This is a genomic window from Chengkuizengella sediminis, assembly GCF_010078385.1.
GTDB lineage: Bacteria > Bacillota > Bacilli > Paenibacillales > KCTC-33759 > Chengkuizengella > Chengkuizengella sediminis.
In genome coordinates this window covers 288,358-519,043 of sequence record NZ_SIJC01000002.1, presented here as the reverse complement: position 1 = coordinate 519,043, position 230,686 = coordinate 288,358, and the positions used below count along the sequence as shown (strand labels likewise).

At 33.5% G+C, this 230,686-nt stretch carries 226 protein-coding genes, 2 riboswitches and 2 other annotated features (2 of these 230 running past the window's edge); of the genes, 35 read left to right on the top strand and 191 right to left on the bottom strand.

Features of this window, described 5'->3' with window-relative positions:
• Positions 1–105, bottom strand: the beginning of a protein-coding gene (locus EPK97_RS07010; RefSeq protein WP_162035952.1) for a peptidylprolyl isomerase. 537 nt of this gene lie to the left of the window's left edge; the window shows 105 of its 642 coding nt (coding positions 1–105); its start codon is at positions 103–105; its stop codon lies beyond the left edge, outside the window.
• Between the two features lie 231 nt (positions 106–336).
• Here EPK97_RS07010 and EPK97_RS07005 point away from each other — a divergent pair, with 231 nt between their 5' ends.
• Positions 337–2,640 carry a beta-glucosidase family protein gene (locus tag EPK97_RS07005; RefSeq protein ID WP_162035883.1) on the top strand — a complete coding sequence of 768 codons (2,304 nt, stop codon included), beginning with the start codon at positions 337–339 and terminating at the stop codon, positions 2,638–2,640.
• Between the two features lie 96 nt (positions 2,641–2,736).
• On the opposite strand, the gene EPK97_RS07000 is transcribed toward EPK97_RS07005, so the two are convergent.
• The 14 genes from EPK97_RS07000 to EPK97_RS06935 form a co-directional block, all read right to left on the bottom strand.
• Positions 2,737–3,174, bottom strand: coding sequence for a hypothetical protein (locus EPK97_RS07000; protein ID WP_162035882.1), 438 nt, complete (start codon positions 3,172–3,174; stop codon positions 2,737–2,739).
• A gap of 137 nt (positions 3,175–3,311) precedes the next feature.
• The gene (locus EPK97_RS06995) at positions 3,312–3,644 is read right to left on the bottom strand and encodes an ASCH domain-containing protein (protein ID WP_162035951.1); all 333 of its coding nucleotides are present in this window, start codon (positions 3,642–3,644) and stop codon (positions 3,312–3,314) included.
• Between the two features lie 199 nt (positions 3,645–3,843).
• The gene (locus tag EPK97_RS06990) at positions 3,844–6,117 is read right to left on the bottom strand and encodes a transglycosylase domain-containing protein (RefSeq protein WP_162035881.1); all 2,274 of its coding nucleotides are present in this window, start codon (positions 6,115–6,117) and stop codon (positions 3,844–3,846) included.
• A 128-nt stretch (positions 6,118–6,245) separates the two neighbouring features.
• Positions 6,246–7,679 (bottom strand): NAD(P)/FAD-dependent oxidoreductase, encoded by a 1,434-nt coding sequence (locus EPK97_RS06985; RefSeq protein WP_162035880.1) that lies wholly within the window; start codon positions 7,677–7,679, stop codon positions 6,246–6,248.
• Between the two features lie 66 nt (positions 7,680–7,745).
• Positions 7,746–7,845: riboswitch (purine riboswitch) on the bottom strand.
• 153 nt (positions 7,846–7,998) lie between these two features.
• A complete protein-coding gene (gene hfq, locus EPK97_RS06980) occupies positions 7,999–8,238 on the bottom strand; it encodes an RNA chaperone Hfq (RefSeq protein WP_162035879.1) in 240 nt (79 codons plus the stop codon).
• Positions 8,239–8,317: 79 nt separating this feature from the next.
• Positions 8,318–9,199, bottom strand: coding sequence for a tRNA (adenosine(37)-N6)-dimethylallyltransferase MiaA (gene miaA / locus EPK97_RS06975; protein WP_240903725.1), 882 nt, complete (start codon positions 9,197–9,199; stop codon positions 8,318–8,320).
• Positions 9,200–9,264: 65 nt separating this feature from the next.
• On the bottom strand, positions 9,265–10,044 hold the full coding sequence (locus EPK97_RS06970) for a class I SAM-dependent methyltransferase (protein ID WP_162035877.1): 780 nt from the start codon (positions 10,042–10,044) through the stop codon (positions 9,265–9,267).
• Between the two features lie 8 nt (positions 10,045–10,052).
• Complete coding sequence (mutL, locus tag EPK97_RS06965; protein WP_162035876.1) at positions 10,053–11,966, bottom strand: DNA mismatch repair endonuclease MutL; 1,914 nt, start codon at positions 11,964–11,966, stop codon at positions 10,053–10,055.
• Positions 11,967–11,976: 10 nt separating this feature from the next.
• The gene (locus EPK97_RS06960) at positions 11,977–13,410 is read right to left on the bottom strand and encodes a S41 family peptidase (RefSeq protein ID WP_162035875.1); all 1,434 of its coding nucleotides are present in this window, start codon (positions 13,408–13,410) and stop codon (positions 11,977–11,979) included.
• A gap of 104 nt (positions 13,411–13,514) precedes the next feature.
• Positions 13,515–16,187, bottom strand: coding sequence for a DNA mismatch repair protein MutS (mutS, locus tag EPK97_RS06955; protein ID WP_162035874.1), 2,673 nt, complete (start codon positions 16,185–16,187; stop codon positions 13,515–13,517).
• Positions 16,188–16,578: 391 nt separating this feature from the next.
• The gene (locus tag EPK97_RS06950) at positions 16,579–17,973 is read right to left on the bottom strand and encodes a putative amidoligase domain-containing protein (protein WP_162035873.1); all 1,395 of its coding nucleotides are present in this window, start codon (positions 17,971–17,973) and stop codon (positions 16,579–16,581) included.
• 117 nt (positions 17,974–18,090) lie between these two features.
• Positions 18,091–18,657, bottom strand: a complete 567-nt coding sequence (locus EPK97_RS06945; RefSeq protein ID WP_160647765.1) for an outer spore coat protein CotE — start codon at positions 18,655–18,657, stop codon at positions 18,091–18,093.
• 54 nt (positions 18,658–18,711) lie between these two features.
• A complete protein-coding gene (locus EPK97_RS06940) occupies positions 18,712–19,665 on the bottom strand; it encodes an aromatic acid exporter family protein (RefSeq protein ID WP_162035872.1) in 954 nt (317 codons plus the stop codon).
• Positions 19,666–19,763: 98 nt separating this feature from the next.
• Entirely contained in the window at positions 19,764–21,272 is a 1,509-nt protein-coding gene (locus EPK97_RS06935) for a carboxypeptidase M32 (protein WP_162035871.1), read from the bottom strand.
• A gap of 110 nt (positions 21,273–21,382) precedes the next feature.
• Here EPK97_RS06935 and EPK97_RS06930 point away from each other — a divergent pair, with 110 nt between their 5' ends.
• Both EPK97_RS06930 and EPK97_RS06925 read left to right on the top strand, forming a co-directional pair.
• Positions 21,383–21,736, top strand: a complete 354-nt coding sequence (locus EPK97_RS06930) for an iron-sulfur cluster biosynthesis family protein (protein ID WP_162035870.1) — start codon at positions 21,383–21,385, stop codon at positions 21,734–21,736.
• Positions 21,737–21,809: 73 nt separating this feature from the next.
• A complete protein-coding gene (locus tag EPK97_RS06925; RefSeq protein WP_162035869.1) occupies positions 21,810–22,376 on the top strand; it encodes a beta-class carbonic anhydrase in 567 nt (188 codons plus the stop codon).
• 164 nt (positions 22,377–22,540) lie between these two features.
• On the opposite strand, the gene EPK97_RS06920 is transcribed toward EPK97_RS06925, so the two are convergent.
• Together EPK97_RS06920 and EPK97_RS06915 are read right to left on the bottom strand one after the other, a co-directional pair.
• Complete coding sequence (locus tag EPK97_RS06920) at positions 22,541–23,407, bottom strand: glycerophosphodiester phosphodiesterase family protein (RefSeq protein ID WP_162035868.1); 867 nt, start codon at positions 23,405–23,407, stop codon at positions 22,541–22,543.
• Between the two features lie 478 nt (positions 23,408–23,885).
• Positions 23,886–27,380 (bottom strand): collagenase, encoded by a 3,495-nt coding sequence (locus EPK97_RS06915; protein WP_162035867.1) that lies wholly within the window; start codon positions 27,378–27,380, stop codon positions 23,886–23,888.
• 520 nt (positions 27,381–27,900) lie between these two features.
• Between EPK97_RS06915 and EPK97_RS06910 the strand changes: the two genes are divergently transcribed.
• Positions 27,901–27,993: a sporulation protein gene (locus EPK97_RS06910; protein WP_420826780.1), complete on the top strand. Its 93-nt coding sequence runs from the start codon at positions 27,901–27,903 to the stop codon at positions 27,991–27,993.
• A 148-nt stretch (positions 27,994–28,141) separates the two neighbouring features.
• Here the strand turns inward: EPK97_RS06910 and EPK97_RS06905 are convergent, their stop codons facing one another.
• From EPK97_RS06905 to cls, 4 genes are all read right to left on the bottom strand, one after another.
• Positions 28,142–28,687: a DUF309 domain-containing protein gene (locus EPK97_RS06905; RefSeq protein WP_162035866.1), complete on the bottom strand. Its 546-nt coding sequence runs from the start codon at positions 28,685–28,687 to the stop codon at positions 28,142–28,144.
• A gap of 211 nt (positions 28,688–28,898) precedes the next feature.
• Positions 28,899–30,845 carry a phospholipase D-like domain-containing protein gene (locus tag EPK97_RS06900; protein WP_162035865.1) on the bottom strand — a complete coding sequence of 649 codons (1,947 nt, stop codon included), beginning with the start codon at positions 30,843–30,845 and terminating at the stop codon, positions 28,899–28,901.
• A 202-nt stretch (positions 30,846–31,047) separates the two neighbouring features.
• Entirely contained in the window at positions 31,048–31,791 is a 744-nt protein-coding gene (locus EPK97_RS06895) for a GTP pyrophosphokinase (protein WP_162035864.1), read from the bottom strand.
• Between the two features lie 192 nt (positions 31,792–31,983).
• The gene (cls, locus tag EPK97_RS06890; protein WP_162035863.1) at positions 31,984–33,441 is read right to left on the bottom strand and encodes a cardiolipin synthase; all 1,458 of its coding nucleotides are present in this window, start codon (positions 33,439–33,441) and stop codon (positions 31,984–31,986) included.
• Between the two features lie 237 nt (positions 33,442–33,678).
• Here cls and EPK97_RS06885 point away from each other — a divergent pair, with 237 nt between their 5' ends.
• Complete coding sequence (locus EPK97_RS06885; RefSeq protein ID WP_162035862.1) at positions 33,679–34,965, top strand: MFS transporter; 1,287 nt, start codon at positions 33,679–33,681, stop codon at positions 34,963–34,965.
• A 138-nt stretch (positions 34,966–35,103) separates the two neighbouring features.
• Here the strand turns inward: EPK97_RS06885 and EPK97_RS06880 are convergent, their stop codons facing one another.
• Positions 35,104–35,706: a hypothetical protein gene (locus EPK97_RS06880; RefSeq protein ID WP_162035861.1), complete on the bottom strand. Its 603-nt coding sequence runs from the start codon at positions 35,704–35,706 to the stop codon at positions 35,104–35,106.
• A gap of 187 nt (positions 35,707–35,893) precedes the next feature.
• Here EPK97_RS06880 and EPK97_RS06875 point away from each other — a divergent pair, with 187 nt between their 5' ends.
• Positions 35,894–36,211, top strand: coding sequence for a YbjQ family protein (locus EPK97_RS06875; protein WP_162035860.1), 318 nt, complete (start codon positions 35,894–35,896; stop codon positions 36,209–36,211).
• 125 nt (positions 36,212–36,336) lie between these two features.
• Here EPK97_RS06875 and EPK97_RS06870 read toward each other — a convergent pair whose 3' ends face one another.
• On the bottom strand, positions 36,337–36,675 hold the full coding sequence (locus EPK97_RS06870) for a hypothetical protein (RefSeq protein ID WP_162035859.1): 339 nt from the start codon (positions 36,673–36,675) through the stop codon (positions 36,337–36,339).
• A gap of 208 nt (positions 36,676–36,883) precedes the next feature.
• Between EPK97_RS06870 and msrA the strand changes: the two genes are divergently transcribed.
• The gene (msrA, locus tag EPK97_RS06865) at positions 36,884–37,354 is read left to right on the top strand and encodes a peptide-methionine (S)-S-oxide reductase MsrA (protein WP_240903711.1); all 471 of its coding nucleotides are present in this window, start codon (positions 36,884–36,886) and stop codon (positions 37,352–37,354) included.
• 38 nt (positions 37,355–37,392) lie between these two features.
• On the opposite strand, the gene EPK97_RS06860 is transcribed toward msrA, so the two are convergent.
• The 4 genes from EPK97_RS06860 to EPK97_RS06845 form a co-directional block, all read right to left on the bottom strand.
• Positions 37,393–38,832: an ATP-binding protein gene (locus EPK97_RS06860; RefSeq protein ID WP_162035857.1), complete on the bottom strand. Its 1,440-nt coding sequence runs from the start codon at positions 38,830–38,832 to the stop codon at positions 37,393–37,395.
• Entirely contained in the window at positions 38,816–39,502 is a 687-nt protein-coding gene (locus tag EPK97_RS06855; RefSeq protein WP_162035856.1) for a response regulator transcription factor, read from the bottom strand. Before EPK97_RS06855 ends, EPK97_RS06860 begins: the two co-directional genes overlap by 17 nt.
• A 379-nt stretch (positions 39,503–39,881) precedes the next feature.
• On the bottom strand, positions 39,882–40,916 hold the full coding sequence (locus EPK97_RS06850; protein ID WP_162035855.1) for a hypothetical protein: 1,035 nt from the start codon (positions 40,914–40,916) through the stop codon (positions 39,882–39,884).
• Positions 40,917–41,094: 178 nt separating this feature from the next.
• A complete protein-coding gene (locus tag EPK97_RS06845; RefSeq protein WP_162035854.1) occupies positions 41,095–42,084 on the bottom strand; it encodes a phosphotransferase family protein in 990 nt (329 codons plus the stop codon).
• A gap of 126 nt (positions 42,085–42,210) precedes the next feature.
• Here EPK97_RS06845 and EPK97_RS06840 point away from each other — a divergent pair, with 126 nt between their 5' ends.
• The 3 genes from EPK97_RS06840 to EPK97_RS06830 all read left to right on the top strand — a co-directional run bounded on the left by EPK97_RS06840 (position 42,211) and on the right by EPK97_RS06830 (position 44,192).
• The gene (locus EPK97_RS06840; RefSeq protein WP_162035853.1) at positions 42,211–42,585 is read left to right on the top strand and encodes a MerR family transcriptional regulator; all 375 of its coding nucleotides are present in this window, start codon (positions 42,211–42,213) and stop codon (positions 42,583–42,585) included.
• A complete protein-coding gene (trxA, locus tag EPK97_RS06835; protein ID WP_162035852.1) occupies positions 42,582–42,905 on the top strand; it encodes a thioredoxin in 324 nt (107 codons plus the stop codon). Before EPK97_RS06840 ends, trxA begins: the two co-directional genes overlap by 4 nt.
• Positions 42,906–43,268: 363 nt before the next feature.
• The gene (locus EPK97_RS06830) at positions 43,269–44,192 is read left to right on the top strand and encodes a PhzF family phenazine biosynthesis protein (RefSeq protein WP_162035851.1); all 924 of its coding nucleotides are present in this window, start codon (positions 43,269–43,271) and stop codon (positions 44,190–44,192) included.
• Positions 44,193–44,247: 55 nt separating this feature from the next.
• Here the strand turns inward: EPK97_RS06830 and EPK97_RS06825 are convergent, their stop codons facing one another.
• Both EPK97_RS06825 and EPK97_RS06820 read right to left on the bottom strand, forming a co-directional pair.
• Complete coding sequence (locus tag EPK97_RS06825) at positions 44,248–45,117, bottom strand: LysR family transcriptional regulator (RefSeq protein ID WP_162035850.1); 870 nt, start codon at positions 45,115–45,117, stop codon at positions 44,248–44,250.
• Positions 45,118–45,224: 107 nt separating this feature from the next.
• Complete coding sequence (locus EPK97_RS06820; protein WP_162035849.1) at positions 45,225–46,100, bottom strand: PhzF family phenazine biosynthesis protein; 876 nt, start codon at positions 46,098–46,100, stop codon at positions 45,225–45,227.
• 104 nt (positions 46,101–46,204) lie between these two features.
• Between EPK97_RS06820 and EPK97_RS06815 the strand changes: the two genes are divergently transcribed.
• Together EPK97_RS06815 and EPK97_RS06810 are read left to right on the top strand one after the other, a co-directional pair.
• Positions 46,205–46,603, top strand: a complete 399-nt coding sequence (locus tag EPK97_RS06815) for a CGNR zinc finger domain-containing protein (RefSeq protein WP_162035848.1) — start codon at positions 46,205–46,207, stop codon at positions 46,601–46,603.
• A gap of 425 nt (positions 46,604–47,028) precedes the next feature.
• On the top strand, positions 47,029–47,337 hold the full coding sequence (locus EPK97_RS06810) for an RNHCP domain-containing protein (RefSeq protein WP_162035847.1): 309 nt from the start codon (positions 47,029–47,031) through the stop codon (positions 47,335–47,337).
• Between the two features lie 115 nt (positions 47,338–47,452).
• Here EPK97_RS06810 and EPK97_RS06805 read toward each other — a convergent pair whose 3' ends face one another.
• From EPK97_RS06805 to EPK97_RS06785, 5 genes are all read right to left on the bottom strand, one after another.
• Positions 47,453–48,331 carry a GNAT family N-acetyltransferase gene (locus EPK97_RS06805; protein ID WP_162035846.1) on the bottom strand — a complete coding sequence of 293 codons (879 nt, stop codon included), beginning with the start codon at positions 48,329–48,331 and terminating at the stop codon, positions 47,453–47,455.
• A 15-nt stretch (positions 48,332–48,346) separates the two neighbouring features.
• Positions 48,347–49,117: a DUF4931 domain-containing protein gene (locus EPK97_RS06800; RefSeq protein WP_205690236.1), complete on the bottom strand. Its 771-nt coding sequence runs from the start codon at positions 49,115–49,117 to the stop codon at positions 48,347–48,349.
• A gap of 32 nt (positions 49,118–49,149) precedes the next feature.
• Positions 49,150–49,350 (bottom strand): EamA family transporter, encoded by a 201-nt coding sequence (locus tag EPK97_RS22545; RefSeq protein ID WP_162035845.1) that lies wholly within the window; start codon positions 49,348–49,350, stop codon positions 49,150–49,152.
• Positions 49,311–49,652: a DMT family transporter gene (locus tag EPK97_RS22540; protein WP_162035844.1), complete on the bottom strand. Its 342-nt coding sequence runs from the start codon at positions 49,650–49,652 to the stop codon at positions 49,311–49,313. Before EPK97_RS22540 ends, EPK97_RS22545 begins: the two co-directional genes overlap by 40 nt.
• 112 nt (positions 49,653–49,764) lie before the next feature.
• Positions 49,765–50,643, bottom strand: coding sequence for a GNAT family N-acetyltransferase (locus EPK97_RS06785; protein WP_162035843.1), 879 nt, complete (start codon positions 50,641–50,643; stop codon positions 49,765–49,767).
• A gap of 208 nt (positions 50,644–50,851) precedes the next feature.
• Here EPK97_RS06785 and EPK97_RS06780 point away from each other — a divergent pair, with 208 nt between their 5' ends.
• Positions 50,852–52,594: an ABC transporter substrate-binding protein gene (locus tag EPK97_RS06780; protein WP_162035842.1), complete on the top strand. Its 1,743-nt coding sequence runs from the start codon at positions 50,852–50,854 to the stop codon at positions 52,592–52,594.
• Positions 52,595–52,652: 58 nt separating this feature from the next.
• On the opposite strand, the gene map is transcribed toward EPK97_RS06780, so the two are convergent.
• Positions 52,653–53,399 carry a type I methionyl aminopeptidase gene (map, locus tag EPK97_RS06775; RefSeq protein ID WP_162035841.1) on the bottom strand — a complete coding sequence of 249 codons (747 nt, stop codon included), beginning with the start codon at positions 53,397–53,399 and terminating at the stop codon, positions 52,653–52,655.
• 54 nt (positions 53,400–53,453) lie between these two features.
• Positions 53,454–53,990, bottom strand: a complete 537-nt coding sequence (locus EPK97_RS06770) for a flavodoxin family protein (RefSeq protein WP_162035840.1) — start codon at positions 53,988–53,990, stop codon at positions 53,454–53,456.
• 227 nt (positions 53,991–54,217) lie between these two features.
• Here EPK97_RS06770 and EPK97_RS06765 point away from each other — a divergent pair, with 227 nt between their 5' ends.
• A complete protein-coding gene (locus tag EPK97_RS06765) occupies positions 54,218–55,096 on the top strand; it encodes an ABC transporter substrate-binding protein (protein ID WP_162035839.1) in 879 nt (292 codons plus the stop codon).
• Between the two features lie 156 nt (positions 55,097–55,252).
• On the opposite strand, the gene glgA is transcribed toward EPK97_RS06765, so the two are convergent.
• The 4 genes from glgA to glgB are packed head-to-tail and all read right to left on the bottom strand — an operon-like array spanning position 55,253 to position 60,923.
• The gene (glgA, locus tag EPK97_RS06760) at positions 55,253–56,689 is read right to left on the bottom strand and encodes a glycogen synthase GlgA (RefSeq protein WP_162035838.1); all 1,437 of its coding nucleotides are present in this window, start codon (positions 56,687–56,689) and stop codon (positions 55,253–55,255) included.
• Between the two features lie 19 nt (positions 56,690–56,708).
• Positions 56,709–57,818, bottom strand: a complete 1,110-nt coding sequence (gene glgD, locus EPK97_RS06755; RefSeq protein ID WP_162035837.1) for a glucose-1-phosphate adenylyltransferase subunit GlgD — start codon at positions 57,816–57,818, stop codon at positions 56,709–56,711.
• Positions 57,819–57,848: 30 nt separating this feature from the next.
• Positions 57,849–58,976 (bottom strand): glucose-1-phosphate adenylyltransferase, encoded by a 1,128-nt coding sequence (locus EPK97_RS06750; protein ID WP_162035836.1) that lies wholly within the window; start codon positions 58,974–58,976, stop codon positions 57,849–57,851.
• A 39-nt stretch (positions 58,977–59,015) separates the two neighbouring features.
• Positions 59,016–60,923, bottom strand: coding sequence for a 1,4-alpha-glucan branching protein GlgB (gene glgB, locus EPK97_RS06745; protein ID WP_162035835.1), 1,908 nt, complete (start codon positions 60,921–60,923; stop codon positions 59,016–59,018).
• A gap of 320 nt (positions 60,924–61,243) precedes the next feature.
• On the opposite strand from glgB, the gene EPK97_RS06740 reads away from it, so the two are divergent.
• From EPK97_RS06740 to EPK97_RS06730, 3 genes are all read left to right on the top strand, one after another.
• Positions 61,244–61,894 (top strand): hypothetical protein, encoded by a 651-nt coding sequence (locus EPK97_RS06740; protein WP_162035457.1) that lies wholly within the window; start codon positions 61,244–61,246, stop codon positions 61,892–61,894.
• A gap of 214 nt (positions 61,895–62,108) precedes the next feature.
• Positions 62,109–62,804, top strand: coding sequence for an RluA family pseudouridine synthase (locus EPK97_RS06735; RefSeq protein ID WP_162035834.1), 696 nt, complete (start codon positions 62,109–62,111; stop codon positions 62,802–62,804).
• Positions 62,805–62,908: 104 nt separating this feature from the next.
• Entirely contained in the window at positions 62,909–64,168 is a 1,260-nt protein-coding gene (locus EPK97_RS06730) for a CapA family protein (protein ID WP_162035833.1), read from the top strand.
• 30 nt (positions 64,169–64,198) lie between these two features.
• Here the strand turns inward: EPK97_RS06730 and EPK97_RS06725 are convergent, their stop codons facing one another.
• The 10 genes from EPK97_RS06725 to EPK97_RS06680 form a co-directional block, all read right to left on the bottom strand.
• The gene (locus EPK97_RS06725; RefSeq protein ID WP_162035832.1) at positions 64,199–64,774 is read right to left on the bottom strand and encodes a serine hydrolase domain-containing protein; all 576 of its coding nucleotides are present in this window, start codon (positions 64,772–64,774) and stop codon (positions 64,199–64,201) included.
• Positions 64,775–64,786: 12 nt separating this feature from the next.
• Positions 64,787–65,002: a hypothetical protein gene (locus EPK97_RS06720; protein WP_162035831.1), complete on the bottom strand. Its 216-nt coding sequence runs from the start codon at positions 65,000–65,002 to the stop codon at positions 64,787–64,789.
• Positions 65,003–65,419: 417 nt separating this feature from the next.
• Positions 65,420–67,864, bottom strand: a complete 2,445-nt coding sequence (gene gyrA, locus EPK97_RS06715; RefSeq protein WP_162035830.1) for a DNA gyrase subunit A — start codon at positions 67,862–67,864, stop codon at positions 65,420–65,422.
• Positions 67,865–67,874: 10 nt separating this feature from the next.
• A complete protein-coding gene (parE, locus tag EPK97_RS06710; RefSeq protein ID WP_162035949.1) occupies positions 67,875–69,848 on the bottom strand; it encodes a DNA topoisomerase IV subunit B in 1,974 nt (657 codons plus the stop codon).
• A gap of 162 nt (positions 69,849–70,010) precedes the next feature.
• On the bottom strand, positions 70,011–71,003 hold the full coding sequence (locus EPK97_RS06705) for an ABC transporter permease (protein ID WP_162035829.1): 993 nt from the start codon (positions 71,001–71,003) through the stop codon (positions 70,011–70,013).
• Positions 70,996–71,952 (bottom strand): ABC transporter ATP-binding protein, encoded by a 957-nt coding sequence (locus EPK97_RS06700; protein WP_162035828.1) that lies wholly within the window; start codon positions 71,950–71,952, stop codon positions 70,996–70,998. The genes EPK97_RS06705 and EPK97_RS06700 overlap by 8 nt, the downstream gene beginning before the upstream one ends.
• A 51-nt stretch (positions 71,953–72,003) precedes the next feature.
• Positions 72,004–72,783, bottom strand: coding sequence for a GDSL-type esterase/lipase family protein (locus EPK97_RS06695; RefSeq protein WP_162035827.1), 780 nt, complete (start codon positions 72,781–72,783; stop codon positions 72,004–72,006).
• Between the two features lie 438 nt (positions 72,784–73,221).
• Positions 73,222–73,923 (bottom strand): ABC transporter ATP-binding protein, encoded by a 702-nt coding sequence (locus EPK97_RS06690; protein WP_162035826.1) that lies wholly within the window; start codon positions 73,921–73,923, stop codon positions 73,222–73,224.
• 1 nt (position 73,924) lies between these two features.
• Entirely contained in the window at positions 73,925–74,293 is a 369-nt protein-coding gene (locus tag EPK97_RS06685) for a GntR family transcriptional regulator (RefSeq protein WP_162035825.1), read from the bottom strand.
• A 3-nt stretch (positions 74,294–74,296) separates the two neighbouring features.
• On the bottom strand, positions 74,297–75,112 hold the full coding sequence (locus EPK97_RS06680; protein WP_162035824.1) for a hypothetical protein: 816 nt from the start codon (positions 75,110–75,112) through the stop codon (positions 74,297–74,299).
• A 349-nt stretch (positions 75,113–75,461) separates the two neighbouring features.
• On the opposite strand from EPK97_RS06680, the gene EPK97_RS06675 reads away from it, so the two are divergent.
• The gene (locus EPK97_RS06675) at positions 75,462–76,445 is read left to right on the top strand and encodes a right-handed parallel beta-helix repeat-containing protein (protein ID WP_162035823.1); all 984 of its coding nucleotides are present in this window, start codon (positions 75,462–75,464) and stop codon (positions 76,443–76,445) included.
• A gap of 96 nt (positions 76,446–76,541) precedes the next feature.
• Here EPK97_RS06675 and EPK97_RS06670 read toward each other — a convergent pair whose 3' ends face one another.
• From EPK97_RS06670 to EPK97_RS06655, 4 genes are all read right to left on the bottom strand, one after another.
• On the bottom strand, positions 76,542–80,204 hold the full coding sequence (locus EPK97_RS06670) for a dynamin family protein (RefSeq protein ID WP_162035822.1): 3,663 nt from the start codon (positions 80,202–80,204) through the stop codon (positions 76,542–76,544).
• A 183-nt stretch (positions 80,205–80,387) separates the two neighbouring features.
• Positions 80,388–80,657 carry an NAD/NADP transhydrogenase alpha subunit gene (locus tag EPK97_RS06665; protein WP_162035821.1) on the bottom strand — a complete coding sequence of 90 codons (270 nt, stop codon included), beginning with the start codon at positions 80,655–80,657 and terminating at the stop codon, positions 80,388–80,390.
• A 23-nt stretch (positions 80,658–80,680) separates the two neighbouring features.
• Positions 80,681–81,343: an endonuclease III gene (gene nth / locus EPK97_RS06660; RefSeq protein ID WP_162035820.1), complete on the bottom strand. Its 663-nt coding sequence runs from the start codon at positions 81,341–81,343 to the stop codon at positions 80,681–80,683.
• A gap of 44 nt (positions 81,344–81,387) precedes the next feature.
• Entirely contained in the window at positions 81,388–82,908 is a 1,521-nt protein-coding gene (locus EPK97_RS06655; RefSeq protein ID WP_162035819.1) for an N-acetylmuramoyl-L-alanine amidase family protein, read from the bottom strand.
• Between the two features lie 417 nt (positions 82,909–83,325).
• Between EPK97_RS06655 and EPK97_RS06650 the strand changes: the two genes are divergently transcribed.
• Both EPK97_RS06650 and EPK97_RS06645 read left to right on the top strand, forming a co-directional pair.
• Positions 83,326–83,859, top strand: a complete 534-nt coding sequence (locus EPK97_RS06650; RefSeq protein WP_162035818.1) for a sigma-70 family RNA polymerase sigma factor — start codon at positions 83,326–83,328, stop codon at positions 83,857–83,859.
• Entirely contained in the window at positions 83,846–84,826 is a 981-nt protein-coding gene (locus EPK97_RS06645; RefSeq protein ID WP_162035817.1) for a DUF4179 domain-containing protein, read from the top strand. Before EPK97_RS06650 ends, EPK97_RS06645 begins: the two co-directional genes overlap by 14 nt.
• 72 nt (positions 84,827–84,898) lie before the next feature.
• On the opposite strand, the gene leuD is transcribed toward EPK97_RS06645, so the two are convergent.
• Together leuD and leuC are read right to left on the bottom strand one after the other, a co-directional pair.
• Complete coding sequence (gene leuD, locus EPK97_RS06640; RefSeq protein WP_162035816.1) at positions 84,899–85,486, bottom strand: 3-isopropylmalate dehydratase small subunit; 588 nt, start codon at positions 85,484–85,486, stop codon at positions 84,899–84,901.
• 57 nt (positions 85,487–85,543) lie between these two features.
• Positions 85,544–86,956 carry a 3-isopropylmalate dehydratase large subunit gene (gene leuC / locus EPK97_RS06635; RefSeq protein ID WP_162035815.1) on the bottom strand — a complete coding sequence of 471 codons (1,413 nt, stop codon included), beginning with the start codon at positions 86,954–86,956 and terminating at the stop codon, positions 85,544–85,546.
• 193 nt (positions 86,957–87,149) lie between these two features.
• Between leuC and EPK97_RS06630 the strand changes: the two genes are divergently transcribed.
• Positions 87,150–88,046 (top strand): LysR family transcriptional regulator, encoded by an 897-nt coding sequence (locus EPK97_RS06630; protein ID WP_162035814.1) that lies wholly within the window; start codon positions 87,150–87,152, stop codon positions 88,044–88,046.
• On the opposite strand, the gene EPK97_RS06625 is transcribed toward EPK97_RS06630, so the two are convergent.
• The 4 genes from EPK97_RS06625 to EPK97_RS06610 all read right to left on the bottom strand — a co-directional run bounded on the left by EPK97_RS06625 (position 88,043) and on the right by EPK97_RS06610 (position 90,690).
• Entirely contained in the window at positions 88,043–88,834 is a 792-nt protein-coding gene (locus EPK97_RS06625; RefSeq protein WP_170295475.1) for a carbon-nitrogen family hydrolase, read from the bottom strand. The two genes, EPK97_RS06630 and EPK97_RS06625, sit on opposite strands and share 4 nt — an antisense overlap.
• Positions 88,835–88,868: 34 nt before the next feature.
• Positions 88,869–89,699, bottom strand: coding sequence for a YitT family protein (locus EPK97_RS06620; RefSeq protein ID WP_162035947.1), 831 nt, complete (start codon positions 89,697–89,699; stop codon positions 88,869–88,871).
• A gap of 169 nt (positions 89,700–89,868) precedes the next feature.
• Complete coding sequence (locus EPK97_RS06615) at positions 89,869–90,057, bottom strand: DUF4083 family protein (RefSeq protein ID WP_162035813.1); 189 nt, start codon at positions 90,055–90,057, stop codon at positions 89,869–89,871.
• Positions 90,058–90,063: 6 nt separating this feature from the next.
• Positions 90,064–90,690 (bottom strand): LysE family translocator, encoded by a 627-nt coding sequence (locus EPK97_RS06610; protein WP_162035812.1) that lies wholly within the window; start codon positions 90,688–90,690, stop codon positions 90,064–90,066.
• Positions 90,691–90,831: 141 nt separating this feature from the next.
• Positions 90,832–91,048, top strand: a binding site (T-box leader).
• Between the two features lie 175 nt (positions 91,049–91,223).
• Between EPK97_RS06610 and proB the strand changes: the two genes are divergently transcribed.
• The 3 genes from proB to proC all read left to right on the top strand — a co-directional run bounded on the left by proB (position 91,224) and on the right by proC (position 94,526).
• A complete protein-coding gene (gene proB, locus EPK97_RS06605) occupies positions 91,224–92,333 on the top strand; it encodes a glutamate 5-kinase (protein ID WP_170295484.1) in 1,110 nt (369 codons plus the stop codon).
• An 81-nt stretch (positions 92,334–92,414) separates the two neighbouring features.
• Positions 92,415–93,662, top strand: coding sequence for a glutamate-5-semialdehyde dehydrogenase (locus EPK97_RS06600; protein WP_162035811.1), 1,248 nt, complete (start codon positions 92,415–92,417; stop codon positions 93,660–93,662).
• Between the two features lie 15 nt (positions 93,663–93,677).
• Positions 93,678–94,526 carry a pyrroline-5-carboxylate reductase gene (proC, locus tag EPK97_RS06595; RefSeq protein WP_162035810.1) on the top strand — a complete coding sequence of 283 codons (849 nt, stop codon included), beginning with the start codon at positions 93,678–93,680 and terminating at the stop codon, positions 94,524–94,526.
• A gap of 117 nt (positions 94,527–94,643) precedes the next feature.
• Here proC and EPK97_RS06590 read toward each other — a convergent pair whose 3' ends face one another.
• The 12 genes from EPK97_RS06590 to EPK97_RS06535 form a co-directional block, all read right to left on the bottom strand.
• Entirely contained in the window at positions 94,644–95,978 is a 1,335-nt protein-coding gene (locus EPK97_RS06590) for a glycoside hydrolase family 30 protein (RefSeq protein WP_162035809.1), read from the bottom strand.
• Between the two features lie 143 nt (positions 95,979–96,121).
• Positions 96,122–96,907, bottom strand: a complete 786-nt coding sequence (locus tag EPK97_RS06585) for a nucleotidyltransferase domain-containing protein (protein ID WP_162035808.1) — start codon at positions 96,905–96,907, stop codon at positions 96,122–96,124.
• Positions 96,908–97,128: 221 nt separating this feature from the next.
• A complete protein-coding gene (locus EPK97_RS06580) occupies positions 97,129–98,190 on the bottom strand; it encodes a DUF6687 family protein (protein WP_162035807.1) in 1,062 nt (353 codons plus the stop codon).
• Between the two features lie 30 nt (positions 98,191–98,220).
• The gene (locus EPK97_RS06575) at positions 98,221–98,673 is read right to left on the bottom strand and encodes a GNAT family N-acetyltransferase (RefSeq protein ID WP_162035806.1); all 453 of its coding nucleotides are present in this window, start codon (positions 98,671–98,673) and stop codon (positions 98,221–98,223) included.
• Positions 98,673–99,197 (bottom strand): YfiT family bacillithiol transferase, encoded by a 525-nt coding sequence (locus EPK97_RS06570; RefSeq protein ID WP_162035805.1) that lies wholly within the window; start codon positions 99,195–99,197, stop codon positions 98,673–98,675. The genes EPK97_RS06575 and EPK97_RS06570 overlap by 1 nt, the downstream gene beginning before the upstream one ends.
• Positions 99,198–99,360: 163 nt before the next feature.
• Positions 99,361–99,612 carry a hypothetical protein gene (locus EPK97_RS06565; protein WP_162035804.1) on the bottom strand — a complete coding sequence of 84 codons (252 nt, stop codon included), beginning with the start codon at positions 99,610–99,612 and terminating at the stop codon, positions 99,361–99,363.
• A 70-nt stretch (positions 99,613–99,682) separates the two neighbouring features.
• Positions 99,683–100,288 carry a hypothetical protein gene (locus EPK97_RS06560; protein ID WP_162035803.1) on the bottom strand — a complete coding sequence of 202 codons (606 nt, stop codon included), beginning with the start codon at positions 100,286–100,288 and terminating at the stop codon, positions 99,683–99,685.
• A 108-nt stretch (positions 100,289–100,396) separates the two neighbouring features.
• Complete coding sequence (locus EPK97_RS06555; protein ID WP_162035802.1) at positions 100,397–100,774, bottom strand: hypothetical protein; 378 nt, start codon at positions 100,772–100,774, stop codon at positions 100,397–100,399.
• Between the two features lie 11 nt (positions 100,775–100,785).
• Positions 100,786–101,235: an NUDIX hydrolase gene (locus EPK97_RS06550; protein WP_162035801.1), complete on the bottom strand. Its 450-nt coding sequence runs from the start codon at positions 101,233–101,235 to the stop codon at positions 100,786–100,788.
• 25 nt (positions 101,236–101,260) lie between these two features.
• Positions 101,261–101,905, bottom strand: a complete 645-nt coding sequence (locus EPK97_RS06545) for a hypothetical protein (RefSeq protein WP_162035800.1) — start codon at positions 101,903–101,905, stop codon at positions 101,261–101,263.
• A gap of 25 nt (positions 101,906–101,930) precedes the next feature.
• Positions 101,931–102,701, bottom strand: a complete 771-nt coding sequence (locus EPK97_RS06540) for a DUF3891 family protein (protein WP_162035799.1) — start codon at positions 102,699–102,701, stop codon at positions 101,931–101,933.
• 16 nt (positions 102,702–102,717) lie between these two features.
• Positions 102,718–103,785, bottom strand: coding sequence for an undecaprenyldiphospho-muramoylpentapeptide beta-N-acetylglucosaminyltransferase (locus tag EPK97_RS06535; protein ID WP_162035798.1), 1,068 nt, complete (start codon positions 103,783–103,785; stop codon positions 102,718–102,720).
• 203 nt (positions 103,786–103,988) lie between these two features.
• Here EPK97_RS06535 and EPK97_RS06530 point away from each other — a divergent pair, with 203 nt between their 5' ends.
• Complete coding sequence (locus EPK97_RS06530; protein WP_162035797.1) at positions 103,989–104,168, top strand: hypothetical protein; 180 nt, start codon at positions 103,989–103,991, stop codon at positions 104,166–104,168.
• A gap of 68 nt (positions 104,169–104,236) precedes the next feature.
• On the opposite strand, the gene EPK97_RS06525 is transcribed toward EPK97_RS06530, so the two are convergent.
• The 6 genes from EPK97_RS06525 to EPK97_RS06500 form a co-directional block, all read right to left on the bottom strand.
• Positions 104,237–104,875, bottom strand: coding sequence for a winged helix-turn-helix domain-containing protein (locus EPK97_RS06525; protein WP_162035796.1), 639 nt, complete (start codon positions 104,873–104,875; stop codon positions 104,237–104,239).
• Between the two features lie 266 nt (positions 104,876–105,141).
• Positions 105,142–106,929 (bottom strand): S9 family peptidase, encoded by a 1,788-nt coding sequence (locus EPK97_RS06520; RefSeq protein ID WP_162035795.1) that lies wholly within the window; start codon positions 106,927–106,929, stop codon positions 105,142–105,144.
• A gap of 253 nt (positions 106,930–107,182) precedes the next feature.
• Entirely contained in the window at positions 107,183–108,970 is a 1,788-nt protein-coding gene (locus EPK97_RS06515; RefSeq protein ID WP_162035794.1) for a S9 family peptidase, read from the bottom strand.
• A gap of 120 nt (positions 108,971–109,090) precedes the next feature.
• Positions 109,091–110,014: a 5'-nucleotidase gene (locus EPK97_RS06510; protein WP_162035793.1), complete on the bottom strand. Its 924-nt coding sequence runs from the start codon at positions 110,012–110,014 to the stop codon at positions 109,091–109,093.
• 40 nt (positions 110,015–110,054) lie between these two features.
• Positions 110,055–110,489 carry an NUDIX hydrolase gene (locus EPK97_RS06505; RefSeq protein ID WP_162035792.1) on the bottom strand — a complete coding sequence of 145 codons (435 nt, stop codon included), beginning with the start codon at positions 110,487–110,489 and terminating at the stop codon, positions 110,055–110,057.
• 499 nt (positions 110,490–110,988) lie between these two features.
• Positions 110,989–111,129: a hypothetical protein gene (locus EPK97_RS06500; RefSeq protein ID WP_162035791.1), complete on the bottom strand. Its 141-nt coding sequence runs from the start codon at positions 111,127–111,129 to the stop codon at positions 110,989–110,991.
• Positions 111,130–111,492: 363 nt separating this feature from the next.
• Between EPK97_RS06500 and EPK97_RS06495 the strand changes: the two genes are divergently transcribed.
• Positions 111,493–112,413, top strand: coding sequence for a phosphotransferase (locus EPK97_RS06495; RefSeq protein ID WP_162035790.1), 921 nt, complete (start codon positions 111,493–111,495; stop codon positions 112,411–112,413).
• 164 nt (positions 112,414–112,577) lie between these two features.
• On the opposite strand, the gene EPK97_RS06490 is transcribed toward EPK97_RS06495, so the two are convergent.
• The 5 genes from EPK97_RS06490 to EPK97_RS06470 all read right to left on the bottom strand — a co-directional run bounded on the left by EPK97_RS06490 (position 112,578) and on the right by EPK97_RS06470 (position 120,426).
• A complete protein-coding gene (locus tag EPK97_RS06490; RefSeq protein WP_162035789.1) occupies positions 112,578–114,440 on the bottom strand; it encodes an S-layer homology domain-containing protein in 1,863 nt (620 codons plus the stop codon).
• Positions 114,412–114,864, bottom strand: coding sequence for a cadherin-like beta sandwich domain-containing protein (locus EPK97_RS06485; protein ID WP_162035788.1), 453 nt, complete (start codon positions 114,862–114,864; stop codon positions 114,412–114,414). The genes EPK97_RS06490 and EPK97_RS06485 overlap by 29 nt, the downstream gene beginning before the upstream one ends.
• 45 nt (positions 114,865–114,909) lie before the next feature.
• The gene (locus tag EPK97_RS06480; protein ID WP_162035787.1) at positions 114,910–116,127 is read right to left on the bottom strand and encodes an RCC1 domain-containing protein; all 1,218 of its coding nucleotides are present in this window, start codon (positions 116,125–116,127) and stop codon (positions 114,910–114,912) included.
• Between the two features lie 193 nt (positions 116,128–116,320).
• Positions 116,321–117,325, bottom strand: a complete 1,005-nt coding sequence (locus tag EPK97_RS06475) for a response regulator (RefSeq protein WP_162035786.1) — start codon at positions 117,323–117,325, stop codon at positions 116,321–116,323.
• A 29-nt stretch (positions 117,326–117,354) separates the two neighbouring features.
• Positions 117,355–120,426 carry an ATP-binding protein gene (locus EPK97_RS06470; protein ID WP_162035785.1) on the bottom strand — a complete coding sequence of 1,024 codons (3,072 nt, stop codon included), beginning with the start codon at positions 120,424–120,426 and terminating at the stop codon, positions 117,355–117,357.
• 240 nt (positions 120,427–120,666) lie between these two features.
• Between EPK97_RS06470 and EPK97_RS06465 the strand changes: the two genes are divergently transcribed.
• The gene (locus EPK97_RS06465) at positions 120,667–121,080 is read left to right on the top strand and encodes a hypothetical protein (RefSeq protein ID WP_162035784.1); all 414 of its coding nucleotides are present in this window, start codon (positions 120,667–120,669) and stop codon (positions 121,078–121,080) included.
• Positions 121,081–121,282: 202 nt separating this feature from the next.
• Complete coding sequence (locus EPK97_RS06460) at positions 121,283–121,678, top strand: hypothetical protein (protein WP_162035783.1); 396 nt, start codon at positions 121,283–121,285, stop codon at positions 121,676–121,678.
• Positions 121,679–121,777: 99 nt separating this feature from the next.
• Here the strand turns inward: EPK97_RS06460 and EPK97_RS06455 are convergent, their stop codons facing one another.
• The 30 genes from EPK97_RS06455 to EPK97_RS06315 form a co-directional block, all read right to left on the bottom strand.
• On the bottom strand, positions 121,778–122,419 hold the full coding sequence (locus EPK97_RS06455; protein ID WP_162035782.1) for a hypothetical protein: 642 nt from the start codon (positions 122,417–122,419) through the stop codon (positions 121,778–121,780).
• 143 nt (positions 122,420–122,562) lie between these two features.
• Complete coding sequence (locus EPK97_RS06450) at positions 122,563–123,243, bottom strand: DnaD domain-containing protein (RefSeq protein WP_162035781.1); 681 nt, start codon at positions 123,241–123,243, stop codon at positions 122,563–122,565.
• A gap of 72 nt (positions 123,244–123,315) precedes the next feature.
• The gene (asnS, locus tag EPK97_RS06445; RefSeq protein WP_162035780.1) at positions 123,316–124,611 is read right to left on the bottom strand and encodes an asparagine--tRNA ligase; all 1,296 of its coding nucleotides are present in this window, start codon (positions 124,609–124,611) and stop codon (positions 123,316–123,318) included.
• Between the two features lie 50 nt (positions 124,612–124,661).
• On the bottom strand, positions 124,662–125,858 hold the full coding sequence (locus EPK97_RS06440) for an acetate/propionate family kinase (protein ID WP_162035779.1): 1,197 nt from the start codon (positions 125,856–125,858) through the stop codon (positions 124,662–124,664).
• Positions 125,855–126,730, bottom strand: coding sequence for a 3-hydroxyacyl-CoA dehydrogenase family protein (locus EPK97_RS06435; RefSeq protein WP_338075661.1), 876 nt, complete (start codon positions 126,728–126,730; stop codon positions 125,855–125,857). Before EPK97_RS06435 ends, EPK97_RS06440 begins: the two co-directional genes overlap by 4 nt.
• A 233-nt stretch (positions 126,731–126,963) precedes the next feature.
• Complete coding sequence (locus tag EPK97_RS06430; RefSeq protein WP_162035778.1) at positions 126,964–127,887, bottom strand: pseudouridine-5'-phosphate glycosidase; 924 nt, start codon at positions 127,885–127,887, stop codon at positions 126,964–126,966.
• Positions 127,877–128,995, bottom strand: coding sequence for a carbohydrate kinase (locus EPK97_RS06425; protein WP_162035777.1), 1,119 nt, complete (start codon positions 128,993–128,995; stop codon positions 127,877–127,879). The genes EPK97_RS06430 and EPK97_RS06425 overlap by 11 nt, the downstream gene beginning before the upstream one ends.
• Before the next feature lie 319 nt (positions 128,996–129,314).
• Positions 129,315–129,743 (bottom strand): hypothetical protein, encoded by a 429-nt coding sequence (locus EPK97_RS06420; protein WP_162035776.1) that lies wholly within the window; start codon positions 129,741–129,743, stop codon positions 129,315–129,317.
• A 265-nt stretch (positions 129,744–130,008) separates the two neighbouring features.
• Complete coding sequence (locus EPK97_RS22130; protein ID WP_276609474.1) at positions 130,009–130,134, bottom strand: hypothetical protein; 126 nt, start codon at positions 130,132–130,134, stop codon at positions 130,009–130,011.
• Between the two features lie 89 nt (positions 130,135–130,223).
• Positions 130,224–132,461, bottom strand: a complete 2,238-nt coding sequence (locus tag EPK97_RS06415) for a YcdB/YcdC domain-containing protein (protein ID WP_162035775.1) — start codon at positions 132,459–132,461, stop codon at positions 130,224–130,226.
• A 132-nt stretch (positions 132,462–132,593) separates the two neighbouring features.
• Positions 132,594–132,893: a hypothetical protein gene (locus EPK97_RS06410; protein ID WP_162035774.1), complete on the bottom strand. Its 300-nt coding sequence runs from the start codon at positions 132,891–132,893 to the stop codon at positions 132,594–132,596.
• Between the two features lie 265 nt (positions 132,894–133,158).
• The gene (locus tag EPK97_RS06405; RefSeq protein WP_162035773.1) at positions 133,159–134,640 is read right to left on the bottom strand and encodes an AAA family ATPase; all 1,482 of its coding nucleotides are present in this window, start codon (positions 134,638–134,640) and stop codon (positions 133,159–133,161) included.
• A 2-nt stretch (positions 134,641–134,642) separates the two neighbouring features.
• On the bottom strand, positions 134,643–135,167 hold the full coding sequence (locus EPK97_RS06400; protein ID WP_162035772.1) for a cation transporter: 525 nt from the start codon (positions 135,165–135,167) through the stop codon (positions 134,643–134,645).
• A gap of 125 nt (positions 135,168–135,292) precedes the next feature.
• Entirely contained in the window at positions 135,293–135,817 is a 525-nt protein-coding gene (locus EPK97_RS06395) for a cell wall elongation regulator TseB-like domain-containing protein (RefSeq protein WP_162035771.1), read from the bottom strand.
• Positions 135,818–135,820: 3 nt separating this feature from the next.
• Positions 135,821–137,113: an amidohydrolase gene (locus EPK97_RS06390; protein ID WP_162035770.1), complete on the bottom strand. Its 1,293-nt coding sequence runs from the start codon at positions 137,111–137,113 to the stop codon at positions 135,821–135,823.
• Positions 137,114–137,189: 76 nt separating this feature from the next.
• Positions 137,190–138,110 (bottom strand): CPBP family intramembrane glutamic endopeptidase, encoded by a 921-nt coding sequence (locus EPK97_RS06385; RefSeq protein WP_162035769.1) that lies wholly within the window; start codon positions 138,108–138,110, stop codon positions 137,190–137,192.
• A 58-nt stretch (positions 138,111–138,168) separates the two neighbouring features.
• Complete coding sequence (locus EPK97_RS06380; RefSeq protein WP_162035768.1) at positions 138,169–138,783, bottom strand: redox-sensing transcriptional repressor Rex; 615 nt, start codon at positions 138,781–138,783, stop codon at positions 138,169–138,171.
• Between the two features lie 26 nt (positions 138,784–138,809).
• A complete protein-coding gene (dinG, locus tag EPK97_RS06375) occupies positions 138,810–141,659 on the bottom strand; it encodes an ATP-dependent DNA helicase DinG (RefSeq protein WP_162035767.1) in 2,850 nt (949 codons plus the stop codon).
• Positions 141,660–141,907: 248 nt separating this feature from the next.
• On the bottom strand, positions 141,908–142,498 hold the full coding sequence (locus EPK97_RS06370; protein WP_162035766.1) for a tetratricopeptide repeat protein: 591 nt from the start codon (positions 142,496–142,498) through the stop codon (positions 141,908–141,910).
• Between the two features lie 242 nt (positions 142,499–142,740).
• Positions 142,741–143,124, bottom strand: coding sequence for an aspartate 1-decarboxylase (gene panD, locus EPK97_RS06365; RefSeq protein ID WP_162035765.1), 384 nt, complete (start codon positions 143,122–143,124; stop codon positions 142,741–142,743).
• Positions 143,117–144,037, bottom strand: coding sequence for a pantoate--beta-alanine ligase (gene panC / locus EPK97_RS06360; protein WP_162035764.1), 921 nt, complete (start codon positions 144,035–144,037; stop codon positions 143,117–143,119). The genes panD and panC overlap by 8 nt, the downstream gene beginning before the upstream one ends.
• A 31-nt stretch (positions 144,038–144,068) precedes the next feature.
• Positions 144,069–144,914 (bottom strand): 3-methyl-2-oxobutanoate hydroxymethyltransferase, encoded by an 846-nt coding sequence (gene panB, locus EPK97_RS06355; RefSeq protein ID WP_162035763.1) that lies wholly within the window; start codon positions 144,912–144,914, stop codon positions 144,069–144,071.
• 359 nt (positions 144,915–145,273) lie between these two features.
• A complete protein-coding gene (locus EPK97_RS06350; RefSeq protein WP_162035762.1) occupies positions 145,274–146,257 on the bottom strand; it encodes a biotin--[acetyl-CoA-carboxylase] ligase in 984 nt (327 codons plus the stop codon).
• Positions 146,244–147,536 carry a CCA tRNA nucleotidyltransferase gene (locus EPK97_RS06345; RefSeq protein ID WP_162035761.1) on the bottom strand — a complete coding sequence of 431 codons (1,293 nt, stop codon included), beginning with the start codon at positions 147,534–147,536 and terminating at the stop codon, positions 146,244–146,246. Before EPK97_RS06345 ends, EPK97_RS06350 begins: the two co-directional genes overlap by 14 nt.
• 50 nt (positions 147,537–147,586) lie before the next feature.
• Positions 147,587–148,738 (bottom strand): N-acetyl-alpha-D-glucosaminyl L-malate synthase BshA, encoded by a 1,152-nt coding sequence (gene bshA, locus EPK97_RS06340; protein ID WP_162035760.1) that lies wholly within the window; start codon positions 148,736–148,738, stop codon positions 147,587–147,589.
• 90 nt (positions 148,739–148,828) lie between these two features.
• Positions 148,829–149,527: a bacillithiol biosynthesis deacetylase BshB1 gene (bshB1, locus tag EPK97_RS06335; RefSeq protein ID WP_162035759.1), complete on the bottom strand. Its 699-nt coding sequence runs from the start codon at positions 149,525–149,527 to the stop codon at positions 148,829–148,831.
• A complete protein-coding gene (locus tag EPK97_RS06330; RefSeq protein ID WP_162035758.1) occupies positions 149,524–149,943 on the bottom strand; it encodes a methylglyoxal synthase in 420 nt (139 codons plus the stop codon). Before EPK97_RS06330 ends, bshB1 begins: the two co-directional genes overlap by 4 nt.
• A gap of 272 nt (positions 149,944–150,215) precedes the next feature.
• Positions 150,216–151,019 carry a 4-hydroxy-tetrahydrodipicolinate reductase gene (gene dapB, locus EPK97_RS06325; protein ID WP_162035757.1) on the bottom strand — a complete coding sequence of 268 codons (804 nt, stop codon included), beginning with the start codon at positions 151,017–151,019 and terminating at the stop codon, positions 150,216–150,218.
• 22 nt (positions 151,020–151,041) lie between these two features.
• Positions 151,042–151,563: a tetratricopeptide repeat protein gene (locus EPK97_RS06320; protein ID WP_162035756.1), complete on the bottom strand. Its 522-nt coding sequence runs from the start codon at positions 151,561–151,563 to the stop codon at positions 151,042–151,044.
• Between the two features lie 118 nt (positions 151,564–151,681).
• Positions 151,682–152,008, bottom strand: coding sequence for a nucleotide pyrophosphohydrolase (locus tag EPK97_RS06315; RefSeq protein WP_162035755.1), 327 nt, complete (start codon positions 152,006–152,008; stop codon positions 151,682–151,684).
• 344 nt (positions 152,009–152,352) lie between these two features.
• Between EPK97_RS06315 and EPK97_RS06310 the strand changes: the two genes are divergently transcribed.
• On the top strand, positions 152,353–153,225 hold the full coding sequence (locus EPK97_RS06310) for a YitT family protein (protein WP_240903709.1): 873 nt from the start codon (positions 152,353–152,355) through the stop codon (positions 153,223–153,225).
• A gap of 394 nt (positions 153,226–153,619) precedes the next feature.
• Here the strand turns inward: EPK97_RS06310 and EPK97_RS06305 are convergent, their stop codons facing one another.
• The 55 genes from EPK97_RS06305 to EPK97_RS06045 all read right to left on the bottom strand — a co-directional run bounded on the left by EPK97_RS06305 (position 153,620) and on the right by EPK97_RS06045 (position 199,865).
• A complete protein-coding gene (locus EPK97_RS06305) occupies positions 153,620–154,480 on the bottom strand; it encodes a sporulation protein YpjB (protein ID WP_162035754.1) in 861 nt (286 codons plus the stop codon).
• Between the two features lie 93 nt (positions 154,481–154,573).
• On the bottom strand, positions 154,574–155,212 hold the full coding sequence (locus EPK97_RS06300; protein ID WP_162035753.1) for a DUF1405 domain-containing protein: 639 nt from the start codon (positions 155,210–155,212) through the stop codon (positions 154,574–154,576).
• A gap of 115 nt (positions 155,213–155,327) precedes the next feature.
• Entirely contained in the window at positions 155,328–156,230 is a 903-nt protein-coding gene (locus EPK97_RS06295; RefSeq protein WP_162035752.1) for a c-type cytochrome, read from the bottom strand.
• A 57-nt stretch (positions 156,231–156,287) separates the two neighbouring features.
• Positions 156,288–156,959, bottom strand: coding sequence for a menaquinol-cytochrome c reductase cytochrome b subunit (gene qcrB / locus EPK97_RS06290; protein ID WP_162035751.1), 672 nt, complete (start codon positions 156,957–156,959; stop codon positions 156,288–156,290).
• A gap of 18 nt (positions 156,960–156,977) precedes the next feature.
• The gene (locus tag EPK97_RS06285; RefSeq protein WP_420826776.1) at positions 156,978–157,520 is read right to left on the bottom strand and encodes a Rieske (2Fe-2S) protein; all 543 of its coding nucleotides are present in this window, start codon (positions 157,518–157,520) and stop codon (positions 156,978–156,980) included.
• 341 nt (positions 157,521–157,861) lie between these two features.
• On the bottom strand, positions 157,862–158,296 hold the full coding sequence (locus EPK97_RS06280) for a DUF2487 family protein (protein WP_162035750.1): 435 nt from the start codon (positions 158,294–158,296) through the stop codon (positions 157,862–157,864).
• A 132-nt stretch (positions 158,297–158,428) separates the two neighbouring features.
• Entirely contained in the window at positions 158,429–158,620 is a 192-nt protein-coding gene (locus EPK97_RS06275) for an IDEAL domain-containing protein (protein ID WP_162035749.1), read from the bottom strand.
• Between the two features lie 120 nt (positions 158,621–158,740).
• Positions 158,741–159,868: a hypothetical protein gene (locus tag EPK97_RS06270; RefSeq protein WP_162035748.1), complete on the bottom strand. Its 1,128-nt coding sequence runs from the start codon at positions 159,866–159,868 to the stop codon at positions 158,741–158,743.
• Positions 159,869–160,061: 193 nt separating this feature from the next.
• Positions 160,062–160,640, bottom strand: a complete 579-nt coding sequence (locus tag EPK97_RS06265; RefSeq protein WP_162035747.1) for a histidine phosphatase family protein — start codon at positions 160,638–160,640, stop codon at positions 160,062–160,064.
• A gap of 135 nt (positions 160,641–160,775) precedes the next feature.
• Positions 160,776–161,333: an anti-sigma factor family protein gene (locus EPK97_RS06260; RefSeq protein ID WP_162035746.1), complete on the bottom strand. Its 558-nt coding sequence runs from the start codon at positions 161,331–161,333 to the stop codon at positions 160,776–160,778.
• A gap of 1 nt (position 161,334) precedes the next feature.
• Complete coding sequence (locus EPK97_RS06255; protein ID WP_162035745.1) at positions 161,335–161,925, bottom strand: sigma-70 family RNA polymerase sigma factor; 591 nt, start codon at positions 161,923–161,925, stop codon at positions 161,335–161,337.
• A 576-nt stretch (positions 161,926–162,501) separates the two neighbouring features.
• Positions 162,502–163,593, bottom strand: a complete 1,092-nt coding sequence (locus EPK97_RS06250; RefSeq protein ID WP_162035744.1) for a prephenate dehydrogenase — start codon at positions 163,591–163,593, stop codon at positions 162,502–162,504.
• A 42-nt stretch (positions 163,594–163,635) separates the two neighbouring features.
• The gene (gene hisC / locus EPK97_RS06245) at positions 163,636–164,727 is read right to left on the bottom strand and encodes a histidinol-phosphate transaminase (RefSeq protein ID WP_162035743.1); all 1,092 of its coding nucleotides are present in this window, start codon (positions 164,725–164,727) and stop codon (positions 163,636–163,638) included.
• A gap of 82 nt (positions 164,728–164,809) precedes the next feature.
• On the bottom strand, positions 164,810–165,616 hold the full coding sequence (trpA, locus tag EPK97_RS06240) for a tryptophan synthase subunit alpha (protein ID WP_162035742.1): 807 nt from the start codon (positions 165,614–165,616) through the stop codon (positions 164,810–164,812).
• On the bottom strand, positions 165,603–166,808 hold the full coding sequence (trpB, locus tag EPK97_RS06235; RefSeq protein ID WP_162035741.1) for a tryptophan synthase subunit beta: 1,206 nt from the start codon (positions 166,806–166,808) through the stop codon (positions 165,603–165,605). Before trpB ends, trpA begins: the two co-directional genes overlap by 14 nt.
• Complete coding sequence (locus EPK97_RS06230) at positions 166,801–167,508, bottom strand: phosphoribosylanthranilate isomerase (protein ID WP_162035740.1); 708 nt, start codon at positions 167,506–167,508, stop codon at positions 166,801–166,803. The genes trpB and EPK97_RS06230 overlap by 8 nt, the downstream gene beginning before the upstream one ends.
• Positions 167,505–168,293 carry an indole-3-glycerol phosphate synthase TrpC gene (gene trpC / locus EPK97_RS06225; RefSeq protein WP_162035739.1) on the bottom strand — a complete coding sequence of 263 codons (789 nt, stop codon included), beginning with the start codon at positions 168,291–168,293 and terminating at the stop codon, positions 167,505–167,507. Before trpC ends, EPK97_RS06230 begins: the two co-directional genes overlap by 4 nt.
• Positions 168,283–169,320, bottom strand: coding sequence for an anthranilate phosphoribosyltransferase (gene trpD, locus EPK97_RS06220; RefSeq protein WP_162035738.1), 1,038 nt, complete (start codon positions 169,318–169,320; stop codon positions 168,283–168,285). Before trpD ends, trpC begins: the two co-directional genes overlap by 11 nt.
• Positions 169,321–169,365: 45 nt before the next feature.
• A complete protein-coding gene (gene trpE, locus EPK97_RS06215; protein ID WP_162035737.1) occupies positions 169,366–170,895 on the bottom strand; it encodes an anthranilate synthase component I in 1,530 nt (509 codons plus the stop codon).
• A 352-nt stretch (positions 170,896–171,247) separates the two neighbouring features.
• Entirely contained in the window at positions 171,248–171,616 is a 369-nt protein-coding gene (aroH, locus tag EPK97_RS06210; RefSeq protein ID WP_162035736.1) for a chorismate mutase, read from the bottom strand.
• Between the two features lie 7 nt (positions 171,617–171,623).
• Positions 171,624–172,718, bottom strand: coding sequence for a 3-dehydroquinate synthase (gene aroB / locus EPK97_RS06205; RefSeq protein ID WP_162035735.1), 1,095 nt, complete (start codon positions 172,716–172,718; stop codon positions 171,624–171,626).
• Between the two features lie 2 nt (positions 172,719–172,720).
• Positions 172,721–173,884: a chorismate synthase gene (aroC, locus tag EPK97_RS06200; RefSeq protein ID WP_162035734.1), complete on the bottom strand. Its 1,164-nt coding sequence runs from the start codon at positions 173,882–173,884 to the stop codon at positions 172,721–172,723.
• Positions 173,885–174,074: 190 nt separating this feature from the next.
• Complete coding sequence (locus EPK97_RS21360; protein WP_170295473.1) at positions 174,075–174,227, bottom strand: hypothetical protein; 153 nt, start codon at positions 174,225–174,227, stop codon at positions 174,075–174,077.
• 219 nt (positions 174,228–174,446) lie between these two features.
• On the bottom strand, positions 174,447–175,232 hold the full coding sequence (locus EPK97_RS06195; protein ID WP_162035733.1) for a CheR family methyltransferase: 786 nt from the start codon (positions 175,230–175,232) through the stop codon (positions 174,447–174,449).
• Between the two features lie 7 nt (positions 175,233–175,239).
• Entirely contained in the window at positions 175,240–175,683 is a 444-nt protein-coding gene (gene ndk / locus EPK97_RS06190; protein WP_162035732.1) for a nucleoside-diphosphate kinase, read from the bottom strand.
• A gap of 72 nt (positions 175,684–175,755) precedes the next feature.
• Positions 175,756–176,730, bottom strand: coding sequence for a heptaprenyl diphosphate synthase component II (hepT, locus tag EPK97_RS06185; RefSeq protein ID WP_162035731.1), 975 nt, complete (start codon positions 176,728–176,730; stop codon positions 175,756–175,758).
• 24 nt (positions 176,731–176,754) lie between these two features.
• A complete protein-coding gene (locus EPK97_RS06180) occupies positions 176,755–177,612 on the bottom strand; it encodes a menaquinone biosynthetic enzyme MqnA/MqnD family protein (protein ID WP_162035730.1) in 858 nt (285 codons plus the stop codon).
• Positions 177,587–178,222 carry a UbiX family flavin prenyltransferase gene (locus EPK97_RS06175; RefSeq protein WP_162035729.1) on the bottom strand — a complete coding sequence of 212 codons (636 nt, stop codon included), beginning with the start codon at positions 178,220–178,222 and terminating at the stop codon, positions 177,587–177,589. The genes EPK97_RS06180 and EPK97_RS06175 overlap by 26 nt, the downstream gene beginning before the upstream one ends.
• The gene (locus EPK97_RS06170) at positions 178,222–179,091 is read right to left on the bottom strand and encodes a UbiA-like polyprenyltransferase (protein ID WP_162035728.1); all 870 of its coding nucleotides are present in this window, start codon (positions 179,089–179,091) and stop codon (positions 178,222–178,224) included. Before EPK97_RS06170 ends, EPK97_RS06175 begins: the two co-directional genes overlap by 1 nt.
• Positions 179,091–179,813, bottom strand: coding sequence for a demethylmenaquinone methyltransferase (locus EPK97_RS06165; protein WP_420826779.1), 723 nt, complete (start codon positions 179,811–179,813; stop codon positions 179,091–179,093). Before EPK97_RS06165 ends, EPK97_RS06170 begins: the two co-directional genes overlap by 1 nt.
• Before the next feature lie 12 nt (positions 179,814–179,825).
• Positions 179,826–180,677 carry a heptaprenyl diphosphate synthase component 1 gene (locus EPK97_RS06160; RefSeq protein ID WP_162035726.1) on the bottom strand — a complete coding sequence of 284 codons (852 nt, stop codon included), beginning with the start codon at positions 180,675–180,677 and terminating at the stop codon, positions 179,826–179,828.
• Positions 180,678–180,785: 108 nt separating this feature from the next.
• Positions 180,786–181,316, bottom strand: coding sequence for a hypothetical protein (locus tag EPK97_RS06155; RefSeq protein ID WP_162035725.1), 531 nt, complete (start codon positions 181,314–181,316; stop codon positions 180,786–180,788).
• Positions 181,317–181,400: 84 nt separating this feature from the next.
• A complete protein-coding gene (gene mtrB / locus EPK97_RS06150) occupies positions 181,401–181,619 on the bottom strand; it encodes a trp RNA-binding attenuation protein MtrB (RefSeq protein WP_162035724.1) in 219 nt (72 codons plus the stop codon).
• Between the two features lie 181 nt (positions 181,620–181,800).
• Complete coding sequence (locus tag EPK97_RS06145; RefSeq protein ID WP_162035723.1) at positions 181,801–182,073, bottom strand: HU family DNA-binding protein; 273 nt, start codon at positions 182,071–182,073, stop codon at positions 181,801–181,803.
• Positions 182,074–182,348: 275 nt separating this feature from the next.
• Complete coding sequence (spoIVA, locus tag EPK97_RS06140; RefSeq protein WP_162035722.1) at positions 182,349–183,827, bottom strand: stage IV sporulation protein A; 1,479 nt, start codon at positions 183,825–183,827, stop codon at positions 182,349–182,351.
• A 239-nt stretch (positions 183,828–184,066) separates the two neighbouring features.
• Positions 184,067–184,789: a hypothetical protein gene (locus EPK97_RS06135; protein WP_162035721.1), complete on the bottom strand. Its 723-nt coding sequence runs from the start codon at positions 184,787–184,789 to the stop codon at positions 184,067–184,069.
• 41 nt (positions 184,790–184,830) lie between these two features.
• Positions 184,831–185,172 (bottom strand): 2Fe-2S iron-sulfur cluster-binding protein, encoded by a 342-nt coding sequence (locus EPK97_RS06130; protein ID WP_162035720.1) that lies wholly within the window; start codon positions 185,170–185,172, stop codon positions 184,831–184,833.
• A 3-nt stretch (positions 185,173–185,175) separates the two neighbouring features.
• Positions 185,176–185,772 (bottom strand): nucleotidyltransferase domain-containing protein, encoded by a 597-nt coding sequence (locus tag EPK97_RS06125; RefSeq protein WP_162035719.1) that lies wholly within the window; start codon positions 185,770–185,772, stop codon positions 185,176–185,178.
• Positions 185,773–185,815: 43 nt separating this feature from the next.
• Positions 185,816–186,184, bottom strand: coding sequence for a 2Fe-2S iron-sulfur cluster-binding protein (locus tag EPK97_RS06120; RefSeq protein ID WP_162035718.1), 369 nt, complete (start codon positions 186,182–186,184; stop codon positions 185,816–185,818).
• Between the two features lie 17 nt (positions 186,185–186,201).
• Positions 186,202–186,381, bottom strand: a complete 180-nt coding sequence (locus EPK97_RS06115; RefSeq protein ID WP_162035717.1) for a DUF2768 family protein — start codon at positions 186,379–186,381, stop codon at positions 186,202–186,204.
• Positions 186,382–186,628: 247 nt separating this feature from the next.
• Positions 186,629–186,928, bottom strand: a complete 300-nt coding sequence (locus tag EPK97_RS06110) for a stage VI sporulation protein F (RefSeq protein ID WP_162035716.1) — start codon at positions 186,926–186,928, stop codon at positions 186,629–186,631.
• A gap of 60 nt (positions 186,929–186,988) precedes the next feature.
• Positions 186,989–188,035 carry an NAD(P)H-dependent glycerol-3-phosphate dehydrogenase gene (locus EPK97_RS06105; RefSeq protein ID WP_162035715.1) on the bottom strand — a complete coding sequence of 349 codons (1,047 nt, stop codon included), beginning with the start codon at positions 188,033–188,035 and terminating at the stop codon, positions 186,989–186,991.
• 121 nt (positions 188,036–188,156) lie between these two features.
• Positions 188,157–188,750, bottom strand: a complete 594-nt coding sequence (gene plsY, locus EPK97_RS06100) for a glycerol-3-phosphate 1-O-acyltransferase PlsY (protein ID WP_338075659.1) — start codon at positions 188,748–188,750, stop codon at positions 188,157–188,159.
• Positions 188,751–188,765: 15 nt separating this feature from the next.
• Positions 188,766–190,085: a ribosome biogenesis GTPase Der gene (der, locus tag EPK97_RS06095; RefSeq protein ID WP_162035714.1), complete on the bottom strand. Its 1,320-nt coding sequence runs from the start codon at positions 190,083–190,085 to the stop codon at positions 188,766–188,768.
• Between the two features lie 90 nt (positions 190,086–190,175).
• Positions 190,176–190,784 carry a YphA family membrane protein gene (locus EPK97_RS06090; protein ID WP_420826778.1) on the bottom strand — a complete coding sequence of 203 codons (609 nt, stop codon included), beginning with the start codon at positions 190,782–190,784 and terminating at the stop codon, positions 190,176–190,178.
• A gap of 117 nt (positions 190,785–190,901) precedes the next feature.
• Positions 190,902–192,119 carry a 30S ribosomal protein S1 gene (gene rpsA / locus EPK97_RS06085; protein WP_162035712.1) on the bottom strand — a complete coding sequence of 406 codons (1,218 nt, stop codon included), beginning with the start codon at positions 192,117–192,119 and terminating at the stop codon, positions 190,902–190,904.
• A gap of 179 nt (positions 192,120–192,298) precedes the next feature.
• On the bottom strand, positions 192,299–192,880 hold the full coding sequence (locus EPK97_RS06080; protein WP_162035711.1) for a lysophospholipid acyltransferase family protein: 582 nt from the start codon (positions 192,878–192,880) through the stop codon (positions 192,299–192,301).
• Positions 192,861–193,577: a (d)CMP kinase gene (gene cmk, locus EPK97_RS06075; protein WP_240903708.1), complete on the bottom strand. Its 717-nt coding sequence runs from the start codon at positions 193,575–193,577 to the stop codon at positions 192,861–192,863. Before cmk ends, EPK97_RS06080 begins: the two co-directional genes overlap by 20 nt.
• 424 nt (positions 193,578–194,001) lie before the next feature.
• Positions 194,002–194,652, bottom strand: coding sequence for a flagellar brake protein (locus EPK97_RS06070; protein WP_162035709.1), 651 nt, complete (start codon positions 194,650–194,652; stop codon positions 194,002–194,004).
• 178 nt (positions 194,653–194,830) lie between these two features.
• Positions 194,831–196,159 (bottom strand): germination protein YpeB, encoded by a 1,329-nt coding sequence (ypeB, locus tag EPK97_RS06065; RefSeq protein WP_162035708.1) that lies wholly within the window; start codon positions 196,157–196,159, stop codon positions 194,831–194,833.
• A gap of 64 nt (positions 196,160–196,223) precedes the next feature.
• Complete coding sequence (locus EPK97_RS21355; protein WP_170295472.1) at positions 196,224–196,385, bottom strand: hypothetical protein; 162 nt, start codon at positions 196,383–196,385, stop codon at positions 196,224–196,226.
• 51 nt (positions 196,386–196,436) lie between these two features.
• Positions 196,437–197,123, bottom strand: coding sequence for a glutamic-type intramembrane protease PrsW (gene prsW / locus EPK97_RS06060; RefSeq protein ID WP_162035707.1), 687 nt, complete (start codon positions 197,121–197,123; stop codon positions 196,437–196,439).
• Complete coding sequence (locus EPK97_RS06055; protein ID WP_240903707.1) at positions 197,123–198,373, bottom strand: Glu/Leu/Phe/Val family dehydrogenase; 1,251 nt, start codon at positions 198,371–198,373, stop codon at positions 197,123–197,125. Before EPK97_RS06055 ends, prsW begins: the two co-directional genes overlap by 1 nt.
• Before the next feature lie 150 nt (positions 198,374–198,523).
• Entirely contained in the window at positions 198,524–199,123 is a 600-nt protein-coding gene (locus tag EPK97_RS06050) for a genetic competence negative regulator (RefSeq protein WP_162035706.1), read from the bottom strand.
• A 427-nt stretch (positions 199,124–199,550) separates the two neighbouring features.
• On the bottom strand, positions 199,551–199,865 hold the full coding sequence (locus EPK97_RS06045; RefSeq protein WP_162035705.1) for a YtxH domain-containing protein: 315 nt from the start codon (positions 199,863–199,865) through the stop codon (positions 199,551–199,553).
• 175 nt (positions 199,866–200,040) lie between these two features.
• Between EPK97_RS06045 and EPK97_RS06040 the strand changes: the two genes are divergently transcribed.
• Together EPK97_RS06040 and EPK97_RS06035 are read left to right on the top strand one after the other, a co-directional pair.
• Positions 200,041–200,922: a polysaccharide deacetylase family protein gene (locus EPK97_RS06040; RefSeq protein WP_162035704.1), complete on the top strand. Its 882-nt coding sequence runs from the start codon at positions 200,041–200,043 to the stop codon at positions 200,920–200,922.
• A gap of 208 nt (positions 200,923–201,130) precedes the next feature.
• Complete coding sequence (locus tag EPK97_RS06035; protein WP_205690234.1) at positions 201,131–201,475, top strand: hypothetical protein; 345 nt, start codon at positions 201,131–201,133, stop codon at positions 201,473–201,475.
• Between the two features lie 144 nt (positions 201,476–201,619).
• Here EPK97_RS06035 and serA read toward each other — a convergent pair whose 3' ends face one another.
• Positions 201,620–203,206, bottom strand: a complete 1,587-nt coding sequence (serA, locus tag EPK97_RS06030; protein WP_162035703.1) for a phosphoglycerate dehydrogenase — start codon at positions 203,204–203,206, stop codon at positions 201,620–201,622.
• 140 nt (positions 203,207–203,346) lie between these two features.
• Positions 203,347–203,576 (bottom strand) — a binding site (T-box leader).
• Positions 203,577–203,785: 209 nt separating this feature from the next.
• Here serA and EPK97_RS06025 point away from each other — a divergent pair.
• Positions 203,786–204,106: a rhodanese-like domain-containing protein gene (locus EPK97_RS06025; protein WP_162035702.1), complete on the top strand. Its 321-nt coding sequence runs from the start codon at positions 203,786–203,788 to the stop codon at positions 204,104–204,106.
• Positions 204,107–204,155: 49 nt separating this feature from the next.
• Entirely contained in the window at positions 204,156–204,746 is a 591-nt protein-coding gene (locus EPK97_RS06020) for a type II CAAX endopeptidase family protein (RefSeq protein ID WP_162035701.1), read from the top strand.
• A 141-nt stretch (positions 204,747–204,887) separates the two neighbouring features.
• On the opposite strand, the gene EPK97_RS06015 is transcribed toward EPK97_RS06020, so the two are convergent.
• From EPK97_RS06015 to EPK97_RS05965, 11 genes are all read right to left on the bottom strand, one after another.
• A complete protein-coding gene (locus EPK97_RS06015) occupies positions 204,888–206,498 on the bottom strand; it encodes a gamma-glutamyltransferase family protein (RefSeq protein WP_170295471.1) in 1,611 nt (536 codons plus the stop codon).
• A gap of 95 nt (positions 206,499–206,593) precedes the next feature.
• Positions 206,594–208,021, bottom strand: a complete 1,428-nt coding sequence (locus EPK97_RS06010) for an ATP-binding protein (RefSeq protein ID WP_162035700.1) — start codon at positions 208,019–208,021, stop codon at positions 206,594–206,596.
• A gap of 1 nt (position 208,022) precedes the next feature.
• Positions 208,023–208,736, bottom strand: a complete 714-nt coding sequence (locus EPK97_RS06005) for a response regulator transcription factor (protein WP_162035699.1) — start codon at positions 208,734–208,736, stop codon at positions 208,023–208,025.
• 99 nt (positions 208,737–208,835) lie between these two features.
• Positions 208,836–210,104 (bottom strand): cytochrome c biogenesis protein CcsA, encoded by a 1,269-nt coding sequence (ccsA, locus tag EPK97_RS06000; protein WP_170295470.1) that lies wholly within the window; start codon positions 210,102–210,104, stop codon positions 208,836–208,838.
• Complete coding sequence (resB, locus tag EPK97_RS05995) at positions 210,101–211,774, bottom strand: cytochrome c biogenesis protein ResB (protein ID WP_162035698.1); 1,674 nt, start codon at positions 211,772–211,774, stop codon at positions 210,101–210,103. The genes ccsA and resB overlap by 4 nt, the downstream gene beginning before the upstream one ends.
• Before the next feature lie 4 nt (positions 211,775–211,778).
• Complete coding sequence (locus EPK97_RS05990) at positions 211,779–212,306, bottom strand: redoxin domain-containing protein (protein ID WP_162035697.1); 528 nt, start codon at positions 212,304–212,306, stop codon at positions 211,779–211,781.
• A gap of 99 nt (positions 212,307–212,405) precedes the next feature.
• Positions 212,406–213,152, bottom strand: a complete 747-nt coding sequence (locus tag EPK97_RS05985; RefSeq protein ID WP_162035696.1) for a pseudouridine synthase — start codon at positions 213,150–213,152, stop codon at positions 212,406–212,408.
• A gap of 18 nt (positions 213,153–213,170) precedes the next feature.
• Positions 213,171–213,509 (bottom strand): N-acetylmuramoyl-L-alanine amidase, encoded by a 339-nt coding sequence (locus tag EPK97_RS05980; protein WP_162035695.1) that lies wholly within the window; start codon positions 213,507–213,509, stop codon positions 213,171–213,173.
• A gap of 124 nt (positions 213,510–213,633) precedes the next feature.
• Positions 213,634–214,167, bottom strand: a complete 534-nt coding sequence (locus EPK97_RS05975; protein WP_162035694.1) for a spore maturation protein — start codon at positions 214,165–214,167, stop codon at positions 213,634–213,636.
• A 42-nt stretch (positions 214,168–214,209) separates the two neighbouring features.
• A complete protein-coding gene (locus EPK97_RS05970; protein ID WP_162035693.1) occupies positions 214,210–214,797 on the bottom strand; it encodes a nucleoside recognition domain-containing protein in 588 nt (195 codons plus the stop codon).
• Positions 214,791–215,945, bottom strand: a complete 1,155-nt coding sequence (locus EPK97_RS05965) for a D-alanyl-D-alanine carboxypeptidase family protein (protein ID WP_162035692.1) — start codon at positions 215,943–215,945, stop codon at positions 214,791–214,793. Before EPK97_RS05965 ends, EPK97_RS05970 begins: the two co-directional genes overlap by 7 nt.
• A gap of 119 nt (positions 215,946–216,064) precedes the next feature.
• Between EPK97_RS05965 and EPK97_RS05960 the strand changes: the two genes are divergently transcribed.
• Positions 216,065–218,572, top strand: a complete 2,508-nt coding sequence (locus EPK97_RS05960) for a hypothetical protein (protein WP_162035691.1) — start codon at positions 216,065–216,067, stop codon at positions 218,570–218,572.
• A 153-nt stretch (positions 218,573–218,725) separates the two neighbouring features.
• On the opposite strand, the gene ytfJ is transcribed toward EPK97_RS05960, so the two are convergent.
• From ytfJ to EPK97_RS05905, 11 genes are all read right to left on the bottom strand, one after another.
• Positions 218,726–219,172, bottom strand: a complete 447-nt coding sequence (ytfJ, locus tag EPK97_RS05955) for a GerW family sporulation protein (protein WP_162035690.1) — start codon at positions 219,170–219,172, stop codon at positions 218,726–218,728.
• Positions 219,145–219,819, bottom strand: a complete 675-nt coding sequence (locus tag EPK97_RS05950) for a DUF2953 domain-containing protein (RefSeq protein ID WP_162035689.1) — start codon at positions 219,817–219,819, stop codon at positions 219,145–219,147. Before EPK97_RS05950 ends, ytfJ begins: the two co-directional genes overlap by 28 nt.
• A gap of 143 nt (positions 219,820–219,962) precedes the next feature.
• Positions 219,963–220,562: an SMC-Scp complex subunit ScpB gene (gene scpB / locus EPK97_RS05945; protein ID WP_162035688.1), complete on the bottom strand. Its 600-nt coding sequence runs from the start codon at positions 220,560–220,562 to the stop codon at positions 219,963–219,965.
• A complete protein-coding gene (locus EPK97_RS05940) occupies positions 220,531–221,304 on the bottom strand; it encodes a segregation and condensation protein A (protein ID WP_162035687.1) in 774 nt (257 codons plus the stop codon). The genes scpB and EPK97_RS05940 overlap by 32 nt, the downstream gene beginning before the upstream one ends.
• An 8-nt stretch (positions 221,305–221,312) precedes the next feature.
• On the bottom strand, positions 221,313–221,783 hold the full coding sequence (gene ribH / locus EPK97_RS05935; RefSeq protein WP_162035686.1) for a 6,7-dimethyl-8-ribityllumazine synthase: 471 nt from the start codon (positions 221,781–221,783) through the stop codon (positions 221,313–221,315).
• Between the two features lie 101 nt (positions 221,784–221,884).
• Positions 221,885–223,093, bottom strand: coding sequence for a bifunctional 3,4-dihydroxy-2-butanone-4-phosphate synthase/GTP cyclohydrolase II (locus tag EPK97_RS05930; protein WP_162035685.1), 1,209 nt, complete (start codon positions 223,091–223,093; stop codon positions 221,885–221,887).
• A gap of 31 nt (positions 223,094–223,124) precedes the next feature.
• Positions 223,125–223,784, bottom strand: coding sequence for a riboflavin synthase (ribE, locus tag EPK97_RS05925; protein ID WP_162035684.1), 660 nt, complete (start codon positions 223,782–223,784; stop codon positions 223,125–223,127).
• Positions 223,785–223,789: 5 nt separating this feature from the next.
• Positions 223,790–224,896, bottom strand: coding sequence for a bifunctional diaminohydroxyphosphoribosylaminopyrimidine deaminase/5-amino-6-(5-phosphoribosylamino)uracil reductase RibD (gene ribD / locus EPK97_RS05920; protein WP_162035683.1), 1,107 nt, complete (start codon positions 224,894–224,896; stop codon positions 223,790–223,792).
• Positions 224,897–225,248: 352 nt separating this feature from the next.
• Positions 225,249–225,413, bottom strand: a riboswitch (FMN riboswitch).
• A gap of 221 nt (positions 225,414–225,634) precedes the next feature.
• Positions 225,635–225,910, bottom strand: a complete 276-nt coding sequence (locus EPK97_RS05915) for a hypothetical protein (RefSeq protein WP_162035682.1) — start codon at positions 225,908–225,910, stop codon at positions 225,635–225,637.
• 599 nt (positions 225,911–226,509) lie between these two features.
• A complete protein-coding gene (locus EPK97_RS05910; RefSeq protein ID WP_162035681.1) occupies positions 226,510–227,301 on the bottom strand; it encodes an SRPBCC domain-containing protein in 792 nt (263 codons plus the stop codon).
• A gap of 152 nt (positions 227,302–227,453) precedes the next feature.
• Complete coding sequence (locus tag EPK97_RS05905) at positions 227,454–229,790, bottom strand: immune inhibitor A domain-containing protein (protein ID WP_162035680.1); 2,337 nt, start codon at positions 229,788–229,790, stop codon at positions 227,454–227,456.
• A gap of 435 nt (positions 229,791–230,225) precedes the next feature.
• Between EPK97_RS05905 and EPK97_RS05900 the strand changes: the two genes are divergently transcribed.
• Positions 230,226–230,686 carry the beginning of an MFS transporter gene (locus EPK97_RS05900; RefSeq protein WP_162035679.1) on the top strand. It continues 775 nt past the right edge of the window, so only the first 461 of its 1,236 coding nucleotides appear in the window; it begins with the start codon at positions 230,226–230,228; its stop codon lies beyond the right edge, outside the window.

Below are 230,686 nucleotides of genomic sequence, written 5' to 3'. Positions count from 1 at the left end.
ATTGTTTTGTTGACCATTTTCAGCTTGTTCTTGATTTGTTGCACATCCAGTTAACATAATGGTAATAAACATTGCTAAAGTGATTAATTGTATCATTTGCTTCATTTTCATTTTTATGTCCATCTCCATCCATTTTTAATAAAAAAATTGTATCATTTGCCAAGGGCTTATTCAAGAAAACAAAGCTTAAGGATTGAAGAACAAGTATTCCAAATGTTATCATCAAAAATTGCTTATGTCTTGAATATGAAATCCAATTTATCCATAATATAATTATTGAAATCAATTTCAATAATTATATTATTAAAGAGAAAGAGGCGGAAAAGAGTGAAAACCATGAATCCAAAATCAATTTTTATAGTTTTATCCCTAATCGCAATTATTATTGCTGCAGTATTTTTCTTTATCAGAAATGGAGAAGATGGGAATCAACTAGTAGAAGGTGGAGAGCTATTATATAAAGATGCTGCTCAATCCATTGATGTTCGAGTGCAAGATTTATTATCCCGTATGACATTAGAAGAAAAAGCAGGGCAAATGACACAGGTCAATGTTACAAAACTTCAAGGAAGCTCAGAATGGGATGCAGGTGCATTAAATGATGAATGGTTAGTTAAAACCTTTAAAGACTACCATGTTGGTTCAGTACTAAGTGGAGGAGGAACGACTCCTGTTTCAAATGAACCCAAGTTATGGGCTGAGATGACAAATGAAATTCAAAAAAGTGCAATTGAAAATTCACGACTTGGTATCCCTGTTATATACGGTGTTGATGCAGTGCATGGTCATAACAATGTCATTGGAGCAACGATCTTTCCACATAACTTAGGGTTGGCCGCTTCACGAAACACAGAGTTAATTAAAAAGTTAGGTGCTAGTACAGCCAAAAGTGTTAGATCTACTGGCATACATTGGAACTTTGCTCCAGTTGCAGATGTAGGACGTGATTTACGCTGGGGACGTTACTATGAAACGTTTGGTGAAGATCCTTATCTTGTTTCGGAAATGGTAACCGCCTCTATAATAGGACAACAAGGCGAAGATATTAGTTTAGATGAAAAAGTTGCAGCTACCGCTAAACATTTTCTAGGTTATTCACAACCTTTAAATGGTCAGGATCGTTCATCTGCAGAAATACCATTGCGTACTCTGAGAGAAATTTTCTATCCCCCTTTTGAAAAAGCAATTGCAAATGGAGCTAAAACAGTCATGGTCAATAGCGGGGCTATCAATGGTGTTCCTGTTCATGCATCTAAATATTTATTAACAGATGTTTTAAGAGGAGAAATGAGCTTTGAAGGCGTGATTGTAACCGACTGGGAGGATATCATTCGTTTACATAGCCAATATCAAATTACTGACAATTATAAGGACTCTATTGCACTCAGCATCAATGCAGGTGTAGATATGTCCATGTTACCTGTTGGGATTGAAGACTATACAAAGAACCTAATTGAAGCAGTAAATGAAGAACTCATCCCAATGGAACGCATTGATGATGCAGTATCAAGAATACTTACATTAAAGTTTGAATTAGGATTATTTGAAAATCCATTTATAGATGCTGAAAAAACGGAAGCACTTACTTTAGATCAAGATAGAGAGCTAGCAAGACAAGCTGCTGTAGAAAGTTTAACTTTGTTAGAAAATGATGGAGTCTTACCATTATCTGAAGAAATAAAAACAATTCTTGTCACAGGTCCTAGCTCTGACAATATTGCAAATCAAATGGGTGGCTGGACAATTGGATGGCAGGGGTTAGTTGGAAATGAAGTTCCCCCTGCAGTCACCTTCCTAGAAGGAATTCAAAACGCCGCCTCACCAGATACAAATGTACTTTTTGAAACAGATACAGCTAAAGCAGTTGAAGCAGCAAAACAAGCTGATGTCACAATTGTTGTTTTTGGTGAAGGTCCTTATGCAGAATTTGATGGGGACACTACGAATGCAGCAGTGCCTAACAACCAAACTGAATTGATTCAAAAACTAGCAGAAATAGAAACTTCTGTTGTGGGTGTTTTAGTTGCAGGTAGGCCACTTATCGTAGCGGATCTAATTCGTGATATGGATGCCTTTATTATGGCATACCTTCCCGGTACGGAAGGCGGAAATGCTTTAGCGGATATATTATTTGGAAAAGCGAATCCAAGCGGAAAACTTGCTTTTAGCTGGCCAAAAGAAGTTGGGCAATTACCAATGTTCTATAACCACTATCCAAAAAGTGCAGCGAATGATAAAGCTTATTTACCTCTATACGAATTCGGATATGGTTTAAGTTATTCAAAGTTTAACTACAGCAATTTAAAGGTGGATGAAGAAGTAACTAAAAATGATGTAATAAAAATATCAGTTGATGTTACAAATAATGGTGATCTGGCGGGATCAGAAAGTGTTGAATTGTATGTAGATCAACAGTTAAGTTCAGCATTAACACCTGTTAAAAAATTAGCTGGTTTTTCAAAAGTAAATCTTGAACCAAATGAAACCAAAACGGTTGAGCTTGAACTCCCAGTATCACAGTTAGCTATCGTTCCTGGAGATATATTAGGTGATGATGTCATGGTAGTTGAAGAAGGAATATACACTTTAAATATTAAAAAACTGGCTAAACCAGTTACGGTAAAAGAAAGTATTGAATAAGATGTATTAAACAGTGCTGGACCTTATGGAGCAAAGAAGTTTTTTTAAAAGATAATCGACCTCTTTGCTCCACTCTCCTCTTCTCGGCTCACCATCTCACCACAAAACGGGTTTCTGTACCATAAACCACATTGCAATTAATAAAATAGATATGTAATAAATGACTGATCGTTTAAGTTTATTGATTAAAATAATACGATTCTCTTCTCCATTTTCTATTTTTCGAATGGTAGGTGAGAATGCACGCGCCATAAAAAAAATAGAACACATCAACACGAGCACTGTCATGACAATCCATGAATCTAACCAACCCCATCCCCCTAACCAGATTAATAAAATCCCCGTAGTTACTAGTAGGTGACCCGCATGTTTAGATAAACTCACTACAAAACGCATTAATTCTAATACCGTTTTTTCAATATCTACTTGATGTTTCAGTTTGTTTAACAAAGGAAACAAAATAAATATTGGACCAATAGATAGGATTACGCTAAATATATGTAAATATAAAATAATAAAATAGACCGTATACATATGTAGACCTCCTATTATGATTTCAGCAGAATGATATGATATAAAATCCAAAATGAATACAACATACAAAAGCAGTGTTTTCATAATGAGAACACTGCTTCTTGTTAGTAATAAAAAGAATTCATAAAAATAGATAATTAGTCTACTTTACGAAATTCGTGTACCCATACTTGCATTTGAGGTAACCAAGGCATTCCAGGATGAAAGGACATAATTTTTTCTTTATAACTCTTCATATCAGGATAACCTTCAGTTTTGGCATGTTCATCCGTCATGTCTCCTAATGATTGCTGGTATATGTTATACACTTCATATTTATTTCCTTCTAAGTCCATAATTTCTCCAATATCTGCGTACCTACCGTTTCTTCTTGTTGCCGTTTTTTCGCCATTTAAAACTCTTTTTACATCGTCCTTATCCGTAACCATTCTTTCAATGGTGCAAGTTTTTGGTGGAAGATTCGTTGTCATAATTACTGTGCCTCCTAGATTTTTCATTAATATCTACTTCTTTTCCTTCATCATTATATCCAAATTTCTGAACCAAACACAATTTATTTTAACGTATTTTTACTTTAAAAAGTTTAAATCATTCATATCGTTCACTAAAATTTCATTAACATCACTTTGAAGTCAGTTCAAAATGAATAATCCAACCTCTAATTTACAATTAGTCAAATAGAGGAGGTAAATCATCAAAGAAAAATCGATTTCTATTTTTCGGAATTTCAACTTTTACCGTATTTGATTTCCTACTGTACAATTCATATGCACTGTTATAAGTAATAATATAATACTCATATTCTTTTTTCTCTTGAATTGTAATGTCAATTATATAAGGATCTGGAGTTGTAAATACAAGTTCGTAATTTTTATCCTTCTTTTCTTTTTTGTATACAAGATATAAGTTATGATTCCCTTTCGTAGGGGACCATGTTAATTCGACTACACTATTCCTTTCATCATATGAAGCATTTAAGTCATTCACTGCCGAAGGTGGCTCAATAAGTTCATCTACCCCTTCAGGTCTGACAAACGAGCTTTGAGGCACATTTACAAGCGCTTGGGACATAACCTGTGAAAAAAGCTGGGCAGGGTAACTACTCGTTACTTTTAAATAATGTTGTGCATCTGTTTTGTCAAAACCCATCCACACAGCCGCTGTCCATTCTGGGGTATAACCTACAAACCAAAGATCACGCGTTGCATTTCGGTCAGTTACTTCGGATAACCCTATTTGAGTGGAACCTGTTTTACCTGCAACAGATCGATCTAATTGTGCTTTTGTTCCGGTTCCTTTTTGAACGACTCGTTCCATCATTTTTGTCATGTAGTAGGCAGTTTGTTTAGACATCACTTCTTTAGTTTCAGGTTCAGTTAAATAAACGGTCTCACCTAAATCATTGATCACTTTTCTGATAGAAGTCGCTTCAATCCATGTCCCATTATTCGCAAAACTACTGTATGCTTCGGCCATATCAAGTGGTGTCACTCCTGTAGTAAGTCCTCCTAAAGCAATCGATAGATTACGATCATTTTCATCAAGTTCGATGCCTACATTATTAATAAAATCAATTCCAGTTTGAATTCCGATTTCATTTAATAACCAAACCGCAGGTATATTGATAGAATCTTCTATCGCTTTTACCATTGTGACTTGCCCAAGATACTCGTTATAATAATTTTTTGGAGCGTAATTTCCAAACTTTATTGGCTCGTCCTTTAAATAAGAGTACGGCTGCCATGATCCTGTTTCTAATGCGGGTGCATATACAGCAATAGGTTTAAAAGAAGAGCCTGGCTGACGAGGAATGATCACTCGATTCAATCCTTTTTGTACTGTATCTCTTCCCCCTATCATACCTTTGAGCTCACCGTTATGATGATCCATGATCACCATACTAGCTTCTACCTGTTGTTCAGGACCACTTTCAGGAAACCATTGATCCTCTGCAAACGTCTGCTCTAATACTGCTTGTACGTTTTTATCCAATGTAGTGTATATTTTATATCCGCCTTCACGAAGTTCATCTTCAGATATCCCAGCCTTATTAGCAGCTTCTAATATGACATAATCAATGAAAGACACATTATTTTGTTTTTTTGCTGCAATCGGTTGATAATCCACTTTCTTCGCTTCATTCATCTCTGATTTGGCAATGATATTTTGTTCATACATAAGCTGTAGTACAATCTCTCTTCGTGCCTTAGATTTTTCAGCATCATCGATTGGATTATAGTAGGAAGGTGCTTTCGGTATTCCTGCTAATGTCGCGACTTCCCACAGCTCTAAATCATGTAAATTATCCTTTCCAAAATAGGACTTAGATGCTGCCTTCACACCATAAATATTTCCTTGGCCAAAGTAGATTTGATTTAAATACATTACTAAGATTTCATCTTTTGTAAATTGATTTTCAAGCGCAATTGCAATAGAGGCTTCTTGTACTTTTCTAAAGATCGTTTTTTCTGCTGAGAGAAACATGTTTTTTGCAAGCTGCTGAGTAATTGTACTGCCTCCCTCAACAATTTCCCCTGACACTAAATCTTTATAGAGCGCCCTACCAATTGCCCAAAGGTCTACACCACCATGTTCATTAAAACGTTTATCTTCAGTCGCTATAAAAGCATCAATCATTAATTCCGGGATATCAGTTGAACTGACAATTTCTCTATTTTCCTTAAAAAGTTTTCTAATTTCCTCTCCATTATGATCATAAATAATAGAGGCTTCTAACATATCCATTTTTTTCAAGTTCTCTTTTAATAATCTTTCACCGTTAAAAATAATCAGCAAATAACCCACAAATAAAAGTACTATAAGTACCATGATAGATATTGTGAGCCATTTAAAGAACTTTTTCATATTTCTTTTATTTTCTTTTTGTGTAGTACTTTTTTCTTCCTGATTCACTGTTTCGTTTAAGGATGACTTTTTCTCCATGTTGATCTACTCCCTGTTGTTAAAAAGCACAAAATAAACCACGAAAGCCAATTAAATATATAATGTATTTAAAGTATTTCTCTATTTTACCACAATCATCATACACCCACAAAAATGAGTCCACTTAGTTACATTTTGTTATTGATTATATCTCTTGCTATCCACACACCTGCTGCACCAGATTGAGCAAGCCCTCGTGTAATACCTGCTCCATCTCCACCGCAGTATAACCCTTTTATTTCAGTTTCAAAGTTTTCCGTTAACTTAGGTCTTGCAGAATAAAATTTGGCTTCAACACCATAGAAGAGAGTATGCTCTGATGCAATTCCTGGTGTTACTTCATCCAAAGCTTCTACCATTTCAATCAAACTAACCATCGTATTGTATGGTAATACCAAACCAAGGTCACCTGGAACAGCTTCCTTCAGAGTCGGTTCAAGAAACCCCTCTTTTATTCTCTGATCCGTAGAACGACGACCTTTCTTAATATCTCCAAACTTTTGCACAATGACTCCTCCATTAGACAGATCATTTGCACGCTGGCATATTTCTCTTGCGTATTCATTTGGTTTATCAAAGGGTTCTGTGAATTTATGTGAAACTAATAAAGCAAAGTTCGTATTGGATGAACCAAGTTTAGGGTCTTTAAATGAATGACCATTAGCAGCCATAACTCCACTATGATTTTCTACTACAACATGCCCTGAAGGGTTGCTGCAAAAAGTTCTAACACGGGTACCTACACTCGTATTAAAAATAAATTTCCCCTCATATAAATGTTCATTAATCTCTCTCATAACAACATCAGAGGTTTCGACTCTCACACCCACATCTACTTGATTGTTAACCATTTTCAATCTTCTACTTTTGAAGATTTCTGATAACCATTTAGAACCGTCACGTCCAGGTGCAATCATGACCGTTTCGCTTTTGAATTGTTGACCGTCTTTGAGATAGACTCCCTTTACAACGAGTGTTCCATTCACTTTTTCAGTGATAATATCTTCTACTTCAGTTTTAAACTTCATCTCGATTTTCGTTTTTAAATACTCATAAATTGATTTTAATATTTCTAGATTTTGCTCCGTCCCCAAATGTCTTACTTGAGCTCTGAGCAGCTTCAAACCAGCAGCATACCCCCGGTGCTCAATGCTTCTTACAGCCTCTGTTGTAGGATCCGTAATGTGTTCAGTTGCCCCATGTAGTCGGTTAATACTATCTACATATTGAATCAACTCTAAGACTTTTGACGGAGGGAGGTAGTCTGTCATCCATCCACCAAACTCTGTTGTTATATTAAATTTGCCATCACTATACGCACCAGCCCCCCCAAAACCTGCTGTAATAGAACAAGCTGGAAGACAACCTGCATAATCTTTCTTTCCTGCGGGAGGAGGACAAAGCTCAATCTTTCCTTCTAAAATCGGACATCTTCGATGATAAATATCATGTCCTTTATCTATTAACAAAATTTTCGCTTTGGGTTTTTTTATCGTCATTTCATAACTAGCAAAAATACCAGCTGGACCTGCTCCAATTACGATAAAATCATATTTTTCCATTATTTTATCCCTCTTTCACGTTGATTATAACGATAAAAAATCCTGACTACTAAAATGGATATGGGTAAACCAAAAATATCCATTCGTAGTCAGGAATTCACGGTTCCTTGTAGAGACCCTTGCGCCATATTCTCAAGGATATACGAACATTCATATTGAAATCATTCATGTATTCATCTATAAATTAATAATACATGAATGATTTTTGTCCTGTCAATAAAAATGTTCGTGTTTATATGAAGGTCAAAAAAAACAACCCAAATTATTTTTGGGTTGTTTCAGAGCATGGTTATGTAAAACGTTTTCCAAATAAATTAATTTAAACTTCGCTTTGACTATCCGACATCAAAGATACGTTTTTTTGAGGTGTAAAAGTGGAAATCGCATGTTTATAAACCATTTGTTGACGCCCTTCACTTTCAATAACAATCGTAAAATTATCGAAAGCTTTAATGAGACCTCGAAGTTGAAAACCGTTTGTTAGATACACTGTTACAGAAATACTTTCTTTACGAAGTTGATTCAAAAAAGTGTCTTGAATGTTAATGGATTTATTCATCAATGGAACCCTCCCTATTAAATTCATTTCTTCATACATAATTAAATATGTTGGAGTATTTAATAAGTATATTCAGAATTTACTGTAATCTTTCCACTATTATATCATGAATTTGTTTCAAATGAGCATCATAATTTTCAGAATTAGTTATATCAATCCAATTAATAGCATCCATATGCCTAAACCAAGATAACTGCCTTTTGGCAAATCTTCTCGTATTTCTTTTCAATAAATATATTGCTCGATCTAGGCTAATGTCACCTTCTAAATATGAAATTATTTCTTTATATCCTAACCCCTGCATAGAAACCATATCCTTAGTATAACCAAGGGCTAAGCAATTCTTTACCTCATCAATCAAACCAAGTTCTATCATTTGATCAATCCGCTGTTCAATTCGTTGGTACAGGATCGGTCTATCCATCGTCAGTCCTATAATACAGAGTTGATAAGGTGACTCTTTGAGTTGATTTGTCGTATTTTCTGAAAATGGCTTGCCTGTAAGGTGGTAAACTTCCAGTGCTCTAATCACTCTGCGTACATTGTTGAAATGAATATTCTTAGCACCTTTAGGATCGATTTCTTTTAATTTTTGATATAAAGCTTTCTCACCGTGTTTTTCTGCAAACTTCTTTTGTTCTGCTCTAAATGTCTCATCTGACCCGGCAGTACTAAAAGAAAAATTATAACACAGGGATTCAATATATAAACCTGTCCCTCCAACGATAAACGGTAGATGTCCACGTGCTGTAATATCATAAATGGCTTTTTTAGCTTTGTCTTGAAAGTCCGATACTGAAAAAGGGTCATCAGGATCATGAATATCAATGAGATGATGAGGCACCATGTTTCTTTCTTCTGAGGATGCTTTAGCAGTACCGATATCCAAACCTCGATAAACCTGCATGGAATCTCCAGAAATGATTTCACAGTGAAATTGTTTGCTAATGTCTAAACTCATTTTTGTTTTACCAACAGCAGTTGGACCAATTAAAACTAATAGTTTTGGTTTTTCAGTAACTTCATTCAAATTTCAATCACTCCGTAAGCTATTTGTGAGTATGTAGTATATATTGTATTAAATCCAAGTCTTTCAAACTCTGGACTGCGCTTTTTTTCCTTCATCACGATGGTTTTTCTTGCAACTCTTCTAGCTTCCTCCACTGATTTCACACTGATTTGAGATGAATTCACAATGCCTCTCATTGGTTTCAAGGAACTTGTTTCTTGAATCGGAATTCTGAACATAGGATCAAAATAAACAATGTCTACGCTATTATCTTCCATATGTATCAATTCTCTTTCATGATTTGTATGTTTAACTTTAATACGTCTCATCGCATCATTTACTGGTACAAGTTCAGTTTCATAACTTTGCAGCCCTTCCCTAATCAAAGTATAAAGGATTTTTTCGCTTTCCAATGAAGTCACTCTTCCTGAAGAACCTATAACATAAGAGAATACGATAGAATCAGAAGCTAAACCAGCAGTACAATCTAATACAGTATCGCCTGGTTTCGCTCCAGAATATTTAATCAAAGGATCATGCTCACCCTTCATCAATCGTTTTATGCGAAAATATGAACTGCTAGGATGAAAAAATAAAGGTGAATCTGTATTATTTTCTCCATAATATTTCAGTTCTATTTGTGAAACAATCAATAGAGGTTGATTGTCAATCATTTTTTTTATTTTTGTTATCGTATTTTTTTTTCGAGGTATCCATGTTCCATTCAATTCTTTAGCAAAGACTCTAGATTTTTCAATGACATTAATGGAAGCATCATAAGATGTAGATATAATCATTTCATCACTCACATCACTCTTTTAAACATTTTTTCGAGCTCATACGTAGAGAAACTAATCACAATCGGTCTTCCATGAGGACATGTATATGGATTCCGACAATCGATTAATTTATCTAACAATGCCTCGATTTCACTCGTACTCAGATATTGATTTGCTTTTATGGAAGCTTTACAAGAACACAGAATCGAGGATTTTTCTCTTAATTTTGCAATATCAATAGCTTTTTTCTCTGACAAAAGCCACTCCGCCATTTCTATAATAATTTCTTTTTCTTCCCCTTCTGGAAACCAATATGGATATGAGCTTACTCGAAAAGCCTTACCCCCAAAAAACTCCAATTGCACCCCAACCTGTTCAAAATAATGCAAACGATCCTTTAATACCTCCACTTCAGAAGGAGTGAATTCTAATGTAATAGGCAGCAATAATTCTTGACTAACGGGTTCTGGATTACCAAATTTCTGGTAATAATATTCGTAATTAATTCGTTCATGTGCTGCATGCTGATCTATAAGATATAGTCCTGTTTCATTTTGTGCGATCACATAGGTTCCATGCATTTGACCAATTGGATGCAGCTTTGGAAAATCAGGTAAACCACCTAGTTGTTCCTCTTTTGATTGATTTTGAGAGGAAATAAGTTGATTCACGGCTTCTCTTGAAGTTTTGTTATTGGTTCTAACATAACCTTTATCATCATTTGTATTGTATTTAGGTCGATCATATTGTTTATGATGATGATCAAGATCATCATCCATTGGATTTTGTTTATTACTGTTAGTGTCTGTTAAGAGTCCATCATTTGTATTCATGAACCCTGACTCTTTCGTTGTAGAGTTATCATTAGCTTTATGATTTGAATATAGATTTAATTTTTCCTGAATGACTACTGTTTTATCCTTTTTTGGCTCCTTCGCAGCTGGAATTAATATTTGCTGTTGAAGTAGCTTTCTAATCTCTTGCTCCAAAAACATCATTAACTCTTTTTCCTTACTAAATCGAACCTCGAGTTTTGCCGGGTGTACATTTACATCCAATAGTGTTGGATTCATCTGAATATGGAGTACACAAATCGGATACCTGTGTATGGGTAACAGTGTGTGATACGAATTTAATATCGCTTTATTCAGAAAAGGATTACGAATATACCTACCATTTATGATTAAAGAAATAGCTGAACGATTTGAACGAGTCATTTCAGGCTTTGCTATAAATCCAGATAAATTATAATCCATATTGCTACCTTCTACTTGAACCATCGATTTTGCAATCGTTCTTCCATAAATAGCAGCAATCACTTGCAATAAATCTCCATTACCTAGTGTTTGCAATAGTATTTTTCCATTATGAGTTAAAGTAAATCGAATCTTAGGATACGCTAATGCTAGTCGATAAATAAAATCAGAAATATGACTTAATTCTGTTTGAATCGTTTTTACATATTTCAATCGAGCAGGTGTATTATAAAATAATTCCTTTACTGTAATATCCGTGCCTTTTGAAGCTCTTGTTTCCCCAATTGTCTTTAACACTCCACCTTCATTCACAATTTGATAACCCAAGCCAGTATTTAGTGTAGAGGTGATACATGACATTTTAGAAACAGCTGAAATACTAGGAAGTGCCTCTCCTCTAAATCCAAGACTGCGAATTTGAAACAAGTCCTTACTCGATGAAATCTTACTCGTTGCATGTGGTAAAAATGCTAATTCACAATCCTCTTTCTCAATACCCGAACCATTATCCGTCACTCTGATACTTTGAAGACCACCTTCTTCAATAGAAATATCAATCTTTGAACTACCAGCGTCAATTGAATTTTCCACCAATTCTTTTACTACTGAAGAAGGTCTTTCTACAACTTCACCTGCTGCGATTTGATTCGCTATTTGCTCCTCTAAAATATGAATTTTCCCCATAAAATACTCCTTAATCTACATCAATTGTAATGATATTTTCAGTAAGTCCCCAATTAAATATTGGGAATTGCTCCTCAAATTCATTTAAATCAATGTAAGTTGTTCCGTTTACATTCATTAACCCTTCACTATTCACTGGAAAAGTGGCAGTAGACTCTTCTGTAATGATTTCAACTGCTTTTACGTCTGAATTCCAAGTGATTTCTCCTTGAATGATAGCAGATAAAATTCTTGAAGGGACGAACTTGTTGTCATCTTTTTCAATAACATCAATGATTGTTTTGAATTCTACTCCGTTAAGCTCCCAACGTTCATCCTCTATCGTTACTTTTATATCTTCTGCTCCAGCTTCATATAATCCCGTAATAAGCTGTGCAGCACGATTCTCCACTTCAATATCAGGTGTAATTCCAACCTGATTCACTTTATTTTGATTTGGTGTTAAATATTCATATGTTGTTACTTTCAAAACACCACCATCTGATAAAGGGAGAAGATTCTGCACACTCCCTTTTCCAAACGTTTGCTCTCCAATAATCGTAGCAATTTCATAATCTTGTAAAGCCCCAGATAATACTTCAGAGGCACTTGCACTGTTTCCATTAACTAAAATAACTACTGGGATAGAAAGAGAATTTCCATCTTCAATATTAATCACTTCAGTGTCTCCATTCTGATCACGTGTATACATCAATTTTCCATCTTCAATGAATTGCTCTGCTATTTCTAAAGCTGCATGCAAATAGCCTCCTGGGTTATTTCGAAGATCAACAACTAATCCATCCAAATCTTCTTTTTCTTGAAGTGTTTCAAGTTCTTTCTCAAATAGTTCTCCTGCTTTGTCAGTAAAACTTGTCAATTGTATATATCCAACACCACCATCAAAAGATTCTGATGTGATGACAGGTAATTGAATTTGTTTACGAATAAGTTCAAATCCAATCATCTCCTGGTCTCTTTTAACCGTAATGTTTACAGTAGTGTCTTCAGGTCCCTTTACTTTGCTTATTAATTCACTCATCTTAATGCCAGTCATGGATTCTCCGTTTACTTCTGCAAAATAGTCTCCTGACTTTAGTCCTGCCGCTTCTGCTGGAGAGCCAGGAAATACAATATCAATAAAAATCCCTGATTCATCCTCATTTAGTTGAACGCCAATTCCAACATAATTTTGTTGTAAACTGCTTTCATAAGCATCCCATTCTTCTTCTGTAAAATATTCAGTATATGGGTCATTCAATACTTGCAACATCGCATCTGCCGCGGCTTCTGATAATTCACTTTCACTGACTCCACTTACATGATAATCGCTAAGCTTTTCAAATATTTCAGCCATCTGTTCAAAACTAAATTCATTTTCTTCTGCAAAAACTGCAATTGGTACAAGTAAAGTAATCATCATAAATAAAGCTGTGATCGTGCTTATTTTTTTTAATAATTTCATTGAGTTATCACCTTTTCCCATAATTTTTAACGGTAAGGTTTGCTCTTATGAGTGACTTTTGCGGTTTATGTAAGTGGAAAGAATAAGAGCAAACACAAATTGTATTATAGTTTAGATTTTAAATCTGACAAAATTTGAATAGCTTGTAACGGTGTAATATTTAATAAATCTAATGAACGAAGTTCCTTTTCAATCATGTTATCTTTATTTTCCTTCTTCTGTTTGTTATTTACATTCGTGTTATTATCCTCTAATCCTTCAAATAAGCTCAATTGAATGGTATCAACTGTGTTTTGCATCATAGATTGATCTGTGTTATGTTCCAGCTTAGCAACAGCTGCCTCACGCACTACATCTTCATTCAATCTACCCGAACCCTGATCCACGGAACGAGATTCAAAACTGTTTAACAAAAGATAAGATCTCTCAATAATGGAACTCGGAATACCAGCTATCTGAGCACAATAAATTCCGTAACTTGTGCTTGCTGCACCTTTGATCAATTTGCGTAAAAATGTAACTTCATCTCCACTCTCCTTCACTGACATACTGTAATTTTTTAAGTATGGTAAATGTTTCTCTAAATGTGCCAGTTCATGAAAATGGGTAGAAACTAACGTTTTACACCCTATTTCATTATGAAGAAATTCTATAACAGCTTGAGCAATCGACATGCCTTCGCTTGTTGAAGTCCCTCTTCCTAATTCATCAATGATGACAAGACTTTTGGGAGTAGCCTTATCCGTCATCACTTGGATATCTTTCATTTCTACCATAAACGTGCTTTGCCCACTTACTAAATCGTCAGCAGCTCCAATTCTGGTGAATATCCGATCTATGATTGGGATCGTAGCTTCTGTTGCAGGAACAAAACAACCGATTTGAGCCATGATGCAAATAAGAGAAACCTGTCTCATATAAGTGCTTTTTCCAGCCATATTAGGCCCAGTAATGAGCAACATGTTTTGATTCCCTGATTCAAACAACGAATCATTAGCTATAAAACTCAGGTCTTTGGATATAGATTCAATTACTGGATGCCTTCCCTCTTTAATGTTCAAGTCATAAGATTTTGTCATCACTGGTTTACAGTACTGATATTCTGCACTTACTTTAGCTAGAGATTGAAATACGTCCAGCGTTGAAATGATACCTGCAAGTTTTTGTAATCTTGGTATTTGGATTTTAAGTTCTTTTCGCAATTCATCAAACAACTCATACTCAATTCCAACCATTTTTTCTTCTGCTTCTAGTATTAGTGCTTCTTTTTCTTTTAATTCAGGCGTAATAAATCTCTCTGCATTTGTTAATGTTTGTTTTCTTTCATATCTTCCCTCTGGAATAAGATTAATATTTGCTTTTGTGATTTCTATGAAATATCCGAATACTTTGTTGTAACCGATTTTCAGCTTTTTAATACCTGTAACTTCTCTTTCTCTTTGTTCTAGTTCTGCTAACCATTGTTTTCCATTGACACTGGCTTCACGGAGTTGATCTAAATAATCGTGATACCCTTCCTTAATCATCGATCCTTCTTTTACAGAAATTGGAGGTTCGTTTATAATTGCCTCTTCGATTCGTTCTTTTAAATCTGTACACTGATCCAACGAATGAACAAGCTCTGATAGATTATCTGATCTAGAATCGTTACAAATCTCAATTAATGCGGGAACTTGCTCTAAAGATTTCTTTAAAGCTACAAGATCCCTGGCATTTGCATTGCCATAAGAAATACGTCCAACTAATCGTTCAAGATCATACACATTTTTTAGCTTTTCCCTCAAATCTTCTCTTACGATAAATTGCTGAACTAATGTATCCACCACTTCTAATCTTTCGTTGATGGCAGTTTGGTTCATTAAAGGTTTGTCCACCCACCTCTTCAACAATCGCGCTCCCATAGAGGTCACGGTTTTATCCAATAACCATAACAAAGAACCTTTTTTTGACTGATCCCTTACCGTTTCTACAATTTCTAAATTTCTTCTCGTGAATGGATCAAGTGTCATATATTGATTACGCTCATAAGTGCGAATATTCGTAATGTGTGATAAAGCTCTTTTCTGCGTTTCTTTTAAGTATGACATTAATAACGATATACAATGTTGTGATGATGAGCTTAACGAATCCCATAAATCTGTTGCAAATTGATTCTTAACTGAATGTTCATCCTTGTCATTCCATTCCGTTATTAAAATTGTACGTGAGATTTGATTTATTCTTTCATGTATATAAGGGTATAATGATGCTTCTGATACAATTTCAACAGGAGAATAGGTTCCAATTTCATCTATGATAAAATCCAACGATGTTTGTCCAGAAGTTTCATATAATTCACCCGTTGTTAAATCACATGCCGCTAAGTTATATGTATCATCCAAATGAGAAATACACAAGATAAAATTGTTACTTTCGTCCCCAATCATTTTCCCTTCCATGACTGTTCCAGGGGTAATCACTCTCACAATTTCTCTCTTTACAACCCCTTTTGCTTCCGCAGGGTTTTGCACTTGTTCACAAATAGCAACCTTATAACCTTTATGAATGAGTTTAAAGATATATTGCTCAGCAGAATGATAAGGAACACCACACATCGGTATCTTCTCTTCTGCTCCACCTTCTCGACCTGTTAATGTGATTTCTAGTTCTTGTGCAGCAAGTTTTGCATCTTCAAAAAACATTTCATAAAAATCACCAAGACGAAAAAATAAAAAAGCATCCTTCGCCTTTTCTTTAATTTCAAGATACTGTTCTATCATCGGAGTATATTTAGCCATACCAGACCCCAATCTATTTTTTTTTGTATATTTAGTGTTCAAAAAGTTCAGTTTTCAGCACCAAGAAGATTGTGCGAACAGAAGCTAGTGTATTCCGGGGTCCCTGAAAAGTATTCCGACTACACTTCAAAGTAATACATCACTTTTTGGGGTGTAGCAAGTGTAGAGATTGGTTACATGAGCACCGGACTTCAAATGTGAGTGCAATATTCGATGTCGAAATAGCATCATCGGTCTACATCGTGATCACTACTTTAAACCAGTCACTTCCATGTGACTAGCGTAGTACCAGCACGTCCTGTACCGGCAAAATTGGACTTTTTGAACAACCTCTATTATAGCATGATTTAATAATTCATTTATAGTGATGAAAGCTCAAAAAAGAAAAAACCTACTTTTTAGGTAGGGTATCAAAGGGAGGAATCCTCCAACTTGTTCTAATGTCTAACTGTTCGTTCCAAGATCTCTTTTCAAATAACTGTTTCTTAAATGCCTGTAAATCTTTACTGTAAGTAGCGTATGAATCAAGTCCTTCAAGCTCACTCCAAATCTCTTTCACATAGGGATAGAGCGGTTCTTTGTTGCCATTATAAAAATGGGTCTGAACCGTTTCATCATTTAATGGTCTGCTTTTTAAATTCCAATAATGATCAGTAATTAAACGAGTTAAAGTTAATACCCCTTTTGTAATACTAGGTGTAACAATCCAACTAGGTAAACTTCGATATTCAAATCCACCATGTATTTGTGTACGAAAATCACCTAGAAAACCATATTTGGGGCGTCTTAACAGAGAAGTTCGATCCTCAAGCATCATGATTGGCAGCGTTAAATAATTATCTAGTACTCGTAACAAAAAAGAGTTTAACCATATTTGACTCATATGTATATGTCCGCCTAAAGGCAACCCCTTTACGGGCATTCCTCCAGCCAACCATTCTATAGAAGGATCATTGATTTGTCTTTGTGCAATATGCATAAGCTCAATGATATTGTTTGTTAATTGTTTTGGTATTTTACTTGGACTAGGTCTTAGTTCTGCGATGGGGAAAATCCACTTGTTACCATTTACTACTGAATCGCAACCCACTTTTCCTCTTCGTTTTAAAAAATTAGAAGCAAAGGTGATTTTCCCCTTATCATTACGTAATAAAAATTCAACATCTAAACCAAGTAACGCTTTTTTTGTTCTTCTTCTCTCCTCAATGAGTTCCCCATGATATGAACGAATTGCTTTTGAAAATAGTTCCCCCACGTTGCGATCCAATTTTGGAGTGGGATCCATATCTAAAATTGTACATTTTCTGGCTGAGATTAATCCAACCTTAACAACACCATAATCTAAACCTAATGCATAAATCGCTCTGATTGCATACCGACTTATTAATCTGTGTTGTCTATTCCTTAAATCAAAACTCACTTCACTCTGTGGATAGAGTACATTTTCAGTATGAAGAGAACATCTATACAGAGTTAATACTTTCAAATGAAACACAGGAACTAAGAAAACTTGTAAATAGACGTTTTGGCTAAACGGAGTTTGAACATGAATACCTTGACGATTTAGTATTTTTATTATAAGTTCTTTATCCTTAGCTTTCTCAGTAAAATGGGCAGGATTTAATACTTTGTACTCATCTGATACCTGTGTTTCATTACCCCACTGAATAATCACAGTATCTTTAGACAAGGAATCAGGTAGTTGGGTGCCGTGACGAAATAAGGAATTATTCCATAAACCTTTGAATGCTGGATCATTTCCATGTAACAAAAACAATTGATTCATTTTTTATCACCTGTTTTTTCGCCCATCATATAAATTTATTATATTTTAAAGAGAAAAAAAGGGCTCACGCCCTCTCCAAAACCTCTATTGACACATATGATAAGATAAATACAAAATTTAAATATCATCATCTAAGAGATCTGGATCTAAATCTTCAAAATCTCCGCCGTCATAATCAAAATCGAATTCTTTTTCGCCATCTAGATCATCAATACCATTTTCATTCACTAATACACAAACTTTTGTTTCCGCAACCATTTCCACCTTAAATTCACGCTCAACTTTGATCCGAACAGCATTGCCAGAAGTGACGATATTAGCTTCAACACAACTTGGTTCTTGTGTAGTTTCAGCAAATACTTCTGCAGTAGTTTTTCTATGATTTGGGTCTAGATAAGATAGAGGGACCGCTTCAACATACGATAATGTTTCCTTAGCTACTTCCGTCTGAGAGTTGTTGTCGTAAGAATACCAAAAGTTAATATCATAAGTACCAACTACTTCAATGCCATCATCAGATTTCACCGCTTCATACTGATGGTTGATAAGCCATACCCCCAAAACACTTGTTGGTTTATGAGGTGGAGTAATGGTATGTGTTACTTGTGAAAATTTCCGACCTTTACCACAAACAGCTTTCGTAATTATTTCTCTATACGATAAGTCTTTATCTGTGAGTGACATCCTATAAACCTCCTCCATACAATCATTCTTTAAAATTGTATGCAGGACATTGGTCTATAGTGACAAAAACTTTTTCTTTTCTTTTTTTGCGATGTTCAAATAGTCTTTCAACTCTAAACATAGTTGTAAAATAGCAGATCTAACCTCAAATTCTTTCCGTGTTTTTGGGAGATCCATTTCATTAAAAAGAGTTGCAACATGGTTTAGATCATCTAAAATCCTTCCACTATAATATTCTTCTTTCACTTCCTTGATCAATTCATCAAATACTGCGGCCGTCATTTTCCCCTGAGGAATGGATTCATACACTTGTGCTACTAAGTTCACCATCTTATGCACAGATTCCATTTGCCTGCCCCGCATTTGGAAATAATTCAACCACCCATTTTCTTGACGAAATAAATTATTTTCACTGAACCTTGTAGCTAAATCCAAACCCTCATTTATTTTTTTCTCCACTTCAATCAGTTCTTTTCCATGCCAAATCGTAGAATTATCCTTTAAGTGAGCTGACATTTGTTTGAAAATTTCAGAGAGTAGATCCTCTACCTGCACACGAATGGATTTTAAATCCTTTACTACTTTTGGCATATACAGGAAATTGATGAGTGTAGCAGACCCTAACCCGATTAATAACAGCCATATTTCATTTAGGATCATCTCATAATGGATAGATTGTTCACTAAACACATGAAAAACAATCACAGAGCTTGTTACAATCCCATCCTTCAATTTCATTTTTGCCAAAACGGGATAAGCAAGCAAAATATAAACCCCTAACATCCATATGTAAAAACCAATGATGTCAAAAAGAAATGAAGCTAATAATAAACCTAACACAGAAGCAAGAATACGTTGCAGTACATTCAGTAAACTCCTTCTCTTAGTGACATCAACACCAAGTATAGCTAATAAACCCGCTGAGAGAGGATAATTCAAGTTGAAGTATGTTGCGATATAAATAGCAATGACAGCAGCAACGGCTGTTTTTATGATGCGAATTCCCATGATCTTTCACCTCATGTGATTTCTTTTCTTTAAAGAAAAGATCAGCAAGGATACTTCCCCGCTGAACTATATTTCAAGAATCGTTTTGCTTTTTCCCATTAAATCTCGTATATACCTTTAAATTTCGTTTCTAAATATTTAATAAAGTATTCTGGGTTAATCTCTTCATTTGTCACTTGTTTTATGATTGCAGCAGGTGTCAGTAGTTTTCCATATTGATAAATTTGATCTGATAACCACTGTTTAATTGGCAATAAATCTCCATTTTCAATGTATGTATCAAACTCAGGTAATTGTTTTTGTATTGTGTTCATAAATTGTGCCGCATAAATATTTCCGAGAGAGTAAGAAGGAAAATATCCAAAATCCCCGCCTGACCAATGCACGTCCTGCAATACACCTTCTCCGTCATGAGATGGAGTGACACCTAAGTATTCTGTGTACTTCTCATTCCATGCTTGAGGTAAGTCCGCCACTTTTAAATCTTCATTAAAGAGCGCTTTTTCCAACTCATATCGAATCATTACATGTAAATTGTAAGTTAATTCATCAGCTTCAATACGAATTAAGGATGGTTTCGCTTCATTGGTACCTCTGTAAAAATCTTCAACTGAAACAGTAGCAAACTCATTTGGAAAAACCTCTTTTAAATTATTATAGTATCTTTTCCAGAAAGGTAAGCTCCGGCCAATCATGTTTTCCCAGAACCTTGATTGAGATTCATGGATTCCCATGGAAGCACCAGTACATAACCCCGTACCGATTAGCTCTGGTGAAATATTTTGTTCATATAAAGCATGTCCACCTTCGTGTAAACTAGAAAATAGAGAAAACGTAATATCATTCGGATAATAATTTGTAGTAATTCTGACATCCTTTAAATTTAAATTAATCATAAATGGATGAACAGCTTTATCCAATCGACCCGCTCCAAAATCATATCCCATTTCCTTTAATACAAATAAACTAAACTCTTTTTGCTTCTCCTCACTAAAAGTTTGATGGAGAAAAGTAGTATCTGGTTTATTAGATGACTCAACAATTTGGGTTACTAATGGCACTAGTCTTTCTCTTAGCGTTCCAAAAACTTGATCTAATTGACTTGCTGTAATGTTAGGTTCATAAATATCAAGCAAAGTATCATAAGGTGTCCCTTTCACACCCCAGTACTCAATAAACTTCTTTTTTAATTCAACAACTTTTTCTAAGTAGGGTTGAAATATTGAAAAATCAGATTTTTCTTTTGCCTCTTCCCATACAGATTCAGATTTTGAGGTTAATATAACATTTTCCTTGTATAACTCAACTGGGATTTTTTTATTTCTGTCATAATCCTTTGTATATTCCGTCACCATTCTTTGCTCTGTTTGATTCAATCCTGCAAATATCGAAGCTTCAGATAACTGAGATAAACATTCCCCCATTTGTTCTGAAGTTGAAAGATTAAATTGTTCTGTAGATAACATTCCAATCACTTCAGAACGTCCCTCTACTCCTTTTTTGGGTGCTCCTGTCCTTAAGTCCCAATAAAGAACAGAAAGTGCTTCGTTATATTCATTTATTTTTTTGACTAACTCTTTAAATGTTGTTAATGTTTGTTGACTCATTTAACCACTCTCCTTTTCAAATTAAGTATACAAATAACCTACAATAATATCAAAAGGTATATGAGAGGCTAAAAAATATGATAAAATAACTATGAAGGGCGTGAATACTTATGCAGATTTCACTTACAGAAAACGCTAAAAATGAGATTATGAATAAAGTGAATACAGATCTACAATATATTAAATTAGCTCATGATGCCGAAGGCTGTGGATGTATAATGAGTGGTGTCGCGCAATTATGGATCGTTAATGAAAAAGGTGAATTTGATTTGGAATCTAACTCTGATTCAATTTCAATCTTGTATGATTCAAGACACGAAGTATTTTTTGAAGAAGAAATGAAGCTCGATTATGATTCAAACAAAAAATCCTTTTCGTTGAGCAGTAAACAACAAATTTACAATGCTTCTTTAATTCTTCGCCACAAAGATAGAGAATCAACCGTAAATCCCCTTACGAAATAATGAAAAAGGAGATTGATAGGATTTTACCATTGTATACTTATACATAATTCAAACTAAGATAGGAGAAGAACATATGAGTAATCTAATAGACATATTAAATTTTAATGAACAATTTGTGGAAAATAAGGAATTTGAACAATATAAAACTTCAAGATATCCAGATAAAAAGATGGTGATCTTAACTTGCATGGACACTCGTTTAGTAGAGTTGTTGCCTAAGGCTATGAATCTTAAAAATGGGGATGTAAAAATCATTAGAAATGCAGGAGCAATTATAACACATCCCTTTGGAAATGTGATGCGCAGTATTTTAGTAGCCATTTATAAATTAAAAGCCAAAGAGGTATATGTTATAGGACATCATGAGTGTGGCATGACAGGGTTGAATTCTGAAAGTATGCTGGAGGAAATTAAAAACCGAGGGATTTCTGAGGAAACATTACAAACTTTAGAACATTCCGGTATCCAATTATCCAGTTTTCTAAAAGGTTTTGACAGTGTAACAGATGGTGTGAAAAATAGTGTCTCTATTGTAAAAAATCACCCACTTCTTCCCCCCGAAGTTCCTGTACATGGTTTAATCATTCATCCAGAAACAGGAGAACTTGAAGTTGTAGTGGATGGGCTTAAAGACAAATAGAATCAATTATTTTTCTCAGTATTTTTGTAACTTCTTTCATCCCAAAAAGACTTTTTCTTTTAAAAAGAAAAAGTCTTTTTGGAAACAAGGATAAAATTGGAAACCCCGTTTTTATCCTCCACACAAATATTGATTATTATGAAAAATATTTCAAATCTATGATTTTATTTCAAAATTGAAATTAATCGATCAGGATAATTAGTTATAATACCATCCACACCTAAATCTATTAATTCCTCCATCTCTTCCACGTCATTTATCGTCCAATATTGAACAGCTATATTACGTTTTTGTAACGTTTGGATAATTCGTTTTGATGCTAAATCAATTCCAGACTGCTCTAATGGCAACTGAAAGGCATGAACATCCAGTGATACTAATCGATCTAAATAAAATAGATTAGAAATTACATATTTTTTAACAGTATCGGGTCCCGCTCCGATGGCAATCTCATCGCCTGCCATTTCATGAAACCATACTAATACATTTTCATAAAAAGAATTAATAATTACTTTATCCTCTAGACCAAATTGCTTTATCATTTCGTATACTTTCCCGGTGAGCTCTTTATTTTCAGGTTTAATTTCGATAATCATTGGAAGCTCAGAGAAATTTTCTAATACTTCTTCTAATGTTGGAATCGCAACTCCTTTTCCTCTATAAGAAAAATTCCCTTGCTCATCAACAAAATGATAACCTGCATCTAATTGCTTTAGTTCATCTAACGTATAATCTGCGACATTTCCAGTCCCATTCGTTGTACGGTCTAAAGTTTCATCATGTATAACTACAATTTCACCATCTTTAGTTAAATGAACATCAAACTCTAATACATCTACACCTATTTTCTTAGCGTTTTTAAATGCCGTCAATGTATTCTCAGGTGTGATTCCAGCACCTCCTCGATGAGCTATGACAAGAGGGCTTCCTTCACTTAAAAACATATTTTTCTCTTGTTTTTTGACAGGTAGAAATTGAAAAATAATAAATAAAAAACCGATCACACTTAATATGGAAAAAAACCACTTCATTCTTCGCACTCGTTTTTTACTTTTTGTTATTTCAATCTGAGAATTCATTGCATCACCTATAATCCATTTTTTATTCTAACTTGAATCTATTTTATTCTATCATCATTTTAATTATGGTGATAGATATTATTTGGATGAGATGATCACTGCCAAATCATTTTCAGAAAATATCGGTTTCATAGATTCATCAACTTCCTCTTGGTTTTCAAGCAGCAGAAGGATTAATCATATTCCACTTCTTGAATAAGCATATTCTTATTTCTTCAATCCTCTACTCATTAACTAGCAAGTCATAATTAATCGTCGCCGTTTCCCAAGTATAAATAGATAATTCGTAATCTGTCCCTGCACATTTTTTTCACAAAAGATGGGTTAAAACATAAAACGGTGTCCAAGAAGGTCAGTATAAACCGACTATCTGGACATCGCTTTCATTATTTAATGAACAATGCATCTTTACATATAGTTTTACGTTTATCTATTCAGTTACAACGACATCATAATTAATGGTAAAGTTCTCCCACGTATAGACGGAAAGCTCATACTCAGTTCCTGGCGTTAAATCAATCGTTCTTGAATGAACATTTCCATCTTGAGAAGCCCAAGTAATTCTAGTACCCGTAGCTGCTTCATATAACTGCCAAGTGATCGCATCATTAGCACTTCCAGTGGTTAGTGTAATGGTGGTCGTACCGTTTCCAACAGAAGTAAAGTAATAATCAACGCCTGTGTTGGTACTGCTTAATGTTCCACTTTCCTCAAGGATAGCGCCACTTGGAGGAGTTGTAGATCCGACAGATATGGTAATCGTATCTGTATTCGTAGCTCCCTGATCATCTGTAACTGTTAATGAAACATTATAAATTCCTGCAGCAGTGAAAGTGTGTCTTGTATTTTGACTTGAGCTTGTATCCCCATCATCGAAATTCCATGCATAAGACGTAATGATTCCATCACTATCAGAAGAACTATCTCCAAAGAATGTTACCTGTTCACCGACATCTGCAGTTGCTGTCGAGCTTTCAGGGAAGGCTACAGGTGCATTATTTGGAGAACCACCGCCTCCGCCTGAAACAGAGATCGTATAATCGACAGGAGGATAACCACTCCATGTATAGGCTATAATGTAATAAGTACCTGCAGATAGATTCACTACATTATCCCTTAGAGGTCTAGCAACTACAACCCCACTTGCATCCTCAACTTCTATATTGAAACCCTGACTTGTATAAGTTAAATCAAACGTCACATCACCGCTAGAAGTAACGTTAAATGTAAACCAATCTGTATGATCACCTGCATCTGCATCAAGCGAAGCACTAACACTGTCTGTAAATATACTAGCATCTGACTTTCTATTATTTGGTTCCGTTTCGATACCTGAAGAAGGAGGTGTAGTGTTACCTACAGTAATTGTAATCGTGTCCATATCCGTAGCACCTTCATTATCTGTCACCGTTAAAGTTACATTATAATTGCCGGCTGAAGAGAATGAATGTGTAGGATTTTGTCTTGTGCTTGTAGACCCATCATCAAAGTTCCACTCATAAGATGAAATAGTTCCATCACTGTCAGAAGAACGATCTCCATAGAAAGATACAGTTTGACCTACATCAACATTTGTTACAGAACTTTCAGCAAAGGCTACAGGACGCTCATTAGATGTTCCCCCTCCGCCATCTCCAGTAAGCAAACCATGGAATACAACATCGTATTCAAAATTACCACTTGAATTCACTCTGTAATTTACAAAATATGCTGTGACCGTTCTATATCCACTCCAACCTGTATCCAAGTTTCTTAAGACCTGATTTACAACAGTGTCCATTTCAGATCTATCATTTACTTCTCCGTTTGATCGACCTCCAACATATCTACCTTCTACGGTATAGGTATCCAATAAGTCAGAAGTATAAGTACGTTCTACCACATTGCTTAAACTGATTTCATTTGTGATATCAGAGCTGATAGTTGACAGAGATCTGCTAGAGTGATTAAGCAAATAATCATTTTCAACTAATACGACTCGACCACCATCATCCACCAAATCTTGCACATGGTTTTGATATTGTGCCTCTAAGTTAGGGTCTCTTGATAAATCATCCATATAACGATCAAACCCTGTAGCATCTTCATTACTGATATATTCTTTTACATTGTCAAAAATATCCGGATGATCATTATAAATGAAGTCATAAAATGCATAGGAATAATCATAAATATCCCAAGACCCATAGGTTCCGTGTAAGACTTCATCTAATGTATATCTGTCAGAAGGATTGGAATGAATGTTTCCTATTTTGGTTGATCTGGTATCAATCCCGGTTCTAGTTGCACCTGCGAAAAATTCTCCGCCACCTTCTTCAACCCATACTAAACGGTCGTAATCATATAACGCTGTGTCTCCCCACATACCAGGAACTAAATATCTGCTTTGAAGGAAATGGAAATATTCATGTCTAAATAGTTCTTCTAACTCATAGATACTATCTGTTGGAACTACTCTGTCCCACGTAAAAAACGTACCCCAGCTTTCAATATAAATACCACCATTATCTGTTCCTACTCCATTCAAGTGCCAATTCATACGATATTCATCTCTATCATTATAAATAATAGCTGTTAATATATCATCTGGATTCCCAACTTCAACTGGTTCATTTACTCCATATAATCGATGGAATTGGGCTTTTTCTTCTTTGGTTGCCCAATAAATCCTTTGAATATCTTCTTCAGATACTCTATCCCCTGCTTTAACTATGATTTCTCCATCATCAAAGCTATAGTGATTTCCATAATAGTAATCTTCATAATCCGCAACGATAGAAGCATAGTTAATGTTGCCTCCTAAATCATCAACGGCTGCTGCAAGGGCTAAATATATCCCGCCATAATAAGGATATAAATTTAACGAGTCATTAAATGTGTTTAATGCAAAATTAGCGTTACTATGAAATCTTCCTTCTTCAGTAATCACAAAGACGGCGTTATCAATTAACCATTCATGATCCGTGTTTGCAAACTGATCAAAATTTAAAATATCAGCCACTTCATTAAAAAATGTATCTATCTGTCCATACCACGGAGCTTGTTCAGGAGAGTTGTATGTTCCATTACGATAGTTATAATACATATTGTATTCCGCTCCACTTAATAAAGCATATATTGCATCTGTTTTAGAAAGGTCTGTAATATACGTATCTACTCGATCATTAAAGGATCTAATCACAGAATAAGCCTCATCAAAAATATCTAGATCCGTTGTAGTGTGATTGATTAAATACCCTGTCGCAGCCACTACTGCTTCCTGAGTATCCGTCCCAAGGGTAAAGTTTGGGTTGTTCATCACGGAGAGGGCAGCTGGAGTGACTTCCCCCCTAAAAGATAAATCATCTAAAAATGCCATGTCAGGATCACCATAATCCCATCGATATAAAAAGCCTTTGTTTAACACTTCCATTAATGTAGCAATACCTCTACCATCACTAGTTGTATACTGAGAACCTTTGTATTCGATTTCATCAATAAGATACAAGAGGCGTTGACGATCACTGTAAAAATCAACAACATCTTGACTATACGTCCAAAAATCTGAAATTTCATCCGTACTTATCGTTTCTAATACCCCTACTAAATCTGAATAAGATAAACGAACAAGATCATCAAATGTGTATTCATGATTTGAAGAAATGCTTACCCTTAATTTATCCAATGCCTGTTGTCCATCATTTCTTGGAGGTCTGGTGGGACGATATCGTTCAAGCTTTGAGCTATCTTTTACATGAATACTTTTTTCGTTTTGTTCTGTTTGATCAAACTTTTGAATTGGAAAGACTGGCGCTCGTAGTTCTTGACTCAAACTCTGTTTTTTAGAATGTTGCGCAAAAACACTGTAACTCGAGGGGAAAATAAGGCTGATTGAAAGTAATAAAAGAAACATTTTACCTAATATATTGTTCTTAAATAATTTCACTAGAATATACCTCCGATTTTATAATCTTTCAATAATAACTTTTAAAAAATAACAGAAATATACCACCTCCCTTGGTTGTAAACGCTTACATATCATGTCATGTTTTGTTTGTTCTGTGTAAATATCAATAAACTGCAGGAAAAAGTAGAAGTTCAAAGTTTATATCCATCTATACTTCATCCATTTTTATCATTAACTACAAATGATTTATTTAAGAGAGGATAACATAATATTGAATAATAGTTATCACATAAGTAAAGTGTCTAAATTGAAGAAATTGAATTTATGGTTATTAGAGGTGACAGGATCAAGGATATGGATTTCCTTTGTGGAATGTTCTTGGAAATATTTGAATTGTATAAAATGACGTTGAGTTCTAGTTCCGCTTTATGTAACAGTCCAATACTTACACAGTTTTATCACCACCTTTCATTTTTATAAACGTCTTAATGTATAATGGTATGACCATATTATATGCTAAGTGTGACAATTTTTCAACAAATGTCACACTTTTTTATTTATTAACTGTCATGACACCCCATTAACTCTAGGAAATACCAAAGTATGGATTCAAACTGGACTTGATATCGATAATGCTACTGATTCCAAGTGATAGAGACTATATTAGAGTTACACCTAATCATTTAATAGAGGGCTAGTTTAAATCATTTGAGGATAGAGTTAACTTAGCAAAACATCTCAAACGTTTATCAAATTAGTTTGAGATGCTTTTTAGATTCAGAAAAATTTTAGGTTTGAGATTACTCTTTTTTGTCATCTTTAAGTTTTTGAGTTTTAGCCCATTCTCTCGTTTTGATCACTTCTGTACGATCTCTTAAAGTATGTTTATGAATAAGTTCCTTATGCAAAAGATCACTGGGACTTTGCCAGGATAAATTCTCTTCTTTACAAATTTGTTTGCATCTTTCCATTAATTTATCATCCTTCAATGGAATATTTAAATCTGAATAATTTATTAACTTTGTTGATGTTAGTTCTTTTAATCTTTCCTCAAGCTGGTTTATAAAAGCTTCAGCATTGATGCCTAAAATGTGTAGGTCCTTTGCATTTAGATTAGTGATTGCACTCCGCATCATTTTAACCGCACCGTTGATATTATTTCTACGTTGGTGATACAAGGAAACAGCAACCTGAATCAAACCAACCCAAGCCTCATCCAATTCAGGTCTTTCTTTTTCTTTCCAATATTCTTCTAAAATCTCATGACATTCAAAATAGTCACGTTCAGCATGGAAATATATTAAATAGTCAATGTATTCCTGGGGGTATTGTTTTTGTTGTATCATTATAAAAAGATCCCTCTTTTCTACTTTTGGGGCTAACCATCTAGATATAATTTATATATGCCTCTATTTTATCAAATTTCACATGAAAAAAAATAGTTCATACCACAAGCCATTTTCGTGAACTAAACACACAATTATAATTTTTCTAATAAGAATGTCTGATAAAATAAAAATACCATCCTCATTCATAAGGATGGTATTAATTAATTACTTACTTTATATTCCCACCAGCGTTTTGGTATCGAGCATTAAATTCTTGTAAAAATTGATTTGTAATCTCATCGCTATGAATAATTAATAAATTTTCATCATTCACGTTATTACCATTTTCACTCCAATTAGTAGAGCCAACTATAACTGTAGGATCACTTGTGGTATCTACATCTATTAACATTGTCTTACTATGGAGTTTTCTAGATTCATTATCTTGAAATACCGGCGCAGAATATGCCCAACGATTATTTGGATTTCCATTACTTGACTGTGATGCTGTCCTCCCAGTCATATCAACACTTGCTGACCACCATTGACTCCAATAGCTAGAATCAAAAACTCCTCTTACATCAAATCCAGTTAAAGCACCCTGTAAATCTGAATATGAACCTTCCCATTTGTATTTTAACTCATCTAATATTGGTTGGTCACTCCAAGCGAATATTGTAAAATAGGTACTATATTCAGCCTCATTCTTAATGATATCTTTAACACGACCTAACGCATTGTCACCAGAGGAAAAATACACTTCTACGGTTGTTCCATTAATATCAATACTATGAGTAGTGTTATCTGTTTTACGAGTATTAAAGTCAGAGTTAACCGGGTCAGGAGTTAGTGTACTACTTCCCCACATTTCATTAAATTCAACTTCATAGATCGATGCGAGTTCTGCACTATTTACTTCAACTACATGCTGTTGATTTCCACCTAAGACCCCATTTACCATATTCTCATCAGTGCCGTATAGACCTGTTACAGTATAGTTCCAACTTCCCGTAAATACCCACTTTTCATCAATAATTGCAAATTTATTATGCATTTGTGTGTTAGGTGAATAGTAGGAGTCAATTCCTTTTTGTTCAGCATTCACAAACATGTGACCTGTTTGATCTGAACTTCCAACTTGAACTGTCACTTCAGGAAAATCACTAAAGTCAGAAGGTAAACCATACTCTATTCTTTTTGTAACATCTTGAACAACAAACATTGGTGAGTCAGAGAATACCTGTATATCATCAGATGTACCAATTACTCCATCTAGACCTCTGACCATTTTTTCTAGATATAATCTCATTAACTCAAATCGTTCTAAGTTACTTGGGTCATCAGCATCTTTGGAGTCAGCAATAAATCGTACATCTACTCCATCATTTGCTTTCAATATTAACGTATCTACAATTTTAGGTAAGTTAATCTCATATGCAGCCATATCTATTACCGTTGTAGCTTCATTTAATCTTTGGATTAAGCGATCTTCTAAATTGATATTATAATTGGCTTGGTTTTGAAAATTTGCGTATTCTTCTAAAGCACATTTATTGAAATAAACATTAATAGCACCTGCTTCATTAGAAACATTGTTTAAACGCTCATCATTAGTATTGCAACCGATGGATTCAATCACCGAGTTCAGTTGATTTGGAGTACCGTAACCTACAGTATAAGTGACACTAGAATTACTCCAGTTGGAGGCAATTGAAGCTGAATTTGAATTAATTCTCTCCATTGTTGTTTTTGTATTATTATCACCTGCGTACCAATCATCAACTACATCTACTAAGTTGTTTTTTTCATCTCTTAACTCTAAATTTTCTCTTGTATTACTTAATGCACCAGTATAAATAATATCTGCAGTTATATTTGGAACAGTAAAATCATCAGTTCGTTCCAATAATAAGTAATCATTAGCAGCAATGGTTCCACTTAATTGAATGCTAGGCGTGCCGTCTATGGCATTTAATGACCATCCATCTAAAGAAATTGGTGAATTTGTATTATTATATAGCTCTATCCACTCATCGTTGCTACTAATATTTGTACCCATCCATGCAATTTCATTAATTACCACATCCCCTTCAGCTGCATTTACTGTTATTACATTAGGAATGCACATAGATAAAATTAATGACAAAACTATGGGAATTATTTTTAATTTATTCATAAATCACAACTCCTTTTATTAAAGTAAAGAAAGCGCTTACATTTCTATTCATAATGATATCATGATCGTTTTTGTATTAATACAAGTAATATCTTACAATTATTTGATTAAGATTCATCTTATAGAAAAAATAACCACTAATTCATTAAAAATAGCCCATTGACTGGGCTATTTACATATACATAAATCATAAATTCTGTTTTTATTTTAAAAATTCATAAGGTAGAGGTGATATTTCATTATTTTTCTTTAAATTTGGTATCTCTTTTTCAGAGTTACTAACTTCCTTTATTTTGTCCACTTCTCTATTTAATTTCTCCATTTTTGCATCTAACTGCATTGCTGTGGTTGCAGCTTCTTTCAGTTCAATTCTCATCTTTTCAGGAATTTCTTTATTGTACTTATAATAAATTTTATGTTCCAAACTTGCCCAGAAATCCATTGCGATCGTTCGGATTTGAATCTCAACATAGATATGCTCTTCTCGATCTGACATAAAAACAGGTATTTCTATAATTAGATGAAGACTTTGATAACCGTTTGGTTTAGGATTTTCAATATAATCTTTATATTCAATAACTTTGATATCTTTTTGTTTTTGCAGCATTTCACTGATTACATAAACGTCAGAAACAAATGAACAAGTGACTCGCACTCCAGCAATATCTCGAATGTTTTCTTTTATAGATGTCAAAGAAAGGTCAACACCTTTCCTTTTCGTCTTTTTAATAATGCTTTCAAGAGACTTTATGCGAGAATTTACATGTTCAAAAGGATCATTTTCATGAATATATTGAAATTCCTGTTTTAATATATCAATTTTCGTAATTATTTCACTTAATGCAAACTTGTAAGGCATCATGAATCTCAATAAATCCGATTTTATTGCTTTAATTTGTTTTATATCTTTAAGATCATTAATCTCACTTGGTAGTTTAATTTCCATTACAATTTTGTCTCCCTTACCTGATTCAACAAAAGAATATTTACATATATAACCGTTCTACACGTAGTATGACTCACTTTGATTTCATTATGCCTACAATAACGAACATGTTATCACTCACCACTAAATTAGTTCTTAAGAATATAGACCACTTAATCGAGATTGTACCTTGCATAATAATTTTTAAAATTTCTATAAAATAGGAGATAACAGACGTGAAATCGCTTCTTTAAACCTAATGAATAATGACCTTTCATTATATTTTTCAATAGTTAGTTCCGAACTTTGTCGTGAATCTTGAATAAACATTTCATCTAATTTTCCCGCCACTTTTTCATCATATACAATCGCATTCACTTCAAAATTTAATTTAAAGCTACGCATGTCAATATTCGTAGTACCTACAGAAGCTACTTCTTTATCCACTACAATTGTTTTTGCATGTAGGAATCCATTCTCATATAGCAAAATCTTTGCACCATATTTTAACAATTCTCCAGCATGTAACAGAGTAGCCCAATACACAAAAGGGTGATCTGGTTTATTAGGAATCATAATTCGAAGGTCAACACCTGTTAATAGCGCCATTTTACAAGCATCCATAAAACTTGCATCAGGAATAAAATAGGGTGTCTGAATATATACACTTTTTTTAGCTGCCATGATTAACTTAATATACATATATTTTAGATGTTCTGTTTCAGAGTGAGGTCCACTATCCACAATTTGAACTGGACTGCTTCCTGTATGTTTTTTATTTTGGAACATAAACTGTTCAATATGATGGTTATACTGTCTTTTTGCTTGATACCAATCTAAAAAAAATCTTCCTTGAATGTGATTTACAGCCTGCCCTTTCATTCGTAAATGAGTGTCTCTCCAGTAGCCAAACTTTTTATTCTTTCCAAGGTACTCGTCTCCGACATTAAAACCACCAATATAAGCTACTTTTCCATCAATAATACACAGTTTTCGGTGATTTCTATTGTTAATACGGAAATTAATTAATTTTAAAAAGGAAGGAAAAAACACTTCAACCTCCCCGCCATTTGAAACAAGTTCTTTAAAAAAGTAAGATTTGATTTTCCTTGAACCAATTTCATCGTACAAAACACGAACTTTTATACCTTCCTTAGCCTTTTTAATAAGTTCATCTCGAAGTTTCAACCCTAGGGAGTCTGGTTGAATGATGTAATATTGAATATTTATTTCTTGTTTAGCAGCTTTTATGTCTCTGAATAATGCGTCAAATTTTTCTTGACCATCATTAAAAATATCAATTTCATTGTCTGTTGAGATTAGAGCAGTAGCTGACTTTAAATTCATTAGAAGTAATTTATTTTGTTCGCTCATTAAATGGTTTTTGCTAAATTCATCACTATACTTTAACTTCTGTACCTGTTCATTTACTGCTGATTTGAGATAATTTTCTTCTTTAGAAGACAAGTGATAAAAGTTCTTTTTCTTCACCTGTCTGCCAAAAAACAAATAACATAAAAAGCCTAAAATAGGGATAAACAAAAATATCATTAACCAAGCCCAAGTTGAAGCAATATTTCTTCTTTCAATAAAAATAACTATTCCTGCAAGTAATATATTTATAATTGTAATCAATGATACAACGATTGTGACGATATTATTTAGTTCCATCTCGATACTCCCTTAACTGCTTTGTGAAAACTCTGATTATAAGACCTTTTCGAGTTTTAGTATTACCAATTATGTATAAAATAAGGAGAAATGTAAAGCTGATTTAATCAAAAGATATTTATAACTTTATGGTTTGACATCAAAACTAGTTGAAAAATGGTTTATTGTTACAATTCTCCTTTTATACGCTATACTATTATAGTAAATATATATCGATAAATACAAAGGAGATGAAAAATGTCAAAAGTATTTTCTATTTTTAAAAATGGTAATTATACGAAATTATTTCTTGCCAATTTAACTTCGCAAATGGGTACTGTAATCGGATTAACTGCTTTTATGTTTTACCTATTAGATCGCTTCTCCAATCAACCTTCATATGCAACGATTAATGAAATGATGTTTTCATTACCAACTTTGTTAGTGTTTTGGATTATTGGAGTTCTAGCTGATCGAATGGACCGGCAAAAAATTGCGATATATACGGATTGGATTCGAGCTGTTCTATCCATTTGTTTTCTAGTATCGATTTGGGTTGGTTGGATTCCATTGATTTTTTTCATCTTATTTTTAAGAAGTGCAGTACAAAAATTTTTCTTTCCTGCTGAACAAGCCATTGTCCAAGGTATTTTGAAAGAACATGAGTATACAACTGCAGCAGGATTAAATCAAATGGTAAACAGCTTGTTTATGTTATTTGGTAGCGCGTTAGGGGCTATTACATATTGGACAGTTGGTATTGAGGGAGCTATTATCGTTGATACTATTTCTTTTGTGTTCAGTGCTCTTCTTCTACACGCCTGTAAAATACCTGAAAATGTCCGCTTGCCAAATGGAAAAAATAAGCTAAAGGATCTTCAACTATCGACTATTTTTAAGGATTTTAATGAAGGAATGCGATATATTTTAAAGAATAGATTGTTATTTTCTTTGGTTATTGGGTTTATTGTCTTTGGAGTAGTTAATGGAGGATTTTCAGTTATCCCCATATTTGTTCTTAAATATAAATTAGCACCAGAAACGTATGAGCAAATGTCCGTTGTTTTAGGGATCGTATTCGGCGCCGCTGTATTGATAGGGAGTATCTTTGCTTCCATTATTGCTCAAAAAGTAAAGCTACATAAGCTTATTATTTGGGGGCTACTCATATGTGGTTTGTTTATAGTTTTATCATCATATACTGAATCACTTCTCATATATTTCTCACTTTCATTCATAGTTGGCTTGAGTCTACCATTTATTAATGTAGCCATTGGGGGCTGGCTTCCAAAAATTGTTGATCCAAAAATGATGGGTCGTGTTCAAGGCTGGCTTGATCCTTTAATGATGTTAGCTCAAACAATAACTTTAGGCTTTATTGCTGTTACCTTCCAAACTATAACAACTATTGAAGGATTATTTTGGCTCGTCGGGGGTTGTACAATTATGGTTGGTATCTTTTACGCCTTTGTATTACCTAAATATGATAAACAACAGACGACTACATCATCTGAACAAAACGTACAAGAGCCTAGTGTGATGTAATCATATGTAAATAACATTGAATTTTTTCTAAAATAGGTTTTTTTACCCATACCGAAAAAACCTCCTCAATAAATTAGATGATTGTTTATACTAATTTACAAAGGAGGTTTTCAGGTTCTTTATGTATCTTGCTTAAAATTAATTAATCTTTGCTTCATTTGTGGTACCATCATCCCATGCACGGTATTCACAAATTTCCCCTTCTTCGCCACAAACATAGTACATTACAAAGTGATTTGTTAACTCGTCAGCACTCCATTCTACAAATAACTGAGCACCTATATCTCCGCTAAAAAACCCTTCAAAATCGATAGCGTCTGATTGAGATTCTGCATCAAAAATATAATTTGGTGACGTAAGTAAGTCATATTTCCACATCACAATATCATCCAATGGAGAAACAAACTCAGCGTATTGATCTCCTAATAATTCAGAGATATCCCCTTTAGATAATCCAATTTGCAAATCATCTTGGATCATGCTGATTTCTTTATCATAAATAGAACTAAATGTTTCTTCTGTAGCTTCCTCTATGACTTGTTCTACTTCTTTGGAAACTTCATCTGTTTCTTCTAAATTTCCCTCTTGATTCAATTCTGTTTCTTCTGATTCTTGAACAACTTCACTATTTTGTGTATTTAATTCAATTTCTACTTCGTCCTCTCCATTACTACTACAACCGTATAAAAACAAACTACTTAAAACTACTGCAAACAACATACGAAATAACGATCGTTTCATCGATTTCTCTTACCCCCATTTAGTTCTGAATGTAATTTTAGCCAAATAATACTGCCTATATATAATAATAGACTCATTAATACGTAAAATGTTGCAAAAAATATCATAAAATGTCCAAATTTTTAGATGAAACCGATGACTTTTATTTACGTATTAATGTTTATAGAACACTCGAGGAGGAATTTAAATGATTGTATCAACAACTAATACACTTCAAAATAAAGAAATCGAATCCTATTTAGGAATTGTCGTAGGTGAAACGATTATGGGGGCAAATATTGTTCGTGACTTTTTAGCTGGAATTACGGATATTGTCGGAGGTCGTAGTGGAACCTATGAAAACAAACTATCAGAGGGGCGTGAAATTGCTCTGGAGGAAATGAAACAAAAAGCAAGCAGATTAGGTGCAAATGCTGTCATTGGAGTTGACCTTGATTTTGAAACATTACGTGATGGAATGATGATGGTTGTAGCTTCTGGAACAGCAGTAAGAGTAAAAGAATAATATATCATTGATGAATAATTTATAAAATAGTTTACATCAAAATTGAGCCTGTTATCTTTCTTTATCTATGAAAATAACAGGCTTTATTTGTACTAATCTTAGTCACCAGGTTAATCACAATAAAATTATTCATCACTAGTAAAACCCAAGGTATGTACGAACCAACTTCCAATAAAACCAATGATCGCACCGATTGAACAAATGATAATTCCTTGCCCAAACTGACTGACAAAATAATAAAACCCTACTCCCCAAGCTAAACTAAATATTGTTTTTAAAATTAAAAAATTTTCTCTATGATAAAAAAACAATATCCCTACAATTAGTATTCCGAAAAGCCACCAAGATTTTAGCATTGCACCAGCAAGAATAGACACGAGTAAAATTTCCAACATGATTAAATTAAAACCCTTTTCAATAATAATCGATTTTGATTTATTTCTTTTCATTTCATTCACCTGCATAGAAAGACCTTCTTTCTTTTAAATCTTAAGAAGGTTTACGCGTAAGATAACAAAAAGGTTTCAGACTTTACTCATTTTTTTAACAAAAACTTCATGATATTGACAATGGATTCTTAAATCAATTGACATCTAATGAAACTTCCTTTACTTTATTATAAAGTAACCTTTCTTTATAATGGTGATTAAACTGAATTTTGGGGTGATAAGATTGGAAAAAGCAACATTTGGTGCAGGTTGTTTCTGGGGAGTAGAGGCAATTTTTCAAAAAATAAATGGAGTATCAAAAACTGAAGTAGGATATTTAGGTGGTACAAAAGAAAGTCCCACTTATCAAGAGGTGTGTACAGGGGGTACAGGACACGCTGAGGTTGTACAATTGGAATTTGATCCAAACATCGTATCCTACGAAGATTTATTAGAAGTATTTTGGGAAAATCATAATCCAACTACACTGAACAGACAAGGACCAGACATTGGCACACAGTATCGCTCAGCAATTTTTTATCATACTGATGGTCAAAAAGAAAATGCAAGTCAATCTAAACAAGAAAAGCAGAATAGTGGAAAATATAAAAAAGAAATTGTAACAGAGATTACACCTGCCTCCACTTTTCATAAAGCAGAGGAATATCATCAAAAATACTTAGAGAAAAAAGGTTTAGACAGCTGTCATTTTTAAAGGAAAATAGATTAAAGAGCTCCTTTATTGGGGGCTCTTTAATCTATTTTTGGCAGCAACAATGTAAATGTTGTACCTTTTATTGAAGATTCTTTTAAAATCAAATCCCCTTTTTGTGCGTTCGCTAATATTTTGCTTAAAGATAAACCTAAGCCTAAACCTCGAACCTTATCTTTTTTCTCCGAACCTCTAAAAAATCTTTCAAAGATATTAGCTTGTTCTTCTATTGGAATGCCTGATCCTGAATCTGTCACATCTATGGCGACAAAATGAGCATCGTATGGATAAACTTTTAAAACGACTTCCTTTTCATCCTTCATAGCAGCTTGACTGTTTTTCAATAGGTTAAAAAGAACTTGTTTCATTCTTAATGGGTCGCCCTCAGCAAAAATATCTTGTTCAGGTAAAGATAAAGTAATTGAAACCTCTTCATCCATCACTTTCCACTGCTTTGCAACAGCTTGAACGATTAAGTTTAAATTCACTTTTTGAAAATCTAAGTGAATAACACCCGCCGCATAAGAATTAAAGTCTAATAAATCCTCTACCATTAATTGAAGTCGATTGGATTCTTGTAAAGCTAAATGAAGAAATTCTTCTTCCTCTTCTTTGGTAACTACTTTATCTTTAACTGCTTGAACTAAACCTGAAATTGAAGTTACAGGTGTTTTAATCTCATGTGTAATTCCCGCAAGTAATTCTGTTCTTAATGTTTCAAGATTTTTTAAACGAGTTGCCATATCTTCAAAAGATTGATTAAGTTCATTTAATTCTTTTTCTTTAAAATTTTTGTTTAACTGAATTTCATAGTTCCCTTGTCGAATTTGCACTGCTGCGTCGGCAACTAAACGAATCGGATTCGTTAGTTTTTTTAATAACCAATAAATAATAATCCAGCCAGTCACACTTAAACTAATAAAACTGATAATAAGAACACTAAATTGAAAATTTGATTTATCTCCTAAAAGGCTATTTTCAGGAATAATCATACTCACATAACCAATAATTTGTTCTCCGCTAATGATGGGGGTCACAATATGATATAAGTCCCCTGTGAAAAGTTTTAACTGTATTTTTTCAGTCGTTTGCTTTTCTACTTCCTTGAAGCTCATTACACGTACTCTAGAACCTTTTAGCCCTTTGATCATACTTCCATCTTGATATAATAACTTCCCAGATGAGTGATAAACTTGAAGTATACCTGCATTATTTATTGAGTTAGAACGTTTGAGCTTCTCCATAAAAAGGGAGAGAGTCCTTGGACTTTCCAAAATCAACTCTTCATTTACTGAAAGGCTACTTGAAATATTTATAGCATCTCTCTCCTTGAGATTCAATTCATTTTGTATCGTAGAATACTTAATCCAATAACCTAAAAAGAACGCGACCATAACAAGAATCAAAACCAAAATAATGAAATAACGAATGGTCCAATATTTCAATAAAGGAACTAGTTTTCTCTCACTGTTCTTTGACACTAAATTGATACCCCAATCCTCTTAAAGTTTTAATTTCTCCCTCTGTTGTAGGCCAATCTGTAAGAGACTTTCGTATTCGTTTTATAGAAAGATCCACAGCTCTATCACTGCCATCATAATCCATTCCCCATACTAGATCAAGTAGTTGTTCCCTTGAGAAGGTCTGGTTTGGATGCTGTACGAAAAAAATAAGTAAAGATAAATCTCTTGGATTCATTTCAATATATTCATTATGTAATGTTACGGAATGTGCTCCTAAATCAACAACTAAACTTCCAAAACGGAATTCCTCGCCCGATTCCATTATTTTATTAGGTCTTCTAAGCACAGCTTTAATTCTTGCAATCACTTCATCAGGATCAAATGGTTTTACGATATAATCATCTGCACCTTTTTCTAAGCCTGATAATCGATTTTCAATTTGACCTAATGCCGTTAACATGATAACAGGACATGTGCTTTCGGTTCTAATTTTTTTCAGGATATCCCATCCGCTTCCATTTGGAAGCATCACATCCAATAAAACTAAATCAGGTTTAACTTTCTCAAATTGTTCCATTGCTTCTATGGCATCATATGCAAGTTCAACTTGATAATTCGCTTTTCGAATATACACCGTTAGTACACGAGAAATAGCAATTTCATCTTCTACAACTAAAATCGTTTTCATGATATACCTCATTTATTATTCATTCTTTATCATCGTAACAATAAGAAGATTAAAAAGAAAGTAACACTTCTTTAACACCCTCTCTGATCTCTTCTATTGATTTATGATCTGTTTCAATGCTTAATGGTAAACCTTCAATATCCAAGTTTAAGTCTGCTGCTTTTTGTAGTAACCATTGCTCCTTATCTTCTTCTGATAATTGTGATGAGGTTTCTCATTACTTATTCCTCCTTTAGTTTTATGTATCTTACACCTATATATTAAATATCTATTGTGTCAGCAAAATGTCCAACTATTCATCTTCAATTAATAAAGAGTCCAAAAGAAAAGAGCAAGGAATCGTTAATTCCCTGCTCTTCTTATTATTTATATGTTCGATTTAAAGAGTAACCTCATGACTCTGGCCTTTTTTAGGAGCCAGTTCTTTCATTTCATCTTTAATTTGATCTACTGTTTTTCCCTCTGTATCAATACCTAGTTTCTGTGCTTTTTCAAACAGTCTCGCTTCACGCTGCTCCTGTAGCTCAACTTGTATTTCTTCAAACGTTTTTCCTTCTGTTTCAATGCCTAATTTTTTAGCATGTTCGAATAACTTCACTTCTTTCTCTTCATCAGATAGTTGATTCCATGATTCTACAAATTTCTCTTGGTCAAATTTTAAACCATTCGAACCTTGACCTCTTTTACCACGTTCTGGAGCAAGTGTTTTTAGTTCCTCTTGGATTTCTTCAATGCTTTTTCCTTCCGTTTCAATACCTAGTTTAGCTACACTTTCAATAAATCGATTTTGCTGTTCTTCCGTTAGTTCATCCCAATTTTCAGCCAATTTCTCTTTCCCGTGTACTGAAGCATACGCTCTTAATTCCTCTTGAATTTCTTCAATGGATTTACCGTTCGTATCAATGCCTAATTCCTCAGCCTTTTCAATCACTTTAACTTCATGAAGTTCTTGAATCGCAGCCATAACTTCCTCAAAGGACTTGCCATCTGTTTCTATACCTAATTTAGCTGCTCTTTCAAAAAATTGATTCTGTTGTTCTTCCGTTAGTCCATCCCATTTTTCAGCTAATTTCTCTGGATTCAATCCTTTTTCTTTTGGTCCATAACCTCTTTTACCTTTAGCACCATTCTCTGAAGCATAAGCTCTTAACTCCTCTTGAACCTCTTCAAACGTTTTACCGTCTGTTTCTATACCAACACTTTGAGCTTTCTCAAACAATTTTGCTTCTATTTCTTCATCCGATAATTGATCCCATGATGTAATGAGCTTCTCCTGATTCATCTTAGATGCTTTCCATTTGTATTGAGCTTCTCCATTTTCATTTTCATTTTCATTTGCAAAAGCACTTCCTACACCTACTGCACTAACTACTAATGTTGCTGCTACTGCTAAAGATAGAAACTTTTTATTCATTTTATTTTCCCTCCAATTTTTTAATGTACATCAGGTACACTTACAATATAAATTTTGAATGTGTCGGGTAAATGTCCAGAAAATGAAAATAACATTAATTTAGAGGTGCATGTCTTGAACGCTAAATATTGAGCATAAAAAATGGGATAAACTATTTCAAATCATTAAACTCAAGACATTAATATGTATAGTTATTCCACTGATTCATGGTTGATTGAATTAAACGTTTTATATCTTTAATTCTATTGGGATTGCACTCTTTTTTATTTAACAAATCACTTAATCCAATGATTTCTAATAGTTTAGCCTTTTTTAACCAATCGTCAGGTAATACACCTCCATTTTCTTTATATGCTGATATAAATGATTTCGAAAACAAACTAGAGGTATTTTCATACCTCAACATATTCCCTACATCTGCTAAAGGCGTACCACTAAAAGAATATTCCCAATCTAATATGGCTGATATATTTGCTTCTTGTTGGTTCATATCTACTAGTATATTTAAAGGATTAAAATCAGAGTGAATTAATGAGGTTTGATGTCCAATATCATCCATTAAATATGAAAATTCATTTACAAAGTTCCAAATATCATTAGTAAATTTATCACCCAACCACTTTTTTGCATTACCTTCAATGGTACTTTCTTTAATAAATTTCAAAAAGGACTCCGAATTGATTTCAAACATCTCACTTATAATTAAATTTTCATCAAAAAAACCACCTTTTTCAAACTGATATGTATGCAACTTAGCTAAGTATTTTCCTATTTGTCTTGCAATTTTCTCAATCGAACTTGCACTTTCATAATTAGTCATAAATTCTTTTAATTGAATACCTTGAATCCAATTGATGATCATAAATGGAGTTTTACATTTCTCACATGAAAAATCTGCGTACAATACTTTTGGAACAGGAAGTTGATCTGCTAAACGTTCATAAATCCTTTTTTCTACTTTTCCTTTAATATCGTCACGAGCATACAAACGTAATACATAGGTTTCATTTAAATTGGTTATGATTTTTAAATTTGAATTGTTTAATCCACCACTTAATGTTTTTACTTCTTTTATTACTCTGCCATTTAAAAATGGTTTAATCATTTCTGTTACTTCATTTTCACTTAATAAAATAAGTTCATTTGAACGTTCCCAATTTTCTTTCAAATCTATCAACTCCTAAAAGATTAATTATCGACCAAAAGCTTCGGAATAATAAATATATATTGACCCTTACATTAATGTTATAGTTTATAATAATTTTACAACGGTAAGGGGAGTTGGATTGCCAAAATGAAGATTGGTGAATTATCTAAATTAACCGGAGTAAGTATTCGATCATTACGTTATTATGAACAAAAAGGGCTCATTACACCCACTAGATTAGATAATGGTTATCGAGAATATCACAAGTTTACTGTTGACGAAGTCAATACGATTCAGTTCTATTTAAGTCTCGGATTATCCACAGAACAAATCTCAAACTTTTTACATTGTGTTTTAAAAAATAAAGAGACATTTTGTAAAGAAGTACTTCCAATTTACAAAGAAAAACTTGAAGAGATAGATAGTCAAATCAAAATGTTAACAAATATTAAATCAAATTTAGAAGAACGAATACGTTCATTTGATTCAGAAATTTATAATGAGGAGGAGCTTAAAAAATGACTGTTAAAAGTATAGCTGAAGTTGATTTCAAATCAAATATAAGTACAGAAGGTATCACATTAGTAGATTTTAGTGCACCATGGTGTTCACCATGCAAAGTGTTGCTACCTATTCTTAATGAACTTAGTGAAGAGATAGGTGAAAACATCACAATACTTAAAATAAACGTTGATGATTCCCCGTCTATTTCTGCCGAATTTGGAGTGATGTCTATGCCTACTGTTGTCCTATTTAAAGATGGTGAACCCGTAGAAAAATTAGTTGGATTAAGACCAAAAAGTGTATACACAACTCTCATTGATAAACACTCATCGAAATAACGAATTATAACAGTAAACCATCTTAATACTTCCTTAGGATGGTTTTTTTTGTAATCGCTAAATAAAACGTATGTTCTCATTATACAATAACGAAGATAAGATTGCATTAACTTTTCTAACATTTAATTTTAGAATTCCTAATTTTCCAGACAAAATTAAAAGACCCTATTTCATCAAGTAGCAATTACTTTATTATTTATTCTCCCTATGAAAGTCTCCATTTAATCACTTCATGAAGTAAATACATTAGTTTATCTCATTTAATATATTAGAAACATTAGTTTTACTTATGATTAGACAGGATATACAATGAAATTAAAGTTAATAAATTCAAACATTTATAATTAATGAGGAGAGGTTAAAATGAAAAAACTAAAAGTATACCATATTGACGCATTTACAACTGAACAGTTCAGTGGGAATCCAGCAGGAGTTGTCCTAGATGCAGATTCTCTGACGATGAATGAAATGCAAAAAATAGCGAATGAACTGAATGTATCTGAAACCGTATTTCTCTTAAAAACGGAGCATAAAGAAGCAGATTTTAAAGTGAAATACTTTACACCTAAAGAAGAAATTAATTTTTGTGGTCATGCAACGGTCGGTTTGTCTTGGTTACTTAGCACTGATTTAGGATGGTCAGAAAAAGCGGAGCAAATCATATTAGAAACAAATATAGGTCTAGTCCCTGTTAAGTGGAATAAAGATGGGAAAGGTGTAACTTCAGTAGAAATGACACAGGTTGCTCCTAAAGTAAAAGAAATCCACTTAGAAAATAGTAAAATTGCAGAAGTATTGGGGTTATCAACTCACGATATCGATGATCGTTATCCAATAAAACTTGCAAGTACAGGAAATTGGCATCTGCTAGTTCCAGTCAAAACTCAAAAAGCGATCGATTCAGCTAAACCAAATTTTAAAAAATTAGCACAACTAAATGAAAATTATAATATAGATACAACACACTTATTTACATTTGATACAGATGAAAAAGATAATGATCTTTATACCCGAGATTTTCTGCCTGCTTTAGGAGTAGATGAAGATCCCGTCACAGGGGCTGCAAACGGAGCATTATCTGGCTACCTAGTGTTAGAGAAAATATTAGACCCCACTACTAGACATCAGCTGAAAATCGCTCAAGGCCATGCGATGAATCGACCCGGTACATTAGATGTTACAATTGAACCTGGAGAAGACCATCCTATTATAAAAGTAGCGGGTGCAGCGGTTGTTACAATCGAAGGTACATTAAACCTTCAAAGTCCTCCCCTTGTCAAAGTTTAAAATTGAAAGTAGTGAACAGTGGCTAAAACTTAATAGTGCACCTAAAGGTAATCCTTTAAAGGGTTATCTTTATTTTTTTAGTACTTTCAATAAATTTTTTGACAGCAAGAGGCACTGATTTTAATGAACTCACGGCTAAACCTATATCACGAAAAATAGGAGGTTCTGGTTTTACTAAAACTACATTATTTAAAGTGTTAGGGAGTGTTAGTTTAGGAACAATGGATATACCTATTCCTTGTTCAACCATTGCAAGAATAGTGTTATTGTTACTAATCTCAAAAGTAATATTTGGTTTTAAGTTATCCCTTTTGAATGATTTCTTTACTAAGATTTCACAACCTGCTTTAGGCATAATAAAAGGTTCCTGTTCGATTTGATTAAGAGTCATTATTTGATGGTTAGATAAAGGATGTTCCTCAGATAGAATAATATATAAGTCATCCTTTAAGATGAACTCTGTATCATAATCAGGACACGGTAATGTAACAAATCCTATATCAACAATTCCAGAAGTAATCCAGTTTTTAATATCATCATACCCACCCTCATATAATTCAATTTCAATCCCAGGGTGTTTCTTTTTAAAATCCTTTAATATTTTTGGGAGTATCTGTGAAGAAACACTTGAGAACGCGCCCACTTTTACCTTCCCAACCTCTATACCTTTAATTAATCCTCTTTCTTGATTTAGTTTTTCATTATGTTCTAAAATATTACGAACATGTTTTAAAATCCTCTCACCTGAATCAGTGACAGTGATTCCATTACGATTTCTAGATAACAAGGTAATATCCAGTTCTGATTCAAGGGATGAAATCGTATGACTAACACCGGATTGTGATAATCCTAATTTCTCCCCTGCTTTTGTGAAGCTACCCGAATTTACAACCTCAGCTAATACTTGAAGCTGAAATATAGTCATATGATCCTCTCCGTATTCTTGATTACATTTTGTGTTTTTATAATACTTGATATGATGCGTAGTCACAATCCTTTATTTCTCAAGGTAGCTTTAATAGGAAACTACGCCTATAATTCCAATAATTCCATTTTAAAGTTAGAGCCATAGCCTCCTACTTTCACTGAGCTGATCTCACCCTGTAGATTAGAAATATGTATTATGATTTCTGATGGTTTTTGCATCGTATAACCTTGTTCCATAGAAAATGTTTGTTTATCTTGTCTTCCCATCAATCTGTTATATTTAGTTAAATAACAAACTAATGCAGCATTTGAAGTACCTGTTGCACTTTCTTCTGGAATATCGTGTAAAGGTGCAAAATTTCTACAATGCGCCGTTGACAAATTATGAATTGTCTCTAATGTAAAAACATGATATCCAGTTACACCATACTTTTCACTTATATTAGTTATCTCGTCCATATTAGGATTCATTTCTTGTAAAACTTGAAGATTATTTACAGGAACTATAATATCTTTTAGACCTGTAGAAACAATTTGAATAGGAAAATGTGGAATGAGGTCTTCTTTATTTATACAAAGTGAATTTGTAATCTCTTGGGCTGATATTACATCTAAAAAAGAAGGTTTATTTTGTTCTAAAAACACTTTTCCATTTGGATAAACTTCTACATTTAAAATGCCTGCTTTCGTTTCTATCTTAAAGTTCCCAGCATCAATTAACCCTTTTTGATTCATTAATGAAAAAGCAGCGACCGTTGCGTGACCACAAATATCTACTTCCTCTTTTGGAGTAAAATATCTAACTTTAAAATCTGTAGAAGTCGAAGAAAAAATAAATGCTGTTTCTGAGAACCCTAATTTCCTAGCAATCAATTTCATCTCACGCTTTTCAAGTTGATCAGTATCTAGAACTACTCCCGCTTCATTACCTCCATTTGAGTTATGAGTAAAAGCACTTAAAATATACACTTGTGTTTTCATCTTCATTCACCTCTATATACTAATTAAATAAGCATAACATTAAACAATATACGATTCTCTATAAATATGAATTTGTAATACCCCATTTTCATGTTTTTTTTTAAATGGGTAAAAATTCAGCCGTGCAAGAATATCGAGATCAATTAAGAAAACTCATTTTAATTGGTAGTGACAAAGAGTTAGCAAACTTTTTAACTGAATTTGAATCTCATTGTCCTATTCGATCTCAACTTTTAGAAGAAAACGGTAACTTTAAGATCATTTATGATCAGCCACTGAAAAGCAACAATTCTTTTATTGATAAACTATTATTAGTCTGTTCATTTTCATTAGGAAGAGAATTAGTGAAACACGGAAGAGCAAGACTCAAGTCATGTACTTCGTCACCTTGCGAGGAAATTTTTGTTGACTATTCCAAAAACGGACTCCAACGTTTCTGTAGTAAAAAATGCTCAACTCGCTTTCATGTGAAGAAACATCGACAAACTAAGAACTCCAACTGAAGTACTGAATTAAGAAATTTATAAAAATTTACTATATGATAAAATAAATATTAGATAGTTTTGGAGTTTCTATTTTAAGGAGTGATTAACACGGAAAGTAAGATTGTGCTATATACTCATACCTAATTGGGGACGATGCCGTTGTCAGTGAAATTGAACATACACTTACCAGTGGAAGGTGGGCCCAAATACGAAGCTATTCCGCCTTACAGTGGCCAATACAAAGAATACAAAATTGGTCTAGGTTCGGATTTTAAGATGAAATATGCTTAGATGAAGTAGGAAACGGAAGTAATCGCTGACCCTAAAGGAACTGGCGGTGAATTTGTCAACGGTTCAATCAAGCCTGAAATAATAATAGAGAATTAAAACGGAACCCAAGCTTCTTGATTTATAACTATAAATCAAGAAAAGGGAGTTTGGGTATGAGTAGAAAAAAAGAGAACTCAGGTTTCTCTTGTGGTTATTGTGGTAGTATAGTGCATCCCCTATCTAATGGGAGTTTCAGAAACCATTGTCCAGTTTGTCTATATTCAAAACACTTAGATGATAAGCCTGGTGATAGAAACAGTGATTGTAAAGGTTTAATGCAACCAATAGGTATAAAAAACAACTCTAGAAAAGGGTTGCAAATCATTCATAAATGTACAATATGTGATCTAGAAAAAGTAAATAAAATTGCTGATTTTGATCATCAATCAGATAGTATTAATAAAATAATAGAATTAATGTAATAACATCTTCCCAAAATTATCTAACATTATTTACAAAATAAATAATTCCCCTAATTCTAAATCACAAGAATTGGGGTTTTATTATGATTATACCTTTTCAACTTTCATTGGAAGATTAAAATGTTTTCTCCATATATATTTGTTCTATATTCTTTTCAAATCCAGCTTCGTTTAGTAAAGAAATAACAACTTGATTTGTATGAGATAAATTCATGATCATTCGTTTACATTTTTGATCAAACGGGGAGAAACAATGAGATAGTAAGTATGCAGCAATTACTTGCTTGTCATTTCGACCCTCTAAGATCTCACATTGATAAAGTATAGTGGATACATGAATACCTTCTTGATTATAATTTTGTTTATACAATGCGTATCCTATACGTTTCCCTGATTTATCTATAACGAGCAATCCTTCCCCTGATTTTACACTTTGCCACTGTGTTTGCCATGGCAACCTATTATTATAAAATGGAACATGCTGAACTTCGCTAGGGTTTACTTTTACTATTTCATATTCTGAAAAATCACCTTTGAGTGGATTGCACTGAGAAGATTCACTACTTCCATATATCAACAGTTGATCTTTTATATCATAACCCATTTTCTGATACAACTTGATTGCCTTTTCGTTTTGCTTAATAGCTTCTAAAGTAGCAATATCCACTCCGTTTTCTTTATAGATGGTGAATATTTCAGTCATCATTAGTTTACCTAATCCTGCACTCCTCAATTCAGGAGCTACACCAGTCCCACCATTCCATGCAACTCTCTGTCCATTTATTTCTCGAATCCCGTTTAATACAAGTCCTATGGGTTCATTATCTTTATATGCTAGAATCGATAATTCTGTTGATAAACCTTCTGATACAAATCGGTTTAAAAAAGAATCCATTGTCACTTGAGCATCCATGTAGTATCCAGTAAACCCTTTATTCCAAGCGGTTACCGCATCTTGAAAAGAACAATCTGATAAACGTTTTGTCGTAATCATCTTCATTTCCTCCCACTAGTTTCTAAAATATAATTTTTTCATTTTTTTAATTATGTCATTTTTATGATCTGACATTTGGGGAATAGAATAACCTAAAAAAAGGGGTGAAGTTACAAATCTCGGCATGATTTTCACATAAATATGCTCATCTATTTTATAAAAAAATAAATTATAACTATTACATCTAATATGGTTCAATAAAAAATGAGTACAGGTTTGAATATATTTCGACATTTGTTCGATTTCATTGATATGATCGTTTTCATCCATCTTCACATTTAGTTCTGTGAATCCTACCAAGGGGGTATCTGAAATAATTAAACTAACCTTCCCATCTTGATCGATTGTTTCGCCATTAAAATGTTCCATTCTTATTTTGTTTTTGTAATCCATCTTATTCAATCCAACAATTTGCATATGAGGATGTCTTATGGTTCCTCCTGATAGCGGACCATGATTCTTATATAAAATAACAGATTTATATTTTCCACTGTTCTGCATTTCAAACCATTTTTCAAATGTAAATCTAAATAAATCTCTTAAGTGAGTTTGTTTATACTCTGATAACTCAGAATGACATTGATCTGTTTCTATTATGATCGTTTGGTACGTATCCTTTAATGTTGGATATTTATTTTCAAGCCAAATGATTGAACCCTTTCTGTCTATCACATTTGTTAATTTCTCTGTATCACAAAAAGGACAGGTTGTATCACGATTTACAATATTCTCAGGTTTATTCTTTGCCAACTTAGAATTAAAACAAAGGACTTTTTGACTTCCCATAATTACCTCCAAATATAAAAGGTTTGAGCATTTCATGAATGAATTTCTATGTTATCCAGAATAGATTTCCTTTCGGACATCTTTTTATTTACAATAACTACGCCTAGTATCACGAAGGTACCACCAACAATAGATAAGAAAGTAGGAACTTCTTGTAACCATAGCCAACCTATTAGAATTGCCATCACTGGAACTAGGTACAAAAATGTAGTTGCTTTAGATACTGGTAACATGGATAACACATAAGCCCATAAATGAGACCTATTCCCAAAAAGCTGATTATAATGCCTATCCATTGACGATAATATAATTTTTCTCCCAAAAAATAAATAGAAAACAACACAGTAAAAATAGGATTTATGTTTACAATGAAACTTGCTATTCCAGCTTCTACTCTTAATTCACCATAGTTTAAAGCTATATTATATAAAGTAATACCTATAAAACCTGTAAGGAAGATCCGAAGCATATCTTTTTTTTCTGGTATTCGAATTTTCTTAATTAGTGCAAAGACTATGAAAATAAATGAAGCCACTATAAACAAATTTTATCTATTTCATTTATTATGCATTGTATAATATGGGTTAAAAAGGGTTAAAACTCACAAAAAATAACCCCTTTTAAAAAAGGAGTTATTTTAATTTTAATTACATCATTTTGCCCATATAAACTTGTTCCAACCTCTTTTTGAAACCAGCTTCATTCAGTAAGGAAATCACTACTTCATTATTCACTGATAGATTCATGGTCAAACGTTGCATCTTATGATCAAAAGGTGAGTAAATATGTGTTAATAAACAGGCTGCAATCTCCTTATAATCCTCCCTTTCAGGAGATACTTCACATTGATAGAGAACAGTAGAAATGTGATCACCTTTTTCATTAAAGTTGCGTTTATATATTGAATATCCTATTGGTTCATTATGTTGATCCAATGCTATGAATACTTCTCCCTCTTTCACACTGTTCCATTGTGTTTGCCATGGTAGCATATTTTTATAAAATGATAGATTTTGAACTTCACGTGGTATCGTTTTTTTCATTTCATACTTTGTACTATCACACTGAAACGGAGTTGAATCAAATGAATCATGATGTGTATAAAACTGCAATCGGTCTACGGTCACAAAACCAAATCTTTTATATAATCGGATGGCTTTCTCATTTTCCTTAATCACTTCCAAAGTGGAAATTTTCACCCCTTCATTTTCGTATATTGCAAGCTTTTCAGTGATTAATCTCTTACCGATTCCTAGTCCTCTATGTGAAGGTACTACAGCAATTCCTCCATTCCATGCAACCTTTTTCCCATCTATGATTCTTATCCCATTTAAAACAATCCCTATAGGTGTATCATCATCATAAGCAATAATAGATAGGTGAGGTGAGGTCTGTTCAGTTACTAGACGTTTTAAAAAGGATTCCATTGTTAGTTGAACATCTAAATAATATCCTGTAAATCCACTATTCCAAGCATGCAGCGCATCCTCTAAAGAACATTCAGATAAACGTTTAAATGTGATCATCTTGTACCCCCAATGTAAAAGTAGAATTATATTTTCTAGAGATAGAGATATTATAAAAGGTTAATTAAGAGTAACTTGTGACCAACTTTATGAAAGGTTCATACTAAAAGTAAAGATGTATTTTATATATTATTATGCTCTATTCAAATATACCTAAAAAGGGTATAATCAAACAAAAAAACAACCCCTTTTAATTAGGAGGCGTCCAATGAAAGATCTATCTTATTTTCAATTAAGGACCTACTTATACCCTAAAGAAATGCAAGAATCTGTTGAGTTTAAGTTGCAAGAACTAGAAACGCTCTGGCATTGCAAAAATAAAAATGTAAAACAAAAAATAAAGAAATATGAAGAAGAAGGTAAACTCATTTATTATCCTGGAAGGGGAAGGGGTAACTCCTCTCGTTTAAAATTTATAAATTCACTTAATCAAGATGTACAAAATGCTGTTTTACAATATATAAATAATGGACAATTGGAGGATGTTTTTCAATTACTTGAACTACAAATTCCGAAATCAAGTTTTGAAATCGTTTTCAAAGAAATTCAAAAGCTGTTTGGTTTGCATTCTATACATCAAGCAGATGATGTCTTACGAACAATTGTGATAAAAACAATTAATACACTAGATCCTATCAATGCCATATTCGATTTTGAAACTTACTTAATCAAACAAATAGGAAGCACATTAGTTACATATGACCAAAATACTGACTCTATCCAACCTCATTTAGCCCACCATTGGAAGGTGGACACAGAAAAGAAAACTTGGACATTTTATTTAAGAAAAGGAGTACATTTTCATAATCAGAAAACGTTAACAAGCGATGATGTCCTATTTACTTTAGAAAGGATTCAAGAAATAACACCTTATTCTTCTTGGCTAATAGAAGATATTGAAAAAGTAGAGTGTCTCTCACCTTATACTATTCGAATATCATTAAATCAATCTAATCCGTATTTTATTCGTTATCTTACCACGACACATCTTTCCATCTTATCTAGAGATGAAGGTTTTGATGAAAATAATTGGATTGGAACAGGACCATTTCAAATCAAAGAGCGCACAAATTCAAAAATTGTTTTAAAAACATTTGATCAATATTTTTTAGAACGACCCATTTTGGATGAAATAGAATTTTATCTTGTACCAAATGAAACTAAACATACGATGAATATTCAGCTTAAAAATAAAAAAGGGGAGATTTCGCCACTACGAAAAGATAAACTAACTGTTGGTTATGAATACCTAGCATTTAATTTTCAGAAGCCTTCAATAATACATCATCCATCTTTTCGAGCCGCATTTTTCCATCTCTTTGACATAAAAAAAATGTGGAGTGACCTAGGACGTAACAATTTGGTGGAAGCCTCTAGTTACTTTCCCTGGAACTCTAACCCCCAAATAAGAGATATAGATTTAGTGAACCCTTTATTAGAAGATTCAGGTTATCAAGGTGAACCATTAACTTTATATTCAAAAAATACTTTAGATGATAGAGAAAGAGCAAATTGGTTAGTGAATGAAGCTGCAGCCGCAGGGATTAAACTACTTAATATAAGTGTATTTATTGAAGAGGTTTTATACACGTCAAAATTAGATCAAAAACCCGATTTAATCTTATCTGGAGAGGTTGCATCCCTTGATTACCATACCTCTTTTCTAGATTCCTTTTATAATAAAGCAAATATAATTCATAGATTTCTAGGTAAGCAACATTTAGATTATATTAAAAAGTATTTGGAAAAGATGAGATTTGAAAGATACTATGAAAAACGTGAGTATTGGATACACAAAATAGAGAATTATATTCGAAAGAATCATCTTCTTCTTTTTCAAGAACATCCTATTAGAAGTATCATGTTACATCCTATGATCCAAGATATTCAATATGGAGGTTTTGGGTTTGATGACTTTCAAAAATCATGGATTGACGAACGGAATGGATAACATAATGAACTTATAAAACAAAGAAAACATCTGAATTAGATGTTTTCTTTGTTTCAATTTATAATTGTGTAACTATGATAGGTTCATCATTTGATATGATGATTGTATGTTCATATTGGGCTACTAAACTACCGTCTGGAGTGTGTAAGGTCCATCGATCATCCGCTTCAACAACGTAATCACTTCCTGTTGATATGAAAGTTTCAATGGCTAACACAAGACCATTCGTTAATAACTGATTTTCTGATCCATTGTTATAATTTGATATGCTAACTGGGTCTTCATGTAATCTTTTACCGATTCCATGCCCAGCTAGATTCCTTACTACGTTAAATTCATTTTCTTTTGCAACTTTGAATATTTCTTTACCAATTTGATTTACTTTGCTACCTCGTTTTGCTTTTGATATCCCTTTATAGAGAGCATCTTCTGCACATTGACATAACTTATTTTTGGTTTCATCAAATGAGCCAATCACGAAACTTGCCCCTGTATCCGCATAATATCCATCCAATTCAGCAGATACATCAATATTAATAAGATCACCTTTTTTTAAGATTTTCTCACCAGGTATTCCATGAGCAACTTCTTCATTCACACTAATGCAAGTCGTACCAGGAAAGTCATAGTCCTTATTTGGGGCAGATTTAGCTCCATTTTGATCCAAAATTTCTAAACCAATGTAATCCAATTCTTTAGTAGTCATTCCTTCAATAGCGTTTTTTATCATCTCTTCTCTAGCTTGAGCAACAATTTTACCGATCTTTGTAATCCCCTCTAAATCCTCAATACTTTCAATAGACATGTTTATTCACCCCATTTATTGTTAAAGTGTACATTTTTTTAAACTCTACTTTTTTTATTTTAATGCTTTATTCCATAATAAAGCTTTCGAAATTGCAGCTTCATCCTCTTTAACATCACCTGGTTCATTCCCTCGTCCAGTAATATAGTCTACAAACTCCATATTCACAAAATTAAAAATGTACTTAAATTGTTGAATTAGAGGTAGAGCTTCTATTTGAGGATTTGCACCACCAGTTACAATAACATAGGCTTTCTTTTTTGACATTTCTTCTCTAAAATCAAATCTTTCATCGCGTAAATATTGGGACCACCTGTCAAAGAAGATTTTCATAGGTCCAGACATACCATACCAATATAATGGAGTTGTGAATATGTAAATATTGTGACTAAATAAAGCCGGTAAAATTTCTTCATAATCATCTTCTACAATACTGAAACCTTCTTTTGTATGTCGCTTATCTATAATAGGGTTTATATTTTTATCAGACAAATAGATCTTATTGTGTTCAATATTATTTAAAATCTGTTCTGATAAAATCTCTGAATTTCCTTCTTTTCTAGAACTTCCGAGAATATTTAATATTTTCATTTTCTCCACCCCTAGTTAGGTTCAAATAGATCAATATACATTTTTACTCCTCTTACGAAACAATTGTTCTTATTATATAAGATGTACAAGATCATATGCAAGAGATTCCGCCAATTCCGCCAATGTCTAATCAATTAAATATTATGCAAAATTGTTTAAGCTTATTGTACATTTCCTTAATTATTGTGATAGGATGAAATAAATTGTACATTGAGGAGAATACAACCATGAAAGCAATCTCATGTTTACCTGCAGCAACTGAAATGATTAACGAATTAGGTCTCGATTCATTTTTGAGTGGAGTAACTTTTGAATGCCCGTCAGATAAACCTAAAGTGGTGAGATCTGTATTAGAAGGAAAGCATTTATCCTCTTCAGAAATTAATGAAATTGTGTCACAACATGTGAAGGAAGATAAATCACTTTATTATATTGAACAAGAATTACTTGAGAAGATTGAACCAGATATCATATTCACCCAACATGTTTGTGACGTATGTCAGGTTGGAACCTCCTATGTTGAAAAAGCCGTTTATCAATTAAAAAAACAACCTAAAATCATTCCTCTTATTCCAAAAAATTTGAAGGAAATATTTGAAAATGTTATCACTGTTGCCAAAGAATTAGGTGCAGAGCAAAGAGGAATTGAATTAGTCGAAGGCTACCTTAAACGAATTAAACACATTCAAAGTAAAATAGAACAAAACAATACACAAAAATCTTCTATATTTTTCATGGAATGGATCGATCCAATATACAATTCAGGACATTGGATTCCAGAGCTTGTACAGCTAGCTGGAGGCAAAGATGCATTAGCATCACCTGAAGGACACTCTAACGCCATACATTTTGAGCAGTTAAAAATTTATGATCCAGAAATCATTGTAATTTCACCATGTGGATATAATGATGAAAAAGCAAAAAAGGAAGTAAAACAATTAGAAGATTTAGAAGGTTGGAAGGAACTTAAAGCAGTAAAAAATAAACAGGTTTTCCTTTTAGATGCGAACTTCTTTACACAACCAAGTATCGGGGTAGTAAAAGGGATTGAGCTTTTAGCTTCACTGTTTCATCCTAATTTATTTCCTACTAATAGCCACGAATGATAATTCTATAGAAAAGGATTTTAGTGGTTTTATTCTAGCACTTAAAATAAGTCCAAAAAATACCGAGATAAAACCATAAAACCACCAAATTCCTCACTTACAGAACATCCATTGTTCTAGTGATCGCTGATAGGCTTTCAATAGCTCTTAAGCCTTTTAATTTAACACAAATACCAATTGTTTATATAAGGTAATATATTCTCTTGCGGGTTTTTCCCAACTTACATTAACCTTCTTAATACTGTTAATTATGCTATGCCAAACCTCTTTATTATGATAACTTTCAACTGCCCTTTGAATCGTAAATAACATATCATGAGCATTATAATTCACAAATGTAAATCCAGTTCCTTCACCAGAATATTGATTATATGGTTTAACAGTATCTTTTAAACCCCCTGTTTCTCTTACGATAGGAACAGATCGATACTGATAGGATAATAATTGGCCTATTCCACATGGTTCATACAAAGATGGCATAAGGAACATGTCTGAAGAGCTGTATATTTTTCTCGCTAATACATCGTCAAATTTTATTACAGTCACCATTTTATCTGAATTTCTCTTCGCAGCATCTTCAAAAAACAGCTCATATTTTTGATCACCTTTTCCCAATATAACAAGTTGTATGTCCATTTCCAATATTTCATCTAACACATGAGCTACTAAATCATATCCCTTTTGCTCAACCAATCGTGAAACCATTCCAATCATAGGAATGTCCTTGTTAACAGGCAAGCCAATTTTCTTTTGAAAACGTTCTTTGTTCAGCCTTTTATTAAATAGTGAGTTTTGATATTTCACTCTCACGTTTGGATCAGTAACAGGATTGTAGCTTTTGACGTCTATTCCATTTAAAATCCCGTACAAATCTTTTTTTCTTTTTTCTATGACACCTTCCAGTTGTTCTCCATAATCAGGGGTTTGAATTTCCTCAGCATAGGTATGACTAACTGTTGTAATCACATCTGCATAGATAATCGCACCTTTCAAACAGTTACCCTGATCAAAAAATTCAAGTGAATCATTAGTAAAATAAGATTCATCTAGATCCGTTAAACTCTTCAATAATTGTTTTGGAAATATCCCTTGGTATTTAAGATTATGAATTGTAAAAATGGTTTTTATATTTCTATATAATGGATTATCAACATATTGCGCTTTTAAACAAACCGGAATCAAACCAGCTTGCCAATCATGACAATGGATGATATCTGGAATGAAATCTAGGTGAGGAATTGCTTCTAATACAGCTTTATTAAAATAAACAAAACGTTCACCATCATCTCCATAACCATACAATCCTGGCCTCTTAAAATAAAATTCATTATCTATAAAATAATAATGAATACCGTTTACTTGAAGCTCTTGAACACCACAATACTGACTTCTCCAATCAAGCTGGATAGTAAATTCAACTTTTGTAGTCATTTGATTTTTAAATTCATCTGGAATATCTCCGTATTTGGGCAGAATCACTCGGATATCTGCACCTTTCTTTTTGATTTGTTTTGGCAATGAGCCAATCACTTCACCCAGCCCTCCTGATTTCACAAAGGGGTCTGATTCTGATGCAACAAATAGTATATTCATGATATACTTATACCTCCTCTCAGATTACTTTTAACTTCTCTGCAATATATGGTGTATTTGGATCACCAATAATCTCCTTATCCATATTTACAATCACATGTTTATCTAAAATTACATTTTCTAAATTCACGTTTTGCTGAATCACAGAGTTAGGCATGATAATGCAGTTTTTGAGTCGAGATCCCTTGCCGACCTCAACACCTCTAAATAAAATACTATTTTCAACTGTACCCTCTATAATACATCCATTTGTTACTAAAGAATTTGAGACTAAGGTGTCAGATTTATAAGTAGCAGGAGCTTCATCTTTTGTTTTTGTATAAATAGAATGAGATTGGTGAAATAATGTATGAAATGTAGATATATCCAATAAATCCATACTGTTTTTGTAATAACTTTGAACTGTATTTATAATGCCTAAATGACCTGTAAATTTATATCCATATACATTCAAAAGATCTAAATTTTTGATCACAGCATCTTCAATAAAATCTTTCCAACCACTAGCGATTGAGGTTTCTACTAAATCTAGAAAGAGATCCTTTTTCATAAGAAACATTTCCATACTGATTTGATCATTTGTTACGTTTGTTTGATTTATCTGAATAGATTTTAGGGTATCATCCGAATTCATCTTAATAGGACGAGCTAGAGAAAATTGTTCTTCTTTGTTGTCTTTATATATTACTGTTATTTGTGCATTATGATCTTTATGAAACTTTAGTATGGGATCAAAATCTATATTACAAACCATGTGAGATTTAGCAAGGATCACATACTCTTCTTTACTTCGAAAAAAATAATCTCTATGACCATAAAAATAATGTAAATCACCTTTGTTTTCTTCTTTCGATTCTTCAAAAAGTGGAGGTAATACCGTCAACCCATGCTGTTTACGATCCAAATCCCACTCCCTACCTGAACCTACATGATCCATCAAGGAACGATACTTCTTCTGTGTAAACATGCATACTTTATGAATTCCAGAATTCACAAAGCTAGATAGGATAAAATCAATAAAGCGATATCTGCCTCCAAAAGGAGTTGAAGCAATACATCTGTTGTAGGTTAACTCTTCAAGTTGATCTATCTCATTGACCAGATTAATGATGCCTATCACATTTTTCATAGAAGCTTCACCCTTTCATATGAATTAGAGTTAAGTAACGATCTCACGGTGCCCGATTAAAGTGATCTCCTTCTGATCCCCTACAACACTGTGATCATGGATAACCGCACCCTCACCTACGATAGATCGGTGAATTGTCACATTCTTCCCAATCTTTACATTTGGCATGATCACAGAATCCCTAATTTCACTGCCTTCTTCTACATTGACCCCATACGAAAGGATTGAATTTTCAACTTCTCCAAATACAGTACACCCCTCATTCACTAAACTATTCCTCACTTTGGCTTTTGAAGAAATAAAATGTGAAGGTTGATTTAAATTTCTTGAGTAAACCTTCCATTCTTTATCATTTAAATTCAGCCGTGAGTCTTCTTTTAATAGATCCATATGTGTTTCCCATAAACTATCAACGGTGCCTACATCTTTCCAATAACTTTCAAAGGAATATGCGTACAAAGCATAATCATTGCCAAGCATATCTGGTATAATGTCTTTTCCGAAATCATGAGTTGAATTGCAATCATTTGCATCAGAAATCAAATTTTCTTTTAAAATTTCCCAATTAAAAATATAAATACCCATGGATGCAAGATTGCTATTAGGATTTTTGGGCTTTTCAGAAAATGAAATGATTTTTTCTTCATCATTCGTATGGATAATTCCAAAACGATTCGCCTCTTTCCAATCCACGCGAATAGTTGAAACCGTTGCTTCTGCATTTTTTTGTATATGATAGTTTAACATCAATTCATAGTTCATTTTATATATATGATCACCAGAAATAACTAGTACATATTTAGGGTTATACTGTTCAATAAAATCAATGTTTTGATAAATTGAATCTGCTGTCCCACTATACCAATCCCCTCCATTTTGTTTTACATAAGGAGGTAGAATAGTCACACCACCATCTTCACGTTCTAGATCCCAAGGTTTTCCTATCCCAATATATGAGTTTAATGCTAAAGGTTGATATTGGGTTAGAACACCCACCGTATCGATCCCAGAATTTGTACAATTGCTAAGTGTAAAATCAATGATTCTATATTTCCCTCCAAAAAACACTGCAGGTTTTGCTAATTTATTGGTTAACGCACCTAATCTATTCCCCTTCCCACCTGCCAGCAGCATGGCTATACATTCTTTTGATCTCATTTTATCTCTCCCTATTAGTAACAATAAAAAATAACAAAACTATTCTATTTCTTTAGGTGTAGCAGGTATTCTTTTAAGCATGATAGTAGCAAGTGGAGGAATGGTTAATTGAATACTAAAGTTTTGAAAATGACAAGCTTTTAAATCCGCTTTAACCGTTCCACTCTTCTGCCCTGTTCCCCCAAATTTCACATCATCACTATTAAATACTTCTTCATAAATTCCAGGCATATTAACTCCAATGTCATAACTTTGGTGCACTAATGGTGTAAAGTTACAAACGACTAGGATGACTTCCTTCTCACACCTCCCCTTTCTAATAAATGAAATAATGCTTTCTTTGTCATTATCCGCATCCATCCACATGAAACCGGAATGATGAAAATCTGACTCCCATAATGCAGATTCTTGTTTATAAAAAGTATTTAAACTTTTTACAAATTGTTGAAACATACGATGCATATCAAAATCTAATAACATCCAATCCATTTGTTCCAAGTCTTTCCATTCATCAAATTGTGCAATTTCACCGCCCATGAAAGTAAGTTTTTTTCCAGGATGCGCCATTTGATAACTATAAAGTAATCTTAAGTTAGCAAACTTTTGCCAATAATCCCCTGGCATTTTATTTAACATGGATTTTTTTCCATGAACGACTTCATCATGTGAAAATGGTAAAATATAATTCTCGGAATACGTATAAAGTAACGAAAAGGTAATTAACTGATGTTCATAAGGTCTAAAAATAGGGTCTGTTTCCATATAACGCAACATATCGTTCATCCAACCCATGTTCCATTTAAAATTAAACCCTAATCCTCCAGCATAGGTTGGAGCACTGACTAAAGGCCTATCTGAAGAGTCTTCTGCCATCATTAATGCATTAGGATAATGATGAAAAACGGCTTGATTCAGTTTTTTAATAAAAGAAATTGCTTCTATATTTTCAGTTCCACCATCTTTGTTCTTTAATTGATGGCCCTGAGGTTTGTCAAAATTCAAACTAATCATGCTGGCCACTGCATCTACTCTGAAGCCATCGATATGATATACATCCATCCAAAACAGCGCATTTGAGATAAGAAAAGAGACGACCTCCGGTTTGTTGTAATCAAAACTCAATGTACCCCACAACGGTTTTTCTGCTTTTATTACATCTTTATATTCATATAAAGGTGAGCCATCAAATTCTCTCAATCCGTGATCATCCTTACAAAAATGACCAGGAACCCAATCTAAAATGACCCCAATTCCATTTTGATGACAACGGTCCACAAAATACATAAATTGTTCTGGCGTACCATAACGACTTGTAATAGAATAGTATCCTGTAATTTGATAACCCCAGGATCGATCATAAGGATGTTCCATAATGGGTAAAAGTTCAATGTGGGTATAACCCATACTCACTACATATTCAATAAGCTTATTTGCTAATTCAAAGTAAGATAAAGTCTCATTATTTTCCTTTCTCCATGTACCTAAATGCACCTCATATATATTCATTGGAGTATTCAGTACATTTTTATGGCGTTTTTCATCTTGCCATTCTTTATCCTGCCATTCATAGAGGTCTAAGGGTTTTACAATGGAAGCTGTTTGAGGTCTTTTTTCAGAATAAAAGGCATACGGATCTGATTTGAGCAGCACTTTATCTTCATTCGTATGAATTTCATATTTGTATATTGTGCCTTCAAATAACTGAGGAACAAACAAACTCCAAACTCCAGTACCTTCTAATTCATGCATTCTGTGTTGCTTACCGCTCCAGTCATTAAAATCTCCAACGACTCTGACTTCTTTTGCATGAGGTGCCCAGACGGTAAAACGAACCCCAACTTCTTCACCTTCACATTTTAAATGAGCTCCAAACACTTTAAAGGCATGATATAAATTCCCCTCTTTAAATAGATCTAAATGTTCAATCGTTGGAAGCAAACCTATCATAAATTCAACTCCTTTTAAAACCAATTAAAAAAATATAACCATGCTCCCAAAACTTCTTTTTATATGTATGAACTTTATAATCGTAATATGAGAAAATTTTTCCATAAAAAATAACTGCGCACCCTTCCAGGCTCACAAATGTTTACAGTTCAATTTTAAAAATATAGACAAATGTACAATTTAGTTAATCTAAACGAATATCCATACCACCTTCACGCGTCCAACATACAATAAATGGAGAACGCATAAGGTGAAGACAATGAAATCTTACGGACAAACAATACAGGATAAATATTGTACGGAAAGGAGTGATCTAATAAATGGCTAAAAAAGCAAAGAAAACTAAAAAACACAAAAAACAGTCCAAAAAACAGTCCAAAAAAAAGTTCAAAAAACCAACAATATCTAAAAGAGAAGTTAATAAACTCGTTGGTAAAGAAATTTATGCCATCAAAAAAGACGGTACTTTATTCGTTGGAAAACTAGTTAAAGTCAAAGGTGGAACCATATATATCAGTCCAAAAAGCGGAAATAAAGCACAGACCAAATTTATCTTACCTTTATTAATGAAAGGTTTGTTAGGTATGGGTAAACTTGGTGGTGGTGGATTAGGAGGGCTTCTTGGTGGCATGTTAGGAGGCGGTGGATCTGGTGGTGGATCTGGTGGCGGTCTCGGAGGAATGTTACCAGGATTATTAGGCGGTATGCTCGGTGGCGGTGGATCTGGTGGTGGATCTGGCGGTGGTCTCGGAGGAATGTTACCAGGATTATTGGGTGGTATGCTCGGTGGCGGTGGATCTGGCGGTGGTCTCGGTGGTATGCTTGGCGGCATGCTCGGTGGCGGCGGTGGCTCACCTGGCGGCGGTCTTGGCGGTATGCTCGGTGGTGGCGGTGGCTCACCTGGCGGTGGTCTCGGTGGTATGTTAGGTGGCGGAGGCAGTGGAGCTCCAGGTGGATTTTTAAACATATAAGTATTTTTCAAAAACTCTAAAAAATTTTTGACAGTTAACATGGATTAAATAAGTTGAACCATCACACTTTTGTTTTAGTTTTTGGGTGCGTTATAAAAATACTTATACGCATCCCTTTTTATATTCATCATTTTTTCTAATTAAAAAAACTTGCCTATGAAAGGAATTGTATGTAAAATTGGACAAGCTAAAACTATTAAAATTGGAGGTTCCCATGGATAAAATTCATCCTATACCGATTATTTTCGAGGATAATCATATTCTTATTGTAGAAAAACCTATAAATATCCCTACACAGCAAGACATTTCTGGTGACACAGATTTATTAAACTTGCTAAAACAAGACATAAAAAAACGATATAGTAAACCTGGAAATGTATACTTAGGATTAGTTCATAGACTTGATCGACCCGTTGGTGGAGTGATGGTTTTTGCAAAAACTTCAAAAGCTGCATCACGGTTATCTAACGCTATTCGAACTCATCAGTTACAAAAAGAATATATTGCAGTTATTCATGGAACTCCAAGTAAACAAAAGGGTAAATTAATTCACTATTTAAAAAAAGATTCAAATATAAATAAAGTGTTTAGCGTTTCAAAAAATGAGAAGGATAGTAAAGAAGCCATACTTGAGTATGAAGTGAAAGGATTTAACAATGGATTTAGCTTCGTATATATTCGTTTGCATACTGGACGCTCACATCAAATTAGAGTTCAATTCTCAGAAATAGGCTGCCCGTTATATGGTGATCAAAAGTATGGAGAGAAGGTCAACAAAAAAAATCAACAGATTGCATTATGGTCAAAAAGAATAAGTTTTTCGCATCCTACCTTAAAAAAAGTTGTTGAGTTTCATTCCACTCCTCCATCCATATATCCCTGGAATATGTGGGAGGACATTAAACCATAATTTTTCTTACTATTGCCAGATATTTAATCTTTATGTAAAATATCAGCAATGGTACATACTAAGATAGAAGGATTTTCTATCTATAAAAAAAGAAGAAGGTAAATATGAAAAAAATATTACTTATCTCACTCATTATTTTATCTGGATGCAGCAATTCTTTTACTGCTGATGATTTAGCACAAGATGAATTTGAACTAACATTAGAAGATGATGATCAATTTAAAGACATTAAAAAAGCTGTAGCTAAACGAAATTACGTACGATTAAATCAACAACCATTAAGTTACTCTACATCAGCTGAACTTTTTGCAGTTGGAGACATTATGATGCATTTCCCACAGATTTCTCATGGATATAATAAAGAAACCGGTCAATATTCATTCGATTCTTATTTCACAGAAGTAAAAGAATTATTTCTTGAAGGGGAGTGGATAGTTGGTAATCTTGAAACCCCTCTTGCAGGTAAAGAACTGGGGTATTCTGGATATCCTCAATTTAATGCACCTGAGCAATTAGCAGATGCACTTAAAAATGCTGGATTTAATATACTTACTACCGCAAACAACCATTCTTTAGATCGACGTGAAAACGGTGTCATCAATACATTGAAGTTTTTAAATGAACGAGAAATATACTCCACGGGAACTGCTGCTTCAAAAGAAGATGGACGAAGATTGTTAATAATCACGAAAAATGAAATAAATATGGGTTTTTTAGCTTATACATACGGAACAAACGGAATTCCTTTACCAGATGGAAAGGATTATTTAGTTAACCTAATTGATCCTGAAAAAATGTCTAGTGATATTCAAAAACTTAAAAGTGAAGGTGTAGATGTTGTTACTGTTTCTGTTCATTTTGGTACAGAATATAAAAGAACACCAAATGAAACACAAAAACAAATCGCAGAACATTTAATCAAAGCAGGTGCAGATATTATTTTAGGCAGCCATCCGCATGTCGTTCAACCTTATGAAATTTTAGAACTTGAAGGTTATGATGGGAAAAAGAAAAAAGGAGTCGTTATTTATTCAATGGGAAATTTCATCTCCAATCAAGGACCTGACCAAGGAACTGCTAAGTACACAGATGTAGGGGTTATTTTCAAAGTTCAGATCCAAAAACATTTCCCAGAAAATAAAATTGAATTGGTTCACGTTGAAACGATCCCAACTTGGGTTCATAAATATATTTCAAATCACAAAAGGAATTATAGGGTTTTGCCAATTGAAAAAATAGTTACTGCAAAAGAAGATGAGATCCTTCCAGCAAACACCTATCCATTGTTAGAGGGATATTTTGAGGAAATCACTCATCATCTAGAATCTCTTAATAAAGTACCTGTAGCAGACGTTTTGAATTGATTAGATATTTGAATAGTTTATCAAAAGGGCTTACTTTATCAAATTTAGTAAAACTCTTGTAAAATCATATCTTTTTTCTGCTAGAACCTCACTATTACTTAAAAATATAATTACAAGTTGTGAATCTAACTCGCGATAAATATATGATGTATATCCTGGTAACAATCCAGAATGTTCAACTCGATTTCCACGTGCAAACCATCCATATCCATATCCATAACCTGTGCTATTTGGGATCTCTATGTAAGAATCGTAACTCTTTTCAATTGTTGCTTTTTTAAATATTTGTTCTGAATATAACGCTCGATCCCATTTTGCTAAGTCATTTACAGTCGTATATAAACCGCCTGCACCAGCAAATAAAAAATACTGCTCATATTGATTTATGATAAATTCTTCATTAATGATCTCATGCCCTTGGGCTTTATTTTTCTGCGTATCCCAATCAATACTATAACCTGAATTTAACATTCCTAATGGTTCAAAAATGTTTTGTTCTAAAAAATCTTCGTATGCCATCCCTGAAACCTGCTCAATAATCATTCCTAAGAAAACATAATTCGAATTACTATATTCATATTTTATTAAAATTAAGAGGTAACTCATTATATGCAGCTATTAATTCTTCTGTAGATGGAAACGAAGTAAATCAAGTTCGATTGATTCAATATTTTTATCTTGTTTTTGATTTGCCTCAATTTTTTCGGCTTTTGACACTTTAATATCATCTGATTCTTTTAATATTTCACTATTTTGTTCAGTTGAGCTGTCAATTGAACATCCGCTTATAATAAGAAGTACACTTATGAACACAAAAAACAAACTCTTTTTCAAAATCATCATCCTTTCAACTTTTTTCTAAATGTATTTAGAAATACATTATTTTAAGTACGTTATACGATTCAAAATGGTTTCAATAGATTTATTTCAATAAATAAATCTATTCCCAAATCATGGTATAATAGAGATTAACACTTTCTTGGAGGTGAACTTCCTTCCACAGCTGACTTTTACCCAAATGCAAGAATTAAATTCACAGGTAAAGTTGGAAGAGAGATTTGGTAATATTAATTCCTACCATAACTATACATCTGAATCACCTATACAAGAACAGATCAGAAGATTTGACTCTGATAGTAAAAGCCCTGAATTAATGCTAAAAAGTCGATCCCCCCTGTTCATTAAGGAATCGACTTTTTTCATTTATTCAACTAAAGTTTCGATTTTCATTTTGCAATTTCCATTATTTAATTACAATTTGGACAATTTCACTACATCCGTAACATGTTCTTCTTTAGTCACAGATATTAGCTGCTTACCAGTTGATTTACGTTCTTGTATAGGCGCTGACTGCGTTGTAAATTGATATTTTTCACCGTTGCTAAGTATGACATTCAAATTTTCTGGTTCCTTTATCAAACAGGCATACATTAATTGATATCCATTGGACCTGACTCGTTTACCTGTTTTGAATTCAAAACTGATAACGCCTTTACCACCGCGTCCTTGCAGCATGTAATCGGAAACTAATGTGCTTTTTCCATATCCACGCTCAGATATTACAAAAACTTCACCTGAATCATTGTCTTTGATCCAAGCAGCTGCAATGACTTCATCAAATTCTTTTAATTGGATTCCTTTAACACCTGCTGATACTCTCCCCATGGATTTCACTTCATTTTCTCTAAAGCGAATACTCATGCCAAGTTTAGTAACTAACAATAAATCGCCCATCTCATCACTTAATTGTACATCGATGATTTGATCTTGATGATTCAATTTACTTGCAACAATTCCGATAGAGCGTTTCGTTGCATAATCTTTTAATAAACTCCGTTTTACCTGTCCATTTTTTGTTACGAATACAAGGGATTTACCTTCTTCTTCAAAATCTTTGACAGGGATGACATTCACGATTTGATCCTCTTTATCAATAGGAATTACATTTACAATCGCAGTACCATTATCCTTCCATTTATATTCCGGAATTTGATGAACTGGCAACATGTAATATTGTCCACTTTTTGTAAAAATGAGTAAGTTTTCAATCGTATTCACTTCTCTAATAAAACGAACCATATCCCCTTCTTTTAAACCTGTGCTTTCAAGTTCACCACCTGAACGTGTAAAGGATAATAAACTACTTCGTTTGATATATCCTTCCTTAGAAACAGTAACAAGTACGTCCTCAGGAGTAACCATGACCTCTAGATTTACTTCTAACTTCTCAACTTCCTCTTGTATATCCGATCTACGATCAATGGCATACTTTTTAGAAATCTCGGTCAGTTCTTTTTTAATCACGTTCATTAATTTTTTTGGACTTCCCAAAATAGCACTTAGTTTTGCAATGATTTTATTGACTTCTACCAGATCTTTTTCTAAAGAAGTAATCTCTAAGTTTGTTAAACGATATAATTGCAATGTTAAAATGGCATCTGCTTGTCTTTCTGTGAATTCATATTTTGCAACTAAATTTTGCTGTGCATCCTGACGGTTTTTGGACGCTTTAATGGTTTCAATGACATCATCTAGGATATTTAATGCTTTGACAAGCCCTTCAAGGACATGAGCTTTATCCTGTGCTTTATTCAAATCATATTGAGTTCGATAAGTCACAACCTCTTTTTGATGTTCAATATATGCTTCAAGGATAGGTTTTAAACCTAACTGTTTTGGTGCTTTATTTACAATGGCAACCATATTAAAGTTATAATTGATTTGTAAATCCGTTTTTTTAAGCAAATATGCTAAAATTCCTTCCGCATTCGCCTCTTTCTTTAGTTCAACTACAATTCGCAGGCCGTCTCGACCACTTTCATCACGTACTTCAGCAATTCCCTCTACTTTTTTCTCTAAGCGGATATTTTCCATAGCGGTTACTAAACGAGATTTTACAACTTGATAAGGGATTTCAGTAATCACAATTTGTTGTTTGCCACCCTTTAAGTCTTCAATGCTTGTTTTGGCTCGTAAAAATATTTTCCCTTTACCATTTGTGTATGCATCCTTAAGACCCTTCTCCCCCATAATGATACCACCTGTAGGGAAGTCTGGCCCTTTCATTTTTTTCATTAAATCTTCTAATGTTAAATGAGGATGATCAATTAAGTCGATACATGTTTCTATTACTTCACCTAAATTGTGAGGAGGAATTTCGGTAGCAAACCCAGATGAAATACCACTTACTCCGTTGACTAATAAGTTAGGAAAACGAGAAGGCAATACAACAGGTTCTTTCATTGTATTATCAAAATTATCCTTAAACAGCACCGTATCCTTTTCGATGTCTCGTAACAATTCAATCGCTATAGAAGATAAACGAGCTTCCGTATAACGCATAGCCGCAGGCGGATCATCATCCATTGACCCCCAATTACCATGACCATCAATTAAAACATGACCCATCTTCCAGGATTGCGCCATACGTACCATTCCATCATAAATAGAAGAATCACCATGTGGATGATAATTCCCCATCACGTCCCCTACTGTTTTTGCTGATTTACGATAAGGCTTGTCCGAATGATTACCTGCTTCATACATCGCATAAAGAATACGTCGCTGTACTGGTTTTAAACCATCCCGAACGTCTGGAATGGCGCGATCTTGAATGATATACTTTGAATATCTACCAAACCTGTCTCCTACCACTTCTTCAAGAAAAGCAGGTAAAAACTGTTCAACTTGGCTCATGTTATCCCCTCTATTCATCAAACTTCGTAAAGTCTACATTTTCAATAATCCATCTTTTTCTTGGGTCTACTTTATCCCCCATTAAAGTGGAAACTCTTTTTTCTGCCATGGCAGCATCTTCAATTTGCACCTGTAACAAGGTTCTTAATGTAGGATCCATTGTTGTTTCCCATAGTTGATCTGGATTCATTTCACCTAAACCTTTATATCTTTGCAGTTCAACATTTTTCCCATATTCCTTTAATGTGACTTGTAACTGTTCCTCAGTCCAAGCATATTTCATAGAAGCTTTTCTTCCCTTTTTAGTCACTTTAAATAAAGGAGGTTGTGCGATAAACACTCTCCCCGCATCAACAAGAGGTTTCATGTAACGATAAAAAAACGTAAGAAGTAATACTTGAATATGTGCACCATCCGTATCTGCATCCGTCATGATTATAATTTTATTATAATTGCATTCTTCCAGTTCAAAGTCAGGTCCTACTCCCGCTCCAATAGCAGCGATGATGGCTCGGTACTCTTCATTTTTTAATATATCTGCAAGTTTTGCCTTTTCAGGGTTCATCGGTTTCCCTTTTAACGGTAAAATGGCTTGATGTTTTGAATCTCTACCTTGTTTCGCAGACCCTCCAGCGGAGTCTCCCTCAACGATAAAGATTTCATTACGAGAATAATCTTTCGATTGTGCAGGAGTTAACTTTCCACCTAAATTAGAGCTTTGGCTTCTTCCTTTTTTCCCAGATCGAACATCTTCCCTTGCTTTTCTTGCAGCAGCTCTTGCCTTTGCAGCTTGGACAGATTTTTTGATCAGCAATTGTGAAACCTTAGGATTCTCTTCAAGAAAAACGGCCATATTCTCTGTTACAACAGCATCAGTTGCACTTCTAGCAGAGCTGCTACCTAGTTGATCCTTCGTTTGACCTACGAATTCTACGTCACCCATTTTAATGTTGATAACGACCATTAGACCTTCTCGTAAATCTGAACCCTCTAGGTTTTTATCCTTTTCTTTCAACAAACCAGATTTTCGAGCATATTCATTCATGATCCTTGTATATGCAGTTTTAAACCCTGTTTCATGAGTTCCTCCACCACGAGTAGGAATCGAGTTCACATATGAGGCAATGGTTTCAGTAAAACCGTCGTTGTATTGAATGGCAATCTCAACTTCGATATCATCTTTATCTCCATGAAAATGAATGACATCATGTAAAACAGATTTATTTTCATTTAAATATTCAACAAATTGTTTTGCCCCACCGTTATACTCATATGTAACTTCTTCGTTTGTACGTTCATCATTTAAATTTATTTTTAATCCGGAATTTAAAAATGAAATTTCCTGTAAACGTTCAGCTAATGTATCGTATTGAATATGAATTCCGTTTTTAAAAACCTTTTGATCTGGTTTAAAGGTAATCTTTGTCCCTGTTCTGCGTGTATTACCGGTCACTTCTAATTGAGTGACAGGCTCTCCAACGTGCTCTTTTCCTTCTTTATCTACCCAATATTCATAACGCTGTTTATGTATTTTTCCATCACGATATATTTCAACTTCCAACCATTCAGATAATGCATTTGTAACGGATGCACCTACACCATGAAGACCACCAGATTTTTTATATCCTGAGCCTCCAAACTTTCCACCTGCATGTAAAATTGTAAATACAACTTGAGGTGTTGGAATACCTGTTTTGTGCATATCCGTGGGAATGCCTCGTCCATGGTCAAAAACTGTGATTGATTCATCTTTATGTATTGTTATATCTATTTGATCACAAAATTTTGCAAGATGTTCGTCTACCGCGTTATCCACGATCTCCCAAACTAAGTGATGAAGTCCTGAATTGCCTGTATTTCCTATGTACATTCCTGGTCTTTTACGGACGGCAACTAGCCCTTCCAATACTTGTATATCATCCGCGCCATATTCAGTTTGTTTTTTTTCTTTTGGCTCCGAAAATAAATCGATTTGTTTCAAAATCTGTCGCCTCCTTGCCAATTACTTCAAACGCTATTTAGCATTATACCATGAAATTAAATTTTTTGTTGAATCGAGAAAAAAACAAGATCATATACCAGACTTCTTGTCTCGCTTGTTTTATGTTCTCAATTTTATTTGAAAATACGCTATTACAGATTATCATTAATTTAATATATCTCGTTTCGTAAAGACAACAAAAGCGACAACGATCGAGATTAACGTCCATACACTTAAGTTAATGAGAGAAAATGAAAGAGTTAGACCTTGAATCGGTGGTACTGCACCTGATAAGTAAGTAACTGTTTGTAAATTCACCATGAAAAAATATTTCGCACTTTCCCAAGAAGATACCATATTTGTTAAAATCGTACCCGCAATCAATGTAGCTAACATGATTCCCATTCCAGCAGCAATACTTCTAACTAATACGGATACCATCATAGCCAAACAAGCTACAACTAAAGATGAAAACCATGCTAATCCTAATTCCATCACTAGGAATTTCCATTGCGGAATAATGTTAATATTATTTAAATTCAATTCTGATCCAATCACTTCAAATCCAGTTAATACTGGCTGCATCCACCCATTGAAACCAAATACAAGACCTGAAATGAGATAACTCATTACGGCTAACAATAAAACAGTAATCGAGACATATAGTGTTAAAGCTATGTATTTACTTAATAACACCTTCCACCTTTTTGTAGGTCTAGTTAATAACAACTTTATCGTTCCTGAAGAATGCTCACCTGCGACTAAATCTGCAGCAATGACAAGTACCAAAAGAGGCAAAAACAAACCTACTGAATTGGCAACAAATTGATTTGTAAATGTGACTCCATTCGGAGAATTTGGATCTATATTTTGATCCAAATGAAGCTGTAACCGTTGAATCTCAACTGTGTACCACCGCTTCCACTCTTCTTGCATTCTAGGGCTGCTCACACGATTTTCATAATCTTGGATTTGCTGTTGAACAACGATTCGCCAGTCCTCTGTTCCCATTTGTTTCTGAACATTTAAAGCAACACGTAGTTGAGCGTAAGTAAAAATAGGTATGAGTACGACCAAAATGAGCACGATGACGAAGAATCTTTTTTTCTTCCATATTTTCAGTACTTCGTTACGAACTAAAGGGTATATATTAGTCAATTTTCTCCCCCTCCGTTAATGTTAAAAACATTTCTTCTAATGATGGTTTTTTGATTTCAATGGTAGTCACTTGTACACCTGATTTGACCATCTGTTCGTTTACTTTAGAAATTTCGTCAGGATTCATTAGCGTTGCAACGGTATGTGAGGAAGAAGATGAATCTATTTCCATATCGTCAAATTGTGTTAGTTCAATGGATTGATATGATTGCAATACCTTTTTCCCTTGTTCTACAGGAGATATTCCCCATAATACTGTACTGTTGGATTGTTCAAGCAGTTCATCCACATTCCCGACCGCAATCACTTCACCCTTTCTAATAATGGCTACTCGATCACACATCAGTTGAATTTCACTTAATAAATGACTTGATATAAAAAGGCTCAACCCTTCTTTAGCCAAATTTCGAATAAAAATCCGTAATTCTTTAATTCCTTGAGGATCTAGTCCATTTGTAGGTTCATCTAAAATCAGAAGTTTGGGTTTTCCTAGTAAAGCTTGAGCTATACCTAATCTTTGTCTCATGCCAAGTGAATATGTTTTTACTTTATCATGAATACGCTGATCCATACCTACAATTTCAACTACCTCTTGAATTCTTTGCTGTGATATATTCGGCAGCATAGCCGCGAAATGTTCTAGATTTTCCCAACCTGTTAAATAGGAATATAGTTCTGGGTTTTCAACAATACAACCAACATTTTTTAAAGCTTCATCGTGTTCGGTTTGTACATTTTTTCCACATACAAATACTGAACCTTCTGTGGGACTAATTAAATCTACCAACATTCTAATTGTAGTCGTTTTTCCCGAGCCATTGGGTCCTAAAAAACCGAAAATTTGACCTTCATAAATATCAAAAGAGATGTCTTTTATAATCCACTTTTTATTTATTTTTTTCTTTAAATGTTTTACTGATAATACAGGTATTTTTTCTGTTACTCCCATCACTCGAACCTCCAATCATAGAAAATGATGAAAATATGTATGAAAAACACATTATTGCAAGGCATTCACAATTCTTTCTCCTATCCGTTTATATCCTTCTTCGTTTGGATGATAAACGTCAGAAGATAAATAGTTTTTGGTGTTTTTATAAAATAAATCATAGGTAGGAATAAATAAAGCTTGTTTATATCCCGTTGTGATTTTAAATACTTCATTGTTCCATTCTTGAACAAATAAAGATATCTCCCCATCCTCATCAATCTCAGTAAAAGGATTAAATAACCCTACGTAAATAATATCTGCCTCTGAATTTAAAGTATGGATTTCTGAAAATATCTTTTTTAAGTTTTCAAGTGCGGGAGACATAGATTCACGAGCAGAATCTATAATAATTTCATTACCAGGTGAAAACATATCATTCCCACCAATTGTCATAAGTATTAAATTTGCTTCTTTGATTGTGGTTCTTGTACCACTTTGAGTCATGATAAAATCTAACAATTGATCTGTTGTGTAACCATCAACAGCAAATGGTCGTAAATACACTGGTTTGTTTTCTTTTTCTTCTAATAACTCTCTCACTACACCAACATACCCATTTTGCGTTTTATCTCCAGTACCCTCTGTTAATGAGTCACCTAAGGACAAAATTACAATCTCCTCATCAGATGGAGATATATCTTCTATAAACTCCTCTTCAGGAGTTGTCAAATTTGAACCACCAGGATATACCACCGTTTGAATTGCATTCACAAATCCATAAATAAAAATTAAGGTTGTTAATAAAGCCACTGTTAAAATAACAGACCATAATAAACGTGACGATTTCAAAGTTCATCCTCCTTAGATCATTGTAAAAACGTAAGTAAGTATGTTGTTTTATCTTACTAATTCTTTATTCCATTTGCAAATTAGCTCAGAAAAAACCTGCAGCGTATGTATTCCATGATTTCTATGGTCATGAAAATAATCTAAACTTCAGGAAGGAAATGATGACTCCCTCCGAACAAATATACCTTCATTAATAGTAATCGAATTTTCTAACCTTTATTACCTAATTATAAATACAATTACAAATAGTTGATCGATCAGTATAAATATGTAATAGAGTAATATCATCGTACCTGTAATCAAACTTATTAAAGATCCAAACCAATGAAAATTTCTCAAAACTAGCTTATATAAGCTCAATCTAATCACCTTTCTTTCTTATCAAATGGAGATGATCATAACCATCCCCATTTTAGATTTTGCCTTTTAGTATTTAAATTATGCAGGAGAAGCCTCATACACCTTTTTCAACCATTCCACTACACTCATTTGCTCTTGTTCGTGTAACTCCTCTACTTCCTTTGTATCGATAATTTGACCATTTCGTATCACAACAATCGTATCCAAAAGTGCCTCTACTTCTTGAATTTCATGTGTTGTAATAATTACCGTTTGTTTATCTAAATCAATATATGAAAGCAAACCTTTTACTACTGAGTCCCGTACCATGGGATCTAGTCCTGAAAATGGTTCATCCAACATAATATATGGAACATCACGTGCTAGTGATAATACGATCTTTAAACGTCCACGATTCCCTTTAGATAAATTTTTCACCTTTTGCTCTGGATTTAATTTCATAAACCCCATAATTGTATATGCTTTATCTATATCAAAATCCCTAAATTGAGTAGAAAAGAAATCTATCGTTTGTTTTACTGTGTACATAGCGTAATACGCGTCAAGTTCAGATAAATAAGTGACAACTTCACTGATTCTTCGGTTGGATGGAATATCATTGACTTTAACTAAACCTTTTGTAGGACGAATTAATCCAGCCATCAATTTCAACATGGTTGACTTTCCGCTTCCATTTTCACCGATAATTCCGATAATTTTCCCTTTAGGTAAAGTTAAATCGACATTTTTCAGTGCTATTTGTGTTAAATAACTTTTTGAAACATTTTCAAAAGTAATCATCCTACTCACCCTCCTTTTGAATGTAATTTTGCAATCCCTTTACCATCTCGTTTTTACTAAATCCCATTTCAGTCATTTGATTTATGAAATTTGATATATGTTCATTTTTCAAATCGTCTCGTAATTGTTGTAGTTTCCCTTTATCTTCCGTTACAAAAGTCCCCTGACCTCTTCTTGATTCCACAATATCCATCCTCTCTAATTCACTATACGTACGTTGTACAGTATTTGGATTCACACCGGATTCAACTGCCATATCACGAACTGATTTTAATTTCTCACCAGCACGTAGTTCATTCCGTACAATCTTATGATTAATTCGATCTGCTAATTGCATATAAATCGGTTTTGTCGCTTGAAAATCCTCCATTTTTTACACCTCAACCTTCTTCTCAATCATCCATGCTGAAAGAACGAATAATAGTAATGCTAGTAAAACCTCAAATATGTTTTCACCTATATTATGACTTATTCCCATTCCCTCTATATCCATTTCACTATGGTCATTTATTATCTCAAGAACTGGAAACTCGATCGTATATTCACCCCATAATACCAATTGATCATACATATCTGTATATTCTAAACTTAAAGACCCCCATATAAATAATGTGATAAATATAATTAGAACCAACATACTCAACTTCCCGATTCTACTTTTTAGCCCATGGTATATCGTCCAGAAAAACATAATACTAACACCCAAAATTAAAGATATATAAGCAATGTGGGCTACTAAATAAAAGAACAATTTTGATATATCGCCTAAATAAAAACTTAACTCTGATAAAAATGGAATTAAATTTATCGTAATAAGAATAGTCAATAAAACTAGTGAAGTTATCAATGCTATGAAACCATTCACTAATTTACTACCTAATAACACTGTCGCCGCTTGTGGACTATGAAGCCATAAATGTAATTGTTTTCCTTCTTTTCTTAAACTCGTAAATAGATAATCCGCTATAAAAAACACGTGAATACCTAAGGCTATTGCAAGTGGTATAAATTTAATAAAATCATTTTCATTCATCACCCAATTTATATTAGTAGTACTACTAAATCCGATTTCACGAATATGCAAATACCACCCTAAACCAAATGCCACCAAATCAAGTAATAAAAAAATCATAAACCTATTTCTCATTAATAAAAAATCCTTTTTTAATAATCCCATCCAAGAATTCATAAATATCCTCCTTCAATTATATAAACGTCATAATGTTTTAGTGTTCTAGTTACATAGTACACAGTGACAATTCAATTGTCAACTATTAATTAAAATTTAAATTCTCTTCTCCTCAAACACCCATTTTTCTAAAGAAAAAGACCTTTTTGAATGTAGTGAATATAATAAAGAAAACTCGATGATTGGCAAGTCTTTGACGTAGACAGAATCGTATGTTGCTCTTATACTATCAACATTTAAATAAATTTAGTGATAGTGTAAAGAAAACACACTGATTGGATGAAACTGAAAGAGAAAGACAGAGGGGCACTTATACTTTATTCATTAAAATGAAAGAGGGAGGTCCACGATGATCATTCATGTACCTGAAGATGAACCTTCAATTACAGACGCTATCAATGCAGCAATAGAAGGTGATACCATCTATATTTCAGCTGGTTTATTTAACGAAGCAGTGAATATCGGAGTGGGCAAAAATAGAATTCGGATCATTGGTTCTGGGATAGGGAAAACCATCATAGATGGAACGAATCTTGGCTCAAATATGGATGGAATTAATATACAATCTTCTAACTTCATTTCGATCGAAAACTTAACGGTACAAAACTTCAGTCGATTTGGTATCTTTATTCAACATAATGAGAATGTACTTAGCCATATTAAATTAACAGAAAATCAATTTGATGGAGTGTGCATAGAAAGTGGTGCATATCATAATGTTGTTATGCAATGTGAATCTGTTCAAAATGAAAGAGATGGGATTCTTGTCCTTGGAAATCATAATTTTATCATGAAGTGTACAATGCATCATAACAAAGATTGTGGAGTGAATATTCAAGGTAAACATAATCTGGCATTTAACAATATATCAACTGGCAACCATTTTGATGGTTTTTTATCAGATAATGAATATAATATATTTTTATATAATACCTCTTCCAAAAATGGGGAGGATGGTTTTGATTCTGAAAAAGATCTCAATTTTTTATTTTGGAATAAATCAATTCAAAATGAAGATAATGGAATTGAAGTTGACTCAAATTCATTATTGTTAGGAAATGAAAGTAAATATAATAAAAAAAATGGGATAGAGGTTTTTTCTTCAAAAGAAAAAGAAACTCAAAGTCGAATTCTTCAAAATATAATAACCAACAACAATAATATTGGGATTAGCCTTGAGGGGAACGGGAATTTAGTTGATAAAAATACAGTTAGGAATAATGATGGAGCTGGCATTAACATCATAAATGACAGTAATGCCATACGTTCTAATCAATTTCATCAAAACAAAATAAATATTGATAACAAAGGAAAAGGAAATACAATTGACTAACCGTTATTTTCTATAGACCACAAAATCAAAAGTATTTTCATTTCCCTTTACTATATTCATCCCTAAATTATTTAATATATTCTAAGCGAGGGATAGTTATCTTTTATTATCTAGCTTTTCAATCTTCATTTCAATTTCCTTAATATTTAGCTTCATCTCTAATACAGAGGTCAAACCTTCTACATGTTCTTGAATATCAGTTGTATGTTTTTCCACCAATTGTTTAATCCATTTTTTCATCTCTTCTAATACATGTTGAATTAATAATCCTTCATGTTCTCGAATATATGATTCAACGACTGGATTGATTTTCTTTTCCAATTCTAACTTAAGTTTATCTTTTCCTTGCCCTTCAAAAAACACCTTCGGATTTTTAAATTGTTTAACCAGCCAAATCAAATCAATTTCTGTATGATCCAACGACTCCTTTATAGGAGGAGCTTCAAAACTCTGAATAGAAAAGGCTTCTGTTTCATATTGAGGCAGCTTTATAGCTACATGTTCAAAAATTTGTTTATTCATTTCTTTAAGCTGATGATTCATAACATTTTCGATTCTAAGCGTGGTTGCTAAGACCTCCTGTGAGCAATTCATAGACAGCAAACGATTTAACTCATTCCAAGCCGATGCTAATGCTTGTTTTACATCCACTTTTCCTGTCGATTGGAAATCGGATGGATGAAAAGATATATTATATAGTTCCCCGAAACGATACATCACTCGTTGCTTTACATAATATAAAAGCTCTTTTATTTCTTTTATTAGTAACTTTACTTCAGGTTCGGAATGTTCAAAATGATAAAGCCAATCGTTCAATTCAATATTAGATTCTTCTAATTGTTTAACCTTTTGCTTCTTGATTTCACCCTCTTCAAGGGCATTATTTTTCCATTGTTTTAATACGTTTGTCACCCGAGTCAATTCACTATTCGCAGCTTGGATGGTTATTTCGGTTAATTCTTCATTTGTAAACTTAATAAAATCTAATTCGAACGTCGCAATTCCAGAATCAACTGTTACTTTTGCATCACCTGATTGCTTACCTTCTAAAGCTTTTAAACTTGATAATGGATAAATCCTTGGATTTCGAATTTCATGTTGCGCTAAATTATGAGTTACGTGTACTGTTACATCCCTTAGTTCCTGCTCAGATGAAGCCAAGTCAGCTGCATTTAGAATAAAGAACATTTTGTCCAGTTCAAATTGATCCTTTACTCTCCCCAGTTGAAGCAAAAACTCACGATCTGCCCCAGAAAATGCATGATTATAGTATGTTACAAAAAGAATCGCATCAGCACTTTTAATATAGTCAAATGCAACACCTGTATGTCTAGCATTTATTGAGTCTGCTCCTGGAGTATCAACAAGGATCATACCCGAATCTGTGAATGGACATGAGTAATATAATTCGATATGTTCAACATAACATGACTTATTTTCATCAGCCGCGTAACTTTGAAAAGTTCCCAAATCTACTTTCAATTCCTGGCCTAAGTTTGATTGCATTTCATTCCACCCATGTGTGGCTGCCTTTAAGAAAACAAAATGCGGTTTAGCCTTACGATGAATTGAATTTGCTTTTAATTTTAAAATTTGTTGAAAGGATTGATCTAATGTCATTTTTTTAAAACCTAATCGATCCATAGCATATTGAACTTCTTCTTTGAAGACTTCTAACGATTTCAACTTTACTTTAGCAAAACCATGCGACCAATGATCATCTGGCGGCATAATTTTTATTACAGTAGCTGTTGTAGGATTTGGAGAGACAGGAAGCAATCTCTCTCCTAACAAGGCATTAGCAAAGGAGGATTTACCGGCACTAAATGCTCCAAATAATGAAATCGTAAACTTACGGTTACTTAACCGATCTGATTTTTCTAATAATGACTTACTTATTGATTTCATTGCAGGGAGATCTCTTATTACTTCATAAGCCGTATTTATTTTATTTACTGTATTTATTATTTTTTCTTTATTGTCTTTTTTTGAAAAATTGGAGATTAGATTTTTCTGATAGCTAGAACTAGATAATACAATATCCATTGATTCATCTATCTTTTTCACTTCAACCTTATCTATCTTGTTAGCAGCAATTGAAGAGGAGCTAGGAGTATAGTCTTTTAAGTTAGGCAAACAAATATCTTGTTTTTCCCACTGAAAAAGAGAAAATAATTGCTGTTCATATTCCACTTGTTTACTTTTGAGCTCCTGCAATTGTTTAAAATTCACTAATTCATCTTGAATATGACTCATCTCATGTTGAATTTTATTTAACTTCTCTTGATTTGTCTTCTTTGCTATTTCTACTAAATTTTGTGCAACTTCCATTGCTTTTTTACGGTAAATTGCTTTCATTTCCTCGGAAATATGTTTGGAATAGTTTAATGTATATTCATTTGAAAAAGCAGCACCCATATTCACCTGCTGCATTAACCAATCAGGAGATATTTTTATATCCAACTCCTCGATTTTTTCTATTGTTTCTGACTTTAATTGTTCATTTGGTCTATTCAATTTTAGATGTTTAAGTAATAAATCCTTCACATGCCAAGAGATATGTGCTTGTACTTTTTCTGAGAAATCTTCATAAAAATGATGTAATCTTTTTTCCTGTTCTGCTTGGATTTTCCCTCTGGTAGAAAAAAGGCCTAGTTTGAATCCTGGTTGCCGACTTTGTAAATATTCATGGGCTAAATCTCTTGTACCAGCTGGAATAATGTTTGCATTTTGTAAAATACCACTAAGCTCACGTTTTAACTGATCCAAATATGTGTTTGAAGCTTCCTCGATTTCTTTTCTTTGGTTAGAAAGGCTGGACAATTTCTCCAATAGAATATCACTGTTAATATACTCTTTTTCTGAAAGTTCTTGCTTTTTAATTTGATTTTGCTCTTTATACTCCTTTATGTGTTCATTCAAAATAAACTCAATTGATTTTTCCACATTCGAAATAATCAGTTCATCACGAATTTCGGTTAATCTATTTAAATACCACTTCAGTTGATCAAATTCATTTAGAGAAAAATCTTCATGTTTTACTGAAATAAAAAATAATGCTTCAGGATGAATGTCCCAATCAGAAAAGGCCTGATATACACTTTGTTTAAAATCTGAAAATGACAATTCATGGTGCTGGTGTTTATCAATTTGATTTACAATAAAAACAAACTTTTTGCCTTGCTCTTGTAGTCGTTTAGCAAAAGCAAAATTGATCTCAGATTGGACATGATTATAGTCCATGACATAAAAAACGATGTCTGCTAAGTGTAATGCCGATTCTGTGGATAATAAATGAGCTTTATCAGTAGAATCAATACCTGGTGTATCCAAAAAATGAACATGATTTTCAAGCATTGGGATTGGATACTGAATTTCAACAGATTCAATCTCTGAACCATTTTTACTAAATTCCTGTAATTGATCCAATTTTATATTTTGAATACTCTGTTTTGTCTTTTGTTCATTTCTATATTTAATGATTGCCTTAGGCTCGCCATTTGATATAGCCACTAAGTTTGCACTTGTTGGAATGGGACTAGAAGGTAAAATCTCATGCTCACTTAATTTGTTAATTAAACTTGATTTCCCAGCGGAAAAGTGACCACAAAAAGTAATATATAGATCTTTTACTTCCATTTTATCTGCTAATTGCAGTAACTTATTTCCCGACTCCTGCTCATCAGAATGTTTCATAATACTTCTTAACTTATGTATATTTTCAACATATTTATGAATGGTTTCCCCTACTGTTTTCAAAGCTCTTTCTCCTTTAAATTCTAACAAAACTTTTTTCCATGTTTCTCAATCTCTTGAGTGATTTTCCAACGATTTTAACGTCTACAATGAATCTCATGTTTAATAAAAACTCGCCATTTAGGCGAGTTTCTATTAAACATGAACAGAATCGTCATCGTATTCTGTTCAAAAATTATATTTATATTATACCACAGATTCTTTTTCCGGTATCAAAATTTCAAAAACTTCACCATGCTGAAAAATAGTAATATCCTCTTCTTTCACTTTCATAACAACCACTTCTAGTTTATCCCTCATACGATCTATGTACTGCTCTGGAACTTCACCAGAATCACTCACAGTAATTCCTTCAATCACTTTTTCTTCATCTTCAGCTAATGGTGTTTTTAATATTTCTTCAAATATATCGGAAAAATCCTCAAAGCTTTTTGTATATACAGTAATACATTTCATGGTTTCACTACCTTTACAGTTTTTTACTTATCATTCCTAAGATTCTTCTTTTTCATTCTTTTTTTTCCTTCTCTACATAAATCAAGTAAAGGACAGACATCACATGATGGATTTTGCGCTTTGCAATGATACCTTCCGAAAAATATAAGCCTATGATGTGTATCAGTCCATTCTTCTTCAGGAATTTTCCTCATTAGCTTTTTTTCAACTTCAAGAACAGAATCTTTCCAATTTGCTAATGCTAATCGCTTAGAAACTCGTTCCACATGAGTATCAACTGCAATAGCCGGCACTCCAAAAGCGTTGGATACAACTACATTTGCTGTTTTCCTTCCAACTCCAGGAAGTTCTACTAGTTCACTATGTGACCTCGGTATTTCACCATCATATTTTTCAATGATCATTTCACATAATTTACTTATATTTTTCGCTTTATTACGATATAATCCAATTCTTCTAATATCCGACTCTAGTTCAGTAAGAGAAACATTCAAATAGTCCTGAGGAGTTTTATACTTTTTAAAAAGATGAACAGTAACTTTATTCACCATCTCATCTGTACACTGGGCTGAAAGTAACACCGCAATCGTCAACTCAAATGGATTCTCGTGATTCAACTCACAGTGAGCATCTGGAAACATGTCTGCCATTGTATCTAATACATGCCTGATTTCTTTTTTGTTCATGATTCCTCCAATTAAAGTGCAATACTTTTATCTTTGACTTGGCATTAATTCAAATAATATTCCTTTAATGCCTCCACGATAGATTCAGCTACACGATATTGAAACTCATCTGTTAACATTAAATTTTCATCATGTTCGCTTGATAAATAACCGATCTCTAACAATGCAGCAGGCATGTTCGTGTTCTTCAATACTCTATATTCGACTTCTCTTATGCTTCGATCTGGTAATCCTGCTGATTCAACAACAGAGTTATGAATCGTTTGAGCTAAATCTAAACCACGATCAGTCCAATAATAAGTCTCTGTTCCGCTAATATTCAATCTTTCATGAATATTCCCATGAATGGATAAAAAAGCATCTGCTCCTAATTCATTTGCAAATTCAGCACGATCATCCAACTCAATTTTGACATCGTTCGTTCGAGTCATGTGAGGTTGAAACCATGGCTCAGCATCAAGCAAGTCATATAGTTTCTGTGCAAATTCGAGTGTGAAATATTTCTCTTCCCTTGAAGAAACACTACCCGTTGCACCTGGATCATCTCCTCCATGACCAGGGTCTATCACAATAATGAAAGGATCATCAACAATGATCTCTTGATTTGATGACTCGTTATTTGGTTCGGCAGTCGTTACACCTAATAATACCTTTACTTGATTATCTTCCGGAATTCCTATCATACTATACTCTATATTTTCATGTAAATCAATGACGACTCTAGGGTATTGATCCTCAAACAAAGCATAACGAATAGATTTTACATCAGGATGAGTCACTTTAATGATTCCGCTGGCTATTCCAGTTTCTTGATCTATAAAGGATGAGTTAAAAGAACTTTTCTCAAAATCTATTACAATTCGTTCAGGGGCTGGTAAATAAAAGCTTGAAAATTCAAGCGTTGTATTCCCATGAAAAATAATTTCATCGTCCAAAACTTCAATTTCGTATATAGTAGGTTCCCCATTGTTCGTTGGAATCACAATATTATCACTGGTTACAGGTGTCTCTAGTTGTGGTTCGGGATCTGGCTCTGAAGGTGATTGTGAATCTGTTTGTGATCCTGTAACTGTATTTGTTTCTTTTATTGGTTCTAGCTGGGGATTCGGTTTTTTTGTACTTGAAACTTGTATTCCATTCACATTTTTATAAATATAAATAGATTGTGTGAATGCATCCCAAATATACTTCATGCCAAAGTTTTCACTAATTACATCGATAGGTAAAAAAACGGCTCCATCTATGATGATAGGTTTATTTTTGATATCGATCACTGATCCATTTAAATACATCGTACTGCGATCCATATAAATATCTAAATTGATTTGTTTATTTTGTATATTCGCTTGATTATTGTTAGACTTCCATTCAACTTCAGCATCCAATTCTTTAATAAACGATTTAAAAGGGATGTAAAGGTCACCATTCATTTTTTGGGGAGATACATTTAATTTTAATTTCTCTCCATTTACAAACAAAGAGATTGATGATTCACCTGCAATAACCACAGATGGAAATACACTTAAAAATAGTAAAACTGATAATAGGATGGATATACGTTTCATAAGTCACCTCTGTAAAATAGTATTTATGTAAAATAGATTTAATTTTTTTGAAAGAATTCGAATATAGGCCAAAATAAAAAATCTAGTAAATGTTATTTACCACTATATTCTAGCAAATTAAATGATAGAATGACAATATAAATGCGAAATCGACAAACTCTATATTTACTAGACGAGAAAAAATTGGGAAAGTTGCGAAAAATAGGACGAAAAGACTAAAAGACATCAAATTTTAATCCGTTGATAATATATTATTCATCTACAACTGTGACCAAGAAGAAATAGAGGTAATCAACGGTCTTATTCCAGTGAGACCAAGAATTCCCTCTGTTTTCAAAAAATTAAATTTTAAATTTTCGTGAACCAAATATCCATAAGAAGTATCTAATAAGTAAATCCATAAAAGGAGGACATCAGATGGAAAATGAAAAAACTGTAAAACTTGCACAAAAAGGAAGCAAAGATGCGTTTGTTCGATTAATCAAAGAAAATGAAAAATCGATGTACAGAGTAGCTAAATCCTTTTTTAAAAGAGAAGTGGATTGTGCAGACGTGTTACAAGAAACAATTCTAAAAGCTTTCAATTCAATAAATAGTTTAAACGAGCCTAGATATTTCAAAACGTGGTTAATTCGCATTTTGATCAATGAATGCAACAAAATGATGAGAACTAAAAGTAAAATTGTATTATTCAATGAAGTGGTAGTTCAAGAAACTATGAAAGATTCTTATGATTCCATCGAGATTCATGATGCGATCCATTCATTGGAAGAGGATATTCGAACCATCATTGTACTATATTACTTCGAGGATCAACCTATCAAAGATATTGCTGAATTATTAGAAATACCAGAAGGTACAGTCAAATCGAGATTAAACAGAGCACGCTCGAAATTATTAAAATTACTTCAAAATGAAAACGAGAGGAGTATCAGAAATGAAGAACAATAATGTAGACTTAGAAATTAAACAGATTTTGAAAAAAAATGAAACAGAAATTCCTGCTATCGTTCAATCTCGTATTGATCAAACTTTAACAAAGTTACCAGGCAAAAAGAAAAGAAATAATTTTCTCAAAAGATTTTTAATTACGTCATCTGTAACAGCTGCAACGTTTGCATTACTGATAGCTATTTCTGTATCTACTCCCAGTATTACAAACGCTTTAAAACAAATTCCAGTTATTAAATATGTTTTTAATATATTTGAGAATGATGGATTAAAAAGGGCCGAAGAAATGGGTTTAATTTCGAATATTAATGAAAGTGTCACCGATGAAAACATTACGGTCAGTATCATTGAAGTCTTTAATGATGGAATAGATATTTCGGTAGGATATGCCATACATTCTTCTAAAAAATTTAATTCACCTCATATTTTTCCTGATATAGAAATTAAAATGGATGGTAAAACTGCATCTCCAGTATCATTTACTAGTACTGGAGGATTGATAGATGATTATACTTACGTAAATGTGCTTACAATCAATACGGCTCAACCACCATCTGAACAGTTCCAATTAAATTTGACCTTTGAAAAAATTGGAGAAACAAAAGGAGATTGGGAATTTTCCTTTCCAGTCACAAAAGAAATGAGTGAAACTAAAACCATCTTACCGATGATAACAAAAACCTATGGCGATACGACAATTATTATAGAAGAAGTTAATTTCACCCTAACTGCCACTAAAATAAAAGCACAAATTCTTCAACCAAAAGAATTATATGAAACCTATGATGAATTTGAAGTTATAGACGATCAGGGGCAATCCTTACGAACCCAAAGTAGTGGAGTATCATTTGGGAATGCTGAGAATCTAGTCCGTTGGGAAGCTGAATACGAAGCAGTTCAAGAAGTACCCTCATTTATAACCGTTAGGTTCAAAGAGGGACTGGAGATCATTATTCCAGTAGAATAAGATCATCATTAATTATTTTTAAAAAAGAAAACCTCCAAATCCATTTTACAAGTGATATTGGAGGTTCAATAATTAAGCTCTTTGCTCGTAAGCTGCAATTTTATCTTCGTGCTGAAGCGTGAGACCGATATCATCCAATCCTTGCAATAAATACTGACGGCGATGTTCATCTAGATCAAAATCAATTTTTAATCCGATATCATCTGTAATCACTTTATTTTCGAGATCAACGTGAAGTTTATAACCATCGTTTGACGCAGTACGTTGGAAAAATTCTTCTACTTGTTCTTCAGAAAGTTTAATAGGTAATATTCCATTTTTAAAACAGTTATTATAAAAAATATCTGCAAATGAAGGAGCAATAACGACTTTAAATCCATAATCCAAAATTGCCCAAGGTGCATGTTCACGTGAGGAACCACAACCAAAGTTCACTCTAGATATTAAAACAGAGGATCCATTATAACGAGGTTTATTCATTTCAAAATCCGGATTTTTGTCCACACCGTTTTCTAGAAATCTCCACTCATAAAATAAAAATTGTCCAAACCCAGTACGTTCAATTCGTTTTAAAAATTGCTTAGGAATAATCGCATCTGTATCTACATTAACACGATCCACAGGTGCTACAATTCCGGAATGTTGTTTAAAAGCTTCCATTGATCATTCTCCTCTCAAATCTATCAAATTGAGTCTATCGATACTATATATAATTAATTATGATTGAAATTGCCAATCTCTCACATCTACAAAATGTCCTTTAATTGCTGCTGCAGCTGCCATTGCAGGAGATACGAGGTGTGTTCTTCCGCCTCTTCCTTGACGTCCTTCAAAGTTACGGTTAGAAGTAGATGCGCAACGTTCTCCTGGATTTAAGAAATCAGGGTTCATAGCTAAACACATACTACATCCAGCTTCTCTCCATTCGAATCCAGCTTCCTCAAATATTTTGTCTAAACCCTCTTCTTCTGCTTGAATTTTTACTCTACCTGATCCTGGAACGATCATAGCATTAACATTAGAAGCTACTTTATAACCTTTGATAACCTTCGCTGCACTTCTTAAATCTTCGATTCTACCATTTGTACATGAACCGATGAATACACGATCAATTTTAAGTTCATTCATTTGAGATCCAGGTGTTAGACCCATGTATTCAATTGCTTTTTCAGCAGCTTTACGTTCATTTTCAGTTTCAAAATCTGCTGGATTTGGAACTACATCTGTTACATCTGTACCCATACCAGGACTTGTTCCCCAAGTAACTTGTGGTACTAATGATTCAGCATCAAAATCTACAACGCGATCATAAACAGTACCTTTATCCGTTGCTAAACTTTTCCAATCTTCTACAGCACGATCAAAATCCTCACCATGAGGTACATGTGCTCTACCTTTTAAATATTCAAAAGTTGTTTCGTCTGGCGTAATCAAACCTGCTCTAGCTCCAGCTTCAATAGACATGTTACATACGGTCATTCTTTCTTCCATGGAAAGAGCACGAATGGCTTCACCTGTATATTCAACAACATAACCTGTAGCAAAATCTGTACCATATTTAGCGATAACACCTAAAATAAGGTCTTTAGCTGTGATTCCAGGATTTAATTTACCATTAATTCGTACTTCTAAAGTTTTAGGTTTTGTTTGTTGTAAACATTGTGTTGCAAGCACATGTTCAACTTCACTTGTACCGATTCCAAACGCAAGTGCACCAAACGCACCATGTGTTGATGTATGACTATCACCACAAACAATGGTTTTACCAGGGTGTGTTAACCCGAGCTCTGGACCCATGACATGAACTACACCTTGATCCAAACTATTTAAGTCATATAATGTGACTCCAAATTCTTCACAGTTTTTAGTTAACGTATCTATTTGTTGTTTAGAGATCGGGTCTGTAATATTAAAGCGATCTTTAGTAGGAACATTATGATCCATAGTAGCAAAAGTTAAATCAGGTCTACGAACCTTACGCCCTGCTAAACGCAATCCCTCAAAGGCTTGGGGTGATGTTACCTCATGTACTAATTGAAGATCAATATATATAATACCCGGTTTTCCCTCTTCTTGATGAATGACATGGCGATCCCAAATTTTTTCAATAATTGTTTTTTTAGTAGACATCGATATTTCACCTCTTATAAAAATCTTATTCAAAGTTTAACATTTCTTTAATTATTGTTCCAAGATATAATAGTTATAACTGCTATAGGTAAAACTAATACCACCGGGACCAAATATACCCACATGTGTGAAGTTAAGTTCTGTGCATTAATCCTATATAAAATGAAATATTAATGAAAGGAAGGGAAAAATAATGGAACTAAGACAGTTGCAATATTCAATTCAAATTGCATTAGAAAAAAACTTTTCAAGAGCTGCAGAAAAGTTACATGTCGCACAACCATCTCTTAGTCAACAAATTGCAAAATTAGAAAAAGAACTGAATGTAAAATTGTTTGATAGAAATACAAATGCTGTTGAGTTGACACATGCAGGTGCTGTTTTTGTGGAAAAAGCACACAAGGTCATGGATTTAATTGAGCAAATGAAAAACGAAATGGAAGACATTTCGCACACAAGAAAAGGTAAACTAATCATAGGCAGTTTACCAATTACAGGCTCACATATATTACCAAGAGTCCTTCCTATCTTTCAACAGAACTATCCAGGCATTGAAATTATGCTAATTGAAGAAAGCTCCACCAACTTAGAGATTTTAACATCACAAGGACAAACAGACATCAGCTTATTATCTTTACCTATGCAAGAATCTTCTCTAACTTATTATCCTGTGATGGAAGAAGAAATTATTCTCACGGTCCCACCCAAACATCATTTAAATACTAAACTTCATCACCAAAAAAAAGAAATTGATATTATAGATTTGAAGGATGAACCTTTTGTCACTTTAAAAAAAGGACAGGGATTTAGGCACATTACGATTGATTTGTGTGAACAAGCAGGGTTTACACCGAATATTGCTTTTGAAAGCAGTAACATTGAAACGGTTCAATCTTTAGTTGCCGCAGGGATGGGCATTGCCTTTGTTCCCTATATGGTTACGCAAACGAAATGGAGCCATTTTACCCCGATTCATTTAAAATTAAAACATAATCCAAAACGAACACTTGTCATCGCCCATCAAAAAGGTAGATATTTGTCCAAAGCAGCAGAAGCCTTTATAGACACTATGATGAAAGTCATACGTTAATAAAGCGAGGGTCTACGATCTTCAAATACTGGGATCGTATTTCTGACAGTTTGTACTAATTCCAAATCTATCTTTGTTTGTAAAATCGTTTCTTTATCCTCAGCTTCGGTGATCACTTCCCCCCAGGGACTTATGATCATCGAATGTCCTGGGAAATTTTCTCTTTCACTGCTCCCGATACGATTACACGATACAACATACATTTGATTTTCAATAGCTCTAGCCATAAGTAATGTTCTCCAATGTTGTAGCCTTACATCTGGCCATTGTGCTGGAACAAATAAAACCTTCACACCTTCTAGAGCTAACTTACGAACAAGTTCAGGAAAACGAATATCATAACATATGACCATTCCAGCTTTTACACCAAACATTTCAAATACCCCTATACCATTTCCCCCTACATAATAACGATCCTCATACATTAGTTGAAACAAATGGATTTTAGAATAATCTGCAATAAACTCTCCATCTGGATTACATACGTAACTGATATTATGGACTTTTCCATTTATTTTTTCTGAAATCGACCCTGCCACCATATGTACATTATGTTTTTTGCTCATTTCTGATATGAACAGCTTCGTTTCTTCTCCATATGTATCTGCAAGACTTGAAACATTTTTTATAAAACTTGTATTCCACATCTCTGGAAGTAAAATTACATCTGGTTTATGCGGAGCAGAAGTTGCTTCCCCTATCATCTCTTTTACCTTGTCAAAGTTTTCTTCTACTAATCCTTGTTTGACATCGAATTGTAAACATGAAATATTCCATTCTAACTTCATCGTTATCTCCCCTAAACCAATAATTTACATCACTTTAATGGATGTCTCTCTTCTTAAATCTTCCACCCTTCACATCATGAATGTTGCCAATAGCGAGGAAAGCCTCTGAATCTAATTCATCCACAATGGATTTTAGTTTTGCTTCTTCCAATCGAGTGATGATACAAAAAATGATTTGTTTATCATCACCAGAAAAACCTCCTTCACCACTCAGATAAGTGACACCACGACCTAAACGAAATAAAATCGCGTCTCCTACTTCTTTATGATTTTCACTAATGATCCAAACTGATTTTGATTCATCAAAACCGTTGATTGTCACATCAATCATTTTAAATGCTATGAAATAGGCGATAAGTGAGTACATCGCACGTTCCCATCCAAAAACAAAACCTGCACTTCCTAATATGAACAAGTTAAAAAACATGACAATTTCGCCAACGGAAAAAGGTGTCTTTTTATTTACTAAAATAGCCACAATTTCTGTTCCATCCAATGATCCTCCATATCTTAAAACAAGTCCTACACCAAACCCGAGAATGGTACCTCCAAATACAGCAGCCAATAAAGGTTCATCTGTTGCCATTTCCGCAGAATGTAAGGCGAAGGTCCCTATAGACATTACAAAAACACCAAGCAAAGTTGATATCGCAAACGTTTTACCAATCTGTTTATAACCAATAAACAGAAAAGGAATGTTGAGGATGAATAAAAATACCCCCAAAGGGATTTTACTTAAATAAGATGAAATAATGGAAATTCCAACAATCCCACCGTCAATGATTGTGTTCGGAACTAAAAACATTTCTAATGCTATAGCTACTAACATAGCTCCTAAAATAATGAAAAAGATACGTGTCAAGATTTCTCGTAATGAAATTTTATGATGTTGTCGTTGATTTTTTTTCACGTTTTTTAATAGTTCCAATTGAAATATCTCCTCTTTTAAAAGTAGTTATGTATCACCTCTATATAATTCTTACTATCATATAAATATGATTTTAAGAGCAAAGGATATGATAAACCTAATAAATTTAGTCACTTGTTATTCTATCCAACTTTTGATTGATTTCTTTTAATTGCTTTTTAATGTTACCAAAATAACGAATACTCTTAAATATAAATAAGACAATTCCAAATATAACAACAATTAATCCAAATAAAATGATGGGAAAAAAATATGTAACTAGCGAAGCGGATCCTGAAACAGATGCAGATAACATTTCTTCTCACCCCCCAATAAAGACTGAAAAACCGATCGTAATCGCAAACAAAATTAACACTACTCCGAAAATACGATCAATCCAATATGCATATTTATTGTAATATTTCCTAAATATAATGGAGGAGGAAATGATTGCTATTGTACTAAATAATAACCCTACAGTAACTACCATTTCAAGTCCATATAACCATCGGACATAAGATCCCGTTTCTGGACCAATAAATTGTGAAAAAATGCTGATAAAAAATAAAAGTGGCTTTACGTTAAATACACTAATTAAAAACCCTTCACGAAATGCTTTAAAAAACGGTTTATGTTCTTTTACTTTTACCTGATCACTTGCAACTTCCTCTTTTGGAGGTGAAGAACGAATCGCGTTTATTCCAATCCATAAAATATACAGTGCACCTATGATTTTTATAATTGCATTTAAACTTGGATACTGCTCTATCAAAACAGAAATACCGATAATGGTTAGACTAATATGGATTACATTAGAAGACGAAATACCTAAAGCTGTTGCAAAACCAATTTTCACACCGTAACTCAGACTATTTTTAATAACAATAAATAAATCTGGACCAGGAGTGATCCCAGCGAATAACGCAATGATAAAAAGTTCAATAAACATGTAAAATCTCCTCTTAAGCTATTTTTTATCATATCTTATGAATCAAAAATAATTATACAGTAAAAAAAAGGGTTCAGCATTAAATTTTGTGCTTATTTGGGATTTACAAACGTGTTCCCCCATGATATTCTTATAAAAAGCAAAAACATAGTGATGGGAATAGTAGGTTAGTCACTTCTGTTCAGAGAGTAAATTTCTTGGCTGTGAAAATTTACCATGAAGACTTACCGAACCTGCCCCTGAATGGTCAACGAAGAGTTGAACAGTCCCCTACTGTTATCTAGGGATAGAGTCGGATAAATGTTGATCATTTATCAACGAAGGTGGTACCGCGGAAGTAAAGACTTTCGTCCTTTAATGGATGGAAGTCTTTTTTTGTTTATAACATAAAGATAGTCATTCATTGACTCACATCGATGTATGATAGAAAATCTTGATGATTGGCAAGTCTTACAATTTCTGCTACCTATTAGTAGTTCCGATAGGAGTTTTTGTCATATACATGGAATAAAAATACAGAAAGTGTGATTATTATGCACCAAAGAATCGTCGTAAAAATCGGAAGCAGTTCGCTTACAACATCTGAAGGTGAATTAGATCACGCAAAAATAAACTACTTTACAAATGAAATTGTCCATCTAAAAAAATCAGGTTTTCAAGTGTTATTTGTAACCTCAGGTAGTGTTGCCGCTGGTTTTAAACTCATAGGTTATGAAAACCGTCCAAAGATGTTACAAGAAAAACAAGCCGCTGCTGCTGTAGGGCAGGCAATCTTAATGCAAGCATATTTTGAAGCATTTGCTAAACATCAATGTAAAGTAGCACAAATTTTATTAACTCGAAACAATTTTACAAATCGTAATCAAATGCAAAATGCTTTAAGTACATTTGAAGAATTAATCCGTCAAGACACGATTCCTATTATTAATGAAAATGATACAGTATCTGTCGAAGAAATAAAATTTGGTGATAATGATTCGTTATCTGCTCTCGTGGCTAACTTAGTGAAAGCTAAACAACTTATGATCTTTACAGATACAGACGGACTTTACACTGCAGATCCTAGAAAAAACCACAACGCTAAAAAGATTCACCGAGTTGATGAAATAGATGAGGATATGTTCCGCATAGCTGGAGGAGCAGGATCATCTGTAGGCACTGGGGGTATGCGTTCAAAAATAGAAGCCGCAAGAATCGCCATGCGCGGTGGGGTCCCTGTTTTTATAGGTAGGGCTGCAGAACCACTAGATATGAAATTAGCTGTTGAACAAAAAGGAAAAGGAACATATTTTGACACACAGTTGCACAACCTCCCGATGAAAAAGCAATGGCTTGGGTTCCATTCATTGCCACGCGGGAAAATTGAAGTAGATGATGGCGCAGAAAAAGCACTTTTAACAGGTGGAAAAAGCTTATTACCAGCTGGTGTTGTAAAAGTTCTTGGCGAATTCCACCCAGGGGACGTTATCGAGGTAACAAATCAGTCCGATAAAGTTATTGGTCGTGGAGTAGTAAATTATGCATCATGGCAATTGAAAGCTGTAGTTGGATTATCCACTAGTGAAGTGAAAAAACGAATCGATGTGCAACGAATAGAAGTCATCCATCGTGACGAATGGGTTACCCTACAACTACTTATCTAACCCAAAACATTTAAATAACTTAAAAGGAAAAATCACCTTAATGGTGGAGTATCGAAAATATTGTAAAAGGAGGATATCAGCATGAGTGAAGTAAAACTAAAAGCAACGTTAGCTAAAGAAGCATCTAAGAGCTTAATTCCCTTAACAACAACACAAAAAAACAATGCTATAAATGTAATGGCAGACGCTTTAGTTAACCAGCAAAATCGAATCATTTCTGCAAATGAAGAAGACTTGGAACGAGGTAAGGAAAACGGATTAAGCAAATCATTGCAGGACCGTTTAGCAATCAATTCAGAAAGAATAGAAAGCATGTCAGAAGGTTTACGTCAAATTGTAAATTTGAATGATCCAATTGGGGAACAATTAGAAGAAATCAAAAGACCAAATGGTTTATTGATTCGCAAAATACGAGTACCCATTGGCGTAATAGGTATGATTTATGAAGCACGTCCAAATGTTACTGTTGATGCAGCAGGTTTAAGTCTAAAAACGGGAAATGCCATCGTATTACGTGGCGGTTCTGCCGCATTAAAATCGAATCAAATGATCGTTGAGGTTTTACGTGAAGCTCTAAATTCAACTGATGTTCCCGTAGAAGCAATTCAATTGATCAATAATCCAAATCGTTCCTCCGTAAATGAAATGTTGAAATTAAATGGATTGTTAGATGTAGTGATCCCAAGGGGTGGTGCATCACTCATTCAAAATGTAGTGCAGAATGCAACAGTCCCTGTCATTGAAACTGGCGCAGGAATTTGCCACACCTATATAGATGAATATGCAAATCCAGAAATGGCTAAAAGTATTGCTTTCAATGCAAAAGTACAACGTCCATCTGTATGTAATGCGATGGAAACATTAATTGTACATGAAAACTTTGCTAAAGAGCACTTTCTCTCTTTAGTTGAAAAATATCGTGAAGCAGACGTTCAGATAAAAGGAAATGACATTGCAAGAAATATAGTACCTTGGATAGAAAATGCATCAAATGAAGATTACGCTACTGAATATAATGACTATATTTTAAATGTTAAGATCGTCAGCAATATAAACGAAGCAATCAATCACATTGATACTTACGGGACAAAACATTCAGAATGCATCGTAACTGAAAATCAAGAATATGCAAATCAGTTTCTTCTGGAGGTAGATGCTACCTCCGTTTATCATAATGCTTCAACTCGTTTCACAGACGGGTTTGAGTTTGGATTCGGAGCAGAAATTGGCATCAGCACACAAAAATTACATGCACGTGGACCAATGGGTTTACCTGCCCTAACATCTACAAAATACAACATATATGGTACTGGACAAATAAAAGAGTAGAAAGGTAGATCTATCATGAATATTTCATCAAAAAAAATATGTTTTATCGGAGCTGGCTCCATGGCGGAGGCTATATTTAAAGGATTAATTGAAAAAGAAATTATACCGAATCAACATATATGTGTTACGAACCAGCAAGATCAAGATAGACTGAATGAATTAAATAAATTGTATGACGTTCAAGTAAGCAACGATTCAGACATTAAAAAGGATTGGATCAAACAATCTGATATTCTTGTGTTAGCAATGAAACCAAAAGATGCTGAAAAAGCATTTTATGAATTAAGTCTTCTTTTAAATGAAACTCAAATTATTATTTCTGTGATTGCTGGGTTGACAACCGAAACTATAAAAGATCTTTTAAAAACAAATAACCCTATTGTAAGAACAATGCCAAATACTTCTAGTTCTATAGGTTTAGGTACAACGGGAATAAGTTATTCAACTCATGTCAATGAACAGACAAAACAACTTACGTTAGAAATGTTTGAAGCGATTGGTTCTACTTGTGTTGTACCTGAAGATAAATTAGAAATACTTACAGGAGTATCTGGAAGTGGACCCGCGTATTTCTATTACATGATGGAAGCGATGGTGCAAGCGGGAATAGTTGGTGGGTTAACAGAAGAACAGGCTATGGATTTAACAAAACAAACCATACTAGGTGCTGCTCATATGGTACAGCAAACTGGTGAACATCCAGCAGAATTACGTAGAAAAGTAACTTCTCCAGGAGGAGCTACAGCAAAAGCTATTGATGCTTTAGATGCATATCATATTCATGAAGCTGTTCAAAAAGCAGTGAATGCTTCTGCCAAAAAATCCAGAGAGATGGGCGAGATGATAAAAGTAAGCTTGAGCTAGTGAAGAATGAAGCGGAAAACTCGCTTCATTCTTTTTTTTCTCCGTTTCATGATAAACAAAAAAACACATAGAGTTTAGATTTTGAAACCCATGTGCTTTTTATATAAAGTGTATATTTTAAAGGATAAACGTCGTAATTGAATGCTCAGGAACTACAACCTCAGCACCTTTTTTATCGTGAACCAGAGAAAACTCTTGTAAATGATCTCGTTCATTTTGTACAACAACCGCTATACTACCATCTGGATTTTTAAATGCTGTCGCGTATACATTTTCAGGTAAGTTCATAGAATGTTGAATTCTTTTTGCCCCTGGAACAATAAATTTTGAAAAATGACCAATGTAATAATAGGAGCTATTGATAATTAACTCATCGTTTTTACGATCAGCAAGAATAGGCGCATCACATAAGTTACCTACGTGATTCGGTCCACCTTCTTCATTTAATACTAAGTTCCAATCCAACCATCCTCTTGACCAGTTATTAAAGTCCCCGATAATATTTCTACCATATCTCTCTCCGGTAAACCACTCACCTGGTTTAGGTCCTCCCTCTTGACAACCTTCCGTAAATAAGATGTGTTTGTCTGGGAAAAGATCATGAATAACAGATAAGTTTTCAAATTCTTCACTCACATACCAGTGGTTTCCTGTTCCCCATACGTACTTTGCTGCTTCCTCATCAAGAAGAACAGTCGAAGCTCTCTCAACAATTACATCACGGTTATGATCCCAGATGACAATCGCTTTATCTCCCATTCCAGCTTGCTCAAAAGTTGGTCCAAGATGATCTCTAACAAAATCACGCTCATCCTCGGAAGAATAAATACAAGAATCCCATGTTTGAATCGCTGCTGGTTCATTTTGAACACTTACACCCCAAATATCTATTCCTCTTTCCTTCATACCTTCTATAAACTTCACATAATACTTTGCCCATGCTTGACGGAATTCAGGTAATAAATACCCACCATAATTCATTTCTTTATTTGTCTTCATAAAAGCTGGCGGTGACCAAGGAGAAGCTAAAATCGTTAATTCTTGACCCGCCGCTTTCACTGCGTCATTAACCATTGGCACTACCCATTTATCTTCATGAGACATATCAAAAGTAGACAGTTCACTGTCTCCTTCTTCTATATAAGTATAGTTACCTAAAGCAAAATCACAGGAATGTATATGAACTCTTCCAAGTGTATAACCTAATCCTTCTTTAGGATCAAAATATTTTTTAATCGCTTCTGCACGTTTTTCCCTTGACATTTCACTAAGCGTATAAGCAGCCGCCTCAGTGAATGCTCCACCAAAACCCATATGTTCTTGGTAAGTTACTTCAGGATTGATCGCAATCACTGGAATATGAGTATTAAATTTTTCTTTTAATTGTAATGATTGCTTCTCTGTTAAACGATCCCCTGTATTTTTTGCAGTTCGAATTACTTTTGCTTCCATATTTACACCTTCTTATATTTTATAATAAATTAAAAATGATTTTATTGAAATCGATTTCGATCTCTTTTCTGATATTATACATGCTGTTAAGAATATGAACAAGTACAAACTACTAAACACTTATTCGATATCAATTACAGATTCTATAAATCTGCAATGGGTGTCGTTCCATTCATCCAATTCCATTCACTTTCAATCATAAAACGATTTGGCCATCCTTCTTTAATTTCAGGCCATTGTGTAAACTCAAGCACACATTTGCAAAACAACTCAGCATTCTCTTTGTTGGGTTCAGACAACAAACGGTCTGTTAGTTTCATAAAATCAACTGGTTTATTCTTAACCTCACTTAATTTTCTCATGAACCACTTATGATAAGGATACAGTATCTTATTGTGAGCTAAAATTAATCTACCTCCAAATAAAACAAGTGATGATACGATATGCATCATTAAATATTTATCGTTACGTTTCTCTGCTTCATTTACGTACCATCTAGCTGCTTCAAATTGGGTATAGAAACTTTCAATTTTTTGTTTTTGTTCATTTTCGGGATAGGTCGTTATTTTTTGAAGTATAGGCACCAATTCTTCTATTTTTGAAAAACCTACAATCGTATCGCAAAATGCAAAACGAGCTGGCTCACTCCCTCTTTGAGCCACATCCTTTAAAAACTGTAAACTAGTAAATTTCCCGTCTACATACCCACCTTCATAATCACAAAATTCACCAGACCAATAAAATAAATCATGTTTTTGTTTACGGGCGTCAAATGTTTCATCCGTTACAACTAGTATAAAATCAACATCTGAATTTTCTTTTGCATATCCTTTTGCTACAGATCCCCCAATTAATAAAGCCAGTACATTCGGATCTTTCTCGAAGTGTTGAATGAGCTTATTAATCGTTTTTTTGTGGTGTTCATACATTCGCTTTCACCTTCTTTTATAAAATGATTTTAGAATCGATACTTGATTATGACTGACTAATAAAATTATAAACAATACCAATTGTCTATTAAATTGCCATTCTAGTAAATATTTTATGTTATTTTGGGATTATAGGATTTTTCAATTATAGGTGAAGGTGATATCACATCTGCGGTGATCGTCTCAATAAAATTGTTAAGATGTATCACCGCAATATGATTTTAAAATGCTTTACTTAACTTTGAAGATACATCTTTAGGGGAAATTGAACTTACTGCTGGTTTATCTTCATCTAGGAAAGATAAAATAACAGGAAAGTCACGACCTTTAATACTTTGAAATGGGCTTAATTGTTTAGCTAAAATCCATTGTCCTTTTGCTTTCTCTAGATCATTTAGTTCCGTTATTGCTTCATTTAATGGTTCATGTCCGTAATAATAAGCATTTGTACTTCCACTAAATTCAAACCCAGGTGCACGCCATGAATCTGGAGTATCCGCCCACATATAACCTGGATACCATAAATCATAATACCAGCCCTCGGATATTTCTACTGAGACTAGCTGAACCTTCTCACGATCATAATGATTACGAACAGAAGGGATTAACCACATATTATCCTGTAACAAGTCGTTAAAACGAGGAATTTTGATGGCTTTTTCTAAATCTAATTCCGATAACTCCTTCGGGATTTGATAATTTACAAAACGGTCTGAAACAACATTCCTTTGTATCTCCCCAGATTTTACTCTTTTGAGGGACTTCTGTAAGGCATCTAATCCATTTATTATCACAACGTCGGATGTTTCTTTCTGAATCAAATCGAACACTTTTTCAAAACACACTGCATATATTTCTCTTATATCTTCTTTTCCTTTTAATTCAAACATCAATTTTGTGAGACCTTGAAACAATATTTGACTTGGGAGCTCAGAGTATCCCCAAAAATCTCCAATCTCTGCTGCTCCAATAATGATATCACGATATTTTAAAGCAAAATCACTATGTACTAAGGTAAACACAGACAATATCCCATCCACATCTAAATGGTTGTTGATTGCTAAGTCCCAATCCTTAGAGGATTCCTTTGCAACAAAATTCATACATATTTCTGTAGAAGTATCTGCTCTGTATAACTCAGGTGTTTGATTAGGAATCCAGTGACTTAATTCAATGTCTACACCCTCTCGAAAGGTATCATCGGGGGCTCCATCTGTAAAAATAGTTTTTTTACTTGGCGGTCTTTTTGTTTCGCTACCAATAATATAAAAGTTAGGTATCATATTCTCTATCCCCTCTATGGAATTTAATTACTATGTCTCACTAAACCAAGCAAGTTTAACATCAGGTTCATTATTTTCCGCTTCACTTAAGCCAAACTCTGTTTCCTTAAACTGATGTTTTTTATAAAAAGCTCTTGCATTCAAGTTTCTTTGGAAAGTATAAAGCTCTAAATATCCGGAAGATATAGACTGAATGTATTGAAGCAACTTCGTTCCTAACCCAGATTTTTGGTGATTTAAGCTGATAAACAACTGAGTAATAACAGGATTATTAAAAGCAATAAACCCAGTAACTTTCTGTTCCATCAAAGCCAAATAAATTTTATTTTCTTTTAAAATCACTTCTTCAAAATAATGCATAAATTCTTGATACCTATATTTTGGGTATATGTAAGGATAAGCATCGCAATGTGCTGCAAACCACAATAATACAGTATCATTTTTATATTTGCTTCCATAAGGTATAATTACAACTTCTTCCATTATTCCCAATCCATTCTTATTATTAATCTAGTTATATGAGCAATGTGGTGCTCCCCGTGCCAAGCATACAGGTCTACATTTTTCCTTAAACTGACTAGCCCAAAATCTGGGTGAATGAACGTTTTTTCTAGATCTTCAGGGGATAAAGATTTTAATAATAGCACCCATTTTTTATGAAGTACATCTAATAGGGATAATGAAACTTGGATATCTTCAAAAGAATCACTTAATTCAGCCCATCGTTTTTCATCATATGCTTTAATAGTTGGTTGATCTTCTGTTAATGTCCATTTAAAACGAATGAAACCATTCATATGACTATCTGCTAAATGATGTACGACTTGTCTTACCGTCCACCCTTCAGGGCGATATGGAGTATCTAACTGTTCTTCTGATAAACCATCAACTGCATTTCGAAGTTTTTTGGGTGCATCCTCAATTTGTTTAATTTTGAGATTTAACTTCTTATCTGTAATCTCTGCATCATGTTTAAACTCCCCAATTGGATAACGTAAATCTTCCATCGAATCATCCTCCAAATTAAATTTTATATTTACAATGAAATACATTTGATGCCTCTTACAATCAAGTATAAACATCATAGGCAACACCGAATAATTTTATCATCTATCTAAATATTTAAAATGGAATAATTCCTACGTCATATTTTTCTACACACAGTCAGATTTAAATCAATTCATCCTTATAGTCATCTAGTGATTTACCATCGATTTTAAGTACCTGTAAGTCTTCAGTATATACCCATTTCACTTGTCCAAATTCATCACTTACTGAGGCAACAGGATACTCACCTTCTTCCTCGCTTGGAAACAAATCTCCTCCTAAAAAACTAGATCTAGAGGATTTATATGCACCGAAACCTGTACCCAACAAAATATATTTCTTGTTACTGGGTTTATGTAACACTATAGTTGCCATATTTATTTCTCCTTGTTTTATCCTTAATAATAAAAGTATTATTTGTTAATCTAATTCGTCTTATTAATTGTTATTTCTTTTCTTCTAAAACATCCAAAGATGCTTTTAAAGCAAAAACTCTATCATACTCAAGTAAATCATGTTCATCATTTGGTGTACGTATTCTATTTTCTTCTGTTAAGAAATATCCCCAAATAATCGCTTCATTGCCTTCTGTAATTTTTATTTCATCATTTAAATAAGTATAGCCACTAGCTCTAAGATGATCATCAAATTCTATATCAAATTCCATAATACTAGAAGTCCCATTTAAATCTTCAGAAGTAATAATTAGTTTTTTCAATCCTTCTTGATAAACATGATCCTGAATTGAAAATGACATTTGGGAATCTTCCATATTAATTTCAGACTCCATCAACTTACTTGATTTAATTAACTGTCCATTTTCATAAACTTCCATTGAAATATTCAAATACTTTTCAGGTCCTGAATAATTTATATGAAAACTTCCTGTTATCCAACCCAAATGGGGCTCTAAATATTTCGTGTCATCCTTAAAAAAATCATCAGGAGAAATGATTAATACCCCTGATTCAACTTGGTCCTTACAGCCAATTAAACTAAATAGAAATACTAAACACCACATTAGTATAATGATTCGTTTTATAATGTCCACCAACCTTCACTCACATAAAATTATAAAGGAGTTTTATCATTTGATGATTTTCATTATATTATATAACCTTCAAAATAATGCAGATGATTTTATTGTGCTTGTTCTGAACTATTCTTGGATTACTAATGTTAAACCACATGAGTGACATTCCACCTGTTTAGAAAGAACTTTAACATAACATGCAGGACAAGCTTCATATTGCTCATAACTTTCTTTCTTCTGAGGCTTTTTTTGAACAATAAGTTTCTCCCCATACTCCCCTATACTTTTCCCATCCACTTCAACTACTTGAAGTTCATTCGTATATAACCACTGAATAGTTCCGAATTCATCACATACTGAAGCTGCAGGGATCTCGTCTTGTTCTTCGTTTGGAAACAAATCACCACCTATGAGACCTGGTCTTGTTGCTTTATAAGCCCCATATCCTGTACCTAATAATATGTATCTTTTACCGCTAGCTTTATGTAAAACAATCGTTGCCATTATGTATCCTCCTATAGATGTACTGCATTTTCCAATGCCCACCTATGATGTGCATGTATCAAATCTTTCGTCGCTTTAGAAGTATCCATCCAACCATAAGTTTCATCTGGTTCTGTAGACTCTTGCACTTTTTCTATGATTCTAGCAAAATAGAAATTTCCTATCATAAAATAATGTTCATCATAGGTTGGTGAATAAAAGTAGTTCCCTGCTGAACCAATATAACCCCCAATTTCGATTTTACAACCTAACTCCTCTAGTACTTCTCTGTGCAAACATTGTTCTTTCGTTTCCTTATCCTCCATACCTCCTCCTGGTAAAAAATAATTCCCTGTTTTTAGAGATTGAACAATCATAATTTGATCTTTAGTTTCATTAAAAATGATCGCATATACGCTAGGTCTGTCTGTGTAAGTTTGATCTGTTTTTTTCTCTCCAAAAATCTTTTCAAGCCTATCCATTTTTGTTTTCCTCCATGTAAAAATCCTATTGATCATTGAGATTTACTTTAATTACTAAAGCAAAGTCATAGTCTTTTTTTAAATTTTCTTTTGTTAATATCATTGGACTTATAATACTCTTTTCATTAGCTAGATACGCCCAAACGATGGCTTCTTCTTTTTCTTGTATCATAATTTCCTTGTTTAGGTTCCATATCATGTTCATTGCCCCATCAGGAATTTGAATTTCTGGAATGTCTCCATTTACAGTACTTGATGAACCTCCACCTGTAATTTGTAACCCAAAATTATATTTTTTTAAGTCTTCACTTGTATCTTCATCTATTAATGAAATTAACAGCTTACCATCAAATTTATCCTTGTTGAAGGTTGAGATCATAGGAGACGACTTTGTTATATTCCCTTGTTCATAGATTTCATATGAAACAGTGATCATATTTTCATCACCAGTATATTGAAGGTTCACCTTCTCAGTTAACCACTCATCAAAGTGAGCTTCTAGAACTTCAGCATCTCCCTTAATAAACTCGGAGGGACTAAGCGTTAGAGTCGAAGCCCTTTCCATTTTGCTACTCTCAACGTTCTCGACTACTGGCTCATATTCATTGCAACCTATTATTATCAATATAGTAAAAAAGCTCAATAGAATTAGCATCATTCGTTTTTTCATTCTTTCATTCTCCCTTATTACATTCCTATTTTATAAAAATTATTGTTCTAGTATCATAGGGGGTATCTTCATACGCCTTGGCTATTCCTTCTTGGCTGATATGTTGCTTCATTACCCTTTTAATTTTCATATTAATTTCAAAGTCATTAACAAATGGAAACCTAGACAATTTTACATGGAGTTCATCTATCCAATGTGCAATAATGGATTCACCATTCATAAATGGAAAGTTCTTTGATTTAGTAAATCCATCACGAAACCACAAGTGTTCATTTTCTTTTTTAGTTCCAGGTTCGTTCAAACATATGTACAAAGATAATTCATCGAAAAACTGTAGGAAATTTAAATGGAAATATAGATCTGATTTTTGATCTTCATTTTTTATCAATTGTTCAATCATTTTCTCTTGTCTAATTTGTTCATTTGCAAGGAAATTTACAGCTTTAGGATCACTTATTTCACTAATTAAATTTGTGTATTGAAGACTGCACAACAAACCAGCATAACTATTTTTTTCTTCCACCTGATCAATTCCATATTGATAGGCTCTCAATTTTGGAGGTAATGGAAAGTCCATAAAAGAATAAGGGACTTGTTCGCGATCATTCCAAAAAGGTACAGCATCTAATTCAATCCATCCTCGGTCATGTTCATAAACAGCTAACAATACATTATTCCATTTATTATTGTTTTGAAAGTATTTCATATTCCAATGTTTAGCCATTTCACCAGATGCGTTTGCATGTGTATGTTGTTCAATCATGATAAACTTGTCTTCTTGTTCATATATTATCATTTAGTTTGCTCCTACTTTACTTTGCCTCATCCTTAATAAGTTGAATCACTTTAGACAAAGCCTTTTGTCCTTTGTATGTTTCCATCTTGCTTATGTACTTCTCTCTATTTTTGTATAAATGATTTATAGCTTTGGTTAAAGATTTCTCCGATAAATCCTCTTCTTGTAAAATTTCACAATACCCTGCTTTTTCAAACGATTCAGCATTTAAGATTTGATCCCCTCTACTAGCTTCCTTTGATAAAGGAATTAACAACATCGGTTTCTTTAAAGAAAGAAATTCAAAAATTGCATTAGAACCCGCCCTTGATATTACTATATCTGCCATTTGCATCATATCTGGTAATTCTTCATTTATATATTCAAATTGTACATATCCCTTTTTTTTAATTGAGGAATCCATTTCACCTTTACCACAAATATGTACAATTTGAAATTGAAATAACAATTCATCTAAACTTTCTCTAACTGTTTTATTTATTTTTTTAGAGCCCATACTGCCTCCCATTATTAATAAAACGGGTTTCTCTCGAATGAAGTTACAATAGGTATAACCTTTAGTTGCGTTACCATGTCTTAACTCATCTCTAACGATAGCCCCTACATACTCTGCTTTTTTAGTAGATAGATGTTTTTCTGTTTCTGGAAAAGTGGTGCAAACTTTTTTAACAAACGGCATAGAAATACGATTTGCCAAACCTGGAGTAAGATCAGACTCATGTGTTATAACAGGAATATTTTTAAATTTAGCTCCTAAAATAACTGGCACGGAAACAAATCCACCTTTTGAAAAAACAACGTTTGGTTTTGATTTCTGCATGATGCGGTAAGCTTGAAAAATTCCTTGTACAACTCTAAAAGGATCTTTCACATTGTTCCAATCAAAATACCTCCGGAGTTTCCCCGTTTTGATACTGTGATATCTTACTTCTTGTAACTTGGAAACGAGTTCTTGTTCAATTCCGTTTTTAGAACCTATGTATTCCACTTCCCAGCCCTCTTGTATAAAATGAGGAATTAAAGCTAAATTTACCGTCACATGCCCTGCGCTTCCTCCACCTGTAAATATGATTTTTTTATTCATGATGTGCACCTGCTTTCAATATCTTAAAAAAACTTATGTAGAGACAGTATTCTACGTTGAACTTTTTATTTATACATATCATGGTTCATTATAACAAAATTACCAACTGTGTTTTACTTTAGCACATATTTATTTTATTATAGGAAATGAAAATTGATGTAATGAAACAAATAAAAAGAGAAGCAGGGAGGTCCAATAAATACATGACAAATATATTTTATGGTATTTACATGATAGTAGTAGGAATTATTTCCATTTTCACAGGGGAAATTGTTACATTTATAATGCTTGGAATTATATTAATGAGCCTGAACAATATAAATTCAACCCTAAAAATGATTTACAAAAAGCTGAATCAAACAGAACAGAAGGATGAAGGATAACATCAAACGAAACTAGAGGCTAGACTGCCTCCTCATGGGAGGTCAGAATAATCCCCTAAAAGCTGTATTCAATAATCATCAATTAAATTTAAATCTTGAGCATCTTTTATACGATAGCTTAACACAACATGAACATAATCACTCTGTTTTTCTAAATCTTCTTTTGACATTCTACTATCATGATCATTTACTAGTTCTTTTAATTGTTGAATATTTTTAAGTTTATTTAATTTTTCTTCTGAAATTACAGATTTCATTCGTTTGTGAGATAATTCCCACTCCTCACCAGACATATTAGAATATGTGATTGTTAACTCTATCTGTTTCTCGTGACTACCTTCCTTTGCCGCATGCTCAAGAAGTTTTAACCCAGGAGAAATTACTTGTTTCACTCCTTTTAACAAGGATGATGAATGTTCTTTTAAGAAATTATCATCTATCTTATATTCACCCAGCTTTTCTTCATTTGTTTGATAATATTTCTCGATTAAATTACCCTGTTGTTTTGTTTCTACAAGGATTAAAAGATCATTTTCTTCTAGTTTTTTTACATGATAATATAATCGAGAGGGTTTTTCTCCGAGGCCAGATGCTATCTGTTTTACAGTTAATGGTTTTGCTTTGGCTAATTCAATAATACGTTTGCGTCTAGGATCAAGTAATGCTTCCAACATCTCAATATCCGTTATTTTTTTTTGTTCTTTCATTATCGTTTTTCCTCCGTTAAGTTGCTCCTATTCCTTACATTGTAGCATGATTTCCATCTTTATTCCCATCATAGAGCTCCTAATAACCACTCATTATAGACATTATCAATACTATTATGATCAGTAATCCTCAGGAAATTGCAGTACCATACAGACCGTCCACATTTTATAAATTCAATAAAATATTCTATTATATTTGGCATGGAATAAAAGAAGGGTTTCCAATGAAACCCTTTGATTTTTAATATATTTATATATCAGAACGCTTACAAATATTTATTGAAGAAGTTTAATATGGCTCGATATGTCTTGATCTCATTTTCTTTTTTTGAAAAACCATGTCCTTCATCATCAAATACGATATACTCTACTTCTCTGCCTTTATTGCGTAGTGATTCCACAATTTGATCAGATTCAGCTTTTACAACTCGTGGGTCATTAGCTCCTTGAATGATAAGCATTGGTTTTGTCATTGTTTCTAAATACGTATCTGGGGAATAATCAATTAGCATTTGTTTATCTTTTTCTGGATTACCTACCCACTGATCCATAATCGGCTTCCAATGTTCTGGAACTGAATTAATGAAAGTAAATAAATTGCTCGGTCCAAAAATATCAACAACTGCTTTAAAATATTCTGGATGTCGACCGTGTAACAGTAGGGACATGTAACCTCCGAAGCTACCACCCATTAAAAATACTTTATCTCGATTTGCTAGTTTATTTTTAAATAAAAATTTTAAACCTTCAATGTTGTCATGTCTTGGTCCATCTCCCCAGTTTTTTTCAACCATTTTCTTAAAAGATAATCCATATCCAGTTGAACCTCTGAAATTAGGTGTAAGAATACTGAAACCATAATAGGTTAAGAATTGGAATAAAGCCCTAAACGATTGACGCTCTGCTGCTTGTGGTCCACCATGTGGCCACAAAATAACATGACCGTTGCTCACTTCCTCTCGTGCTTTAAAAAAGAGCGCTTCAATTTCCAATCCGTCAAATGATGGATACCTTAATACCTCAGGTTCAACCATCTGTTGATCAGACACACCTGGAACACCATAGTTTGTTAGTTTAATCCATTCCTGCCCAGCCTCTTCTTTTTTATAAATATTAAATGTTTTGGTTGCTGTTCGACCTAAAATGTATACATTTCCTGATTCAACGACTTCAATCTGATCAATCACAGAAACTGGAATGTGTACGAGAGAAAGCTCCTCTGAATGAAGATCAAATTGATATAAGCGATCTACTACACCCTTCTTATTAACAAGGTATAATAGATTACGATCTTTCACTTTTTTTATCGTCGTAAACTCTTCTCCTTCAATTGCCTTTATCTTTGTGAATTGTTTAGTTTGTAGATCAAAACGAGCTAAATATGAAAAATCAGACTCAAAATCTGTCGTGAAATAAATCTCATTTTCGCTTGTATAAACCATATCTGAAATGGTATGATCTACCCCTTCTTGTGGAGTGAGATATATGTCTTCTCCATCTTTTTTAACAAAAGCTCTCACGTTTGTATTTGAGAAATGCTCTATGAATGTAATGCTAAGTCCATCTGGGCTTTTATCAGCTAGATATGTAGCTGCTTTTTTCCCTTCATGCAGGACAGTTTCTTTTCCAGACATCAAATCATAAAGATAAGTATTTAAAAAAGTTTCATTGTCTTTGTTTGATGTATAATATAATTTCGATCCATCATCTGACAGCAAAGGTTGTAAATGCTGTTTTCCTTTTTGTATACGAATTGGCTTTAATTCCCCGCCTACAGTCTGTAGTGCATATAATTGAGCGTTTTCATCCCCATCATGGTCAAAGGTAGCAATAATAAATCGACCTTGTTTATCGTAACAGATATCTTGACAACTTTGATCTATAAAAGTTAGTGGGTAAGGAAACATTTGAGGCAAATTCATTGCCCACAAATTGTATTTACCGCTAATATTTGTGCTGAAAATACACTGTGTCTCATCTGGGCTAATTTTAAATTGTTGTATGCCTAAAGTACGAAAAAAATGCTCTACATCTGGTTTTTTGAATTGAATCATCTTAACCTCTCCTTCATTTCTTTCAAAATTTATAAACATCACTAAATTCTCAATTAATATTTTATCGTTAAAAAAATTTTAACGATAAAATTATTTTAACCCCATTGGTATAATATGTCAAGATATTATTTGGATGCAAATCAAACATCATTTTCAAATGAGATATCAAAAGAAAAATATAATACAATTACGGAAGTACTTTAATAATTGAAAAAGACCCGGAGAATATCCATTTCCGAGTCCATACCTTATTTTATAAATATTGATTGAAAAAGTCTAAGATGGCTCTATAAGCCTTCATTTCATTTTCTTTTTTTGCAAAACCGTGTCCTTCATCCTCAAATACAATATATTGAACATCTCTTCCCTTTTTTCGAAGTGATTCCACAATGTGATCAGATTCTGATATAACCATTCTAAAATCATTTGCTCCTTGAATAATAAGCATAGGTTTTCTCATTGTTTCTAAATAAGTATCTGGAGAATATTCGATTAGTTTTTGTTTATCTTTAACAGGATGTCCTATCAGCTTATGCATTCCTAGCTTCCAATGCTCAGGTACAGACTCTATAAAAGTAAATAGGTTGCCTATTCCAAATATATCTACAACCGCTTTAAAATATTCTGGATGACGACCATGCAACAAAAGTGACATATACCCACCAAAACTACTTCCCATTAAAAAAATTTTATCTCGATCAGCTTTATTGTTTTCAAATAAATATTCCAAAACTTCAATGCTATCAAGTCTTGGACCTTCTCCCCATTCTTGTTCAACCATTTTCGTAAACGACAAGCCATACCCAGTTGATCCTCTAAAGTTAGGCATCACAACACTGTATCCATAATAAGTTAAAAACTGAAACAAGGCTCTGAACGATTGGCATTCTGCCTCTTGCGGCCCACCATGAATCCATAATATAACATGACCGTTGTTAACTTCCTTTCTTGCTTGAAAAAAGAGTGCTTCAATCTCTAATCCGTCATATGATGGATACCTAAACACCTCTGGCTGCGTCATCAATTGTTCAGAAATACCAGAAACATTTAAATTTGTTAAACAACTCCACTCTGCTTGGCCAATATGGAACTTATAAATGTTCATAGGTTTTGTTGCTGTTTGACCCAGTATGTATATATTCCCTGATTCAGCCACTTCCAACTGATTAATAATAGAAACCGGAATATCTACTTGAATAAGCTCCTTCGACAATAGGTTAAATTGATATAAAAGATCAACAACCCCTTTTTTACTGACTATATAGAGTAGGTTTCTCTCTTTATCTAATTTTAAAGTTGAAAATTCTTCACCTTCCACTTCAATTACCTTTGAAATTTGTCTCGTGTTTATATCAAATCGAGATAGATGTGGAAAATCAGACTCTACATTAGAAGTAAAATAAATTTCATCTTCACTAGTATAAAGCAAGTCCGTAAACGTATGATCTTGCCCTTCAAGAGGTGTGATATAAAAGTTTTCCCCATCCCTCATAACAAATGCTCTTGAACTTGTTTTCGTATAAAACTCTAAGAACGCCAAGCTTTGCCCTTCTGGACTTTTACCGACCAAAAATGTAGGTGCTTTTTCTCCTTGGTACAAAACCGTTTCGTCTTCAGACAACAAATCGTAAACATAAGTATTCAAAAATGTGGAATTATCTTTGTTGGAGGTATAATATAACTTCGATCCATCATTGGATAAAATAGACTGTACATGCTGTTTTCCTTCCTGAACACGAATCGATTTTAACTCTCCACCAATGGTTGGCAGCGCATAAATTTGTGCATTTTCATCTCCATCTTGATCAAAAGAGGCAATGATAAATCGACCTTGTTTATCATAAGAGATGCCATGGCAGCTCTGATCCTTGAAGGTTAGTGGATAAGGAAATGTATTCGGTAAATCTATTGCCCAAAGATTATATTTTCCACTGATATTTGTACTGAAAATACATTGCGATTCATCAGGACTTACTTTAAATAGCTGAATACTAAAAGTGCGGAAAAACTGCTCAACATCTGGTTTATTAAAACGAATCATCGAAATCTCCCCTTCATTTTTTTGTTGTTCAATCTTAATATGTATTATCTACGAAAAAAATAGGTTAAGGTTTCCAACAAAACTAATGAATACTAAAAAATTTTGAGATGATTGTGGAAATTATTTATTTGCAACACCAAAAGGCACATGTACAGATGGAGTGATCTTAGCTACTCCTTCAATATGCCCTAGTTGATCATCGAAGAAAATATGTGGTTTAAACACTTTAAGCACACGTTCCTTGTTGATCCCTCCCAAGAAAAAGGCTTCATCAACCTGTATCCCCCAATTCCTAAGCGTTGAGATGACTCGTTCATGTGCTGGTGCGTTTCTTGCTGTAACAATTCCAATTCTAATTCTAGGTTTATAGTTCTTAATAGATTGTTTTTTATCTAACTCTATCTTTTGTAATGTAGAAACTCCTTTTAAAAATTTCATTAATGGACCAGGAGGTAGAGGTTCTTCTGCTTTTTGTTTTTCATGTTTATGAAATAATTCAATGGCACCTGTTTGATATACAACTTCCGCTGAATCATCTGCTAAAATACCATCAAAATCAAAGGCGATTCTTAACTCCTCTTCTTCATCGTTATCAATAAACTCTGTTGGAAATACTTGCCCTGCTGGAAGTCCTCTTTGTACTGCTTGAAGAACATCTTCATGATTTGCGGATAAAAATAATGAAGCATTAAAAGCTTCCATATACAAAAAGGGATTACTTCCTTTTACAAAGGCTGCCCTTGAAATGGGAAGTTTATAATGCTCAATAGAATTAAAAACTCTTAATCCCGTATCGGGATCATTTCGAGAGAGAAGTACAACTTCTACTGGTTGGTCATCCATCGTATTTCCATTCAAACCTAATAGCCGTCTAACTAGTGGATAAGCCACACCTGTTTTAAGTGTTTTACTTTCATTCTCTCTTTGATACTTCCTATATTCTTCTTCTCCTCTTTCTAGAAATATCTGATCAGATTCAGACAAATCAAATAGTGCGCTTGAAGCTACAGCAACAACAAATTTCTCTTCAATTTGATAAGGCATAAGCACTCCTCTAAAGCTTCATTAATAATATTTTCTCAACTTACGAATGGCCATTTTTTAATATATCGGCTAAATCTTCAGGGTATACACGTACACCTTCCAATGCTTCAAGATCTATCCATTCATATTTATTCTTATCTAATCCTATTTTATTCTCGTCAGCAGCATTTGTAATTTCATCTTTGCTAAAATTACATTTAAAATAATAATCAACTTGATGAGTGTCTCTTTCCCATTCAGGATTTTTATGATATTCGGCCATATATTCTTTTACATATAACATCTCATGAACATCAATTTCATGACCTGATTTATTAGTAAAACCTCTTTTTAAAGTAACTCTTAATTGTTCACCATTTTTTTGAGGTTCGCATGGTAATAAAAAATAAACTCCATCTTTATCTTTGTTTTTTGTAAATAAGATTTTATCATTTAGTGTAATTGCGGCTTTTGTTATGTTTTTTATCGGTCTCATCTGTATTCTCCTGACTATTCAATAATTTTATCTCTTTTTCATGATTAAAATATATTTATTTTAACATTTAAATCTTCCATTCTCACATCTTTCTCAAATTATTCTCTAACTCCTCATTTCTTTTTTATACTATATATTTTCAATAAAAATAATGAATTTCCTGTATTTAATATCTGAAACCATGGACAAATTAAAATCATATTGGTTAATAATTAAGAGAGATTTTGTAATATAATCTTAACATTACTTTGATCTCTCTTTAACAAATTATATCTATAATGAACTTAACCCCTTTTTTATATATAAATTTTTTTCATCCTGCAGCAGAAAAACTGTGGGTTTTTTCTTTTTAATAATTGTTAACACAGGTACATTTTTACGGAATATAAATAATCAATCTTGAATTTTAGTTTTTCAAAAAAGAAATACCATCTAGTAACTTTAGATTGGCATACTTATAAAATTATATTCAAATCCCACCTGTTACACTTTATGAGTTTTAAAAAGTAACTGCCCCTAATTGATTTCCATTTGGGTCTACAAAATCAAAAAACCTGCCATCACCACTTCCATAAACAACTTCAAATGAGAAGATATTCATATACCTTATATGTAGAAAAAAGATACGCTTAATTTTCATTTATTTTTTCTTTCATATTTATTACATTTCCATCAGGATCTTGGAATTCAAAGTAAAACCATTCATCATCCTTATTCACCTTTATTCCTCAAGTAATTTCTTGATATACAATATCTTTTTAAATCTGGTAAAAAAGAAATTATTTTTTCGTTTTCAATCATAACTACCTCTCCTAGGAAGCTAGAATGAAGTTTTACATATTAAAAAAAGCAGCCAAAATGAATTTTGGGCTACTTGAAAGTTAGTTTAATATTTTATCGAAAATTCAATTTTCATTATAACAAATTGCAAAATATAAGTCTACTATTTTATTCAATTTTCCCCTATAATCGGAACATAATAAAATAAAGGAGAGTTATTATATTGATAAATGAAATACCAAAAATGTGGAGAAATGTACAGTTTGACGTATTAAATCACGTAATCAAGTGGGAACCTTTAAGAGATTGGTCATTATCCAATGTTAATCGAATTACACTTCAATCCAAGGAAACAAAGATTGCCAAATGGTCAGGTGGAAACATGACTAGAGAAATGGACATATACAACGATCTATTAATGCCACTTGAAATTGAAAGACCCCTCATTTACGAAAATCATAAGTCTGAACATGGTTCCTTTACAATTATGCAAGATATAGGCAGAGACACACTAGAACAAAAACCACTTGAAAAATACTTTATTGTTGCTGCAAAAAAATTAGCCCAATTACATCATCAATCAACTATGAATATTGAAAACGAACGATTGTCTAAGGAAATACTGGAACGTTACTGCGTTACGTTTGATACTTTTATTGAAGAACTATTTTATTTAAGTGAGCACACATTTTTTTCTGTAAATCAAAAGCAAACAATTAGTCAACTAGCACATCTATTTCCTGAAAAAATCAAAAAATGTTATCATGATTTCCCAATGACACTAATTCATAATGATTATTTTCCTAAAAATCTAATCGTTACTGATGAAAACATCAAAGTGATTGATTGGAGTAATGCATATATTAGCCACCATCTTGGAGACGTATACGGTTTATTAAAGGAAGCAAAGTATCGTCAATTCAACCCACAACATTTAATTCAAGCTTATTATAACGAAATAAGTAACAGACCCTATTCATTAACAGAGTTAAATTGGTTTGTACATTTTGGAGGGATTTGTTGGTACATACATACCATCAAATGGATTCTTGATTATGGAAGAACTGTTATAGAGGGATCTGAATATTGGATTGAAAGCATGATTATTGATATAGAAGGTCTTTTAAGAATAATAAGGAGTTGATCATCATGTTGCTTGGAATGCACCTTCCGATCTGACCACCAAACTTTATACTTAGGATCTGTTCCTTTAAATGAAAGACTACTTTTTTCAAATGAAAACAATTAAAACTCAATATAAAGGCTTTCTACCTATTATTGATAGAAAGCCTTTTAAGCTGAAAGATTTTACCTTTCCTTTTTTATTTCCTTTCCTTCTTCATCCAATTCCCATTGATGCTCTAAAGTTGATTCTATTATTTCATAAAACGCCCAATGGTCTGGATGTACATCCGTAAACCCTGATGTATCAATACCATACAAAGGTCCACGTTTAATTAATTGATTTAATATCCTAACAGCTTCAGAACGTGTGAGTTTTTCTTCTGATTTGAAGGAATTGTCATGAAAGCCAGTCATAATTCCATAAGTTTTGTTGAGTAAAATACTATCGTATGCCCAATAATCAGAAGTCACATCTGTATAATCAAATTCCTCATCTATTGATTCACAAAACATATAAGCATGTGTATTTTTTTCACATTGATTTTGTACCCATCGATCAATAATGTTAGCCATTTGTGCCCGGGTGATGTGATCTTCTGGTCCGAAATGACCATTGGTATAACCTTCCATGATTCCTTGTTGTTTTAAAATATTAATTTCTTCAAATGCCCAATGATTCTGTGTTATATCTTGGTATGGTAATGAATTATCCTCATCAAAAGTTTCACTTAAATTTCTAGAAAGCATCGCAGCCATTTGAGCGCGAGTGATAAAATCATCTGGTCGGAATGTTCCATCTTCAAATCCATAAATATATGGTGTATGTGAACCAGTTAGATCCTCGATATATAACATTGTAAATGTACTGAAGTTATCTATATCAAATTGTAAACCAAGTTCATTATCGTGATAGGTTACAATCTTTCCTTTGATCATTTCAGTGCTTCCATCGCTATGTTCTATAAATACAACAAAGTTATCTAAATTGTTTTGACGTACTCCTTGCAGAAATTTATTCTTGAGCGGAAGTATAAGCGTCACTGGACGACTTTGCATATTTGTTTCAATGTTTATAGGTCTACCTATAACTTGTATTTCTCCATCATTAGCAATATTAAGTACTTGCTCATCTTTCTTAATACGATCTTCTAGTTCTTTTTTTTCATCTTCTTGTTTTATAGGAATGAGGTGGAAAAATAGATCTTCATTAAATTTATCCAAGGAACTATTCGATACAATAATTCGTGTGTTTATTGTATAAATTTCAAAATTGGCATCTGCATTCTCCATTAATGATAGAGAACTCGCTGGAATAGTTACATTTACTTCCGTAACTTTATCCTCTTCATCTGGGATGACAATACGTACAGTTTTATCGTTTGAACCATTTAAAGAATCTACAACATCCTCTACTCGTTCTGGTATTAAAGTCACATCATCTATGATACTACCATCCTTATTTGATATCTGTGTTATCGGTGTTGTTGAAATAACCTCACTATCACCGACTGTTCCAATTTCCACGTTAACAACTTTCTCTTTTACTTTTGAGTTTGAATTTGAATCTGAATTTGATCTTGGTTTTGGAGTTGATTCATCTGATATTGGCGGAGCATCTCTCGTTACCGTTATTGTATATGTCTTCTTGGTTTCTCCATCTTCCGCTGTAACCTCTACTTCTATGACTGTAACTCCGACTAATAAGTCCATCAATTTATTCGTTCCTTCTTCACCATCAATCGTGATGGTTGCATGTTCATCTTCTGCCGTAGATGAAACTTCTATGCTTGTAATATCATTTACCACTTCTACTGAGTATTCATCTATCTCAGCAGCAAATTCTGGGGTTATTTCCCCCTCACTTATAGTTAAATTGCTCAATTTTGCATTGTCACGCAGTAAGTGCAAATCATACTCTTCCACTGTTGATAACTTATGATCACCATCATATCCACCTATTGCATAGATCTTTCCATTTGCGACTGTGACTCCTAAATTATCACGTGCAGTCAGCATATCAGATTTGATCAATCTTGATGGTTGCATTTTCATCATCCGCTGCTATGGCTGATACTTCTATGCTTGTGATATCATCTTCCACTTCGACTATGTATTCATCATCGTCAGCAGCAAATGCTGGGGTTAATTCCCCCTCACTTACTGTTAAGTCTATTAAATTGGCATCTTCTGATAACGGCGGTACTTCTCTTTCTACCGTTATTGTATATGTCTTCTTTGTTTCTCCATCTTCCGCTGTGACTTCTACTTTGATGACTGTATCTCCGATGAATAAGTCAATCAATTTATTCGTTCCTTCTTTGCCATCAATTGTGATGGTTGCATTTTCATCATCTGCTGTAGCTGTAACTTCAATACTTGAAACATCACTGTTAACTTTGACATCATAATTCAATTCGTACTGATTAAATTCTAAAAGTTCTAAGTTTCCATCGCTTGCACTTAAATCCAATAGATCACTATTACATGACCCCAAATATGATTGAATAGCCAGTAATCATCTATTCCCCGACTTTTTACAATCTCCTAGTTGGCCATAATAATTTCCTCCCCAAGCCCATATCTTTCCATCATCATCCATTGCTAAACTATGGTTATATCCAGCAGAAATGGCTGAGATATTACTTAATTTATTACCTTCATTATCTACTAATACGGGTACAGGTGTGAACTTATCTTCTAGTGTACCATCTCCCAATTGACCATCTTCATTTCTTCCCCATGACCATACCTCTCCGTTATCATCTAATGCTAAACTGTACTCATGACCAATAGCAATTGCCTGAATGTTATTCAATTCTTCTACCATTAAAGCCACCTTGCTATGTCCTAAAGATGGATCAACTCCTAACTGACCTTTATTATTTCTTCCCCATGACCATACCTTTCCTTCGCCGTCTAACGCTAAATTATGTTCAACTCCAGCAACAATAGCTGTGATATTGCTCAATTTATTACCTTCATCATCTACTAATACAGAAACAGGATTGGACTTTGATTTTGTTGTACCATCTCCTAATTGACCATAATCATTTCTTCCCCATGTCCATACCTCTCCGTTACCATCTAACGCTAAACTATATTCAGATGATGCAGCAATCGCTGTAATATTACTTAATTTATTACCTTCATTATCTACTAATACAGGAACAGGATTGGACTTACTTTCTGTTGTACCGTCTCCTAATTGACCATAACTATTATAACCCCATGCCCATACCTCACCATGTCCATCTGTAGCTAAACTATGCTGAAATCCACCAGTAATAGCTTGGATATTACTCAATATATTATGATCGTCATCTACTAGTTCAACAGATACAGCTTTTTTCCGATCTTCTGTTGTACCATCTCCTAGTTGACCATAATTATTATAACCCCATGCCCATATCTCTCCATCCTCATCCATTGCAAAACTATGTCTTAATCCACCAGAAATTGCACTAATGTTGTTCAACTCATTATTATCATGATCTATTACTGGTACAGCTGTCCATTGATCTATTGTTGTACCATTTCCTAGTTGACCATTTCTATTCCATCCCCATGCCCGCACTGTATTATCTCCCTCTAACAACATATTAAAATGCTGACCAGCATAAACATCAGTTGGCTTTGATATCAAATCCTCCGCAAAACTAGAATTCACTGCAACTGATGTCATCGAGGTAACTACTAAAATAAAAGATAGAAATAAATGAACTATTTTTTTCATATGTACGCTCCTTATTGTATTAATTCCAATTTATTAGTCATAACTCAGTAAAAATATAGATTATACTTTTTAGATTTCGTTATAACCAAAAATACAACAGGATTATATCAATTCATTCTTACAAAAATCTGACAAGAAGTGACATCATCACAAAGAAAAATAAAACAAAAAACAAGGACATCTAAAATGTATTTTATTCATGATCATTCAACGCATAAAGCTTTAAAAGTAATCGGTTTATCTTCTCATGTTCTGGGTATAAAGATAAACATGTTTTTATAATACCTTCCGCACGGCTTAAGTCATTTTTGATCATATAATAAGTAGCCAACTCATTTGTTAAGAAGATATATTTTTCTGATAAGTCCCTATCTAAAGCTAAACTCCACATATAATCCTTCTCCTCAAATAGATTACCTTTGTACAAACGAAAAACTCTTTCACTTTCAGCTAAATTTTCTTTCAAAACCTTTGAATGATGTGAGAAATATTGTCTGAATTCTACTAGGTCACAAGTGACTGATTGCATTTCAAGCATATATCCTTCATTCAACTTTTGAATATTTAACAAAATGTTATTTTCCCTTAAGGCTTTTTTTAACCGATGAATTGTAGTGTGGAGATTTTGTGCGCAATTTTTAGACCACAATAAATCCATCAATCTCCATTTACTGATGATTTGATTAGGGTTTATTAAAAAATATGCGAACAGTTCTTCAGTTTTTCTTGTTGGCCATTTTACAATTAATCCGTTTACTCCTCTTACTTCAAACGTCCCAAAGCAATGAATTGGCATTTCTTTGTATATTTCTAATGAATTTAATTTATTCATATGTTTATCATTTTTAATTAATCTAACTACTACCCGATCAATATCGTCAGAAGTTACAAACTTTACTAAATAATCAACAGCATTTACTTTAAAAGCTTCAAGAGCATACTGCTCATATGCTGTTGTAAAAACAATTTGTATATCCTCATTCACTTGAATCAGTTTCTCAGCCAATTGTATTCCAGTCATTTCTGGCATCTCTACATCAAGAAAAACAACATCTGGCTGAATTGCGGGGAACTTCTCCAATGCTTCAATAGGATTTGTAAAACTACCCACAACGAATAATTCAGAATTCTCATCAATTAGAATCTTCATTAAATCTAGTGTCGGTTGTTCATCTTCAACAATCATCACCTTAAGCATAACTATTCTCCTCTTTTAAAAGTAAATGACTATTTTTCATTTAGACCTCTATTGTTAGGTAACTCTATTGTTATTTTTGTTCCTTTGCCTATCTTTGATTCAACATAAATGGATCCATTCATAGCATCCAATCTTTTTTTAATGTTAGACATCCCTATTCCTCCATTTCCCAATTCGTCTTTTTCAAACTGCTGTATTACTTCATCAGGTATACCTACACCATTATCTTCTATGATCACTCGAATAGTCTCTTTCTGATTTCGAATAATTAGCTGGACTAACCCTTGACCCTTTTTGTGAAAAAGCCCATGTCGTATAGCATTTTCTATAAACGGTTGAATACATAAGGATGGAACATGAATATCTTCTAGGTTAATATCAATATCATTACTAAACTCAAACCAATTAAATCTTGCTTTCTCAATTTCTACATAAGCTTGTACTAACTGCAATTCTCTCTTAAGTGGAACATACATCGTTGTGTGATCGGTATTATAAATAATGCGTAAATATTGATTTAACATGCTTAATAAACGTATGGCTTCCTCTATATTTGTATAACAGAAAGAAACAATGACACTAAGCGCATTATGTAAAAAGTGTGGTTTGATTTGAGCTTGTAAAAAAGCCAATTCGTTATGAAAAGCTTCTTCCATTGATGACTTCATAGATAACAGCGTCTGGATTCTAGCTAAAATGGTTTTGGAGTCAAACGGTTTTGTAATGTAGTCATTTGCTCCTGCTTTAAAACCCAATTCAATATCTTCTGGCAAATCCTTAACTGTTGCGAATAATACGGGTAACTCAAGTAACGAATGGGTTCCTCTAATTTTTTGACACAGTTCAATACCTGACATCTCAGGCATCATCACATCCAGTATAGCAAGATCAATTTGTTTATATTTTTCTAGCTTTCTTAATGCCCCTTTTGCGGAAAAAGCAGTGATCACATTGTACTCATATTTAGACAATAAATTCAGTAAAATTTGAATATTTGATGGTTCATCATCTACGATGAGTATCGTATGTTCATGTTGTTTCACCAAATCAAAATCATGATTTGATGAAACAACTGTATTGACCTGTGGGATTAATTCCCTTCCTGCTATTTGTTCCGATTGATCTGCTCTTGGTAAGGTAAAGCCGAACCTTGTTCCTTTTCCAACCTCAGACCAATCTACCCAAATCTCACCATTCATTTTTTCGATAAGCTGTCGACTAATATACAACCCTAATCCCATACTTTGATATCCATCTTGAGGTGACATCTGATCTAGTTGTTCAAAGTAACCAAAGATTTCTTCTTGTTTTTCTATTGGTATCCCTGTCCCTGTGTCCTCAACATAAAAATAGATTTTATCATCCATTAATTTAGAAGAGACAATGATCTTACCTATCTCCGTATGTTTGATTGCATTTTGAATTAAATTATATAAAATTTGTCTGATTCGATTTTCATCTGCAATGACTAAAGCCACTTCACCAATTTCATTCATTAATTGAATTTGTTTCCCTTGAATCTCAAAAGTCAATACATCAAAAACAATTTGTGTGGATACCTTTAAATCGACCTTAGTAAGATGCAACCTAAATTCTCCATTTTTCAATCTTGTTACATCAATAAGATCATTTACTAAGTTAGATAATTTCATGGATGTATCATGAATCAATGAAAGATTTTCTTTTTGTTTTATTGATATCCCCGCATCTTTTTCATCCAATAAAAATGAGGAAATATTGATAATCCCGTGCAGCGGTGTTTTTAGTTCATGTGAAGTTTTAGCTAAAAATTCATCCTTCACTTTATCAACTTCCAATAATTCTTTAGATAACTGTTCGTTTCTCTTAAAAGCATTTGAAAACTGCAATGACATCAATAAAGCAAACATAATCAAAAAAACAAAGGATTCTATTGGGAATAAAGTTACCAATGTGTCTCCATGCATGATTCCATATTCCAACATATTATACTTAATATAATAATTGGTCATAGCAATCGTCCCAATGATCATATATACACTGCCTTCCATCTTCTCTAAAGCACATTTAATCATGACGTAAGCAGAATAAACTGATGCCACTCCAAAATAAACAGAGGTTAAGATGAGCATCCATAATGGTATATAATGAGGAAACAAAATAAAATAAATCAAAATTAAAGATCCTATTGTAACAGCCATCATTACAATCCACTTTGATACTATATTTTTAAATGCTGTAAAAATAAATAAATATAAAGAAATGTTGGCAAGTACAGTTGAAATTGTCTGAATCCTTAAAAATAAACCATACGGAGTTTCAGGAAATACCATATACCACACTTTTTCACCGATAACAACCGTATATAACCCTGCACACAAACAATAAATGGAAAAAAATAGTAATAATAAATCTTTCTTCCTCTGAGAGTACAGCCCAGCAAAAAAAAGACCCATAATGATAAACACACTACTTTGTACCCAATCATGCATCAACGATTTATCTCTTAATTGGGAGATATGATGTTGGTCTCCCAAATAGATAGAGTTAATGATTCCTCCGCCTGCTAAAAAATCATAGTTTGCCACCTGTATAATGATTTCGTTAATTCCATTCTGCAAAGTAAGATAAACAACATATGGGGTATTTGCAGGTGTGTATACATCTTTTTCCCCGGGTTCTCCACTATTGCCGATGATTTCCCCGTTAACAAAAATCCGATTGGACATACGTATAACTGATGTTTTAAGTCCAAAAACTTTTCCTTCCCCATCATCAATTTTAATTTTTAACCTGTAGGTTGCTTCACCATATGCACTCATAGACTGACCATCGATATCATAAGCTGTCCAAATGGCAGGAACCTGAACATACCTAGGTGTAAGCCCATGCTTCTCCATTGGTTTAAAGTCACCAGCATCTAGTAACATATAAGGATAAAACTCCCATTCCCCATTTAGCGGCATTTTACCATCGTTTGTAAAATTCCACTCAGATAGATCCAACACTCCTTTTTCAGCTGATAGAATGTTTTGTTGCTTGGGACCAAACAGATGTATTACTGTAAAAATTATTAAATATGAAAAGATAAGTATTGTAATAGCGATCATTATTTTTTTCATTCTATACTCCTACTAATCCGTCTATTTTTATCGGATATATTTGACCTAAATTACTTTTTTCTGTTTATATTCGTTAATCTATAATATATCAAATTCCTCTCACAAAATTCTTACAAAATCCATCATGTAATTTTAAAAAGCTGTATAATCAATATGTTTTCCAAATAAAACAAAAAACGAATAGTCTTATATAAATTGCTACCTCACTTTTAGGGAATAATACCAATGAGGTGGGTTCTAATGATTAAAAAAATAATACTGATACTATTTATTAGTTTAATTTTCGAAACTGTTATTGCACAGACCAATAAACAGATTGAAATTTTTGACATAAGTAAAGGAGAAGTCCTCAAATATATTAAAGTCAATATAGGCTTACAACAAGATGCAGAGACATTTCTTAAAGGGATAACAGGGTTATATGTTAGAATTGATCCTATTCCAAGCGAAGGATATTTAGTAAAAATTCCTTTAGATCCTAGTTTTTTAGTAAAAAACCAATGGATAAATGAGCTTGTAGATGAAGTCATCATTGTATTTTCTACTCGAGAAGCTCCCTATTTAATGGTTTTTGATAAGGAAAATAGACCTCTCTTTTTTACATTTGAAGGTGATACAGATACATTTTTAACAAAATTGAATTTTACTCCCTAGACCTCTAACTGTGAGGTCTTTTGTTATTTTCTACATATGATGCCCCTAGAATTAAATATCTCAAAGGCTCCTATAGGAGTTTTGTTCAAAAGTGGTTTTTTAATAGGTAGGAGTGGTTTTTTAATAGCATGTGTTACTTGTCTATACATTAGTAATCTAGCAAGCATAGAATATTATATCTAAAATGATAGGAGGTGTTTCAATGGGTCGAAAAAAATTTAAAAAAAGAAAATGTAAAGTATTATCAACGGGAGTATTAAATACGACTGAAGATACGGTAAATGCACACTTAGAGCTAGTGAATCTAAATTCAAAAAAAACAGAGACGGTTCGATTTCAAGTCATAGATTGGGTTCCCTCCCCACCTGTAGTCCTCTTCGATCAGGAGGTTGATTTATCTCCAGGTGAAACAATGGAATTTGATGATACTTTAAATACAGTACACTATGAAATAAGGATCAAACATCCAGGTAGTAAAAACGTCATCGTGAATACTTTTGCAGCAGATGCTGATGGATTTACAGTGAGTGGCCTTACCCTTACTCAAGATCAGTTAATGAGAATATGTGCACCATTAATAGAAAACACAGGATGTTAATCATTAAGTCTTGAAGAGGAGGTCAATAGAGTAATAGAATTTTAAGGCATACAAAAGCTTCTATCACACCCCGTGAAGAAGCTTTTCAATTAAATGTTCCTAAATATCTCCATTTCCTAAACAGACAACAGACTCTACATTATTTGATAGTGGAAGCAACTCAGATATTTTTAAATAGCCACCAACATAGTTTTGGTTATAACTTGTTAAATAAAAGGATAATGACATATCATTGTGTAGTACTACTGTAACCCATTGTTTGAGACATGGCTTTGCTTCTTCTTCGTTCATTATAACCTTTCCTTGACATATCATTGATTTAAAAGCATTGTGGGAGACAAAACCCTCTACATGATTCATATTAAAAGATTTAAGATAAGCAGTAATAACAGTTCCGTCGGTTAACTTAAATTCGATCCAATTGTTTGTACAACTTAAAATTTCAAAAGGATTTACTCGGAAAGGGGGTAGAGCTGATCCAACCAAATATGAATAATGAACTTGTATGGGCTGCCAACTGCCATATACAGAATGTATATCAAGCCCCAACATTCCATTAAATTGGTTAACACTTCTTACGTACGCTCGCACATTCCCATAACCAGGAATGTAGGTGCTAATAGTTTGCCCTGCATACACTTTATTAGTTGCAGGTACATACTCAGTTGACTGATGTCTAAAAGAATACATATTTTTATTATTGTGATCTATACGATTTGTCCCATTGTTTCTCATGATCAAGTCACTTCCTCCTTGATATGTTTTAACAATGGCAGTATATGCTCTAACTAGGCAAGAGTGCACTTATTTTTCATTTTACAAAATCATAAAAAGCTATCAATAGTAAACTATCAATAGCTTTCATTATTTAAACAAATATAAATTTATCTGACTCCTCTAAACTTCTGCGAATAATCTTTCGCTTGTTGAGCAGTAAAAACTCGATTTCGATTCCAATCTAATAAAATCCGATCAATATATCGAAAATGTACTTTACCTGCAAAAACTGCTTCTTTTAGAGCCGCCAAAATAAGTTCCTCTTTATATTGATCATGATCAATCCAACCTGATATCGTCTCAAGCTCCATGGGTGATAGAGGTCTAGCAAATTCTTTTTCAAAAACCGAAAATAGGTTTGATTCATTTTGTGATTCAATCTCATTATGATCTAGCTCAGTTGAATCCGACATCAAAATGTCATCTATATAACATTCAATTAATTTCTCATTTATAGCTTCCAAATTATATCGTTCAGACTGCATACCTGTAACAGGATCAATGTGTTCATCTATATTTAAAATACCGTCCTTCATCATTTTTTGCATAAAGTAAATAACTTGATCAGGGGAGACACTCATTCTGAATTGAATTTCCTCTAATGTTGGAAAATCTTTGTGATCTTTTTCCTTAAAAGAAAGGATATGAATGATCATCATCACTTCCACTTCAGAAAGATTCAGTTTTTTATAATATTTTAATAATAAGTTAGGAACAGTTACAGTTCCCTCTTTTATACCCATTTGAATTCCTTTTGATATCTGAGAGATGTCAAAGCTGTTATTCATTCAAATCTGCCTCCTCATTGATCTTATCTTTTGGTTCAAAAAGGAGGTTTTCCATACTTTTTGAACATTCACTTATGGGTACATGCGATGTAATAGACGTGGGAACGGAATCGTTTCGCGAACATGCTCTATTCCACAAATCCAAGCTACCGTTCTTTCTAATCCTAGTCCAAAACCAGAATGAGGAACAGAACCATACGTTCTTAAATCCATATACCATTGATACGCTTCCTCGGATAATTTATGCTCAGCAAATCGCTGTTCCATTAATTGTACGTCATCTATTCTTTGACTTCCTCCGATGATTTCACCATATCCTTCAGGGGCAATAAGGTCTGCACATAAAACGACTTCTGGTCGTTCTGGATCAGGTTTCATGTAAAATGATTTTAACTCTGTTGGATAATTTGTGATAAATACGGGTTTATCATAATGTTCAGCAATAGCTGTTTCGTGTGGAGCCCCAAAATCCTCTCCCCATTTAATCTCAAAATCTTTATCTTGTAAAAACTGAATCGCTTCATCGTATGTAATACGAGGGAAGTCCCCTGTAATTTGTTCAAGTTTACTTAAATCTCTCTTCAAAAATTTAAGCTCTTTTTGGCAATTTTCCAGAACCGATTGTACGATGTGTGAAATAAATTGTTCTTGTATTTGTAAGCTTTCCTCATGTTCTACAAACGCCATCTCAGGTTCAATCATCCAAAATTCTATCAAATGTCTACGTGTTTTTGATTTTTCTGCTCTGAATGTTGGACCAAAGGAATATACACGCCCTAGTGCCATAGCAGCTGCTTCCATATAGAGTTGTCCACTTTGTGAAAGAAAAGCATCTTCTTCAAAATATTTTGTATGAAATAATTCTGTCGTTCCTTCACATGATGAAGGCGTAAGAATCGGTGCATCCACCATTGTGAACCCTTTTTCATTAAAAAACTGATGTACTGCTCTAATAATTTCATTTCGAATGACCAAAATTGCACGTTGTCTAGGTGCACGCATCCATAAATGACGATGGTCCATTAAAAAGTCAACACCATGTTCCTTCGGAGTAATTGGATAATCTTTTGTTAGGTGGATGACTTTTACACCTGTTAAAGTTAGCTCAAATCCGGAAGGACTTCTCTCTTCTTCCCTTACAATTCCTGTCGCATATAAAGAGCTTTCTTGAGTTAACTCTTTAGCTGCTAACCAGATTTCTTCTTCTACTTCTTGTTTAACCATGACACCTTGGATAAAACCAGTACCATCTCTTAATTGTAAAAATTGAATTTTCCCGCTTGATCTTTTATTGTGAACCCAACATCCGATTGTTACTTCCTGTCCTACATATTGTCCAACTTCACGAACCATACATTTATTACTCATATCATCACCCTTTTACACTTAATTTAATTGAAATCTTTACTCTCCCCTAATTACTTTATAAGTTTATAAGTATCTCTAGCAATAACTAATTCTTCATTCGTAGGTATCACTAACACTTCTACTTTTGAATTGTTGGATGAAATTCTACGTTCTTCAGAAGACCTAGTCTCATTTATATTATCATCTAATTCAATTCCAAAAAAGGTCAATTGTTCACAAATTCTTTTTCTTAAAGTAACTGAATTTTCACCAACCCCCGCTGTAAACACAAGAACATCCATACCATCCATAGCAGCAGCATAAGAACCAATATATTTTCGCAATCGATATTCATACATATCAAAAGCAAGCTTAGCATTAGCATCTCCTTCATTCATATCCTCTTCAATTTCTCTCATGTCACTGCTGTGCCCAGAAATAGCCATGAGCCCACTATGTTTATTTAACATGGAATTCACTTCTGATATTCTTAAATCTACTTTCCCCATAATATAAGGTACAACAGCAGGATCTAAATCACCACTTCGTGTTCCCATCATTAATCCTTCTAATGGAGTCATCCCCATACTAGTGTCAAAAGATTTACCATCTTTTATAGCTGTACAACTTACACCATTTCCTATATGGCAGGTGACAATTTTAAGGTCTTCTAGATTCTCACCTAAAAATTCAGCAGCTCTTTGACTTACATAATCATGTGATGTTCCATGAAATCCATATCTTCTGATTTTGTATTTCTTATATAATGCCTTAGGTATTGGATAAAGATAAGAGGATGCAGGCATGGTCTGATGAAATGCGGTATCAAATACAACTGCTTGAGGAATGTTTGGCATTGTTATCTCAACGGCTTGAATTCCCATCATATGAGCAGGATTATGTAATGGAGCTAAGTCAAACAATTTTTTAATTTCTTGTTTAACCTCTTGTGTTACGATGACAGAGTTAGAAAAACTCTCCCCTCCATGCACTACGCGATGACCAACCGCTTCAATTTCATCAACAGATTTTATTATACCATGTTCTTGATGGACTAACATTTGCACTACTTTTTTTATTGCTGTTGTATGATCTAGAATCTCACTCACTTCTGTTACTTCAGGTTTACCCTCAGGTTCATGAGACAATATTGAGGATTCAAAACCAATTCTTTCCACCCTTCCCTTTGCGAGTACTGATTCATTTTCCATATTATATAGTTGGTATTTCAAAGATGAACTACCTGCATTGATCACTAATATTTTCATATCCGATCACCATCCACATCATATCTAAAAAATCCCTCTCCTGTTTTCACTCCAAGATTACCAGCTCTTACCATCTTTTTCAATAAATAAGATGGACGATATTTCAAATCTCCAAATTCACGGAATAAACGATCCAATGCTGCCAATACAGCATCCAATCCAAATCGATCACACATTTCAAGCGGACCATAACGGAAATCATAACCCAGTCTCATTGCTGTATCAATATCCTCTGCAGAAGCGACACCTTCCTCTAATGTGTGAAGTGCTTCATTAATTAATAAACAGATTAAACGGGAAGTAACAAACCCTGGGGATTCGTAAACCATAATCCCTTTTTTCTCTATCGTTTCTTGCACAAAATTCAATGTACTTAGAAAGGTTTCTTCAGATGTTCTTAATCCTCTTATAATTTCCACTAAATCAATTTCAGCAACAGGGTGTAAAAAATGTAATCCAATTACTCTTTCAGGATGTTTTGTTTTACTTGCCAGTTCCGTTAAACTTAATGTTGAAGTATTACTAGCTAGAATAACGTCTGGAGAACAAATTTCATCTAACATTTCAAATACTTTTTTCTTATCACGTAAATTTTCAGTAATGGTTTCTATGATCATTTCACATTCAGATAGCTTATGTACATTTGTAATTTTTTCAATTTTAGATAGGGTCAATTTTTTCTCTGCTTCAGTTATTGCCCATTTCTCTAATTGTTTGTCTAAGCTGATCTCAATACTATTCCATGATTGTTCTAGTTTTTCCTCTGTTTTTTCAACAAGGTACACTTCGAGTCCTTTTTTGGAAAGCATTTCTGCAATGCCTTGACCCATTGTACCTGCCCCAACAACTCCTATTTTTTTAAACAATAGTATCACCTTTTTTATTTATAAATTTATTAAAAGAACTTTTTGAACAAGTACTTTTTGATTAATTTTCCCTAAAAGATCATAACAAATGTAACATTCATTTTCATCAATTACACAAAATGTTCACAGGAAATGATTAAACTTATAGTTTAATTATACTAAAAAGACGATGCTCAACAAAGTTGTTCACCGTCTTCATCTAATATGAAAAGAGAATTTTCACTATTTGTATATATTTTTTACTTCTTTAAAGCATGAAGCTGAACTGCAATTTGTGCGCCCACATTAGCATTGTTCTCCACAAGTGCTATATTGGTTACTAAACTTTGACCTTTTGTTAATTCTTTTACCTTATCCAATAAAAATGGCGTTGTTTCTTTACCAGAGATGTTATTTTCCTTTGCTTCTGATAAAGCCTGATTTATAATTTGATTCATAAATTCGGGTGAAAGTTCATCTTCTTTAGGAACTGGGTTTGCGATGACAACTCCACCATCTAATCCTAATCCCCATTTCGTATCAATCATCTCGGCAACTTCACTTGTTGAATTCACTTGATAATCGACCTCAAATGCACTTGAACGTGAATAAAAGGCAGGTAACGTTTTTGTTTCATATCCAAGTACAGGCACACCATATGTTTCTAAATATTCTAATGTCAAACCGATATCCAATATAGATTTTGCGCCAGCACATACGACTGCTACATTCGTTTTAGCAAGTTCTTGTAAATCTGCTGAAATGTCCATCGTCGTTTCCGCTTCACGATGTACACCACCAATTCCACCTGTTACGAACACTTCGACGTTTGCTAAATTCGCACAAATCATCGTTGCTGCTACGGTTGTAGCACCATGTTTCTTTTTCATTAATAAATAGGGTAAATCTCTTCGACTCGCTTTCTCAATCTCATCACTTTTTGCTAAAAATTCAATTTCATCTTCCGTTAATCCTATTTTTATTTTTCCATTGATGATGGCAATTGTAGCTGGTACAGCACCATTGTCTCGAATAATCTGTTCCACTGTTTTCGCTGTTTCTACATTTTGTGGATAAGGCATTCCATGAGAGATAATCGTGGATTCTAAAGCAACCACCGGTTTATTATTATTTTTGGCTTCTAATACCTCTTGTGAATATTCTATGAATGATTTAAGTTTCATGTTGATCTTCCCCTTCAAAATAAGTTGTATATCCTTCATGTAACACTTTTTTGTTTAATCCAGAATGTACTGTTTCATTTGTTTGTAAAGTAATTGCTGAACAAGACATCCCATATTTACAAGCCGTTTGTATATCTTCACCTTGAAGTGTGGCATAAACTATTCCAGCTATTAGTGAATCCCCAGCACCTGTAACATCTTGAACATGGATTTCTGGAGGAAGAATATACTCTGACTCTCCCTTGTTAGTAGCATAAAATACGCCTTGTTCTCCAAGTGTAATCACTATATTTTCTATTCCTTTTGCGATCATTATATCTGTAGCTTTTTTATAGTTGTTTTCCTCATTTAAAGGTATACCTGTTAAAGTTTCAGCTTCATCTCGGTTTAAAATCAACCAAGTCACTCCTGTACAATCCTCAGGAATTTTATTGATCTTAGGAGATGAAACAGAAGCAATACAAACTGGGATGTTTTTGATGTAACTTTGTTTTATGATGTGTTCGATGACTTCAGGAGGTAAATTTGTATCCATTAATATTAAATCTGAACCAGCAATACGCCCCCACCTTTTTTGCACATGAGATACTTCCATTTGATCGATAATAGACATTTCAGATAATGCGATGACCATTTCCCCATCAGAATCAATGACTGCTGTATAAGCCCCTGTATTGCTGTTCGGAATTTTATAAATTAAACTCATATCGATATAAGGTTTGCTTTTTTCTAATAACCACTCCCCTTCAGAATCCTCTCCTAGAAGTGTTAGAAGTGAAACTGAACTTTCTAATCTACCAAGGTTTTCTGCAATGTTTCGTGCAACTCCCCCAGTTGATTTAAAAGAAGTGACTGGATTTGATGTTCCATATTGAGCTGATCCTATCACCTGTGCTTTACGATCTACATTTGCGCCACCTATACAAGTAATATGTTTTTCCTTAGGTAAAATGTATGCTCGTCCAACAAGTTTTCCTTTTTTTGTAAGTGTGGAAATATAGTTTGCTACAGCAGGTCGTGATAATTCCAATTTTTCTGCTAGTTCGTTTTGAGTGATAAAAGGATTTTCTTGGATTAGATGAAGGATGCGTTGTTCTTTTTGATTCATGGTTTCACCACCTTCAGTAAACTAATTTTATGATGTTTGTTTATATTATAAACTTTTGTTTGGGTGATGGCAATCGAAGGGTAAATTTGGAAGAGTTTCAATAATCATTAATAAATTAAAGTTCTTTTTAATTGAAGAAAATATAAAATGTAAAAGTGATATTGAATGTATATTTTAGAAGCAAAATAGAGTAAATGACTTTCTTCTGTAACACTCATGATTCAATACTGATGTTCAAATTTTTTTTTAACTTTGATTATTTAAAAGCCTACTCCCTATTTATTATCAGGGAATAGGCTAATTTTAAATACATAACTTTTCAACTAGATAATTTGTTGATTGCATTTTCCATCTTTTCATCTATATCTTCACCCTGATACAAATAAAAGATAGTGACATTATTGATTTCATGCGTATATTTGTCTACATCAATGTCTGCTGAACCTAATTTTTCTTTAAATTCATCCATTCCTTTATTTCGCTCTGTCTCATTTTCAAAAATATAAATGGATAGTTCATTGTCCCCAATTGCATAGACGTTCGGAGTAACACCGTTCAATTCAAGTTGAAAGATACTCCTAGAATTCCGCTCCGCCTCTTTAAGTTTAATTCCTTCTTCCGTAAGGGTAGTTGTCACATCATCTAAAGTTAGTTCTTCTTTAATGTTGTTATTGTCATTTGTACAACTAATTAAACTCAAGATTAGAAAAATGTTCAAAACATAAAAACATAGTTTCAATTTATTCATATTTCACACTCCCGTAGATGATTTATTTAAGTTATAAATGTCTAGTTAATTTAGCTTTCCCATTTTTTGAGAAAATAATAAAATCATCTACAAAGAGTTATATTAAATGTTTATGTTAAGATTTTTTAAGCTGTAACATCATTCCTAACTTTAATTTTACAGATTGAAGCATTATTATCATAAAACTTCTTGATGGATCAAAACATAGTCAAGAACCTTAGGAAAATTTTCCTTAAAGTTCTTCTTTAACATACATTACATTTGATTATTCTATTTTATACTGTTCAAGTATTTCAGTTGCTGGCATACTATCAGGAATTTCCTTTAGAACTTCTGTTGCAATTTCTATAGCTTCTTCCTTACTTAAGCTTTCTTGAATTTTTAGTGACAAAAAAACTGTCACCACAAACGTAGATAACAGTTTTCTAAATTATCATTTTTTTATGATAACAAACGATAGGGTTTAAATATTTTCCTTCACTAAAACTCACTCATCATATTCGCTAAACGAATTACCGAAACAGAAATCTCTGCCAAGGATACCGATTCCTGTGGACGGAATTGACCATTTTTATTTTCTGTTAACAAACCTAAAGAATTTGCTATTGCAATATGCCCTTGATAATCATTTGTAATTTGTTCCCTGTCAGTAAAATCAATAAGATATAGATCTTTTTGCTCAGCCATTTTTTGCAAACCTAACGCACGTACATACCAATAGGCTAATTTTTCTCTAGTCAAAGTTTCATCTATAACAAAGGTATCTGCTTCCTCATTAATAATTTCTTGAAATACTGCTCTTTCTATAATATGAAAATCATCATGCTCTAAATTAATATTCGAGAATGTTGGTGAAACCCCCTCAGTACCTTCAATGTCATAAGGATCATTGATTGACTTGATGAGTATATTTAAGCCATCGCCAACAGTTATTGATTTACCAGGATCAATCATTTCATTTTTACCAACAGAAATAATTCTTTTCATTATCAGATAATTGATTTCTTTTTTTGCCCATGAGTGTTCTACTTCAATATTTGTTGATAATTGATCCGATGCGTAACTTCTAGGTACCCACTCTCCTTGAATAGCATCGTAAAAACTATAAACCTCTGGAGCAAAACTGATACTATAATAAGCAAGGTAAGTTTTTTCTCCTCCCACTTTATAATCGGGACTCACATCGTAAATTAATTCTAATGTCAGATTACTTTTAAAGTCAGATATCACTTTTTCTTGTGATAATGCATCTTCTGGATTTGGCCACTGAATAGGCTGATAATCATTTACATTCATTCTTATTAAGGTTCCATCTTCTTTACTTACAGAAACATCTGCACCATTTCCTTCAATCCTAATACCGTCTTTATATTGTGGAAAATGAAAAACATATTCTGTTCCGTCTCCATACCTCAAATACGTTTGATTCAAATTACTTCCATCTTCATAAAATACGAATTCATGAGTTTTAGCAGGTGCATATTTTTTAAAATATTCGATAGCTTTATCCGAGGCTTCATCAACAGTAATCACACCATTTTGTTCAGAAGAAGAACCTTGATTTCTATAATCAGTTTTATGAAAACTTAATACATCCCCAGTTTCTTTATCAAAACTTACACTAGACCCTGTGCCTGAGTTTCCAAAATAATACATATAACTCACTTCATAAGTTGAGAGACCTAAACGTTCCTCTTCGTTCACACTTTTAATGACAAGCTCAACATCCTCATCTACAGGTGCTAACAATTCTACAGCCAATTTTTCAGCTTCTTCTTTTGAAAAGTTAGTATTTTGTGAAGGAGAGTCACTGATGAATTTGTATTTTCGATTTGGCTTAAGATCATTTGTTAACTCACCATTTAATAAATAAGAACCATCTTGGGCATAAACTTTATCAAAATTAGGATTTAAACCATAGGCTAAATTTGCTTGGATTTCGTCGTTTCGATAATCCCAATCTATTAAATAAACCAATTCAAGATTGATCTCTTTTTCAACTTGTTCTTTTATCGTTTCTAAAGATGAAATGTTACTTATATCTTCGAATGTTTCTCTACCGGTACTGTTTCTATTATAGTATCTTGTAATTTCACCATCACTTTGTACAGTTATACTTCCCTGTTGATCTTGAATTGGAATTCCATTTTCTTTTATTATAATAGAAAAATGATATTCTATTGGTTCAGTTAAAGGTGACGTATTCCCAAATCGATAAGGATCATTCTCTAATTCAACATTCGTTAATTGAATAGATTGTAAAAATCCTCTAGCAATCTCTTTTGCTTCTTCACGATTTACCTTTGGTGGAAAAAGGGCACCTTGGTTTCCCAATTCTTCAGCATCATAATAATAACTTATTAGTTTCATGGATTCATCAAATTGAAAATCTCCATATATACTTTTATCTTCACTAAACCTTTTATAAAACGATATCCTATACCCTTCTTCATCATATAAAGTTTCCAACTCAAAATCTTCATCATGAATGAAATCAAATTTGTTTGGAAATAATTCTCTTACTTTACTCACAAGTTCATCTCTAGACATATCTTGATGTTCACTTAAAGTATTTGTAATTGAAGCTCCAAATGTTGTCGTGCTTGTTTCAATGATAGTTGTTTTGGTCATAGTCTCTGCGCTAATACTTGACATAAAACTACTTACTAATATTGCGAATGATAAAAACAAAACTACTAATTTCTTTTTCTTCTGCAATCTTATTACCCTCCTTTTTCAAATTTTCTCTAATAAATATTATCTTATTCATATGAAGCATTTTTCTTATTTATAAATGCATGCATAAAAAAAACCATGATTAAGGTGTAATCTCCTTATCATGGTTTTTTGTTACTTTCGACCTATATCCCAAAAACCACTTTTTTGTGATAGTTCTTTTATAATCTCTCTTGCTTTATCAGGTTCAAATGGCATTATACAAAATGCCGTTTTATATCTAACATAATCATTCGAGTGATCTAACAGCTTTTTAAATTCATCCACATATTCAGAACCATTCACATATTCTCGAATTTTATAAATAGTAGCTCTTTCTATGATGGTCTGATTAAAATCTCCAACTTCTAATGCTTCCCCGTATCTAACTGATGCGCCAACAAATTCATCCATTAATTCTTGTGGTGTCTCCATTTTTATCACCTCATACAGTCTTATTTAATTCAGTTCTTTCTTTTATGTAAAAAAAGTCGCTTAATGTTTAGTTTCCAAATATCAATATTTAAAGACATTAATATATCACTTTATGTATAAATCTTACAGAATTTAATGATGATCGTAAATAGGAAATTCGTTTCAAAATTTCAAGAAACATAATAAAACCATCCTCAATGAGTCATAATCATCATGAGGATGGTCCTATTTGATATTTCATATTAAGTGATTCGAGACTTTTGATCTATTTATTTTGCATTAATTCTCTAAACTGGTTACCATTTAAAACTTCTTCATCAATTAGTATTTGTAAAGACTGTTCAAATACAGGTTTATAATGATCTAAATCCGCACGCGTTTTTATAGTTAAGTCATCTAAAATACCTTTGCTTGTTTTTAACAAATCCTCTTTTGTCACCATATCTTGGTTCACAATACCTAGTTCAGTTAAACCTGAATAAATCATATTTTCTGTTAGATTTAAAGCTTGTTCGAAATCATTCCTTGATCCCGTGCTTCTACCTCCATAAAACATTTGTTCAGCTACTGAACCACCTAAAGTAATTTGAATTTGCTGTTCTAAATAACTCTTCGTATACAAATACTGATCTTTCTGCGGATTATGACGCACAAATCCTAGTGCTTGACCTCTAGGGGTTAATGACACCTGTGAAACGGAGCCAGGGCGAACTAATTCAGCCATAATAGCATGACCTAACTCATGAAGAGCAACTCTTTCTCGCTCTTCGTTTGTTGATTCTCGATCCGTTTTTTCACCCATCATCACCTTATCAATTGCTAAAGAAAGATGTTTATGCTGTATATTATTTTCCTTATTTCTCATCGCATAAATAGCGGCTTCGTTCATCACACTTTCTAACTGTGCACCGGAAAATCCATAAGATTCAGCTGCAACTTTATTTAAATCTACCTCTTTATTTATTGGTTTATTTTTTGCATGAATATTAAGAATATGAAATCTGCCTTTTTTATCTGGGAGATCAACTTGAATCTGACGATCAAAACGTCCTGGACGAAGCAAAGCACTATCCAGCATTTCCTTACGGTTCGTTGCTGCCATCATAAGTATACGAGGTGTTTCCGCTGTATGAATACCATCCATTTCAGTTAACAACTGATTTAAAGTTTGATCATATTCGCGATGCTGCCCACCATCACGTTTGCCTCCAATGACATCAATTTCATCAATAAAAACAACAACACTTTCCTTTTTTTCCTTGATAGCTTTCATTTTTGCTTCTTTAAACATATCACGTATACGACTAGCACCAACTCCAACATATTTCTCAACAAATTCACTTCCTGATGCTGAAACAAATATTGAATTTGTATAATGAGCTGCTGCTTTTGCTAACAATGTTTTACCTGTTCCAGGAGGTCCTGTTAGCAAGATCCCTTTCAAAGGACGAATCCCTAACTTTGCTATTTCATCTTTGTGAATTAAAAAATCTAATGCTTCTTTCAGCTCATTTTTCGCACTATCTTGTCCGCCAATATCTTCAAAAGTTAAATGTGAAATCTTAGCTTCAGAACGTTTCCGCTCCCCTTGAATACCAACAGTTCCTTTTACTTTAGTGAAATAAAACACCCCAAAGCCTAACGCTAATAATACAACTATGGGTGTCACGTTAACACCAATATATAATAAAAAGAAAATGAGAACGGGAAGAAAACCCAAAGCAATTTCTTTTCCGTATTTATTCATAATTACCAGACCTCCAGTTCCGCAGATGTTCGTGGTAAAATGATGACTTTATAATGTTCATTAAGCTTTAATTGTACATAAACATTCTGATCATCCATTTCAGTTTTCACTTCTAGACCTTCTACTTTTTGTTTTTGCTGTTCAAGTTTTAAAGGAATATCTCCATACTGTTGATTATCCATTGCTTGAGCAACATCAAATAAAGAAGATGACCACCATTGATCGATCTTGTCATTAGAATTATCTATTATGTGATATGTTACTTCACGGTTATTAATAACAGACTCACCTTCTAATTCAATCTGTTGAATGACTTCTCTCAAACTAATGTTTGGATCTATTGATAATTCAATGGTTACCTGTTCCGTGTCAAAAGTTGTATTTACATCGTTCACACCATCTATATTTGAAACAATATCTGTCATTGGATTTGTTAAGGCGTAACTATTGTATAGAGACCATCCGCCAAATAAAACAGAAAAAGAGATCACTAAACTAACTAAAATGGGTATAGGACGAAACTTCATATATACGCCTCCTTCATTAGTATATCACTTTAGTATGTACAACTAGTATATCACATTTGTGTGTGTTGCTTCGAATGTAATCTGTGGAAATAGAAAAAAAGACGTCCGATTTTCTCGGACATCTTTTATCTCATTACACTCATTGTATATGTTTCTAACCATTCACCATCTTCAAATTGATAAAAATCATAATAATGTCTCGTTCCTTTTTCATCGTCACGTTTATAAAATACTTCCCAAGCCCATTCATCTGTCCATTTTGCTGGAGTGACACGTAAAAGTTCAATATCTGGTTCATTGTTTAATATACGTTCTTTTATTTCTTCCTTAGAGATGCCATCAGAAACCAGCTCGGTATGGACATCATTTTCACTTAGCCAAACGATAATATCCTGCTCTTCTTTATTTTTACCATAAATAATCGTATAAACGTCGTCTCCAATAAAAGTATCGGTATCCATCACTTCAATAAGATTTGTCTCTGCATATGCTTTCGTTACGGCTTCATTTACTTCCGCTCGGTGTGGACTTTGAATCGTTAAATAATACCATCGCAACACTAAAAATACGATAATTAGAAATAAAAAAATGAGAACACTATATCTAATTAATTTTTGTTTTTTTAAAGATCGTTCATATTCGCGAGCCATAATTTATTTGGTCAACCTTTCAAAACAGGCATTAAATTCGTATTTAATTTTTTCCTCATCTAAAGTCAGAAGTTCTTTGTTTTTAACAAGCTGATTTCCATTCACCCAAACGTCTTCAACATCACCTGCAGCTGCTGAATATACGACATGTGATATAACATCTGATTTAGGTAATAAATGAGCTTGATTGCTATTTAGAGCGATAAAATCTGCTTTCATACCTACTTTTAACATCCCAACATCATTTAACCATATTGATCTTGCACCATTAATTGTTCCTAAACGCAACGCATCTACTGCAGGAATTGCTGTTGGATCATATGTGTTTCCTTTATGGATTAATGCAGCTAACCTTATTTCCTCAAACATATCTAAATTATTATTACTTGCCGCACTATCTGTACCTAAAGAAACAAGAACCCCTTCTTTCATTAGTTCAGGTAATCTGGCAATTCCACTTGCTAATTTCAAATTACTCCCTGGATTATGAGAAATATGAACGGAATGTTCCTTTAATATTCCAATTTCTTCATCCGTTAGATGAACTGCATGAGCTACAAGACATGGTTGATCTAACACGCCTAACTTTTGCAAGTGTGCTACAGGTCTTAAACCGTACTGCTTCTCATTTTCCAAAACTTCATGTTGTGTTTCTGACATATGTGTATGAATGGGCAGTTGAAGTTCTGACGCAGCCTGTACAATTTTCTCTATAAACTCTGGAGTGCAAGTATAAGGAGCATGAGGACTCATCATCGTTGTAATTCTTCCGTCCGCTTTTCCATGCCAATTTTTTGCAAATGTTTTTGCTTCGTTTAACTTAGCATCTTGCACTTCCTTCCCACCAAAACCGATCATCCCTCTGGTTAAAGAAGCCCTCATACCTGAAACTTCTACTGCTTGTGCTACTTCATCCATGTGATCATACATATCTACAAAACAAGTTGTTCCACCTTTAATCATTTCCAAGATGGATAATTGAGTGCCCCATCTCACTTCTTCGTTTGTAAACTTCGCTTCCATAGGCCACATATTATCCTCTAACCATACCTGAAGCGCCATGTCATCCGCATAACCACGTAATAATGACATTGCCGCATGGTTATGTGTATTTACTAATCCAGGCATATAGATGCGATTAGAACCATCAATTATCTGATCATAGTCATTTTTACCTTCTGGTTTTTCTTTTCCAATATACTGAATAAGTTCATTTTCAACTACCATATAACCATCTTTTATCGTTTCATGTCCATTCATTGTAATAAATGTTCCATTTTTAATGAGTAATTTCATTCTTGATTCCTCTTTTCAATTCAATACATCCATTTAGATTCTTTTATGTTTCCATTTTCACTTTCTTATGTATTAATTATAAACGTTTACGTAACGATAAAGTCAAATATGAATGTTGCTTATGATTCATTTTAATAAAAGAAAAAATGGCAACAAGAAGAACGAAGGTAGCCACTACACTGCCTTCAGCACCGAATAATCCACCATTTATAAATTCTAGACCTTGAGTATGGTTTTTAATCAATGAATTCACTTCATTTCCTGAAACTTCAAATCCAAAAATATTTCCCTGAAAATAATTCCAAGTCAAATGTATCCCAATTGGCATCCAAAGCCCACCGCTAACTTCCCTGCTAACCGCAAGTAATACACCAGCTAAAAATATATTGATCAGCGGAATTGGGGAGTCAAATACAGATAAATTTAACATATGTAATCCTGCAAAAATGAAACTTGAACTTAGTATAGCAGGCCATGCACCATAATGATATTTAAACAACCCTTGCAAATAACCTCTACAAAACAGCTCTTCATTTACAGCAGTTAAGATAAAAATCACTAATGCTAAAGCTAACTGAAACCACAATTGAGAATCAGAACGTACTGATTCAATCGTAATCCCACCCAATATCCAAATCATTAAAAATGAGATAGACATTAATAATATCCCTATTAGTGAACCAAAAAAAAACTGCTTTCCCCAATCACTCTGCTTCCATCCCATAAACCACTTCTGTTTTTTTTCAAATATTATATACATCAAAATAGCTGCGGATATAAAACCAAGAGCTTGAGGTATATACAAGACTAAAACAATCATCGGCTCTTTTAAGTTAACAGAACCCGCGATAGTTTCAAGGGCTACGGGATCATTGGATATTAAAACATAAAGACTTGTGGAGATTATTGTATATATAAATGTTATGAATAATGCCAATAATAAGCTTAATAAAACCTTACCAATTACTTTTAATAATGTATTATTCGTTTCTGACATAGGATGTTCCATCACCTCAGTTTGGATTGGATCTTATCTTTCTAAGATATCATCATTTCTAGTCTAAATAATATGCTAAGCTATGAAGCTCAGTTGTAAAATCTGCATGATGCACTTTAATTTCTGGAGGAACCTTTATAATTTTTGGTGCAAAGTTTAAAATGGCTTCAACACCAGCTTTCACAAAAGCATCCGCTACATTTTGTGCTTCACTGGCTGGAACAGTGATAATGCCTATTCTGATCTTTTGTGATTGAACGGTTTCTGTAAGCTCGTTCATTGGCTGAACGATTAAATTGTTAATTTTGCCCCCTACTTTTTCAGGGAAATCGTCAAATACAGCCGTGATTTTCATATTGCTCTTTAAATAAATATTATAATTACACAGTGCATGACCTAAATTACCTGCACCAACTAGTGCAACATGATTTGTCTGATCTAACTTCAATATCTGTTGAATTTTTTCAATAAGATAAGGTACATCATAACCGATTCCTTTTTTCCCAAACTCTCCAAAGTAATTAAGATCCTTACGTATCTGGGCAGGGTTCATACCTAATTTCTCTCCAAAATCTCTAGATGATACAGTTTGAATATTTCTAACATGTAATTCATTTAAAAACCTTAAATATATCGGGAGTCTTCTCACAACTGCTTCAGAAATTTTTTTCATTTCACACAACCTCTTTTCCTACTTCATCAATCCAAGAACCATTCTTGGATTCGTGGCACCATTTGCTCTGACTTCATATGTTCGATTTTAGGTTTTGGAAGTGAATACAGAAAATGTTTACCATATTGTGTATGAATAACTCGGGTATCATATATAATGACGACACCTTTATCTTTTTCAGTGCGAATGAGTCTTCCAAACCCCTGTTTAAACCTTATGACTGCTTGAGGAACAGAATACTTCATAAACGGATTTTGCTTTTTTTCCTTTAAATAATCACATTTTGCCTCAACAACAGGATCATTCGGAGGCTGGAATGGTAATCTAACAATGACCAAACAGCTAAGTGCTTCACCTGGAATATCTACACCTTCCCAGAAACTGCTTGCACCTAGTAATATACTTTTATCACTTTTTTGGAACATACGTGTTAATTTACTTCTGTTTCCTGAATCTACACCTTGACCTAATATTTGAAAACCTTGCGGTTTTAAAACCTCCTTTAGTTTCTCATATACCTGCTTAAGCATTCGGTAGGATGTGAATAATACAAGCATTCTACCTTGTGTTTCTATAGCTACTTCAACTAAAGAATTTGTTAAGCTTTGTATAAAATGTTCATCTCCATCAGCACCTCGAATAGCTGGAAAGTCTCTTGGTATACAAACTAAGGACTGATCTCGATAATTAAAAGCTGTAGGAAGCTGAACAGCACGAAGTTTTTCATTTTTCAAATCTTCTTCTAAACCAATCTGTTCCAATGAATATTGAAAAGATTCATTAACAGACATTGTCGCTGATGTCATTATTATACTATTTTTCACTTCAAAAAAGTTTTGTTTCAATATTTCACTTACATCAATAGGTACTCGTTTTAATTGGATTGATTTTTGTTTAAAATGAGCATTTGCTTCTATCCAATAAACTTCATTGTAGTCATTCATTTGCACAAACAATCTAAGATCGTCCCTAAATTGAAACAAATCTTTCATTGCACCGGATAGATCCGTTGATAAACTTTGAAAATCATATTCATCTTGATATTCTTTTAATATAGTTAACAATTCATTACATGTTTTCAAAACTTCGTTTAATTCTAGGTATATGTTTTGTTCAGTAGTTTTAATCGAACTCCAAGATTCAGGCAGTTGATCAACTTTTAAACGAAGTACGACTTGTCCAGCTTCAATAGAAGAGGTATTTCGTTTATTTATGATAACATCATAAAACAAGCCAGATAAAATGTCCCATTCTTCTTTAATTTGTATTAGTTTTTCATAGGTTTTATCTATTTTCCCTGTAAATATATGACCATCTATTTCCTCCATATGCTCCAGTTGAAAACGAAGCTGAGGCAATAAACCATTTTTGCTATCTTTAAAAAGCCAAGTGAATATTCGAATCAATGAAAAATAAGTAAGATTACTTCCCAAATGATGACTGGCTACTTGTTCAAAGTGATGGGCCTCATCAATGACAAGATGACCATAAGAAGGCAACAAGCGATTTTCTGCAATAACATCTGTCATGATCATAGAATGATTTGTAATGATTACATCCGCTTGATTTGCCTGATATTTAGCGCGATGATAAAAGCATTTTTTAAACCATGGACATGATCGATTCAAGCAAGAATCAGCATCACTTGCTACATCCATCCAAAATTCCTTCCCCTTATTTCCAAATGAAACTTCCTCATCATCTCCGTGATTCGTTTCACTTAACCATACTATCATTTGCCCCGCTGTAATACGATCTTCACGTGTATCTGCAATATCCTTTAAATTAATTTTACTTTCAAATTTCCTTAGACAAAGATAATGATTCCTACCTTTTAATACAGCTGCTCGAAAATGAGCAGGAAAAATCTTATGAAGTAATGGAATATCACGTTCCATGAGCTGTGCTTGTAAATTGATGGTATTTGTACTTACTAAAATGGTTTCATGATTCATCAAACCATAATAAATTGAAGGAATTAAATACCCTAGAGATTTTCCTGTTCCTGTACTTGCTTCAATCATTAAATGTTGTTCATTTTCAAATGATTCATATATCTCATGAATCATTTGTTCCTGAGCAGGTCGTTCTTTATAGGATTCAAACTGTTCATTTAATGAATCCTTTATTTCATCTATGAAATGTTCAAAGGATGGGTTTAAGTTAGAGGGTTCAGACTGGTTCAAATTTGAATCAGAAGAATCATCAGCCCAGTCATTCACGTTTAAAGCAAATTGTCTATAGTATTTATTTGTGTTTGTATCTAAGCTTGTTTCAAGTTCCACTTCTGCTTTCAATTCGTGAATAAACCAAGCCAAATCATCAGTAATTGGTTCAAAAATTTGAGCGATCCTTTGTACAGTTAACAAAGGTAAGTTAAAAAAACGATCAAGGCTTTGTAATAAAATATTTGCTGTAGCAAGTGCATCACTATCTGCTTGATGAGGCCTTTCATGGTTAATTCCCAATGAATCAGAAACCATAGACAACTGCAAACTTGTCATATCAGGATACATTAAGCGCAGTAAATCTATGGTATCTAATACTTTCCCATTAAAGGTTGAATATCCTGCTTCTTCCAAAGCTTTTTGTAATAAATTATAATCAAATGCGGCATGATGAGCAACCAATATGCTGTCGCTCAACATGGGTTGAAATTGATCGATTACTTCGTTAATTAAAGGAGCATCCCCCACCATCTCATCAGAAATTCCTGTTAATTCAGTGATAAATGTAGGTATTTCTCTTTCAGGATTCACGAACGATGTATAAGTATCAGTAATTGTTTTATTTTCTATAATAACAAGTCCAACTTGTATAATACGATCTTCAGATTGATTTCCGGTTGTTTCAAAATCTAAAACTGCAAATTTCATCTTTAATGTTTCCTTCCCTTCTAAAACCTGTTCAAAAAGTTCAGTTTTCAGCACCGAGAGAAGGTGACTTGAACCTGTAGAAGCTGGAGCGGAGTGTAGGGTGTTTTCTACATGAGCACCGGACTTCAAAGGTGAATGTCAGATTCGACGTCGAGTAAACCTCCTCGAGATACTTCGTGATCAAAAGGGAACTTTTTGAACTACCTCTTCTAAAACCAAGTACTCCATTAAAGGATATCAAAAAATGCCTAAGAAAGGGAATAAAAACTTAATGCAGGGTCAATTTTTTTAGCCATATTAAAATATTCCTCTGCTTTTTCCACATTTTTACGAAACATTTGAATACATCCCATTGCGTTGTATGAAATGGCATTGATTTTATCATCCTCAGAAACAGAAGTCACAAACTGAAAATGATTGTATGCTTCATTTTTTTCTCCAAGTTCTAAATAAGACAATGCTAAAAAAACTCTAGTTAATAAAAATTCTGGATGTTCACTAACTGTTTTATTAAATTGTTCAACGGCCTGATTATACATCAAAAGTTTAAAATAACCGAGTCCTTTTTGAAAATAATCGCTATTAATTTCTTGTATAAACGAGCTTTCCTTTTTTGACGTGATGGATAAGGAAGGCTTTGGAAGATCTAAATGTACCTCATTAAACTTATCCATTTTTTCTTCAAACAGTAACCATTCTTCAATGAATGTATTACTCATTTCTTTTAAAGCTTTAATCTGTTCATGTAATTCCCCTTTTTTATCATCTGTAGCTGCTGAGTATTCAATCATGATTTCGTCCATAACTTGATTCATTGAATCAAACAATTCCCTGAACATGGGTACATCCCTACCTTCAGTGATCTGCCAACTTATGGATAAGCTGGTGTCGACGTTCAACACATGGGCGTGTTAGATTTTAGTCGAGGAACATTATATTCAACTCTATAGAAGTGATTTGTTCTTATTTGTGACTTTCCAGCTCATGGATGAGCTGGTATCGACGTTAACCATATGGATGTGGTTGTTTATTAATCGAGGTACATTAATACTTTGGAGCAATTAAAAACAAACACTTCGTCCTACACGATAGTAGCATGAATTTCTTCAGCCATGAGATCCTCGATTTTATTATCCTGCCCCATTATTGCAACTTTAGGTTGGAAAGTTCTAGCCTCTTCTTCAGACATCATGGCATAAGCAATCACAATGACGGTATCTCTAGGTTGAACTAACCTTGCTGCGGCTCCATTTAAACAAATGACCCCTGATCCACGCTCCCCTTTTATCACATACGTTTCTAATCGGGCACCGTTATTGTTATTCACAACTTGTACCTTTTCATTTGGCAACAAATCCACTGCCTCCATTAAATCTTCAGCAATCGTTATACTACCGACATAATTTAAATTTGCTTCGGTAACCGTTGCTCTATGCAATTTAGATTTCATCATTGTTCTAAACATATACAATTCCTCCTAAATCAGGTTGTCTTTTAACATTCATTGTATTATTCGAATAAATTCGATTATCTATAAGTCTTGTTTTTCCAAACTTTACTGCTAAAGCAATAATAATTTCTTTCTCTGCTAAAAGTTGAGAAACAGAATCATTTCCTTCTATAGGTTGCAAATCAGGATAAGACAAAATCTCTATATAATCAATCATAGCCAAGGGAGCAGAAGTAATATGATCATACAAGTGTCTTTCCAGCTCTTCAATGGTTACGTTCTTCTCATCAATCCAAAGTTCAGACTGATCTAATGCTTCAAATAGTTTAATGGCTTGTACTCTTTCGTCGTCATTTAAATAAACGTTTCTTGAACTAAGAGCTAACCCATCTTTTTCACGTACGATTGGACATGGTACGATTTCAACATTCATATTTAAGTCAAATACCATCTGTTCAATTACCGCGACCTGTTGAGCATCTTTTTGTCCAAAATATGCTTTATCAGGTTCCACAATATTTAATAATTTCATAACAACAGTAGATACCCCATCAAAATGCCCAGGTCTTGAAGCACCACACAAACGTGAAGTGAGATTTGAAACTGAAACTTTTGTATACACTTCAGATGGATACATTTCTTCAACTGATGGTGAAAAAACAACATCAACATTCACATCTTTTGCAATTTGTAAGTCACGATTAATGTCTCTTGGGTAGACTTCAAAATCCTCATTTGGTCCAAATTGCAAAGGATTTACAAAAATACTTAAAATAACAATGTCACATTCTGATTTTGCCTTTTGCATTAAACTCTTGTGACCCTCATGTAAATATCCCATTGTTGGAACAAAACCAATGGTTTGTTTTTGTTCTTTTTTATGATATATAAATTGTTTTAATTGCAAAATTGTACTCATCACTTCCATGATAATAACCACCTACTTTCAGCTGTGTTGATTATATATTTAGGATATCCTTTAATACATCAGAATCCATATGAAAAACATGATTTTCACTTGGGAATGTATGGTTTTTCGTTTCTTGAACAAATTGCCCAATTCCATTCTTTATTTCCGCACCAACATTTGCATATGCTTTTACAAATTTAGGTTGCATAGGTGATGCATATTGTAATAAATCATGGAATACTAATACTTGACCGTCACAACCTCGTCCAGCTCCAATGCCAATCGTTGGGATGGAAATCGCTTCTGTAATATATGAAGCTAATTCTTCTGGAACCATTTCTAATACAACCGCAAAAGCACCCGCTTGTTCTAAAGCCTTTGCATCTTCGATTAATTTTTTTGCTTGCTCAGGTTGTCTACCTTGAACCTTGTAACCACCTAATTGATTTACAGCTTGTGGTGTTAAACCAATGTGTCCCATCACTGGAATGCCTGCTTTCACACAGGAAGACATGGATTCACTTATTTCAATTCCACCTTCCATTTTTACAGCTTTTGCAGACCCCTCTTGCATAATTCTTGCAGCATTTCTTAATGTATAATCAATACTTCCATGATAGCTTAAAAAAGGCATATCCGTTAAAACAAAGCTGTTTTTCGCAGCACGTGCAACCGCTTTCGTATGATGAATCATATCATCCATAGTAACTGGGATTGTTGAGTCATATCCTAAAACGACCATACCTAAAGAATCCCCTACAAAAATAATATCCGCTTCTGCTTCTTCAGCAAGTTTCGCAGAAGGATAGTCATAAGCCGTTACCATAGCGATGGGTTCTTTTTCATTTTTCATTTTTTTCATTGCCGTTGTGCTTAATATTTTTCGATATTCCATATCTAACACCTCATTTAATTTATTACAATGAGATACTCTCACCCCAAAAAATAAGAAGCAAAATCGTAGTTGTTAAATCATATTACTATTCGGGGACCCCGATAGAACAATAAACAATTCTTTTGCTTGGAGTATATAAAAAACCTTATAGTCAAAGACTAAAAGGTTTTCATAAGCATATATAATAGAACAAATACTTTACATTCAAAAGTATAAGTATAATCTATTTGTTTATGCGATGATCCTTCTGTCTCGGTCCAACTTTGGCTCAGAGCAGAATCCAACACTGCAAAAGTTATGTTATTGTAAGTATACTAAGGAGTGCAATTCTCAACAGATATCGCCTCATTGTATTTCAATTATACCAAACTTAAACTGACATCACCAGAGTATATTTTATGTTCTTTTCCTTCATCGTCTGTAATCATTAACGCGCCCATTTCGTCCATTCCATGTGCTTTCCCTTTTACAAGACCTTGATGTGTTTGTACTTGAATCGGACAATGCAAACAAATCGATAAAGCCTCCCATAAAATACGAATCGGGGCAAAACCTTCACTCAAATATAACAAATAAAGTTCTTCCATTTCATTAAATAAAGATATAAGCAACTCTTCTCTATTACATTCAATACCTGTCTCAATACATAAAGAAGTCATCTTATCTTTTAATTCTTCTGGAATGTCTTCTTGTTGTAAGTTCACACTAATTCCAATGCCAGCTATAACATGTTTTACACGTTCATCCTCAGCACTAGATTCAAGTAAAATACCACACATTTTTTTCCCATTTATATATAAATCATTTGGCCATTTGATTCCCACTTCAACATCTAACAACTTTTTAATAACACGGCAAACCGCAACTGAAATTAAGAGTGTTAATTGATGAATAAATTGGAGTGGAATATGTGGTTTTAAAATCATGCTCATCCATAAGCCTGTACCAGGTGGAGAAAACCATTTCCGTCCTAATCTACCTCGTCCTTCAGTCTGCTGTTCTGCAATTATAACCGTACCTTCGTTTGCACCCTTTTTCACCATTTCAGCTGCCAACGTTTGTGTGGAACCAACCTCTTGTACATATTTTACATTCAGTCCCATAAATCGAGTATCTAATCCTGAAATAATCCGACTCAGATCTAAGGGTTCAGGTGGTGTTTTTAAAACTCGATAACCTAAACGTGGTGTTGATTCAAATACATAACCTTTCTTCTTTAAAGCTTGTATATGTTTCCAAATCGCGGTTCGACTACAATTTAATTCTTTACTTAATTTTTCACCTGAGATATATTGATTCGGATGATCTAAAAAGATCTGGATGATTTGTTCATTCATATTCATTCATTCCTCTTACGATTTGTATAGCTCTATTCATTAAATCCTCTTGTTTATTTTCTAGTTCATTTAAAGCAACCTCTGTAAGCAGTTGATTTAAGACGATCCGAATCCATGGTCCAGATTTACTTTTTAAACCTACCACATCAGTCCCAGAAATCTCAAGTTCACGTATTTGCATTATAGGAATTTCATCTATCCAATCCAGCCCTTTTTGAAGTATGTGGTCCAAATCTACTTTGCTCATTTTAAATGGCAACAATTTAAAATAATGTTGATCAATTGCTAAAGCATTTAGTAAAGTATGCAAATCCTTCACCGCATCCACACCAAACATAATAACAGCTTTTTTCCATGAACTTTCGGAATAATTTTGTTCATTTAAGCAATCTTTTACCTGGTTCACAACATGAATTCGCATTATCTTATGATTAGAGAATTTGAGTTTTTTTAATAAAACAGTCATTTGGCTTGTTTCTGTCTTTAACAACATGAGCAATAAAATCCATCTTATAGTCCCTTCATGTATATGTTCAAATACATTTAAAACACTATGATCTGATAGGGCTAACCAATTCGTTTTATGAATTTGCAAGTTTTCTTTTGTATAATTCATCAATTCACTAGCTATCAAAAGCTGAACCCCTTTTTTAGGGTTTGATCCTTCCATCATTTTATCCAATTCAGCAGATATTCTTTCCATCGCAATATGTTTAATTTCCTCTTTATGTAATAAAATGGCATTCCAAGTTTTTTGTTCAACTTGCAGATCATATTCAGCAGCAAAACGGATGGCTCTCATCATCCTTAAGGCATCTTCTGAGAAACGAAGCAAAGGATCTCCCACGCACTTTAGTATTTTTGTGCTTAAATCTCTTTTACCACCAAAAGGATCAATGATTGTCCCATTAATATCAATCGCCATAGCGTTCATTGTAAAATCTCGACGTTCTAAATCATCCATTAATTTACTTACAAATCGCACTTCTTTAGGACGACGGTGATCTTCATATTCAGATTCTGTACGATAGGTTGTCACTTCAAAGTGATAATTTCTCATAACAACTGTCACAGTACCATGCTGTAAACCAGTAGGCACTGTATGAGAAAAAATATCCATCACGATGGATGGATACGCAGAAGTTGTGATATCTATATCTTTGATGTTTCTATTTAAAAACTTATCTCTGACATATCCTCCAACATAATAGGCTTCATAACCATGTTTTTCTAATTCACTAATCACTTCTGAAGCTTCTTGTTCCATTATTATCAAATCATTCATCATTTACACCACTTTTACTTTTGATCAACTTTTTCTAAGTATCATCCATATTAAGAGTGGACCCCAATCGGCTCTAAATTTAAAACACGGTAATAAATTTTTTCATACGTTTCTGTTATCACGTTATTACAAAAATAATACCTAGCTCGCTCTAATCCATTGTTCACAAGCTGATCGTATAAATCATGATCAGATAATATCTTTATTGCATCTTCTGCCATTTGATTCGTATCTCCAATATTGGCTAAATACCCGGTCTCTCCTTGAGTAACAACCTCAGGAATTCCCCCAGCGTCAGAACCAATCGTTGGCACACCGCAAGCCATCGCTTCCAATGCTACTAAACCAAAGCTTTCTTTTTCAGATGGAAGTAACATAATATCAGCCAAAGATAATACCTGGGCTACATCGTCCTGTTTCCCTAAAAAGATAATGCGGTCATCTATGCCCAATTTTTCTGCTTTACATTGTACTTTTGAAAGTTCGGGTCCTTCACCAACGAATAATAACTTAGAAGGTATCTCTTGATTCACTTTATAAAATATGTCTAACACATCCAAAACTCTTTTAACAGGTCGAAAGTTTGATATGTGTATCAGTATTTTTTCATTTGGTTGTGCAAAATCTTTTCTACATTCCGAAACCTCACGAGGATAATACTCTCTCTTGTCTACAAAATTATACGTAAGATCTATCGGTTTTTCAATTGAAAGTACACTTTTTGTTTCTTGAATAAGATCTCTAGAAACTGCTGTAACAGCATCACTTTCATTAATACCTAATCGAATCAGATCTTTTAAAGATTCGTCCTGCGCGAGAATGGTAATATCTGTTCCATGCAAAGTTGTCACTATTTTCAGCTTTTCACCTACTATTTGTTTAGCTAAATATGCACAAACAGCATGTGGAAATGCATAGTGGACGTGAAGTAAGTCAAGATTTTTCATTCTCACAATTTGTGCTAATTTATTGGCAAGTGATAAATCATAAGGAGGATATTTAAACACATGATAATTTGTAACCTGAACTTCATGGTAAAAAACATTTTTATGATATTTTCCTAAACGAAAAGGCATCCCATGTGTAATAAAATGTACTTCATGACCATTTTCAGCTAGAAGTTTTCCAAGCTCAGTAGCTATGATACCAGAACCACCTAATGATGGGTAACAAGTAATGCCTATTTTTAATTTTTTAGTCATCTATTCCTCTCCTCCTTTTAAATAACCCACATAAACATGCTGTGTACCTAGACGCCTTCATTTTGGATGTGGAAGTTTTCGATAAGGTGCCTAGAACAACTCAACTAAATAAGGAGATTTCGTAATAAAACCTTCAGCATATGATACATTGCTTTTTTGACCTAATAAACGATCTCTTGCCTCAACATTTTCCAAATAACCTTGATTTAAAGGTGTATCAACTACATTCTTAGCAAAGCCAACATTCTGAAACTGTGAGCGATAGGCTTGTAATGCATTCCTTTTTTGTTCATAAAAAGAAGAGACATCTACCATTAAATCAGCTTCTTGAATATCGTTAATAAAATAATAATAATTTCTCTCCACTTTCCAAGATTCATATTGTGGAAGGTAATTTCTAAGTTTTGCGTTAAATATCGCTTCGTCAACCATTTTACTGCACATGATATGGTCTGGATGTCGATCAATCCAATAAGGTGCAAAAACGACTTTAGGCTGATATTTTCGGATTTCTATTGTGATTTTATCAATCTGTTCCTTATTCAACTGTAAACCTCGATCAGGCAAGCCTAAATTGGATCGAGCAGTTAACTTTAAAACCTCATTTGCTGCCATGGCTTCCTCTTGCCTTGTTTTAACATCACCATTTGAAGACATTTCTGCAAATGTCAAATCACATATACCTATTCGATAGCCTTCTAATATATGTTTATAAATTGTTCCACCCATGCCGATTTCAGCATCATCTGGATGGGCTCCAAATATAAGTATGTCTAATGTTTGGTTCATTTTGAATCACCTGGTTTATATTTATGTACTAATTCCCTCCATGCAAAATCACCACGTTCAAGAGCCTTCACTAATATTTCTGCAGTAGCAACATTAGTAGCAAGAGGAATACCTTGAACATCACATAATCTTAATAATGCAATAATGTCAGGTTCATGGGGCTGTGCCATTAAAGGATCTCGTAAAAATATAATCAAATCCATTTCATTTTTAGCCACCATGGCACCAATTTGCTGATCTCCACCTAAGGGACCTGACATGAAACGATGAATTTTTAAATCAGTGTTATCCATGATTTTTTTACCTGTAGTGCCTGTTGAATAAAGCTCATGATGAAAGAAGGTTTTTTCGTATGCAATTGCAAAATTAACAATTTCTTCTTTTTTTCTATCATGTGCAATAAATGCGATATTCATATGTACTTTTCACCCCTCTGAACAATTTTAATATGTGTTCAAAAAGTTCCATTTTCAGCACCGAGAAGATTGTGCGAACATGCAGAAGCCGGAGCGGAGTGTAGTAATTTGTTACATGAGCACCGGACTTCAAATGTGAGTGCAATATTTGATGTCGAAATTACTTCTTTGAAATACTTCGTGATCACTGCTTAAAACCAGTCACTTCCATGTGACTAACGCAGTACCAGACGTCCTGTACTGGCAAAGAGGAACTTTTTGAACAACCTCTATTAATCTACAAAATGTTCGAATCCATATACGATGCCACTAAGATCCATTACTTTTTGTATGGCTAAATTAACGCCTGGCATATACCCTTCTCGATCATAAGAATCATGGCGAATTTTTAAAGATTGACCATGCCCTCCAAATATAACTTCTTGTTGTGCAAATACGCCTGGAAGTCTAACACTATGTATTCTAAATCCATTGTATTGTCCACCTCGGGATCCATCAATTGTTTCTTTCTCATCTGGATTTCCCTGACGAAATTCCTTACGACTTTCAGAGATCAACTCGGCTGTTTTGATTGATGTACCTGATGGTGCATCTAATTTCTGATCACCATGATATTCTATAATTTCTAAATGAGGCATATATTTAGCGGCTTGTGCAGCAAATTTCATCATTAATATCGCACCGATAGCAAAGTTAGGAGCGATGATGCCGCCAATGTTCTCTTTTTTACATAGCTCGTCCAATTCCTCAATATCCTGCGGTGTAAACCCAGTTGTTCCCACCACAGGTCTTACTTTATTTTTAATAGCCATTTTTGTATTTTTCAAAACAACATGAGGGGTTGTAAAATCAACAATCACATGTGCCCCAGATTCTATTAAAGCTAATTCCAAATCATCTTGAATCATCACCCCACAAGGGTCTAAACCAACTAAAGTACCTGCGTCCTCTCCACCTTTTGAATCAATGGCTGCAACTAACTCCAACTCAGGTGAAGATAAGACCATCTTAACAACTTCTTTACCCATTCTACCGGAAGCTCCAGATACAGCTACTTTAATTGTTTGTTCATTCATTATTGTACTCACCTTATCCCTTTCATTTATACGATTGTAAATAAATTTTAAACATCATTTTATATTGCTTTAAAAGCTCTTTAGCAATTTCATGATTTGGATCTAGAATTAAAACTTCTTTTAGTGTTTGAATAGCTTGACTATATTCTTCTAACTGAGCATAAGCTATGCCCATTAATAACCAAGCTTCGACAGATAATGGATCCAATATCGTTGCTTCCTTTAATAATATAATTGCCAAGTGTAATTGATCATCTTCTTGATCAAAGTAAGCTTCTGCATTTTTAATAAGTTCCTTTGCTTTTAAGTTCTCATAATGAAACAGATATTCTTCATTGTTGCCGTCTAATAAAGAAGCTTTTTCTGCATGCTCTAAAGCTTTGTTCAACTTATTACTTCTTGCGAAAGTAATAGATAATTTATAGTGATATATTGCATTATTAGGTTCTTGCTCAATAGCTTCTTCAAACCACATGATGGCTTGTTCAAAATCACTATTTAAAATGGATTCATAGGCTTTTTTTATTTTTTGCTCTCCATTCATCTGCTCATACCTCCCCTCTATATTTAGAAAGTTTAGTTTATCTTAAACATCCTATATATGAAAGTGATGGTACAGCATATGAATTTTACAATCGTTCGGTGTTACGATTAGTCCATTTTTACTTAATTTTGGTCCATCTGTCCTTATCTCGGGTTTCGAATTTATTCATAACTTGGTTAAAAGCTTCTGTTAAATTAATACCTTGAGAGTTAGCAAAACAAATGATTATAAATAAAATATCAGCCAATTCCATTTCAATCGAATTATCTTCTTCTGAAGGTTTTTTTGGTTTTTCACCAAATGTATGATTGACTTCCCTAGCTAGTTCCCCTACTTCTTCAGATATTCTAGCAAGCATGGACAAAGGACTGAAATATCCTTCTTTAAATTGTGATATGTATTCATCCACTTCTTGTTGAAGCTGAGTTAATGTTTTATCAGACATTTACACCACTTCCCTCATTATAATGCGGGTTCAAAAAGTTCCGTTTTCAGTACCGAGAAGATTGTACGAACATGCAGAAGCCGGAGCAGAGTGTAGTAATAGGTTACATGAGCACCGGACTTCAAATGTGAGTGCTATATTCGATGCCGAGAACACTCCCTTGATCCACTTCGTAATCAAAGGGGAACTTTTTGAACAACCTTTCAAAACATCCATCCTTGATATTGTCTTTCTACTATGTTATATCAAAGATTGATTAAAAACAATGTTATTAAAAATTTGATTTTGCATGACATTCATTATGGGTTAAAATAATAACATCATCAAAGATAAGGAGTTTTACAATGAATTGGAGCAAAATGAACATTTCGATTAAACAATTATTCTTTATTATCGTAGGTACAGCAGTATACGCATTTGGACTTAATATTTTAGTGATACCCAATGAGCTGATGGAAGGCGGAGTTACAGGGATTGCATTACTTTTAAATTATGCATTTGATCTCCCCCCTTCATACATGACCTTAATCATAAACATCCCTTTATTTTATGTAGGATGGAGATTGTTTGGAAAACAGTCCATGATTTTAACGATATTTGGAACGGTTTCCCTTTCAGTATTTTTGTGGCTTATGGAATTAAGTATCAATAATGAGTGGATACAACCATTTCAAAATAATGATTATTTCCTAACCACACTTTATGCTGGAGTGGCTAGTGGAGTTGGATTAGGTCTTGTATTTAGATACGGAGGAACTACAGGAGGTGCGGATATTGTAGCCAGAGCTGGACACAAGTTAAGAGGATGGAGTATTGGTAAAGTTTTATTGGCTATAGATTTCGTTGTTATCGGTGCCTCTATATTTTACATCGAAAAAGAAAAGATATTATACACACTTGTTGTAGTGTTTATCGCAGCGCGAATTATTGATTTTATTCAGGAAGGTGCTTATTCTGCCAAAGCGTTTACGATCATGTCAGAAAAATCAGAGGAAATAACAGAAAGTATTTCAAATGAATTAGAACGAGGGTTAACTTTATTTATGACAAAAGGAGCCTATTCAAAAAAAAATCGAGAAGCTGTTTATTGCGTTGTTAGCAGACGTGAAATTAGACGGGTGACAATTTTGATAAAATCCATCGATCCAAAAGCTTTTATCATTATAAGTGACGTTCATGATGTGTTAGGAGAAGGCTTTAAAGAGGAAGAGGCATAAAGTATCCCACTACACTAAATCCCATGGAAGTATGATACTTATATATCCGGATACTTAAAATTCATATTATGTGTAAAATGAAATTGAAAATAATAAAGGAAAATAGTGGTCTTATATCATGAAAAACATACTCCTTTAAGTGAATAGAGGGAATTAACGGTCTTATTTCGTTAATTTCACTCAAAAAACAATGAAATACCCATTTTGGGCAAAAATAAGACCACCAATTACAGCTAATATTAAAAATGCACTGAAAAAATATGAATAAGACCATTAAATACCTCTAATTACTAATAAGATGAATGTTAATGTTTATCATATTACTCATAGTTCCCTCCATATAATTAGGGGCTTAATAGGAAATCAGTCTTTTTTAGTCAAAAAGGACTGATTTTTATTTTTTTACTGAAAATATATTCGTTTTTTCATAGTCGTACCTTCTCCAACCAACGTAAAATAATACAGACACGATGATTGTTCCTATCGATATTACCCATGAAAAAATACTTTGATCTTTAGTTAAAGGGGGGACTGTTGAGGATTGATCTTGATAAAAGACTTCTTTTATAAATCGTTTTAACTCCTCAATCACTGCGTTTACATTTTCCTTCTTGTCCTCATCTGAAATGTGATTTTGTAAAAATGTAAGGTAAGAATCTAGTTGATCTATATTTTCAGGCTCCCTATTAATGATCATGGCAGGACGAATGAAAGCATAATGTTGTTCATAGGTTTTCATAAGCTGGTTTGTTTTTTCTTTATTACCTAAAGAAGCAGCAGTTTGTAATTCACTTAGATCTGAATTTAAAACACTGTAATATTGTAACCACATCGGCTCTTTCTGATGACTTAAAGCATCTATAACAAGATGTACTTTAGCCGAAGAGATGAGGGCATCTTGTTCAGAAAGATTTACTGAATTGAAATTCCGTTTTGCTATAACGAAAGTATCAGAGAGCGCTTTTAATCCTTCAATTGAAGTTAAACCGTCATAGTTCACCTCTGTTAACTGCTCACTTAATTTCAACAAAATATCTCTAGCTTCAACATAGTTTTTTTCCGTTGTTTTTTGTACCATCTCACTAGCTAACATGTTCATGGTTTCCAATTGTTTTAAATTTTCCTCATCTAAACTCAATACTTTTTGAGCAGAATGATTCGGTTCCTTTGTAGCACAACCACTTATAAATATAATACTAAAGCCCATGATCAGCATGTACACAATAAAAATAGATTTTCGATTAAAAAACCACATAAAAAAACATCCCCCTATTACGTTCAACATCACGGTTGATATAATATATGGAGGGATGTCCACTTTTAGACCAAAAATATAATGATGATATAGCTAATTCCTACTAATTACCCTATACCTGAGCCCTAAGTACGATGTAAATATACTCAGAATGCTTAGAATAATCGTAAATACTTGAATCGCTAATAAATCATCCTCTAACTCATTAGGCAACCATGGAAATACGTAATATTTATAATCAACAAAATCATTAAATAAAGTCCAAATAGCTACCGGAACTATATGTATTAGCTTAAAACCAAAAAAACGAATAAACAAGATAGCTTCTGCTGCCATCCCTAAATGGGAAACCGTTAGCATCCAATCTTGCCAAACCATCGCATCTCCTTGTGCAGCAGCAGCAAATATCATAACAACTGCCCAAATTCCATATTTCACTGAAGTAACCACACCTAATACTTCAATAATACCACGTAGGAACCCTCGTTTTTTGGAATTTGTATATTCATCAAGCAATAAATATAAAATGGATAGTGTAAAAAATAAACTAGCTGTAGGACTGTCTGGAACTACAAATATAAACCAATTAGAGTATTCACTCATCGTATATATAAGTTGATTTTTATACCAGTAATATCCATAGATTGTTCCTAAAAAATTAATGATGAATAATAACCACAACAAATGTCGATTTAATAAAAATGCTCTACTCCAAAAAAAAGAAAATGACAATGGCAACGAGACCTCCATTCTGAATATTTCTAAAAAAACCTGATCGAACTTCGATCAGGTTTTTTCGTTATTGTACCGAGAATATTCCATTCTCAGTTTGATTGTAAACTCTGACTCAGTGAGTCTCTGTAACTTCCTCAGGTGCTTCTTCACCCGCTGGAGCTTTTTGTTCCGCTAACCAACCAGCAAGTGTATCTAAATCAGCTTCCGTTAAACCAGCATCAAGATTAGATTGAGCTTGTGGGCCCATTCTATTGCCAAAACCATTATAAATGATATCTGTTAATTCTTCTTTTGAAAAATTATCTCCAATACCACGAAGTGTTGGACCAACTTCACCATTCAAATCAGCTGCATGACAAGCAATACAGGAAGACTTCTGATAAATATCATATCCTTCACTTTCTTTGTTAACGATAGCAACAGGTTCTTCTTCTTTGCCACCTGGTACTTCTTCACCAGATTCTAACAATTCTGCTCTGACAAGATGCTCTGGGATAATATTCAGTTCTTCTAGTTCATGTTGATAACCCTGCCATGAAACCATCGTTAAAAATACGACAGCAAACAAAGATAAAAACATAAGAGAACTTGCAATTGGTCTTTTATACCAACGTCTTTCCTTACCAGTATCTAAAAATGGAGCAAGCATTAACCCGCCAAACAAAAGACCTGGTAAAACAAGTGTACCAAGCACAATAAACGCATCCGAAGTATATGGATATTTTAGCAACTGATACATGAATAAAAAGTACCAATCTGGAATCGGAACAAAATCTGTTTTAGTCGGATCCGCTGGATAACCGAGCGGAGAAGGATGGGACATGGTAAGAATCATAAAACCAACTAAAAAAACGGAACCAACCATCCATTCTTTTAATAAAAAATTGGGTATAAATGCCTCTGAATTTCCAGGGTACGCTGAATAATCAAGAGGAACATTATTTTTCTTATACTTTTTTACTCTTGAATCCCCAACAAAAACTACTTTTTCTTTCGAATTATGATCATGAGCCACGTATTGCTCCTCCTTTCATGAATTTATATGTTTGTAAACTTTACTTATGTGATTTTCTTATAGAGGACCTGATATTCCTTGTTTACGTATCATGAAGAAATGTCCACCAAGTAATCCAAGTAATGCACCTGGTAAGAAAAATACGTGTAATGCAAAGAACCTTGTTAAAGTTTGAGCCCCAACGATTTCTCCACCCTGTAAGAAGGTTTCAATATATTGTCCAAGGTAAGGAACTGAAGCAGCAATTTGAATTCCAACCTGTGTTGCGAAATAGGCTTTATTATCCCAAGGTAATAAATATCCTGTGAAACCTAATCCTAACATCACGAAGAAAATTAACATCCCTACAACCCAGTTCATTTCTCTAGGTGCTTTATAAGATCCTGTGAAAAATACTCGTAACGTATGTAAAAACATCATTACAATAACTAAACTTGCTCCCCAGTGGTGCATTCCGCGTACGATAACACCAAATGCAACCTTATGTTGTAAATAATCTACACTTTTGTATGCATTTACGATATCGTCTACATAATACATCGTTAAAAACATACCTGATAAAATCTGAATAACTGTGATGAAAAACGTCAGTCCACCAAAGCAGTATACGAATGCAGAGAAGTGATGAGCTGGGTTCACGTGCTCAGGAACCTCATGATCTGCAACGTCTCTCCACATCGGCGTGATATCAAGACGTTCATCTATCCAATTGTAAACACTTTTTAACATCTGATTTTTACGCCTCCTTTATTCTACCCTCGTATTCGGTTTGATTTGACTCAAATAAACAGAACCATTTTCAATTTTAACATCATACTCGTCCAAAGGTGCTGGTGCAACAGCTAAGTTTTTCCCGTCTTTCGTATAACGTGCTGCATGACATGGGCAAAAATATTCATTAGGATAACTCACATTCTTTTCCCACTCAACGGTACAACCTAAATGTTTACAAATCGGTGATAATGCAAAGACATCACCATTTGCATCCTTTGTGATCCATGCTCCAAATCCCTTATCGGACTCGTACCAACCATCAACAACATTTTTCTCAAATTTAACCGATGTTGGTGTTTCATTAATTTTCTCTACTTCAATAACCTTAACCCAATCTGATTCAGCTTTTGGTTGCAATAGTGGATCTACTGCAAATCTCAAATTAGCTATCAAAGGTAAACTCATCATGAATCCACCTGTGCCCCCGAGGGTATAGGAAAGGAATTGTCGACGAGACATTTCACGTCTTTTGACTGGTTTCCCATGTGATTGTTTCTCTTTATTATGATCTTGCACGTCTCTTTACCCCCTTTACTACATCTCACGTTATCATTTTGTTGATAAAATTCTCAACATACTAGAACATAATAATAATAGCCTACGACTAAGGGGTCGTCAAGAATGATCTGTATGTATAATTCTCATTAAACCTCCCTTTTGAAAAATGTAAGGAAATTGTCACAAGTTCAAAAATACAATTATTATCAATTTTGTTAAATCTCTTCGTGTAGTTTTTCCCAAGGGCTCATGTTTTATGTCCAATTATTGCATATATCTATTTTGAATCCCACAAAATGTTGAACATATCATCAATAGATGATTTGAAAAGTTGATAATGCATGAAATTTAAGGAGAATTTATGAGTCATTGTTATTATTCCACAAAGCCTGTACCTTATTTGAAATTTCTTCCTTTAAATTTGCATTCTCTTCTTCATTTTCACTTGGTGTCAATAACAAACCGAAATCTTGTAGATTTAAATTATGTATTTCTGAACGATGGCTTATTAAAATAATATACTTAAAACCTTGCTTTTTAAGATTAAGACAAATCGTTTTAAAATAAGATTCTAGATATTGTCCTTCTAGAGAAAAATGTACAGCGGGATATGTAACAACTCTCCCTTTAAATGGGATTTCAATCCACTCTAATATATCTCTCAAATCTTCCAGTGCCTTGGTTGTCTCCATCGGGTTTTCATCACCTGTTAAACCGGTATATGGAAGTACACAAGTATCTAAATATTCTTGGTGTTCTTCCCATATATTTTTTTCAATTTCGCTAAATTTCATTTATATTCTCCAGTCGTGTGATTTGAGTTCATATATTATTTTATTTCCTTTTATTAGAATTGTCCATACAAAATGTGAGAGCTTTTTTTATAACAAAAAAAAGGTAAATGAATGTATTCCATTTACCTTAAACTAAGCAGATGATTCGTTTATTGTTTTTAGCTCGGTTGTCAATTTAATAAATAAATCTTCATCTCCGTTTTGTAAAGCATTGTCTATTTCTTTATATAAGTTTACTTCACGGAATTTCCTTATAGATTCCTTAATAACGACTTCTGCATGGAGATCTAACAAAGCCTCATAAATAATACTCATATTACCCATAATATTACACCCTCCATCATTTGAAAAAGAAAATTTATGTGCTCATAATAAATTATATTCACTTACTTGATATAAGGTTTGGGATTTGACCACCCATTTTACATGAAATATGTCCAAATTTCATTTTTGATCTATTGGAATAATAATCGTATCTTCTTCATTGATATGTATTCCTTTTATGATGAGCGTGCCTATCTTTGTCATTTGAATAACTACACCTTTATTTTCATGTTCCCCTACTTTTAATAATCCTAGATGCATCATCATTTTAAAAACTCTTTCATCTAAGATGGAATTAACATCGTCATAATAGTATGGTTTTATAAAATCACTTAAAACTTCTTTCAAAGATGAGACAGTTACCCAATTTTGAGTTAATATACTTATCCAATGTACAATGGATTGAATGTTATGAATAGGTCCCTTATATAATCTAATCCAGAATCGATATACATTTTCTAACTTTTCCTTCTTACCTTCTCCCACGAACAATTTACCTTTTTCTGAACATACTAGAACCTCATTTTCTTCTTTTATGAAATCATTGAAGTAACAGTAATCATATATGAGTGAAAATCGATTTGGATAATCTTTAAACATTCTTCCATAACCAAACCTCCATTCTCCTTTTTGAATCGGGTTCTCTTGAATTGAAAGTTGATTTAGAAATTGAAAAAGTGATCGTTTATACATTGTTCCTGAGGCGGTTAAATGAACTTCCTGCATATGGTATAGCTCTTTTAAAAAAACATATATATCTTGAGTTATCAAATTAAATTCATCTCTATATAAATCAGGTTCTTCTATATGTTCTATCTTCTGTTGGAACTCATAAGATATCAAATCCACAAAACGCTTTTTCAGATCCTCAGGAAATTGGAACAAATATTTTGTTTTATGGGAGACACCATTAAATATCCAACCCCTTTTTTTAAACATAGAAATCGTGTCTCTAGGATTTGTTTTTTCATTGTCATCTTCTGTAAACCTAGTATTTTTCACTCTAGCCAGTAATTCTTCGAGACTAAATGCCTCTCTTTTTTCAAAAATGACCATATTGATAAAGCGCAAATCTTCAACACTAAGCTTTTTCAGATTATCTTCAAACACATCTTTTCGATTAATCCTGGTTAAAATGGACTGTATTAATTCATTTTTCGAATGACTACTACATTCACATTCATAATATCTCGCAATACGATCTAATTGCTGAATATCCGCAAAGCTTAACATGTCTGCTAAATTCATAATGGTACCTCCAAAAACTACACATATTTCTAGTACCATTATGGGATTCTAAACAAAAAATATTCATAATATTGGAAAAAAATATTGTTTGAGGATACTTATTGATTTTTTTTACTATAAATGAGGAAAATTTTTATCTTGATTTCGAGGATTTATTCTTGGATGAAAGGGCATGATTCACTTTTTGGGGTATTTACAGATGTTCAGTACAATTCAAAAGAATTGACTTCCATTGATGCCTCTCTTTTTCTAATATTGTAATTGAAGTATTTTGAATTTTAGAATCAAATTCAGCCAATAGCTCTCTTAATAGTTGATTTATTAAACCACCATGACTTACAATAAGAACTCTCTTATTGCGATATAATTTCTGAACATCCTCTATTACCTCTAGACCTCTATTTTTTAATTGCTCGTCTTCTTCAATTTCCAATTCTAAATTTTGATGAATTGCATGCCAATCATCCCCATACTTTTGGATTCTATCTTCATAGGATAACCCCTCTAGTGCTCCCAAATATCGTTCTCTTAACCTTTCATCGTAGGAAGATACCACAAGATTTAGTCGCTTTGCTATAATGGATGCCGTTTCTTTAGCTCTTGATAAATCACTGCTCAAAATAATATCCCATTGACTATCAACTAAACGATTTCCAAGTGCAGCTGCTTGTTCTTTTCCCTCTTCATTTAAAGAAATATCTCTGTGTCCTTGAATGATATGTTTTTGATTCCAATCTGTTACCCCGTGTCTTACTAATCCAATTATAGTCATTATTCATTACCCCTTCATCTTTAATGTATGTTCTATTTAATAAAACTTACATTGAGTTCATCTTTTAAAACACAAAAAGTCCCCTACCTCATTCAGAAAAGTGGAGACTCGTTGGATTTAATTTTCATTATATAATTAAGTTCTAATTCTTGTGAACCAATTTAATATTAATATGGCACCAATAACTCCTAATAAGGAAAGTACAATTAAGTAATCTGGAAAACTTGGATCTGAAATGATTTTTACTTGCAAAGGGTTATTAATGCTAGCAACAGTTACAATTCCAGACGTTGGTTCAACTGGCTCTACATTGTCTGCTTGAAATTTATTCGAGATAGACAAGAATAAACTCGTCACAAAAATGGCAAAACAGAATGAGATTAGAAGAGTAATATTCCTTTTAAATTTAAAAGATAAGGAATATATTCGATCTTGAATAGGGACCTTCCAAGATTCCTCCATATAAATTCGATCCATGACAGAGCCAGATATATTCTGGTTCGTTTGAAACGGATGCTCATCTTCTAATGAAGAATTCATATGTATAAAATCATGGCTCTTTTCCCAAATTTCAAACTCTTCGGCACATGAAGTGCAAGTTTTAAGATGCTGGTCTATTTTTGTTCGTTTAAAGTTCTCTTCTGGCAAATCCCAATACAAAGCAAATGACTCTTGAGCCTCTTTACAGTTCATTTTATTTCATCCCCTCATACTCCTCATATTTAGGTTCATGAAAGTATGGTTCCAATTGATTTTTCACACTAACCCTAGCTCTAAACAGCAACGATTTTACTGAACTAATTGTTTGACCTAATATGTTTGCAATTTCCTGATAGTCTAGTTGATTGTATTCTCTTAATATAAGTGCAGATCTTTGTTTTTCAGGTAAATTATTTATAGCTTCTCTTACCAAGGAAACTTTTTCATTCCTTAGAATCGATTGTTCAGGCATTGTATCAAAAGCTGCTAATGGAATATATCCACTATCATCATCAATAGATACCTTTGTGTTTTTATGTTTACGAAGTTCACTCAAAACGGTATTTCTAGCAATAGTATACAACCAAGTAGAAAAAGAAGCCTCTACTTCCCTAAATGTACTCAAACTACGATATGCTTTATAAAATGTATCCTGACATAAATCTTCAGATGAACTCTCCAAACCTGAGCTCTTCAACATATTGTAAATAAATGAATAAATTTTACGCTCATAACGTTTAATTAGTATTGAGTATAGTTGTGTATCTCCATCTTTTATATCTCTGATCAACTGGGAATCAGTCACTATAAGCGTACCCCCTAGTTCAAAACTCCTCCCCAGTGTATATATATTTTTACTACACTAGGGATAAAAAGTTGCGTTGTTTTATTAAAAAAATCTTTCATGTATTCTTAAAAAATGTATTCATTTAAAATTAATTCATTCACATAAATATGTATTTAGAATCTAGTATTCAGATAAAAATTAACATTTTTCTTTAATATTGTAACTGTGGCAAAGATTTAATTTTAAACCATATTAGAAAAAATTTCAAGCGCTTAACTACTTCAATCATACGTTATTTTCACTATTATAACATGACTTTCAAAAAAAAAAGTTACAATCCCATGAGAATACTTGATGAAACTCACACAAAAAGAGGCAAAAAAAAGCCACCTTCATTTAGAAGGTGGCTGCACATATTCCATGTGCTTATATTTGGATAGGAGTGGAGAGAAACCATACTGTAGTAATAGTATAATGTATACGTTTTCATTTTGTCAACATCTTATTTTCCAATCCCCTTAAAAGCAAAAAAATTCGAATAAAATTGGCTCGTTACTTTTTAAATTTAGTAACGAGCACGATACGATTATATTTTTAAAAATGGACTGAGTAAGATAATATTTTCAGCACATGTACAGCATTTTCTAAATCATCTTCATCTCTAAATGATAGCCTTAAAATACCTGGAACTTCACCGCGGCTTTCGATAATTTCAATATTTTTCAGGCTAATTTTACGATTACCTAATTCAGAGGTAATATGTCCAATTACACCAGGATGATCGGGTATATCAACATAAACATCAAAAAGTGATGTGATCACTCCTTTTCTACGTTCAGGAAGTTTACTTCGAAAATCACTTGCAAATTTAAATTGATCCTCAACACCTTGACCATCATCCATTTTTAATAAGTCAACAAATTTTGAAATCTCCATCTGCCAATCATTCAAGAGATGTAATAAGATATTTTTATTATTTAATAAAATATCCCTCCAAATTACAGGGTCACCTGAAGCAATACGTGTAAGGTCTTTAAATCCACCAGCAGCCAGACGTTCATACAGATCATTCTGATCATTATACTTAGAAATTTGATTAACTAAGGAAACTGCTATAATGTGCGGTAAATGACTGATTGCACCAACAATATCATCATGTGTGGAAGCATCTACTTTAATAATTTGTGATTTTGTATAGGTTAATAAATCCTCTAGTTTTTGATAAATAGGATCAGGGACTTCAGGATCAGGTGTAAGCACATAAAATGCATTCTCAAACAAATATGAGGACGCAGCATCAACTCCTGATCGCTCTGAACCTGCCATCGGATGACCCCCGATAAAATAACCATTTTGTAGAGAAATAGATCTAGCACAAGATGTAATGGACTCTTTGGTACTGCCTACATCGGTTATGATGCAATTCGCTTTTAAAGGAAGTTTACTTAATTTTACCAAATAATCCTCCAACAATCCTACTGGCACACAAAGAAAGATAAAATCTGAATCCAGTGCTGCTTCTTCTATAGATGTAGTCGCCTCATCAACGACTTCTTTTTCTAGATATTTTTGGACGGATTTAAGATTGTTTGAATGACCTACTACTTTTATGTTCGGTTTACCCTTAAAACATAAAGCAAGCGACCCTCCAATTAAACCTACACCAAATATTGTAATTTTTGTCATTATATTCACTCTTTTTCTATGAATTCAAAGATGTCATTAGAATTAATTCACTTCTTTTAATACTGATTTTAATGCTTCTATGAACTCTTCATTTTGTTCTTGTGATCCTATCGTAACACGTAAAGAGGTAGGAAAGCCAAGTTGGTGACCACCACGAACGATAATCCCTTTTTGGAGTAAACCTTGAAAAACTTGATCCGCCTGTTTTTTTACATCAACCATCACAAAATTTCCATATGCAGGATAGTAGGATAACTCCATGTTCTTAAACTGGTCTGTTAAATAAGCTAAACCTATTTTATTTTTCTTACGACAATCTTTAATAAAATCCTGATCTTCTACTGCCGCTAATGCAGCAGTTTGAGCAAAACTTGTAGTATTAAATGGTTCTCGCACTTGATTGATCGTATGAATAACATCTGGATGTCCAATTCCATAACCGATTCTTAGAGAGGCTAATCCATAAATTTTTGAAAAAGTCCTTAAAACAACGAAGTTTTTAAATTGTTTTAATAGCGACAAACTGTCAGGAAATTCATTCTGCTCATTGTATTCTGCATATGCTTCATCAAATACGACAAGCACATCACTTGGTACTTTAGAGAGGAAGCTTTTCACTTCTTCATGATGATTTATGGTTCCTGTTGGATTGTTTGGGCAACAAATCCAAATGATCTTTGTATTCGTTGAGATTCTTGTTAACATTTCATTTAAATCATGTGTTCCTTCTTTTAAAGGAACTTCAATAGAAACTGCCCCTTCGATTTCAGCATTATGTTTGTATTGTGGAAATGTAGGAGTCGCCATAATGGTTTCGTCTCCTTTTACAAGAAAGGCACGTGCAATCATTAATATGACTTCATCTGAACCTGCTCCAATAATCAATTGATTAGGAGATACATTATAAAACTCACTTAACTTTTCAATTAGTTTTGTACTAGCACCGTCAGGATATATATTTGTATTCTCAAATTCTGTCATTAAAGCTTCTTTTACATTGCTAGAAAAACCATATGGATTTTCATTTGAAGCAAGTTTAATGATTTTTTCTAAACCATATTCTGTTTTTACTTCGTCGGTAGATTTTCCAGGTTTATAAACTGGTAAATGAACAATATTGGACTTTGGATGCATACCGCTTCACCTCTTCAATCAATAAATTTACACACAAAAGTAAAACACATCTACTAAGGGCAGATATCTTTTTAAAACAAGACTATTCTTTTAATTGTGCCACAAATTCACGAATTTGCAATAGCCCTTTTTCTTTCGTTTCTTCAGATTGCAGTAACGGTAGTTGTTCCTCTATATTACGAACGATTGCACTTCCTACTACAACACCATCACAGTTCTTTGCAAATTTAGAAAACTGCTCACTTGTAGATATCCCGAAACCTATAGCTACTGGTAAATCAGTTGATTGTTTTACAAGAGATATAAAATCATCAATGCCATCATAAAAGGATGAACGAACTCCCGTTACACCTAATGAAGACACACAGTATACAAATCCCGCTGCTTTTTTTGAGATACTAGTAATTCTATCTTTTGACGTTGGTGCCACAAGTGGTACGAGATGAATTTGATATCGTTCAGATATAGCTCTGACTTCTTCATCTTCTTCAATCGGTAGATCAGGTATAATGACTCCGCTAATTTGATGTACCTGTAATTTCTCAAAAAAAGATTCAAGTCCAAATTGCAAAACAGGATTATAGTACGTGAAAAGTATAAATGGTAGAGATACATTTTCTTGTCTAGCTTTTTTTGCAATTTCCAAACAGCTTTGGATGTTGATATTATGTTTCAGTGCTCGTTGAGAAGCTCTTTGAATCACTGGACCATCAGCTAACGGATCTGAATAAGGAACGCCTAATTCAACAATATCAGCTCCAGCCTTTTCTAATTCTTTAATAATTTGAATGGAGGTTTCTATATCAGGATCTCCCATCGTTAAAAATGGAATTAGAGCGGTTTTGTCCTGTTTTTTAAGTTCATTAAATTTTTGATCAATCAGATTCATAATGGTCCCCCTCTAAGTAATGCATAATAGACTCAACATCTTTATCTCCACGCCCAGATAAACTAACAACTATCACTTGGTCCTTATCCATTATGGGAGCGATTTTCATCGTTTGAGCAATCGCATGAGCACTTTCCAAAGCTGGAATGATGCCTTCTGTTCTACTTAACAATTTTAATGCTTCCAAGGCTTCTTCATCCGTAATGGGAACATACTCTGCTCTTTTTGTATCTTTCAAATAGGCATGCTCGGGACCTACGCCAGGGTAATCTAAACCTGCTGAAATGGAATGAGCTGGTTGAACTTGTCCGAATTCATCTTGTAATAAATAACTCATAGAACCTTGGAACACCCCATGTGTTCCTTTTGTCATCGTTGCTGCATGTTGATCAGTATGAACACCTTTACCCGAAGCTTCAACACCAATTAATTTCACGCTAAAGTCATTAACAAATGGATGAAATATACCTATTGCATTACTCCCACCACCTACACAAGCAATCACTGTATCTGGTAGTTTTCCTTCTGCATCAATAATCTGTTTTCTAGCTTCTTCACCAATAATTCTTTGGAAATCACGTACCATCATCGGATATGGATGAGGACCTACTACAGAACCCAAAATATAAAATGTATCATGAACATTGCTAACCCAATATCGTAAGGTCTCATTCCCAGCATCCTTCAAGGTACGGGTTCCTGAAGTAACTGGTATCACTTCTGCTCCTAATAAGTTCATACGAAACACGTTGAGCTGTTGTCTTTTGGTATCTTCTTCACCCATAAAAACTTTACATTCCAAACCTAATAATGCAGCTACGGTAGCTGAAGCTACACCATGCTGACCAGCCCCAGTTTCAGCTATAACTTTCTTTTTACCCATTCTTTTTGCGAGCACACCTTGTCCAATTGTGTTATTAATTTTATGTGCTCCTGTATGATTTAAATCTTCACGTTTTAAATAAATCTTGGCACCACCGAGATGTTCACTCAATCTTTCAGCATAATATAACGAAGTGGGACGTCCAGAATATTGTTTTAATAAATAACGGATTTCATCTTGAAATTCTTGATCCTTTGAGTAGTGTTTGTATGCTTCTTCTAACTCAATTAGCGCGTTCATTAATGTTTCTGGAACGTATTTCCCTCCGAATTTTCCGAATCTTCCTTGTGCATCTGGTACATTAAACATTTACTCTCACCCTTTCAACAAAGGTTTTTATTTTTTTGACATCTTTTATTCGATTGGTTTCAACTCCACTTGATACATCCACTCCATCTGGAGCATAAGTTGAAATTAATGACCTTACATTATCTACATCTAGTCCTCCTGCAACGATCAAAGGGACATTATTTTTCTTCGTCCATCGTTGAACAATTGGAATCAATTCCCAATTAAAGGTTTCTCCAGTTCCACCACCAACAACTGGATCATAAGTGTCCAACATTAACGCATCAATTTGATTTACATATGGATTTAGTAGTTTTGAACATTCTTCATCAACTTGTTCATATGAGTTGGTTGAATCATCCCTCATCACAATCTGATGCAAGTTTGAAAAAACTTTAAATACTTTTACATTTAGAGATTGCTTCACCCATTTACAAAATTCAGGTGACTCTTGACCATGTAATTGTATGATATCCAATGATGCATGTCTAACCGTTTCTTCGAGTTCTTGTTCACTTGGGTTGACAAAAACACCTGCGGTTTCTGGAACCTTGATATGATGATTTCCTAAAGCTTGAATCATATCAGCTACTTGCCCGGGTGTTACTTGTCTCCTGCTTTTTGCAAATACAAAACCAATATAATCAATAGGTAGATTTAACATCGATTCAATTGTTGGCACATCTAAAATCCCACAAATTTTTACCACTAGATTATTCATGATCTATCTCCCATAAGCTGATTTACTGCCAGTTCTACACTATCTTGTCTCATAAAATGTTCACCTACAAGTACTGCTCCAGCACCTTTGATCAATAGGTGTTTTATTTGTGATGCATTTGAAATCCCACTTTCACTAACTACTGTCACCTCTTTCGGAATATGTGTGATTAAAGTTTCCGTAGTTTGAATGTCTGTTTCAAAGGTTTTTAGATTGCGGTTGTTGATCCCAATTAAAGATACATCCAATGATAGAACTTGTTCTAATTCTTCTAAATCATGAACTTCTATCAATGTATCCATTCCTAAATCAGTTGATAATTTTGTTAATTCACGCATCTGTTCCATCGTTAGTAATGCTGCTATTAAAAGAATCGCATCTGCTCCAATAATTCTGGCCTCATATATTTGTAAAGGATCAATAATAAATTCCTTCCTCAAAAGGGGGAGATTCACTACTTCTCTAACTTGCTTTAAATACTTTATAGATCCTTGAAAATATTGCTCATCAGTTAATACGGAGAGGCAGTCCGCTCCAGCTTTTTCATAACTTTTTGCGATTTCAACAGGGTTAAAATCTTCACGAATTAAACCTTTGGAAGGTGATGCTTTTTTGACTTCTGCAATCAAACCCATAGATCTATTTTTAGTTTTCGTTAGCGCTTTTTCGAATCCTTTACAAGGAGGTAAGGTCGAAATAATGTTTTTATAATTCCTTATGGAAAATGCACTTTTTAAACGTTCAACTTCTTCTTTTTTCGTTGCTACAATTTGATCAAGAATCATGGCTTATCTCCTTTGTAAATTGCACTAGTTCCTCTAGTTTCGCAAATGCTTCCCCACTATCAATTATATTGGCAGCGATTTTGACACCTTCCTGTAGGGATGAACAGTGATCAAATACATAAAAACAAGCCCCTGCATTTGCCAATATAATATTTCTACGAGCTCCTTTTTCGCCTTTAAAAACAGAACGTATGATTTCTGCATTTTCTAAGGCATCTCCACCTGCTATTTCTTCTACGGGATAACCCTCAAGCCCTAAATCATCTGGGGTAATATCATATGTGTTTATAATTCCACCTTTTAATTCACTTACTTGAGTAGGAGCTGAGATACTAATTTCATCTAATCCGTCATAACTAGAAACGACAAGTGCTCTTTCTAAATCCAATTCACGTAAAACAGAAGCAATAAGCTCCGTTTTGCTACGGTCAAATACCCCCATTAGCTGTCGATCTGCATTTGCAGGGTTCGTTAAAGGACCCAACATATTAAATACAGTACGAAAGCCAAGCTCTCTTCTTGGCGTTGCAACATTTTTCATGGATTCATGATATTTTTGTGCAAACATAAAACATATACCCACATGATCAATACATATTTGTGCTTGATTATGATCTAGATTAATATTTACTCCTAATGCTTCAAGTACATCTGCACTTCCACTTTTACTAGACATGGCACGATTGCCATGTTTCGCAACACGGATATTACCTGCTGCTGCTACAATGGCGGATGCTGTGGAAATATTAAACGTATTCGCACCATCCCCACCTGTTCCACATGTATCTAACAATGGATGATTCGTGGTCTGAACTCTGTAGGATTTGCTCCTCATCGTTTCAGCAAAACCAGTAACTTCTTCAATCGTTTCTCCTTTTATTCTTAACGCAGTTAAAAGGCTTCCGATTTGTACTCCTGTTGCACGACCTTCCATCATTTCTTCCATCACTTGTCGAGCTTCATCTTTAGATAAATGGTTTCCATCTAACAATTTTGACAACACATCTTTGATCACATTCGTTTCCATACTACTCCCCCTCGACAAAATAAAAATTTTTAAATATAAATTTTATTAATAATAATCCTGATTCACTAGATTAGATTGCTCTTTGTTAAACCACACCTCAGCCAATCGAATTGCTTTAAGCAGTGCTTTTGCCTTATTGACTGTTTCTTCATATTCCTTTTCTGGAACTGAATCCCACACGATACCAGCACCTGCTTGCACATAAGCTTTTCCATTTTTAAAAATAATCGTACGAATGGTAATACAGGTATCTAAATTGCCCGAAAACCCTAAATAACCGATTGCCCCTGCATAAGCTCCCCTAGCTTCATTTTCAAATTCAGCTATAATTTCCATCGCTCTTAATTTAGGAGCACCTGATACTGTTCCTGCTGGTAAGCAAGAAATAAAAGCATCAAAAAAATCTTTGTCGTCTCTAAGTTTTCCAGACACGTTGGATACTATATGCATTACGTGTGAATACCTTTCTATTTCCATAAACGTATCACATTCTACAGTACTGAACTCTGCCACTCGTCCGATGTCATTTCGACCTAAGTCAACTAACATAAGGTGTTCAGCTAATTCTTTAGGGTCAGAAAGAAGATCCTTTTCGAACTGTAAATCTAATTCTTCTGTTTCCCCTCTTGGTCTCGTACCTGCAATCGGTTTAGTTTGGACACGACCTCCTTCAACTCTCACTAGAGATTCAGGAGAAGTTCCTACAATGATCTCATCTTCCATTTTTAAATAATACATATATGGTGAAGGATTCATGGTTCTAAGCACCCGATATACATGTAATGGTGAAATTTCTGTTTCAATTTCAAACCTTTGAGAAAGCACAACTTGAAAAATATCTCCTGCCCGAATGTATTCCTTTGCTGCTTCCACATTATTCATAAATTGATTTTTGGTTACATTAGATTGTATACGTTCTAAATCTACATCAGGTATTTGATTATGCGCCATCGGTGGCACTGCTAAAGGTTCTTGTAATCTTAAAATAGTCTCATCAATACGTCTGCATGTTTCACTATATGCTCTCTCAATTTCCATTTCTGTTGCCTGATTTGGCACATGTACATTAGCAATAATTTTTACCTGTTGTTTAAAATGGTCAAAAACAATCACTTCGTCACAAAACATAAATTGTATATCATTCATTTGCAAATCATCGATGTCATGTGCAGGGAGATTTTCGTAATATTGTAATAAGTCATATCCAAAAAAGCCAACTGCTCCCCCTGTGAATCTTGGCAAATCAGGTAATGCCGGACTAGAATATGAACTAAGCAGTTGTTTCAAAGCTTCAATAGGCTGATCTTTCACATTTTGTTTTTTACCATGTTTGTTAATCGTTATGTTTCCATTTTTACCTTGGATAATTAAGAATGGATTTTTACCTATGAAGGAATATCTAGCCCAATTTACCCCTCCCTCAACACTCTCTAATAAAAAAGCATTTCTCTCTTGATGAAAATGGTTAAAAACTCGTATTGGGGTTTCAATATCAGCTAATATGTCACGTACAATGGGTATTAAATTATATTTTCTTGCTAGTTCCTTCACTTTTGTTATTTTTGGATAATACATACATGATCAACTCCTTCTGATGCAATAAGATCTTAAAATATCAAAAAACCTCTGCTTTAACATAGCAGAGGTTTGTCATATGAATTATGAAAAAATAGTCCGTTTTAATATACCCCAAATAAAGAAACAATTCACTTCAATTTAATAATTACAAAAAATTCAAAAAAACAAAGTTACATAAATTGACAATCAAAAAATAATAAACTTGTTTTCATAGCTTCTGTAATTATAGAAAATGGGGCACTATATTTAAAAATCTCATCTATTCTACTTTGGACTAAAGATCCATCTATTCTCATCTAACTAAACTCTACTATTCTAAATTTAATATACACTATGAAAAACAAATAAGTCAACTTGGTTTTAAATCAGGACGAAGTTTTGTTGCTTCGCTCAAATAAACATGTTTCATTTCATTTTGTTGTTTTGTTGTGTTGATCTGAACCATTAAACGAATACATCTAGGCAAACTTCCAGGTACATCGATTTCCAGTGAACACATCAAAGGTACAAGCTCCCATCCACTCATTTGTCGTATCGTTCTAGCAGGAAACGTTGCAGTAATATCATGTGTTACCGTGACAAACACACTACAAATGTCATCAGGTTTCACATCGTTTTCCTTTATAATCGTTTTTAATAATTCAGAAGTAGCATCTAATATTTCGGTCTCCTCGTTATGCTCTACCGTAATTGCTCCTCGTATTCCCCTAACATACATATTTTATTTATTCCTCCAATCTTAAGTGTTCAACTATCTCTCTAATCAAATCTATGGATATTCCTCTTTGAATATGCGCTTCTCCAATATCTTTTAATATTGTAAACACTACTTGTCCTTCACTAAATTTTTTATCATGTAACATAGCTTCCATAATCTCATCCACATTTAAATGGTTTGGAATTTGAATAGGCAAACCATATTTTTTAAAAACAGATTTTGTTTCTTTGTAAATACGCTCTGGATATCCAAGGTGTACAGATAACTTTGCCGCGCCAACCATGCCAATTGCTATCGCTTCACCGTGTAAAAGTTCATTGTAGTTCGATACCGCTTCTAAAGCATGTCCGATCGTATGTCCAAAGTTTAAGATTGCTCTTAGTCCATTTTCACGTTCATCTTCAGATACAACATGAGCTTTAATTTTACATCCATTGTATAGTGCATATTCCAGTGCTTCAGTATCTAATGCTAACAATTTTTCTGCGTTTGTATGATTCCACTCTGCAAATTTAGCATCCCATATGAGACCATGTTTAATTAATTCAGATAACCCTGCTTTAATTTCTCTCTCAGGAAGAGTTTTTAAAGTTGAAGTATCATATAAAACCATTTGGGGCTGATGGAAAGCTCCAATGATGTTTTTTGCTTTCGGATGGTTCACTGCAACCTTTCCGCCAACGCTGCTATCATGAGCGAGAATAGTTGTTGGAATTTGTACAAAAGGGATTCCTCTCATAAAACTTGCAGCTACAAATCCAGCTAAATCTCCGACCACTCCTCCACCCAAAGCAACTATAGATGATTTCCGATCTAAACCTGCATCTAAAGCAACTCCAATAATTTTTTCAAGCATCGTTAAAGATTTAGAAGTCTCACCAGCAGGAACGATATATTCACAAACTTTATAGCCACTCTCATGTAAATGATCTTTTACTTTCTTTAAATGTAAAGGAGCAATATTGTCATCTGTAATAATCATTAGTGGAGAGCGAGGGTTAATCTGATGCTTCCCAAAATAAGTACTTATTTGATCTAAAATGCCATCACCGATATATATAGGATAGGAACGATCGCCCAAATCAACAAGTAATTGTTTCATTTTTAGTAACGCTCCAACTGCTCTAAGTAATTATTTATATTATTACGAACCTCTTCAATGGAGTCTCCACCGAATTTTTCCATCAATGCACTTGCTAGTTCCCATGCTACAACATGTTCCATAACTACACTAGCAGCTGGTACAGCACAGCTGTCAGAACGTTCAACTTGAGCTGTAAATGGTTCCTTTGTATCAATATCTACACTTGCCAAAGGTTTGTATAATGTAGGAATAGGTTTCATTACTCCTCTAACAACTATGGGTTCACCATTAGTCATGCCACCTTCAAATCCACCTAAACGATTCGTCTTACGATGATACCCTTTTTCTGGGGTATATAAAATCTCATCATGTACTTGTGAGCCTCGAATTGAGCCTGCTTCAAAACCAATCCCAATCTCACAGCCTTTAAAAGCATTGATGGATACAACAGCTTGGGCAATTCGTCCATCCAACTTGCGATCCCACTGAACATGACTTCCAAGACCAATCGGAACACCTTCTATGATACACTCCACAATACCACCAATGGAGTCTCCTTCTTTTTTCACTTGATCAATATGAGCAATCATTTTTGCTTCTGCTTCTTTATCTACTACTCTTACTGGAGATTCTTCTGTGACACGGATCAATTCATCAATTGGAATATTTTGGACTTTCGCTTCCACTTCCCCTATACGAATAACTTGACCTGCAACTTTAATTCCGAATTCAGCAAGAAGTTGTTTTGCAACAGCACCTACCGCTACCCTTGCTGCCGTTTCTCTAGCACTAGAACGTTCAAGTACATTTCTTAAATCTTTATGATTATATTTCAAGCCTCCGTTGAGGTCTGCATGTCCTGGACGAGGTCTATGCACGCGTCTTTTTTCTTCGTCTGATCCTTCAATTGGCTCTATATTCATCACTGTTGTCCAATGTGTCCAGTCTTTATTTTCTACAACTAATGCAATTGGAGCTCCTGTAGATTTCCCATGTCTTACTCCACCTACTATGTTTGCTGCATCCTTCTCAATTTGCATTCTTCTACCGCGTCCATACCCTTTTTGACGTCGCTGCAACTCTCTATTTATTTCTTCAAAATTAATTTTCAAATTACTTGGCATACCTTCAATAATTGCAGTTAACTGAGGTCCATGTGTTTCACCGGCTGTTAAATATCTCACTCATTAAATCCCCCTTCATTTTTTTCCACATGACGAATGTCCGTCTTCCATTCCTAGAATTCATGTTGATAATTATAGTATAGTTGAGTACAGTTGACAAGAAAGCAAAAAACACGCTAGCTATTTTGCTTGACGTGTTTTTTATTAGGATGAAAACTTTCTATCCTAATATTAGCTTATTTTTATATCTTTATCTCACTTTTTGTGTTTTTTGCTGATCCGACCAATTTGAATCATGAACAAGCCTCATAATCTTTACTGAATCTAATCCTAAGATTTGAGCACATTCCTGAGTGGTTAGAAACCCCCGTTGATAAGCTTCTATCACCTTTCTTTTATCCATAAGAGAACCCTCCAAGTATAGTGTACTCCCATTAGGAATAGTATGGGTAAACTTGGAATCTTTTATTCGTAATAAAGTGATTACTCTTTTGTACTCCACATTAGTTTTAGAGTACCTCGACTAATATCAACCACATCCTTGTGCCCAACGTCGACATCAGAACATCCTTTTCTAGTAAGTCGCACAAAAGAGTAATTCACTTAGGTGGGGAAAGGGCAATCAATTGGTCATCTTCCTATAAAAGAACATATCCTCTGTATCAAGTTGATAATCTTTAGGCGAAAAAATTTGCTCTGTACTCCCTACAAATAAAATACCACCTGGTTTTAGAGCATTAGAAAATTTCTGATACAGTAAATGTTTTGCCTCATTCGTAAAATAAATCATAACATTACGGCAAATAATCAAATCAAAATGAGTATCAAAAGGATCTGATAAAAGATTCTTTTTTTCAAAACATATATTTTTTTGTAATTGACCAGCTGCTTTATATAAAGACTGTTCTTTTTTAATGTATTTAAAATATTTTTCTGGTAAATCACGTAAAGAGCGTTCATCATACTTACCCTCTTTTGCTTTTTCCAGCACACGTTCATCTAAATCAGAAGCAATAATTTTATATCTAGAAGACTGAGTCTGTTCAGCAAAAATCATGGAAAGCGTATAAGCCTCTTCCCCTGTGGAACAGCCTGCACTCCAACATACAAGCTGTTCTTTTTGAGTTAGTAGTTCAGGAATGTATTTTTTCTCCAATAAACTCCAGCGATTTGGATTTCTCCAAAACTCAGATACGTTTATGGTCATACGGTCTAAAAACTCATCCATTAAATCAGGATGTTTTAATATGTCTTTTAAATATTCCTGAAAATTTACATAGCCTCTTTTATTTTTTAACATAGTAAGTCTACGTTTCATTTGTGTTTCTTTATACTGGGATAGATCAACATTTATATGTTGCTTTAGATTCCCAATAAATAAGCGATAATCCTTATCTAAATCTAACATATGAGATTTAGATCCAAGACATTAAGGATTTTTCGTAGGATACTAATTCTGATTCATTAAAAATGTTTTCTATTTCTCTTGCAGCGCTTTCATTACTATCTGAACCATGAATAATATTTAAACTCATGTGTGCAGCAAAATCACCACGAATTGTACCTGGTTGAGCATCCACAGGGTTCGTTTTTCCAATCATCATTCTAGAAATTTCAATGATATTATCCCCTTCCCAAACCATCGCAAAAACAGGTCCAGAAGTGATAAAATCAATTAACTCACCAAAGAAAGGTTTTTCTTTATGTTCTTCATAATGTTTTTCTGCTTGTTCCTTACTTAGAACAGTGAATTTCCCAGCTAAAAGTTGAAAACCTTTTTGTTCAAATCGAGTGATAATTTCACCCATAACACTTCTTTGAACCCCATCTGGTTTAATCATTAAATATGTTTTTTCCATGTTTAACCCTCCACTAATGTGATATATAAGTAAATGCAAAATTACGACAAGGTAAAGTTACCTTGTCATAAGTTAGTATTTACGACTCAAAACAAAGTCTGCAATTTCATGTAAATGCTTTTTTGTTTTTATATCAGGTAATTGATCTAATTGTTTAACTGCTTTATGTATATAACGATTTGCCAAGGTTTCTGCTTTATCAATGCCTCCACTATTACGAATCAGTTGGATGAACTCGTTCACATCTGACTGGTCCTCTGATTGTTTTATTCTATTTATAAGTGATAATAAAGACTCTTTCAAATCCTTTTCTTGTAGAGCATATATCATTGGTAGTGTAATATTTCCCTGTTTAATATCACTACCTGGTGGTTTTCCTATCTGTTTTTCAGTCCCACATAAATCCAAAACATCATCCGTTATTTGAAAAGCCATACCTACATTGTAACCAAATGAATATAGAGTTCTTACCACCTTTTTAGGTGCTTCGGCAGCTAAAGCCCCTAACTGACAGCTAATCGCAATTAACAATGCCGTTTTTCGACGAATTCGAAGTAAATAATGGCGAACAGATTGATCTGTATTAAAGAAATCACGTATTTGTTCCATCTCACCAATACACATCTGAACGATAGATTTGGATAAGATTTGATGTATTTTTGGATTTTCTAATTGAGTGACCACAGTTAAAGCTTTAGCAAATATATAGTCTCCTGTATACATAGCGATTTTGTTATCCCATTTTGCCATAACGGTTTGTTCGCCTCTGCGGGTTATTGCATTATCGATCACGTCATCATGAACTAGGGTTGCCATATGAATAAGTTCTAATGCAGCTGCAACATTTTTCAAATTTTCTAAATGATAGTTTCCAAATTTTCCTGAAAGCAATACAAATACAGGACGAATTCTCTTTCCTCCTGCTTTTAACAAATGTAGTGAGGTTTCATTTAAAACGTCATGATTGGATTGAATACTTCTTTCAAGTTCACTCTCTATATATTGAATATCTTTTTTATAACGTGCGTAGATGTCTATTAGCTTCATTATATCTCCTATAACATCAAGATTTTATAATTTCGATAACGCTTGGTTTGTCCACATTTGAATGGGGACTTGCTCTGGTATGAGATTCATCTCTCTTGCAAACTGATAATATAACTTTAACCCATTTTTTTGTAATTGTCCAAAGTCATGACTTAATTCAGAAAAATATTTTATCCAAAATGACTCTGATCCCCCAATTCTAGCTTGTGCCTCTTTGATCATCTCTTTTTTATCATTTAAACCAAACTCTTTACTCTGCTTTAGTAAACTAAATATATGTTGAACCATTTTAGGATTATGATCAGCGATATCTTTTCGAACAGCCCAAACTGCAAATGTCATCCAACTATCCGTTAAGTTCGTCCAAAGCTCACCTAAATCTGTAACTTCATACTGTGAATTCGCCCATTTAGCTTGAATGGCATCGTCCCCTATCAACAATGCACCTTCTGCTTCCTTCATCATTTCATCTAATTGAGGAGTGGAGTAACAATATTCAGGATTTCCATGATAAAATTTATGAATAATAATTTTCAACAAATTAACAGAGGTTGCTGAAGTTGTTGGGAGTGCAATTTTTCGATTCACAATTTGCTCTAATGGTTTTTTATGAAATAATAAAATTGAATTCACTTTACCAAAAGAGCTTACAGATAAATCAGGAAATAACACATAATTTCGAAATGATTCTGCATAGGCAAAAGAAGAAATAGGGGCCATGTCTAATTCTCCTTCTGATAGAGCTTTATTAAGTTTCGTAGGCACACCCGATACAAATTGTATTTGATTTTCAAATTTCTTTTTAGGAAAATGATATAATATAGGCCATATATTGGTGTAATTAATTTCCCCTATTTTAATCAAATCCATTTTTCGACTCATCTAAATCTCCCCATCTAGTAAACATATTATGTTTTATCCCCATCATATCTAAAACTTTACCCACCAAAAATGAAACGATATCATCAAGTGTTTTAGGTTTATAATAAAAAGCAGGCATTGCAGGTATGATGGTTGCACCTGCCTTTGATAATCTGAGCATGTTTTCCAAATGTATCATATGAAGGGGTGTTTCTCTAGGTACGACGATTAATTTTCGTCCTTCTTTTAACATAACATCAGCTGCACGTTCCATCAAATTATCCGACATTCCATGTGATATCCCTGCTAAGGTCCCCATAGAACATGGTATAATAACCATGCCTTCTGTTTGATAAGAACCACTGGCAATACTAGCTCCAATATCCTGAATTGGAAAATAAGAATATTCCCCTGGAAATAATGAAAAATGTTTATTTAGTGTCTCTTGTCTCTGAGATACGTTCCAGTTTAATTCTTCTTTGAGAACACGCCAGCCAGCATCTGTAATTAAGATTTTAACATGATATCCTAACTCTAATAAAACCTCACATAACCGCACACCATAAATAGCCCCACTAGCTCCTGTAATTCCTACAATCCATTCTTTATCAGTTTCAATCGATTGACTCATTATTTTAGCACCGCCAAATCAATTAACGTGAATACGAAAACGATGACACTCAGTACACCATTCATTGTAAAGAATGCTGCATTTAATTTAGACAGATCATTTGGTTTAACAAGTTGATGTTCGTAAATCAACAATAAAGCCGCAATAATAGTTCCGACTAAATACCACCAGCTTAAATTGGCTAAAAACATAATACTCACTAATCCTATGGCTGTTATGAAATGAAGGAGTTTGGCAATTTTTAGTGCATTTGCTATTCCAAATGAACTTGGTATGGAAAATAGCCCTTCTTTTCGATCAAATTCTATATCTTGGCAAGCATATATGATATCAAATCCAGCTGTCCATAAAGCTACAGAAACAAATAAAATGATTGCAGTTATATTAATATCACCGGTAATGGCTATCCAGCCGCCTAAAGGAGCTAAAGCTATGGTAAAGCCAAGAATAAAGTGACATGCCCAAGTAAATCTTTTTGTATATGAATAAAAAACTAAGAAAAATACGGCAATTGGTAACAATTTAACAGCTAATGGATCCAATTTTGCCGAAGCAAAAAACAATAAAGCAAAAGACAAAACAATAAATAGTATCACTTCTTTAGAAGAGAGTAAACCTGCTGGAATAGCTCTTGCTGCAGTTCTCGGATTTTTACCATCTATAACTTTGTCTATCACTCGATTTAATCCCATTGCAGCACTTCTAGCCCCAACCATTGCTAAAATAATCCAACCGATTTGTACCCAGGAAGGTAAATGACCATTCATCATATATGATCCTAAAACAGCCCCCATAAAAGCAAAAGGCAAAGCAAATATCGTGTGTTCAAACTTAATCATCTCAAGAAATACTTTAGTTTTCTTTAACATCACTCTGATTTCCCCTTTGTACCAATATGAAGTGCTGCAATCCCTCCAGTTAAAGGATAGGCTTGAACCTTATTTAAACCAATTTCCTTAAATATGTTCGCAAGTTCCTTATGATCAGGAAATGTGATCAACGATTCTGGCAGCCATTTGTATTGCTCATATTTTTTGGCTACTAATTTTCCAATTAAAGGAAGAACTCTATTGAAATAAAAATAATATATGGATTTAAAAGGCTGCCAAGTAGGTTTTGATAATTCCAAACAATAAACTTGTCCACCCGGTTTAACAACTCTTCTCATTTCTTTAAGAACTTGCCTGAGATCAGGAACATTTCGAAGTGCAAGACCGATTGTCGCATAATCAAAGGAATTATCTTCAAATGGTAACTCCATTGCATCTCCGTGCACTAAGTCAATTTGATCATCCAACCCAGAAGATGATACTTTTTTCTTACCCATTTCTAACATGTTCAAACTGAAATCAAGACCAACAATTTTCCCATTTTTACTTTCCTCTGCCATACTAATTGTCCAATCACATGTGCCGCAGCATAAATCAATCGCTGTCTCGCCTGGCTTCATATTCATTTTTTTCATCGTAAATTTACGCCATGCTTTATGGCGTCTAAAACTTATAATATCATTCATTACATCATACTTAGGTGCAATATTTTCAAATACAGAGTGCACAAATTCTTTCTTTGCGTTTCCTTCCAATTTAATCACCTTTTTTCGTTAAACTTTAGAAGCAGATAAATATGAAATAAAGGGTTGTCCTATTTTTTCCAATTCATTTTTAATGTTTTCATTTTTTATATTATTGACTTTTTCACTCACATCTTTCCACTGTTTCTCTAACATTTGATGGAGTTTAGCTCTGATATTATATTTCAATAAAACGGATTGTATCAAAGATTTATTACAACTATCTTCTTTTAACATTTCCATTTCTTCAATCGTTGCGTGTTTTAAAATATACCAATAAGCCCAGCTCCCCTTTAAATCCTTAATCTGATTCAACTTGTCAATTTCTTCAGTAATAAGCTCACATTTTGTTATAGAAGCTAAAATGTCTGGCCATTGTTTTCGCAACACTTCGTCCATATAGTTAGAAAAAATAAGATATAACTGTGATTTAATATCTATGCAGTGCTGAAAGTAATCCTCAGCAGTTAATTTAAATTTTTTCATTTTCATATATAAATTTATTTTTAATCGATTTACCTCACTAATAGCGTGAGATAAGGAATGGATGGTATCTATCTGTCCCGCCTGAGATAATAGGTGATAAAATTTACTGCTAAAATAGTCCCCAGCTAACACTCTAAGTTGTCTTGTACGCATCTTTTTCATCTCAATCTGCTCTTCTCCGATATCAACTAGATCATGAGTATCCATCCCCATCTGTATTAATGAGGTAACCAATGTATACAACTCAGAAATTTTATCTGAAGTTGAATGCTTATTTAGAAAAATATAAAGCAACCTTGAGCGAGAATACGGAAAAGTTGGAAGATCCGTATGTTTTTGAATCATATCGTATTGCATACTTTTTTTTGCTAGTTCAGGAACTAAATAACCATCCATTTAACTGCCTCCGAAATCATTACAATATTAAAATCTAAATCATTATATCATATCCGTCTAACACACGCACTTTACCAAAATACAATTTCATATATGAACTCAATGGTATTAAGAGATGCCATTAATCCATTGTTCCCAATAATCCGTAGTTTTCAGCTTGAAGAATGCGGTCAACAGCTCTTTGTAACTACTCTCAATCTGATCCATCTCTTTTGACCAACGACCTGCATTTGCGTCAATTGTCATTAAAAGCTTTTGATGACCTCCATTTAACTGTTCATAGTCAAACACTCTGATTAAAATTAATTTTACATTTGAAGTCTCTTCAAATCCCAATTGGATGATGGTATATAAATCTCTATAAACCAGATTAGGGTCCTTCACTTGTCCAGAGATATTCAAGTCAATGGATAATGTAGAATGATCCCAACCTACCTTACTAAGATTATTTTGAATAGGTAGATCACTCATAAAATCAACAATATTGCTTTCTGATAATTGAACGACTTCATTAATTACCTCTTTTTTATCACTGAATTTAGAAACAGTCTCATTAAATTCCAAATGAAAAAAAGTTGACAATACGAATGGGGTGATCAACATAATCATTGAGATAAGGAATATCCGATTCCATTTCACATCATTCTCCTCCTAATTTTCCTTCCTTATATCCCATTGTACAAACAAAAATGGCAGGCTATGCCTGCCTGCTAATAAAAAATTTTATTCACTTTCAATTATTCCATGTTTTGTTTGAATTGTTGCCTTACCTCGAACCTTTACAGCAGATGTATGCTCTGTAAATTGAGCGATCATCACTTCACCTTTATCTAGTTTTTCAGTGTGATTAAACCTCGTGTCCTGACCTCTTGTTAATCCGATTACGTTTACGCCATCTTCATTTGCTTTAATTATAACGTATTCATCATTTATTCTCTGCATGATACGCCTCCAATCTTTTCAATTACTCACCATTTCAGAATTATATCATATTTACAAATAACCTAGAATAAATGCAGATACTCATTTAGAAGATTTATAAAAATTCTTAAAGAGAAATCAAAACCGTTGTATCAAATTAGATACAACGGTTTTTAATAAATAGCTGTAAGATATGTATTTATTAGTTTATACCTTCTTTTAAAGCTTTACCTGGTTTAAAGGCCGGCACTTTACTAGCTGCGATATCAATTTCTTCTCCTGTTTGAGGATTACGACCTTTTCTTGCTGAACGCTCACGAACTTCAAAATTACCGAATCCAACTAATTGTACTTTATCTCCGCTTTGTAATGCTTCTGAAATGGCTTGGAAAACCGCATCAACAGCTTTCGATGCATCCTTCTTTTGAAGTTCTGTTGATTCAGCAACCTTAGTAACTAATTCAGATTTATTCAAGTTCTTCACCTCCTCCCAAAAATATTATATTATCATTTGTGTTAACCTTTTTAAATAAAAATATACATATAAACATTGAAAAATGTTAAAAACACTCCATTTTATGCTGATATACACACAAGGAATAATACAAATTGAATTTGAAATTCTTCCAAATCCTAATATATTATACATTTTCCTTTTGAAAAAGGAAAGAGCAAAAAACCGATTTAACCCTTTTATTTAGGAAAATCGGTTTTTTTCACAGTATCTAGTACTGGGTTTCATAATAATGTCTATAAAATGATAGCTATTAAGCCCCCAGATCCTTCATTCGTAATTCTTCCTAAAGTTTCTTGAAGTTTATGTCTTGCATTCTCTGGCATCATCGCTAGTTTTACTTGAATACCTTCTTGCACAATCGATTGTAATGATCTGCCAAAGATATCGGAATCCCATATTCTAACAGGGTCATCTTCATAATCTTGCATTAAATATCTTACCAGTTCTTCACTTTGTTTTTCCGTGCCTATAATTGGCGCAAACTCCGATTCTACATCCACACGTATCATATGTATGGATGGAGCCACCGCTTTTAAACGCACTCCAAATCTTGATCCTTGTCGGATAAGTTCAGGTTCTTCTAAAGTCATATCCTCTATAGGTGGAGCAGCTATACCATATCCAGTTGCTTTCACCATCTCAATGCCTTCAGCATAATGATCGTACTCTCTTTTCGCATGGCTAAATTCCTGCATCAATTGAAGCAAATGATCTTTGCCTCTGATTTCTACACCAACGACCTCCATTAGAATTTGATCATACAATTCATCTGGAGCGTATAGATCAATTTCAGCTATACCTTGCCCCATATTCATACCTGCTAAAGACGCTCTATCAATAAAGTCAAATCCTTCAAAATTCCCAACTACTCGATCCACATCTCGTAGTCTACTAATATCCTTCACTGTCTCCCTAACACTTTCTTCGAAATTCGTTCTTAGCCAGTGATTTTCATCCAAAACCATCACCCAGCTTGGCAGATTCACATTCACTTCATGAACTGGGAACTCAAATAGTACTTCTCTTAACACAGAAGTCATTTCTCGTTCTCCCATGGAGTCTACACTCATTGGCATCACAGGAATATCATATCTGTGCGACAAATCTTCACAAAGTTGATGTGTATCAGGATGATCTGGTTGAGTTGAATTTACAATTAAGATAAAAGGCTTCCCTACTTCCTTCAACTCATTAATCACACGTTCCTCGGCTTCAACATAAGATTCTCTATCAATATCTGTGATAGACCCATCTGTTGTAATGACAACACCTAATGTAGAATGCTCCTGAATAACTTTTCTAGTACCTATTTCTGCTGCTTCTTGAAATGGTATTGGATCTTCAAACCACGGTGTATTAATCATTCTAGGTCCATTCTCATCCTCATACCCATGTGCGCCTACAACAGCATATCCAACACAATCTACCATACGCACATTAACGTCTAAACCTTCATCTACAGTAATCTTCACTGCATTATTTGGAACAAACTTAGGTTCTGTTGTCATGATCGTTCTACCAGAAGCACTTTGAGGCAATTCGTCCTTAGCTCTGACTCTGTCAGCCTCGTTTGAGATGTTTGGTAATACGATGGTTTCCATAAATCGTTTAATAAAAGTAGATTTACCAGTTCGAACCGCACCAACAACCCCTAAGTAAATATCCCCACCTGTCCTTTCTGCGATGTCCTTAAAAATATCCACTTTTTCCAAAAAGATCCCCTCCTATACAAGGTATCGTACATTCAATTGGACTAGTAACAATATATGTAGCAAAAAAATGAATATGACTGAATTTTTGAACAATCCAGCCTATTTTTTTACGCATAAAATTACTTATAAACAATATTCACTGAAAAATATATGATTGCTATGAAAAAATATGCTTTATTTAGCCAAAACATATATATTAAGGAAAAACCAAAAAAAACCACTCATTATTATGAGCGATTTTAAAATGTATTGCGAATAATAGGTTCCTCATTCTTCCAATCATAAGGATTTGATTTCACTGGTACAAAGTTTGAGGTTTCAATTAATAATGCTCGCAAGTCTTGATTCATACTTATATTCTCTTCACCGTAATTTTCTATCATTTTCATGATATCTATACCATAATCAATCTTTACAATACCTGAGGTATGTACGATAGGGCTTAAATATGATTCTGAATAAGGGCTTTTGATTTGCAATCTTTTTTGACCTAATAAACTAAAATCAATACTATACCAGTTTTCATATATTTCCTCACTTTTAGGCAAAGCTCCATTATTACTACTAATATATAGTAAAATTTCCCTTTCAAGTGCATTTATCTTTTGAAAAGAGACGATATCCATTAATTTAACGGCTGGGTCTTCTTCAACATTTACTAATACAAAATAATAATTGCCTCCATTCTCAAATGCAACTGCAGGAGTTTGACCAATATAGGCGCTTAACTTATTAAAGTCAATGATATATTTTTCATAAATTGGTGTATCCATCTCACTATTTTTTATAGGAAGTAATCCACCTGAAGCTTGTTGGTACGCATCAACAGCTGTTTGAACTAATGTAATCGATTCTTTGATTGCACCTGTACTTTTATCTCCTCTCATATCATCTGGATATAAACATCCTGAAGTAAGTAAGATAAGGATCAAACACATAAAACCGTGACTTATTTTATTCATCTACTTTTCCTTCGTCCTTCCTCCATTATTATTGATGTATTTTAGAGATCATTATTATTTTCATTTTTCAATTGCGCTTGAACTACTTTATTCAAAGGACTTTCTGGTATGCTCACAATTACTTTTTTATTAAATACTTTTGCTTGACAAGCTAATCGTATATTTTCAGAAATTTGCTCTTGGCTCAATTTCGTCTTTTCACTTTGAGTCAAAGGCAAAAGAGTTGTAGGGTCATCCACTTTAACTTTACACATCAAACATGCTGCTTTGCCACCACATCTAGCTGGAATGACTACTCTAGCACGTATACTTGTGTCTAACAAAGAAGTACCTGCCTTCACCTTAATTATTTTATTTCGTGGTAAAAAAATGACTTCTGCCATTGTTCACAGTTCCCTTTCACACAAAGATTCACATAATAATTCACTCATTTTTTGTACATGTATATCATCAAATTGATTTCTTTTTAATATTTCATACAAGGCTGGAAAATACAATGTTCGATTTGAGATCATTTTTTCAGCAGCAGCTAAAAATCGATCTGGTCTATTACGTAGTACATTAAATACAAACTCATGTGCTAAAGGCATAACCTTTATCTGTAATCCATTTAAATTCACAGTATTACTATATTTTTTTAAAAAGCTCATATCAACTATATATTCAGACATTAATGAATGAACACTAAAATCTGCTACTAATTCCACTTCAATTCCGCCAATCTCATAATGACTAAGTAGTGATTTGAAAATTTCTGATTCACTATAATGCGGTTTATCTAAAGCATAGGATTGCAAAAGAGAATGAATGGTTGGAGAGAATTTTGTTTCAATTTGGATATCTAAATCCTTTGGCTCTGCCTTTAAAGAAATATTTTGTAAAAGAAGACCACAACTGCCTCCTACGTACCAATCAATATTTGAACCTTTCAATTTATTGTGTACATACGAAATACAATCACATAATGAGTTTGATAAAACCAATGATGCCACACCTTTCCATTCATTTTCAATAGTTCCCTACACGTTAATAATAAGATTTATTCACCGCTGTAATGGGTCCAATTCGAACAATCATAGCTTGGCACCCAAGTCGATAGCCATCATTAATTTCCTGCAAATCCAATCTAGAATTTTCCGCTGAATTCACATCACTTAACAATTCTGCTCCATCTTGAACATAACAACGACATCTTGCACAATTTCCATTTGTGCAGGCAAATTGCCAGTCAATATTATTTTTTACTGCGAGATCCAACAGCGATATATTTAGTTCAGGTTTCACACTTTTTTCTTTAAATTTACCTTTTAACTTAATAACTTGTTCATCTAAGTTTTTTTGTTCTGAATTTGGGTTGGACTTCGCTTTTTTTGAGAGTAACCTTCTAAATTTCATCTGCTTGTCCTCCTTAATTATATAATCGAAATCAAACCTAAAAAGAAGGAACAAATTAAAATAAAAACAGCAACAAACGAAATAATAAATCGAATAACTCCTTTCGTTTTTGCACGTGCAAATGTAATTAAAACAGATGCCAAAACCATAAAACCAATTGCATAGAATGATAACCACATTTTATCCATTGAATCCATTATTATCTAACTCCTAACCCTTATCACTTTATCTTTATTTCATCATCTACTATAACACATAATATGCACCCCAAAAAGAGATGTAAATATTGATTCATCAATTGCATCAAAACGTCCTTTTTGGATGCAATCGGCACCTGTTCCTCCATGAACTGACAGGTTTTAACTAGTATGAGAATGAAAAAGTTAAACTTTCCTTTACATGAAAAAGCATAAGGTCAATATCCAAACCCTATGCTTTCAAAAATTATTTTTTTTTGTTCATCATACCTTGCATCATATGTTCTAATTGACCTGGATTAAACCCGCTGCCTTTAACCGCTTTTATAATTTCATTTATTGTCGATTCGGCAACAGGAACGTTTACCATTTTTGAAACATTTAGAATTAATTCACGCAATTGTTTTTCACTCTGTAAGGTTGAAGGTTTCACTCCACTAGCAATTTTTTCAATATCTTTGTGAGATACTTTTTTCCCTGTTTTTTTCTTAACTACATCTAATACATTTTTGGATAAATCCTTATTACCTTTATTACCTTTACTCATACTAACCCTCCTTATTCTGTGCTAATGCATCTTATGAATAAGAAGGGAAATTCGTGTAGGCTATTCCACCCATTTTTTTGATGATGGTTTAGCAATATCCTCCATTTCATGGGTTTTAACACGTCCCATTAAATCTTCTACTGCAAATTTGGGCTCTTTATTATTAAATAATACTTCGTACATTTCGAAGGTAATTGGCATTGCAATGTCATATATTTTAGAAAGCTCATAAGCAGCCTGCATATTTTTAATACCTTCAACTACCATCCCCATTTTTTCCAACGTTTCATCTAGTGTATTTCCTTGAGCGAGTAGATACCCTGCACGCCAATTTCTGCTATGTTGACTTGTACAGGTAGCAACTAGATCACCAATGCCAGCTAATCCAATAAAAGTTAATGGATTAGCTCCCATAGCAACTCCTAACCTCGCGATTTCAGCTAAACCACGAGTAATTAAAGCTGCTTTTGCATTATCACCGAACGATAAACCGTCAGACATTCCACCGCCTAAAGCAATAATATTTTTTAAGGCTGCCCCTATTTCAACACCAATAATATCTGGATTTGTATATACTCTAAAATAGGAGTTAATAAATAAATCTTGAACCTTTTCTGCAGCATTCAAATTTACGGATGAAATAACAACTGTTGTAGGAGATTTATTAATTACCTCTTCAGCATGACTTGGACCTGATAATACAGTTATGTTTTCCTCATCTACATTTGTAAGCTCTTCAGCGATCACCTGTGACATGCGTTTAAGAGATTTCGCTTCAAATCCTTTTGTGGCATGAACGATTAGATGGTCTTCATGAACAAATGGTTTGATTTTAGAAGTTACTTCTCTCATGCCTGAAGATGGTGCTACAATGACAACTGCAGTCGTTCCAGTCATCGCCTCCTCAATAGATGTAGTTGCTTTAATTTGATTAGAAAGAGTAATATTAGGAAGATACTTGCTATTCGTGTGTTGACTATTCATTTCCTCCACTTGTTTTTCATTTCGCGACCAAATCATAACCTCTAATCCATTATCAGCTAAAACTGAGGCAAGTGTTGTCCCCCAACTTCCAGCTACAAAAACAGATACTTTTTTATTTGACATTGTTCTCCCCACCTCTCTTGAAAAGAAACTCTTTTTATTAAAAAACGATTTTAGTCGGTGTTTATGAAACATTTTTCATGTATATCTTTATGTATTTAGCAGCTCACTTATTGGGGTGTAATTACCCTTTTTGACCCACTTTTCCTTCTTGACCTTGTATAAGCCTAACTATGTTTGACCTATGTCGAAACCAGGCAAAAATCCAAATAAAAATACTTAAATAAAGAACTTCATTTGATTCACTAAAAATATATATAGATAAAGGCAATAATAACGTAAATAATAATGAACCAAGTGAAACATAACGAGTTAATATTAAGAACACTATTGCTATAAGACCCGCGAATATAGTTGGTAAAGGTGCTATTGTTATGGCAACTCCAATGGTTGTAGCAATTCCTTTTCCACCTTTAAAACCAAAAAACAAAGGCCAATTATGACCTATAATAACGAGCAATCCGCATAAAGTTGGAATTATTATTTGGTCAGGTGCAAACCAGTTTCCAATCAAAACGGCCAAAATACCTTTGCAAATATCTAAAACAAGTACACCAATAGCAGGCCAAAGTCCTAAAACTCTTAACGTATTCGTCGCCCCTGCATTTCCACTACCATGTTTACGAATATCAATCCCTTTAATCCATTTTGCAGCAATGGTGCTAAAAGAAATTGAACCCAATAAATAACTAATTAATATGGGCAATATATAACTCACTCATTCACCCCCTACTTAATCATCTTGTGATTTCCTACGCAGAAATATTTGGATTGGAGTACCTTCGAAATTAAATGAAGCACGAATCCTGTTTTCTATATATCTTCTATAAGAAAAATGCATTAAAGCAGGATCATTCACAAACAAAACAAATTTAGGTGGTTTGATAGAAACCTGTGTAGCATAATTAATTCTTAATCTCTTCCCTTTATCTATAGGAGGTTGATTCATTGCCACAGCATCAGAAACCACATCATTTAAAGCGTGCGTAGGAATTCTTAACGCATGCTGATCAGCTACATAATCAACTAAAGGCATTAATTTGTGTAATCTTTGATGTGTCATCGCTGAAACAAAAAGAATCGGAGCGTAACTCATAAATTGGAACTGTTCTCGAATTTTAGTTGTGAATTCCTGCAGGGTCTTGTCTGATTTTTCAACAGCATCCCATTTATTCACTAGAAAAATAGCAGCTTTACCAGCTTCATCTGCATATCCAGCAATATGTTTGTCTTGTTCAATAATTCCTTCCTCTGCATTAATTACAATTAATACAACATCAGAACGTTCAATTGCTCTCATTGCTCTCATCACACTGTATTTTTCAGTTGTTTCATAAACTTTTCCTCTTTTACGCATCCCTGCCGTGTCTATAAACACATACTTTTGTCCATCTTTTTCAAATGGAGTATCTATTGCATCACGGGTTGTTCCAGCTTGATTGCTTACAATCACTCTTTTTTCTCCAAGAATTGCATTTACCATTGAGGATTTACCCACATTAGGTCTGCCAATTAAAGAAACTTTAATAACATCCTCATCATATTCGTTCTCATCTTGTTCTGGAAAGGAATCAACTACTTTATCTAATAAATCACCTATCCCTAATCCGTGAGAACCAGAAATCGGGAAAGGATCTCCAAAACCAAGCGAATAAAATTCATAAATCTCATTTTCACGTTCTAAATTATCTACCTTATTTACTGCTAAAACAATAGGTTTCTTAGATCGAAATAACATGTTTGCTACTTCTGAATCAGAAGGCGTGATTCCGGATTTCACATCTACCATAAAAATAATAACATCCGCCTCTTCGATAGCCAGTTCTGCTTGAGCTTTGATGGATTGCGTGATTTCATCTTCACTGATTTCAATTCCACCAGTATCAATAATACTGAATTGTTTATCTAACCATTCACCATTAGCAAAAATTCGATCTCTTGTAATACCAGGTTTATCTTCAACTATGGCGACTCTTTCACCCACAATGCGATTAAATATAGTTGACTTACCAACATTTGGTCTGCCTACTATCGCTACAATTGGTTTAGCCAAAACGTTCACTCCTAATCTAATTCCTCATGAATATTATCATATCAAACTTAATTTTTAAAGACCATAAGAATATCTAGGCACAGCAACAACTTAATTTTTTATTTTCACAAAATATTGTTTCAACCCTTGATACCCCCTATTAACCACTTCAGAGATAAATCTACAGGTGATAAAAGTTAATAACCATATATCATACAATTCAAAAGTTCCTAATTGTAAGGGGAACTGGTGAAATATAATAAAGGATAAAGTAAGATCTCCAAAGATCATTCCAAGTGTTATCACTGTAAATTGTTCTAATGAATTTTTAATTAAACAGGCAATCAACAAAGCCAATACTACAGCTATATCCACTCTTGGATGATAAATAATAAACATAGGGTCTATGAAATACAGCACTTGAAGCAATACATATAAAATACTAAATAAAATCAAATATAAAAAGAAATTCACGGTAACAATTTGAAACCTATTTGTAACACAGATATACAATGAGGTTAAAACCATGAATAAATAACTTAAGTTTATAGCATAACCATCAGCAAATGGTATATCTATAAACAAAAAAAACATCCATAATAGTAAAAAAAATAAGATTGATCTTCTTGAAACATCTTGAATAATTTGATTCTTCCAACCAAAAAACAACAAAATAAATATTATGGATAAGAGCAAAAATGATAAGTATCCAGGGTTCATATTTTTCACCACTTTCTACTCTTATAGTTTGAAAAAATGTTGTTTTTTACTCAATGAAAGGAAAAAATCGGCGAACTCGCTCTGAGACCGCCGATTGATATAAGAATGAAATTAAGATTATTTCAATTTGCTTAACTTATCTCCAAAACGTTCACCTAGGGTTAAATTCAATCCCTTATTTTCCACATACTTTTCAAAGTTCTTTTCTTCTCTTCTGCTTTTTTGTGGTTTATCTGGTGTTTCTGGCGCTTCGATTGTTTCCTTAATACTTAAAGAAATTCTTTTCTCTGCTGGGTTGATTTCTAAAATTTTCACATCAACCTCTTGTCCTTCTTTAAGAACTTCATGTGGCGATCCAATATGATTATGAGAAATTTGGGAGATATGCACCAATCCTTCTACACTTGGTAAAATCTCTACAAAAGCTCCAAATTGAGCAATACGCTTTACTTCACCTTTAACGACATCTCCTGTGTTAAATTTCTCTTCTACGCTTTCCCAAGGACCTGGTTGGACTGCCTTAAGACTTAAGCTGATTTTTTCTTTCTCTGCATCAATTTTCAGAACTTTTACATTCACTTTATCACCTTCATTGACTACATCAGATGGTTGTTCAACATGTGACCATGATAATTCTGAAATGTGTACTAAACCATCAACGCCACCAAGATCAATGAAAGCACCAAATGGAGTAAGACGTTGAACCGTTCCTTCTATTTCTTGTCCAACTTCTATTTGTGAAAGCACTTCTTTTTTCTTAATTTCAAACTCTTCATCTAAAACATCACGTTGAGAAAGAATGACTTTATTATTTTCTTGATCTAATTCCTTTACCTTTACTCTTAAAGTACGGCCTTTGTAATCTGAAAAGTCTTCAACAAAATGTCTCTCTACCATAGATGCTGGTACAAAAGCACGAACTCCTAAATCAACAACTAAACCACCTTTTACAACATCCGCAACGTTTGCTTCAAAAACCTGTTGACTTTCAAATAAAGATTGAAGCTCACCCCATGCTTTTTCACTAGCAATTGCTTTTTTAGACAAAATTAATTTTTCTTTTTCATCATTTATACTTATAACCTTACATTCAATTTCTTGATCCACTTCTGCACCTTCAGCTGCATTTTCTAAATGAACGGAAGAAAGTTCACGAACCGGAACAATACCATCATATTTATAACCAATATCTACTATGACTTGATTATCTTCAACCTTAACAACTTTCCCTTTAACAATATCTCCTTGTTGAATGACATTTACATTTGTCATTTCCTCTTGTGTAACTGTTTCTGTAACTTCTTGCTCTTGTGCTACTTTTGTTTCTTCTGTCATTTAAATAACCTCCTAGTGCTTATCTGATCTTTAAAAATCAGATCCTTCACTGTATATTTTATTAATTAATATCTGTATAATACAGATTCAAATCATTAACTCTACATAAATATAAATCATTTGTAGATATTGTTCCATATTCAACTTTACATTTATTCAAAAAAAATTAAATAGTTAAATTATTTAGAATTACTTTTTAATATTTCATCAATATTTGACATAATTTTATCAGTGGCTTTTTCTAAGCGATCACCTGATGAATCTTCCTTGAATTCAGTTAAATCAACTGGTTTTCCGTAAATGACTTTCATTTTTCGAAAAGGGGTATAATTTCCAATAATTGCAACTGGTATGACTGTTGCATCGGAACGAAGTGCAAAACTCGCTGCTCCCTTTTTTCCCACACCTAATGATTTCCTTCTAGTGCCTTCAGGAAAAATCCCAAAAACTTTTCCTTCATTTAAAATTTTAATTGTGTTTCTTATGGAATCTTTACTCACGCCACCCCGTTTTACTGGAAAAGCCCCCAATTTAACAATTAATTTTCCTAACACAGGAATTTTAAACAACTCTTCCTTTGCCATAAAGTGTACTTCTCTATCTAGAGGGATTCCTACGATGGTAGGGTCTAATAAGTTTACATGGTTGGAACAAAGCATGACACCTCCATGTTCAGGGATATTAGTTTTACCTACTACTTTTAATCGATATATTAGAACATACAAAAATCTTAATAACATTCTAACCGTTTTGTATAACATGATTATCCCCACCCATTTTTTTAATGCATAATTCTTTAATGGTTTGCACAACCTCTAAAATGGTCATGTTTGTACTATCGATTTTAATCGCATCCTCAGCCATTTTTAATGGTGAAGCTGTTCTTTCTAAATCCATCTGATCTCGTAATGAAATTTCATTTTTCAGCTGTTCCAAAGTGATTGTTAACGCAGGTGTTTTCTCTAACATTTCGTCATATCTCCTTGAAGCCCTTTCCTCGACACTTGCTGTTAAAAAAATCTTCACTTCTGCGTTTGGAAGCACATGGGTAGCTATATCTCTCCCGTCCATAACCACACCTTTTGATGAAGCCAGTTGTTGTTGTTTTTCAACAAGTATTTCTCTTAATTTGCTGATCCCTGCGAATTTAGATACTTGTTGATTTATTTCATTAGACCGGATTGATTCCGTTAAATCAATTCCATTTACAATCACCTTTTGACCGCTTTTTTTAGGAATCAACTCAATATCCAACTGTTTGGTTAATTCAACGATTTTACCTTCATGATTTGGAGGGATTTGATTTTCCATCGCCTTTAAGGTTACAGCTCTATACATTGCACCTGTATCGATATAAACATATCCAAATTCATTAGACACTAAGCGTGCAATTGTACTTTTTCCAGCCCCCGCAGGACCATCAATAGCGACATTAATTTTATGGCGCTGCTGGATCAATGGAGTCACCTCCTTTATGTCGAAAACGATTATGTAAATGTATAATCCCATTCTAATTTCAGCAAAAAAGCAGGCAATGCCTGCTCTGATGCTTGAATTGTAACACATATTAAAGATTTTTGCAAAAATCAATTGCTATTATAGTCGTTTTCATTTTGATATTTGATAAGGAATACCTTCTAAATTTTCAACTTTTATAAGGTTAGAACGAACAGAATCAAATTGAGAAAAAAATTGGATAATAATGAGAATCACAAATAAAAATATAAATATTTTTAATAATAATTTTTCCATCATGTTAGAAAAAACTATATAAAGTTCTTCAAATTTTGGATGATTTTTTTGTATCGACATGGTTCACACCTATTTTATATGATAGCCATATTTTACCTCAAAAAAAAATTCTCATTCATTTGAAATCAATTTATTTTTTCCGTAATTCAAATTGTCGATCAAAACAATAACGAATGATCGCTCTTCGATCCTCCTCATCAATTTTATGATAATAAACCATAACTTTTGTTCTCTCAGAATCTATTTTCTTTGTTCTAATTATCTTCCCTTCAAAGGGGATGTGTTGAATAAATTCATTTTTATCCTTTATAAGCAACCAACAGCTTATAGAATTTTGAATCTTAATTTTTTCTTCACAAACGAACGCTAGTCCACCACCACTGATGTCAATTGTTTTAGCAAGAAAACGTAATTGACTAGAAAGTTGTATTGCAATTTCCAATTCAGCAGGAACTCGTAAATAATTTCGATCATCAATATGAATGATTTCATGGAGAGTTGGTTTTTTAAGCATAATTTCCTCAATTACTTCCTTTTTGGTTCCGATTACAAAAGAAGAAAAAGCATATTTTACATCATCCTCAGAATTAAAACGTACAAATAATTCATCTCCACTGTATAAATGTTGATACTCCCCATTTTCATTTGTTGGTATTTCTATAGAAATAGAATCATTCTGAATATCAGAAATTCTAGTTTTATAAAAAGATAAATCATTTTTATCCTGTTCATCAATAGGCTCAATTTCTAAAAATAGGATTTGGCCAATTTTCAATTTCAAGTTTCTCACCTCAAAATAAATCTAAATGGATATATCAAATTATATCAGAAGAGCTCAAATTTTGTAGAAAAAAATAAAGTCCACTAAAACCTTATGGAAATTATGATTTCCAAAATGGATTTAGTGGAACTATTTTGTATTATGAGTATATTCAGTTAACTTCACTTTTGTGGGTACTTTACACTTGTTCGATTTTTTCTTCCATTCCTGTACTTGCATTGATATAAATCCTATAAAGCTGACTGTTGATCTCTCCTAAAAATTCATAACATAAAATTTCTTCATTTATGTCATTTAAGATTAAAGCTTTATCCGTACTTTCAACCTTAAAGTTTTGATTCAAAGTTTTTTTTGCTTCTTCTAAAGTTAGCTTAGCGGGTTCTATACTACGTTCATGATTTGCAAAAATATAGTCTGTAGTCTGTATTCCCACCACTTCACCATTGTCTAAAGCTACTTTAATGGATATTTTCTGAGGGTAAATAATAATATCATCTATTTTAGTTACAAATGCGAAACTTGCAACATTTTCATATTGATCAAAACTCACCGCCTTCATTCCTTTAAAATCCATTTGATCAAGAGCTTCTGATGCTTTTTCTTTTGCTTGATTAACATCAAGCTTTTTTCCCTTCACAGGGCGGGAGTTCATAAACCATACGACGTGACCACCTTTTGCTGTTATATCCATCTCTATATTAGATTTATCATCAGAATTATTAATCTGAATATTATAAGTATGGTATTCAGTCCCTTTTCCGTTTTCAGTCACTTTCATTTGTTCTGATTGTTTCACATTCAATATATTTCCAGCAATTTCTTTAGCTTCTTCAGGAGAGATAGAACTTCCACTCAATTGATTATAATCTCTATTATGAAACATTTGAGTATTGGAAGGTCCCCAATCAATTTCAGAATATTCCGTGACTTTTTTGTCCACTGTTTTAAATCCATCTATGATGCCATTATCTAAAGGCTCTTGTTCAGAAGCAATGGCAACCTCCACGTCCATCCAGCGAAGGTTATTATTCAACACATTGAATTGGATAGATCTTAGTTCATTAGATATTTCACCAGTTCGCTCGTATAATGATTTTAAGTTTTTCATTTCTTTTTCTGATAAGGGGTCGTCAGATAAATCTCTTATTGCTGCTGAGTATGAAAAACTAGCTAAATTAGCCAACAATTCCTCTGTTTTATCAAAAGGCAATAATGTAAGCGGTAATTGATTAATATCACTTTGAGCTTCACTAGTAATTCTCCACACATTTACTAAACATTTTCTGTGGAAATTACGGGATGAAGAATTTATAGCCAAAGTATTCCCTAATTCGTTATGTAATTGATCTAATTCGAATGATAAATTATGAAAAGCACGTTGATATTGATTTTCTGTCTTTATCAAAATTGAGTTTTTTTCCTGATGTTCTTGATACCCCCACAATGAAGCACCTACTAAAGCAATGATAAGAATAGGAAACGCAACTGCACTTAAACGCCTGTACATCATAAAAGCCCCTTTCATTAACAATTTGTAACATAGTTTTTGTTAATGAAAGAGGCTTTATTCACTATAATTGATTTTCATATTGAACTTCAAAATTAGAATCGTTATTACATAAACATTTTTTAAAACCTGTGTCCACTTTTCCTTTAGCTCTTCTGCCTTTAAGAATATATCTTTCACCGCAAGATTGACATCGGATTGTAACTTTCACTCTGTAATTCGACATAGATGAAAATCCTCCTGCAAATGATTATAAGCTTTATCATAACCAAGTTGGTTATACTTCAAACTTTTTATCAGTAGTAATACTAAACCCTGTTGAATTATGATTTGCCTGTTTGACTTTTCTTAACCCTTTAATCCATAAGAAGATCATAAACACAACTAAAATCATTATCCAATTTGTTTGAAAAGCAAGCATAATATAATCAAATAACCCATGCCATGCAACAGGAATAACCAATGCTAAAATTAAATATTTCTTTTGTGAAAGAAATTTGGCTTTACTTATATAAAATCCCATGATTACACCAAATATTGCATGTCCTGAAATTGGGAGTAATCCTCTTAACATCAATGTAAAAAATGAAGCTGAATAGGAAAATGCATAGATTATATTTTCCAGAGTCGCAAATCCTAATGAAATAGATACGCCATAAACTATCCCATCATAGGGTGAATCAAAAACATGATGATTGAATATCGTATAATATAAAATAAACAGTTTCAAAAACTCTTCAATTCCACCTGAAATTATAAATGAAAATAATAAATCATTTTCTCCTAAGCCTAACACTAATCCACGCTGAATAACCATTGTAGGAAATACGAGAAGTACTCCAAATAAAAATAATTTCATAACCGTCAGTATTGGTTCTGAAGAATAATTTTCTTTTAAATAAAAATAAGTTAACAATGTTAAACTTGGAGCAATTGCAATACATAATATAGTTAAGATTTGCATTAAATCCAGCCTCTGTATTTAACGGCTTCTGCCACCTTACGAACTCCCATCATATAAGCAGCTAAGCGCATATTAACACCTCTTGATGAATGTGTTTCATATACTTTGTTTAAAGCTCTTATCATAATATCCTCTAATTTCTCATGAACTTCTTTTTCACTCCAATAATATCCTTGGTTATTTTGTACCCACTCAAAATAAGATACAATGACACCCCCTGCACTTGCGAGAACATCTGGAATTAGCAAAACTCCTTTATCTGTCAATATTTGTGTTGCTTCCAGAGTGGTAGGTCCATTTGCTGCTTCTACCAATATACTTGCTTTAATTTTCTCTGCATTATGGACTGTAATTTGATTTTCTATTGCTGCAGGTACAAGAATATCACAATCCATTTCAAGTAGCTCTTGATTAGAGATCGTTTTTTTAAATAAATTTGTTACTGTACCAAATGAATCTCTTCGATCAATTAGAAATTCAATATCTAGTCCATTGGGATCATATAAACCTCCTAGCACATCAGAAATCCCTACTACCTTAGCTCCAGCTTCATGCAGAAACTTGGCAAGATAACTTCCAGCATTTCCAAAACCTTGAATAATAACTTTCGCATCCTGAATTGCTATATCTTTTTTCCTCAAAGCTTCTTTAATCATTATGGATACACCTTTGGCTGTAGCTGTTTCACGGCCGTGAGAACCTCCTAGCACAAGAGGCTTGCCTGTAATGAATCCTGGTGAATCAAATTCTCTTATTCTACTATATTCATCCAGCATCCATGCCATGATTTGTGAATTTGTCATTACATCAGGTGCGGGAATGTCTTTTGAAGGACCAACAACCTGACTAATCGCACGAACATAACCTCTACTTAATCTTTCCAGTTCTTTGAATGACATTTTACGAGGATCGCAAATAATTCCGCCTTTTCCTCCCCCATAAGGGATGTCTGTTATACCACATTTCAAAGTCATCCAAATAGATAGTGCTTTTACTTCATCTTCAGTTACATCTGGATGAAATCTAACTCCTCCTTTTGTAGGACCAACAGCATCATTGTGCTGCGCTCTAAAACCAGTAAACACATGTACTTTACCATTATCCATCATTACTGGGATTCTCACTTTTAATAATCTTAGAGGTTCTTTTAATAAATCAAACATATCTTCCCCAAAACCTAAATTTGTTAATGCTTCCTTAATGACTGTTTGTGTAGAGTAAAGTATATTATCTGTATCTTTGAGATTCAAAACAATCCACCTTCTTTTACTGGTTTTGTTATAACTCCGCGGCTCCTAGCCAATTTAGAAAAGAGAAATATTCTAATCCATGAAAAAGCACCATACAAAAACCAAAATTAGTTTTGTAGATGCTCTCAATCATATTCTATAGTAACAATTTTAAAAGTGCTCATCAATAACTTTTATTGCATATTCAGGTATAATGACTTTACCATATTCTTCTAAAATAGACTGAGTAAGCGAGGTGGTCTCACCATACTCTGATAATAAAGCGATAAGAGTGTGAAACAAATCGTCATCAAATTTTTCAGAATCTATTTGTAAAATCCATTGATCTTCATAAGAATATAGTATACCTTCCTCTTCAGATAAAAATTTCTTCAATAATTTGGATACGGTTATAACATGCTCAAAGTCTTGGAATGTATACGAGATCAAGTGAGATTCTTCCAAAGTAACTTCCATTTCATATAATAATTCTTCTTCTTCATATTCTGGAAATTCACCTTCTTGATCTAAAGTACCTTTAGTAACTATGACTACCATTCCTTGTGCAGGGTGGGTGATTACCTCAACGGCTAATGGTCCAGATGCTTCGAATCCCAATTCAGAATAGGCTTGCTCCATCATGTCATTAAAAAGCTCACGGACTTTTGGGATCTCCCTCCACATATCTTCTTTTTGAATACCACGTTCAGTTAAGTCTTCAAAAGTTAAAAATATACGAATTTTGTCTGTACTTAAACGTTCCATCTTCATGATTAGGAGCTCCCTTCTATTTAAGTTAATTCCACATATTGCAGCATGAAAGTCTCATTTTATAAAATATGTTAGAACGTATATATCTGTGAAATAAAGCTTGACCAAATTACAATATTTTTTATCATAATCTTACTACTTATGTTAACATTAAAACCAATATATTGCACTAATATAAATGACCTAATAAACAAAAAAAATCATTTTCAAATTTCAAAAATTGAAAATGATTTTTTATAAATATGTATAATTATAACAAAATCTTTTATTGGAGGTTTTCAGTAAAGCTAAAGATTCTTCTTAGTATAAGAGCCCCAAAAAGTAATGATGTAACAGTTACTAGCCTTTTTACTTTTTGGGGTAAAATGTTGCTTTTTTTGAGGAAGAAAGTATGATAAATATTTATACTTTCCTATTGGAAGATTATTTACTGTGTTATAGAACCTTCACTATCCTTTAAGATTTTGTCTGATTCTGCTTTTACCTTTGGATCTTCATTGATTATATCCTGTATTTGTTCTAATCCTTGCTCATTATCAAAACCCTTGATGTTTTCATCCATGTTTTTAGTCATTTGATTAAAAGTCATTTCCTTCATTTTATCTGTAGCTGTATCAAACATATCACCCAAAGAATTTGCCATTTTATCCATGTTTGTCATTAACATTTCTCTATTGTTGCTTTTATTTAAGTAAAGTGCTAATGCAGCTCCGAAAAGTCCACCCATCAAAAACCCTCTCAATTCCATCACTCCTCCTTTTCATTACTTGCTTTTCAAATTTATTTTTTTCAATTTATTGCTTAAACATTCAAGAAATAAAAAGTAATTTATGGATGGCAAAAAATCAATTACATTTTATAATTCACATGGTAAAATAAAGATAAAATGAAATAATACAACAGGAGGATACAAAAAAATGAAATTAAAATTTGCACTCATCTCCCTCATCTCGTTAAGTTTGACATTTACAGCATGTGGGCAAAAACCAATAAAAAATTCAACTGAAGCCCCTCCCGCCAATACCATTCAAATCGAAGATGAAAATGTAACAAGTGGTGAAAATTCTAGTGAAAATCAACCTGATGAAATGGACTCAGAAGAAGTAAATAAAGTCATTGAAGAGGATGAACCGATTAGTGAATTACCAATTGAATTAGACTACTACATGAACGGCATATATGACATTAAACCTAAGAATGAAAACATTAATAAAAACGTAGTACTTTTAACTTTTGATGATGGTCCAAAAGAAGAAGAGATGTTAACTAAGATGTTAGATATTTTAGATAAACACGATGCTAAAGCGATATTTTTTGTAAATGGATTCAGAATAGAGCAAAACCCAGAATTATTGCAGCTCATACATAACAGAGACCAAATCATTGGTAATCATTCTTGGGATCATATTAGTTTAAAAAATGAGACAAGCGAAACTATAAATCAACAAGTAGGGGATGTACAAAACATTGTCGAAGAATTAACAGGGGAGAGACCCTTATTTTTCCGTCCTCCACATGGTCAAGGCGCAGGAAATATTCATTTAACTACAAAAGTAAAAGATGAAGGCATGTTATACATGACTTGGTCCAATGGTTCAGAAGATTGGGTTAAACAATACCAGTATCCTGAGGGGGTCATTCAAAGAGTGATGGAACAATTAAGAGCAGGCAGCAATATTCTTATGCATGAACTACCTTGGACAGTAGAAGCTTTGGATGAATTATTAACTAAAATTGAAGCAGAAGGATATGGATTTGTTGATCCAAGAGCGATCGATGTAAATTATGTGCCTGAATAAAATGACTTAAACTGACAACATAATAACGGTTTTGTTGACCTCAACACTTTCTATTTATGTGGATACTTATCAATTAATGTAGATTTTCATACAAAAATATTGTTAATCGTGAAACATTATGAATAATTTAGTTTAATTTGGCTAAATTTAATAATTGATGAGCTCAAGTTAGTTCATGAATATAACACATCGGAGGACGTTATACATTATGGCACAACAAAACCAACAAAACCAACAACAAGCTGCACAGCAAGCTCAACAAGCTGCTATGCAAGCTCAACAAGCTGCACAGCAAGCATCTCAAATGAATGCTACACCACAACAAATTCAGCAAGCTCAGCAACAAGTTCAACAAGCTCAACAACAGTTACAACAAGCTCAGCAGAATGCAGCTGCCAACGCTCAACACCAACAACAAATTCAGCAAGCTCAGCAGCAGTTACAACAAGCTCAACAGCAAGTTCAACAAGCTCAACAAACTAATCAAGCTCAACAAAACAACATGCAACAAGCTCAACAAACTAATCAAAATCAACAGAACAATATGCAATAACCACTCCAGACAAAAAAGCTCATATTCCTTAATGGAATAGAGCTTTTTTGTTTCTTCACTTTTTGGGGTGATGTTTTTGCTCTGGGCCCCGCAAAAGTAATAGGTGTAGTCTACAAAGCTTCACCTCACTTTTGTGGGTACCACCTACAGGATGATTTCTTTTGCAGAAACAATTTCAGAAGTATCTGTTAATAGTTTCTTCACAGTTTTTGATGGCTGCTTATCTACTGCAAGGATCATCACAGCATCACCACCAACTATTTTTCTTCCAACCTGCATCGTTGCAATGTTAACTTCATTTTCTCCTAATAAAGTACCAATTTTTCCAATTGCACCAGGTTTATCTTTGTGGGAAATGTAAATGAAAATACCATCAGGAGATATATCAACAGGGTATTGATCAATCTGAACAATTCTAGCTCCATATCCATTTAGTAATGTTCCAGCAATTGTTTTTTCTCCATTGTTCGTTTTTAAAGTTAATGTGATGAGGTTAGTGAACCCTTTTGTACTTGAAGATCTTTGACGAACAATTTTAACACCTTTTGCCTCAGCAAGATGCATTGAATTTACTACGTTTACCTCAGAATCTAGATAATGTGCCAACACACCTTTTATAATATTGCGAGATAAAGGAGCAGTATCTACATCTGCTAGTTCACCAGAGAAATTAATATGAATTTCTTCAATAGTATCTTTCGTGATTTGAGTTAAGAAACTACCTAATTTTTCACCTAATTCAAAATAGGGCTGAAGCTTTCTTAGTACACTTGATGGGACATGAGGCATATTTACTGCATTTTTAAATGGTTTATCTGTAAGGATATTAAGTACTTCTTCAGAAACATCAATAGCAACATTTTCTTGCGCTTCTTGCGTAGAAGCTCCTAAATGTGGAGTAACAATAACCTTGTCATGATTCAAAAATGGGTGATCCTTTTGGGGTGGCTCAGCCTCAAACACATCAAACGCTGCTCCAAAAACAATTCCTTGATCAATTGCCTCAACTAAGGCATTCTCATCTATGATTCCACCTCGTGCACAGTTGATAATTCGAACTCCTTTTTTCATTAGTTCAAACTGTGGTCTTGCTATCATATGACGTGTTTCATTCGTTAATGGTGTGTGCACTGTGATAAAGTCTGCTTTTTGTGCAATATCATTCACACTGCCTTTTTCAATCCCAAGTTTCTCTGCACGATCTTCTGTTAGGAATGGATCGAATCCAATGATCGTCATGTTAAAGGCTTTTGCACGTTCGGCTACTTCTGTTCCAATTCTACCCATGCCAATAATGCCTAAAACTTTGTTGTTAAGCTCTACCCCTACAAATGACTTTCGATCCCATTCCCCTGAAATAGTTTTTTTATAACCTTGGGGAATATTTCGAGCTACAGCCATCATCATTGCAAAGGTATGTTCACAAGTGGATATTGTATTACCATCTGGAGCATTAATAACGATAACCCCTCTTTGTGTAGCAGCATCCAAATCAATATTGTCTACACCAACACCTGCTCTACCAATCACCTTTAGTTTAGAAGCGGCTTCCATAATTCTTCTTGTAACCTTAGTTTGACTTCGTACTAATAGTGCATCAAAATCTGATATGATTTTAATAAGTTCTTCTTCGCTTAGTCCTGTTTCTTTAACTACTGTCACATCTCTTGCATCAAAAAGTTTTTGAATTCCTAGATCACTAATTGGATCTGATACTAATACTTTAAACATGTATGGTACTCCTCCTTAGTTTGCTACTTTTTTTATTTATCTAAACGTGTAATTAATTGATTTAATTACACAGTAAAGTTATACAGAATTAAAGTCATTGCAAATACAAAAAAACCCTTCAATCCTCATACTTCGTGTATGATAGGGACGAGAGTTTATTTTCGTGGTACCACCCTATTTCATTACTTATTTACATAAGTAATCTTTATGGTCATTGACCTTATAGTTAACGGTGTTTTTGCCGATTATACTTACTTTAACAGTTTCAGTATAATAACTCAGGAGTGCTCCACATAGTTTCATCGTCGTTTTGCACCAACCAACGACTCTCTTAAGATGTAGCTATGTTTAATTCCTTCATTGTATTTATGATATGAAATTAATAAATGTATCAATTAAGATCCAGACATTCAACTAATTAATCATTTAGCTTTACTATCTTTTATTTTATAGCAACTACTTATACAATTGCAATGTTTTTTTCTTGAATAAATATTGAATTTTGGTTATTCTTCATAATGTAAATCTATTTAATACTAGGATTTAAAATTAATATCTAGGTTAGGGAAGTGAATAAATATGAATTCATATGAAATTTCAGCTGACGATTTTAATCAGCATTTAAAAAATAAATCTCTAGATGGTATAATCATTGATGTTAGAGAAAAGTGTGAATGGGACTACTATCATTTGGAAAATAGTTTACTTTATCCAATGAATACGATCCCCGAACAATGTTCTGAGCTCCCAAAAGACAAAACGTTATATGTTCTTTGTGCTCATGGTATTAGAAGTCAACATGTTTGCCAATATCTGATTCAAAATGGATTTGATAATGTAAAAAATGTCAATGGTGGGATTTCTGCCGTTTCTTTGTTACAAGGATTTCAATATGATTAATAATTAATGATAATAAATGAGAAAAACCTATACTAAAAGGCGGGATGGGATGAAAAAAAAATTAAAAATAAAACTGCAGTTTAAAAACGTTAACGTTGCTAAAATGAGCGATAAGTTATTGTTATATAATTTATATTTCACTCAATTACTTACACTTTTTATCGGTCTCATCATTATTTTTTTCCAAGGAAGAAGTGTTATAGAAATCTTACGACTTCCTGAATCCTATGCTCAAGCTTTAGGTTGGGGAATTGGATTTGCTATTGCAGTTCTTGTTTTTGATTTACTTATATCTAGGTGGGTCCCAGAAGAAATTTCAGATGACGGTGGCATTAATGAACGGATATTTAAAAATCGCCCTTTGTGGCACATATTCTTAATATCACTGATTGTAGCTATTTGTGAAGAGCTTTTATTTAGAGGAGCAATCCAACATGTATTTGGACCATACTGGACAAGTATATTATTTGCTGCTATTCACATTCGTTATTTACAGCATTGGTTAATGACGGGTCTTGTTTTTAGTATTAGTTACGGATTAGGTTGGATTTATATCCAAACTGAAACGCTTTGGGTACCTATTATTGCTCACTTTCTGATCGATTTTATTATGGGGACAATCATTAAGTATAAAAAGTAATCATTCAGAAAGAATATAATTCACATTATTAAATAACGGGGAAAAAAACCATCTTTTCCCCTTTATTTTTTGTTCAAAAAAATTCAGGATAAAACCTTATTTTTATATTTAATTTAACATGGATGTGTTAACATAGAGGAACTAATAAGCTGAAATCGCACCATCTGTACGTGATTCTGTCCCTCCTGAAAGAACTCCCGTTTGTAAGTCCCGACAAATAATTTGACCACGTCCAAATCCTCCCTGATCTAGAGCTATCTCTATCTCGTGTCCTCTGGAAGCTAATTGTTTTGCGATATGATGCGGAAAGTTATGTTCTACTTTAATTTTTTTTCCTTCCATCCACCTCCATCTAGGTGCATCTAGAGCCGATTGTGGATTCAAATGAAAGTCAATCATATTCATTACAACCTGTAAATGACCCTGAGGTTGCATATATGCACCCATAATACCAAAAGGACCTATCGCGTCATTACCTTTTGTAATAAATCCTGGAATAATTGTATGATAAGTTTTTTTACCTGGTTGCAAACTGTTATCATGACTTGGGTCCAGTGAAAAATCAGAACCTCGATTTTGTAGTGCTATCCCAGTACCAGGAACCACCAACCCTGAACCAAATCCACTATAGTTACTTTGGATAAAAGAAACCATATTTCCTTGATCATCTGCGGTTGCAAGATACACTGTACCACCCTTAACAGGTGATCCCGCATCAGGAATCAATGCTTGATTACATATTAATTTTGCTTGCTGATTACCATATTCTTCTGATAATAATTGTTTTACTGTAGTCGTCATATGATTAGGATCTGTTATGTATTTTTTTCCGTCAGTAAAAGCCAACTTCATTGCTTCAATTTGCTTATGATAGGTATCAACACTTTCCTTTTCTGTAAACGAAAAATCTTTTAAAATATTCAGTGCCATAAGGGTAACAATTCCTTGCCCATTTGGAGGCATCTCCCACACATCATATCCACGGTAATTTAATGAGATAGGTTTTACCCATTCTGATTGATATTCTCCTAAATCCTCCTCAGTAAGAAAACCTCCATATAACTTTGAAAATGATATTATTTTTTGTGCCAATTCACCCCGATAAAAACTTTCACCATTTGTTTCTGCAATGGATTTGAGTGTTTTTGCATGCTCTATAGATCCCCACATTTCGCCTATTTTTGGTGCCCTTCCTTTTGGTGCAAACGTATCAAACCAAGGTTTAAATTCAGGTCCAATGAGATGTTTTTTATATCTATTATATGCCATATCCCAATATTTCCCTAATATAGGCGAAATAGGATACCCATTCTCTGCATAATGAATGGCTGGCTCTAATACTTCTTTTAGTGAAAGCTTACCAAACTGATTTGACAGCTTTGACCATGCACAAGGTGCTCCTGGAACTGTTACTGGTATCCACCCATAATCAGGTATTGTATTATACCCCATTTCTTTTAGAGCATTGATTGATATCTTCTTTGGTGCAGGACCAGTTGCGTTAAGACCATGTAATTCGCCTTTATTCCATACTAAAGCAAATGCATCTCCACCAATACCATTTGATGTTGGTTCAACAACAGTTAAACAAGCTGCAGTAGCAATTGCTGCATCAATGGCGTTACCACCCTTTTTTAAAATATCTAAACCAGCTTGTGCAGCAATTGGTTGTGATGTTGCAACCATCCCTCTCTTTGCAAACACTGTCATTCTCTGTGATGGATAAGGATGATGTAAATAATCTATTCTCATCGGTCAACAGCCTTTCTGAAAATATAATTGTAATAAAAAAGCTTTACCTTTAAGTTATGTTTAAAAGTAAAGCTCTTAGTTATATTTATAAAATGCTACTCACTTAATCTATGACATGGTATTACAAATGAAAAAGTTGTCCCTTTCCCAACTATACTCTTAGCTTCTATCGTACCTTCATGAGATTGAACAATATTCTTAACAATGGATAAACCTAATCCAGTACCACCTGTAGAATTACGTGTCCTTGCTTTGTCTGCTTTATAAAATCTTTCAAATATATAAGGTAGATCCTCAGTAGGAATCCCCTCTCCTTGATCTTCTATTTCAACTCGTATACCATCTTGATTCACTGTATAATGAGCACGAATGAATATAAATGCTCCTTTAGGCGTGTGTCGCAAGCCATTATCCAATAAATTAGTTAAAACTTGCTCTAATCGGTCTTCATCACCACATTCTATCCATAAACCTTCTTTAGCTATATTCTGCTTTATAGTTACACCATGATGTTCATTTGATAATGTTGAGAATTTACGAATGACTCTTTCAAGTAATGTTGTAATGTTCACCCGATCACAATTCATTTCAATATGTCCTGCTTCCATTTTCGCCAAGTCTAATAAATCTTTAACTAGTCTGCTCATACGTAATGATTCATCCAAAATAATCTGTGCGAGTTCCTTCCTTTCATCAATGGAACCAGCAATATCATCCAGTAACGCTTCACTATACCCCTGCAACATCGATAGTGGAGTTCTCAATTCATGAGATACATTCGCTACAAAATCTTTACGTAATTTTTCTAAACGGTCCTCTTCAGTAACATTACGCAATACAGCAACGGCACCACGAACCATATCTTGAGCATAAAGTGGAGTAATAACCACTGACCAGACATCATTTAGAACATATAACTTGGATGTCAACTCTTCATTGTTGGAAACTACGGTTTGAAATAAAGATTGAAGAGGTTCTGGAATATGCTTTGAAGCAATCATTTCAGAACCCTTTTCCCAAGAAATTGCAGCCCAATGCTGAATCAGTTTCTCACCTTGTGGGTTTGCTAGTAATATAGTACCATGTGCATCAAAAGTGATAACCACATCCGTCATACTACGTAAAATGCTTCCTAATTGTTCTTTTTCGTGGTTTAAGTCTCTAATGGTTTGTTCGAGTTTTTCAGCCATAAGATTAAACCTACTAGCCAACTGTCCAATTTCATCAGAGGAGCGAATCTCAACACGAGTTTTATATTCCCCAACGGTAATGGAATATGCTGCTTTTTTTAATTGTAATAAAGGCTGAGTAATTTTAGTAAATAAGAAAAATGCAAAAAATGTAGTTAGTAAAAATCCAATAATGCCTGTATATACAAATAACCACTTAATTTCCTGCGAATTTTTATCAAAATTCACATCGATATATACTAATAAAAACAACCCTAAAAATGTGATTACAAAAGCAACTAGGAGGATGATCGTAATCCACAGCTTACCAACTACACTCTTCCATATATTCACTTTATTTTGGCACCTCTAGCTTATACCCTACTCCCCAAACAGTATGGATCATGGAAGCTGCTTCAGGTGAGACCTTATTTAACTTTTCTCTAAGTCTTTTAACATGTGTATCAACGGTTCTTAGATCACCAAAAAACTCATAGTTCCATACATCCTTTAGTAATTCTTCTCGAGAATACACCTTATCAGGAGATGCAGCTAAGTAATGTAACAGTTCATATTCTTTAGGTGTTAAGCTAATAATTTGTCCGTTAGCAGTGACACGATGTGCATCATGTTCGATGATTAAATTTGGAAAAACAATGTTATTACTAGAACTATCTTCACTAGTTAGATATGCAGTAGCAGATGAACGTCGTAAGATCGCTTTTACACGGTAGATGACTTCTCTCGGACTAAACGGTTTTACTACATAATCGTCTGTACCTACTTCGAAACCTTGCACTCGATTTGCTTCTTCTCCTTTAGCGGTTAACATGACTACTGGAGTGGCTTTTTGAATCCTAAGTTTCTCGCAAACCTCAATTCCATCCATACCTGGAAGCATCAAATCTAATAGAATTAAATCATAATCCTTTTCAAGAGCCATTTCTAAAGCTGTTTCACCATCTTCTGCTTCGTCTACTACACAACCTTCTTTTTCAAGGTACATACGAAGAAGTCTACGTATTCTTTCCTCATCATCTACAACTAAAATCATACTTTTTTCTGACATCGTATTTTCACTCCTATCTTAGAATAACCTGTGAATATATATAAATAATGTTAATAGATCGGTCATAAGCGACCACGTTTTAAATTGGGTATATATATATTATACTCCTGCGTAGGAGTGTAATCCAGCTATAACTAAATTAACACCTACTAATGTAAACATCACAATTAAAAATCCAATAACGGATAACCATGAGGATTTTTCACCTTGCCAACCGCGTGATAAACGTAAATGTAAATAAACACTATAAAACAACCATACAATTAATGCCCATACTTCCTTTGGATCCCAGCCCCAAAACCTTTCCCATGCGATATGTGCCCAAATCATAGCAAATATCAAAGCTCCTAAAGTAAAAATTGGGAATCCTAGTGCAATGGAACGATAAGTAATTTCATCTAAATCATCTGGATCTATATCACTTAATATGGGTTGTATGCTTGCACCTATCGGTTTTCGTAATATCAATCTTAACCCGTAATAAAGCAATGTTCCTAACAACAATGCCCAAACCACAGTATTTAATTTCCTTCCAGCGTTTACACCTTTCATCCAAAATGGTGCTTCAAATAATGGCTTCTGAATGCCAAAATAAGAATCCATTGACGTTATTTCACTATTATAGGGTTGTATAATTGGAGGCAGTGTATATTCCACATCTTCTGTGATCACTTGCTCTAATTCTAACGCTGTATCTTCAGCAGGTATAATAACTTCCTTAGTAAACTCCGCTTGATAATCCATTCCGTTAAATAGGAAAACTGAACTAATAAATCCTACTACAACAAGTATAACAAAAATGGTGAATTCCACACCTCTTACGGATCGACGATCTTTCTTTGATGTGCCTGAGAAATTCACTGTTCTAATTAAATACATTAACCCAGTAGCGAACCCAACTGCAAAAAAAGCTTCTCCAAGAGCTGCAGTTGTGACATGAATTTTAAGCCAATTATCTTGTAAAGCTGGAATTAAAGGTTCTGCTTCCCAAGGGAAAACCATTGCATAAGCTTGTACAATAAATGCAACAGGAAGTGCAAATACTCCTATACCAGCTGAACGATATATTAAATAAATGACTATAAAACCTACAATAATCATCATTGACAAAAGAGTCATAAACTCGAACATGTTTGAATTTGGTATATGTCCAGAATAAATCCATCTTGTAATAAAATATAAGATTTGAGATGCAAATCCTATTACTGTAATACTAAAAGCGATTTTACTCCAACGGGTCAAATGATCTTTGGGATTTCGATTACTCCATTTTTTCCCTGTTATTGCAATTACAAAAGAAAAAAATGCAACAATATAAATAAAAAATGCAACAATTAAACCCGTATTACTAATTTGTTCTAAACTCAACTGCTTTTCACCTCATTTTCTAGTGATTTGGGCTCTACTTCTATGCCGGTTTTATGCAAAGCTTGAGCCACTTCTTTTCTTATACCAAACCAATTTTTATTCGAATGGGCACCTAACAGTAATTGATTTTTATCGAATTTGAGCCAGATTCTACGATGATTCCAATAAAACCCTAGGATCAACCCGATCATTGAGATTGTAAGACCAACCCAAATCATCGGTAATATCGTATCCTTTCTTGCACTTAAAAAACTAGTATATAATGAAAAGTCTACATCTTGCATGGATCCCACATCAATTACTAATGAGCTGCCAGATGCTATATTAACTTGATCCTCTTGATAGGTTGCTTTATGTTGCGGGATAGGAAAATACATATTAATTTCCCCTTCTTCTGGCAATCCTGGTCCATTAATCGAAAAAATAAATGCAGGCGTATTAGGTTTAGAAGATTTCGTGCCTGCTTCACCATTAATAAACGTAAAATCAGGATAATACCCTATGAGTTCAAGATGATAATCTCCCACTTCATATTCTGATTTGGGGTTGTCCATTTCTAGAATAAATTGACCGTACTCCTCATTTGTTTCTCTATTTTTCAATGTAGCATTTACTGAGTTCAATATAGGTGTTTCTTCATAACCCATTTGATAAATTAGTAATCCTTCATAATCTAAAGGTTCGTTCACTTGAATGGAATGTCTTTTCACTTCTTCCAATACAGGTTCTTCTATGGGATCATTACATGATTCAACACACTCATAAAGAACCGCTTCAGTTGCAAACAATTTAGGAATGATCTTCCCTTTTTCAACTGTCTTTTCAGATAACTCATCATCAGTATAATACTCAACCGTAAACTGTTCATTTTCAACATAATAATTTGTTCCCGGAATTTGTTCAATATCTCCATCCAATATGGATACATATTCTTCCATATACCATGGTGAGACTATTAAACGCAATAAAACTGCTAATAAGAATATAATTAATCCGATATGATTAATATAAGGTCCCCATCGACTAAATCTATTTTTTTCTGCTAATAGTGAACTTCCGTCTGTTGTGACACGATAAAATTTTTTCTTTAAAATGGCTGAAAACTCAGTCACCCAGCGCTCAGCATCTTTTTCATTTTCTATTCCTTTAATATCTCCAGTATAGACCACTTTCTGTCTTCTTATAAAATGATCATGTTTTCGAATTTTTTGTTTATTCAAAGCTCTATATAAAGGTAATACTCGATCTAAACTACAAATAACTAATGATGTCCCAATCATAATTAAAAGCAGTTTAAACCACCAAGAATCATAAGTATGTGAAAGACCTAACATATAATAGATTGAACCCATCGTCCCATACGTCTCTGGGTAGTATGTAGAGGGATCTATATTAATAAAGGTGCTTTCTTGCGGGTAAATCGTTCCTAACGAAGCTCCGCAAAGCGTGAAAAATATTAAATATATCGCTACTTTAACAGAAGAAAAAAAGCTCCAAACACGATCGATGAATGTTTTGCTGTTACGCTCAGAACGGCGAACAACCCCATCATAACGCATTTCCAACGGTTCCATGCTCTGATCTTCTATTAACGGTTTTCCACAAGATTCACAAAGTACTGTATTCACTGGATTTTGATGCCCACACTCACACTTTGTATTTTGAATCATTGTTTTACTCCTTTTCTGCTATTAACTTGTTCACAATCTGTATTAAGTAGGATTCACTCATTTCACCAATCCTCTTTTCAAGAATAATTCCGTTAGCATCCACAAAAAAAGTAGTTGGATAAGATCTAACAGCATATTGATCAGATACAACATTCTCATCTAAGAGAATTGGAAAAGTGACCCCAACTTGATTAACAAAACTTTGAACAGTAATTTCTGGTTCATCCAAATTAATACCAAGAACAACTAAGTTCTTCGTTTGATATTTGTTGTATATGTCTTCAATAGCTGGCATTTCCCTTACACAAGGTTCACAAAAGCTACCCCAGAAATTCACAACCACTGGTTTTCCTTCAAAGTCAGAGAGTTGATATACTTGTCCATCTAAACCTTTCAAAGTAAAATCGGGTGCAAAATCACCCACTTCTGGAACTTCATCTGATGAAAGAACACCACTAAACAGCGTAACACCAGCAATAACTACAAATAAAATTAGAATGATATACTGAACCCATTTTTTATTCTTTTTCATCATATCACCTTGCTTTCTTACTCTAATAAAGTATTAAACTGCATTACTTTATTTTACAGTACTGATACTACTCCATTATATCGAAACATTTTTCAACTTTTAGTCTTTATTTTGAATTTTATGTGTCTTCAATGCTAAATCTTTTAATTCTTTTACTTCATTTGTTTGAAGATACCTAAACTTACCTCGCGAAACTCCATGAAGACTTAAAAATCCGAATTGAACCCTTCTCAATTTTTTCACTTGGATCGAAAGAGCCTCGAACATTCTACGAACTTGTCTGTTTTTTCCTTCATGGATCGTGATAGAGATAATTGATTCGTTTTTGTCTGGATTGACATCGTGATATTCCACTTCAGCTGGAGCCGTCTTACCATCGTCCAGTTCAATACCTTCCTTCAGACGATCCAACTGAGAACCGTGTGGAACACCCTTCACTGTAACAAAATATGTTTTCTCAATATGATGTTTTGGGTGAGTCATTAGGTTAGAGAACTCCCCATCATTCGTAAGCAATAATAAACCTTCTGTATCATAATCCAAACGACCTACAGGATATACACGTTGTTTTACTTTTTTTAAATAATCTGTTACAACCTGTCTGCCCTCCGGATCCTTTACACTGCTAATAACTCCTTTAGGTTTATGAAATAACACATAGACTTTGCTCTCACTTTTAATTGGACGACCATCCACTTTAATTATATCTTCTTCAGGGTCTACCTTTACCCCTAAAGTAATTACTATCTTCTCATTTACTTCCACTCTTCCAGCTAATATAATTTCTTCTGATTTTCTTCTGGAAGCAATCCCTGCATTAGCAAGTACCTTTTGCAGTCTTTCCATGATATATCACCTCAAGGGTTAATGATATACATTATCGGAAGAAATCACAAGGTCATACCATGGAAAGTCTCCTCCTGGACACTCTAGTGTATGCCCATATACATCATGGGTAGAAAAACCATGTAAAGCAGATAAACGCAAAATGAGTTTTTTAATTATAAAAAGCTGTTCTTTCATGACAATTGGCATTTCCTTCACTTCTGTAAAATTTCCTTCAATACATATATGAATAAATTCTGTATCGAACGCATCTGGTGCTGGAATAATGTTTAAATCCTTAGTGATGTAATAATCATATCCTTTACCATTGATGGATGGACAGATCGAATGGTGTATAACGATACCTAGATAAACCATAACTCACCTCAAATCAATTCATGTGAATTACATTATATGAGAGTTATAGATTGTGGGTGAGAAAAAGCTTCCTCCAAATTGGAGGAAGCTTTAGAAGTGATCAACCCGTTGATAACGTTGATTATTATCCAAACACTAACATACAAATGATAATGGTTGCTGCAAAACCGACCATATCTGAAATCAAACCCACTTTAAGAGCATATCTGGTTTTACGAATCCCTACTGCACCAAAGTATACTGTCAGCACATAAAGTGTAGTATCCGTAGAGCCTTGAACGGTGGAAGCGATCCGCCCGATCATTGAATCTGGTCCATACTCTTGAATGAGATCAGTTGTAAATGCAAGTGAACCAGCCCCTGTAATGGGCCTTAATATTGCTAAAGGAAACACCTCGCTTGGAACACCTATAAAATTTAATACAGGCTGAAGAAATCCCAACATGTAATCCATCGCTCCAGATGCACGAAAAACACTAATGGCTACCATCATTCCCACTAGATGAGGAATAATTTTTATAGCCGTATCAAAACCATCTTTCGCCCCGTCTATAAAGGATTCGTAAACAGGAACCTTTTTAAAAAAAGCATATATTGAGATAAAAACGATGATCACCGGAATAGCCCAAAGAGATATAGCAGTTATTAATCCATACATTCAATCACCTTCTACATTGTAGATAAACTATATTGTAAATTTTCATTCATTCCGTAAAGCTTTTCTCTGATACCATTTATCTACCACAATCGCGGCTGTTGTAGAAATCGCTGTAGCCATCAATGTTGTTCCTACGATTTCAAATGGGTCCATTGATTGATTTGCCATACGAATTGCAATAATAGTGGTTGGGATAATCGTTATGCTAGAAGTATTTAATGCTAATAATGTGCACATAGCTGGACTAGCAGTCTCTTTATTTACATTTAACTTTTGCAACTCTTCCATTGCTTTAATTCCCATAGGTGTAGCAGCATTATTTAATCCAAGCATATTCGCACTCATATTAGACATAATGTATCCAATTGAAGGATGATCCTTTGGAATGGTAGGAAATAAAAATCGAACTATAGGACGAAGTAATATGGAGAGTTTCTTTAATAATCCTGCATCTTCAGCAATTCTCATTAACCCAAGCCAAAGAACCAATACGCTAATTAAACTGAAACAAATCGTCACACCCGTTTTTGCCCCATCAAATACCGCTTCAGAAAAAACAGCAATATTTCCATGGGCTGCTGCAACAATAAAACCTATTAAGATAAAAAATAACCAAATCAAGTTTACCATGTGAATAAATCCTTCACTAAATTTTTTAAAGTCGTCATATAGGATGAAATTTGAAACTTCATATCGTCATTAGAGGACAGTTGAGAAATTGTGCTTAAAGTATCATTTACTTGTACATCATTTACAGGTATTGATCCAATCCATATGTCATTTAACATAAATTCCAATTTACCTCTCTCACCAAGTCTGTAATCTACAGATTCTGGATTGATGAGTTTTAATTTTTGATTCACTTTAGAACGTTCTTCTTCTGTAAGCGGGTACTTAAAAGATCTACTCGCTATGTAGGGCTGTCCTTGTACTGACTCCCCTTCTTCTATAATGTAATGATGTGGATAAGTTTCAAATCCAAAATCAAGTAAACGACTATGATCTGCCCAATCTTGAGGAGCATTTAAAGTAACAACGACTAGTTGCTGCCCATTTCTTGTGGCTGACGAAACCAAACAGCGACCTGCATTTTTTGTATAACCCGTTTTAACTCCATCTGCCCCTTCATAAAGAGCAAGCATCTTATTTTTGTTGTACCAAGTATAGTCCCATTTTTCATGAGGGTTAGGTACTTTTTTCACCTTAGTTCTCACAATTTCCTGAAACATTGAATTTTTTAATGCATAAGCCGTTAATTTTGCAATATCATTTGCTGAAGAATAATGTCCTTCTTCATTTAACCCATGCGGATTCACAAAGTTAGTATTATCCATCCCAATTTCTTTTGCTTTTTTGTTCATTAAAAAGGAAAAACCTTCAATTGATCCACCAACATGCTCTGCAATTGCTGTTGCAGCATCGTTTCCAGACCTAAGCATCAAGCCATAAATCATGTTTTCCAAATTCATTTTTTCATCCAAATGTAAATAAATGGAGGACCCTTCTTTTCTGTAGGCGTTTTTACCTACAGTCACCTCACTAGACAGTTCCCCATCTTCAATTGCCACTATCGCTGTCATAATTTTAGTAATGCTGGCAATAAGCATTTGTTCGTCCCCTTGTTTGCTATCTATAATTCTCCCAGATTCTACATCAATTAATGCAAACGATTCAGCAGAGGTTGGGACTCCAGATTCAGCTTTACTTGCAATTGAAAAGACTGGAAAAGTCAATGTAAGTATTAATATCAATCTGAAAAATGCATTTATCCCTTTCATAACTGCCTCCATTTCTCTATCCGTTGGTTGTACTATTATTTGTACATGTATATGCTTGTTCTACAGGGTTATGTTTTCAAATTTATGGTAAAATAAGTTTATTGAGAGGAGTGATAAAGTTGAATAATAAGATGTCCATATTAATAACTATGTTCGTCTTTGTATTATTAGGGGCAATTTCCATTTGGTTCTGGGGAGATATGAATCAAAAAAATAATATCACTAATCAAGAAAATCAAGTGGAATCAAACAATAATGATCTCCTTTTAAGCTGGGATGAAATCAACCAATGGAAGAGTGCAAACAATACTTTTACAGCTCATTCCGAAGAACCATATATCATATACAAAAATAAACAAACAGAAAATGGGGTACTTTTTGTCCAGAACGGTGAACTGAAGTTTGTTTTTGAAACGAATGAAGAAATGATGATGGAGAGTTTGCTTTCTTTTGATGAAGTGACAGATCAAATGCGTTTTTGGATACATAATCAAACCGTTTTAATGGGTGGGGAACTGAAAGGACGATATAGTGATGGAGAACCTAAACCTGCATGGTATGGAATTTCATTCTCAGATGAAGATGGAGAGTCCACAGTTCCCAAAGTATATAATATATCTGAATTAAATTATTTAGCTGATCAAGTGCTTACTATGACTTATGTAGATGAACCTAATCTCTTTTTCATGGCAGTTGATGGAAATTATAGTTTTAGAGAAATCATTTATCAACCAGGCTCTTATAAATTTGAATACGTAAGTGAAGAGTTTAACTATATAAGGGAAGAACACTATAATGATATGATAGAGCAATATGATAACAGGAAACCACAAGCTCAAAAGCTACCAGTAGATTTTAAAAAGGTAAATAAATATCATTTCACAGAAAATAATACTAAATTGTTCACATTTGAAGATGAGAGAGGAACCATAGTTTTTTATAAAGAGAATAACAGTAAACCGTATATAGAAAGATATGTTGATTTTCAAATAGAGGATTTTAAAATGATTTTTGATGAAGGTAATAAAGGTTATCCACTTGGACAATTTATTGATCCTAATGGTAAAGAGCTATTAATTCTTCCTACTGAACATAGAAGCAGGTTACACTCTAATTCACTTCTCTGGAATAGTAATGATTGGAAATTAATTAGACCACACTATAACACCTTTAGTTTTTACAAAATAGATGATAATGAGTTGCAGATCATTCGCTATAAATACAATTGGGATGATACTTTTACAGATGAAACCAATTCGTATTTGATTCAAGATGCTAAATTCATTAAAGAGATGAAATCATTTTTAGAATTTGAAGTTGAAGGGGAAACAAAGTACCTATCTTTAAATGATCTTACAAAATCTGCTTTACCTATGGATGAACAGATTGATAAAAATCATTCGTTGTGGATTCATGACTTAAATATACAAATGGATATGGAACCTGAAATTGAAAAAATCAAAACGGAAGAGATTGTAGTGAATCTTCCTAAAAAGATTTTTGAATTAAAAGGAGAAGGAGAAATTCCTGAAGAATTGAGTGAGGCAGAACAATTTGAATGTCTTTCTGGTTGCGGAGACTTATCGATTGAATTAATCACAAAAAAGATATCAAATCAGTGGTATGTAATTGGTGAGAAAAAGCTTTATAAACTACAGGGGGAAAAGATAGAAGAAATAGTTGAACTACCAATTTCAAATTCTTTCTTTGTTCTTTTTCAGGCTGCTGCTTTCATATCCACTGCAAAAGATTTTACAAGAATCGGTGATTACTGGATTATTGCCGATACATTCGGAAATAGGGTAATAAAATTGAATGAAAATTTTAATATCGTGTCCCAGTATGAGTTGAATTTTCCAGAAAAGATAAGTGTAAATGATGATGGATCTATGCATATTGAAAGTATAGAGGGATCCACTCTTTTAGATAATCATTTAAATTTTATAAGTCGAAATTTAAAAAAATTTCAAACTTTTGAAGAAGTTCCATTTGTTAAGAGGAACATTGAAACTAATCGTTACTATCATGATCTTGATAACGATATGATTTGGATTGTAGAGAATGGTTTATATCAGTATAAACCAGGCACTGAGCAATACAGAAAATTTTATATCGGTCATAAATACGCTCATCATGCTAAAACAAGGATACTTCCCTACAATAATCAAGTTATTATATTATTTGATAACCGTGCTGTATTGTTTGATAAAAACGGAAATTGGAGTAAAACGATTTCCTTTCCGAGAGATAATAAAAATTATGAACCAGTATATGGAGAAAGTTCCTATCATTTTGACGAAGAAGAAGGAATCATTTATTTTCTACAAGGTTATAAAGTTTTACAAATCAACTTAGAAACGAATGAAGTAAAAACGATATTCCATCAAAATTACAATAATCTAGGATATTTGTTATATGAAAGTAACAAGTTATATTTTTCAGTTCATTCTAGTCCCAGTGAAAATGAGCTTATTGTATACAATTTAGATGAAGGTGATTTTAAACGAGTTAAAATAGACCCTAAAATTTATTCAAATCAAATTATAAATGAATCAGAACCAAAGTTAATATTTGCTGATCAATTTAATAAATCATGGAAAAGTATTTTATTAGAGGATTTAAAATGAGCTTAAAAATAATTTCAAAACCATTTAATTCAATTTGAAAAGGTGTTTATAGTGACAGAACCTCCAAAATCACTAATTAAGTGAATTAGGAGGTTCTTTTTGACCAATATCACGAATATTAGAAAGAAGGATTTCTCATTCTTTTCTATACTTTTACATCATTGGTCCTTTTTCATGTGAATGATCGTTAATTTCTTCTTTATTATCATCTTTTTTAAACAATGATTGAATTTTATCCATAACATGAGGGGTTGAATCAATAATTCTTTCAAGTAAATGGGTTTGATTATCCAAAGAAACGAGTTGTACCCCTGCTTTGTCAACAACTAAAAAAGCAATTGGAACAATGGAGACTCCACCTCCGGACCCACCACCAAAAGGCATTTTTGAATTTGATTCGGATTCATCAGAATTTGCATCTCCTTGTATAACAAATTCACTTCCCCCTGCTGCAAATCCAAATCCTACTCTTGAAACAGGTAATATGATACTACCGCTTGGTGTTTCAACTGGATCACCAATAATGGTATTTACATCGACCATTTCTTTTATATTCTCCATCGCAGTTATCATTAACCCTTGGATAGGATGTTCTTCCATGTTTTGAACCCTCCTTTTGCTTTAAGCAAACGAATCATAAAATGTATTGCAATATAGATAGCATGTGCTATACGAATTTTAAGTATACACTCAGCTTCAATATAAATATCTATTTTATTGTATAAAGGATGAACTTCTAATTGAGGTCTGACATTCATCTTGATTTTATTTATAAAATAACCAATGATATTACTATTCACACCCCAAATCAAACCAGTTAACATTGCAGTTTCTGGTGCTTCTCCAATACCAATACTTGTTTTCCATTTTAAATGAGTACAGTGAAAATAAGTCATTGATTGAGATATCCATTTGGAAAACCCAACAAAATGTGTAACTAATTCTTTTGCATGTTTTAAATAATCCCAAATATTTTTTGGAGTAATATGTGACTCAGCAACTGACTCTGATTTAGCCACTGTTTCTGAACTTTTAGATTTTAACTCTACGCCTTCAAAAACATTTCTAAACTCAACAAGTGATATTTCATATTGATAATGAAATAAGCGTTTAAATAAGTATAGATCGACAGAAAATCGGTCATCTTTATGAATTCGTTTTAAAGAAATTTTTACTTTTATAAAGCTAATCATAACCCATAAAAATAAAACAAACAGTATGAATAATATCCCCCATACCCATAACATAATTAAGGTATACCTCCCATAAAAGGATCTTAATACATCTAATATGTTTAGTATATCTTTCCAAATAAAAATCATACATCATAAGAAATAATTAAAAAAACTCCAAACCGTTTTAATGGTTTAGAGTTCTTAAATGCACTTTTTTATTCCAAATCATTCATTGTCATTTGCTGCAGTCCCATTTTTTCAAGTAACTTTTTCGTTTCTTCTTCTAAGTTATCATGATTTTCAAAAGTGTCTTGGTCTGGTAAATCTTTCAAACTATTAATACCAAAATAGTCTAAAAATTGTTTTGTTGTACCGTACAATATGGGTCTCCCTAATGATTCCGCTCGACCGACTCCTTGGACTAATCCTTTAACAACTAATGTATGAATCGCACGATCAGATTTCACACCACGAATATCTTCTATTTCAACTCTAGTGATTGGCTGTTTGTATGCAATAATAGCTAGTGTCTCTAAAGCCGCCTGAGATAATGTCGCTCTTGAAGGAGAGTGAGCCAAACGTTGAAAGTAAGGAGCATGTTCAGACCTAGTAGTAAACTGATATGATCCCGCAAGCTCTAAGATCTGAATCCCTCTTTTTTTCTTTTCATAATCTGACTTCATGTTCTTCAACACATCAATTATCAATTTTTCATCTTGCTCAAGTACTTTTACAATTTGTTTGACATCGATGCCTTCATCCCCTGATACAAATAACAAACCTTCAATAATCGATTTCATTTGTGTTGAGTTCATGCACTTCCTCCTTATCTATGTATTCGATGACAATGTCATCAAATGAACTATGCTGATAACTAATTATTTTTTTCATTTTCATCAATTCTAACAAACCTAAAAATGTAACAATGATAAATTCTCTACTTGATTCATTCTCAAATAAAGTGGAAAAAAGAACTTTACTCTCACGTTTTTTAAAATAACCCATCATTTCAAGAATCCGATCCTTTACAGAGATTTCATCTCTGCGAATGCTTGCAACCGATTGTCGTTTTTCCACTTTTTTAATGATTTTACTAAATGCGATGATCAGATCAGCAAGATGTAAACCTTCAACTGGGTTTTCAACTGTATCGGAAATAAAATGGCTAAGATCATCAGGCTCTTTAGAGAATATTAAACTTCGTTCCAATTCTTGATTTCTTAAATGATCAGCAATCGTTTTATACTTTCTATATTCAATTAATTTTCTTACTAATTCTTCACGTGGGTCTTCAGCATCCTCATCTAATTCCAAATCAATCGGTGGTGGTTTCGGAAGCAGCATTTTGCTTTTTATCGATAAAAGAGTTGCGGCCATCACTAGAAACTCACTAGTAATTTCAAGTTCAAATTTTTCCATCTGTTTTAAATATTCCATATATTGCTCCGTGATTTCCTTCACAGGAATATCGTAAATATCAATTTCAGATTTATCGATTAAATGAAGTAATAAGTCAAGCGGACCCTCAAATTTTTCTAATTTATATTGTACAGACAAGATTTATCTTACCCTTCAAATTGTTTACTTAAGTTAGCCATTTCAATGGCTGTTGCAGCAGCTTCCCAACCTTTATTCCCTGCTTTTGTTCCTGCTCTCTCTACGGCTTGCTCAATTGAGTCAGTTGTAAGCACACCAAAAATCGTAGGTACACCTGTTTTTAAGTTAATTGAAGTAACTCCTTTGGATACCTCGCTACAAACATAATCAAAATGTGGAGTAGACCCACGAATAACTGTACCTAACGTTATTACTGCGTCATATTTATTCGTTTGTGCCATCTTTTGAGCAATAAGAGGAATTTCAAATGCGCCTGGAACCCATGCAACTTCAATTTCCTCCTCCTTTACTCCGTGTCTTTTAAGAGCATCAAGCGCTCCAGATAATAATTTAGAGGTAATGAATTCATTAAACCGTCCAACTACTATTCCATATTTTAAACCTTCAGATACTAAATGTCCTTCATATATATGTGCCATTGTCCCATCTCCTAGATTTTATTTTTAGAGGTTATTCAAAAGTCCTCTATTAATTGCTGAAAACTGAATTTTTTGAACACCTATTTTTTAATTATAAAAATTTAGAATTTTAATAAGTGCCCTAATTTACTTTGCTTTGTATGCAGATAATTAGTATTATCCTCATTTTCTTCTATTTGTAAAGGAATACGTTCGACAACTTCCATCCCATATCCTTCTAAACCTGTGATTTTTCTTGGATTGTTTGTTAATAAGCGTATTTTTCTCACACCAAGATCCTTTAAAATCTGTGCCCCTATTCCATAGTCTCTTAAATCAGGAGCAAAACCCAATTTCAGATTTGCATCCACTGTATCTAAACCTTGTTCCTGTAGTTCGTACGCTTTTAATTTGTTTATTAACCCAATGCCACGACCTTCTTGTCTCATATACAAAAGAATCCCTGAACCTTCTTCATGAATTTGTTTTAATGCTGCAGCAAGTTGTGAACCACAATCACAACGGTGTGAATGAAATACATCACCAGTTAAACACTCGGAATGAACACGAACCATGACAGGTTGATCACTATCGATATTTCCCTTTACAAGTGCAACATGCTCTTTTTGATCTACAAGATTTGAATAGGCTATCGCTTTAAACATACCAAAATCAGTTGGCATTTTCACTTCTACCTCACGATTTACGAGCTGTTCCTTAGCATTTCGATATCGAATAAGATCTTTAATAGTAATTAATTTCAGGTCAAATTTCTCTGAAATCTTTTTCAAATCTGGTAATCTAGCCATCGTTCCATCTTCTTTAATCACTTCACAAATGACAGCAGCTGGTGATGATCCGCATAAACGAGCTAAATCAATGGAAGCTTCAGTATGACCTGCTCTTCTTAATACCCCTCCATTTTTAGCAACCAATGGGAAAATATGACCCGGTCTGCGGAAATCTTGTGGTTTTGCCTTAGGATCAATCATAGCTTTAATCGTTCTTGACCTTTCATGTGCAGAAATCCCAGTAGTTGTATCTGTATGATCCACAGAAACTGTAAAAGCAGTTCCGTGAAAATCCGTGTTTTGTTCCACCATTGGTTGTAAATCTAACTTCTGCGCTCTTTCCTGTGTAACCGGTACACAGACTAACCCTCTTCCTTCGGTAATCATAAAATTGATGACCTCAGGTGTTGCTTTATCAGCTAAAGCGATAAAATCTCCTTCATTTTCACGATCTTCATCATCCACTACAATCACGACTTTACCTAACATTAAGTCGTATATAGCTTCTTCAATTTTATCTAACTTGATTTGATCTCCCATTTTTTACATCCTCCTGTTCAATTTCAAATTTTTAGATAAATCCATTCTCCATAAGCAACTGTTTAGAAATGTTATTGCTGCCTTGATTATTTTGTTGTTTATTTCCATTTAACAAATGATGAATATACTTTCCTAGGATATCCACTTCTATATTCAACGTATCTCCTGTGGATTTCTGCTGTAAAATCGTCTGTTCTAATGTATGGGGAATAATCGATACACTAAAAGTTGAATTTGTAACATTCACCAATGTAAGACTAATACCATCAAGTGTAATGGATCCTTGTGGGATAACGTATTTAAAAATATCCTGTTGATCTGGTTCTATCGTAAACACTACAGAATTCTGTTCACTTTCCCTGTTCTTAATCACACCTGTACTATCTACATGTCCTTGAACAATGTGTCCCCCAAATCGGCCATTTGCTGCCATTGCTCTTTCAAGATTCACACGAGAACCTGCGGATAACTGAAATAAATTTGTTTTTCTAAAAGTTTCAGGCATCACGTCCATTGTAAAAGAAGAAGAGTCAAATTGAGTCACTGTCAAACAAACTCCATTTACAGAAATACTATCCCCAAGGTGGATATCTTCAAGCATTTTTTTGCTATTAATTGAAATAATCATGCTTTGTGATTGCTTAGAAATATTATTTATTGTTCCAATTTCTTCTATAATTCCAGTAAACATATGGTTTAGTCACCTCCATAATTAGGATACCCTGTAATACATATATCATTTTCAAAGGATTGAGTCTGTATGTTTTCTAAAACGATAGCATCACTCATATTTTTAAATCCAGGAAAAAGAAAATTTGTTGGTGATTCTTCACCACCGATAATTTTTGGAGCATAAAATAATATGAATTTATCGATTAATTTTGCCTCTAACATTGCTCCATTTAAACGTCCTCCGCCTTCTAATAAAATGGATCCAATTCCTTGTTCAGACAATTGCTGCATAGCCAAGGTCAGGTTTACTTGTAAATCTGAACCACACAAAATGATTTCCACACCCAGCTCCTCAAATTGTTTGATTTTATCTAAGGAAACATTTTCTGTTGATAACAATATTGTTTTATGGTTTTGATCATGAATTACTTTTGAATCAAGTGGAGTTCTTAAATTGGAATCCACAATAATACGAATCGGTTGTATTCCATCAACAGAAAGCCTTGTCGTAAGGGATGGATCGTCTGCTATCACTGTCTCTACTCCCACCATAATCGCTTGATGCTGATGTCGTAACGTATGGACAAACTCACGAGAACTTTCATTGGTAATCCACTTACTATCTCCTGTTTTTGAAGCGATTTTACCATCTAACGTGGATGCTGTTTTTAAAGTAACAAAAGGCATTTTATTTATAATGTATTTATTAAATATTTCATTTAATTGAATCGCTTCCTGTTCTAATAACCCAACATCCACCTCTATACCAGCGTTTCTTAATTTTTGAATTCCTCTTCCCGCCACATGTGGATTTGGATCTGTACATGCCACGACAACACGTTTTACCTTCTCTTGTATTAACCGTTCAGCGCATGGGGGCGTTTTACCATAATGGCTGCAAGGTTCAAGTGTTACATATGCTGTGCTGTTTTCGGCTTCTTCCCCTGCCATGTTCAAAGCCTGTACTTCAGCATGAGCTGTACCCATTTTTAAGTGAGCTCCCATACCGATCACTCTGCCTTCCTTTACAATGACGCAACCTACTACAGGGTTTAATTCAGTTTGTCCCTTTGTCGTTTCAGCCATTTGTAAAGCTAGTTTCATATAAGTTTCATCATTTAATTGATTCAAAAAATACCACCTTTCATATCCCCCAAAAAGTAGAACAAAATTTCCATAACTTTGTCTATTGCTTTCCAGAGACCCATTTAAAAACATTTAATAAAGTGTCGTTACAGGTATAAAACATTCAAAAAGCCCCTTTTTAAATAAAAGGGGCTAAAATGGTATATGAAAGCTATAATGACTTTAATAAATTTATATGTGAATCTATGAAGCACAAATAAACTCATTACCTTTGTGAAAAAAAGCACATAAAGACACATATATAAAGCATCTTTAAACCAAATCCTCACAACGTTTTTAGGTTGATTTATAGAACACAAATTTGAGGGTTCATAAATTAAACCTAAAAGTCTTTAACGCCTTCCTTCTCCCATCCAGACTTTACTGTCGGCTCTGGAGTTGCACCAGATCCACCGGTTATATGAAATAATTCAATAACACGGGTCACGGACTGAACTGTTTTACGATTTCCGTAAAAAGTATCACCGCCGGTTGGGAATTTCACCCGACCCCGAAGGAAATGTTATTTAGTTTAAAAAACTCACTTGCTATAAAAATACTACCACTTAATGAGAAAAAATGCAAGATGTTTAAAATAAAGTGCTTTTCTCTTCATCTTTAGTATACCAATAATATTCGAATAATTGTGATAAATTTCTTTTTTTTGTCTGATAACAAAAATCATATTTAATTTATTTGGATCGCCTCATAAATTGTAAGTCCGTGAAAAAGTTATATTAACTCTCAATTAGCTGAAAAAGTATACTTATCCATTTCTTTTTTCTTAATTTGATGGACTTCACTCAAATATCTACCAAGCGTCCTGTTTTTATTGTAGTAATATGAAGGTATCTCATATATATCACCATTTTTCATGATTAATTTATAACGATCTTCTCTAGGCCCTTTTACGGTAATAATAATTCTTAAATTTTTAATAATTGTTATCATTTCGATTTCTTTTATATCATTAATATTAATTTCATATTCCTTGAAGAAAAAAAAAGAATACTCACTCAATTTTTTTCCCTTGATTCGATAACTCCTACTCTTTAACAAAAAGAAAAGTATAGTAACAATAGCTAAACTTATTTTAAAGTCTACTTCAAAAAAGTAAAGCATAACTAGTATAAACAATAAAATGAACAATATGTTGCATAAGTGCCTCCTAAAAACCATGACTCTCCCCACCAAACATTTATTTGACTTAATTATAGTCCTTATTTTACTACACTTAAATTATAATGTAATAATTGCTATATCCGAATTAACAATGTTTATTAGATCGTTTACTCAGTTATTACATTATTGAATAAAAATTATTTTTTTAGTATAAATATGTAGATTTAGTCCATTAATCATGTTAAAATAAATCTAATCATTTTTTTCCTTTTATGTAGGTGATAATATGAAGGTGGTGCTTCATTTATCACCTCTTTTTATAATTTTCGACCAATGCACATACATTAAAATAAAGAATATTTATAAATACTTAAGATATAGAACTAAAGCCCTTATTGGATCCCTTAAAAGTGGTATCGGAATAAAGTCTCCTTTCCAACACAAAAAAAGTCACACTATTACAACATAATTTAATGTGACTTTTTTCAGAGATGTTATTATTTTTGTGGTTTAGGTTTTTCCTTTTTCTCTACATAGTTTTTCAGAAACTCTCCAAGAAGTTCTTTCCATCCTTCATTGTGAGACTTCTGCCAATCAGGATTCATTAATCCAACCGCGTGATGAGAAAGTTTCAATACAGTTGATGAACCCTTCTCTTCTAATTTAAAGGAATAAGCACTGTTTACTGCACCTTCCATTCCTAATAATCCACTCAAACGAATTTCTTCAGGTGGATTAATCTTAATTACAGTACCCCATAGCGCGGCTTTCCCATTTTCATTAAATTCTAAAAATTTTCCATCAACCTTAGGGTCAAATGTCAGTGTTGATCCTTCTCCACAAAGACGATATGACCACCAGTCATTTATCCCCTTTGTCATTGCCTCATACACTTTTTCACGGCTAGCTTCAATCATGATTTCTTGTTCAATTTGAAAACTATCATGTACCAAACCCATATCATTGTTACTCCCTTCAATTTTTGTTTTTAAAGAGACGATTGAACTTGCAAAATTTGATTGGTAACGAGTGGACCAACGATCCAACATTTGATGCAGTGGAACAATATTGATATAGTTTACTCTTGTTCGTCCTTCTCTTCTAACTAACAAAAGGTTTGCTTGCTCCAATATATTTAAATGTTTCATTACCGCATATCTGCTTACATTTTTAAAATGCACTGTTAATTCACTTGTTGTTTTTGGTTTACTTTTCAGTAAATCAAGAATATCCCTTCGAATAGGATGACCAAGTGCTTTGAACATAAGAGTTAAATCTTGATCGTCCATAACTGTTATACATCCTCCTTATGTTATTAGGTTACCTTTAGGTCACATTTATGAAGTGACTTTATAGTAACATGTTTGATTTAATTTTGCAATACATGAAAAAACCCCTTGAGAAATTACCTCAAGAGGTTTAATAGATTCATTCTAAAATATTAGTCACGAGTAATGATAATTTTTGCTGCACTTAAATCATCACTTTCACCAATTACACGAACTTTCAAACCATACTCAGGAACATTACGTCCTGCATCCGGGATTTGAGAGCTAATATATGATTGACTATCATCAAACATTGGCTGAATTGTAGTATGATTATCCTTAATTGTATCGTTAGATAATTCTAGGAACATTTTTTCATCTTGTTGAAGACCAAATGTAGCATCATGAACTTGGTATCTTGTGATTGCTGGTGAATTACCACCAGTTTTAACTACATTCTGATCAGCATCAACTACTCCTAAGAAACCATCACCTGGATGATTTCCAACTAGATTTGCATCAAAAGATTCATCTGCATACCAAATTAGTAAACCTGGCTCGAATGTCATTACACTATCACCACGACGAATATGAGATAAACCTTCATCTACACCATCATAGTTTCTCCACTCAAGTAAATAGTAATGTTTAAACTCAATCGTTCCATCATTTAAGTCAAATCCATCAAGTTCAAAGGAGCTATCTGCTTCTGCATCATCAAATAATACAACTTCCCCATCAACTTCAAGAGAAATATCGTCTACATAGAACCCAGGGTCAATGTAAGCAACATCTGTCCAATAGTTAAAACGCAAGTCGATTGATTTGCCTGCAAATTCAGATAAATCAAAAATTCCATCAACCCATCCATCTGAATGACCCGTAATTCCATAACCAGGATTTTGTTCATTAGGATCATAATCTGTTGTTAAATTACCTGGAACAGATACCCATTCATTTGTTCCTTCTTCTTTTACTTGAATAGAAGCATAATCCCAATCCAATTCAATTTGATACCAAGTTTTAAAAGTTAGTAAAGCACTTGTAGCAGCAGTTAAATCTAAAGATGTAGACATAGAGTTGTCTAAATCATCCCCTTTTCCACTGAAAAACTCAAGCTCCCCACTAAATGGTTCATTAAATTGTTTTACTTTATTAGGTAAGTCAATGCGTACAGCATCATCATTTATTCCTTTTGAACTAGCCTGATCAAGTAGGATTTCAATTCCGTTCTCATCGATATCATCGACATGAACAGTTGTACCTGTTAACCAATTACCACCCATTGTAGCTTGTAAAAACTCCTTAGCCCAAGCACTAAAACCAGTAGGTTCAGTTCCTGGAACAAGACCTGCCCAGCTTCCGCTTGACATGATAGACCAATATGAAACTGGCTCACCTTGACCTGTATAGAATATATCATATTCATCTGGCAATCCTAAATCATGTGCATACTCATGTGCAAATACACCTGTAGCTCCTGTTTCAGGTTGAACTGTATAATCATAAGCTGCCATTAATCCACCCCAGTAAGGTGCATCTGCTTCTGTACCAGGCATTGTGAATACACCACGTAGATTAGAACGATGTGACCAAATTGCATCCTCTCCTAAACTACCTCCACCTGCTTCTTCACCTACACTAGCATGAACAATCATAAGGTGATCAACTAAACCATCCGGCTCACGTAAATCGCCATCACCATCTAAATCATAACGATCTTCTTGGTCATACTCTTTTAAATCTATAGTTGGATCTTCACTTACTGCTAATAAAGCTTCTCTTACCAAATCTCTAGGGTTTTGATCATTATCACTTTCATTATTACCACCATAATAAGCTGCTTCATGTTCAGCAGTATACCAACCTGCAACCTGACCATCTATTGTATAACTTCCACCTGATTGCTGTTCGTATAATTGTTTCATAGAGATTAAAGTTTCTCCATTTGGTCCTACGTACCCATTGTCACCAAATGCCATATTTGTAAAATGTTCTACACTATAATCCTCATAATACATATCTGTTTCATCTGGTTGAATGTTATTGTGTGGGAAGTCTGGAAAATCTATAAGAAGGATAAGAACATTGTCTTTTCTTTGTTCACCATTCCAAGGTTCAAGTTCAATTGGATCCACACCATCTTTTTGTCCCAATTTATTTCCTTTTCCATTTAACAATCCATTGTTTGAAGCTTTATTCATCAAAGTATCATTACGTTTTTTCTCAAATTCAGCTAACTCACCCTCTTCGCCTTTACCAGATTGAGAACGCTTACTTAAATATGTTGATAAACCTTTATAAGCTTCTTCAAGGCTTGCATCCTGTGCAATGGTACCATTATCTTTTAGCATTTCTATTAATTTCTCATCATTTGCAATTGAAAAATCAAAAGTGCTAGAAGTAGATTGTACGTCTGTTGCGTTTACTCCAGGAGAAACAGATCCTGCAAAAATACTAAAACCTAATGCCATTGACATACAAAGAGGGAATAACTTCTTCTTTAACATGAATATACCTCCAATAATTTAAGTGAATTAATAGTAAATAGCAATAAAAAAGCATGTTTAATTAGCCATAATTGTCTAATTATGAAAACATTCTATTCAATCTGCTCTTATTTATGTTGGGTGAAATAAGAATGTAAGCATTAACAATGTCATCACCTCCTTGTATTACCATGTTAACATATTCATGAATTGATAACTTATAACACATTAATGCAATACCAATTTAATTCATTACCAAACTAAATTATATCGATAGGATTTAATGAATTCCTATCTTTTTTTGTTTAATAGATTATTAGTTTCATATTTAGCTTTCCTACAACTAAAGTTGTAGGATGATCTAGAGAATTTGTCTAATGTGTTGACAAAAGAATTAGAGTAAAATACATTTCAACACATATTATATATTTTCATTTAGAAAGTAGGTTAATGTTTATGAATCGTTCTTTTTATGCCTTAGTCGTAAGCCAAACTGCAACAAACCTTGCTTTTGCATTGTATACAATGACCGTCGTTATGTATTTGTACAATGAAACAGGATCAACAACATTATCTGCAGCAGTAACTTTAACAAGCGTGACTACTCATATGTTTAGCAGCATCTACTTACCTTCAATATCTGATAAATACAAATCAACAACAATTTTGAAGTTTTCACAGATAACCCAAATTTTTATATTAGTAGGTTTATATAGTTTGTTTTTTCAAAAGCTTTCTTTTAGCATTTACATTTTATTCTTCGTGTTATTAGCTGGTATGTCTTTTTTAAATGGATTTTTCTCTCCTTTAAAAAGTTCAATCGTCCGCTCCATCGTCCCAGAGTCTACCAGAGTGAAAGCAAATAGCTTCATTGCTACGATAGATCAAACTTTTTTATTTGCTGGTTGGACATTAGG

What these genes read in the sequence shown, in the direction of transcription:
- EPK97_RS06880 (WP_162035861.1), bottom strand. Translation starts at nt 35,706, where the DNA reads ATGAAACGATCGTTATTTCGTATGTTGTTTGCAGTAGTTTTAAGTAGT.
- EPK97_RS06175 (WP_162035729.1), bottom strand. Translation starts at nt 178,222, where the DNA reads ATGAGTCAATCGATTGAAACTGATAAAGAATGGATTGTAGGAATTACA.
- EPK97_RS06550 (WP_162035801.1), bottom strand. Translation starts at nt 101,235, where the DNA reads ATGGATAGGCTTGAAAAGATTTTTGGAGAGAAAAAAACAGATCAAACT.
- trpB (WP_162035741.1), bottom strand. Translation starts at nt 166,808, where the DNA reads ATGTTTAATGTACCAGATGCACAAGGAAGATTCGGAAAATTCGGAGGG.
- trxA (WP_162035852.1), top strand. Translation starts at nt 42,582, where the DNA reads ATGACTGTTAAAAGTATAGCTGAAGTTGATTTCAAATCAAATATAAGT.
- EPK97_RS06040 (WP_162035704.1), top strand. Translation starts at nt 200,041, where the DNA reads ATGAAATTAAAATTTGCACTCATCTCCCTCATCTCGTTAAGTTTGACA.
- EPK97_RS06575 (WP_162035806.1), bottom strand. Translation starts at nt 98,673, where the DNA reads ATGGAAGAAGTTGTAATTATACCTTATGGAAGCAAATATAAAAATGAT.
- EPK97_RS06425 (WP_162035777.1), bottom strand. Translation starts at nt 128,995, where the DNA reads ATGAATCAAAAAGAACAACGCATCCTTCATCTAATCCAAGAAAATCCT.
- EPK97_RS22545 (WP_162035845.1), bottom strand. Translation starts at nt 49,350, where the DNA reads ATGTTACCAGTATCTAAAGCAACTACATTTTTGTACCTAGTTCCAGTG.
- EPK97_RS06465 (WP_162035784.1), top strand. Translation starts at nt 120,667, where the DNA reads ATGATTAAAAAAATAATACTGATACTATTTATTAGTTTAATTTTCGAA.
- map (WP_162035841.1), bottom strand. Translation starts at nt 53,399, where the DNA reads ATGTCTATTGAAAGTATTGAGGATTTAGAGGGGATTACAAAGATCGGT.
- leuC (WP_162035815.1), bottom strand. Translation starts at nt 86,956, where the DNA reads ATGTCTACTAAAAAAACAATTATTGAAAAAATTTGGGATCGCCATGTC.
- glgA (WP_162035838.1), bottom strand. Translation starts at nt 56,689, where the DNA reads ATGAATATACTATTTGTTGCATCAGAATCAGACCCCTTTGTGAAATCA.
- EPK97_RS07005 (WP_162035883.1), top strand. Translation starts at nt 337, where the DNA reads ATGAATCCAAAATCAATTTTTATAGTTTTATCCCTAATCGCAATTATT.
- EPK97_RS06310 (WP_240903709.1), top strand. Translation starts at nt 152,353, where the DNA reads ATGAATTGGAGCAAAATGAACATTTCGATTAAACAATTATTCTTTATT.
- EPK97_RS06545 (WP_162035800.1), bottom strand. Translation starts at nt 101,905, where the DNA reads ATGAAAAAACGAATGATGCTAATTCTATTGAGCTTTTTTACTATATTG.
- trpD (WP_162035738.1), bottom strand. Translation starts at nt 169,320, where the DNA reads ATGGAAACGAATGTGATCAAAGATGTGTTGTCAAAATTGTTAGATGGA.
- EPK97_RS06320 (WP_162035756.1), bottom strand. Translation starts at nt 151,563, where the DNA reads ATGAATGGAGAGCAAAAAATAAAAAAAGCCTATGAATCCATTTTAAAT.
- EPK97_RS06400 (WP_162035772.1), bottom strand. Translation starts at nt 135,167, where the DNA reads ATGAAGTTTCGTCCTATACCCATTTTAGTTAGTTTAGTGATCTCTTTT.
- EPK97_RS06555 (WP_162035802.1), bottom strand. Translation starts at nt 100,774, where the DNA reads ATGGCAACGATTGTTTTACATAAAGCTAGCGGTAAAAGATACATATTA.
- EPK97_RS06395 (WP_162035771.1), bottom strand. Translation starts at nt 135,817, where the DNA reads ATGGCTCGCGAATATGAACGATCTTTAAAAAAACAAAAATTAATTAGA.
- qcrB (WP_162035751.1), bottom strand. Translation starts at nt 156,959, where the DNA reads ATGTTAAAAAGTGTTTACAATTGGATAGATGAACGTCTTGATATCACG.
- EPK97_RS06090 (WP_420826778.1), bottom strand. Translation starts at nt 190,784, where the DNA reads ATGAACCCTGGATACTTATCATTTTTGCTCTTATCCATAATATTTATT.
- EPK97_RS06650 (WP_162035818.1), top strand. Translation starts at nt 83,326, where the DNA reads ATGGAAAATGAAAAAACTGTAAAACTTGCACAAAAAGGAAGCAAAGAT.
- bshB1 (WP_162035759.1), bottom strand. Translation starts at nt 149,527, where the DNA reads ATGAACCAAACATTAGACATACTTATATTTGGAGCCCATCCAGATGAT.
- EPK97_RS06050 (WP_162035706.1), bottom strand. Translation starts at nt 199,123, where the DNA reads ATGAAGATGGAACGTTTAAGTACAGACAAAATTCGTATATTTTTAACT.
- EPK97_RS06925 (WP_162035869.1), top strand. Translation starts at nt 21,810, where the DNA reads ATGAGTAATCTAATAGACATATTAAATTTTAATGAACAATTTGTGGAA.
- EPK97_RS06655 (WP_162035819.1), bottom strand. Translation starts at nt 82,908, where the DNA reads ATGAAACGTATATCCATCCTATTATCAGTTTTACTATTTTTAAGTGTA.
- EPK97_RS06780 (WP_162035842.1), top strand. Translation starts at nt 50,852, where the DNA reads ATGAAAGATCTATCTTATTTTCAATTAAGGACCTACTTATACCCTAAA.
- serA (WP_162035703.1), bottom strand. Translation starts at nt 203,206, where the DNA reads ATGTTTAAAGTATTAGTATCAGATCCAATTAGTGATCTAGGAATTCAA.
- EPK97_RS06645 (WP_162035817.1), top strand. Translation starts at nt 83,846, where the DNA reads ATGAAGAACAATAATGTAGACTTAGAAATTAAACAGATTTTGAAAAAA.
- EPK97_RS05905 (WP_162035680.1), bottom strand. Translation starts at nt 229,790, where the DNA reads ATGTTAAAGAAGAAGTTATTCCCTCTTTGTATGTCAATGGCATTAGGT.
- EPK97_RS06765 (WP_162035839.1), top strand. Translation starts at nt 54,218, where the DNA reads ATGAAAGCAATCTCATGTTTACCTGCAGCAACTGAAATGATTAACGAA.
- EPK97_RS06830 (WP_162035851.1), top strand. Translation starts at nt 43,269, where the DNA reads ATGAAAAAACTAAAAGTATACCATATTGACGCATTTACAACTGAACAG.
- EPK97_RS06480 (WP_162035787.1), bottom strand. Translation starts at nt 116,127, where the DNA reads ATGAAAAAAATAGTTCATTTATTTCTATCTTTTATTTTAGTAGTTACC.
- EPK97_RS06690 (WP_162035826.1), bottom strand. Translation starts at nt 73,923, where the DNA reads ATGATTACTTTTGAAAATGTTTCAAAAAGTTATTTAACACAAATAGCA.
- EPK97_RS06820 (WP_162035849.1), bottom strand. Translation starts at nt 46,100, where the DNA reads ATGAAAACACAAGTGTATATTTTAAGTGCTTTTACTCATAACTCAAAT.
- EPK97_RS05930 (WP_162035685.1), bottom strand. Translation starts at nt 223,093, where the DNA reads ATGGGAGATCAAATCAAGTTAGATAAAATTGAAGAAGCTATATACGAC.
- EPK97_RS06935 (WP_162035871.1), bottom strand. Translation starts at nt 21,272, where the DNA reads ATGAGTCAACAAACATTAACAACATTTAAAGAGTTAGTCAAAAAAATA.
- EPK97_RS06565 (WP_162035804.1), bottom strand. Translation starts at nt 99,612, where the DNA reads ATGGCAACTATAGTGTTACATAAACCCAGTAACAAGAAATATATTTTG.
- aroH (WP_162035736.1), bottom strand. Translation starts at nt 171,616, where the DNA reads ATGTATGTTAGGGGAATACGAGGAGCAATTACGGTAGAGCATAACGAG.
- nth (WP_162035820.1), bottom strand. Translation starts at nt 81,343, where the DNA reads ATGAACAAAAAAGAAATCAGGCATGTATTAGATACAATGGCAGACATG.
- EPK97_RS21360 (WP_170295473.1), bottom strand. Translation starts at nt 174,227, where the DNA reads ATGGATAAAAGAAAGGTGATAGAAGCTTATCAACGGGGGTTTCTAACC.
- EPK97_RS06015 (WP_170295471.1), bottom strand. Translation starts at nt 206,498, where the DNA reads ATGAGAATAGATTATTTACATCATCCTTATCCATCACAGAGAATGACA.
- dinG (WP_162035767.1), bottom strand. Translation starts at nt 141,659, where the DNA reads ATGAAATTTGCAGTTTTAGATTTTGAAACAACCGGAAATCAATCTGAA.
- bshA (WP_162035760.1), bottom strand. Translation starts at nt 148,738, where the DNA reads ATGACTAAAAAATTAAAAATAGGCATTACTTGTTACCCATCATTAGGT.
- EPK97_RS06900 (WP_162035865.1), bottom strand. Translation starts at nt 30,845, where the DNA reads ATGAATAAATTAAAAATAATTCCCATAGTTTTGTCATTAATTTTATCT.
- mtrB (WP_162035724.1), bottom strand. Translation starts at nt 181,619, where the DNA reads ATGCAGAGAATAAATGATGAATACGTTATAATTAAAGCAAATGAAGAT.
- glgB (WP_162035835.1), bottom strand. Translation starts at nt 60,923, where the DNA reads ATGATAGGTTTGCTTCCAACGATTGAACATTTAGATCTATTTAAAGAG.
- EPK97_RS06370 (WP_162035766.1), bottom strand. Translation starts at nt 142,498, where the DNA reads ATGTTCAGGGAATTGTTTGATTCAATGAATCAAGTTATGGACGAAATC.
- EPK97_RS06985 (WP_162035880.1), bottom strand. Translation starts at nt 7,679, where the DNA reads ATGGAAAAATATGATTTTATCGTAATTGGAGCAGGTCCAGCTGGTATT.
- EPK97_RS06600 (WP_162035811.1), top strand. Translation starts at nt 92,415, where the DNA reads ATGAGTGAAGTAAAACTAAAAGCAACGTTAGCTAAAGAAGCATCTAAG.
- EPK97_RS06260 (WP_162035746.1), bottom strand. Translation starts at nt 161,333, where the DNA reads ATGAACTGTAAAGAGGCTCAAGAGTCATTTGCTTTGTATTGGGATTTG.
- mutS (WP_162035874.1), bottom strand. Translation starts at nt 16,187, where the DNA reads ATGGCTAAATATACTCCGATGATAGAACAGTATCTTGAAATTAAAGAA.
- EPK97_RS06995 (WP_162035951.1), bottom strand. Translation starts at nt 3,644, where the DNA reads ATGACAACGAATCTTCCACCAAAAACTTGCACCATTGAAAGAATGGTT.
- trpE (WP_162035737.1), bottom strand. Translation starts at nt 170,895, where the DNA reads ATGTATTATCCAAAAATAACAAAAGTGAAGGAACTAGCAAGAAAATAT.
- EPK97_RS06535 (WP_162035798.1), bottom strand. Translation starts at nt 103,785, where the DNA reads ATGAATAAAAAAATCATATTTACAGGTGGAGGAAGCGCAGGGCATGTG.
- EPK97_RS05990 (WP_162035697.1), bottom strand. Translation starts at nt 212,306, where the DNA reads ATGAAAAAGAATAAAAAATGGGTTCAGTATATCATTCTAATTTTATTT.
- EPK97_RS06735 (WP_162035834.1), top strand. Translation starts at nt 62,109, where the DNA reads ATGGATAAAATTCATCCTATACCGATTATTTTCGAGGATAATCATATT.
- EPK97_RS06315 (WP_162035755.1), bottom strand. Translation starts at nt 152,008, where the DNA reads ATGTCTGATAAAACATTAACTCAGCTTCAACAAGAAGTGGATGAATAC.
- EPK97_RS06530 (WP_162035797.1), top strand. Translation starts at nt 103,989, where the DNA reads ATGACAAATATATTTTATGGTATTTACATGATAGTAGTAGGAATTATT.
- EPK97_RS06625 (WP_170295475.1), bottom strand. Translation starts at nt 88,834, where the DNA reads ATGAAGTTAGAATGGAATATTTCATGTTTACAATTCGATGTCAAACAA.
- EPK97_RS06610 (WP_162035812.1), bottom strand. Translation starts at nt 90,690, where the DNA reads ATGTTTATTGAACTTTTTATCATTGCGTTATTCGCTGGGATCACTCCT.
- EPK97_RS05985 (WP_162035696.1), bottom strand. Translation starts at nt 213,152, where the DNA reads ATGGAAAGACTGCAAAAGGTACTTGCTAATGCAGGGATTGCTTCCAGA.
- hisC (WP_162035743.1), bottom strand. Translation starts at nt 164,727, where the DNA reads ATGCATCCAAAGTCCAATATTGTTCATTTACCAGTTTATAAACCTGGA.
- EPK97_RS05950 (WP_162035689.1), bottom strand. Translation starts at nt 219,819, where the DNA reads ATGTTATGGGTATGGGGGATATTATTCATACTGTTTGTTTTATTTTTA.
- EPK97_RS05975 (WP_162035694.1), bottom strand. Translation starts at nt 214,167, where the DNA reads ATGTATGGATTAATAACTGCTATATCTCTTTGGGCTATTCCGGTGATC.
- ytfJ (WP_162035690.1), bottom strand. Translation starts at nt 219,172, where the DNA reads ATGGAAGAACATCCTATCCAAGGGTTAATGATAACTGCGATGGAGAAT.
- ribH (WP_162035686.1), bottom strand. Translation starts at nt 221,783, where the DNA reads ATGGCACATATATATGAAGGACATTTAGTATCTGAAGGTTTAAAATAT.
- EPK97_RS06525 (WP_162035796.1), bottom strand. Translation starts at nt 104,875, where the DNA reads ATGAAAGAACAAAAAAAAATAACGGATATTGAGATGTTGGAAGCATTA.
- EPK97_RS06080 (WP_162035711.1), bottom strand. Translation starts at nt 192,880, where the DNA reads ATGTTATACAAAACGGTTAGAATGTTATTAAGATTTTTGTATGTTCTA.
- EPK97_RS06945 (WP_160647765.1), bottom strand. Translation starts at nt 18,657, where the DNA reads ATGTCACTCACAGATAAAGACTTATCGTATAGAGAAATAATTACGAAA.
- EPK97_RS06875 (WP_162035860.1), top strand. Translation starts at nt 35,894, where the DNA reads ATGATTGTATCAACAACTAATACACTTCAAAATAAAGAAATCGAATCC.
- EPK97_RS06520 (WP_162035795.1), bottom strand. Translation starts at nt 106,929, where the DNA reads ATGATTCAATTCAAAAAACCAGATGTAGAGCATTTTTTTCGTACTTTA.
- EPK97_RS06470 (WP_162035785.1), bottom strand. Translation starts at nt 120,426, where the DNA reads ATGAAAAAAATAATGATCGCTATTACAATACTTATCTTTTCATATTTA.
- EPK97_RS06665 (WP_162035821.1), bottom strand. Translation starts at nt 80,657, where the DNA reads ATGAAATGTATTACTGTATATACAAAAAGCTTTGAGGATTTTTCCGAT.
- EPK97_RS06380 (WP_162035768.1), bottom strand. Translation starts at nt 138,783, where the DNA reads ATGAAAAAAATTTCTGAAGCAGTTGTGAGAAGACTCCCGATATATTTA.
- EPK97_RS06250 (WP_162035744.1), bottom strand. Translation starts at nt 163,593, where the DNA reads ATGACAAAAATTACAATATTTGGTGTAGGTTTAATTGGAGGGTCGCTT.
- EPK97_RS06195 (WP_162035733.1), bottom strand. Translation starts at nt 175,232, where the DNA reads ATGTTAGATTTAGATAAGGATTATCGCTTATTTATTGGGAATCTAAAG.
- EPK97_RS06630 (WP_162035814.1), top strand. Translation starts at nt 87,150, where the DNA reads ATGGAACTAAGACAGTTGCAATATTCAATTCAAATTGCATTAGAAAAA.
- EPK97_RS06020 (WP_162035701.1), top strand. Translation starts at nt 204,156, where the DNA reads ATGAAAAAAAAATTAAAAATAAAACTGCAGTTTAAAAACGTTAACGTT.
- EPK97_RS06895 (WP_162035864.1), bottom strand. Translation starts at nt 31,791, where the DNA reads ATGGAAATTAAACTACCAAGTGAGATTAATGATCTTAAAGATATAAAA.
- panD (WP_162035765.1), bottom strand. Translation starts at nt 143,124, where the DNA reads ATGTTTAGAACAATGATGAAATCTAAATTGCATAGAGCAACGGTTACC.
- EPK97_RS06430 (WP_162035778.1), bottom strand. Translation starts at nt 127,887, where the DNA reads ATGAAACTTAAATCATTCATAGAATATTCACAAGAGGTATTAGAAGCC.
- EPK97_RS06350 (WP_162035762.1), bottom strand. Translation starts at nt 146,257, where the DNA reads ATGAATATGAATGAACAAATCATCCAGATCTTTTTAGATCATCCGAAT.
- EPK97_RS05970 (WP_162035693.1), bottom strand. Translation starts at nt 214,797, where the DNA reads ATGGTAAACTTGATTTGGTTATTTTTTATCTTAATAGGTTTTATTGTT.
- EPK97_RS06725 (WP_162035832.1), bottom strand. Translation starts at nt 64,774, where the DNA reads ATGAGTTACCTCTTAATTTTAATAAAATATGAATATAGTAATTCGAAT.
- leuD (WP_162035816.1), bottom strand. Translation starts at nt 85,486, where the DNA reads ATGGAAGCTTTTAAACAACATTCCGGAATTGTAGCACCTGTGGATCGT.
- EPK97_RS06305 (WP_162035754.1), bottom strand. Translation starts at nt 154,480, where the DNA reads ATGTGGTTTTTTAATCGAAAATCTATTTTTATTGTGTACATGCTGATC.
- EPK97_RS06035 (WP_205690234.1), top strand. Translation starts at nt 201,131, where the DNA reads ATGGCACAACAAAACCAACAAAACCAACAACAAGCTGCACAGCAAGCT.
- EPK97_RS06410 (WP_162035774.1), bottom strand. Translation starts at nt 132,893, where the DNA reads ATGGAGACACCACAAGAATTAATGGATGAATTTGTTGGCGCATCAGTT.
- EPK97_RS06585 (WP_162035808.1), bottom strand. Translation starts at nt 96,907, where the DNA reads ATGTATGAACACCACAAAAAAACGATTAATAAGCTCATTCAACACTTC.
- EPK97_RS06685 (WP_162035825.1), bottom strand. Translation starts at nt 74,293, where the DNA reads ATGGAGGATTTTCAAGCGACAAAACCGATTTATATGCAATTAGCAGAT.
- mutL (WP_162035876.1), bottom strand. Translation starts at nt 11,966, where the DNA reads ATGGGGAAAATTCATATTTTAGAGGAGCAAATAGCGAATCAAATCGCA.
- glgD (WP_162035837.1), bottom strand. Translation starts at nt 57,818, where the DNA reads ATGAAAAATGTGATAGGCATCATTAATCTGGTCAATGAGATAGATCAA.
- cls (WP_162035863.1), bottom strand. Translation starts at nt 33,441, where the DNA reads ATGGAACTAAATAATATCGTCACAATCGTTGTATCATTGATTACAATT.
- EPK97_RS05965 (WP_162035692.1), bottom strand. Translation starts at nt 215,945, where the DNA reads ATGAAAGGGATAAATGCATTTTTCAGATTGATATTAATACTTACATTG.
- EPK97_RS06840 (WP_162035853.1), top strand. Translation starts at nt 42,211, where the DNA reads ATGAAGATTGGTGAATTATCTAAATTAACCGGAGTAAGTATTCGATCA.
- EPK97_RS07000 (WP_162035882.1), bottom strand. Translation starts at nt 3,174, where the DNA reads ATGTATACGGTCTATTTTATTATTTTATATTTACATATATTTAGCGTA.
- EPK97_RS06680 (WP_162035824.1), bottom strand. Translation starts at nt 75,112, where the DNA reads ATGAATTCTTGGATGGGATTATTAAAAAAGGATTTTTTATTAATGAGA.
- hfq (WP_162035879.1), bottom strand. Translation starts at nt 8,238, where the DNA reads ATGAATAAATCCATTAACATTCAAGACACTTTTTTGAATCAACTTCGT.
- EPK97_RS06770 (WP_162035840.1), bottom strand. Translation starts at nt 53,990, where the DNA reads ATGAAAATATTAAATATTCTCGGAAGTTCTAGAAAAGAAGGAAATTCA.
- EPK97_RS06120 (WP_162035718.1), bottom strand. Translation starts at nt 186,184, where the DNA reads ATGAAATTTAGAAGGTTACTCTCAAAAAAAGCGAAGTCCAACCCAAAT.
- EPK97_RS21355 (WP_170295472.1), bottom strand. Translation starts at nt 196,385, where the DNA reads ATGTCGAATTACAGAGTGAAAGTTACAATCCGATGTCAATCTTGCGGT.
- EPK97_RS06420 (WP_162035776.1), bottom strand. Translation starts at nt 129,743, where the DNA reads ATGAATAAATTGAAACTATGTTTTTATGTTTTGAACATTTTTCTAATC.
- EPK97_RS06510 (WP_162035793.1), bottom strand. Translation starts at nt 110,014, where the DNA reads ATGCCTTATCAAATTGAAGAGAAATTTGTTGTTGCTGTAGCTTCAAGC.
- hepT (WP_162035731.1), bottom strand. Translation starts at nt 176,730, where the DNA reads ATGAAGCTAATAGACATCTACGCACGTTATAAAAAAGATATTCAATAT.
- EPK97_RS06970 (WP_162035877.1), bottom strand. Translation starts at nt 10,044, where the DNA reads ATGATTATATCTACATCTTATGATGCTTCCATTAATGTCATTGAAAAA.
- EPK97_RS06905 (WP_162035866.1), bottom strand. Translation starts at nt 28,687, where the DNA reads ATGATACAACAAAAACAATACCCCCAGGAATACATTGACTATTTAATA.
- panB (WP_162035763.1), bottom strand. Translation starts at nt 144,914, where the DNA reads ATGGAATATCGAAAAATATTAAGCACAACGGCAATGAAAAAAATGAAA.
- ndk (WP_162035732.1), bottom strand. Translation starts at nt 175,683, where the DNA reads ATGGAAAAAACATATTTAATGATTAAACCAGATGGGGTTCAAAGAAGT.
- resB (WP_162035698.1), bottom strand. Translation starts at nt 211,774, where the DNA reads ATGATTCAAAATACAAAGTGTGAGTGTGGGCATCAAAATCCAGTGAAT.
- EPK97_RS06850 (WP_162035855.1), bottom strand. Translation starts at nt 40,916, where the DNA reads ATGAATAAAAAGTTTCTATCTTTAGCAGTAGCAGCAACATTAGTAGTT.
- trpC (WP_162035739.1), bottom strand. Translation starts at nt 168,293, where the DNA reads ATGATTCTTGATCAAATTGTAGCAACGAAAAAAGAAGAAGTTGAACGT.
- EPK97_RS06805 (WP_162035846.1), bottom strand. Translation starts at nt 48,331, where the DNA reads ATGATTACGACAAAACGTTTATCAGATTGTTCTTTTCAAGATGCGGTA.
- EPK97_RS06675 (WP_162035823.1), top strand. Translation starts at nt 75,462, where the DNA reads ATGATCATTCATGTACCTGAAGATGAACCTTCAATTACAGACGCTATC.
- EPK97_RS05910 (WP_162035681.1), bottom strand. Translation starts at nt 227,301, where the DNA reads ATGGACGATCAAGATTTAACTCTTATGTTCAAAGCACTTGGTCATCCT.
- EPK97_RS06740 (WP_162035457.1), top strand. Translation starts at nt 61,244, where the DNA reads ATGGCTAAAAAAGCAAAGAAAACTAAAAAACACAAAAAACAGTCCAAA.
- EPK97_RS06390 (WP_162035770.1), bottom strand. Translation starts at nt 137,113, where the DNA reads ATGAAATTACTCATTAAAAATGGAACATTTATTACAATGAATGGACAT.
- ribE (WP_162035684.1), bottom strand. Translation starts at nt 223,784, where the DNA reads ATGTTTACTGGAATTATAGAAGAAATTGGAACAATAAATAATATTTCT.
- aroB (WP_162035735.1), bottom strand. Translation starts at nt 172,718, where the DNA reads ATGAAACAATTACTTGTTGATTTGGGCGATCGTTCCTATCCTATATAT.
- EPK97_RS06590 (WP_162035809.1), bottom strand. Translation starts at nt 95,978, where the DNA reads ATGGAAGCAAAAGTAATTCGAACTGCAAAAAATACAGGGGATCGTTTA.
- proC (WP_162035810.1), top strand. Translation starts at nt 93,678, where the DNA reads ATGAATATTTCATCAAAAAAAATATGTTTTATCGGAGCTGGCTCCATG.
- EPK97_RS06730 (WP_162035833.1), top strand. Translation starts at nt 62,909, where the DNA reads ATGAAAAAAATATTACTTATCTCACTCATTATTTTATCTGGATGCAGC.
- panC (WP_162035764.1), bottom strand. Translation starts at nt 144,037, where the DNA reads ATGGAAGTGATGAGTACAATTTTGCAATTAAAACAATTTATATATCAT.
- EPK97_RS06815 (WP_162035848.1), top strand. Translation starts at nt 46,205, where the DNA reads ATGGGTAAAAATTCAGCCGTGCAAGAATATCGAGATCAATTAAGAAAA.
- EPK97_RS06500 (WP_162035791.1), bottom strand. Translation starts at nt 111,129, where the DNA reads ATGAAAATTAAGCGTATCTTTTTTCTACATATAAGGTATATGAATATC.
- EPK97_RS06750 (WP_162035836.1), bottom strand. Translation starts at nt 58,976, where the DNA reads ATGAGATCAAAAGAATGTATAGCCATGCTGCTGGCAGGTGGGAAGGGG.
- EPK97_RS06515 (WP_162035794.1), bottom strand. Translation starts at nt 108,970, where the DNA reads ATGATTCGTTTTAATAAACCAGATGTTGAGCAGTTTTTCCGCACTTTT.
- ypeB (WP_162035708.1), bottom strand. Translation starts at nt 196,159, where the DNA reads ATGTACAGGCGTTTAAGTGCAGTTGCGTTTCCTATTCTTATCATTGCT.
- EPK97_RS06950 (WP_162035873.1), bottom strand. Translation starts at nt 17,973, where the DNA reads ATGAATCAATTGTTTTTGTTACATGGAAATGATCCAGCATTCAAAGGT.
- EPK97_RS06180 (WP_162035730.1), bottom strand. Translation starts at nt 177,612, where the DNA reads ATGAGTCGAAAAATGGATTTGATTAAAATAGGGGAAATTAATTACACC.
- EPK97_RS06330 (WP_162035758.1), bottom strand. Translation starts at nt 149,943, where the DNA reads ATGAATATCGCATTTATTGCACATGATAGAAAAAAAGAAGAAATTGTT.
- prsW (WP_162035707.1), bottom strand. Translation starts at nt 197,123, where the DNA reads ATGCAAATCTTAACTATATTATGTATTGCAATTGCTCCAAGTTTAACA.
- EPK97_RS06825 (WP_162035850.1), bottom strand. Translation starts at nt 45,117, where the DNA reads ATGACTATATTTCAGCTTCAAGTATTAGCTGAGGTTGTAAATTCGGGT.
- EPK97_RS06130 (WP_162035720.1), bottom strand. Translation starts at nt 185,172, where the DNA reads ATGGCAGAAGTCATTTTTTTACCACGAAATAAAATAATTAAGGTGAAG.
- EPK97_RS06265 (WP_162035747.1), bottom strand. Translation starts at nt 160,640, where the DNA reads ATGACTATAATTGGATTAGTAAGACACGGGGTAACAGATTGGAATCAA.
- EPK97_RS06275 (WP_162035749.1), bottom strand. Translation starts at nt 158,620, where the DNA reads ATGGGTAATATGAGTATTATTTATGAGGCTTTGTTAGATCTCCATGCA.
- gyrA (WP_162035830.1), bottom strand. Translation starts at nt 67,864, where the DNA reads ATGAGCCAAGTTGAACAGTTTTTACCTGCTTTTCTTGAAGAAGTGGTA.
- EPK97_RS05980 (WP_162035695.1), bottom strand. Translation starts at nt 213,509, where the DNA reads ATGGTTTATCTAGGTATCGTTATACACCATTCGATCTGTCCATCCATC.
- EPK97_RS06460 (WP_162035783.1), top strand. Translation starts at nt 121,283, where the DNA reads ATGGGTCGAAAAAAATTTAAAAAAAGAAAATGTAAAGTATTATCAACG.
- EPK97_RS06930 (WP_162035870.1), top strand. Translation starts at nt 21,383, where the DNA reads ATGCAGATTTCACTTACAGAAAACGCTAAAAATGAGATTATGAATAAA.
- EPK97_RS06345 (WP_162035761.1), bottom strand. Translation starts at nt 147,536, where the DNA reads ATGAATGATTTGATAATAATGGAACAAGAAGCTTCAGAAGTGATTAGT.
- scpB (WP_162035688.1), bottom strand. Translation starts at nt 220,562, where the DNA reads ATGAACTCAACACAAATGAAATCGATTATTGAAGGTTTGTTATTTGTA.
- EPK97_RS06110 (WP_162035716.1), bottom strand. Translation starts at nt 186,928, where the DNA reads ATGAGTAAAGGTAATAAAGGTAATAAGGATTTATCCAAAAATGTATTA.
- asnS (WP_162035780.1), bottom strand. Translation starts at nt 124,611, where the DNA reads ATGAGTAATAAATGTATGGTTCGTGAAGTTGGACAATATGTAGGACAG.
- EPK97_RS06270 (WP_162035748.1), bottom strand. Translation starts at nt 159,868, where the DNA reads ATGAATTTAGCAGACATGTTAAGCTTTGCGGATATTCAGCAATTAGAT.
- dapB (WP_162035757.1), bottom strand. Translation starts at nt 151,019, where the DNA reads ATGAATGAACAAACAATTAAAGTAGCTGTATCTGGAGCTTCCGGTAGA.
- EPK97_RS06230 (WP_162035740.1), bottom strand. Translation starts at nt 167,508, where the DNA reads ATGAATAATCTAGTGGTAAAAATTTGTGGGATTTTAGATGTGCCAACA.
- EPK97_RS06960 (WP_162035875.1), bottom strand. Translation starts at nt 13,410, where the DNA reads ATGAAATTATTAAAAAAAATAAGCACGATCACAGCTTTATTTATGATG.
- EPK97_RS06540 (WP_162035799.1), bottom strand. Translation starts at nt 102,701, where the DNA reads ATGATAATATATGAACAAGAAGACAAGTTTATCATGATTGAACAACAT.
- EPK97_RS06990 (WP_162035881.1), bottom strand. Translation starts at nt 6,117, where the DNA reads ATGGAGAAAAAGTCATCCTTAAACGAAACAGTGAATCAGGAAGAAAAA.
- EPK97_RS06280 (WP_162035750.1), bottom strand. Translation starts at nt 158,296, where the DNA reads ATGAAATTTAGCGAAATTGAAAAAAATATATGGGAAGAACACCAAGAA.
- EPK97_RS06505 (WP_162035792.1), bottom strand. Translation starts at nt 110,489, where the DNA reads ATGAGACCGATAAAAAACATAACAAAAGCCGCAATTACACTAAATGAT.
- EPK97_RS06885 (WP_162035862.1), top strand. Translation starts at nt 33,679, where the DNA reads ATGTCAAAAGTATTTTCTATTTTTAAAAATGGTAATTATACGAAATTA.
- EPK97_RS06405 (WP_162035773.1), bottom strand. Translation starts at nt 134,640, where the DNA reads ATGAATAAATACGGAAAAGAAATTGCTTTGGGTTTTCTTCCCGTTCTC.
- EPK97_RS06580 (WP_162035807.1), bottom strand. Translation starts at nt 98,190, where the DNA reads ATGATACCTAACTTTTATATTATTGGTAGCGAAACAAAAAGACCGCCA.
- EPK97_RS06440 (WP_162035779.1), bottom strand. Translation starts at nt 125,858, where the DNA reads ATGAAAATATTAGTGATCAATGCAGGTAGTTCATCTTTGAAATACCAA.
- miaA (WP_240903725.1), bottom strand. Translation starts at nt 9,199, where the DNA reads ATGAGTTTAGACATTAGCAAACAATTTCACTGTGAAATCATTTCTGGA.
- EPK97_RS06005 (WP_162035699.1), bottom strand. Translation starts at nt 208,736, where the DNA reads ATGTCAGAAAAAAGTATGATTTTAGTTGTAGATGATGAGGAAAGAATA.
- EPK97_RS06810 (WP_162035847.1), top strand. Translation starts at nt 47,029, where the DNA reads ATGAGTAGAAAAAAAGAGAACTCAGGTTTCTCTTGTGGTTATTGTGGT.
- EPK97_RS06800 (WP_205690236.1), bottom strand. Translation starts at nt 49,117, where the DNA reads ATGGGAAGTCAAAAAGTCCTTTGTTTTAATTCTAAGTTGGCAAAGAAT.
- EPK97_RS06105 (WP_162035715.1), bottom strand. Translation starts at nt 188,035, where the DNA reads ATGTCAAATAAAAAAGTATCTGTTTTTGTAGCTGGAAGTTGGGGGACA.
- EPK97_RS06700 (WP_162035828.1), bottom strand. Translation starts at nt 71,952, where the DNA reads ATGGGAGTAACAGAAAAAATACCTGTATTATCAGTAAAACATTTAAAG.
- EPK97_RS06855 (WP_162035856.1), bottom strand. Translation starts at nt 39,502, where the DNA reads ATGAAAACGATTTTAGTTGTAGAAGATGAAATTGCTATTTCTCGTGTA.
- EPK97_RS06385 (WP_162035769.1), bottom strand. Translation starts at nt 138,110, where the DNA reads ATGTCAGAAACGAATAATACATTATTAAAAGTAATTGGTAAGGTTTTA.
- EPK97_RS06920 (WP_162035868.1), bottom strand. Translation starts at nt 23,407, where the DNA reads ATGAAGTGGTTTTTTTCCATATTAAGTGTGATCGGTTTTTTATTTATT.
- EPK97_RS06475 (WP_162035786.1), bottom strand. Translation starts at nt 117,325, where the DNA reads ATGCTTAAGGTGATGATTGTTGAAGATGAACAACCGACACTAGATTTA.
- EPK97_RS06160 (WP_162035726.1), bottom strand. Translation starts at nt 180,677, where the DNA reads ATGGATGGTTATTTAGTTCCTGAACTAGCAAAAAAAAGTATGCAATAC.
- EPK97_RS06785 (WP_162035843.1), bottom strand. Translation starts at nt 50,643, where the DNA reads ATGATCACATTTAAACGTTTATCTGAATGTTCTTTAGAGGATGCGCTG.
- rpsA (WP_162035712.1), bottom strand. Translation starts at nt 192,119, where the DNA reads ATGACAGAAGAAACAAAAGTAGCACAAGAGCAAGAAGTTACAGAAACA.
- EPK97_RS06490 (WP_162035789.1), bottom strand. Translation starts at nt 114,440, where the DNA reads ATGCAACCATCAAGATTGATCAAATCTGATATGCTGACTGCACGTGAT.
- EPK97_RS06450 (WP_162035781.1), bottom strand. Translation starts at nt 123,243, where the DNA reads ATGAATAACAGCTTTGACATCTCTCAGATATCAAAAGGAATTCAAATG.
- EPK97_RS06870 (WP_162035859.1), bottom strand. Translation starts at nt 36,675, where the DNA reads ATGCAGGTGAATGAAATGAAAAGAAATAAATCAAAATCGATTATTATT.
- EPK97_RS06570 (WP_162035805.1), bottom strand. Translation starts at nt 99,197, where the DNA reads ATGGAAGATTTACGTTATCCAATTGGGGAGTTTAAACATGATGCAGAG.
- EPK97_RS06115 (WP_162035717.1), bottom strand. Translation starts at nt 186,381, where the DNA reads ATGGATTCAATGGATAAAATGTGGTTATCATTCTATGCAATTGGTTTT.
- trpA (WP_162035742.1), bottom strand. Translation starts at nt 165,616, where the DNA reads ATGAATCTGATTGATCAAAAATTTAATGAACTTAAAAAACAGGACAAA.
- EPK97_RS06940 (WP_162035872.1), bottom strand. Translation starts at nt 19,665, where the DNA reads ATGGGAATTCGCATCATAAAAACAGCCGTTGCTGCTGTCATTGCTATT.
- EPK97_RS06135 (WP_162035721.1), bottom strand. Translation starts at nt 184,789, where the DNA reads ATGAATAAAATAAGTCACGGTTTTATGTGTTTGATCCTTATCTTACTT.
- EPK97_RS06615 (WP_162035813.1), bottom strand. Translation starts at nt 90,057, where the DNA reads ATGTTATCTGCATCTGTTTCAGGATCCGCTTCGCTAGTTACATATTTT.
- EPK97_RS06170 (WP_162035728.1), bottom strand. Translation starts at nt 179,091, where the DNA reads ATGTTAAAGAAAACTAAAGTATTTCTTGAGATGATTAAGTTTGAACAC.
- EPK97_RS06025 (WP_162035702.1), top strand. Translation starts at nt 203,786, where the DNA reads ATGAATTCATATGAAATTTCAGCTGACGATTTTAATCAGCATTTAAAA.
- proB (WP_170295484.1), top strand. Translation starts at nt 91,224, where the DNA reads ATGCACCAAAGAATCGTCGTAAAAATCGGAAGCAGTTCGCTTACAACA.